This is a genomic window from Segatella copri (assembly GCF_051861805.1).
GTDB classification, from domain to species: Bacteria; Bacteroidota; Bacteroidia; order Bacteroidales; family Bacteroidaceae; genus Prevotella; species Prevotella copri_M.
Genome location: NZ_CP146520.1, coordinates 1,575,001 through 1,805,686, shown reverse-complemented (window position 1 = coordinate 1,805,686; position 230,686 = coordinate 1,575,001). Strand labels below are relative to the sequence as shown.

General features: G+C 47.7%; 170 protein-coding genes, 6 tRNA genes, 1 pseudogene and 1 riboswitch (2 of these 178 running past the window's edge). Of the genes and pseudogenes, 99 read left to right on the top strand and 78 right to left on the bottom strand.

Annotation, left to right across the window (positions count from 1 at the left end):
* Together V8Z93_RS06895 and V8Z93_RS06890 are read right to left on the bottom strand one after the other, a co-directional pair.
* Positions 1-2,816: the 5' portion of a SusC/RagA family TonB-linked outer membrane protein gene (locus tag V8Z93_RS06895; protein WP_439432785.1), read on the bottom strand. It extends 358 nt beyond the left edge of the window; 2,816 of the gene's 3,174 nt are visible here — the first part of the coding sequence; it begins with the start codon at positions 2,814-2,816; the stop codon falls past the left edge of the window.
* Between the two features lie 318 nt (positions 2,817-3,134).
* A complete protein-coding gene (locus V8Z93_RS06890) occupies positions 3,135-4,100 on the bottom strand; it encodes an ATPase (RefSeq protein WP_439432784.1) in 966 nt (321 codons plus the stop codon).
* Positions 4,101-4,263: 163 nt separating this feature from the next.
* On the opposite strand from V8Z93_RS06890, the gene V8Z93_RS06885 reads away from it, so the two are divergent.
* The 5 genes from V8Z93_RS06885 to V8Z93_RS06865 all read left to right on the top strand — a co-directional run bounded on the left by V8Z93_RS06885 (position 4,264) and on the right by V8Z93_RS06865 (position 10,499).
* The gene (locus tag V8Z93_RS06885; protein ID WP_439432783.1) at positions 4,264-6,624 is read left to right on the top strand and encodes a mechanosensitive ion channel family protein; all 2,361 of its coding nucleotides are present in this window, start codon (positions 4,264-4,266) and stop codon (positions 6,622-6,624) included.
* 75 nt (positions 6,625-6,699) lie between these two features.
* On the top strand, positions 6,700-7,449 hold the full coding sequence (kdsA, locus tag V8Z93_RS06880; RefSeq protein WP_299334200.1) for a 3-deoxy-8-phosphooctulonate synthase: 750 nt from the start codon (positions 6,700-6,702) through the stop codon (positions 7,447-7,449).
* A 44-nt stretch (positions 7,450-7,493) separates the two neighbouring features.
* The gene (locus V8Z93_RS06875) at positions 7,494-8,474 is read left to right on the top strand and encodes a KpsF/GutQ family sugar-phosphate isomerase (protein ID WP_439432782.1); all 981 of its coding nucleotides are present in this window, start codon (positions 7,494-7,496) and stop codon (positions 8,472-8,474) included.
* A gap of 57 nt (positions 8,475-8,531) precedes the next feature.
* Positions 8,532-9,803: a cardiolipin synthase gene (gene cls, locus V8Z93_RS06870; protein ID WP_439432781.1), complete on the top strand. Its 1,272-nt coding sequence runs from the start codon at positions 8,532-8,534 to the stop codon at positions 9,801-9,803.
* Positions 9,804-9,866: 63 nt separating this feature from the next.
* A complete protein-coding gene (locus V8Z93_RS06865; protein WP_439432780.1) occupies positions 9,867-10,499 on the top strand; it encodes a response regulator transcription factor in 633 nt (210 codons plus the stop codon).
* Positions 10,500-10,643: 144 nt separating this feature from the next.
* Here the strand turns inward: V8Z93_RS06865 and V8Z93_RS06860 are convergent, their stop codons facing one another.
* Positions 10,644-11,600: a LuxR C-terminal-related transcriptional regulator gene (locus tag V8Z93_RS06860; RefSeq protein WP_439432779.1), complete on the bottom strand. Its 957-nt coding sequence runs from the start codon at positions 11,598-11,600 to the stop codon at positions 10,644-10,646.
* Between the two features lie 362 nt (positions 11,601-11,962).
* Between V8Z93_RS06860 and V8Z93_RS06855 the strand changes: the two genes are divergently transcribed.
* The 5 genes from V8Z93_RS06855 (at position 11,963) to hcp (ending at position 20,925) form a co-directional block, all read left to right on the top strand.
* Positions 11,963-13,258, top strand: a complete 1,296-nt coding sequence (locus V8Z93_RS06855; protein WP_439432778.1) for a hypothetical protein — start codon at positions 11,963-11,965, stop codon at positions 13,256-13,258.
* Positions 13,259-13,322: 64 nt separating this feature from the next.
* Positions 13,323-14,651, top strand: coding sequence for an imelysin family protein (locus tag V8Z93_RS06850; protein WP_439432777.1), 1,329 nt, complete (start codon positions 13,323-13,325; stop codon positions 14,649-14,651).
* Between the two features lie 117 nt (positions 14,652-14,768).
* Positions 14,769-16,553: a di-heme oxidoredictase family protein gene (locus V8Z93_RS06845; RefSeq protein ID WP_439432776.1), complete on the top strand. Its 1,785-nt coding sequence runs from the start codon at positions 14,769-14,771 to the stop codon at positions 16,551-16,553.
* Positions 16,554-16,720: 167 nt separating this feature from the next.
* Positions 16,721-18,985, top strand: coding sequence for a cytochrome c biogenesis protein CcsA (gene ccsA, locus V8Z93_RS06840; protein WP_439432775.1), 2,265 nt, complete (start codon positions 16,721-16,723; stop codon positions 18,983-18,985).
* 296 nt (positions 18,986-19,281) lie between these two features.
* Positions 19,282-20,925 (top strand): hydroxylamine reductase, encoded by a 1,644-nt coding sequence (hcp, locus tag V8Z93_RS06835; protein WP_293550829.1) that lies wholly within the window; start codon positions 19,282-19,284, stop codon positions 20,923-20,925.
* Between the two features lie 119 nt (positions 20,926-21,044).
* Here hcp and V8Z93_RS06830 read toward each other — a convergent pair whose 3' ends face one another.
* Entirely contained in the window at positions 21,045-22,001 is a 957-nt protein-coding gene (locus tag V8Z93_RS06830; protein WP_217755725.1) for a PD-(D/E)XK nuclease family transposase, read from the bottom strand.
* Between the two features lie 211 nt (positions 22,002-22,212).
* Here V8Z93_RS06830 and V8Z93_RS06825 point away from each other — a divergent pair, with 211 nt between their 5' ends.
* The 3 genes from V8Z93_RS06825 (at position 22,213) to V8Z93_RS06815 (ending at position 25,632) form a co-directional block, all read left to right on the top strand.
* Positions 22,213-22,881: a Crp/Fnr family transcriptional regulator gene (locus tag V8Z93_RS06825; protein ID WP_134842459.1), complete on the top strand. Its 669-nt coding sequence runs from the start codon at positions 22,213-22,215 to the stop codon at positions 22,879-22,881.
* Between the two features lie 385 nt (positions 22,882-23,266).
* The gene (locus V8Z93_RS06820; RefSeq protein WP_439432774.1) at positions 23,267-24,556 is read left to right on the top strand and encodes a hypothetical protein; all 1,290 of its coding nucleotides are present in this window, start codon (positions 23,267-23,269) and stop codon (positions 24,554-24,556) included.
* 14 nt (positions 24,557-24,570) lie between these two features.
* The gene (locus V8Z93_RS06815) at positions 24,571-25,632 is read left to right on the top strand and encodes a YncE family protein (protein ID WP_439432773.1); all 1,062 of its coding nucleotides are present in this window, start codon (positions 24,571-24,573) and stop codon (positions 25,630-25,632) included.
* A 120-nt stretch (positions 25,633-25,752) separates the two neighbouring features.
* Here the strand turns inward: V8Z93_RS06815 and V8Z93_RS06810 are convergent, their stop codons facing one another.
* From V8Z93_RS06810 to V8Z93_RS06790, 5 genes are all read right to left on the bottom strand, one after another.
* On the bottom strand, positions 25,753-26,448 hold the full coding sequence (locus V8Z93_RS06810) for a tRNA 2-thiocytidine biosynthesis TtcA family protein (protein WP_439432772.1): 696 nt from the start codon (positions 26,446-26,448) through the stop codon (positions 25,753-25,755).
* A 213-nt stretch (positions 26,449-26,661) separates the two neighbouring features.
* Complete coding sequence (gene rny / locus V8Z93_RS06805; protein ID WP_203049099.1) at positions 26,662-28,194, bottom strand: ribonuclease Y; 1,533 nt, start codon at positions 28,192-28,194, stop codon at positions 26,662-26,664.
* Positions 28,195-28,242: 48 nt separating this feature from the next.
* Entirely contained in the window at positions 28,243-28,545 is a 303-nt protein-coding gene (locus tag V8Z93_RS06800) for a cell division protein ZapA (RefSeq protein WP_203039580.1), read from the bottom strand.
* A 14-nt stretch (positions 28,546-28,559) separates the two neighbouring features.
* The gene (locus V8Z93_RS06795; RefSeq protein ID WP_203049100.1) at positions 28,560-28,853 is read right to left on the bottom strand and encodes a hypothetical protein; all 294 of its coding nucleotides are present in this window, start codon (positions 28,851-28,853) and stop codon (positions 28,560-28,562) included.
* Positions 28,854-28,943: 90 nt separating this feature from the next.
* Positions 28,944-29,594, bottom strand: a complete 651-nt coding sequence (locus V8Z93_RS06790; protein ID WP_439432771.1) for a hypothetical protein — start codon at positions 29,592-29,594, stop codon at positions 28,944-28,946.
* A 227-nt stretch (positions 29,595-29,821) separates the two neighbouring features.
* Here V8Z93_RS06790 and V8Z93_RS06785 point away from each other — a divergent pair, with 227 nt between their 5' ends.
* From V8Z93_RS06785 to V8Z93_RS06770, 4 genes are all read left to right on the top strand, one after another.
* Positions 29,822-31,249 (top strand): exopolysaccharide biosynthesis polyprenyl glycosylphosphotransferase, encoded by a 1,428-nt coding sequence (locus V8Z93_RS06785; protein ID WP_439432770.1) that lies wholly within the window; start codon positions 29,822-29,824, stop codon positions 31,247-31,249.
* 81 nt (positions 31,250-31,330) lie between these two features.
* Complete coding sequence (gene rfbA / locus V8Z93_RS06780) at positions 31,331-32,206, top strand: glucose-1-phosphate thymidylyltransferase RfbA (protein ID WP_203049102.1); 876 nt, start codon at positions 31,331-31,333, stop codon at positions 32,204-32,206.
* 59 nt (positions 32,207-32,265) lie between these two features.
* Entirely contained in the window at positions 32,266-34,815 is a 2,550-nt protein-coding gene (locus V8Z93_RS06775; RefSeq protein ID WP_439432769.1) for a GumC family protein, read from the top strand.
* Positions 34,816-34,911: 96 nt separating this feature from the next.
* Complete coding sequence (locus V8Z93_RS06770; RefSeq protein WP_203039591.1) at positions 34,912-35,340, top strand: BT0820 family HAD-type phosphatase; 429 nt, start codon at positions 34,912-34,914, stop codon at positions 35,338-35,340.
* A 117-nt stretch (positions 35,341-35,457) separates the two neighbouring features.
* Here the strand turns inward: V8Z93_RS06770 and V8Z93_RS06765 are convergent, their stop codons facing one another.
* The 4 genes from V8Z93_RS06765 to V8Z93_RS06750 form a co-directional block, all read right to left on the bottom strand.
* A complete protein-coding gene (locus V8Z93_RS06765) occupies positions 35,458-37,608 on the bottom strand; it encodes a peptidylprolyl isomerase (RefSeq protein WP_439432768.1) in 2,151 nt (716 codons plus the stop codon).
* A 174-nt stretch (positions 37,609-37,782) separates the two neighbouring features.
* Positions 37,783-39,051, bottom strand: coding sequence for a hemolysin family protein (locus V8Z93_RS06760; RefSeq protein ID WP_439432767.1), 1,269 nt, complete (start codon positions 39,049-39,051; stop codon positions 37,783-37,785).
* Between the two features lie 59 nt (positions 39,052-39,110).
* Positions 39,111-39,782: an LPS export ABC transporter periplasmic protein LptC gene (gene lptC / locus V8Z93_RS06755; protein WP_439432766.1), complete on the bottom strand. Its 672-nt coding sequence runs from the start codon at positions 39,780-39,782 to the stop codon at positions 39,111-39,113.
* Between the two features lie 49 nt (positions 39,783-39,831).
* A complete protein-coding gene (locus V8Z93_RS06750) occupies positions 39,832-41,127 on the bottom strand; it encodes a hypothetical protein (protein ID WP_439432765.1) in 1,296 nt (431 codons plus the stop codon).
* Between the two features lie 166 nt (positions 41,128-41,293).
* Between V8Z93_RS06750 and V8Z93_RS06745 the strand changes: the two genes are divergently transcribed.
* The 4 genes from V8Z93_RS06745 (at position 41,294) to feoB (ending at position 49,310) form a co-directional block, all read left to right on the top strand.
* The gene (locus V8Z93_RS06745; protein WP_439432764.1) at positions 41,294-42,583 is read left to right on the top strand and encodes an Lnb N-terminal periplasmic domain-containing protein; all 1,290 of its coding nucleotides are present in this window, start codon (positions 41,294-41,296) and stop codon (positions 42,581-42,583) included.
* Between the two features lie 24 nt (positions 42,584-42,607).
* Entirely contained in the window at positions 42,608-42,970 is a 363-nt protein-coding gene (locus tag V8Z93_RS06740) for a hypothetical protein (RefSeq protein ID WP_439432763.1), read from the top strand.
* A 237-nt stretch (positions 42,971-43,207) separates the two neighbouring features.
* Positions 43,208-46,552 carry a preprotein translocase subunit SecA gene (secA, locus tag V8Z93_RS06735; protein WP_203039605.1) on the top strand — a complete coding sequence of 1,115 codons (3,345 nt, stop codon included), beginning with the start codon at positions 43,208-43,210 and terminating at the stop codon, positions 46,550-46,552.
* A gap of 226 nt (positions 46,553-46,778) precedes the next feature.
* Positions 46,779-49,310 (top strand): ferrous iron transport protein B, encoded by a 2,532-nt coding sequence (feoB, locus tag V8Z93_RS06730; protein ID WP_439432762.1) that lies wholly within the window; start codon positions 46,779-46,781, stop codon positions 49,308-49,310.
* 104 nt (positions 49,311-49,414) lie between these two features.
* Here the strand turns inward: feoB and V8Z93_RS06725 are convergent, their stop codons facing one another.
* From V8Z93_RS06725 to V8Z93_RS06715, 3 genes are all read right to left on the bottom strand, one after another.
* On the bottom strand, positions 49,415-52,360 hold the full coding sequence (locus V8Z93_RS06725; RefSeq protein ID WP_439432761.1) for a sugar-binding domain-containing protein: 2,946 nt from the start codon (positions 52,358-52,360) through the stop codon (positions 49,415-49,417).
* A gap of 64 nt (positions 52,361-52,424) precedes the next feature.
* Entirely contained in the window at positions 52,425-54,494 is a 2,070-nt protein-coding gene (locus V8Z93_RS06720) for a beta-galactosidase (protein WP_439432760.1), read from the bottom strand.
* 286 nt (positions 54,495-54,780) lie between these two features.
* The gene (locus tag V8Z93_RS06715) at positions 54,781-55,950 is read right to left on the bottom strand and encodes an MFS transporter (RefSeq protein ID WP_439432759.1); all 1,170 of its coding nucleotides are present in this window, start codon (positions 55,948-55,950) and stop codon (positions 54,781-54,783) included.
* Between the two features lie 217 nt (positions 55,951-56,167).
* Here V8Z93_RS06715 and V8Z93_RS06710 point away from each other — a divergent pair, with 217 nt between their 5' ends.
* The 6 genes from V8Z93_RS06710 to V8Z93_RS06685 all read left to right on the top strand — a co-directional run bounded on the left by V8Z93_RS06710 (position 56,168) and on the right by V8Z93_RS06685 (position 62,742).
* The gene (locus V8Z93_RS06710; protein WP_439432758.1) at positions 56,168-57,034 is read left to right on the top strand and encodes an SGNH/GDSL hydrolase family protein; all 867 of its coding nucleotides are present in this window, start codon (positions 56,168-56,170) and stop codon (positions 57,032-57,034) included.
* Between the two features lie 301 nt (positions 57,035-57,335).
* Entirely contained in the window at positions 57,336-58,679 is a 1,344-nt protein-coding gene (locus V8Z93_RS06705; protein WP_203049114.1) for an ATP-binding protein, read from the top strand.
* A 333-nt stretch (positions 58,680-59,012) separates the two neighbouring features.
* Positions 59,013-59,369 (top strand): hypothetical protein, encoded by a 357-nt coding sequence (locus tag V8Z93_RS06700; protein ID WP_203038574.1) that lies wholly within the window; start codon positions 59,013-59,015, stop codon positions 59,367-59,369.
* The gene (locus V8Z93_RS06695) at positions 59,333-60,304 is read left to right on the top strand and encodes an IS3 family transposase (protein WP_439432804.1); all 972 of its coding nucleotides are present in this window, start codon (positions 59,333-59,335) and stop codon (positions 60,302-60,304) included. The genes V8Z93_RS06700 and V8Z93_RS06695 overlap by 37 nt, the downstream gene beginning before the upstream one ends.
* A 1,055-nt stretch (positions 60,305-61,359) precedes the next feature.
* Positions 61,360-62,208: a TIGR02452 family protein gene (locus V8Z93_RS06690; RefSeq protein ID WP_203040809.1), complete on the top strand. Its 849-nt coding sequence runs from the start codon at positions 61,360-61,362 to the stop codon at positions 62,206-62,208.
* A gap of 30 nt (positions 62,209-62,238) precedes the next feature.
* Positions 62,239-62,742, top strand: coding sequence for a methylated-DNA--[protein]-cysteine S-methyltransferase (locus tag V8Z93_RS06685; RefSeq protein ID WP_203051389.1), 504 nt, complete (start codon positions 62,239-62,241; stop codon positions 62,740-62,742).
* 228 nt (positions 62,743-62,970) lie between these two features.
* Here V8Z93_RS06685 and V8Z93_RS06680 read toward each other — a convergent pair whose 3' ends face one another.
* Positions 62,971-63,267 (bottom strand): hypothetical protein, encoded by a 297-nt coding sequence (locus V8Z93_RS06680; protein WP_439432757.1) that lies wholly within the window; start codon positions 63,265-63,267, stop codon positions 62,971-62,973.
* Positions 63,267-63,378: riboswitch (SAM-I-IV-variant riboswitch) on the bottom strand. (Overlaps the previous gene by 1 nt.)
* Positions 63,379-63,687: 309 nt before the next feature.
* On the opposite strand from V8Z93_RS06680, the gene V8Z93_RS06675 reads away from it, so the two are divergent.
* Complete coding sequence (locus V8Z93_RS06675; protein ID WP_439432756.1) at positions 63,688-64,827, top strand: AAA family ATPase; 1,140 nt, start codon at positions 63,688-63,690, stop codon at positions 64,825-64,827.
* A 64-nt stretch (positions 64,828-64,891) separates the two neighbouring features.
* Positions 64,892-65,305, top strand: coding sequence for a secondary thiamine-phosphate synthase enzyme YjbQ (locus tag V8Z93_RS06670; RefSeq protein WP_153118284.1), 414 nt, complete (start codon positions 64,892-64,894; stop codon positions 65,303-65,305).
* Between the two features lie 88 nt (positions 65,306-65,393).
* On the opposite strand, the gene V8Z93_RS06665 is transcribed toward V8Z93_RS06670, so the two are convergent.
* Positions 65,394-66,728 (bottom strand): MFS transporter, encoded by a 1,335-nt coding sequence (locus tag V8Z93_RS06665; RefSeq protein WP_439432755.1) that lies wholly within the window; start codon positions 66,726-66,728, stop codon positions 65,394-65,396.
* 9 nt (positions 66,729-66,737) lie between these two features.
* Positions 66,738-70,595, bottom strand: a complete 3,858-nt coding sequence (locus V8Z93_RS06660) for a DUF4922 domain-containing protein (protein WP_439432754.1) — start codon at positions 70,593-70,595, stop codon at positions 66,738-66,740.
* 136 nt (positions 70,596-70,731) lie between these two features.
* Between V8Z93_RS06660 and rlmN the strand changes: the two genes are divergently transcribed.
* The 10 genes and pseudogenes from rlmN to V8Z93_RS06610 all read left to right on the top strand — a co-directional run bounded on the left by rlmN (position 70,732) and on the right by V8Z93_RS06610 (position 78,536).
* A complete protein-coding gene (gene rlmN / locus V8Z93_RS06655) occupies positions 70,732-71,805 on the top strand; it encodes a 23S rRNA (adenine(2503)-C(2))-methyltransferase RlmN (RefSeq protein ID WP_439432753.1) in 1,074 nt (357 codons plus the stop codon).
* A 218-nt stretch (positions 71,806-72,023) separates the two neighbouring features.
* Positions 72,024-72,974, top strand: coding sequence for a DUF4837 family protein (locus tag V8Z93_RS06650; RefSeq protein ID WP_439432752.1), 951 nt, complete (start codon positions 72,024-72,026; stop codon positions 72,972-72,974).
* Positions 72,975-72,980: 6 nt separating this feature from the next.
* Positions 72,981-74,069, top strand: a pseudogene (locus V8Z93_RS06645) (PdxA family dehydrogenase); the annotation flags it as partial.
* Between the two features lie 377 nt (positions 74,070-74,446).
* Positions 74,447-75,859: a sigma-54 interaction domain-containing protein gene (locus tag V8Z93_RS06640; protein ID WP_439432751.1), complete on the top strand. Its 1,413-nt coding sequence runs from the start codon at positions 74,447-74,449 to the stop codon at positions 75,857-75,859.
* Positions 75,856-76,377, top strand: a complete 522-nt coding sequence (gene lptE / locus V8Z93_RS06635) for an LPS assembly lipoprotein LptE (protein WP_203051378.1) — start codon at positions 75,856-75,858, stop codon at positions 76,375-76,377. Before V8Z93_RS06640 ends, lptE begins: the two co-directional genes overlap by 4 nt.
* Before the next feature lie 44 nt (positions 76,378-76,421).
* Positions 76,422-77,240 (top strand): tetratricopeptide repeat protein, encoded by an 819-nt coding sequence (locus V8Z93_RS06630; RefSeq protein WP_439432750.1) that lies wholly within the window; start codon positions 76,422-76,424, stop codon positions 77,238-77,240.
* Between the two features lie 67 nt (positions 77,241-77,307).
* Positions 77,308-77,724, top strand: coding sequence for a preprotein translocase subunit SecG (gene secG / locus V8Z93_RS06625; RefSeq protein ID WP_203040821.1), 417 nt, complete (start codon positions 77,308-77,310; stop codon positions 77,722-77,724).
* 74 nt (positions 77,725-77,798) lie between these two features.
* Positions 77,799-77,874 (top strand) — tRNA-His (locus V8Z93_RS06620).
* 32 nt (positions 77,875-77,906) lie between these two features.
* Positions 77,907-77,982: transfer RNA gene (locus V8Z93_RS06615), tRNA-His, on the top strand.
* Between the two features lie 212 nt (positions 77,983-78,194).
* A complete protein-coding gene (locus V8Z93_RS06610) occupies positions 78,195-78,536 on the top strand; it encodes a hypothetical protein (RefSeq protein WP_439432749.1) in 342 nt (113 codons plus the stop codon).
* 92 nt (positions 78,537-78,628) lie between these two features.
* On the opposite strand, the gene V8Z93_RS06605 is transcribed toward V8Z93_RS06610, so the two are convergent.
* The 6 genes from V8Z93_RS06605 to V8Z93_RS06580 all read right to left on the bottom strand — a co-directional run bounded on the left by V8Z93_RS06605 (position 78,629) and on the right by V8Z93_RS06580 (position 85,139).
* Positions 78,629-79,201: an L-threonylcarbamoyladenylate synthase gene (locus V8Z93_RS06605; RefSeq protein WP_217763770.1), complete on the bottom strand. Its 573-nt coding sequence runs from the start codon at positions 79,199-79,201 to the stop codon at positions 78,629-78,631.
* Positions 79,202-79,221: 20 nt separating this feature from the next.
* Positions 79,222-80,298 (bottom strand): methionyl-tRNA formyltransferase, encoded by a 1,077-nt coding sequence (gene fmt / locus V8Z93_RS06600; RefSeq protein ID WP_439432748.1) that lies wholly within the window; start codon positions 80,296-80,298, stop codon positions 79,222-79,224.
* A gap of 12 nt (positions 80,299-80,310) precedes the next feature.
* A complete protein-coding gene (locus V8Z93_RS06595) occupies positions 80,311-82,116 on the bottom strand; it encodes a chloride channel protein (RefSeq protein ID WP_439432747.1) in 1,806 nt (601 codons plus the stop codon).
* A 15-nt stretch (positions 82,117-82,131) separates the two neighbouring features.
* Complete coding sequence (locus V8Z93_RS06590) at positions 82,132-83,718, bottom strand: peptide chain release factor 3 (RefSeq protein ID WP_439432746.1); 1,587 nt, start codon at positions 83,716-83,718, stop codon at positions 82,132-82,134.
* Positions 83,719-83,851: 133 nt separating this feature from the next.
* A complete protein-coding gene (locus tag V8Z93_RS06585) occupies positions 83,852-84,406 on the bottom strand; it encodes a DUF4924 family protein (protein WP_203051361.1) in 555 nt (184 codons plus the stop codon).
* A gap of 55 nt (positions 84,407-84,461) precedes the next feature.
* Positions 84,462-85,139, bottom strand: coding sequence for a LysE family translocator (locus V8Z93_RS06580; RefSeq protein WP_217763775.1), 678 nt, complete (start codon positions 85,137-85,139; stop codon positions 84,462-84,464).
* A gap of 538 nt (positions 85,140-85,677) precedes the next feature.
* Between V8Z93_RS06580 and V8Z93_RS06575 the strand changes: the two genes are divergently transcribed.
* Complete coding sequence (locus V8Z93_RS06575; protein WP_203040836.1) at positions 85,678-86,655, top strand: ROK family protein; 978 nt, start codon at positions 85,678-85,680, stop codon at positions 86,653-86,655.
* Between the two features lie 83 nt (positions 86,656-86,738).
* Here V8Z93_RS06575 and V8Z93_RS06570 read toward each other — a convergent pair whose 3' ends face one another.
* The 7 genes from V8Z93_RS06570 to trpD all read right to left on the bottom strand — a co-directional run bounded on the left by V8Z93_RS06570 (position 86,739) and on the right by trpD (position 93,496).
* Complete coding sequence (locus V8Z93_RS06570) at positions 86,739-87,302, bottom strand: anthranilate synthase component II (RefSeq protein ID WP_203040837.1); 564 nt, start codon at positions 87,300-87,302, stop codon at positions 86,739-86,741.
* Positions 87,303-87,317: 15 nt separating this feature from the next.
* Positions 87,318-88,778, bottom strand: coding sequence for an anthranilate synthase component I family protein (locus tag V8Z93_RS06565; RefSeq protein ID WP_439432745.1), 1,461 nt, complete (start codon positions 88,776-88,778; stop codon positions 87,318-87,320).
* A 19-nt stretch (positions 88,779-88,797) separates the two neighbouring features.
* Positions 88,798-89,997 (bottom strand): tryptophan synthase subunit beta, encoded by a 1,200-nt coding sequence (gene trpB, locus V8Z93_RS06560; RefSeq protein WP_203040839.1) that lies wholly within the window; start codon positions 89,995-89,997, stop codon positions 88,798-88,800.
* A 28-nt stretch (positions 89,998-90,025) separates the two neighbouring features.
* Positions 90,026-90,802, bottom strand: a complete 777-nt coding sequence (trpA, locus tag V8Z93_RS06555; protein ID WP_439432744.1) for a tryptophan synthase subunit alpha — start codon at positions 90,800-90,802, stop codon at positions 90,026-90,028.
* A 119-nt stretch (positions 90,803-90,921) separates the two neighbouring features.
* Complete coding sequence (locus V8Z93_RS06550; RefSeq protein ID WP_439432743.1) at positions 90,922-91,593, bottom strand: phosphoribosylanthranilate isomerase; 672 nt, start codon at positions 91,591-91,593, stop codon at positions 90,922-90,924.
* Positions 91,594-91,644: 51 nt separating this feature from the next.
* A complete protein-coding gene (trpC, locus tag V8Z93_RS06545) occupies positions 91,645-92,454 on the bottom strand; it encodes an indole-3-glycerol phosphate synthase TrpC (protein ID WP_439432742.1) in 810 nt (269 codons plus the stop codon).
* A gap of 43 nt (positions 92,455-92,497) precedes the next feature.
* Positions 92,498-93,496 (bottom strand): anthranilate phosphoribosyltransferase, encoded by a 999-nt coding sequence (gene trpD / locus V8Z93_RS06540; protein ID WP_439432741.1) that lies wholly within the window; start codon positions 93,494-93,496, stop codon positions 92,498-92,500.
* Positions 93,497-94,044: 548 nt separating this feature from the next.
* Here trpD and V8Z93_RS06535 point away from each other — a divergent pair.
* The gene (locus V8Z93_RS06535) at positions 94,045-94,173 is read left to right on the top strand and encodes a hypothetical protein (RefSeq protein ID WP_256624782.1); all 129 of its coding nucleotides are present in this window, start codon (positions 94,045-94,047) and stop codon (positions 94,171-94,173) included.
* A gap of 42 nt (positions 94,174-94,215) precedes the next feature.
* Complete coding sequence (gene rpe, locus V8Z93_RS06530) at positions 94,216-94,881, top strand: ribulose-phosphate 3-epimerase (protein ID WP_439432740.1); 666 nt, start codon at positions 94,216-94,218, stop codon at positions 94,879-94,881.
* 112 nt (positions 94,882-94,993) lie between these two features.
* On the opposite strand, the gene V8Z93_RS06525 is transcribed toward rpe, so the two are convergent.
* Positions 94,994-95,590, bottom strand: coding sequence for a sigma-70 family RNA polymerase sigma factor (locus V8Z93_RS06525; protein WP_203040845.1), 597 nt, complete (start codon positions 95,588-95,590; stop codon positions 94,994-94,996).
* 272 nt (positions 95,591-95,862) lie between these two features.
* On the opposite strand from V8Z93_RS06525, the gene V8Z93_RS06520 reads away from it, so the two are divergent.
* On the top strand, positions 95,863-98,499 hold the full coding sequence (locus tag V8Z93_RS06520) for a glycoside hydrolase family 88 protein (protein WP_439432739.1): 2,637 nt from the start codon (positions 95,863-95,865) through the stop codon (positions 98,497-98,499).
* A 60-nt stretch (positions 98,500-98,559) separates the two neighbouring features.
* Positions 98,560-100,383 carry a pectate lyase gene (locus tag V8Z93_RS06515; protein ID WP_439432738.1) on the top strand — a complete coding sequence of 608 codons (1,824 nt, stop codon included), beginning with the start codon at positions 98,560-98,562 and terminating at the stop codon, positions 100,381-100,383.
* Between the two features lie 135 nt (positions 100,384-100,518).
* Here V8Z93_RS06515 and V8Z93_RS06510 read toward each other — a convergent pair whose 3' ends face one another.
* Positions 100,519-101,217, bottom strand: coding sequence for a hypothetical protein (locus tag V8Z93_RS06510; protein WP_439432737.1), 699 nt, complete (start codon positions 101,215-101,217; stop codon positions 100,519-100,521).
* Between the two features lie 347 nt (positions 101,218-101,564).
* On the opposite strand from V8Z93_RS06510, the gene V8Z93_RS06505 reads away from it, so the two are divergent.
* The 7 genes from V8Z93_RS06505 to V8Z93_RS06475 all read left to right on the top strand — a co-directional run bounded on the left by V8Z93_RS06505 (position 101,565) and on the right by V8Z93_RS06475 (position 117,092).
* Positions 101,565-104,810: a pectinesterase family protein gene (locus V8Z93_RS06505; RefSeq protein WP_439432736.1), complete on the top strand. Its 3,246-nt coding sequence runs from the start codon at positions 101,565-101,567 to the stop codon at positions 104,808-104,810.
* Positions 104,811-105,145: 335 nt separating this feature from the next.
* Complete coding sequence (locus V8Z93_RS06500; RefSeq protein WP_439432735.1) at positions 105,146-108,382, top strand: SusC/RagA family TonB-linked outer membrane protein; 3,237 nt, start codon at positions 105,146-105,148, stop codon at positions 108,380-108,382.
* Between the two features lie 19 nt (positions 108,383-108,401).
* Positions 108,402-110,339, top strand: a complete 1,938-nt coding sequence (locus tag V8Z93_RS06495; RefSeq protein WP_439432734.1) for a RagB/SusD family nutrient uptake outer membrane protein — start codon at positions 108,402-108,404, stop codon at positions 110,337-110,339.
* Between the two features lie 64 nt (positions 110,340-110,403).
* Positions 110,404-112,002 (top strand): DUF5123 domain-containing protein, encoded by a 1,599-nt coding sequence (locus tag V8Z93_RS06490; protein ID WP_439432733.1) that lies wholly within the window; start codon positions 110,404-110,406, stop codon positions 112,000-112,002.
* A 173-nt stretch (positions 112,003-112,175) separates the two neighbouring features.
* On the top strand, positions 112,176-113,066 hold the full coding sequence (locus tag V8Z93_RS06485) for an Rpn family recombination-promoting nuclease/putative transposase (RefSeq protein ID WP_203040853.1): 891 nt from the start codon (positions 112,176-112,178) through the stop codon (positions 113,064-113,066).
* Between the two features lie 177 nt (positions 113,067-113,243).
* A complete protein-coding gene (locus V8Z93_RS06480; RefSeq protein WP_439432732.1) occupies positions 113,244-115,250 on the top strand; it encodes a glycoside hydrolase family 28 protein in 2,007 nt (668 codons plus the stop codon).
* 51 nt (positions 115,251-115,301) lie between these two features.
* The gene (locus V8Z93_RS06475; RefSeq protein WP_439432731.1) at positions 115,302-117,092 is read left to right on the top strand and encodes a glycoside hydrolase family 43 protein; all 1,791 of its coding nucleotides are present in this window, start codon (positions 115,302-115,304) and stop codon (positions 117,090-117,092) included.
* 113 nt (positions 117,093-117,205) lie between these two features.
* On the opposite strand, the gene V8Z93_RS06470 is transcribed toward V8Z93_RS06475, so the two are convergent.
* Genes V8Z93_RS06470 through V8Z93_RS06460 form a run of 3 tightly spaced genes read right to left on the bottom strand, consistent with a single transcriptional unit; the run spans position 117,206 to position 121,903 of the window.
* Positions 117,206-118,636: a glycoside hydrolase family 57 protein gene (locus V8Z93_RS06470; RefSeq protein WP_203051420.1), complete on the bottom strand. Its 1,431-nt coding sequence runs from the start codon at positions 118,634-118,636 to the stop codon at positions 117,206-117,208.
* A gap of 37 nt (positions 118,637-118,673) precedes the next feature.
* Complete coding sequence (locus V8Z93_RS06465) at positions 118,674-119,942, bottom strand: glycosyltransferase family 4 protein (protein WP_203051418.1); 1,269 nt, start codon at positions 119,940-119,942, stop codon at positions 118,674-118,676.
* A 17-nt stretch (positions 119,943-119,959) separates the two neighbouring features.
* Positions 119,960-121,903, bottom strand: coding sequence for a glycogen debranching enzyme N-terminal domain-containing protein (locus V8Z93_RS06460; protein WP_203051416.1), 1,944 nt, complete (start codon positions 121,901-121,903; stop codon positions 119,960-119,962).
* Positions 121,904-122,125: 222 nt separating this feature from the next.
* Between V8Z93_RS06460 and V8Z93_RS06455 the strand changes: the two genes are divergently transcribed.
* Positions 122,126-122,830, top strand: coding sequence for a Crp/Fnr family transcriptional regulator (locus tag V8Z93_RS06455; protein ID WP_203040859.1), 705 nt, complete (start codon positions 122,126-122,128; stop codon positions 122,828-122,830).
* An 88-nt stretch (positions 122,831-122,918) separates the two neighbouring features.
* Here the strand turns inward: V8Z93_RS06455 and V8Z93_RS06450 are convergent, their stop codons facing one another.
* The 3 genes from V8Z93_RS06450 to gap all read right to left on the bottom strand — a co-directional run bounded on the left by V8Z93_RS06450 (position 122,919) and on the right by gap (position 126,055).
* Positions 122,919-123,851, bottom strand: a complete 933-nt coding sequence (locus V8Z93_RS06450) for a diacylglycerol/lipid kinase family protein (protein ID WP_203051413.1) — start codon at positions 123,849-123,851, stop codon at positions 122,919-122,921.
* Positions 123,852-123,856: 5 nt separating this feature from the next.
* Entirely contained in the window at positions 123,857-124,831 is a 975-nt protein-coding gene (miaA, locus tag V8Z93_RS06445; protein ID WP_203040861.1) for a tRNA (adenosine(37)-N6)-dimethylallyltransferase MiaA, read from the bottom strand.
* Between the two features lie 192 nt (positions 124,832-125,023).
* A complete protein-coding gene (gene gap / locus V8Z93_RS06440; protein WP_117662844.1) occupies positions 125,024-126,055 on the bottom strand; it encodes a type I glyceraldehyde-3-phosphate dehydrogenase in 1,032 nt (343 codons plus the stop codon).
* Between the two features lie 294 nt (positions 126,056-126,349).
* Between gap and mscL the strand changes: the two genes are divergently transcribed.
* Positions 126,350-126,790: a large-conductance mechanosensitive channel protein MscL gene (gene mscL, locus V8Z93_RS06435; RefSeq protein ID WP_439432730.1), complete on the top strand. Its 441-nt coding sequence runs from the start codon at positions 126,350-126,352 to the stop codon at positions 126,788-126,790.
* Positions 126,791-126,973: 183 nt separating this feature from the next.
* Here the strand turns inward: mscL and V8Z93_RS06430 are convergent, their stop codons facing one another.
* The 10 genes from V8Z93_RS06430 to axeA1 form a co-directional block, all read right to left on the bottom strand.
* Entirely contained in the window at positions 126,974-127,471 is a 498-nt protein-coding gene (locus tag V8Z93_RS06430) for a hypothetical protein (RefSeq protein ID WP_203040863.1), read from the bottom strand.
* A gap of 51 nt (positions 127,472-127,522) precedes the next feature.
* On the bottom strand, positions 127,523-127,885 hold the full coding sequence (locus tag V8Z93_RS06425; RefSeq protein WP_203040864.1) for a hypothetical protein: 363 nt from the start codon (positions 127,883-127,885) through the stop codon (positions 127,523-127,525).
* Between the two features lie 84 nt (positions 127,886-127,969).
* Positions 127,970-128,503 carry an RNA polymerase sigma factor gene (locus tag V8Z93_RS06420; RefSeq protein ID WP_439432729.1) on the bottom strand — a complete coding sequence of 178 codons (534 nt, stop codon included), beginning with the start codon at positions 128,501-128,503 and terminating at the stop codon, positions 127,970-127,972.
* 552 nt (positions 128,504-129,055) lie between these two features.
* Entirely contained in the window at positions 129,056-130,666 is a 1,611-nt protein-coding gene (guaA, locus tag V8Z93_RS06415) for a glutamine-hydrolyzing GMP synthase (protein ID WP_439432728.1), read from the bottom strand.
* A gap of 31 nt (positions 130,667-130,697) precedes the next feature.
* Positions 130,698-131,435, bottom strand: a complete 738-nt coding sequence (locus tag V8Z93_RS06410) for a nucleotidyltransferase family protein (RefSeq protein WP_439432727.1) — start codon at positions 131,433-131,435, stop codon at positions 130,698-130,700.
* A gap of 76 nt (positions 131,436-131,511) precedes the next feature.
* Complete coding sequence (locus V8Z93_RS06405) at positions 131,512-133,056, bottom strand: RapZ C-terminal domain-containing protein (RefSeq protein ID WP_439432726.1); 1,545 nt, start codon at positions 133,054-133,056, stop codon at positions 131,512-131,514.
* Positions 133,040-133,255 (bottom strand): transporter, encoded by a 216-nt coding sequence (locus tag V8Z93_RS06400; RefSeq protein ID WP_203040524.1) that lies wholly within the window; start codon positions 133,253-133,255, stop codon positions 133,040-133,042. The genes V8Z93_RS06405 and V8Z93_RS06400 overlap by 17 nt, the downstream gene beginning before the upstream one ends.
* Positions 133,256-133,719: 464 nt before the next feature.
* A complete protein-coding gene (gene groL / locus V8Z93_RS06395) occupies positions 133,720-135,348 on the bottom strand; it encodes a chaperonin GroEL (protein WP_439432725.1) in 1,629 nt (542 codons plus the stop codon).
* A 44-nt stretch (positions 135,349-135,392) separates the two neighbouring features.
* Complete coding sequence (locus V8Z93_RS06390; protein ID WP_117662833.1) at positions 135,393-135,665, bottom strand: co-chaperone GroES; 273 nt, start codon at positions 135,663-135,665, stop codon at positions 135,393-135,395.
* Between the two features lie 156 nt (positions 135,666-135,821).
* Entirely contained in the window at positions 135,822-137,291 is a 1,470-nt protein-coding gene (gene axeA1, locus V8Z93_RS06385) for an acetylxylan esterase AxeA1 (protein ID WP_439432724.1), read from the bottom strand.
* A gap of 156 nt (positions 137,292-137,447) precedes the next feature.
* On the opposite strand from axeA1, the gene sppA reads away from it, so the two are divergent.
* From sppA to V8Z93_RS06355, 6 genes are all read left to right on the top strand, one after another.
* Positions 137,448-139,235: a signal peptide peptidase SppA gene (gene sppA, locus V8Z93_RS06380; RefSeq protein WP_439432723.1), complete on the top strand. Its 1,788-nt coding sequence runs from the start codon at positions 137,448-137,450 to the stop codon at positions 139,233-139,235.
* A gap of 51 nt (positions 139,236-139,286) precedes the next feature.
* Positions 139,287-140,510 carry a tetraacyldisaccharide 4'-kinase gene (gene lpxK / locus V8Z93_RS06375; RefSeq protein ID WP_439432722.1) on the top strand — a complete coding sequence of 408 codons (1,224 nt, stop codon included), beginning with the start codon at positions 139,287-139,289 and terminating at the stop codon, positions 140,508-140,510.
* Positions 140,395-141,204 (top strand): purine-nucleoside phosphorylase, encoded by an 810-nt coding sequence (locus V8Z93_RS06370; protein WP_439432721.1) that lies wholly within the window; start codon positions 140,395-140,397, stop codon positions 141,202-141,204. Before lpxK ends, V8Z93_RS06370 begins: the two co-directional genes overlap by 116 nt.
* A 40-nt stretch (positions 141,205-141,244) precedes the next feature.
* A complete protein-coding gene (gene thiL, locus V8Z93_RS06365) occupies positions 141,245-142,354 on the top strand; it encodes a thiamine-phosphate kinase (protein ID WP_439432720.1) in 1,110 nt (369 codons plus the stop codon).
* A 158-nt stretch (positions 142,355-142,512) separates the two neighbouring features.
* A tRNA-Phe gene (locus V8Z93_RS06360) sits at positions 142,513-142,585 on the top strand.
* Positions 142,586-142,712: 127 nt separating this feature from the next.
* Positions 142,713-144,116 (top strand): glycoside hydrolase family 28 protein, encoded by a 1,404-nt coding sequence (locus V8Z93_RS06355; protein WP_439432719.1) that lies wholly within the window; start codon positions 142,713-142,715, stop codon positions 144,114-144,116.
* Positions 144,117-144,139: 23 nt separating this feature from the next.
* On the opposite strand, the gene tsaA is transcribed toward V8Z93_RS06355, so the two are convergent.
* Positions 144,140-144,820 carry a tRNA (N6-threonylcarbamoyladenosine(37)-N6)-methyltransferase TrmO gene (gene tsaA, locus V8Z93_RS06350; protein ID WP_439432718.1) on the bottom strand — a complete coding sequence of 227 codons (681 nt, stop codon included), beginning with the start codon at positions 144,818-144,820 and terminating at the stop codon, positions 144,140-144,142.
* Positions 144,821-144,933: 113 nt separating this feature from the next.
* Between tsaA and V8Z93_RS06345 the strand changes: the two genes are divergently transcribed.
* The 19 genes from V8Z93_RS06345 to V8Z93_RS06255 all read left to right on the top strand — a co-directional run bounded on the left by V8Z93_RS06345 (position 144,934) and on the right by V8Z93_RS06255 (position 163,663).
* Entirely contained in the window at positions 144,934-145,815 is an 882-nt protein-coding gene (locus V8Z93_RS06345; RefSeq protein ID WP_439432717.1) for an FAD-dependent thymidylate synthase, read from the top strand.
* Between the two features lie 337 nt (positions 145,816-146,152).
* Positions 146,153-146,237, top strand: a tRNA-Ser gene (locus tag V8Z93_RS06340).
* A 186-nt stretch (positions 146,238-146,423) separates the two neighbouring features.
* Positions 146,424-146,508: transfer RNA gene (locus tag V8Z93_RS06335), tRNA-Ser, on the top strand.
* A gap of 256 nt (positions 146,509-146,764) precedes the next feature.
* Positions 146,765-147,718 (top strand): glycoside hydrolase family 5 protein, encoded by a 954-nt coding sequence (locus V8Z93_RS06330; protein WP_439432716.1) that lies wholly within the window; start codon positions 146,765-146,767, stop codon positions 147,716-147,718.
* A 752-nt stretch (positions 147,719-148,470) separates the two neighbouring features.
* Entirely contained in the window at positions 148,471-149,295 is an 825-nt protein-coding gene (gene thiD, locus V8Z93_RS06325) for a bifunctional hydroxymethylpyrimidine kinase/phosphomethylpyrimidine kinase (protein ID WP_203050877.1), read from the top strand.
* Between the two features lie 21 nt (positions 149,296-149,316).
* A complete protein-coding gene (locus V8Z93_RS06320; RefSeq protein ID WP_439432715.1) occupies positions 149,317-149,955 on the top strand; it encodes a thiamine phosphate synthase in 639 nt (212 codons plus the stop codon).
* A gap of 29 nt (positions 149,956-149,984) precedes the next feature.
* On the top strand, positions 149,985-152,567 hold the full coding sequence (locus V8Z93_RS06315) for an endonuclease MutS2 (RefSeq protein ID WP_203050873.1): 2,583 nt from the start codon (positions 149,985-149,987) through the stop codon (positions 152,565-152,567).
* A gap of 311 nt (positions 152,568-152,878) precedes the next feature.
* Positions 152,879-152,952 (top strand) — tRNA-Thr (locus tag V8Z93_RS06310).
* A gap of 254 nt (positions 152,953-153,206) precedes the next feature.
* Complete coding sequence (locus V8Z93_RS06305; RefSeq protein ID WP_203040538.1) at positions 153,207-153,827, top strand: DUF4199 domain-containing protein; 621 nt, start codon at positions 153,207-153,209, stop codon at positions 153,825-153,827.
* Between the two features lie 39 nt (positions 153,828-153,866).
* A complete protein-coding gene (locus tag V8Z93_RS06300) occupies positions 153,867-154,838 on the top strand; it encodes a glycosyltransferase family 2 protein (RefSeq protein ID WP_218412437.1) in 972 nt (323 codons plus the stop codon).
* A complete protein-coding gene (locus V8Z93_RS06295) occupies positions 154,826-155,311 on the top strand; it encodes a DUF6452 family protein (RefSeq protein ID WP_203050872.1) in 486 nt (161 codons plus the stop codon). The genes V8Z93_RS06300 and V8Z93_RS06295 overlap by 13 nt, the downstream gene beginning before the upstream one ends.
* Positions 155,262-155,978 carry a DUF6048 family protein gene (locus V8Z93_RS06290; protein ID WP_439432714.1) on the top strand — a complete coding sequence of 239 codons (717 nt, stop codon included), beginning with the start codon at positions 155,262-155,264 and terminating at the stop codon, positions 155,976-155,978. The genes V8Z93_RS06295 and V8Z93_RS06290 overlap by 50 nt, the downstream gene beginning before the upstream one ends.
* A gap of 71 nt (positions 155,979-156,049) precedes the next feature.
* A complete protein-coding gene (locus V8Z93_RS06285) occupies positions 156,050-157,078 on the top strand; it encodes an FAD:protein FMN transferase (protein WP_439432713.1) in 1,029 nt (342 codons plus the stop codon).
* A 4-nt stretch (positions 157,079-157,082) separates the two neighbouring features.
* Complete coding sequence (locus V8Z93_RS06280; RefSeq protein ID WP_439432712.1) at positions 157,083-157,760, top strand: Crp/Fnr family transcriptional regulator; 678 nt, start codon at positions 157,083-157,085, stop codon at positions 157,758-157,760.
* A 31-nt stretch (positions 157,761-157,791) separates the two neighbouring features.
* Complete coding sequence (locus V8Z93_RS06275; RefSeq protein ID WP_439432711.1) at positions 157,792-159,885, top strand: M3 family metallopeptidase; 2,094 nt, start codon at positions 157,792-157,794, stop codon at positions 159,883-159,885.
* A gap of 27 nt (positions 159,886-159,912) precedes the next feature.
* Positions 159,913-160,386, top strand: coding sequence for a deoxycytidylate deaminase (locus V8Z93_RS06270; RefSeq protein WP_439432710.1), 474 nt, complete (start codon positions 159,913-159,915; stop codon positions 160,384-160,386).
* A gap of 45 nt (positions 160,387-160,431) precedes the next feature.
* Positions 160,432-162,105: a S41 family peptidase gene (locus V8Z93_RS06265; protein WP_439432709.1), complete on the top strand. Its 1,674-nt coding sequence runs from the start codon at positions 160,432-160,434 to the stop codon at positions 162,103-162,105.
* Positions 162,105-162,644, top strand: coding sequence for a 5-formyltetrahydrofolate cyclo-ligase (locus V8Z93_RS06260; RefSeq protein WP_217764274.1), 540 nt, complete (start codon positions 162,105-162,107; stop codon positions 162,642-162,644). The genes V8Z93_RS06265 and V8Z93_RS06260 overlap by 1 nt, the downstream gene beginning before the upstream one ends.
* 407 nt (positions 162,645-163,051) lie before the next feature.
* Positions 163,052-163,663 carry a DUF4738 domain-containing protein gene (locus tag V8Z93_RS06255; RefSeq protein WP_299331601.1) on the top strand — a complete coding sequence of 204 codons (612 nt, stop codon included), beginning with the start codon at positions 163,052-163,054 and terminating at the stop codon, positions 163,661-163,663.
* A gap of 168 nt (positions 163,664-163,831) precedes the next feature.
* On the opposite strand, the gene V8Z93_RS06250 is transcribed toward V8Z93_RS06255, so the two are convergent.
* Positions 163,832-164,122: a DUF721 domain-containing protein gene (locus V8Z93_RS06250; RefSeq protein ID WP_203050859.1), complete on the bottom strand. Its 291-nt coding sequence runs from the start codon at positions 164,120-164,122 to the stop codon at positions 163,832-163,834.
* Between the two features lie 30 nt (positions 164,123-164,152).
* The gene (gene recF / locus V8Z93_RS06245) at positions 164,153-165,256 is read right to left on the bottom strand and encodes a DNA replication/repair protein RecF (protein WP_439432708.1); all 1,104 of its coding nucleotides are present in this window, start codon (positions 165,254-165,256) and stop codon (positions 164,153-164,155) included.
* A gap of 145 nt (positions 165,257-165,401) precedes the next feature.
* On the opposite strand from recF, the gene V8Z93_RS06240 reads away from it, so the two are divergent.
* From V8Z93_RS06240 to V8Z93_RS06215, 6 genes are all read left to right on the top strand, one after another.
* The gene (locus tag V8Z93_RS06240) at positions 165,402-166,097 is read left to right on the top strand and encodes a tetratricopeptide repeat protein (RefSeq protein WP_217764271.1); all 696 of its coding nucleotides are present in this window, start codon (positions 165,402-165,404) and stop codon (positions 166,095-166,097) included.
* A gap of 53 nt (positions 166,098-166,150) precedes the next feature.
* Positions 166,151-166,627 carry a 6,7-dimethyl-8-ribityllumazine synthase gene (ribH, locus tag V8Z93_RS06235; RefSeq protein WP_217764270.1) on the top strand — a complete coding sequence of 159 codons (477 nt, stop codon included), beginning with the start codon at positions 166,151-166,153 and terminating at the stop codon, positions 166,625-166,627.
* Positions 166,628-166,671: 44 nt separating this feature from the next.
* Positions 166,672-167,052, top strand: coding sequence for a DUF6557 family protein (locus tag V8Z93_RS06230; RefSeq protein WP_217764269.1), 381 nt, complete (start codon positions 166,672-166,674; stop codon positions 167,050-167,052).
* A gap of 120 nt (positions 167,053-167,172) precedes the next feature.
* Positions 167,173-167,886 carry a DUF4230 domain-containing protein gene (locus V8Z93_RS06225; protein ID WP_203040553.1) on the top strand — a complete coding sequence of 238 codons (714 nt, stop codon included), beginning with the start codon at positions 167,173-167,175 and terminating at the stop codon, positions 167,884-167,886.
* A gap of 12 nt (positions 167,887-167,898) precedes the next feature.
* A complete protein-coding gene (locus V8Z93_RS06220) occupies positions 167,899-168,477 on the top strand; it encodes a DUF4230 domain-containing protein (protein ID WP_439432707.1) in 579 nt (192 codons plus the stop codon).
* A 75-nt stretch (positions 168,478-168,552) separates the two neighbouring features.
* Positions 168,553-169,929 carry an alanine/glycine:cation symporter family protein gene (locus tag V8Z93_RS06215; protein ID WP_439432706.1) on the top strand — a complete coding sequence of 459 codons (1,377 nt, stop codon included), beginning with the start codon at positions 168,553-168,555 and terminating at the stop codon, positions 169,927-169,929.
* A gap of 259 nt (positions 169,930-170,188) precedes the next feature.
* Here the strand turns inward: V8Z93_RS06215 and V8Z93_RS06210 are convergent, their stop codons facing one another.
* The 12 genes from V8Z93_RS06210 to V8Z93_RS06155 form a co-directional block, all read right to left on the bottom strand.
* The gene (locus tag V8Z93_RS06210; RefSeq protein WP_217764265.1) at positions 170,189-170,764 is read right to left on the bottom strand and encodes a GNAT family N-acetyltransferase; all 576 of its coding nucleotides are present in this window, start codon (positions 170,762-170,764) and stop codon (positions 170,189-170,191) included.
* 103 nt (positions 170,765-170,867) lie between these two features.
* The gene (locus tag V8Z93_RS06205) at positions 170,868-173,390 is read right to left on the bottom strand and encodes a glycoside hydrolase family 2 TIM barrel-domain containing protein (protein WP_439432705.1); all 2,523 of its coding nucleotides are present in this window, start codon (positions 173,388-173,390) and stop codon (positions 170,868-170,870) included.
* 106 nt (positions 173,391-173,496) lie between these two features.
* On the bottom strand, positions 173,497-176,451 hold the full coding sequence (locus V8Z93_RS06200; protein ID WP_439432704.1) for a TIM-barrel domain-containing protein: 2,955 nt from the start codon (positions 176,449-176,451) through the stop codon (positions 173,497-173,499).
* A gap of 194 nt (positions 176,452-176,645) precedes the next feature.
* Complete coding sequence (locus tag V8Z93_RS06195) at positions 176,646-180,863, bottom strand: hybrid sensor histidine kinase/response regulator transcription factor (RefSeq protein ID WP_439432703.1); 4,218 nt, start codon at positions 180,861-180,863, stop codon at positions 176,646-176,648.
* Positions 180,864-180,906: 43 nt separating this feature from the next.
* On the bottom strand, positions 180,907-181,932 hold the full coding sequence (locus V8Z93_RS06190; RefSeq protein ID WP_203040560.1) for a LacI family DNA-binding transcriptional regulator: 1,026 nt from the start codon (positions 181,930-181,932) through the stop codon (positions 180,907-180,909).
* A gap of 373 nt (positions 181,933-182,305) precedes the next feature.
* Positions 182,306-182,947: a response regulator transcription factor gene (locus tag V8Z93_RS06185; protein ID WP_218412422.1), complete on the bottom strand. Its 642-nt coding sequence runs from the start codon at positions 182,945-182,947 to the stop codon at positions 182,306-182,308.
* A gap of 153 nt (positions 182,948-183,100) precedes the next feature.
* Complete coding sequence (locus tag V8Z93_RS06180) at positions 183,101-185,653, bottom strand: DUF5686 and carboxypeptidase-like regulatory domain-containing protein (RefSeq protein ID WP_238405238.1); 2,553 nt, start codon at positions 185,651-185,653, stop codon at positions 183,101-183,103.
* A gap of 117 nt (positions 185,654-185,770) precedes the next feature.
* Positions 185,771-186,616 carry an HAD family hydrolase gene (locus tag V8Z93_RS06175; protein WP_439432702.1) on the bottom strand — a complete coding sequence of 282 codons (846 nt, stop codon included), beginning with the start codon at positions 186,614-186,616 and terminating at the stop codon, positions 185,771-185,773.
* A gap of 11 nt (positions 186,617-186,627) precedes the next feature.
* The gene (locus V8Z93_RS06170; protein WP_203040563.1) at positions 186,628-187,674 is read right to left on the bottom strand and encodes a lysylphosphatidylglycerol synthase transmembrane domain-containing protein; all 1,047 of its coding nucleotides are present in this window, start codon (positions 187,672-187,674) and stop codon (positions 186,628-186,630) included.
* A gap of 49 nt (positions 187,675-187,723) precedes the next feature.
* On the bottom strand, positions 187,724-188,638 hold the full coding sequence (locus tag V8Z93_RS06165; protein WP_217764323.1) for a CDP-alcohol phosphatidyltransferase family protein: 915 nt from the start codon (positions 188,636-188,638) through the stop codon (positions 187,724-187,726).
* Positions 188,639-188,704: 66 nt separating this feature from the next.
* Complete coding sequence (locus V8Z93_RS06160; RefSeq protein WP_439432701.1) at positions 188,705-190,336, bottom strand: nucleotidyltransferase family protein; 1,632 nt, start codon at positions 190,334-190,336, stop codon at positions 188,705-188,707.
* 92 nt (positions 190,337-190,428) lie between these two features.
* On the bottom strand, positions 190,429-191,580 hold the full coding sequence (locus tag V8Z93_RS06155; protein WP_439432700.1) for an N-acetyltransferase: 1,152 nt from the start codon (positions 191,578-191,580) through the stop codon (positions 190,429-190,431).
* Positions 191,581-191,840: 260 nt separating this feature from the next.
* Here V8Z93_RS06155 and V8Z93_RS06150 point away from each other — a divergent pair, with 260 nt between their 5' ends.
* The 13 genes from V8Z93_RS06150 to V8Z93_RS06090 all read left to right on the top strand — a co-directional run bounded on the left by V8Z93_RS06150 (position 191,841) and on the right by V8Z93_RS06090 (position 209,472).
* Entirely contained in the window at positions 191,841-193,178 is a 1,338-nt protein-coding gene (locus V8Z93_RS06150) for an MATE family efflux transporter (protein ID WP_439432699.1), read from the top strand.
* Positions 193,179-193,328: 150 nt separating this feature from the next.
* Positions 193,329-194,270, top strand: coding sequence for a serine O-acetyltransferase (locus tag V8Z93_RS06145; RefSeq protein ID WP_203050816.1), 942 nt, complete (start codon positions 193,329-193,331; stop codon positions 194,268-194,270).
* Positions 194,254-195,888 (top strand): THUMP domain-containing protein, encoded by a 1,635-nt coding sequence (locus V8Z93_RS06140; protein WP_439432698.1) that lies wholly within the window; start codon positions 194,254-194,256, stop codon positions 195,886-195,888. The genes V8Z93_RS06145 and V8Z93_RS06140 overlap by 17 nt, the downstream gene beginning before the upstream one ends.
* A gap of 178 nt (positions 195,889-196,066) precedes the next feature.
* Entirely contained in the window at positions 196,067-198,313 is a 2,247-nt protein-coding gene (locus tag V8Z93_RS06135) for a DPP IV N-terminal domain-containing protein (RefSeq protein ID WP_439432834.1), read from the top strand.
* A gap of 20 nt (positions 198,314-198,333) precedes the next feature.
* Positions 198,334-199,602: a phosphoribosylamine--glycine ligase gene (gene purD / locus V8Z93_RS06130; protein WP_203050813.1), complete on the top strand. Its 1,269-nt coding sequence runs from the start codon at positions 198,334-198,336 to the stop codon at positions 199,600-199,602.
* A 144-nt stretch (positions 199,603-199,746) separates the two neighbouring features.
* On the top strand, positions 199,747-200,709 hold the full coding sequence (locus tag V8Z93_RS06125) for a hypothetical protein (RefSeq protein WP_439432697.1): 963 nt from the start codon (positions 199,747-199,749) through the stop codon (positions 200,707-200,709).
* A gap of 10 nt (positions 200,710-200,719) precedes the next feature.
* Positions 200,720-201,172: a YqaA family protein gene (locus V8Z93_RS06120; RefSeq protein WP_203040573.1), complete on the top strand. Its 453-nt coding sequence runs from the start codon at positions 200,720-200,722 to the stop codon at positions 201,170-201,172.
* Positions 201,173-201,193: 21 nt separating this feature from the next.
* On the top strand, positions 201,194-202,111 hold the full coding sequence (locus tag V8Z93_RS06115) for a metal ABC transporter solute-binding protein, Zn/Mn family (RefSeq protein ID WP_439432696.1): 918 nt from the start codon (positions 201,194-201,196) through the stop codon (positions 202,109-202,111).
* Between the two features lie 54 nt (positions 202,112-202,165).
* Positions 202,166-202,882: a metal ABC transporter ATP-binding protein gene (locus V8Z93_RS06110; protein ID WP_439432695.1), complete on the top strand. Its 717-nt coding sequence runs from the start codon at positions 202,166-202,168 to the stop codon at positions 202,880-202,882.
* 148 nt (positions 202,883-203,030) lie between these two features.
* Entirely contained in the window at positions 203,031-206,465 is a 3,435-nt protein-coding gene (locus V8Z93_RS06105) for a glycosyltransferase family 117 protein (protein WP_439432694.1), read from the top strand.
* A 73-nt stretch (positions 206,466-206,538) separates the two neighbouring features.
* Positions 206,539-207,150 carry a polysaccharide deacetylase family protein gene (locus V8Z93_RS06100; RefSeq protein WP_218412411.1) on the top strand — a complete coding sequence of 204 codons (612 nt, stop codon included), beginning with the start codon at positions 206,539-206,541 and terminating at the stop codon, positions 207,148-207,150.
* Positions 207,151-207,211: 61 nt separating this feature from the next.
* Positions 207,212-207,955, top strand: a complete 744-nt coding sequence (locus tag V8Z93_RS06095; RefSeq protein ID WP_439432693.1) for a hypothetical protein — start codon at positions 207,212-207,214, stop codon at positions 207,953-207,955.
* A 245-nt stretch (positions 207,956-208,200) separates the two neighbouring features.
* Positions 208,201-209,472 (top strand): ATP-binding protein, encoded by a 1,272-nt coding sequence (locus tag V8Z93_RS06090; RefSeq protein WP_439432692.1) that lies wholly within the window; start codon positions 208,201-208,203, stop codon positions 209,470-209,472.
* Between the two features lie 395 nt (positions 209,473-209,867).
* Here V8Z93_RS06090 and V8Z93_RS06085 read toward each other — a convergent pair whose 3' ends face one another.
* From V8Z93_RS06085 to V8Z93_RS06070, 4 genes are all read right to left on the bottom strand, one after another.
* Entirely contained in the window at positions 209,868-210,029 is a 162-nt protein-coding gene (locus V8Z93_RS06085) for a hypothetical protein (protein ID WP_439432691.1), read from the bottom strand.
* 15 nt (positions 210,030-210,044) lie between these two features.
* On the bottom strand, positions 210,045-212,822 hold the full coding sequence (locus tag V8Z93_RS06080; protein WP_439432690.1) for a BspA family leucine-rich repeat surface protein: 2,778 nt from the start codon (positions 212,820-212,822) through the stop codon (positions 210,045-210,047).
* A 48-nt stretch (positions 212,823-212,870) separates the two neighbouring features.
* Entirely contained in the window at positions 212,871-213,077 is a 207-nt protein-coding gene (locus V8Z93_RS06075; protein ID WP_439432689.1) for a hypothetical protein, read from the bottom strand.
* Positions 213,078-213,576: 499 nt separating this feature from the next.
* The gene (locus V8Z93_RS06070; protein WP_439432688.1) at positions 213,577-213,720 is read right to left on the bottom strand and encodes a hypothetical protein; all 144 of its coding nucleotides are present in this window, start codon (positions 213,718-213,720) and stop codon (positions 213,577-213,579) included.
* Positions 213,721-214,022: 302 nt separating this feature from the next.
* On the opposite strand from V8Z93_RS06070, the gene V8Z93_RS06065 reads away from it, so the two are divergent.
* Both V8Z93_RS06065 and V8Z93_RS06060 read left to right on the top strand, forming a co-directional pair.
* Positions 214,023-214,907, top strand: coding sequence for an Rpn family recombination-promoting nuclease/putative transposase (locus tag V8Z93_RS06065; protein ID WP_439432687.1), 885 nt, complete (start codon positions 214,023-214,025; stop codon positions 214,905-214,907).
* A gap of 654 nt (positions 214,908-215,561) precedes the next feature.
* Entirely contained in the window at positions 215,562-216,449 is an 888-nt protein-coding gene (locus tag V8Z93_RS06060; RefSeq protein WP_439432686.1) for an Rpn family recombination-promoting nuclease/putative transposase, read from the top strand.
* A gap of 619 nt (positions 216,450-217,068) precedes the next feature.
* Here V8Z93_RS06060 and glmM read toward each other — a convergent pair.
* The 9 genes from glmM to V8Z93_RS06015 form a co-directional block, all read right to left on the bottom strand.
* Entirely contained in the window at positions 217,069-218,460 is a 1,392-nt protein-coding gene (glmM, locus tag V8Z93_RS06055) for a phosphoglucosamine mutase (RefSeq protein ID WP_439432685.1), read from the bottom strand.
* A gap of 34 nt (positions 218,461-218,494) precedes the next feature.
* Positions 218,495-219,205, bottom strand: coding sequence for a DUF4827 domain-containing protein (locus V8Z93_RS06050; protein WP_439432684.1), 711 nt, complete (start codon positions 219,203-219,205; stop codon positions 218,495-218,497).
* 170 nt (positions 219,206-219,375) lie between these two features.
* Positions 219,376-220,410 carry a DHH family phosphoesterase gene (locus V8Z93_RS06045; RefSeq protein ID WP_439432833.1) on the bottom strand — a complete coding sequence of 345 codons (1,035 nt, stop codon included), beginning with the start codon at positions 220,408-220,410 and terminating at the stop codon, positions 219,376-219,378.
* 15 nt (positions 220,411-220,425) lie between these two features.
* Positions 220,426-221,337, bottom strand: a complete 912-nt coding sequence (locus V8Z93_RS06040) for a nucleotidyltransferase (RefSeq protein ID WP_217764702.1) — start codon at positions 221,335-221,337, stop codon at positions 220,426-220,428.
* A gap of 254 nt (positions 221,338-221,591) precedes the next feature.
* Positions 221,592-223,991 (bottom strand): BamA/TamA family outer membrane protein, encoded by a 2,400-nt coding sequence (locus tag V8Z93_RS06035; protein ID WP_439432683.1) that lies wholly within the window; start codon positions 223,989-223,991, stop codon positions 221,592-221,594.
* Between the two features lie 2 nt (positions 223,992-223,993).
* Positions 223,994-228,706 (bottom strand): translocation/assembly module TamB domain-containing protein, encoded by a 4,713-nt coding sequence (locus V8Z93_RS06030; protein WP_439432682.1) that lies wholly within the window; start codon positions 228,704-228,706, stop codon positions 223,994-223,996.
* Between the two features lie 125 nt (positions 228,707-228,831).
* Positions 228,832-229,500: an RluA family pseudouridine synthase gene (locus tag V8Z93_RS06025; protein WP_203051776.1), complete on the bottom strand. Its 669-nt coding sequence runs from the start codon at positions 229,498-229,500 to the stop codon at positions 228,832-228,834.
* Positions 229,501-229,527: 27 nt separating this feature from the next.
* The gene (fabG, locus tag V8Z93_RS06020; RefSeq protein ID WP_089544922.1) at positions 229,528-230,286 is read right to left on the bottom strand and encodes a 3-oxoacyl-[acyl-carrier-protein] reductase; all 759 of its coding nucleotides are present in this window, start codon (positions 230,284-230,286) and stop codon (positions 229,528-229,530) included.
* Positions 230,287-230,403: 117 nt separating this feature from the next.
* On the bottom strand, positions 230,404-230,686 hold the 3' end of the coding sequence (locus V8Z93_RS06015; RefSeq protein WP_203041789.1) for a TetR/AcrR family transcriptional regulator. The gene runs 314 nt beyond the window's last position; the window shows 283 of its 597 coding nt (coding positions 315-597); the start codon falls outside the window, past its right edge; it ends in the stop codon at positions 230,404-230,406.

The following is a 230,686-nucleotide window of genomic DNA, read 5'->3' as shown; positions in this document are numbered from 1 at the left end:
GTCTTGGCACCTACATTGCGGTAGCTCTGAACGATGTCGTTGCCTACTGAACCGTTGGCGGTTACAGAGAAGTCGAGTCCCTTGTAGTCGAAACCGAGTGAAAAACCATAGGTAAAGTCTGGCATACCATTGCCCAGGTTTACCTTGTCGGCATCATTGATGGTACCATCGTGGTTGACATCGTAATACTTCACATCGCCTGGTTTTACAGAAGATCCCTGAAGTACGCCATTGCCTGCCGCTACCCACTCGTCGATTTCTTTCTGGTTCTGGAAGATACCAGCGGTCTTGTAACCCCAGAAATAACCGATTGGTTCGCCATTGCTGCAACGGTAGAACTCGGTAGAGTTATCATAGAGCTGACCATTACCATCGGTACCATGAATGATACCATCGGATGTAGGGATGCTTCCCACCTTATTCTTATTATAGGCACCGTTGACATTCACATAGTAGTTGAAATCTCTACCTATGTTGTCGTTCCAGCCCAAACCGATTTCTATACCGGTATTCTCTACGTCACCTCCATTGAAATAAGGGGCTCCCGTACCGGCTGTGCCTGGGATAGGCTTAACCAGCAACCAGTCTTTGGTGGTCTTCTTATACCAGTCGATGTTGACATTCAACTCGCCCAGGAGGCGCAGATCCAAACCGAAGTCCAACTGCTCTGAAGTTTCCCACTTCACATTCTCGTTAGACAGACGGCTTTCATAAGCACCATAGTAATTTGACTGTCCGTCAGCACCCAAAGCCGTACCGAAGTTATAGTAAGCACCCGATGTTGAGATAGGAGAAATAAACATCAGGTCGCCAATATTCTGGTTACCAACCTGTCCCCAGCTTGCACGCACCTTGGCATAATCAAGCACCTTGAGCAGAGGCTTCACCCATTTTTCATTGGTTACAATCCAACCGGCAGAAACAGAAGGGAAGTAGCCCCAGCGGTTGCCACGGGCAAACTTAGAAGAAGCATCGGCACGCAGGGTAGCTGTTGCCATATAGGTTTCCTTCCAGTTCCAGCTTACACGACCAAAGTAGCTCACCATGCGCTGTGACAGAGAAGGAGCACCGCTGGCACCCAGACCATCGGTAGCGGTGGCAGCGGTACCATTGCTTACATAAGCATGGTTCCAGTCGGCAAAACCACTCTTCAGGGTGGCATTGGATGCACTTACGCCTACGCCATCAAAGCGCCAGGATTCCATACCTGCCAAGGCTGTGAAGCTATGCTCCTTCACCTTGAAGTCGTAAGACAGGGTGTTGGTCCAGGTCAACTGCCAGTTATGTCCCATATTCTGGTTCACACTGGTACGGTTGGCTGTGTTGTAGCTATAAATGGAGAACTGATAGAGAGGAGTAAACGAACGGTAATCGCTTGCATAATATTCGTAACCTACTACGGTGCGATACTTCAAGTTCTTGATAGGCTCAATCTCCGCATACACATTACCGGTGAAACGGGCTGCATTCGTCTGATTGTTATTGTTCGTCATCATCAAGCCGTATGGGTTGCCATCGGCATTATACCAGTCGCTATTGCTGGTATCATTAAAAGGAGAATCATACTTGTTGTTGTCGCTATAGACTGGCGACAATGGAGAGGTATTGAAGGCACTGCGCAGAGAGTTGTTGTAAGCATTACCCACACCGATACCCGTATTCTGGGTATAGATGAAACTGATCTGCTCACCCACCTTCAACCAGTCCTTCACCTTCCAGTCGGAATTGACACGGAAGTTGTAACGTTCATAATTGCTGACGTCCTTGCCGCCAACAATACCCTCCTGGTTCATATAACCCAGCGTCATGGCATAATTGGCAGTCTTGCTACCGCCATTTACACCTATATTATAAGAAGAAGTCTTGGCATTCTTCACAAACATCTGATCTACCCAGTCGGTATCAATCAAATCGCCATTGGCATCATAGATACTCTTGTATTTACTCCAGTCGTAGGCGTTCTTACCCGAGTTGATGGCAGCCTCATCCAGAATAGTCATATACTCCCTGGCATTGAGCATATCAATGCTGCGTGGCTTGTTCTGCCAACCCACATAGCCGTCGAAGCTAACCACGGCACGGCCTTCCTTACCACCCTTGGTGGTAATCAGAACCACACCATTGGCCGACTGCGAACCATAGATGGCAGCCGATGCCGCATCCTTCAGCACATCAATGCTTTCGATATCGGCAGGATTCAGAGAAGCGATGTCACCACGTACACCATCAATGATGTAAAGCGGATCAGAACCACTCACGGTACCCATACCACGGATGTTTACCTTCAAACCGGAACCCGGCTGACCGGATGTTGAGATGATGCTCATACCAGGAGTCTGTCCCTGGAGCGCCTGAAGCGGATTGGAAGTGTTCAACTTGGCGATGTCATCACCCTTCACGTTGATGTTGGCACCCGTCACCAGCTTTTTCTTCTGAACACCATAACCCACGACGACAACCTCATCAAGAGATTGCTTGTCCTCATTCAAGGTTACGTTGATTACAGAACCTGTAACTTTCACCTTTTGGGTGATAAAGCCCAGGTAAGAAACTTCGAGCGTCTGTCCATTCTTTGCTGAGATGGTAAAGTTACCATCCAAGTCGGTTACTGCACCGTTTCTCGTTCCCTCAACCATGACACTTGCACCAATCAGTGGTTCATTGTCACTGCCAGAGATAACAGTACCCTTAACCGTCTGAGCATTTAGGACACCTGCTCCGATTCCTAGCATTGCCTGGATTGCCAACATGAGGGCTACCAGCGCAACCTTACAGAGCATTCGGCTCTGCGAGAATTTCTGAGATGTTTTTCTCATAATTACGTTAGGTTTAAATTAATAATTGTTCATTTTTGGTTTAATATTGTTCCTATCATTGGGTAGGTTCATATTGCCATTATAAATAAGGTGGAGCCGCTCCGAAGAGCGCCATGCCTTGATTTATCGTTGTGAAATTTGTTTTTGATGGGGCAAAGATAAGGAAAAAACAAATACGCATGGGGGCATTATTGTTAAAAGGATACGTATAAAATGTTGCATTATCCTCCTTTCTTAACAAAAAAAGCACCAAAACAGAGCATTTTATCTGTTTTGGTGCAGTATTTTCTTAAATTCTGATACTTTTCATAAAAAAAGCTAAACCTGTTTTTGGGGCTGGGAATGATACTGAATCAGTCCCGGCATAGGTGCCTGCATTACCTTCTTGATGGTGAGATGATGCTCATCGCACATCACATTCCTCAATGGCGACTCGAAGTAATGGGCGATGCTTCCCACAAAGCCCACCGCTGGCACATCTTCGCCCAAAGACAAATCCCATGCCTTTACACCAGACTCCAACTGAGAGATGTCTTCGGCGCTCGCCTTCACATATTTGATATAAGGCAGGAGATTCTTCTCGTAGAAATCATTGAAGTTGCCAAGCACCACCCGATAGAGCGCCATCGCCTCGTTCAGTTCGTCGGTACCATTCTCATGCTTCTCTCCCTCGGCTATCTGCTGCGAGATGAAAGGACAGATGGATGCCAGAAACCGGTTGGCAAGCGGTTCGCGATACACCTTATTTATAATAGTAGAATAATCCAAGCCCGACCAATCCAAGAACTTCTTCTGGATGGCAGAAGATAAGGTGCCCTTGAAGATGCCGTTCAGGAAGAGCTTACCCAGAACGGCACCACTACCCTCATCGCCCAGGATGTAACCCAGCGGTGGCGTATTCATCACCATGCGATGACCGTCGTAGAGACAACTGTTGGCTCCCGTTCCCAAGATGCAGGCGATGCCTGGCTTGTTGCCGAAGAGGGCTCTTGCCGCTCCAATCATGTCTCCCTCGGCTTCCACCTTGGCTCCAGGAAAGGCCTGCTGCAGGAGTGAGGCCATCCGGGGCTTCATCGCCTCGGTCACACCGCTGCCATAGAAATATACTTCCTGTGGTGATTCCGGCAAGATGAGTTCCGACTTCAGAATCTGAAGCACCTCGTCATCCTGCATGTGAATAGGATTGATGCCCTGTGTCTTGCAAGTCATCACTACATTGCCCTGCCCGTCGGTCAACGACCAATCGGTCTTGGTACTGCCGCTGTCTGCTATGAGTATGTTCATTGTTTTATCTTTTTAAATACACTGCAAAAGTACGGAATTTCGATGAAATATCGCAAAGATATGGGTAAAAAGATGCTTCATCTAGCTGATTATCTTAAAAAACGCATCTTATTCTTTGATTATTCACGAATTATTAATAACTTTGCAGACAAATAGACTTAAAATGAAAAAGAAACTATATATTCTCATCTTGCTGATGGTGGCTTTCGTGCTGCCAAGCAATGCTGTGCTCAAGGAAGCCAACCTGGATACAACGCTCTATATGCTGCGCACCGAGTTGACCAACTACCACATCGACCTGGAAAAGCAGAACAAGGTGGCCAAGGCACAGCAGCAGCAGGTTATCGCCGAACTGATCAGCATCGTAAGACAAGCTGACCAGAACTCCATCATGCTCTATTCCCAGAGAAACGGATATGTGTTCGATATGACCTACGCCTGCCATGAAGCTACAGAACAGTTCAGAAAGTTCAAGTCGAAGGCAGTGCCGTTCAGGCAGATGATCAAGGAAACCAATATGGAAGTGGCGCGATACGACTCCCTCATCAATTATCTCTACGGCATGAACAGCATGTTCCTGAGCGACGAGGCACAGGTAAACCGCAACGTAGACCTGACCCTTGCCGTGAACATCCGCCGACAACTGGTAGAAAAACAGGAACAGTTGCAACTATACGTGATGGCATACGACAGGACCGACAAGAAACTGAAGGCTCTCAACGATTATGCCAACAAGCGATACAGCGATATCCAGAACAGCATCTTCAACAATGGAGGCGACAACTATCTGCATATCCTATGCAATATCGGCATGAACTACAACGAGGCAAAGACCTCTGTAGCAGAGAAATACAAGCGGGCACCAGGCATGATGTCGCAATGGGATGTACGCATCATCTTCATCCTCTTCGGCATCATTGCATTCTATGGTCTCATCTCCGTCTTCCTCAATCTCTTTGCCATCCGCATCGTGCTCACCCAACTGATGAAGCACGGCATGTTCCAGAACAGAAAGGAGAGTTTCATGGCGAAGCGCCCTTGCCTCATCATGGCGATGACCGTGGTTACCTTTGCAGCCATCCTAGGCATCGTACGCATGACGGTTACCCAGAACTTCGTGGTGATGGCAAGCCAGTTGCTGGTGGAGTTTGCATGGCTGATTGGCGTCATTCTGGTATCAATCCTGCTACGTGTGGATAATGACAAGATTAAGAACACCTTCCGCATCTATTCTCCACTGATGCTGATAGGCTTCATCGTCATCGTTTTCCGTATCATCCTGATACCAAACGATTTGGTGAACTTCATCTTCCCTCCTATCCTTCTATTCTGCTCCCTGTGGCAGTGGAATGTGATAGCCAGAAAGCGCAATCAGGTGCTGCGTACCGACAAGACATACGCCTATATCTCGCTTGCCGTCTTTGCGGTAACTACCGTCAGTGCTTGGGTAGGTTTCACCCTGCTCGCCGTACAGATTATTATCTGGTGGACCATGCAGCTCACCTGCGTGCTCACCATCACCTGCTGCAAGGGATGGCTCAGCGTATATGCCAAGCGCAGAAACCTACGCAGCTTGGCTATCACCGAGAAATGGGGCTATCGCTTCGTATATAAGGTGTTGCTGCCTATCTCGGGCGTGCTCTCCTTCATCGTCTCCATCTATTGGGCAGCAGATGTGTTCAACATGAGCGACACCACCTGGGAAATCTTCAACAAGAACTATATCCATACCACCAACTTCACGGCTTCGCTCTATAGCGTTTCGTGGGTGGCTTGCCTCTACTTCCTGTTTAACTATATCAATATCACCACGGTAGATTTGATGCGCCATCATTTCGAGAAGACTGATCCGGCATCGGCAGCTTCCAAGATTGTGATGTTCAAGAATGTGTTGCAGGTCATCGTATGGGGTATCTGGCTGATGATTGCCCTGAGCGTATTCGAGGTAGGAAAGTCATGGCTGCTTGCCATCTTTGCCGGTTTGTCAACCGGTCTGGGTTTTGCATCCAAGGATATTCTCGAGAACATCTACTACGGCGTATCCCTGATGATGGGCCGTGTGAAGGTGGGTGACTATATCATCTGCGACGGCACCCGTGGTAAGGTGAGCAGTATCAGCTACACCTCTACCATGCTGGAGGCTATCGACGGTTCAGTCATCGCCTTCCAGAACTCGCAGCTGTTCTCCAAGAACTATAAGAACATGACCAAGAATCATGGTTACGAGCTGGATGCGCTGGAAGTAGGCGTGGCATACGGAAGCAACATCAAGGAGGTGAAGCAGATTCTCATCAAGGAACTGCTGAAGCTCGACTGCATCAATAAGGAAAAGGGCGTAAAGGTATTGCTCAAGAGTTTCGACGACAGCTGCATCACCCTCAAGATTGTGGTGTGGGTCAATGTGCTTACCCAAGCCATGGACGACGCTACCATCATGGAGTGCATCTACGATACACTGAACGAGCACAATATCGAGATTCCATTCCCACAGCGTGAGATTACAATTAAACAAGTTAATAATTAACAGTTTATAGTTTATAGTTGATAGCGGGATAGCCCCCTATTAACTATAAACTATAAACTATAAACTAAAAAAAATATGGCAACATTTATAGCAGGACCATGCGTCATCGAGTCGATGGAGCTGTTGGATACAGTGGCTCAGGAACTCGTGCGCATCAACCATAAATTAGGGACAGACATCATATTCAAGGCTTCTTTCGACAAGGCCAACCGTACCAGCATCCACTCTTTCCGTGGTCCAGGCCTGGAAAAGGGACTCCAGATGCTCAGCGACATCAAGTCAAAGTATGGTCTTCGCATCACTACTGATATTCATGAGAGTTATCAGGCTGAGGCTGCGGGCGAAGTGTGCGATATACTCCAGATTCCAGCCTTCCTCTGCCGCCAGACCGACTTGCTCGTATCTGCCGCCAAGACAGGCAAGATTGTCAATATCAAGAAGGCACAGTTCCTGAGTGGAAGAGACATGAAGTATCCTGTGGAGAAAGCATTGGAAAGCGGAGCCAAGGAAGTTTGGCTCACCGAACGTGGCAACTGTTTCGGTTACAACAACCTGGTGGTTGATTTCCGCAACATCCCTGACATGAAGGAGATTGTACCTAATGTAATTATGGACTGCACCCACAGCGTGCAGCGCCCTAGTGCCGGCGACGGCAAGACCGTGGGCGACCGCAAGTTCGTACCAGCGATGGCATTGGCAGCCAAGGCATTCGGTGCTACGGGTTACTTCTTCGAGGTACATCCTGACCCAGACCAGGGATTATCAGATGCAGCCAACATGCTGGAATTAGACAAATTAGAATCTCTTATCCAGGAACTTTTATAAGTGAAGAGGAAAAGTAAAGAACTAAGAATTCAAATGTTATAGAAATGACCGATAAGAATAATAAGATAGATGACAAGGTGGTACGTGGCTATGGCGAACAGGCCCTGAGAGATGAGGCGCAGGCCATCCTCGACCAGATACCTTATCTGGATGACAATTTTGAAAAGGCAGTGGATATGATGTACCATTGCCAAGGCAAGATTATCGTTACCGGTGTGGGCAAGAGTGGACACGTGGGTGCCAAGATTGCCGCTACCCTAGCCTCAACAGGTACGCCTGCTTTCTATATCAATCCGCTGGATGTATATCATGGCGACCTCGGTGTGATGACCGATAAGGATGTGGTGCTGGCACTGAGCAACAGCGGTCAGACCGATGAACTGCTCCGTTTCATCCCGATGGTGCTTCACATGAACATACCGATTATTTCGATTACGGGAAATCCGGATTCCCTGCTGGCGAAATATTCCAACCATCATATCACCGTAAAGGTGAAGAAGGAGGCTTGTCCGCTGAACCTCGCCCCTACCAGCAGTACCACTGCGGCACTGGCGATGGGCGATGCCCTGGCAATAGCCCTGATGCAGGTACGCCACTTCAAGCCTCGCGACTTTGCCCAGTTCCATCCGGGCGGCGAATTGGGTAAGCGACTCCTTACCACCGCCGAAGATGTGATGCGCAGCGACGATATGCCTATCATTCCTAAGGATATGCACCTGGGTGAGGCTATCATCCACGTGAGCAAGGGCAAACTGGGACTGGGAATCTCGCTTGATGAAGACCAGCGTGTCATCGGCTTGATTACCGATGGCGATATCCGTCGTGCCATGGAGAAATGGCAGGCTGAGTTCTTCAACAAGACCGTTAGCGACATCATGACCACCACCCCAAAGATGGTTACTCCGAAGACCAAGATTTCGGAGATTCAGCGCATTATGCACAAATACAAGGTGCATACGGTGCTCGTAGTAGATAAGGATAATCATTTGAAAGGCATTGTAGATCACTATGCCTGCATGGTGTGATTTTTATTTATAATTTATAATTAATAATTTATAGCAAATAGATTATTAGGAGTTGACATGAGACTCAGAGAGATAATAACAACGATAACACTGATGCTGGTCAGTTCGCTGTGCAGCGCACAGACCAGCGATTCATTAATAGTCAACCAGCTTCGTGGGAAAGGCATCAGTTTTTCCCACGATAACTCTGTTACGCTCCTGATGAGCGGACAGGAGAAGTTCGACGACATGTTTCAGGCGATTCGCCAAGCCAAGCACAGCGTTCACTTGGAATATTTCAACTTCCGCAACGACAGCATCGCCTCCCTCCTCTTCGACCTTCTTGCCCAGAAGGTGAAGGAAGGCGTCAAGGTAAGGGCATTGTATGACGGATTCGGAAACTCATCCAACAACAAACCTTTGAGAAAACGACATCTCAAGGAAATCCGTGCCAACGGTATCGAGATTTATGAATACAAACCCCTGAAGTTTCCTTGGGTGCATGCCGTTTTCAACCGTGACCACCGGAAAATCGTAGTCATCGACGGACAGATTGCCTATACAGGCGGCATGAACGTAGCCGACTATTATATTAAAGGTACGAAGGTGGTGGGCGAATGGCACGATATGCACTGCCGCATCGACGGAAGCGAGGTGAATACCCTGCAGAAAATATTCCTCAAGATGTGGAACAAGGTAAGCGGACAGCACATTGATGGTGAAGAATACTATCGCAAGGAGAAGAAGGACTATCTGGTAGAGAATCTCAAACCCGATACCACCGCTACGGCTTATCGCAAGACGGTGGGTATCATCAACCGAGAGCCACATATCTCGAAGGATATCATCCGCTATTTCTACGTGAACGCCATCAACGACGCACAGGATAGCATCAAAATCATCAGTCCCTACTTCACCCTGAGCCACAAGCTGAAGAAGGCACTGAAGAATGCAGCAAAAAGGGGCGTAAAGGTGGAGATCATGCTCTCTACCCGAAGCGATATTCCTTTGACACCAGATTGCGGCTTCTATAATGCCCACAAACTGATGAAGGCGGGATGCGATGTATGGATGTACACGCCAGGCTTCCACCACACCAAGATTATCATGGTAGATGGCAAGTTCTGCACCGTGGGCAGCGCCAACCTCAATGCCCGAAGTCTGAGATGGGACTACGAGGAGAATGCGGTGATTGTGGATTCGTGCACCACCGACCAGCTGGACCAGCTCTTCAACAAAGAGAAGAAAGACAGTTTTCTGCTCAACGAGAAAAACTGGCGGGAGTGGCGCACGGGCTGGCAAAGATTCAAGGGCTGGTTTGCGGCAACATTCCTCACCCCATTCCTATAATACGGCAGAATCTGAAGGGTTCCACACCCCATTACTGTAAATAATTAAAAAGAGAGACAAGATATGAATGAAGAAATGAAGAAGGCGATGGCAGGAAAGGCGATGCCAGAACTTGCCATTGTAGATAACAACACGCTGGCAGCACTAGGACTCAAGGGGTTGCTCGAAAGTGCCATCCCCATGGTAAGAATCCAGATTTTTGGTACATTCGGTGAATTTGAATCGAATGCACCCGATCGGTTCATGCACTATTTCGTGTCGATGCATGTGCTTCTTGCCCACCGCAATTTCTTCATCGAGAACCGCCATCGTCCTCATACCATCGTGCTCACCCCCTGCAATGACCTCAACTCCCAACTGCAGGGTTTTCACTGCATCTGCACCAATGTTCCGGAAACACAGCTCATCAAGCAACTGATGAGCCTGCAGCGTTCGGGACATCCTCATGGAGAACATCTCCCAATGATGAACTCAGCTGATTCCAAGGAGAAAGCCCTGTCGGATAGAGAAATCGAGGTACTTTCGCTGGTGGCACAAGGCAAAATCAACAAAGAAATTGCCGACCAGCTCTGCATCGGACTCACCACGGTAATCACTCATCGCAAGAATATCCAGGAAAAATTAGGAATTAAAAGCGTTTCTTCACTCACTATCTATGCCGTGATGCATGGATATGTGGATATCAACAGGATATAAAGGCATCTGAGTATCCCCCTAAATGGTGATACCCGGTTTTCAGATACCTACATATAATGATAATGCCTTCCCCGCAAACAGCAGGGAAGGCATTATCATTTTATAAAAAATAACATTTCAATGATGACTGTTCCTAAGGAAAAACTAGAGTTTCACCGTGGAAATGTCAACCAGATTGTTCACGATGGCATAAATTGTCAAGCCCGCAGGAGAATGAATCTGAAGCTTTCGGGCGATGTTTCTGCGGTGGGTAATCACCGTGTTGATGGAGATATAAAGGTGATCGGCAATCTCCTTGTTGGTCATTCCCTGAACCAAAGCCACTATCACATCTTTCTCTCTATCGCTCAACTGTTCGTCGCTCATCGGGGTCTGGTTAATCATGCTCGAAATCTTGGCACTCACATCATTCTGCCTCAGTTTCATTTCTGCATTTCTTACCGCTGGAATAAAGATTTCTTCCTCTACTTCTGAGTGATGCTTGAGCCATTCCTCATTGTTGTAGATATCATAGAGAGTAGCACTGAGCTGGTTGTTATGCAGTCCATCCGAAGGCAGATACTTGATAATGATGCTCTTTAACTCTTTCAACTTCATATCCACCTGAACATGATGCTTCGAGAAGGTTTCAATGTCAAATTTCGCACTGGCATTACCATCGATAAGTGCCTGAACATAAGGAAATACCATCTTTTCCTCATACTTCATGTGATTGGTGATGCTATGGGCATAATCATCATAAAGCTTCAGGATAAGACGTGCCAGATTATCCTTTTCATCCAACGCTTCAACCAGTTCCTTGCGGATAAACGGCAACTGGAAATCTATGTAATAGGCATGCGATGCCTTGAGATAATGCAATAGGGTCGGCAGCGACAAACGGTCGGCATTGTCATACTCCTTGTAACCATTAATCGTCAAGTTTACCACGGACAGGAAAGTATAAGTATCCACCTTCTGCTCGTCGCAAACCTCACGCACAGTCTTGTCGCCAAAGCCCAGGTTGATGCCGAAGCTGCCCAGGCTCTGCAAGATGTTGTAATTGTCTCTAATGATGCTGATCATCTTGTCGTCAGCTTCATACATCTTCTGATTTTTCATCTTCTTTTATCCTTAAATGAAAATATCCTTGTATCAAGAACATTCATAATGTTTCTATTTCGGGTGCAAATATACAAAAAAGTTTTGAAACTCGCAATACCTAGAAATGGGGATGCCGCAGTTTACCGATTTTTAGGTATTGCAAGATATTTTAAAACTCCGTACCTTTGCACCCGAAATCGAGAAAGAGCGCGGTGATGATTGCCACTCCCGAGCGGCAGAGCTGCGTAATTCCTTATCATGCCTCATGGCTTTAAGGAGATACTAGGCCTCTAAAGTGTCGAGACCGCAAGCAGACATCCGCGCTCTTTTCTTTATTATATTAAGGATAATACGATAACAATAAATTCAAAATAATAAAGATGAACAGTTTAAGAATTGGATTGATGTCCGCTGCCCTGGTTGCCGGTTTGGCAACGGCAAGTGCACAAACTGTGGCTGCTGACAGCGTGATGCAGCACGTGAATGGCAAGCGCCTCAGCATAGGTGGTTATGGCGAGGTTGCCATGAGCCGCAACTTCTACAGCGACGCTGGAAAGCGCTACTCTAACGCCACTGCTTACAAGAATGCTCCTGACCACGGACGCTTCGACATTCCTCATGCAGTAATCTACCTGGGTTACGACTTCGGAAAGGGATGGACCATGGGTACTGAGATTGAGTTTGAACACGGAGGTACCGGACAGTCTATCGAATACGAGGCTGAGGAAGCTATCGAGTACGAGCAGGAAGTGGAGAAAGGTGGAGAGGTAGAACTGGAACAGTTCTGGATTCAGAAGTCTTTCGGCAGAGCTGCCAACATCAAGATGGGTCACATCGTAGTACCTGTGGGTCTGACCAATGCCTATCATGAGCCATTAAACTTCTTTACTGTTTATCGTCCAGAAGGCGAAAACACTATCCTTCCTTGCACCTGGCACCAGACCGGTATCAGTTTCTGGGGAAAGAGCGGAAAATTCCGTTACGAAGCACAGTTCCTGGCAGGCTTGAACGCCTTCCGTTTCAGTCGCAGCAACTGGATTCAGGGCGGTGCCAAGAGTCCATACGAGTTTGAGGTAGCCAACAAATATGCCGTGGCAGCCCGTGTAGATAACTACAGTATTCCTGGACTGCGCATCGGATTGAGCGGCTACTATGGCAAGGCGATAGGCAACACGACTCCTCATGATGTCAAGTACAAGAATATCAAGGGAAATGTATATGTGGGTGCCTTCGACTTCACCTACAACAAGTACAACTGGAAGATTAGAGGCAATGTGGATTATGGCTATGTAAGCGATGCCACTGCCATCACCAGCCTCGTATATCCTGGTACGCAGCAAGTGAAGCCTAACGAATCGGGCAGCGGAAAATACTTCGGCAGTCATGCCATCGCATCTATGGTAGAAGCTGGCTACGATGTCTTCTCTCAGATTTCCAAGCTCCGCGAAGACAAGCAGAAGCTGTATGTGTTCGGTCATTTTGAGTATTACGATTCATCCGTACACAATACTACCGCCAAGTGGACCAACCGCAAGATTGTGGCAGCAGGTATCAACTACTTCCCTCTCCCACAGATTTGTGTGAAGGCAGAGTACAACCAGCGCATCTTCCACTCTAAGTACAACAATGAGCCAGCCGTGAACATCGGCATCGCTTATCAGGGCTTCTTCCTCTAATACAGGGGAAGCTGCTGTTTCATAGATTATAATTATCATATTTAAACATAAAAAACAAAGAAAAATGAAAAAGATTTTCCAGAAGGCATTTTTGTTCGTTGCAACAATGACTTTATCTTTGGGTTTCGCTTCTTGTAGCGATGATGATGACCCAGTAACAGAGGGTGACGTAGTTCCAGCAACAGAATTATCGGCTGTTGCCAACACTTATGTAAACGATGTCATCTATCCTACCTACGGGGATTTGAGGAACAATGCCAAGGTTTTGAAGGATGCATGCGACAAGGCATACGCCAATGCCAAGGCTGGCAACTTGAGTGATGCTGATATCAAGGCAGCCTGCGAGGCTTTCAAGAACGCACGCCGTGAGTGGGAGCGCAGCGAGGCTTTCCTCTATGGTGCAGCCGCCAACAACGAGATTGACCCACACATCGACTCATGGCCACTCGACCACGACCAGATGGTATCAGCACTTAACAATCAGGACATCATCGCCGGTATCAATGGTGAAAACCCATCTAAGTTCATCTATACAGAGAACAAGCACTTCGACTCAGTGATTGGTTTCCACGGATTGGAGTTCGTACTCTTCCGTGAAGGTAAAGAACGTACTGCTGCTATGCTGAATGCCAACGAGACAGAAAAAGGCATGACATCAGTGAAGGGTATCGATGAATTGGCATTTGCTGCCGCTGTAGCTGGTGATATCTACAACATGACTTCACTCCTCCAGTATGGTTGGAATGGTGATGCTACCCTCGGTTCTTGGTTGACAAGCAACTGCAAGTGGGTGGTTGACGGTCTTGCTGGTTTGAAGGAGAGTGCTGGTGCTCTTTCTTCTGCAGGTATCGGTTACGGTCAGTTCTTCCTCAATGCCACAGGCGAGAAGGCTTGGTTCCCTACATGGCAGGAGACCTTGGAGAATGTATTTGTAGGTGGTTGCTCAAGCATCTGTCAGGAGGTTTACACCCAGAAGTTGGGTCAGGCTTACCGTGTAGCTACCGGTCAGGGCGGTACAACAGAGGATGGCGAAGCTGAGTCTAAAGACTACATCGAGTCTCCATACAGCAAGCGTTCATTCATCGACTACCAGGACAACATCTACTCTATCAAGAACTCCCTCTATGGTACACGTGATGTAAATGCCACCACTCCTGAGGCTAATTCTTTGATGACCATCATGAAGAAGTACAACTACAGTGGCTACAGCGCATTGAACACAGCGCTTGACGAGGCAATTGCTTCATTGGAGTCTGCCAAGAAGAGCGGCACCGCCTTCGTTGATAATCCTGCTCACGCTCAGGTAAAGACTTGCATCGACAAGATCAACACCCTGGATGACGAGTTGAACAATGCAGGTAAGTGGTTCCGCAATTTGAAGGTTTCTAAGTAATCTATCCATTACAGCAGAAACAACAAGAATAAAGGAAAACGTAGCTTTGCTTTCTTCAATAGAAGCGAAGCTACGTCATTTGGGTTAAAATATAATATATTACAAAGAAAATACATTATGAATAAGAATTTTAAGAATTACGCCTACATGTCGTTCGCCATGGCTCTGGCGATGACAATGGCCAGCTGTTCTGATGACGACAACAAAGTAGAGATTCAGGAAACTGATGCCGCTTACGTAGGCAAGGAAGTGGGTAACTTTACTGCGGATGAGTGGTATCCAGGTGGTAAGCTGGGTACAACAGATAACACGAATTCCAACTGCTACTCAGACCAGACACCAGCCGTTGACAACGACCCAGAACTCTTCAAGCAGTTCTTTATCGGCGAGCAGATGTTCGAGCGCCAGTATACCTGGAACACGGGTGCCTTCAAGGGCTTAGGTCCTGCTTCTGTCCGCTCTTCCTGCATCGACTGTCACCCAGAGTATGGCCATGGCAAGCGCAAGGCACAGTATGAAACCCGCTATGGTAATGGTAACGGCTATCTGCTCGTAATCTATCATCCTAAAGCTGATAGTCCTAACGATGGTGGCTATATCACCGAGGTAACCGGTATGCCTCAGACTCAGGCTCAGTCTCCATTCCTCCCTCCTGTCGATGAGAGCAAGATCAATATGAGCTGGCTGCACATTGCCAAGATGGAGACCGATGAGATTCCTGCCATGCAGTTCCCTGATGGCGAGAAGTTTGATCTGATTTATCCAGAGATTACTATTCCTCAGTCGGCATTCAGAACCGATCCTGTTCCTAGCAACTATGCTGTTCGCCTGGAATCTACCATCGGTATCGGCGGTACGGGTCTCATCGATGCCATCCCTAGCGAGGACATCGTAGCTCAATATAAGTCGGAGGCTTCTTATTTCAAGAAAGAAGGCAAGGATGTAAGCGAATACATCAACCCAAGTATGTTTGATGCCAACACTATGGAGATGACTGCCGGTGCCTATTATACCAGCTTCGGCAGAGACAGTAAGTATGCTACGGGTGGTGTGCATGCAGATGGCACAGCATTCGATCCTAACACCACCGACGGCAACAAGAAGCTCATCAAGCGCTTCACTTATGCCCTGACCCGTGGTAGCTTGCAGGATGGACCTGGTGCCAACGCCATCTGGAACATCACCAATGTAACCCGCAAGGACCGTCCTTGTCTCTACACCACCACTCCTTGGGCTAAGGCGATGTCAGAGAATGCGGACGTGATTGCAGCCATCAAGAAGGATCCTACTTCTCCTTATTATGCTGATGGTACCGACAAGGGCATCAAGGAAGCAGTGGCAAACCTGTTGGATCCAAAGACCAACCAGTTTGACAACAAGTACTACATCTTCAAGCCAGAGCAGAGCATGGACGATTTCTATGCCTTCATGGTATGGCACCGTGGTCTTGCCGTGCCTCGTGCCCGCAACCTGAACGATCCTCAGGTACAGGAGGGTAAGAAGCTCTTCATGAGTTGGGGATGCGCCAACTGTCACAAGCCAACATGGAAGACTGGCGATGACAACTACGTAACATCCAAGTATCTCGCAGACAAGAAGTTGCCTCGTTATCAGAACCAGACCATCCATCCATATTCTGACTTCGTTCAGCACAAGCTCTATATGATGAACGACATCCACGGATCATGGTGCCGCACCACTCCACTCTGGGGTCGTGGCTTGAGCTATCTGAACACAGGTGCAGAAGACCGCTTGCACGACTGTCGTGCCCGCAACGAGGTGGAAGCAATCATGTGGCACTGCTACAGCAAGAAGAGTCATGCCTATAGTTCAGCCATGAACTTCTACAAAGCATCGAAGAGCGATCGTGATGCAGTGGTTAAGTTCCTGCGTTCTATCTAATCATAAGATATTACAAGAAGAAACAAAAATAAGAAAAGCTGCCAGGCTATCAAAAGCATTTGGCAGCTTTTTTTATCAGAACCTCTAAATATACGTATAAAATCTTGCTCGTCTCCGAATAATATCGTAATTTTGCAGCGGAAATTCTATCAAGATTCCAACTAAGTATGGTTAAAAAGATTATATTCATTCTTTACATCCTTGTGCTCGTATGCATGGCAGCCGCCACCATCGTGGAGAAAAGCCAGGGCACGGATTATGCCCATGCCCACTACTATGGAGCATGGTGGTTCATTCTAATCTGGGCAGTACTCGCTGCCCTCGGTGCTTTCTACATCATCAAAAGAAAAGTGAAGTGCGCTTCTACGCTGGCACTCCATCTCTCCTTCATCATCATCCTTGCCGGGGCATTGCTCACACATATATCGGCTAAACGGGGCATGATTCATCTGCGCATCGGTCAGCCTACAGATACTTATATGGCTCAAGATGAAGAGCAGTGCATGAAGGAAGAGAAACTGCCTTTCTCGCTCTGCCTGAAGAAGTTTGAAGCGAAGATGCATGATGGTACCAACGCCGTGGCTGACTATTCTTCAAAATTCACCGTAATAGACGGAGATGATAAGAGTGAAGGCGAAGTTTCGATGAACAACATCTATTCCCACCGGTCTTACCGTCTTTATCAGTCATCTTACGATGAAGACGGCAAAGGAAGCGTGCTCGCTATCAATGCCGATCCATACGGCATACCAGTCACCTATACTGGCTATGCGCTGCTCTTCATCTCCCTCGTATGGATGCTCTTCGACCCTAAGGGCGGTTATCGCAAACTACTGAAGAGTCCTTTGCTCAAGAAGGGAGCCTTGATGACAGCCCTCATCCTCAGCATGGGCAATATACAGACACTGCATGCAGAACCTGCAACAGGCAATCTCCAAAATGCTGTATTGCCAAAGGAAACTGCAGAGAAGTTTGGCGAGCTTCATATTCTCTACAACGACCGCATCTGTCCGGTACAGACCTTTGCCCTCGATTTCTGCAAGAAGATATATGGAGCCAGGAGCTATCAGGGATTGACTGCAGAACAGGTACTCTCTGGTTGGGTATTCTATGGAAATACTTGGGCTAGCGAGCCTTTCATCAAGATCAAGAGCGGAGAAATGAAAACAGCGATGAATCTGCCTGACTATGCTTCGCTCAATACTTTCTTCAATCGTGAAATGGGTGGCTATACCATCGGACAGTATGTTCAGGAATACTACAATGGGCAGCAGGACAAGTTCCATCAGCAAGCCGCCGATATCGATGGCAAGATACAGATAATCATGGAGTTGCGAGAAGGTATCTCATTGAAAGTTCTTCCCTACACCTTCACCAAGAATGTGAAGGCTACCAAGGATCATTCATTCATCAAGGCTGGCACTACCACGTGGTTTTCACCTGTAGATAAGTTGCCACAGGCCGTGGAGCACCAGCATGCGCTCTATATCAGGAATGTATTCTCTCTGCTGAATGGTGATGTAAAGGCAGGCAATACGAGCCGTGTAAACGAGTTCTTCGTCAAGATGAAGAAATATCAGGAGGTTAGTAGCGGTAATTCGCTGCCAACAGCAACACAGTATAAGGCAGAACGCATCAATAATGCCTTTCCTTTTGCAACCATTCTCTTCATGGCAAACCTCACATTGGGCTTCATTGCCCTCTTCTACACCATCTATCGCATGACGAAGAAGAGAGAAATCAAGGCACTGAACATCGCTTTGCCTATCTTGCTTGGCGTATCCTTCCTTGCATTAACCTTCGGATTGGCATTGAGATGGATTATCAGCGGCAACATACCTATGTCTAACGGATATGAAAGTATGCTGACTGTTGCCTGGTTCGTGATGCTTATCAGCATTTTGATGCAGTTGCGCATCCGCATCGTGATGGTATTCGGCTTCCTGATTTCAGGATTCTTCCTTCTGGTAAGCCATATCAACCAGATGGATCCTGCTATCGGACAGATGATGCCGGTATTGAACAGTCCGTTACTCAGTATCCATGTCAGCATCATCATGATGAGCTACGCCCTCCTATCGCTCACCTTTATCTGTGGCATCATGGGTATCAGCCTTCGCTCTCATGGCGAAGAGCTTCAGGCACTGAGCCGCATCTTCCTATACCCTGCCCTCACCACGATGGGATTCGGAATCTTCATCGGAGCCATCTGGGCTAACGTGAGCTGGGGTAATTACTGGAGTTGGGATAGCAAGGAGACGTGGGCGCTCATCACCTTTATGATATATGCCGTAGTAGTGCATACGCAGAGCCTGCCGGTTTTCCGCAAGCCGCAGGTGTATCACATCTACATTACCCTAGCCTTCCTGAGTATCGCCATGACCTACTTCGGTGTGAACTATTTCCTCACGGGCATGCACTCTTATGCATAGCCCATCAGAAGCCAGAATATATTTAGTCTTAAGGCAAAATTTATTTTCCCTTAAGGCTAATTTTATTTTCCCTTAAGGATAAATATATGATGGTGTTGACATCAATCTAATCATCATGCTCTTCAAGAAGGGAGAAATCCGTTCCCCCACACTCTTTTTATGTTTTTTTAATATCCTACGGTCACAATTGTTACCGTAGGATTATTTTTAAAGCCGTAATTTTGCAGCCGGAAACCAGGAATGGCAGATTGCCGCCTGGAAGGAAACATTAAAATAACTCATTAATTTATAGCAATATGACAGAAAACAAGATGTTCTGTTTCCAGTGTCAGGAAACAGCTAAGGGTACAGGCTGTACCATCAAGGGTGTTTGCGGTAAGGAGGCAACAACTTCCAAGTGGCAGGATCTGCTGCTCAGCGTGGTTCGTGGCATAGGAACCATACAGCATAGCATAGGCAAAGAGCCGACACCAGAGGTAACCCGTTTCCTCACGGATGCACTCTTCACCACCATTACCAACGCCAACTTCAACGACCAGGATATCCTGCAAAAGGTAGATAAGGGCATCGTACTGAAGAAACAGCTGCTGCAAAAGGCAGCAAGCATGAATATCCACCTCCCTGCCTATCAGGAGGTAACCTGGGGTGGCGAGAAGACAGACTATGAGGCAGAGGGCACCCGTGAATCCGTGCTCCGCCACGAGAATGCAGATATCCGCTCGCTCAAGGAACTCATCATGCTTGGTCTGAAGGGTATGGCGGCATACTACGAGCACGCAGCCCATCTGGGAGAAGAGAACAGCGAGATTATCAGCTTCATCTGCCGTGCTCTCGCCACCATCAGCAACCCTGATGCTGATATGAACACGCTGCTGGGCATGGTGCTCGAAACAGGAAAGTACGGCGTGGATGTGATGGCACTCCTCGACAAGGCCAACACCCAGGCATACGGTAATCCAGAACTCACCAGAGTGAACATCGGCACAGGCAGCAATCCGGGCATCCTCATCTCCGGTCACGACCTGAAGGATATCGAAGATCTCCTCATCCAGACCGAAGGCACGGGCATCGACGTCTATACCCATGGCGAGATGCTTCCTGCCCACTACTATCCGCAGCTCAAGAAGTACAAGCATCTGGTGGGCAACTACGGCAATGCGTGGTGGAAACAGAAGGAGGAATTCGAGAGCTTCAACGGTCCTGTAGTCTTCACCACCAACTGCATCGTTCCGCCATCGCCATCGGCAGGCTACAGGAACCGCGTCTTCACCACCAACTCTACCGGTTTCCCTGGCTGGAAGCATATCCAGGCGGGTGCCGACGGCCACAAGGACTTCTCCGAGGTGATTGCGCTTGCCAAGACCTGCCAGCCACCTAGGGAGATAGAGACAGGCGAGATCATCGGCGGTTTTGCGCATGCCCAGGTCTTTGCCCTGGCAGACAAGATAGTAGAGGCTGTGAAGAGCGGAGCCATCCGCAAGTTTGTGGTGATGAGTGGCTGCGATGGAAGAATGAAGAGCCGCAACTACTACGAGGAGTTTGCCAAGGCGCTGCCTCAGGATGTAGTGATACTCACCAGCGGCTGTGCCAAGTTCAAGTACAACAAGCTCAATCTGGGCGACATCAACGGCATTCCTCGTGTGCTGGATGCAGGTCAGTGCAACGACTCCTATTCCTGGGCGGTTGTGGCATTGAAGCTGAAGGAGATCTTTGGAGCCAGCGACATCAACGAACTTCCTATCTTCTTCAATATTGCCTGGTACGAGCAGAAGGCTGTCATCGTACTTCTTGCCCTGCTGCATCTGGGCGTAAAGAACATCCATCTGGGTCCTACGCTCCCAGCCTTCTGTTCACCAGCCGTACTGAAGATTCTGGTAGATACCTTTGGCATTGCCGGAAACGGAACGGTAGAAGAGGACATCAAAAAATATATAGGATAAGAACAGCAGCTACTGAGTTAAGGGAGAATCTGCAGCCGTTAGACAACGTCCATGCCGAGCATACAACAATAAAGGGAGATTTCTTGGCGAAATCTCCCTTTATCTATTGCAAAAAGCAGCTATAATTTCTTGATTTCATCTAATGACAACTGGGTTGCTGCTGCCACTTGCTCGGCAGACAAGCCCATTGCAAGAAGACGACGGGCTGTGGCCTTCTTCTCATCTTTGGCTCCTTCGGCACGACCTTCTTCTCGTCCTTCTTCTCGTCCTTCAGCACGACCTTCTTCTCGACCATCGGCAAGACCTTTCTGCCAGCCATCATCATAACCCGTCTTGATAACGCTGCGCTGATAGCGCAGATTCTCCATGTGACGGACATAATCATTCTTTTCCGCTACGGTCAACTTATCTATATCCAGGCATTTGCGGGCATCTGCCAAACCTGGGGCCTGGGCTGCCTCGCTGATCTCGCCGGTCTTGAGAAACTCGATCCATTCATCCAGATTGTTCACCGCCAGCTTATCAAAGTTGTTCACGCAGAGCAGATAATACTCCGGGAATATATCTCCGGCTTCGCGATTAGTCTTGCGTCCCTGAGGGATTTCATCACCGAAGAAGAGTTCACTCTGTCGGTTGGAGAGTTTCAGGATATCATTCGGCTGATGCAGTCCCTGGAACATCGTCTTGCCATGATATACATAATCCTTAGCCTGTCCCAATGTGAAATACACGATATTGATGGAATATACCTTGCGCACTTTGTCGTAATCATCGCCCAGACTGATATTGTCTGTGATGACCTTGGAAACTCCATAGAGCATACGGTGGAAATAGGTATGTTCCCGGGTATTCTGTATCTCGAAGATGATGAATTCTCCCTTCTCATTTTCTGCCAGGATATCCACTCTGTTGAATTTATCATTCTCGGTCTGCTGATTGCTCTCACTATCCAGGAATCTGTTGATCTTGAATTTCTCGTTCAACAGCGAACACATAAAGCCTTCCAGCACGGCATAGTTTGCCTTGTTACGAAGCAGGCGCTTCATCGCCCAGTCAAATCTGATATAATTTGCCATATTCTTCCTCCATTTATTAATTTTCAGCTGCAAAGTTACGACTTTATTTTAAGACACCAAAGTTTTTTCGTATTTTTCTTGCTTATTACCAGAACTTTAGCTAGTAAGATTCCACTCTTATAGGGCGTGCGGAGATTCTGCCTTCAAGATTCTAAATGGAGCAAACAATAAATCGGAGGAAAATGCGTTATTGGATATAAAACTTAAATGTATGAAAGAATCAATATTCGTTACCTTGCAGAAATGCACGGTATTTGAGGGATTTACCCCTGAGGAAATCAGAGAGGCGCTATCGATGGTAAGCTACCGGATGGTGGAGCTTGCTGCCAGGGAAACCTATGTGCTGGCAGGAATGCCCTGCAGATATGCCGACATCATCGTCGAGGGGGAGATGATAGCCCGCATGTCGGGATTGTCGGGCAAGCAGGCCCAAATAGAGCGGCTGGGAGAATCGATGCTGATAGCCCCTGCCTATATCTTCGCACATAATAACGAGATGCCCGTAAGCGTGGAGACAAGCAAGAAGACTACCCTCCTGCGCATGAGGCCTTCGGAACTGAAACTGCTGATAGATACCAACGAGCGCATACGCTGGAACTTCATCCAGCACCTGTCAAGGATAGATATCTTCCTTTCGCAGAAAATGCGCATGCTCTCCCTTTTCTCCGTCAAGGAGAAGGTGGCGCAATACCTCATCAAGATGGCTACCGAACAGCAGAGCAGAACCATCCGACTGGATGTCAGCCGCCAGGAAATGGCGGATATCTTCGGTATCCAGAAGTTCTCGCTCCTCCGCTGCCTCTCCGAATTCGAGGAGAAGGGTGCCATCAGGATTGAGGGCAAGACCATCACCATACTCAACTCGGATGAAATGAAATAAGGAGCAGGAATGAATGTTCAATCATTTTTTTAACAGTTTATTAAGAGTTTTTTGGGAAAAAAATACATTTTCCATCAATTTTTCTAAAAAAAATTTTCTCACACGCGTTTACGTATAGTATAAAAAGTATAATAAAGTATATATATTACTATATATGGTATAGTATAAGGGCCATTTTCTTAAATCTATCCACCTAACTATCATGCACTTAGCATTCAACCTCTCGCTGAGAGTGTAGCTTCAGCCAGCCCATCGATATGCTGATCCGGCGCTACGGACTAGACGAAATATCCTTCTAAATATTTGGAATTTTGAATTATTTTCAGTATCTTTGCAAGCAAATGTTTTAATGAAATAGTAAATGATTATACAGTAAAAACCCAAAATGAAGAAACAGAAAAAACATCGAAAGATTCCGGCTCTGGCAGCTAGTACTACGCTCGTGGCGGCGATGACCCTGATGGCATCCTGCTCCACAAACTACGAAGACAAGATTGTGTACAACGACATCCAGCAGCCATTCCAGCAGGACTTCAAGAAAGACACCGTGGTTTTCGACAAGCTGCCGGCTGAGTTCGCCAAGCACATTCTGAATCTATCCGACCCTTCAACGGAAATCGTAGACAAGGCAGACTACACCTTCCAGACCAACAACCTGATCAGCGTGAAGAAATCGGCAGTGGGCGATTCGCTCGTCATCACCAGCTGGAGTGCGAAACCCGTCTCCAACGTCACCCTCGAGATGTATATCCCGGAGGCTGACGAGTATATCCCGGTGGCTTTTTTCGAAACCATTCCTGCTTTCTCCCGTTTCTCCTTCAAGCCATCCTTCATTGGCAGAAGAAACGTATGGAAGAAGGAAGGCGGAAATTTCGTGAGCTTCCTTTGTCCATATCTCGATATGAACCAGATGAAGGCACGACTCACCAGCGACGACGAGCACTTCAAGATGCTCCAGAAGATTGACGCCCAGTGGAACTGCAGCTTCTCCAACTTCGGATGGACTCCTACCGTAGGCGAATCGCACAACTTCCGCGAGATGAGACCTATCTATGCCCGCGAATGGGTGGTGATACTCACCAACTATGCCTATATGATGACCACCCCAGAGTACAAGTACGTGTTGGCGAACTTCAAGAAGGTGATGGGCGGCGACCTCTACGACAACGAAAAGGTACCATTCACAGCCGAAAAGTATCAGAGCGAGATGGAGAGATTCAAGGCTAAGAAGAACTTCGTGCTCGGACAGACCTCACCTGCCTATGGCGGCCTGGGCGGCGGTGCCACCTGGGGCATTACCGACTGGAACTTCTACGGCCATTATGCATCCTTCAGCGGATGGGAGTCGATCACCCACGAGTTCATGCACTGCATGGATTACGGTCACAACAGTAACATGACCTATGCGGCAAAGACTCCAGAAGGCGTGAACGTAGGTTGGACAGAGTTCATCTGGCAGCTGCACATGTGGTTGAGCAAGAAGGGCGACCTGCCATATACCGACCGCAACCTGCTGGGTTTCCACAAACCGGAGAATGCGCAGTATCGTGACTGCGCCATCATGGAGATTTTCCAGGATGATGCCGTATTGCAGAAGAACATCGATAATTTTTACAAGAAGAGCCGACTCGTGAAGTACTTCACCGAGAACCCACTCAAGGACAACAAAAAGTAAGGAGGAAAGAGAAAATGAGAAAAGACGTAATGATGATAAGCGCAGGACTGATGATGATGGCAATGGCATCCTGCGACCAGACAGAATATAGAGAGATTACAGAAGACCGTGTAGTGTCGCAGCCGGTGGATACCATCAAGGTGGCAGACCACTTCTACCTGGACGGCTATCTCTCGTGCACATCCGAGGACATCGGAGGCCGACAGCTGAATGCCGTAAATCTCTTCAGCGATGGCGAAGAGCTGTATGTAGCCAACTTTGCCGGCAAATGCATCGACGTATTAGATGCCGAAACCCTGGGTCTGAAGCGCAGCATGAGCAATGGCGACCGCACCCTGGCTAGGGATGTATATGCCGAGGGCGACCACCTCTTCGTGGCAGCCAGCGACAGCCGCGAGGTGCAGATCTTCGAGAAGAAGACGGGCAAGTATCTCAGCCGTCTGGGCACCGGCTCCTGGCCAGCCAGCAATGTTTCCTGGGCAGGATGCGTCTGCGCTACCCCTCGCCTGGTGTTCGTAAGAGACTCTAAGGAGACCAATATCAGAGTCTTCGACCGTGAGGCGCTGGATATGAATGCTGCCAACAACAACAATGTCTATGCCAAGCTAGCTACAGACAGCTATTTCATCGGCAGCAAGTTTGAGCCGCAGTCAGAATCCTATGATATGGAAGCGATAGGCGATTCGCTCTACAGTTTCATCCCTCGTACAGGTACCATCTATGCCTGGAAGGTACAGGACATCATCGAGAAGAAGAACGATGCGCCAGCCAAGATTACCCAGAATGCAACAGAGAAAATCCGTTCCATCTCGAAGACCGACGACAAGGAGAAATTCTTCGTATCGATGGAGAAGGACGGCAAGATGCAGCTGGCAGAATACACTCTGGCTGATATCCAGAAGCGAGACTTCTCTCAGCCAATCCGCAGCTTTGCGAGCGACAGCCGTGTGAGCCTGCCATCCCAGACCATCATAACCTACCAGAAGGAGAAGCTGATCCTGACCAACGGCACCAAGCTCGACCGCTGGGAGATCCGCAACAATCCATCCTATGAGATCCAGCCTCGCCAGAAGTAAGCGAAGCATTCTCAAAATACAGAAATCAGCTAGAATCATATATTCTTCTGAAAACATTTTCCCACAGATTTCACAGATAACACAGATACATACCTGTTTCACGGATTAAATCACCAGTAATCACTTATTCATCATCGCCCGCCAAAGACTGTATCTCGCCTCGGGATTCAGCTGTTCCAGCTGCTGGAAGATTTGCTGCATATCCGAACGGCGGGTAGTCTCTTCGTAAGGACACAACGCCTTCTGCTTAGTGAAATGCAACTCTTCTGCCACCTGACGGATATCCGCCTCATGCACCAGACAAAGGGGACGGATGATGGTGAGCGGATAATGTTTTAAAGGAAGACTGGGCTGCATGGTGGAATGAGAACCCTCGAAGGTGATATTCATCAGCAGGGTAACGAGGATATCATCCATGTGATGGCCCAAGGCTATCTTGTTAAAACCATTATTTACCGCAAACTCAAAGAGCGTCTTGCGGCGGTTCCAGGCACAGAGGAAACAACGGGTCTTGCGGGGATCGGTGGATTCATCAAAAGAACTGTGCAGGATATGGAGCCGGATGCCATTCTCTGCACAGAAATCCTGCAGATAAGAACGGTCGGTCTCATAAGGAATGTTATCCATGATGATATGCGCCGCCTCCACCTCGATATGCGGCTTATAGATGCGGGCACGCTGAGCCAAGAGGCGCACCAGTTCCAGAGAATCCTTTCCGCCGCTCAAGGCAATGAGAATCCGGTCACCATCCTCCAAAAGGTGATAATCCACGCATCCTTTATTGAATCGCTTTAAAATCTTCTGTTCTGCTTTCATCACATTATATTATATAAAGAATTTGCTGTACATGATATTATACAAAGAAGCCGTGTACATGATATCAAGAAATTGCCGTATATAAAATAGAAAAAGCCGCTGTCCCCTAGAGAACAGCGACTTTATCAAATACATTCCTCATCCTATGAAGGAGAGAAACGACAATTTAAACTTCGAATATATGAAAAACGCGTTTTATCGCTTGATTCCTTCTTACTTAGCGTAAGCTACACTGCGAGTCTCACGAATCACGGTGATCTTCACCTGACCAGGATAGGTCATCTCGTTCTGAATCTTGGTAGCAATCTCGTCAGAGAGCTTGATGCTCTGCTCATCATTCATCTTGTCGGCACCTACGATGACGCGGAGCTCACGACCTGCCTGGATAGCATAGGTCTTGGTTACGCCAGGATAGCTCATGGCAATAGCCTCAAGGTCGTTCAAACGCTTGATGTATGCCTCCACAATCTCACGGCGGGCACCCGGACGGGCACCAGAGATGGCATCACATACCTGAACGATAGGAGCCAACAGGGTGTTCATCTCCATCTCGTCGTGGTGAGCACCGATGGCATTGCAGATATCTGGCTTCTCCTTGTATTTCTCGGCAATCTTGGCGCCATACAATGCGTGTGGCAACTCGCTCTCCTCATCAGGCACCTTACCGATATCATGCAACAAGCCGGCACGCTTTGCCTTCTTTGGGTTCAAGCCCAACTCTGAAGCCATCACCGCACAGAGATTAGCGGTTTCACGAGCATGCTGCAGCAGGTTCTGACCATAAGAAGAACGATACTTCATCTTACCAATGATGCGAACCAACTCAGGGTGCAAGCCATGGATACCAAGGTCGATGGCTGTACGCTTACCGGTCTCGATAATCTCGTTGTCCAACTGCTTCTTCACCTTGGCTACCACCTCCTCGATGCGGGCTGGGTGAATACGTCCATCGGCTACAAGCTGATGGAGAGCCAGGCGGCAAACCTCACGACGCACAGGGTCGAAGGCAGAGATAACGATAGCCTCAGGAGTATCATCTACCACGATTTCAACACCGGTAGCAGCCTCCAGGGCACGGATGTTACGACCTTCACGACCGATGATGCGACCCTTCACCTCATCATTATCAATGTGGAACACACTGACAGAGTTCTCGATGGCTGTTTCTGTAGCCACACGCTGGATAGTCTGGATAACGATCTTCTTAGCCTGCTGGTTAGCATTCATCTTGGCATCATCCATAATCTCGTTGATGTAGCTTGCCGCATCCAGGCGAGCCTGGTCTTTCAAGCTCTCTACGAGACGGTTCTTTGCCTCTTCAGCGCTCAAGCCAGAGAGTTCCTCCAACTTGGCCTGCTCCTGCTTCTGCATTTTTTCCAGATCCTGCTGCTTTACGGCAAGGAGTTTCTTCTCGTTGTCGATGCGCTGCTGGTTCTGGTCGAGTTCCATCTTGCGGCGTCCCAGGTCTTCCTGACGCTGGTTCAGGGAGATTTCACGCTGCTTCAGCTTGTTCTCACTCTGCTGAATGCGTGAGTTTCGCTGCTGCACCTCCTTCTCCAGTTCAGCTTTTTTATTGAGGAACTTCTCTTTTACTTCGAGAAGTTTTTTCTCTTTAACTACTTCTGCCTCTTTATTGGCAGCATCAATCATTTCATTATATTTTCCCTTAATGACATAACGGAAAATGAAATACCCTGCAAGCCCACCCAGTACGAGGGTGACGAGGGCCACTATTATTGTTACCATATATATATTATAATTATTAATATTCTTAACGGAGTAATCTTACTTTGCTTACTTTGCCAAGGTATCTTCTATCTCTGCAGTCAGTTTGTTCAGAATATCATTATATGGTTGGGTATCATTTTTATCTGATTCCTTCTCGTATCTCAGAGCCACGTCGATGAGCGCCATATAGAGAATCTCCTTATCGCTTTTTCTTCCCTTGAAGATTTTTGAATAGGAGTTCACGATTTCGTCGATCAACTTAGCCGATTTACGATAATACTCTTCATCCTCTCTCGGTATTCTTACCGTGAGGTCGGTATCATATACATGTAATCTGATTTGCAATTTATCTTCCATCTGATCTGCCATAGTTTCGAATTTTATTACTGATCACTCAGTAGCGTAATACACTTATTGACATCCCGAATCAGCTTGGCGATTCGTTTCTGTGTAGCCTCCATGTCGGAGTCAGAAATCGTCATCATCTTCGCCATCTTCAAGCTGTCATAATCATGCTTTGCCTGAGTCAACTTCTCCTCCAATTCCTTAATCTTGGCATCTCGCTCGTCCACCATGGCATATAGCTCTGCATTCTCATGCTTGACGTCTTCAAACTTGAGAATCATCTGCCTAACCCTTGTGGCAAACGTATTGATTGTTTTCTCACTAGCACTCATGATATTTTCTTTTTGGCTACAAATTTAAGAGAATAATTTGAATAAAACAAATATTCTGCAAGTTTTTTTATATTTTTGGGGTATTATTGGCTACTTTCCCATCTTTTGCTTCGCCTTTTCCACCTGTTCGTCGGATGGACGTGGTTCTTTCTTGGCCAACATCATCACCTGGAAAGCGAAGTCTGCAACCCACTGCTGGCTGAACTTGAGGTGGCTGTTGAGCTGTCGGAGCGTTACCACGGTCTTCAGGGCACTGGCATCAGAGAAGTCGTTCTTATTGAAGATATCGTCCACGGTCTGAGCAGTCATCTTATACAAGGTGTTCTTCATGAAGCTAGGCAGACGGAGCTTGAACTTCATCAGGTTGCCGATGAGCATCATGAGATCCTGGCTGAAGGCCTGGAACTGCTTGAGATAAACATTCACATCCTGCAGCTTCTGGCAGTTCTTGCGGATGCTGGAATCAATCTCCTTGAACCAGCTCTCGTCGGTGCCGTAGATGTCGCGCATCATCTTTCTTACGTGCGCCTTCTCTCCGATGCCCAGACGGTTGTTGACGGTTGGCACATGGAAACTCGTCTTGAAGACACGCAACTCCGGCAGCATGGCCAGGTTGGTGATACCTAATTGTGAAGCTAATGCAGCCTGGAAATATACACTGACCAGAGTCATGTAGTCTTCCATGCCGCCCACTTTCTTATCGTCGGCTTTGCTGCCGAACAGTTTTGCAAATATACCCATTCTTTTTTCTTATTTTTCTTTAAAGTTCTAAAATGTTCTGCAAAAATACAACAAAATCGCAAAATACGCAAATTCGAGGCTTGTTTTTTTGCCTAAAGCCACATTTTTTCTATATAAAATGAAGATTTTAGGTTTTTCCTTTTCCTCTTTCATATTTTTTTCGTAACTTTGCCCCGATTTAGTAACAGAAAAAGGATTCCAATATAAAAGATATAGAGAATTTCAAAATGAACGACATTTACAGAGGAAACAATTTGGTGAGACAGTTGGTGGTGATTGCCGACTTCATCATCCTGAACAGTGTACTAGGAGGCTTCTATCTTCTGGACTCAGAATTTATGCCCGAATTTTTCGACAAGGCTACGAAAATCACCTTCTTTGTAGCCAATGCTTCGCTCATCGTCAGTGAGTATTTCTACTCCACGGTGATTCACATAAGAAAGGTGAAGCTGAGATGGGTATTCAAAAGAACTCTTTATCTTTCCCTACTCACCACATTGGTACTTTTTGTATCCCTCAGGCTTCTGAACAACAATGGCAAGATGTTTGCCTTCAGCATCATCTTCGGTATAGCCTTCTATCTTGTATTGATTCTTTCCAGATTCCTGGAATTAAGCATTCTGAAGCACTACCGAGCTAAAGGTTACAACAGCCGTACGGCTATCTTCGTGGGCAATGACCCTGCCATTGTGGAGATGTTCAAGACAATGACAGAAGACCCATCAACAGGTTACTATATCAGAGGTTACTACGCAGATGCAGATATCACCAATGCACCTGACGATTTGAAAAGACTGGGAACTCTGGAGGATTTAGACAAGATTATGAGCGACTCGATGAATAATACCATCAACGGCTTACCGGTCAACATAGAAGACCTGTTCTGCTGTCTGTCGCACAAAGACTCTACAGAAATCATCAAGATTATGCATTTCTGCGATAAGAATGTGATTCACTTCTACTATCTGCCACGACAATTTGGCGAATACAGATTGCACCTTGATGCACAAAGCTTTATGGGCAAGACGGTTTACTCCAACCGCATTGAACCATTAGACAGTCCGTCTAACCGTGCCATCAAGCGATCTTTCGACATTTTCGTGAGCGGCATCATCTGTCTGTGTCTCTTGCCTATCATCCCAATCATCGCTCTCTGCATCAAGATTCAGAGTCCGGGCCCAATCTTCTTCAAGCAGGCAAGAACGGGTTTGAATGGCGACATCTTCTACTGTCTGAAGTTCCGTTCCATGCACGTGAACAAAGATGCCGACAAGGCGCAGGCTACCAAGAACGACCCACGCAAGTTTGCCTTTGGCAACTTTATGCGCAAGACCAATATCGACGAGTTTCCACAGTTCCTCAACGTACTGAAGGGCGACATGAGCATCGTGGGTCCACGCCCACACATGCTTCACCATACCGAGGTATATGGTTCACTCATCGACAAGTATATGGTTCGCCATTTCTGTAAGCCAGGAATCACGGGTTGGGCTCAGGTGACAGGCTACCGCGGCGAGACAAAAGAGATCTGGCAGATGGAAGAGCGCGTGAGACGCGACATCTGGTACATCGAGAACTGGTCGTTCTGGCTTGACATCCGCATCATGCTGATGACTGCCAAGAGCATTCTTTTCCCAGATAAGAATGCTTATTGATAGTATGTTTATTATATATTAAGGTATAAGAACTTTAACGATATATATAAAATAAGAACTTAAAAAAAAATTAAAGAAGACATGAAAGGAATCGTATTAGCAGGTGGTTCCGGAACAAGATTGTATCCGATAACCAAGGGCATCAGCAAACAGCTGATTCCTATCTTCGACAAGCCGATGATATACTATCCGGTATCAGTATTGATGCTGGCTGGCATCAAGGACATTCTGATTATCTCAACCCCATTCGACTTGCCAGGCTTCAAGCGCCTGCTGGGCGACGGAAGTGAGTTGGGCGTACATTTTGAGTATGCCGAGCAGCCTTCACCAGACGGACTGGCACAGGCATTCATTATCGGAGAAAAGTTCATTGGCGATGACAATGTATGCCTTGTATTGGGCGACAACATCTTCTACGGAGCAGGCTTCACCGGTTTGCTCAAGGAGAGCGTGAAAGCTACAGAGGAAGGCAACGCCAGCGTATTCGGTTACTACGTAAACGACCCGGAGCGTTATGGCGTGGCAGAATTCGACAAGGACGGCAACTGCCTGAGCATCGAAGAGAAGCCTGCACAGCCTAAGAGTAACTACGCAGTGGTAGGTCTCTACTTCTACCCTAACAGCGTGGTAGAGGTAGCTAAGCATATCAAGCCAAGCGCTAGAGGCGAGCTGGAAATTACCACCGTAAACCAGCATTACCTGGCAGAGAAGACATTAAAGGTAAGAACCCTTCAGCGTGGATTCGCATGGCTTGACACCGGTACCCACGACAGTCTTTCGGAAGCCAGCACCTTCATCGAGTGCATTGAGAAGCGCCAGGGACTGAAAGTGGCTTGTCTTGAAGAAATCGCATACAAGCAGGGATGGATTGGCAAGGAGCAATTGAAGGAATTGGCCAAGCCTATGCTTAAGAACGGATACGGAAAGTATCTGATGGATTTGGTGGAAGGCAAATAAGGAAAGACTATTATCATTTGTCAGCAACACATATTTAGAAAAAAACAACATTTATTATAATGGAAGAAAACAGAAACTTAGAATTGGGAAGTGTGCAGGAAGAAGAAAAGTCTGCTATCGACTTTCAGTTGATTTATTCCACACTGATTCTGAATTGGAAATGGTTTGTCCTGTCCATCATCGTTTGCTTAGGACTGGGATACCTCTACCTGAAGTGTGCGAAGCCTGTATTCCAGACCACTACAAAGGTGCTCATCAAGGATGACCAGCAAAACAAGCGTGGAAACGGAATGAACAGCATGATTCAGAATGCTACTAACTTGGGTTTTATGACAAACTCAAACGGTATCGACAACGAGATTGAGATTCTGTCGGCTAACGACATGGCTCTCCAGACCGTAATCGACATGAAGCTCTACGTGAACTACTATCACAAGGGAACATTCCGTTCTTCGCTGGTTTACAAGGATCAGGAAATCAATGTCGACATGGACATGAAGAACCTGAAGAAGCTCAACTCTCCAGTGAAGCTGAACATCGAGAAGGATGGCAACAAGTATATCGTAAAGGGTAGCTACTATGTTCCTATCGATGCATTTTCAGTAGAGAAGGACCCTGTAAAGATAGAGAAGACCATCGACCGTCTCCCTGCTACCATCAATACCCGCGTGGGTAATATCTCCTTGACTGCTAACAAGAGATTCAAGATGGAGGATGGCGATGTATTGAAGGCGATTATCGTATCACCAGAAATGGCAGCCAAAAGCTATGTGAAGAATCTGAGCGTTAGCCAGACTTCAAAGACTACCACCATCGCTGAAATCGTATTCAACGACGAGAACCCACAGCGCGGTCTCGACTATCTGCATAGCCTCGTGAAGGTTTACAACCGCCAGGCTAACCTCGACAAGAACGAGATTGCCTTCCGCACAGAGCAGTTTATCAACAGCCGATTGGAGAAAATCAACTCAGAGTTGGGCAGCACCGAAGGCCAGTTGGAGAGCTACAAGAAGCGCAACAAGGTGATTGAAATGAAGCTGAACGCTACAGCTGCCATTGCCAATGCCGATACTTATACCCAGAAGCTCCAGGAGGCTAACACCCAGGTGGAATTGCTCAAGGAACTTGGCAAGTACATGAACGAGTCTGGCAACAGATATCAGCCTATCCCATCTAACGTAGGTTTGACCGATGAGAGTTCTACAGCCCTCATCAACGAGTACAACAGGATTGCCTTGAAACGTAACGAGTTGTTGCACGCTGCAAGCGAGAGCTCTCCTACAGTTACTCCATTGACAGCCCAGTTGGATGACCTCACCAATTCCATCAAGAGAGCGATGCGCCAGGCTAAGCTCGGTATGGAGATTCAGCGCAATAGCATTGCTGCACAGGCAGGACAGTACAACAATCAGCTTGGCAACTCACCTGAGCAAGAAAGAGTGCTGACACAGATCGGCCGTCAGCAGGAAGTGAAGTCTGGTCTTTACCTGATGCTCCTGGAGAAGCGTGAGGAGAACTCAATCTCTCTGGCTGCTACAGCAGACAAGGGTAAGATTATCGATGCACCATCACTTGTAGGTCAGACAAGCCCTAAGAAGCCTATCATCATGCTCATCGCATTGGTACTCGGTTTGGCTATCCCTGCAGGTATCCTCTTCCTGATTGAGTTCTTCAAGTATAAGATTGAAGGTCATGAGGACGTTATCAAGCTGACTCAGGTTCCAGTAATCGCCGATATTCCTGTGGCTAGCGACGCTGCCAAGAAGGAAGGAAAGGCAGATATCGTGGTTCACCAGAACGTGAACAACCTGATGGAGGAAATCTTCCGCGGTCTGCGTACCAACATCCAGTTTATGCTGAAGGAAGGCGAGAAGGTGATGATGTTCACCTCGTCTACTTCGGGTGAAGGAAAGACATTCGTGGCTTCCAATATCGGTATCTCCCTCGCCCTGCTGGGCAAGAAGGTAGTGATGGTAGGCCTGGATATCCGTAAGCCTCGTCTGGCTGAGCTGTTCCAGATTGATAATCACCACAATGGTATCACCAACCTGATTGTTCACGACCATAACTCATGGGTAGATATCCAGAAGCAGATTCTTCCATCGGGTGTCAACAAGAACCTCGACCTCTTGATGGCGGGTCCTGTTCCTCCTAACCCAGGTGAGTTGGTAACAAGAGCTAGTCTTGACGACATCATCAACCAGTTGAGAGCAAATTACGACTACGTAATCCTCGATACAGCTCCTGTAGGTCTGGTAAATGATAGTTTGCAACTCGGTCGTCTGGCAGACCTCTGTGTATATGTTTGCCGTGCCGACTATACTCCAAAGGCAAGCTTCGGCATGATCAACGGCTTGAACGCAGAGAAGAAATTGCCTAACATGTGCCTCGTACTCAACGGCGTTGACCTCTCTAAGAAGAAGCACAGCTTCTATTACGGAGTGGGCAAATACGGCAAGTATGGCAGATATGGCAACTATGGAAGCTATGGTTCATACGGCAAGTATGGCAAGTACGGTAAGTATGGCTCTTACGGACAGTATGGTAGCTATGGCAACTATAGCAACAGCCATTACGGCAACGCAGACGATACAAGTATCAAGAAGTAAATACAGACAAATATTCAAATAAAAAAGAGAGTCTTTCTATTTATATAGGAAGACTCTTTTAGATTAAATCAATATATATAAATAAAGAAACAAGAAATGGCAACAATAGCAGTAGATTTCGATGGTACTATCGTTACCCACGAGTACCCAAAGATTGGTACAGAGCTACCATTCGCCACAGAGACCTTAAAAATGTTGATTAAAGACCACCACAAGCTGATTCTCTGGAGCGTACGCGAAGGCAAGCTTCTGGATGAGGCAGTGGAATGGTGCAGAGAGCGCGGAGTAGAGTTCTGGGCAGTAAACAAGGATTATCCGGAGGAAAGTCTGGAGAACAACAACCACTTCTCACGTAAGCTGAAAGCCGACTGGTTTATCGATGACCGCGGCATCGGAGGATTACCTGACTGGGGAGAGATTTACCAGATTATCAGCCACCACACCAGCTATCGCCGAATACTGAAGCAGAAATATGGTGAGGTACAGGAAGCTCCTAAGAAGAAACACTGGTGGAGCCGCGGATAAAGCTATTTCTCCAAAAGATATCCTATAACAGATACGACAAAAGATATCCCCATAAAAAAAGGTGTATTGCTCAATGGCAATACACCTTTTTTATTGTGTTTAATTTGAATATTCTGATTAGAAGAACAGGTAGCGGTTGTCCACTACGTGAGCCTTCTGATAAAGCTCGTTCATGAAGTTACCAGCATACTGCATAGCCTTCTGACGGCACTTCTGCTCGTAAGCCTTCTCATCGAACTTAACAGGACGATTGGTCTTGTTAGTAACCTGGAAGAGATAAACACCAGCGTTACCCTTTACTGCGTGAGCAGCGAAGGCACCCTTCTTGGTAGCAGAAACTGCACCAGAGAGAGCAGGCTCGCTGGCACCAGTAGCAGCGATGAATGTAGGAGCAGCAAAAGTAATCTGGTTTACAGAAGAAACCTTACCACCCTTAGCCTTAGCTGCAGCGATGCTCTTCACACCAGACAGCTTAGCCATAATCTGCTCAGCCTTCTTATCCTTGATAACCTCTGCCTTGACCATCTCCTTTACCTGAGGATCGCTCAAGTCGCGGAAGCCGATGCGGTTAATCTTATTCAATACAACTACCAACAGGTGGTTGTTGTCGCCACACTCGTACATTGGAGAAATCTCACCTTCCTTGGTATCGAAGATCCACTTCAAAGCCTCACGGGTAGAATGGATGTTAGCAACATAATGAGTAGCTGTAGTTACATCCTTCAACTCCTGTACACGATAACCATTCTTCTCTGCATTCTTCAAGAGATCCTCTGCCTTAGGATTAGCACTTACGAAGCTAGAGAACTTGTTGTAAGCTGTGCGGTAGGTATCGTTAGAGAACTGAATCTCCTTCTTGATAACTGCAGCCACATACTTATCAACCATAGCCTTGCGGTCGCAAACCTGGAGGATTACATAACCCTGACCCAACTGAATCTGGTTCAATGCATTCACAGAAGCAGTATTCAATGTGTTGATGAAGGTCTTGTTGTCCTTATCCATGGTCTGAGCATACTCATACTGCTTGGTTGTCATCCAAGCCTTCTCACCTGTCTGACCATACTTCTTAGCGATAGCCTCGAAGTCTGCACCAGCAGCGAGAGCACCATGGATAGAGTCTGCCTTTGTCTTAGCCTCAGCCTGTGAAGCGGCAGCCACCTGGATTACACGATACTGGATAGAGTCTGGCAACTGCTGCTTGCTGATCAACTTCACGATATTCAAAGTATTGTCAGCAGCATTTACCTTCACTGCAGAAGTAGCACCAACAGCCAAAGAATCGATGTCGGCAGCGATGTCACGTGGAAAAGCATCCTTGCTAACTGGGATACCCAAGTAAGCTACAGAAGAAGCTGACTTGCGAACGAGCTCTGAAGGGTCAGCAGCCTCAGCAAGCTGAGTCTTGTAACCGGCGAACTCCTTGTTGATGGCAGCACGGTCTGCCTGAGAAGCCTTCACCTCGATATCCACATACTTGATGTCGCGGCTCTCAACAGGCTGCTTGAAACGAGGCTTGAGCTCTTCATACTTAGCCTTCAAGTCACTCTCCTCTACCTTCACCTTGTCGTCCTGGATATCAGAGTAAGGGAAAGCAGCCAACTGAATCTGGCTCTCCTCGTTCTCCTCCTTGAATGCCATCTTAGCCTCTACTGGGTTAGAGATGAAGCAATGAGCCAAGAGAGACTGATACTTCTGAGCCAATGTCTGCTGACGAAGAGTCTTCTCGATGAATGACCAGTAGTTGAAAATCTTGTTATACTGATCCAACATCTGAGGGTTAGCAGATGGGTTAGCCTTCTGGGCCTTGTAGTCTGCCAGGAACTTCTGCAATGCAGAAGCATCGAAGCGGCCAGTCTGCTGGTTTACGAAAGGAGTCTGCTGAAGCATTGGGTTAGTACCTGTCTTCAAGATATCCTGAAGTTCTGCGTCAGTAACTGTAAGCCCCAACTTGCCAGCTTCCTCAGCGATGATGGCGTTCTGCACGTATGAGTTCCATACCATGTCTTTCACCTGATTCATCTGCTCCTCAGGAAGATTCTCCTGACCTTGTTGCATTTTAATAACCTCTGTGTACTCATCAACGAGCTTCTGGAAATCCTGCACGCTGATTTTCTCGCCATAAACTTCACCGATCTGCTGGCGCTCATTGTTCTTTGCAGAATCGCAAGAGCGGAAAGCTTCCTCGGCAATGAAGGCGAAAAGGCCGAAACTGATGATACATACCAGTATCACGCCTCTTTTTCTAATTGTTCCTAATGCTGCCATTACGTTTTAATTATTATTATTATTTTATTTTTTCCATGTTTGAATATAGCTACTTTTGCAGCGAGTAGCCAATTGACTGCAAAAATACAAAAATAATACGAGAAAAGGGAATTTTTCCGTATCTTTTTTGGCTATAAGCCTAAAAAAGTCGAAAAATTCCCTTTTCTCATTCAACTATTTGATGATGTGGAGTTTCACAAGCTCTATCTTACGCGATGTTGACTTAATTATCTTGAACTCAAAGTTGTTAATTTTAATCACTTCATTGAGCTTTGGGAAACTCTGATATTCATGCAGAATCAAGCCACCCAAAGTCATATACTCATCGCTCTCAGGAAGATCCAGATCAAACATATCGTTTATCTTATCTATCTCTAATCGGGCCGACAAGAGGTAATCACCATCATCGGTCTTCTTTGCCACATACTTAGCCGAATCGTGCTCGTCCTCGATGTCGCCAAAGATCTCTTCCACAATATCTTCGAGACTTACCAAACCGCTGGTTCCGCCAAACTCATCCACCACGACACCCAGCGACTTCTTCTGCTGCAGGAAGGTCTGCATCAGTTTTTGTGCCTGCATGGTTTCCGGCACGAAAGGCATGGTGCGGATATGATCCTGCCATCGCTTGGGATTATGGAAAAGTTCAGAACTGTGGATGTATCCCACGATGTGGTCGATATCTTCCTCATAAACGATAATCTTGGAATTACCGCTCTCGATGAATTTCTGGCGCAGTTCCTCCAAGGATGTCTCCATCTCAACTGCCTGTATCTCGGTTCTAGGAACCATACAGTCGCGCACCTTGGTATCTGAGAAATCCAAGGCATTCTGGAAAATCTTCACCTCATCATTAATCTCGTCATCATTGGTAGCATTGTCGATGCTCGACTGCACCAGATAATCCAAATCCACCTTCGAGAATCCTTCATCTCCCTCTTCACTCTCCATCTTCATACCTAGCAGACGGAGCAGACACTTGCTCAGAAAAGTACTGAACTTGCTGATAGGCCACAAGATGACATAGCACAGATACGCTATCGGACTGAAGATGGTCAATAGGCGGTTAGGGTTCGCCTTGAACAGCGTCTTAGGCAAGAACTCGCCGGTGAACAACACGACAAGCGTAGACAGGATGGTATCGGCAGTCACCCTACCCCCATCATCCAACCCCGCAAAAAGGGTATTATCAAACAAACGGGCAAAGAGGATACCATATACTACGAGGGCGATGTTGTTGCCCACCAGCATGGTACTCACGAATCCGTTCGGATGATTATAAAACCGCGACAAGAGTCGCTGGCAAAGTCCGTTCTTCTCCTTATCCATCTCCGCCAACATACGGTTGGAGGAAACGAAGGCTATTTCCATTCCGCTGAAGAATGCAGAAAACACCATCGTGACCAGGATGCCGACAATCAGACTTATATCAACTTCTTCCATGATAATTAATCAATTAGAACTCAGAATATTATCTATAAACAAACAGACGACCACCCCTATCAGTGCATGACAGGGATAGTCGTATTAGCTCTTTGAGGAGTAGCCTGCTGACGGATTGGCGCAGCCGTAGAATCAGAAGAAGATGCAGAAGATGTACCACCCTCGCTACTGCCACCACCAAAGTCTTCCTTCACGAAACTACCCTTGGTATTACTTACAAAATAACGGGTCATCTTCTCGTCACTCCAGAAATGTGAACCCTGAAGGGTACGCTCTGGTGTAACAAGTTTACTGAACACGTTGCTGGAAAGTTCGTGCTTGTTCTCATCCCAAGTAAGCTGTTCGCTGGTGAAGCGAAGGCCATCCTTGGTCAGAATGCGCACGCGTCCATACAACTTCCAAACCCGCTGCTGGTCAAAGTAATAGGCTGTATCACACTGGATATAGCTATTGATATGAAACTTCTCGTCAAACTGTTCGAGCAACATACCCTTATCGAAAATCCATCTGGACGGATTGCGGTTGGTATTCACCTCCCAGCGTTCCGTCACGATGCGATATTTAATGACTCCCGAATCGCTGATGAGCGTGTTCACACCATAGGAAGTCATCATAGCCACCGAGTCCTTGGCATAAATAGCAGGCGCAGTATGCTCTACCTGATCCTGGCAAGCCGCCAAGACCAAGGACAGAAATGCGCCTATTACTATGAAATTTTTAATCTTATACATTATTATATATATAGGAGACTGCAGAATCCTCTCTATTTGGAGAGAAAGATTACTGCATCTTCCACTTCTTAAACCAATCCTCGTTGAATGTGAAACCAATGTTGATGCGGAAAGAATTCTCCTTGATGAGATCCTTGGCAGAACTCTTCACCCACTGGCCACTGATGTTGAGCTGCGAACGGTTGTTGTAGCCATTCATGATAGGAATACCAAAACCGGCACTCACAGAAATCTCCTTCGGTCCATCCACGCCATTCACCTTATAATAAGGAGTAGCATAGCTTACACCGGCACGATAGTGAACACGCTTCAGGAAAGAAGCGCGGCCATTCTCGGCATAGCAATACTGGAAACCGAGGTTGAACTTGCTGCGGTCCATATAAATGCCATCGCGCAAAGCCCAAGGCTCATTGTTCTTGGCATCGTAGGTAGGATAACCCAGGCTACCCCACTTCTGCAAGGTATAGTCAAAGCCCACCTTCCACTGGTGATTGTGATTCCACATCAAACCGGCACCCATCATGGTTGGCAACTCATACGCATTGTTGATGCTGAATGCCAAGGTATCAGAAGTACTGGTCTGCGCATTGGAAGAGATGATGTTCATGTCGGCATCGGCATGCAGATTATGACCAGGCGTATAAGTCAAGCCCAGGGTCAACTCATCCTTCTTTGAAATCTTCTGGGTATACTGAACACCCAAGTCGAGCTTGTAGTTATGAACACTGGTGCCATAAGTGCGATAGAGCGACTTATAATAGCTGTTACTATAAGCGTTCTGCACCGTCTTGTTGATGCTACCCCAGAGATAACCGATGTTGGCACCCACAGCCAAGCCCTTGACAGGCGACCAGCCCGCACCCAGATAAACCTGGTGCAAGCCACCCTCTCCGCTATAAGTATTGCTATAGGTTACATCCTTATCTTCCTTGTTCACATAACCACTGGTAGAATAATCATAGCCCACATTGGTAAAAGGGATGATTCCGAAACTCATACCCACATGACGCAGCAGGCGGAATCCACCTACCACATACTCAAGATTAGAGTTATTGGCATTCTTCTTCACACCATTCTCGTTGAAGTTGGTAACCTGACCCGAAATGCCCGCATCCAGGATGAACGTCATGGAGTCGATGGCAGAGTAGGAAGCAGGGTTGAGGTAGTTCACCTGGTTGTGCTCATGAAAACCAAGACCAACACCATTCATACCACGGTTGAAGCCCGAAGTTTGGTCAGACAACACGCCTAAACCATACTGGCTGTATGGAGAATTAGTACCACTTTGGGCATTAACCATAAGAGTCGAACCCAACATAAGGGCTGCTAAGATAATCTTTCTCATTTATATATAAATCAGTAAAAAATACATTCAGAGTGCAAAAGTATTAAAAAAAATCTAGAAAAAAGAAGGATAATTGAAAATAATAAGTTATTTTTGCATCGTGAAACGTTTTAAGCATATATTTCGGGTCATTTTAGCAGTTATTTTAACCAATTTAACTACTATTGTGACAGCACAGGATTTTTCAGGCTACAATGCTCCTGATATTTCTGTGCAGAACAGTCGTGTCAATGAGGAAGCCACCGCATGGCTCGACTCTGTGGATATTTCGCTCCTCACCTGCGGACCAGGTGAGGAGGTGTGGTCGTACTATGGGCATTCGGCTCTGCGCATCCAGGACAAGGCGCATGGCAGCGACGTGGCCGTGAACTGGGGCATGTTCAGCTTCAGGCAAGGCTATTTCATCCTCCGCTTCGTCTTCGGACTCACCGATTACCAGATCGGCATCTATCCGATGACCGATTTCATGGCAGAGTACAGTGCCGAGGGAAGATGGGTGCGCCAGCAGCGTCTCCATCTGTCGAGAGAGGAGAAACTGAAGGTGCTACATGCCATCGAAGAGAATGCACAGCCGGAAAACCGTACCTACCGCTACAATTTCTTCTTCGACAACTGTACCACCCGTGCCCGCGAAATGGTGATTACCAACATCGGTTACTGCAACACCAACTTCAAGGACACCGATGCACAGTCAACTTACCGCGAGGAAATCCATAAGCTCAACGGCAACCACCGCTGGGCAAGATTCGGCAACGACCTGCTGCTGGGCTACCTGTCAGACAGAGACCTCACCCAGCGCGAATGGGAGTTCCTGCCAGATAATCTGAGCAAAGACTTCGCCACCGAAGGAAGAAAAGACTTCATCAACGACACGGCGGGCAATGCAGAGGTGAACCACCTCATCAGAAAAGACGGATACCTCATGCTGGTGGATTCCACCTGCTATCTGATACCTCCTACCCAGAAAGTGGCAGAAGCAGAAGCCATCACCCCTACCCTAGTATTCATCACGCTGGCGGTCATCATCATCGCACTCAGCGTTTTCGAATGGAAAAGGAAGAAGAATTTCTGGGTGCTGGATGCCTTCCTGCTCATCCTCACCGGATTGCCTGGACTCATCCTCTTCGCCATGCTGTTCTCTCAGCACCCTACCGTGCAGGTGAACTTTCAGATGCTGATATTGAACCCATTCAACCTCATCTTCGTATGGAAGACCATCCAGAAGATGCGCCAGGGCAAGCTCTATTGGTATTATGAAGTATGGGGAATCTGCCTTGTCGTGTCACTTTTCATGCAGATATGGCAGACCTACGCAGAGGGCATGGTAACTTTGGCACTCTCTTTGCTCGTAAGATACGCGTTCAAGTCAACCATGTTGGACTTAAGTGCCAATAACTTGAAGATACAGCATCGTATCATCACGAAATTCAGAAAGAAGAAAAAGAATCAAGAATAAGATAAATAAATAAAGAATAAGATAATGTTAGTAAACAGATATATCACAGCCCTTTTGGTTGTCCTGGCGGCAACCGGCATGGAGGCGCAGACTTATCAGCAGGCGCTGAAGTTTGCGCTCACGGATATATCCTACGATGAATTCATCCAGCAACCGGAGGCGAAGGCATTGGAGGAGGACATCCTCTATGTTCTGAAGGTAATCAAACAAGCCGCCGAGGATGAAAGCATCGCAGAGCGCTACCATTATCTCCAGTCGGCTACCCTTCCAGCCGTTCAGGCTGACATTCTGACAGAATCACATCCACATATTTGTTTTTATCCCGTGGTGGCGCATAAGTACAAGGCACCATACGGGAGCATTGTTATTCGAGGTCCTAACTGCTGATTATATGCTTTCTGACAGCAAAACTAGCAAGAAATGCAGCCAGAAAGGGCAATAATTGGTAAAATATTGCAGATTTACAGATATTTTTTGTATTTTTGCAAACTAGTAAACAAACAATAGGAAAAAGCAGAAGAGGAAAAAGGACTGACAGCCCACATTTGTCTTAGCTCCTTTAACTCCTTAACTCCTTTAACTCCTATATCATACATCGAATAATAATAAAAAATAAATATAACAATGAACTTCAACAAAATTCTTCAGTCATTGTTTGGCAACAAGTCAACTCGCGATATGAAGTTGATCCAGCCAATCGTAGAGAAAGTCAAGGCAGAATATCCTAAGATGAATGCCTTGAGCAATGACGAACTCCGTGCAAAAACAAAGGAAATCCAGAAGTACGTACAAGAGTACGCTAAAGAGGAAAAGGCTAAGATTGCCGAACTCAAGGCTAAGATCGAGGACACTCCTATCGATGAGCGTGAAGGTATCTTCAACCAGATTGACAAGTTGGAGCAGGAAGCTCTCGACAAGTATGAAATCGCCCTCAACGAGGTGTTGCCTCAGGTGTTCGCTATCGTTAAGGATACAGCCCGCCGTTTCGCTGAGAACGAGGAGACTGTAGTTACAGCCACCGACTTCGACCGCGAGTTGGCTTCTGATCCAAAGAACGATTTCGTTACCATCGATGGCGACAAGGCTATCTATCACAATCACTGGACAGCCGGCGGCAACGATATGAAGTGGGAAATGATCCACTACGACGTCCAGCTCTTCGGTGGTGTCGTTCTGCATCAGGGTAAGATTGCCGAGATGGCTACCGGTGAGGGTAAGACCCTCGTAGGTACAACTCCTATCTTCCTGAACGCACTGACTGGCAATGGTGTTCACGTAGTAACCGTGAACGACTATCTGGCAAAGCGTGACTCAGAGTGGATGGGTCCTCTCTACATGTTCCACGGTCTCTCAGTAGATTGCATCGACAAGCATCGTCCTAACTCTGATGCACGTCGCAAGGCATACATGGCAGATATCACCTTCGGTACCAACAACGAGTTCGGTTTCGACTACCTGCGTGACAACATGGCTACCAACCCTAGCGATTTGGTACAGCGCCAGCACAACTACGCCATCGTCGATGAGGTTGACTCCGTGTTGATTGATGATGCCCGTACACCATTGATTATCTCTGGTCCTATTCCAAAGGGCGACGACCAGATGTTCGAGCAGTACCAGCCATTGGTAGAGAAGCTTTACGAGGTACAGCGCAAGCAGGCCACCGAGTTGCTCGCCGAGGCTAAGCAGAAGATTACTGAGGGAACAAAGAACAAGAACCAGCAGATGCTTGAGGAAGGTTTCCTCTCTCTCTACCGTTCATACAAGGCGCTGCCTAAGAACAAGCCATTGATCAAGTACCTCTCTGAGGAAGGTATCAAGGCTGGTCTGTTGAAGACCGAGGAGTTCTACATGGCAAACAACAACCGTGAGATGCCTAAGGCAGTGGAGCCTCTTTACTTCGTAGTAGATGAGAAGTTGAACTCAGCCGACCTGACCGATAAGGGTACAGAGTGGTTGGCTAAGCAGGTGAACGATAAGAAACTCTTCGTGTTGCCTGATATCACAACAGAAATGAGTGCCCTGGAGGCTCGCACCGATATCACAGACCAGGAGCGTCTGGATATGAAGGACGAGATGATGGCTTACTATGGCGTACAGAGCGAGCGTGTTCACACCTTGCAGCAGCTCTTGAAGGCTTACACCATGTTTAATAAGGACGACGAGTATGTTGTCATGGACGGTCAGGTGAAGATCGTGGATGAGCAGACTGGTCGTATCATGGAGGGTCGCCGCTGGAGCGATGGCTTGCACCAGGCTGTTGAGGCTAAGGAGCATGTAAAGGTGGAGGCTGCTACCCAGACCTTCGCTACCATCACACTTCAGAACTACTTCCGTATGTATCACAAGCTCGCCGGTATGACCGGTACAGCTAGCACAGAGGCAGGTGAGTTCTGGGACATCTACAAACTGGATGTAGTGGAGATTCCTACCAACCGTCCTATCCTGCGTAAGGACTTGGATGACCGTGTATATAAGACAGCCCGCGAGAAGTATCGTGCCGTTATCGACGAAATCGAGGAGACACGTAATGCAGGCCGCCCAGTATTGGTAGGTACCACATCTGTGGAGATTTCTGAGTTGTTGAGCAAGATGTTGAAGATGCGCAACATTCCTCATAACGTATTGAACGCCAAGTTGCACCAGCAGGAGGCTCAGATTGTAGCCGAGGCAGGTCGCTCAGTAAATGGCAAGGGTGCCGTAACCATCGCTACCAACATGGCAGGTCGTGGTACCGATATCAAGCTGACTCCTGAGGTAAAGGCAGCAGGTGGTCTCGCCATCATCGGTACAGAGCGTCATGAGAGCCGTCGTGTTGACCGTCAGCTCCGTGGTCGTGCCGGTCGTCAGGGTGACCCGGGTTCTTCAGTATTCTACGTATCATTGGAGGATAAGCTGATGCGTCTGTTCGCTTCAGAGCGTATCGCCAAGGTAATGGACCGTCTCGGTTTCGAGGATGGTGAGCGTATCGAAAGCCCAATGATCAGCAAGAGCATCGAGCGTGCCCAGCGCAAGGTAGAAGAGAACAACTTCGGTATCCGTAAGCACCTCTTGGAGTATGATGACGTGATGAACCGTCAGCGTACCGTTATCTACGAGAAGCGTCGCCACGCCCTGATGGGTGAGCGTATCGGCATGGATATCGCCAACATCATCTGGGACCGCGTATTGAATATCGTCAACAACAACGACTTCACAGGTGCCAAGGAAGAGTTCCTGAAGGTGCTCGCCATGGAGATTCCATTCAACGAGGATGAGTACGAGAACGGCAGACGTGAGGATTTGGCTGAGCGTGCCTTCCAGGAGGCGATGGCTGCCTTCAAGCGCAAGACCGACCGCATCCAGGCCACAGCCATGCCTATCATCAAGCAGGTATATGAGAACCAGGGTGCTATGTACGAGCGCATCATGGTGCCTATCACCGACGGCAAGCGCATGTACAACATTGCATGCAACCTGAAGGAGGCTTACGATAGCGAGGCTAAGAGCGTAGTAAAGGAATTCGAGAAGAACGTTGTTCTCCAGATGATCGATGACGACTGGAAGGAGAACCTCCGCAAGCTCGACGAACTTCGTCACTCTGTACAGAACGCCAGCTACGAGCAGAAGGATCCATTGCTGATCTTCAAGCTGGAGAGTGCCAAGATCTGGGATGGCATGATCAACGACATGTACGACCGTATCGCCAGCATCCTGATGCGTGGCCAGATTCCAGTAATGGAGCAGGAGCAGCCTGTACAGGAGGCAGCACCAGAGCAGCACACCCAGCAGAACTACGTAGAGAGCAAAGTTGACCTTGATGCCGAGCGTGCAGCTCAGGAGGCAGCAGCCAACCAGGATACCCGCGAAAACGCCGAGGTAAACCGCACTCCATACCGCGCCGAGCGCATGCCTCGTCCTAACGATCCATGTCCATGCGGCAGCGGCAAGAAGTTCAAGAACTGCCACGGCAGAAACTTGCAGGCATAAAAGATGACTCACTATAAATAATGATAAGAATACCTAGATTTGATGATACTCTCATCATTTCTAGGTATTTTTTTTATAAATAACATCATTGCTACCGAGTTGCAAAAAATTATTCGTAATTTTGCAGTTGAAAAGATCAAGAAAGAAAGATCAAGAAGGAAAGATTAAGAAGGAAAGATTAAGAAGGAAAGATTAAGAAAGATAAAAAGATAAAGAGGAAAGATATATGAAATTATCAGAACTTAAAACAGGTGAAAGTGGAGTCATCGTCAAGGTATCCGGTCACGGTGGATTCCGCAAGAGAGTCATCGAGATGGGATTCATCAAGGGCAAGAAGGTAGATGTGCTCCTGAACGCCCCACTCCAGGACCCAGTGAAATACAAGATTATGGGTTACGAGGTGTCACTCCGACACAGCGAAGCTGACCATATCGAGGTGGTTTCCATTGATGAGGCCAAGCATGATGCAAAACTCTGCAAGGCGGAAGAAGAAGACCGCCAGCAGGTAATTGACTCTAAAGTAGTAGATTCCAGCGATAGCAACGAGCAGGCGCTCGGCGACAAGATGCTCGTGGCTGAAAGAAAAGACTCTGCCAGCAACGAAGCCTTGGCAGAACAGGAAGCAGAAAGACTCCACCGCGTCATCAACGTGGCACTGGTGGGAAATCCAAACTGCGGAAAGACTTCATTGTTCAACTTCGCATCGGGTGCTCACGAACGTGTGGGCAACTACAGCGGCGTAACCGTGGATGCCAAGGTGGGCGAAGCCGAATACAACGGCTATCACTTCAACCTGGTAGATTTGCCGGGCACCTATTCCCTTTCTGCCTACTCTCCGGAAGAGCTTTATGTGCGCAAGCAGCTCATTGAGCATACGCCGGATATCGTCATCAACGTCATCGACACCAGCAACCTGGAGCGCAACCTCTATCTCACCACCCAGTTGATAGACATGCACATCCGCATGGTCTGTGCCCTCAACATGTTTGATGAAACCGAAAAACGTGGCGATAACATCGACTACGACAAGCTGGGCGAACTCTTCGGTATCTCGATGATTCCTACCGTCTTCACCAATGGTCGAGGCGTGGATAAGCTCTTCGAGACCATCATCGAACTCTACGAAGGCAAGGAAGATTCCAGCGCTCACTATCGCCATATCCACATCAACCACGGACATGAGATAGAGCACGGCATCGAACATATCCAGAAATATCTGAAGGCAGATGATTCCATCCGCCAGCGCTACTCCACCCGTTACCTCTCTATCAAGCTGTTGGAGAATGATAAGCACGCCGAGGAATACGTAAGTCAACTGAAATCGGCCAAGGAAATCTTTGCAGCCCGTGACGAGGCAGCCAAGCGTGTAAAGGAAGAGACACTGGAAGATAGCGAAACCGCCATCATGGATGCCAAATACGGTTTCATTCATGGTGCATTGCAGGAAGCAGGCTATGAACCGGGCAAGGCAAAGGATACCTATCAGGTAACCCACCTCATCGACAGCATCCTGACCAATAAATATGTAGGCTTCCCTATCTTCGTCCTCCTGCTGTTCATCATGTTCTCAGCCACCTTCGTTCTGGGCGAGATTCCTAAGGGATGGATTGAGGACGGCGTGGCATGGCTGGGCGAGTTCATCAGCAATACGATGCCAGACGGACCCGTAAAGGATATGCTGGTAGATGGTGTGATTGGTGGTGTAGGCGCCGTGATTGTGTTCCTACCACAGATTCTCATTCTGTATTTCTTCATCTCTTACATGGAGGATTCGGGATATATGGCTCGTGCCGCCTTCATCATGGATAAGCTGATGCACAAGATGGGGCTGCATGGCAAGTCATTCATCCCGCTGATTATGGGATTCGGATGTAACGTACCTGCGGTAATGGCAACGAGAACCATCGAGAGTCACCGTTCCCGTCTGATTACGATGCTGATATTGCCATTGATGAGCTGTTCGGCTCGTCTGCCAATCTACATCATGGTCATCGGAACGTTCTTTGCCATCCAATACCGTTCACTCATCATGGTATCGCTCTATCTCATCGGCATCTTCCTTGCCGTGATATTGAGCCGCATCTTTGCCAGTTTCGTGGTGAAGGGCGAAGATACCCCATTCGTGATGGAGCTGCCTCCTTACCGCTTCCCTACCTGGAAGGCGATAGGCCGCCATACCTGGGAAAAGGGTAAGCAGTATCTGAAGAAGATGGGTGGCATCATCCTCGTGGCAAGTATCATCGTCTGGGCTTTGGGCTACTTCCCTCACAATGAGGAACTTGACAACCAGGCTCAGCAGGAGCAGAGCTATATCGGCAGAATCGGTAAGACCATCGAGCCTATCTTTACCCCACAGGGTTTCGACTGGAAACTGGATGTGGGCTTGGTATCCGGTGTGGGTGCCAAGGAGATTGTAGCCTCAACGATGGGTGTACTCTACAGCAACAACGACAGTTTCTCTGACGATCAGGATTACAACGATGAAGACGGAAAATACGAGGTTTTGAAGAAGCAGATGACTTCTGATTTGAAGAAGACCTACGGTTACAGCGATGCCGAGGCAGCATCCAAGGCAACGCTCACCGCCTATTGCTTCCTCCTCTTCGTATTGCTCTACTTCCCTTGCATCGCCACGATAGCAGCCATCAAGGGCGAGACGGGCAGTTGGAAATGGGCAGGCTTTGCCGCAGGCTACACCACGCTATTGGCATGGGTAGTATCAGCCCTGGTCTTCCAAATAGGAAGTTTGTTCATCTAAAACATCAGGAACATATATCAAATAAAAAAAGAATATCCTGTATGCCTTTTCTTGGCACACAGGATATTCTTTTTTTTATTTGAACTTTAGCTTCAACTCATTTTTTATTTAAGTTTCGGCTTTAACTCATCTGGAGAATCCTTGGTAAACATATTCACGGCTGGCGCCGATTTCGTGAAGAGATTTTCAATCACCTGCTTATCCACCTCCATTGCCGGTTGAAAATCCTCGCTCATCATATACTTCAGGATGGCATAACGCATCTGGTTTGCCACCAGGCGATGTTCCAAGTCGCTGGTTACATCCATCGTAGTCATAAGAAGCTTGCCTCTACCCACCTTGGCTTCAACCATCATACCGAGTTTTCGGCTCACGTGCCAGGTATCTATCGGCTGGATGGCCGGCTGATAATCCTTCGGGAAGTCACGGAGATTCATCACCTGCGCCTTGTTCAGCAGTTCCCACCAGTTCAGGTTTGCCCAGTCATCCGTAGGGAAATTGCTGAAGAGCGGATGAGCCTTGTCGATGGTAGCACCCGTGGTATGAGGCGGACGCATCTTAAACCAACTGGTATTCCAGAACACCGGCAGATAGGTTTGCTTCACATCTTCGCCCATCTTCACCTTTCCGGCAGCCAGAAGCAGCACCTTGCCACCCTTCTGCAACACCTTCTGCGCCTTGGCATCCAGACTATCAGCAATATAGATATCCTTAAGCGCCTTGGTATTCGGCATCTCTATCTGAGATGGATACACCCAGAAATCCCAATGGTTACGGGCTACAGGAGCATTGGAAGACTTCACCTGAATCTCCAAGACCATTTGCGATGGAGACGGAATATGGAGATGAGGGAAATCCAGGGATACATTGCCTAAACCGATGTTCTTACCCACAGGAAGCGAATTCTGATTATCAGCAAGCGAATTACCTGGAAGCGAAGACTTTCCTAATTTTCCGGAAGCCAAAACCTGCTGATTTTCGTCCTTCACCTCGTATGTAACCTCCGCATTCTGCAACGGCTCATGATAGGCATTATAGAGTTCCACAGGAACCTGCACCTTGTTTTCTGAAGAGAAAACGAATCTCGGGAACTTAGCCAGAGGAACGATTGGCGAACAGAACTCCGTCCAATCCTTGGCATCACAATATCCCTTTTCCTTCCAATGCACATTCAATACGCCCACAAGAGCAGTACCCTGTCCGCTATAATCATTCAAGCCCAGCAACTGGAAGCCCGCATAATCCTTGGTTCGCAGGTTGCGCTCCAAATCATACTTATATGCCAGGGTCTGCAACTTGCCGCTGGCATGAAGGAACTTCTCTGCCTGGCTCGCCATTCCGTTATCTCTCAGCAAATCAGAAAAGATCTCGAAGTTGCGGGCCTTATAGGCTCCCGTGTATTGCGAAATCTCCTTGAAATCTGGGAAGGCGCACCACTGTCCCATCTCGTGGGTCACTCTAGGCTCGTTCACATCAAAGGTAATCGGCGTTCTTCCCTTCTGAACCACACGAACCATATCCCCATCGAAGTTGTCTTCCGATTGCGGAGCCTTCTTGTCCCAATCCAATCCGCGCGCACCACCCTTTACATGATACTCGCTCTTCGGGTCCCAAGCCCAACCGCCACCAACGGATGCACCACAATATACACGTCGTTTATCGCCTGTTTTCTTCCATTCTTCCACAAAGTTGCCAACCCATTTCACCCAGTTTCCCGCAGGTTCATTGCCCGCAGCAAGCATACAGAAGCTAGGATGATTGCCATATTTCTCAACCATTCGCTGGGTTTCCTGCATCAAATAATGGTCGATGGTCATGCCATTGCCCAACTTTACACCATGATTTGGCCAAGATGGACCTTCGGGCTGAAGATAGATTCCCACCTGATCAGCTGCCGAGAAAGCTGCCTCGGGAGGACAATAGGAATGGAATCGCATCATATTGAGTCCATACTCCTTGCATTTTCTGAAGATACGGAGCCACGAAGCCTCATCGGTTGGCGGATAACCGGTTTCCGGGAAACAGCAGTTGCCCACCGTTCCTCGCATCCAAATCTTCTTGCCGTTCATATAAAACTGTCGGCCTTCGATGGAGATCTCGCTCATACCAAAGGTGGTACTGATAGATTCCTTGCCCATCGTAGCAGTCAGGGTATAAAGATTCGGATGGAATTCATCCCAAAGCCTGATATCCTCGCCCATCGGAATAATGACGGAGAATTTTCCATCACTTTCTCTCTTTATTTTAGAAAACGAATGCTTGACGCCACTTACATCAAACTGGAAATCAGCCTTCCGGGCATCCCCCGTCACATCCATCACCACCTTAATCTGCTTTCCCTTTACATCAGGATAAACCTGCAGGTTGCGGATATACTGCTGCTGATGCGCCTGCAATTCCATTTTGCCGATGATACCATTCCAGTTGCCCTGGGTCTGGTCGGTTACGCTATGCGAATCCTGACCCACGCATACATTTTCTATGCCATTATACACCTTGATGCTGATTTCATTATCCTTGCCATATATAATATAAGGTGTAACATCAAACTCATGAGGCACACTCAGCGAAGAATCCCTGCCCGCCAACTTGCCGTTGATATAAACCGAAGTCTCTATATGAGGACGTTCCAGATAGAGGATAATGCGCTGCTTCTTCCACTCCTTAGGCACAAACACCGATTTGCGATACCACGCATTGCCGATGTAATGCTTCTCTGGGGTGAGGAAGAAAGGAAACTTCATGGTTCCCTTGATGCGATGCTTCCCATTTGCCAGCACTTCCTCCTGGCGATATTTCTCCATATAAGGATTGAAATAGAAGGAAGAATCATAAAGACTTCCTGTCCATTGCGTATGGGTACAGACATCATTACCCTTGCCGTTGGTGAGCATCGATCCCGGCAACTTAACTACATCCTCATAGGTAGGCGCATCTCCCTGCGAGAATCGCCATTGCCCCGAGAGGTCTATTCTGTTATTAGAGCTGATGCTCTGTGCCTGCAAGGAAGTACAAGCCATCAAGCCCATTATCAATACAATATTTCTCATTGATGGTTGAATCATTTATTGTTAAATCATTTATTATTGAATAATATTGAATAATACGTCGCATTTATAATGCGTCGTTGATGATTTCCAATTTCACAAGTTCTTCTCCCTCCTTCGCCACATCTGCTTCGCGAGGGAAATAAACCGGCATATCCTTCTGCAAAGGAAGAATGCGGAGTTCCAACTTCTGGCAATCGGCAGGCAGGCGCCACAATCCCATCAGGAACGGACGGCCATTATAGAAATTATCAGACACCAGTTTGCCATTGCAATAAAGTCGGGCACAATCGCCACGATATTGGATTTTCAGGAGATTTCGTCCCTGCAGCATTTCAGGCGAAAGATTTAGCTGATAAACCGCAGCCTTCTTGAAGTCGGCATCAGACGGTTCTTCTGCCACTTTCTGCACACCCATAGTTATCTTGCGAACGCCCTCTGCCTCCTTGATTTTCTTGAAAGAAGGAGCCAGTAACATCATTGATTTTCCTTCCTCCTGCAGGAACAGATGTTCCGCCGTCTTGGAATCTACAAGATAGATGTTCTTATAAACCGGCTTGGCGATACCCTTCGCCTTCACATTCTTCAGCACCTTTCCATTTACAGCAATCTCGGTAGGAATACCCTTGATCTGTTCCAGATAAATCTTTCCATCCCGCTTGGCTATCAACTGTGCCGTAGCGTATCGGATGCCATCGATATTTACCGGGAAGATGCACATCGCACCGGCAGGAACTGTCATCGGACGCTGAGGAAACTTCATTCCGCAGACATCAAACTGCACATTCTTCTTGGCAGACAACTGCTGCAATCGTTCATAGTTATTAATGAAAACAAAACCGCTCTTATCTTTAGAACGAAGCGACCAGCGAAGATGCGAATCATCGCCCTTCTCTATATCCTGACTGCATGGGAAGCTAGACTCCATCGGAGCCAGTACTTCTGCATAATCATGCATAAAGAGATGCAGTTTGCGGAGCATGAAATAATGAGGATTCTTCTGTCCGAATTCACCCAATGGAGCCTGGAAATCATACGTCTTTACCGGCATATCATTATAATTGGTAGCCTGAGTACGCTGATTTTCATTCAGATAAACCGCACTACCATCGTCCAGATTACCCGGCATCATCGCAGTAGGATTGGTTCCGCCATGATACATATAATATCCAAGAAGATTGCTTCCGCTACCCAACTTGATGATAGCCAGAGAATACGCATCTTCAGGATAAATATACGGACGGCGATGATAGGAAGTCATCATACCTCCACCCAGTTCGCAGGTGAAATAAGGATAGGCTTCATCCCCCTTGTTGATCTTCGCCTCTTGTTTGCCAAGCTGTTCGGTAGCGATTGCCGTACTACTTCGGAAAGCCTTGAAGTTGAAAGCCTTGTAGTAATTACCAGCAGTCTCCTTCAGGCTGCGCTCCCAGAAACCATCGGCATAGTCGCCATAAAGCGGAAGCATCTCGCCGAAAGGCACCGGCGTTTTCAGTTCAGGCCATCCAGTACGGGTATAGAAAGGCAAATCGAAACCTATCTGCTGGGCTATCTTCTTCAGCGCCATCAGATAACTACCCCTGCCACGATATTCATTATCAAACTGTGCCGCAACTACCGGACCACCATCTTTCCATTGTAACCCCTGCATCTGCGAATAAATCTGACGATAAAGTTCGGTTGCATATTTCAGGAAAGTGGTATTCTCCTCTCTCATCTTGCATCCCTTGGTAAACATCCAGTCTGGTATGCCACCATTGCGAACCTCGCCATGGCAGAAAGGGCCCAGTCGGAGAACCACCGGCATCTCTTCCTGTTTACATACCTCAAGGAAACCACGAAGATTGCGCTGTCCACTCCAGTTGAACACACCTTCTACTTCCTCCACATGGTTCCAGAACACATAGGCAGCAATCATGGTAACGCCACCCTCCTTCATCTTTCTCACTTCCTCTCTCCACTCATTCTGAGGGATTCGGGAATAATGCACCTCACCCATCACCGGCACCACTCGCTTACCATCGAAGATGAGGCTATGCTTATCCCATCGGATAGATTGCTGCGGAATCTGTGCCTGGGCAACCATCGAGCAAATTGTCAGGAACGACATCGCTGCAAATAATGTTTTAGTCTTCATTTCCATTTATAGTGTTTTTGTTATTTTATAGAGTTTTTGTTATTTGTGGGCAAAATTACAAATTTTAAAGCAATATTTACCTATAATTTTGTACAATAAACATAGATATTCTTCTTATTCATTGTTTTTCGTTGTTTTTTCGGTCACAATAGAATCCATACCAATTATTATCAGCAATATTCCTTGCTTATTTTATTGATAACAAAAAACCGTGGATGCATGGAGCATCCACGGTTTTTTGTATTTTATTCAGATATTCATCTTGTTTTCAAGATATTCATCTCATTCAAGATATTCTCTTTCCAACCTTTGCGGCAACAAACGCAATCATCAAGCCCAGGCAGGCGGCAATGCTGATGGCTTTGCGGAGACCGGTGGCTTCAGCAAGCCATCCGATAACCGGTGGGCCTACCAGGAAACCGAAGAAACTGATGCTCGAAACGATGGTGATGGCAATGCTAGCCTTGATGGTTCCGAGTTTTCCGGCGATACTGTAACAGATAGGAACCGATGAAGAGATGCCGAAACCTACCAGCAGGAAGCCCAAGGTGGCAGGAATCAGATAAGGCAAGGCAGCTGCCAGCCACAAACCACCCACAATCAAACCACCACAAACCTTCAACACCTTGGATGGTCCGTATTTCGTTACGAAACCATCGGCCATGAATCTGCCCAGAGTCATCGCTCCCATGCCAGCCACATAGCCCGCACGGATAAAAGCCTCATCGGGTTTTACTACAGATGAGAAATACACACCACTCCAATCGTAAACAGTTCCTTCACAGAACATGCCGGCAAATCCCATCAATCCCAGGAGAAAAAGAATCGGGTCGATGGTCTTGAAAGAGAACTTCGGCACATCCTCCTCTTCTGCCTTCGCCGTAGCATCATCTACAAGAAAACGGAATCCGATGGCGATGATAAGAAGACTCATCGCCAGGATGGCTCCAAAGTGAACCTCTATCGGAAGCAGGGTATTGGCAAAGACGGCTCCGATGATACCGCCCGAGAATCCGCCCAAACTCCACAAGCCATGAAATGAAGACATGATGTTGCGCCCATACATCTTTTCCACCAGGCAAGCCTGAGTATTGGTAGCAATGTTCATCAGATTCGCCATCATTCCGAAAGCCATCAGACTCAATATCAGATTGAAAACCGTAGTGCTGCTTCCTATGCAGAAGAGCACCAATGCATAGAGAATTTCAGATAAGGCAAGCATCCTCTTGCTGCCAAACCTGCTCACCAAGACACCCGAGAAAGCCATCATCAGAAGCTGACCGATAGGAATGGCGAAAAGCACCGATCCCAACTGTCCGTTGCTCAAGTGCAACATCTGCTTTACATCCGGAATGCGGCTTGCCCAACTGGCAAACACCACGCCCGGCACAAAATAATAAGCTGCAACAGCCACTCGCTTACGGGTTAAATCTCCCAAATTGCTCAAACTATTCATATTACTCAAACTTACAGTCATCCTTCTTAATACCTTATTTTATATACCTTAATTTATATGCCTTTTAATATGCCTATTTATGTACTTATTTATATTTGCGGCTGCAAAATTACAAAAAAATGCAGAAAAACACCGATATTTGAACAAAAAATGTAGCTTTGTTTAAGAAATTAGCCGTAACTTTGCACTTATAAAAAGAATTCAAAACAAACTAGCAATGAAGAAACAGACAATGATTACTCTGGCACTCGCCTTGACCTTGGCGATGCCAACCATGCCAGCCTTCGCCCAGAAGGCAATGAGCAAGAAAGAAATCGCCGAAAAGGAAAAGGCTTTCAAGAACCTTCAGCATCCCTGGAAAGGAAAGAAGGTGGCTTACTTCGGCGACTCCATCACCGATCCAAGAATCAAGGCATCGAAGGTGAAATACTGGGGATTCCTGCAGGATTGGCTCGGCATTACCCCCTACGTTTATGGTGTAAGCGGCAGACAGTGGAACGATATTCCCCGACAGGCTGATCTACTTCAGAAAGAGCATGGTGATGATTTCGATGCAATTCTCATCTTTATGGGTACGAACGATTACAACAACGGTGTGCCTATCGGCGAATGGTACACGGAGACTTTCGACAGCGTAAGAGTAGCCCTTCACAAGCCAAGCGAAATGGTTCAGCGTCGCCACCGTCATTTTGCCATGGATGGGAACACCTTGAAAGGTCGCATCAACATAGCCATGTCGAAGTTGAAGCAGATGTATCCTACCAAGCAAATTGTGGTGATGACTCCTATCCATCGTGCTTACTTTGGAAGCAGCGACAAGAACATTCAGCCAGATGAGATGTTTGAGAACGTTCGTGGCATCTTCTTCGATGAATACGTGAAGGCTATCAAGGAGGCAGGCAATGTATGGGCAGTACCAGTCATCGACCTCAACTCCCTTTCCGGTCTCTTCCCTCTTTACGATGCTGGTGCCCAGATGTTCAACAAGCCAGCCACCGACCGTCTTCATCCTAATGATGCCGGCCACTCCCGTATGGCAAAGACCATCATGCAGCAGCTCTCCGCCCTGCCTTGCGACTTCTAGAGAAGGGGCAGCTGATATAGAAAAGTGTGTTATTTCACCCCTATTTTATATTGAAAAGTGTAGTTTTCCGCAGGAGTTTGCCTATATTTTAGGCAAATTTCTGCGTTTGTTGCCTATGCTTTAGGAAAGTTTTATTTATATTATGCCTATACTTTAGGAAGATTTTCATATCAGTTGCCTATGTTTTAGGAAAATTTCACTATATTTTTACCTATGTTTTAGGAAAGTTTCACTATATTTTTGCCTATGTTTTGGGAAAAAAGAGTAACTTTGCAGCATAACTTAAAGAGAAGAAAACGTTATGATATATAGACAATTAACAGAAGAACTCCAGAAATGGAGTGAAAGAGACAACAGGAAGCCATTGGTTTTACGAGGCGCAAGACAAGTTGGAAAGACAACATTGGTCAATGAATTGGGTAAGAAATACGATGTATATATCAAACTGAATCTAGAACGAAGCTCAGATGCAGAAATCTTTACCAAATCAGACAATGTAAAAGAGATATATCAATACATCTGCCTCAAGAAGAAAATCGAGGTAGATGAACGTAAGCGTACTCTACTTTTTATTGATGAGATACAAAACGAACCAAAAGCAGTTGGTCTGCTGAGATACTTCTATGAAGAGATGCCCTGGTTGCACATCATAGCAGCAGGTTCCAGACTTCAAACCCTCATCAAGCAGCGCATCTCTTTCCCAGTGGGAAGAGTGGATTATCTATCCCTCCGTCCATGCTCCTTCCTGGAATATCTCGATGCTATAGGTGAAGACCAATTGGCACAAATGGTGAAAGAAGTCAGCGTATCACCTTTATATCACGAGATGTTACTGAACCATTTCAACCATTACACCTTGATAGGTGGTATGCCTGAAGCCCTAGTGGAATATGCTAAGACTCATAACCTGACCAAGTTAGCCCCTATCTACCGTTCACTGCTTGATGGCTACAATGAAGATGTAGAAAAATATGCTCGTAATGAAAACCAAGTAAAGGTTATCCGCCATCTGCTTACACATGGCTGGGCAGAGGCAGGACAAACTATTACCTTCGCTCGATTTGGAGGCAGCAACTACACAAGCAAGGAGGTACATGAGGCTTTGGAAGTGATGCAGAAAGCATTCCTGCTCAATTTGGACTATCCCGTCACATCAGTGAAAGCCCCAGCTGTACCAGCCATAGCAAGACAACCCAAGCTAGTATGGGTAGATACGGGCATCATGAATTTCTCCGTTGACATTCAGACAGAATATCTGCAAGGCAATTCCCTCTTGGATGTATGGAAGGGGCATGCTGCGGAACAAATCGTAGCCCAAGAGCTGCGTATTGTTTTGGATCGCAACTTCCGCAACGAGCAATACTTTTGGGTAAGAGACAAAAAGGGATCTTCAGCAGAGGTAGATTTCGTTTGGCAACATCACTCACAGATTCTCCCGATAGAAGTGAAGTCTGGCACAAATGCCCATCTTCGCTCCCTCCACTCCTTCATGTCTCAGCCTGATGCCCCAAGCATTGCCATCCGCATTTGGCCAGGTGAATATAGCATAGACGAAGTGGTATCTCCTACAGGTCATCCCTTCCGCCTCATCAATCTTCCCTTCTATTATGTGGGGATACTGGATAAGATATTGGAAATGGTATAATCCAGTAATCCGAAAAAGTAGGAAGCCCCATCGAGGGGCTCCCTACTTTACCAAAAGAGCAAGTCTGGGTTCGGTAAGTCCAGTGGAAGAGTAGTGACTACAAAAATAGTACGATTCTTTTTATTGTGTCTATAAAAATAGGAACAAAAAATAAGGAGTGTCTACTATTTCATTTTTATAAAAATGAAAGTGTCTACCTTTCTAGTTTATAAAGTAAAAAAGTGTCGACTGAAATCAGGAAAAGTCAAGAGAAGCATCACAAATATTTGCCCGTCGCTACGGGTAAACATGTGTCTTTTTATAAATATGGTTGACTCCTAAAGTTTCAATTACATGAAAGAATCATTAGAAGCAACATTGAAAGATGTCGAACTTACCAAGGAAGTGTACCGTCTGTACACCCTTGAGCACCTAACACAACAAGAGATTTCTGTTAAATTGTGTATAGGTCGCTCTACAGTTTGGCGTAAAATTCGTACCTTTGAAGCCGAAAATCCAGAATTGGCAGAAAAGATGAAGAAGCAAGGTAAGGAAATCACTCCATCAGACTACAAAGATTTGGTCAAGGAGATAGCAGAATTGAAGAAGCAGCTTAAGACAGAGCGTCTTCGTGCGGACTTCTATGAGGAAATGGTCGCTTTTGGCAAGGAAGTATATGGTATAGACTTAAAAAAAGCTGGCACCAAGTAGCAAATAGGCTTCACGCTAGGGACAACAGAAAGTATCCTGTTGCCCCTATGTGTCGTTTACTTGGTGTTACAAAGCAGGCCTATTACAAGCATGGAGATAGTGATATGGTAAAAATAGCCCAGGAAGCCTTTGTAGTGGAGTTCATAAAAGATATTCGCAAGAAAGATCCGGGGATTGGCGGCAACAAACTTTGGATTATGTATCAGAAGCAATTTGGGGCATCAAGAAGTGTTGGCTACAACCGCTTTTACGACATAGTCGAAAAATACAATTTGAAGGTTAGAAAGGTAAAGCGTAGGGTGAAGACAACAGACTCCACCCATGACCTTCCTTTGTATCCAAACATCGTCAAAGACTTACTGCCAACACGTCCTTGTCAGCTGGTTGTCAGCGATATAACTTATATTCCATACTTCCTCGATCCAGAGAGTGGAGAATATAAGTTCTGCTACCTTGCCCTTATTACCGATTACTACACAAAGGAAATCGTTGGCTATAGTGTGGCTCCAACATTGGAGGCTATCTATGCCATCGAGGCACTTAAAATGGCACTAAAGCATTATGATGGACATGATCTTAGCCAACTAATTCATCACTCTGACCGTGGTGTCCAGTATGCTAGCTTTGCTTATACGGATTTGCTTAAAAAGTATGACATCAAAATCAGCATGACGGAAAGCGGAAATCCTAAGGACAACGCTGTAGCAGAAAGAGTGAACAGTACCATCAAGAATGAGTTACTGAAAGGCATGTCGTTTGCAAGTATTAGTGAAGTTCAAAAAGCTGTGATTCTTGCTATAAACTTCTACAATGAAGAGCGTCCTCATATGAGCCTTGATGGACTAACTCCACGTGAAGCAGCTAAAAAGATGGGTGAAATCAACAAAAAATGGGTAAGCTATAGAGAAAAAGCAATAAAAGCTAAGGTAAAATAAAAGAAAATTAGTATCTTTGCACCCACCAAGGAACTACGTGATGGTTTAAGCCACCAACGTATAAAGTTTGAGTTGGGCATCGAGCCCAACCCAAACTTACCAAGGAAGCTACGCTCAGGATTATCCCCCAACATGTTTTTGCATGAAACATGAGTGGCAACAAAAAATATGACTAAGAGAAAAACTAGTCAACAAAAAATATGACTAAGTTTTAACTAGTCAACTGGTTTTATAAATAAGTATTAACCGAGTCAACTCGTCTTATAAATAAGATAAAAAGTGGTCAACCAAAATCGTTAAACCACAATGCCCATAAGTACGAGGAAACATGCCCGTAATTACGAGGAAATATAACCAAAGCCAGCGGTCAAAAGTGCCCAACACCTCGGGCACAATTGGGCAATGTATCGGGGCACATTCCTCTAGCTTTGGGAACAGGATCAAAATAGAAGCGGATTGACCTTCTTCCTTTTGCATCAAAATCAGCAAACCGAGATAAAATATTGATTTATGAGAGAAAAACTATGGTTTTAGGCATGTTTCGGGGCCTGGATACTATACAATTAAGCCAAAACAGCTTTTGAACATCATAGAAAAAGATATACCTGTTTTATTACCACAAATCAGACAACTACTTGATTCTATGCTAATTACAGAAGAATAAGCAAAAACAAGGCGTGGCAATAAGTGGCAACACGTGGCAATAAAAACACGTCTTATTGCCACGCGTTACTTACTATATATCAACCACTTATACTTCAGCGTGGTAGAAATGGCATTAAATTAGAAAAACTTTTTCTATACATGCAATGAAACATAGCCATCAATAACACCCGATTATCCACTTCCATAACGGTGCAAAATATCCTTAACGGAGAAGATTTTGCTGATCTCTTCCAATTCCATAAATCTAAACTATTTTACCATATTTCAACTCATCTTTCAGCAATTATACTAAGAAATATCGAAATAAATTCATTTTTCTAAAAGAAATATTTGGTGTATTGAAAGATTAATCGTATTTTTGCGGTGAAAGAACGTAAAATTATACAAATATGATTAACGACAGAAGACAACTGGCTGATGTATATCAGCAAACCATAGATATCGTGCAGGAGGGAAACTATACTTCTGTGAATGGGGAGGAAGTGGAACTCTTGGACAATGAACCCATGCTCAAGGGTAGTAGATTCTATACCAAGGCTTTAGATGCCACAAGCATACCTACCATAGAGGGAGGAACAAAGATCATTGTAGAGAATGATGACAGCATACATTGCGGACATCAATTACAGCAAGAAGGTTACAATCCGGTGGTGCTCAACCTTGCCAGCCGTCGCAACCCTGGCGGTGGTGTATTGAATGGCAGCAGGGCTCAGGAGGAAAGTCTCTTCCGCTGCACCAACCTCTTCCTTTCCATGTACCGCTATGCCTCTTATGCAGAAGAATATGGACTAGAGAAAAGCAAATACCAGTATCCGATCGCCATTCCTTTTGGTGGCATCTATGTTCCTAAAGCCACTGTATTCAGAGCTGGAGCCAAGCACGATTTCGCTCTGCTCGACAATCCTTATTATATGTCGTTCGTAGCCGTGCCAGCCATCAATCACCCACTACAGGATGAAAATGGAAACATGGGCAAAAGAGATGCCGAGATTACTAAGAATAAGATGCGAACGATATTGAGAATTGGATTGCTGCATGGTCATGACAGCATCGTACTTGGAGCCTTTGGCTGTGGAGCTTTCCGCAATCCTCCTCGCAGCATCGCCCAATTATTCCATGAAGTGATAGATGAGACGGAATTCAAAAACAAATATAAGCTCATTGCTTTTGCCATCCTCGAAGACCATAATTCACCAAAAGGAGGAAACCTCCAACCTTTCGTTGACGAATTCAAGTAATAAAGATTCCGTTTAATCGTATTTGATAAAATGCAGCAAATAAACATCCAATATTACAACTCGCCCTGCGGAGAGTTAATTCTGGCATCTGTGGGTGATGATTTGTGTCTTTGTGATTGGAATGAAATGCCATGTGCAGGGCGCAATAAGCTTCGGGTTTCGCGGTATATGAAGGCTGAGTTCAAGATTGAAACATCCCCTATCCTGGAACTGGCCAAGAAGCAGCTGAATGAATATTTCACCGGCAACCGCAAGACATTCGATATTCCGTTGCATCCTATAGGAACCGATTTTCAGAAAAAAGTATGGAGTGCATTGCTCGATATACCTTACGGAGAAACAAGAAGCTATAAGGAAATAGCCATAAGTATGGGTAACTCCAATGGCACAAGAGCCGTGGCAAGCGCCATCGGAGCTAATGGCATCAGCATTTTCATTCCCTGCCATCGCGTTATCGGCAGTAATCGTTCCTTGACTGGCTTTGCTGGAGGACTGGAAGCTAAGAGAATATTGCTGGAGCTGGAGACAGAATAATCATAAAAGACTGTTTGACGAAGTCATCTACGAGAAGGAATTCAAGTCATAAGCTCCCACAGATTTCACAGATTTACACAGATTTACTCGGATGGGGCTTAATTCATATCGAGAAGAATTCATTGTTTCTCAGATTTCACAAATCTATCCTACAAAACGGAAAGATTTGTGAAATCCGAAAATCTGTGAAATCTGTGTAAATCTGTGAAATCAGTGGGAAACATTTCCTTACTTCCAGCAGTAATCAAAGTCTCGCTTCTCGCACTCACCTCGCAGGGCGGCGAGGAAGTAACTGCGCTCGCTGCCCCAACCACGAACCTTGCGCTCGTGATCCACGGTCTGCTTCAAACGCTCATCGCTGTATGCGGCAAAACGGGCTGCATACTCTGAAATTCTTGACTCGGCATAGCCTGCATCAACAGTTGAAGACTCGGCATAAACTGCCTTAATTATTGAAGACTCGGCATTAGCTGCCATTACACTCTCATTGTTCTTTTTGTTCTTTAAATCTGAATTTGGATTCATAAAGATAATTATTTTAAGTTGTTAAACACTTACACATTCTTTTACCACCGTGGTTATCTCTATGCGAAACTCGGTTGGTGTGCCGCAACTGGGCAACTCATAATGCTTGATTTCGGGTGCAAAAGTACATCATTATTTTGAAACCACCAAATTTTTTCGGGATTATTTTTCCTGTATTTTTCCTTCTTCTAAAGAAGAAGATTTTTCGGGGTAGCAAATAGCAAGGAAATACCCGACTTGATTAGAAGAGATATTATCGACTTGATTGAAGGAGATACCCTTAAATGGTTAAACTTTCCTATATTTGCATTATAATAGTATCATAATAATAAAATTATAATTATCTTTGCACAATGATTATCAGAAAGATATAAGACTATTCAAAGACAATAAAGAAGATAATAAAGAAGATAATATAAAATGATAGAGAATCCGTTTATTCTGCGAGGATACATATCCGACGCTTACTTCTGTGATAGAGAAAAGGAAACCATCGACTTGATAAGAGAAATCAAGAATGGCAATAATATCACCCTGATTGCACCTAGAAGAATCGGCAAGACAGGGTTGGTGCAACACGTCTATGCCCAAGAAGAAATCAAGGATAAATACTATACATTTCTTGTAGATATTTATGCCACGAAAACCCTAGCCGATTTCATTCAGGAACTAGGCAGAAGTATTCTGCAAAGTCTGAAACCTAAAGGCACCAAAGTAGTGGAACATTTTCTTAACTGCCTCCACTCACTCCGTTCGTCCATCAGCTTCGACATGAATGGCGTGCCTTCGTGGGGAGTAGATTTGGGAGAAATCACCAGTCCAACCACAACGCTCGATGAAATTTTCCATTATCTGGAGAGCGCTGATAAGCCTTGCATCGTGGCCATTGATGAATTTCAAACTATCAGCAGCTATAGAGAAGCGAATGTGGAAGCCATACTGCGCACCTACATCCAGCACTGCCATAATGCCAGTTTCATCTTTGCCGGATCCCAACGCAACATGATGTCGGAAATGTTCTTGAGTCATGCCCGTCCTTTCTATCTGAGCACCTCTATCAAAACGCTGAAAGCTATTGATAGAGAGGTATATGCAGACTTCGCTACTCGACTTTTCGAGGAAAGACAGAAGTTTATCAAACGAGAAACCATTTATCAGATATACGACCGTTTTGATGGCATCACCTGGTATCTGCAAAGAATGCTCAATAAGATTTTCTCGCTCACAGAAAAGGCTGATGACAAGATGATGGAACTGGCTGATGATAAAATGATGGAACTGGCGCTCAACTCGATTATAGACGAGAGTGCTTTTGCATACGAAGCACTTCTCTTTCAGTTGCCAGCTAAGCAAAAGGAACTTCTCATTGCCATCTGCAACGCTGGCAAGGCTCAAAACATCATGTCATCGGCATTCATCAAGAAACACAATCTTCCTTCCGCCAGTTTTGTACAAGGTGGTATCAAGGGATTATTGGAGAAAGATTTTGTTACAGAGACGGATGGAACTTACGAACTGTACGATAAGTTCTTCGGTGAATGGCTGAAAAAGGAATTATAAAGTATAAAGATAGAAGTATAAAGATAGAAGTATAAAGTATAAGAATATAAACAAAAAGAAGAATATGATACAGCAAGTAGAATTTTCATTGCGCCCGCTTCCTCGCGGGTTTCACCTCGTAACCAATGAGGTGATGAGGAACTTGCCGGAGCTGCCTAAGACGGGGATTCTGAACCTCTTCGTAAGACATACCAGTTGCGGATTGTCGCTGAACGAGAACTTCGACCCTGATGTGAGACATGATTTGAAGGGTATCTTCGAAAGACTGGTTCCGGATGGCGACCCAAGATACCTGCACCAGGATGAAGGACCTACGGATATGTCGGCGCATGCCAAATCGAGTATGGTAGGTGTATCGCTCACCATTCCTATTACCAATGGCAGATTGAACCTTGGTACATGGCAGGGGATTTACCTCTGCGAATTCAGAGAGGGAGGCGGAAGCCGACACCTCATCGCAACGATTATCGGGGAATAATTACTTTAACAATAAAAGGTCGTTGGAACAATACCCAACGACCTTTTCTCAGATTTTCACCTATCTATATATAGATTTACTATTCAATCTATTCTATCACTTCCATTTCTTCCTCTTCTATTTCCTCCTTGATCTCCTTCTCCTTCTTTCCGAACTCCGGATCTATTTTCAGGAAGGCAGTAACCAGGAAGGTGATGGCGCAGCATGCCATCACGATGATGAAGAACAAGCGATAGCCTACCATATCTTTCAGATAGCCAGAAACCATGCCTGGCAACATTAAACCCAGATAGGAGATGCCCGTGCAGATGGAATAATGGGATGTCTTGAACTTGCCCTGGCTATAGAACAGCATATAAAGGGTAAGAACCGTGAAGCCGAGACCATAGCCAAACTGCTCTACGAAAAGACAGCTCGATACCACGATAATATCGCTGTTCAGCGAATAACTCAGATAGATGTAAACCACATCCGGCAGGGTGATGGCGCAAACCATCGGCCAGAGCCATTTCTTCATACCGTCGCGGCTCACCAGAATACCGCCGATGATGCCACCCAGCAGCAAGCCTATCAGTCCCACAGTACCATTGGCAAAACCATATTCCTGCGGCGACAAGCCCAGTCCGCCCTGCGAATTAGGACGAAGGATAAAGGTCTTGGTCATCGTATTCAGGAGTGCTTCCGGGAAGCGATAGAGCAGCAGGAAGAGCATCACGCAGATGGTTTCCCCCACCCTGAACTTCACGAAGAAGGTACGGAACATGTTCGTCAGTTCGTGCGCCACTTCACCCACCGTTCTATCCGTCTGCACATCCTCCTTAGGACGCGGCATAAACCGGCTGTGATAGAGCCACAGTCCGATGAAGATGCCCGCCAATCCGTAGAAGATAAGCGCCCACGAGAAGCGTATCTGGTTGCGGAACATCACCTGGAGCACACCTGCCAGCATCACCAGGAAACCATTCACAAAGATGATGGCGAGGCGATAGAAGGTGTTTCGCAGTCCCACAAACTTGGTCTGCGTATGCTCATCCAATTCTATCATATAAAAACCATCCGCCGAAATATCGTGGGTGGCGCTGCAGAAGGCGATGAGGAAGAAGAAGCACATCGTTGCCTGGAACCAGAAGGCAGTAGGCAGCGAGAAGGCGATGCCGGCAAGGGCGGCTCCAATGAGTGCCTGCATGGTGAGCACCCACCAGCGCTTGGTCTTCAGCAGGTCGATGAACGGGCTCCACAGGGGCTTGATTACCCAAGGCAGGGCAAGCCATCCTGTATAGAGACCCACCTCGGCATCGGTGAGACCCAACTGCATATACATCACCACAGAGAGGGCGGTCACAATGACGTTGGGCAGTCCTTCTGCAAAATAGAGGGTCGGAATCCAAGCCCATGGATTCCTACTATTTTTCTTTGTTACCATCTTACTACATTATTGATAAAGTTTCTTGATTTCTGCTCCCTGATAGTAGTGCAGCAGGATGGCATCATAGAGATAGCCCTCCTCGCCCATCACGGCAGCACCAATCTGGCAGAGTCCTACTCCGTGTCCCCATCCGGCGCCAATCAGTTCGAAGCGCTGCGGAACACCGTTTTCATCTGCATCATATTTATCTACCACGAAGGCAGAGCTCAGAAGATGAGAGTCGCTCAGGGCACGGCGGATTTCCAGTTCCTTACCGATGGTGAAGGTCTTCTCGGTTCCGATAATCTGCAGCTTGCTGATACGGCCGCTCGTTCCTCTTTCCACCGCCTTCATGTCGAGGATGGCACCGAAGTCCATCTTCAGCTTGTCGGCGATGAGCTGCTGCAGCTTCTCCTGGGTCAGGGTCACCTTCCAGCGATAGAAATCCACGGTCTCCTGGTCGTAATCGTTCAGCACCTCCGAGAGGATTTTCTTATCCTGCGTGTTGCAGAAAGCAGGCGGATTGAAGCGGATCCACTTCTCTGCCTCATCCTCATTGGTAAGATTAGGAAGAGGGGCCTTTTCTGTTCCCGATATTCCCAAGGCGATGTCTCTCACTGCCGTGAGATAGTTCTTCGGCGTATTCTCCCAGCAGTATTGGAATTCCTCAGTTACTCCGCCGCAGCATTTCGAGAATCGGGCATCGCAAATCTCGCCGCCATCCAGCAACACCTGGCCACGGGTCAGTCTGATAGCCTCGGCAACATGTGGCGAGGTTTCCTTCGTGATGCCCTGGTAGCGCTGGCAGTGGTCATCGGCACAAACGTCAAAGAGAGTGTGGTCCTCACGGTCGTACCAGCGAATCAGCATATCCTCCTTCTTGGTGAACGAGAAGAAATTGTTGCCGCTCTCAGCCACCTCTCTGCGCTTCTGCATCTGCGCCAGCAGCCACGAACGTGAAATCACGGCATGTGCCTTCAGCAGTTCTAGGCTCGATGTGGCACTCATCTCACTGCTGATTACACTCTCCAGATAACGCTCCACCGGCAGTTCGTTGATGGCATAGATTTTATCCGATTCCACCACGAAGCGGAGGGCACCCAGGAAGGTCTGCGTCTCCTTGCGCTCCCAGTGGAAGTTCACGCCGATGGTCACGTCGCTGATAGAGAACGAGGCATCGTCGCTCTGCGGATGGAAGGTGAGCTTACTGTAAAGATTGCCGTTCCACATGATACCTCCCTCGAAGAACTCCACCTCCTGCTCGCCAATCACGATTTCACCCTTCGCCAGATAAGGCTTGTTCAGCGAGAAATGCACCTTCTGGGCACTCACGATGCCCACGGTAACCTCTGGTTCCTCCTCATTATTATATAGGGCAGATGTAGCCAGAATGGAATCCTCTGCCTCCTTTGCCGCCTTCAGTTTGCTTACGATACTGTTCATCTTCTCCTGGCTCACTCCGCATTCCTGCAGCAATGCCTCGGCACGCTCATCGGTCAGTTTTCTGAAATCCTCCTCTCTTGGGGTGATGATGAGTCCCGACATATCCAGGGCTCCAGGCGAAACCATCAGTTGGGCATCGCCATCGGCAAAGTAAGCCTCCGGACGATGCTTCTCTCTCGGAATCACCACCGAGATGAATTCATCGCCCTTTCTCCAAGCCACGATGTTCATCATCGGTTCCGTTTCTCCCCCACGCAGCGGCATGGCTTTGTAAAGACGGTGGAAAAGCATCTCGTCGCTCTCCTCACTCTTCGAGATGATGACGAAGGCAGGAACCACGAAGTCGTGAACCACGGCTATCTTCTCTTCATCGTTCAGAGAGATGATGTCGGTAAGATTGCGCGAAAGGCGCTGCCAGTTGGCCTGCAACGGCAGGATGCCGCTCGTACCCGCCTGGAAATGAAGATGATCTGGGGCAGAGGCACCACACTTCGGACCATTATAGAACACCATCAGTTCGCTATGCAGCGAGAGGAAGCGATGCATCTCGCCATAGTTCTGATAGATGGCCTGATACTGATGCTTGCGGGCCGGAATGGTGAAATGCACCGGAAGGATTGGGAACGGATTCACCAGCAGATGGAAGTTTTCATCTATCTGCTGCGACATCTGCTCCTTTGGTCGGTTGCGGTCGCAAAGGAAACAAGGGCGCTCGCCCAGGGTCTTCCTGTCTATCTTGGCTCCCGTGCTCACGATGCGGGCAGGGTTCCACTGCAGCTTGATTAACTCCGAGAGCTGGCGGGTTTCCACATGCTTCAGGTCGCGGAAGCGATGGCGGGCATCAGCCCATTTCTCCAACTGTCGGTTGAAGAATCTGGAGATGCTGCTGTCTTCCATGATATCCGCCTTGCCCTGCATCATCTGCTTGCGGGCCATCAGCTCCATGGTGCGCAGACGGTCTTTATAGAGATTGTTGGCATTCACCCTGTCGATGCTCAGGGCGGCATCCGAATTGCCTCCCCAGCGACGGCAGAGATACAGCTCGTCGTAGATTCTGCCGATGCGATAGCGGCGAGAGAAAGCCAGTCCCAGGGCATAATCCTCACCATAGCTGGTGTTAGGGAACTGCATCTGTCGTACCAACGGGGTAAAGAAGGCACGTGGCGCTCCCAAGCCGTTGATACGCAAGGCGTTGTTGCAACCGTTATTCTCGGTCCATTCCTTGTGGTCGATGAGTCCCGGAGGCAGGATATTCAGGTCGAAATCGCACATGCGGTAGGCGCCAATCATCATCGCCGCCTTCTGCTCGTAGAAGGCATCCACTATCTTCTGAAGGGTTTCAGGAGATGAATACAGGTCGTCGCTATCCAGCTGCACGGCGAATTTTCCGCAATAGTCGCTGTTGATAGCTACATTCCAGCAGCCGCCGATACCCAGGTCCTTTCTATCAGGAACTATCTGAATCAAACGGTCATCTGCTATTTCATCTAGAATCTCTCCGGTTTTATCCGTAGAATGATTGTTCACCACAATCACGTTAAACTTGAAATCCGTTTTCTGCGCCAAAGCACTCTTCACGGCATCGGCGATGGTCTTCTCTCGGTTAAACACCGGAATCACCACCGAAGCCTCGTATTCAAACTCCTGTTCGTCGAAATCAGGCAGACGGTAGTAGCTGGTATCTACCAGGGCACCCACCTTGTTAAGATGCTGGGTACAAGCCTTTTCCATCTCTATCTGTACCTCACGGTTTCTAGGGTTCACATAGTCAAACTGCTTTTCGCCACTCTTTCTGTTATCCAGTTCGTTCTCGGTATAGAGGAACTCATTCAGATGGAAAATCTCTCCCACACGGCTCAGATAGAGACGCAGGTCGTAGAGACCGGCAAACTGATATTCCTGTCTATCCTGCTGGGCGATATAGTTGCGCAGCGCCTGCGCCTTGACGAGCCAGAGGCTTCCGAAATCGAAGTCATCTCGCAAACTACCCTGCTGATAATCAATCACAGGATGCTTTTCCAGTTTACTAGATACTTTTTCCGAATCAGATACATCCACTTCGGAAGATGCTTTTTCTGAAGATGCATCATCCTTCACCAGCGAATAGTGGTCGGAGTAAACCATCACCGCCGCGGTATCATCCGCCGTGCGCAGGAATCGCTCCAAGGCATAGAGGCCCCATCTGATAGGGGTGGTCTTGGTGCAGATCATCACGAAGTCGGCATCGGCATTTTCGGCGATGCTCTCCACGGTGTTGCTACTCTCCAGTCGGTCGATAACCACGAAGGTACAGCCGTCTGGCACCTGGTGGTGGGCAGCGAAATCGGCGCTCACCATCAGGTTGATATGCTGAACAGTCTTGTTGTCATGAAGTTCTCCGAGTGCTTCTTGGGCCACCTCCAGGTCTTCACATGGCAAGAAAAGGTCTATTTTTTCTCTCATTTCTTTATTACTTATTTTCTGTTTTTCGCCCCTTTTGGGAGCTCGAAACCATGATTTTTATCTTTATTTCAACTTATTATCTTAAAATATGTGGCAAAGATAACACTTTTTCGGCAAAAAACACTATCTTTGCAGTATGAATAATGAAAAAAAATATCTTTTGGGCCTTACACTTGCCGAATTGAAGCAGGTGGCTAAGGATCTCGGCATGCCTGCCTTCACCGGCGGACAGATGGCGAAGTGGCTCTATGAGCAGCATGTGAAGAGCATTGATGAGATGACCAACATCTCGAAGGCCAACCGTGCGAAACTCGCTGCCGAATACGAAATAGGATGCGCAGAATATTCTGACGCACAACATTCTGTGGATGGTACCATCAAGTATCTCTTCCCTACCCGAAGCGGAAAGTTCGTGGAAACGGTGTATATTCCTGATAAGGACCGCGCCACGCTCTGCGTCTCTTCGCAGGTGGGCTGCAAGATGAACTGCCTCTTCTGCCAGACCGGAAAGCAGGGATTCGAGGGGAGTTTGCCTGCCGGTGACATCCTGAACCAGATTTACTCGCTGCCTGAGGTGGATAAGCTCACCAACATCGTGTTCATGGGACAGGGCGAGCCGATGGATAATCTCGACAATGTGCTTCGTGCCACCGAGATTCTCACCGCCGATTACGGTTGGGCGTGGAGTCCGAAGCGCATCACGGTAAGTTCTGTGGGCGTGAAGAACAAGTTGAAGCGATTCCTGGAAGAGAGCGAGTGCCATGTAGCGATTTCGATGCACGACCCTATTCCATCGGAGCGTGCCGAACTGATGCCTGCCGAAAGGGGCATGAGTATCGAGCAGGTGGTGGAGCTGTTGAAGAACTACGATTTCTCCCATCAGCGCCGCCTGAGTTTCGAGTACATCGTGTTCAAGGGAGTGAACGACAGCATGCAGCATGCCAAGGCCATCATCAAGCTGGTGAAGGGTCTGGATTGCCGTTTCAATCTCATCCGTTTCCATCAGATTCCCGACATCCCGTTGCAGGGTGTGAACGATGAAAAGATGGAGCAGTTCCGTGATTACCTCACCCAGCATGGTGTTTTCACCACCATCCGTGCCAGCCGCGGCCAGGACATCTACGCCGCCTGCGGCTTGCTCAGCACCTCGAAGAAGATTGGAGAAATCCGACAGCACGAGGATGAGGAACAGAAGCATGGCAAGGGATAAGAAAGGAGGTGAATATGGATACATTCACATTTACATTAATGGTTTTTGCCATTGCCGCCGTTTCCCTCGTCAGTTGGCTATATACAAAATCTGGAAAAAAGTGGTTAGAAAAGCAATAAGATTTACCAAGATATGGAATACTTAGCGTTGACAATGACTGGTTACTTAGTAATTGCAGTTAGCTTTCTGGCTTGGCTTTATACAAAACCAGGAAAGAAATGGTTAGAGAATCTTTAAAGACTCTTCTTGCTGGCTGCCTCCTGTTATTCTTCCTGGCAAGCTGCAGCACAGGAGGACGAAATGGGAAACTGCCCAAAAGCACGGGAATGCCTTACGAGGTGGTGCTTGAGGGAGATACCGACAGCATCGTGACCAAGATGCTGACGGAGGATGTGACAGGACTGCCCCAACCCGAACCACTCTGCCGACTGATTCAGGTGAAAAAGGGCAAGACCCGGGGGAACTATCTGCTCGTAAGAACCCGAATCGTCGTGAATATCGGAGAACGGGATTTCTCCGTCACACTTCACCACGACGAGAATGCAGCGCCACAGAATATCATTCGCATAACCGCCCAATCGGCACAGCAGTTGCGGGAAAGGCTTAATGGCGAGAAACTCCGCCACATCGTGGATGAAGTGGAACTGAAACATCTGGCAGATATCATCTCCGGTAACCCCAGCAAACAAAACAGGGAGATGCAAGACGAAATCAAAAAGATGTTCGGAATCGACATGAAGATTCCTGCAGCGATGAACGCCAGCAAAAAGGCGAAAGACTTCATCTGGATCTCGAACAACGCCAGTTCGGGCATGCAGAACCTGCTCGTAATGAAAGTGAAGAGTGAAGAACGAAGAGCAGGAAAAGGGAAAGTGAAGAGTGAAGAACGAAGAATGAAGAATTCAAATGCTTTTCATGTAAATGACAAGGCTTTGATTGATAGCATTCTCCGAACCAATATGCCGGGTGAAACCGACAGCATGTATATGGTGATTCCTCATCTCTCAGAAAGAGGACTCTGGGAGATGAAAGGGGATGCCATGGGAGGCCCTTATGTGATGCGTCGCATTCATAATAACCTCTACATCATCGCCTTTGTCTATGCACCCGAAATGAAAAAGAAAATATTAATCAAGCAGCTCGAAGCTGCGATTTCTACTATAAAATAAAATTTCATGGACAACAAAAGAATCAAAGTGGCTATCACCCACGGCGATACCAACGGTATCGGATATGAACTCATTTTTAAGGCATTCAACGAACCGGAGATGCTGGAGTATTGCACCCCTATCATCTACGGCTCGCCAAAAGTGGCAGCCTACTATCGCAAGGCGATGAACCTGCCAGCCCAGTTCTCCATCATCCAGAAAGCTGAAGATGCTGAGGATGGAAGAATCAACCTCCTCGCTGCCGTAGAAGAGGAAGTGAAGGTGGATATGGGTATGCCTACTCCGGAATCAGGAGCAGCAGCAGTCAAGGCACTCGACCGTGCCATGACCGACTATCGCGACGGTCTCTACGATGTGCTCGTCACAGCCCCGGTAAGCAGTCAGAACATCAAGATTGAAGGCTACACCTTCGTGGATCACAAAGACTACATCGAAACCTGTCTGGGCGACGGCAGCCATGCCCTGAGCCTGCTCGTAGGCGACGACCTGCGCATTGCCTCCGTCACCGGCAAGACACCACTCACCCAGGTGGCCAAGTCAATCACCCAGGAAAGCATCGTGGAGAAAACCACCCTGCTCTGGCACACCCTGAAGCGCGACTTCCTCCTCACCAACCCACGCATCGCTGTGCTCGCCCTCAACCCAAGCATCAACGAGGAACAGAGCTGCGGCACCGAGGAGCGCAACATCATCATCCCAGCCATCGATGCACTCGCCGAGAAGGGCATCCAGGCATTCGGTCCTTACCCAGCCGACGATTTCTTCGGCAACGGATACTACAACGAGTTCGATGGCGTCATGGCGATGTACCACGACCAGGCAGCCGTACCATTCCACTCCCTCTTCAACGAGGATGGCGTGCTCTATACCGCTGGTCTCCCTATCATCCATACAGCAGCCAACACCACCCCATGCTACTATATGGCAGGCTACAACGAGGCAGATGCCATCTCGTTCCGCCACGCCATCTTCCTGGCACTCGATGCCTTCCGCCATCGCGAAACCTGCGAAGAGACTTACCAGAACCCGTTGCCAAAGCTCTACCACGAGAAGCGTGACGAGAGCGAGAAGGTTCGCTTCTCCATCCCAAAGAAGCACGTTCCTTCCCCATTTCCTCCAAAGGGCGGAAACAAGCAGAACGGCACCAAGGGAAACAACGAGCAGAATGCCCCTAAGGGAAACAACGGCAATAACAATGGTGGCAACAATGGTAATGCCAACAACAACGCCCCTCAGCCTGCCCAGCAGACTGACAAAAAGTTGACACAGCAGCCTAATCCTGCCGAAAAGCAGGCGCAGCCAGCTCCCCAGAAGCCAGCAGAACAGCCTGCTCCACAACCAGCAGAATAGGCTCGAAATACGTAGAGAATAGGCGAAATATCACATTTTCGCCTATTTTCTACCTTATTATACCCACTTTTTGGGCAAAAAAGGCAGTTAATTCAAAAAAAATGTGTAATTTTGGCAGCTAAATGGATAATTCTGAACTACAGAAAATAAAACAACGCTACAATATCGTCGGAAATAGCGACGGATTGAACCGTGCTCTCGATGTCGCCCTGCAGGTGGCACCGACCGACCTTTCCGTGCTTATCATCGGAGAGAGCGGTGTGGGTAAGGAAATCATCCCACGAGTCATTCACGATAACTCGCCGAGAAGACGCGAAAGATATTTCGCCATCAACTGCGGCAGTATCCCAGAGGGAACTATCGACAGCGAACTCTTCGGTCATGAGAAAGGTTCCTTCACCGGAGCCATCGGCGAAAGCGAAGGATATTTCGGCATCGCCAACAAGGGTACCATCTTCCTCGACGAGGTGGGTGAACTGCCGATACAGACGCAAGCCCGACTGCTGCGTGTGCTCGAAACGGGTGAATACATCCGTGTGGGCGGCACCGAAATCAGAAAGACTGATGTGAGAATTGTGGCAGCCACCAACGTAAACATGCGCAAGGCAGTGAGCGAGGGAAAATTCCGCGAAGACCTCTACTATCGCTTGAATACCATCCCTATCCAGATGCCTCCGCTGCGTGAACGTGGCAACGACATCCTCCTGCTCTTCCGTCTCTTTGCAATGCAGATGGCTGAGAAATATCGATTGCCTAAGATTTCACTCACCGAGGATGCCAAGGCGCTCATGCTGAAATATAAGTGGCCAGGCAACGTGCGACAGCTCAAGAACATCACCGAACAGATGTCAGTGCTGAGCCGGGAAAGGGAAATCAATCTCGAAACCCTCTCGCAGTTCATCCCAAGAGATGAGGAAACTACCCAGCTCGCCACCATTCCGCAAGCCGGAAACGAGCAGCATAGCTACGAAAGCGAGCGCGAGATGCTCTACAAGATTCTCTACGAACTCAGGGGCAACGTGAGCGACCTGCGAAGAGAGATGAAATCGCTGCGCGACCAGCTAGATGAAGCTCGGGGACTCAGCGGAGCCAATGGCTTCAGCCATCCGAAAAACATCTCAGGAATGCCTCCAGCCACGGTTTCAGGCGTACCATCGGTTTCAGGAATGCCAGCATCGGTTTCGGAAATCACATCCCCATCGGTTTCAGGAATGCCAACACCGGTTTCGGGAATCACATCCCCATCGGTTTCGGGAATGCCTGAACCTCACTACCCTTCCGATTTCGGCAATCTGCAGGAAGGCAGAATCTATGCCGAACCAAGACGGGATGCCGAGGATATCGAGGCAGAGGAAATCAAGGACATGGAGAATGAGAATGAGAGCGAGAACGAATCGCTCAACCTCAATGAACTGAGCCGACAGATGATAGAGCGCGCCCTGGAACGCAACAATGGCAACCGCAAGAAGGCGGCCGAGGAACTGGGCATCTCCGACAGAACGCTCTACAGAAGAATTAAAAAATACAATTTATGAAGCATCTACGCGCGTACATATATATAATAGGCATCGTCCTGGTGATGGGTGTCACAGCAGCCTGCTCCGTGAGCTACAAGTTCAACGGTGCCAGCATCAACTACACCACGACCAAGACCATCCAGTTGGCCGACTTCCCTATCCGCAGCTCCTATGTATGGGGTCCGATGGGTCCGATGTTCAACAACGAACTGAAGGATAAGTTTGCCAGCAACACCCAGCTCCGCCAGGTGAGCCGCAATGGCGACCTGAAGATAGAGGGCGAGATTACCCAATACTCACAGCGCAACAAGTCGGTGAGTGCCGAGGGATATTCAGCCCAGACCGAGCTGAGCATCACGGTGAACGTACGCTTCACCAACACCAAGAACCACAACGAGGATTTCGAGCGCCAGTTCACCTCTGCCAAGACCTACGATACCACCCAGAGCCTCGCCTCTGTGCAGGAAGAGTTGGTAACGCAGATGGTAAAAGACCTGGTTGACCAGATCTTCAACGCCACAGTGGCAAACTGGTAGTAGAATTTCGAGTTAATAGTTTATAGTTTAAAGTTAATAATATCGTGGAACTAAACAGATTGATACAACATCCTGAGGAAATGAACCGGGAGACGCTCTATGATTTGCGCGCCCTCCTGGCCCTCTATCCGTACTATCAGACGGCTCGCCTTCTGATGTTGCAGAACCTGTACCTGCTCCACGACCCGAACTTCGACGAGGAACTGCGCCGTGCCGCCATCTACATCTCCGACCGCAAGGTCATCTTCCAGATGGTAGAGGCAGCCCACTATCAGCTCAAGAGCCAGAACACAAACCGCCACGAAGCAGTGGAAGGCAAGCCGAAGAGCGACCGCACCAGCAGTCTCATCGACCACTTCCTCCACTCCATCCCTACCGAAGCAGAGGAAAGGGAGAAGGAACCGGAAGAGAAGCGCAAGCCTACCCCTGCCGATGCCGCCGTTGACTACGTGGCCTATCTGATGGAGACAGAGACGGAAACCGAGCACGAGCAGCCATCAAGAACCATCGCCCTCATCGATGACTTCATAGAAGAAGGCGGATTCAAGCTCCACAAGGATAAGGAGGAGGAGGATCAGGAGAGCGAGATGATGGAGAAGAAGGAAGAAAAGGAGGAAAAGGAAGAGATGGAGGAGAAGAAGGAAACTGCAGAAGCAGACTCTTCCGAAACCCAAGCTGCCTCTGAAAACGGTGGTGTCTTTACGGAGACCCTTGCCCGAATCTACATCAAGCAGGGCAAGTACGAGCGGGCCTATCAGATTATTGACCGCCTGTACAAGCAGCATCCACAGAAGAGTGCGTTCTATGTAGACCAGCTCCGCTTCCTGGAAAAACTGATGCTCAATGAGAAAAAGAAGAAATAGAACTTGCATTCAGTAATCTGAAAAAGAAAAGAAAATAAATAATAATAATAAAACTAGTTTTAAAAAAATGATTTACACATTATTTGTAGTATTGATCGTCCTGGTATCCATCTTGATGGTACTCATCGTTCTGATCCAGGAGTCAAAGGGAGGTGGATTGGCATCTAACTTCTCTTCAACTAACTCTATCATGGGTGTTCGCAAGACCACCGATGTAGTAGAAAAGATTACATGGACCCTTGCCGGTCTGATGGTAGTAATCAGCGTAGCTTGCGCTTACGTAGCTCCACAGGCTGTGGGCGAGAGCAGCGTAATGGAGGGTGCTACCCAGGAGCAGACCGCTCTTCCTGCTATGCCAGGTGCCAGCAAGGATGCAGCAGCCGGTGCTCAGAAGGCAGCTCCAGCAGCAGCCGGTGCAGAGAAAGCAGCCCCTGCAGCAGCAGAAAAAGCAGCTCCTGTAGTTCCAAGCAGCCCTGCAAAATAAAAAAAATGTAAAAAAGTACGGAAATATTTGGTGGAACCAAATTTTTTCCGTACCTTTGCACTCGCTTAAAAAATGGTGGACGTAGTTCAGTTGGTTAGAGCGTCAGATTGTGGTTCTGAATGTCGTGGGTTCGAGTCCCACCTTCCACCCACATTTCTTTAAGCAAACATAAAAAATCAAATGGTGGACGTAGTTCAGTTGGTTAGAGCGTCAGATTGTGGTTCTGAATGTCGTGGGTTCGAGTCCCACCTTCCACCCTGAACATTTAAAAAGAGGAAAGCAGAATTGCTTTCCTCTTTTTTGCGTTTATTTCCGCCGAGCGCCTAACGGGTGTTGGCGATGTATCCACGTGAGTACTCACTTCTATAAGGGTGCAAAGTAGTTACACATACAAGTTTACTAAAAAAGCCATATATTTGCAAACGAAAATGTAATAACAAACCTAAATATATAATATATACCCAGATTCATTGACCAATCAGAACTACGAGTTCGTTCACAACATGGTTACCGGCAAGTATCAGGTGATGAGCCGCATGGTGAAGGATGCCAAGTACCGGAAGTATACCGATGTGAGCGACGACATCCTGCACTCCATCTGGATGAAGATGGACCTGAAGGGCATCCATACCAGTGTGCAGAAGCTATGGGTGAATCCTCACTACGTGAACCAGTCGATGCTGATTCTGGTGGGCAAGGGCGGCATCTACAAGACCACCATTCTGGGCCATCGCGATTTGCCTGGTGTCAAGAAGGAGTGTCCTTGCTTTGATACCAAGGCATGGCTCAAGGAAATTGATTTCCATCTGTAGAAGATAGCATCATTATAGGTTAAAAAATTGAGGTGCATTGCAAGAGAAAGACTTGCGACGCACCTCTTTTTTTATATCCGCCTGGCGGAACCTTATCTAATTACTTTCACTTCACCATTCTTCGCAATCTTTACGATGCTGGATGGCTGGTGAGGCTTGTGCTCCTGGCGACGGGTCCAGCATACGTAATCCACGGCATTCAGAATCTCTTCGGAAATGTCACGGTAGTTCTGGGCTGCCGGCTCGCCACTTACATTGGCACTCGTGCTCACGATAGGCTTCTGGAAACGGTAGCAGAGCTGCTTGCTGAACTCCTCGTAAGTTACTCGCATCGCCAGACTGCCATCCTCGGCTACCAGGTTATGAGCCACACCATTGGCATCATCCAGGATGATGGTGGTAGGCTTCACCGGCATCGCTGCATCAATGAAATCCCACGCCACCTGAGGCACGTTGCGGAAATAACGCGCCATGCGGTCAGCTGAATCAATGAGACAAATCAGCGCCTTGGAATCATCACGCTTCTTAATCTCGTACACCTTCTTCACAGCCTCCGGATTGGTGGCATCACAGCCGATGCCCCATACGGTATCTGTAGGATAGAGAATCACTCCACCCTTTCGCATGCATTCCACTGCATTCTTAATATCTTCTTCTCTGGTCATATTACTATGATTACTATGAATTAAAAATTATCTTCCTGGCTCTTCTGGCACTCGTAATAGGCGATGTCCTTCATGCCGTTGAGGAAGGCGGCGGCATCCATGCGCTTCTTGCCCGAAAGCTGCAGCTCCTGGATGTTGAGCCAATTATCAAGACACGCTACCTGTAACTTCTTCTCGAAGATTCTCAAAGAACCTACTGGTGCTGCGCCACGAGGTTCTTCAGACTGCTGGGTCTTGAAAATCTTCAACACCTGAACCTTCTCCACACTCTTCTTCTGCGCAGGATGAGACGTAGCCTCTGGCATCTCGCCATCCGTATCCTCAAAGATAACCACTGGTGCCTTCTTCTTGATCTCCGTCCAGGCTCCAGGATATGGCGAAAGACCACGCACGAAATCGTGAACCTGCTTGGCTGGCTTGTGGAAATCAATGCGACAGGTGTCCTTGAAAATCTTTGGGGCTGATTTCAGCTCCACGCCCTCGCCCATCAGTTCTTCCTGGGCAATGGATGCAATGTTGCCGTCGGCTGCTATCAGGGCATCGATGGTTTCCAGTGCCAGTTCGGCACCCAGATGCATCAGGCCATCATATACATACTCCACATTGGCTTCTTCCGGAATAGGGAATTGCTTCTGCATGATGATGCGACCGGTATCGATGTCGTGGTCTAGGAAGAAGGTGGTGACACCCGTCTCCTTCTCGCCGTTGATCACTGCCCAGTTGATTGGGGCTGCACCACGATACTGTGGAAGCAGGGCGGCATGCACATTGAAGGTGCCATACTTAGGCATCGCCCATACCACCTCCGGCAGCATGCGGAAGGCTACTACTACCTGCAAATCGGCCTGATAGCTGCGCAACTGTTCCACAAATTCAGGGTCTTTCATCTTCACCGGCTGCAACACTGGCAGGCCCTGCGAAAGCGCATACTGCTTGACCTGAGATGGCTGCAGCGTGTCCTGATGTCTGCCCACAGGCTTATCGGGCTGGGTAACCACAGCCACCACGTTATATCCGCCCTCTACCAGGCGCTTGAGGGATTCCACCGCAAACTCCGGGGTTCCCATGAATATGATTCTTAAATCTTTCTTCTCCATTTTTTCAAAATTTTATTCAGCCGACATATCCGCCACAATCTTGCGATATACCTCGTAAATCTTGGTGCGGCTGATATAGCCCTTCAGCACGCCGTTGACATCTACCACTGGCAGCTGTGCGGCATCGGTTTTATCGAACTTATCCATCACTTCGTCCATGCGCTCGTTCTCGCCCAGGGTTGCCGACGGCTGAATCATCAACTGGCTCACCTTGAAGTGATTATACAGTTCCGTGCGGAAGATGATGTGGCGCAGACGGGTGATATCTATCACGCCCTTCAGCACACCGGCATCATCCAACACCGGAACAAAGTTGTTGTTACTTCTTGAAATCTCGCTCACCAGCTTGCTCATCGGCAGATCGGGACTGATAGGATGGTAATCCTTCTCAACCATGCTCTGCATGCTCATCAGCGTAAGCGCCGAACGGTCTACATGGTGGGTGAGCAACTTGCCCTCTCTGGCCAATCGAAGGGCGTAGATGCTGTGGCTCTCAAAAATGCTGATGGTGAGCAGCGAAGAGATGCACACAATCATCAGCGGCATGAAGAGCTGATAGCCGCCCGTGAGTTCGGCGATGAGGAAGATGCCCGTTAGCGGCGCATGCATCACGCCCGTAATCAAGCCCGCCATGCCCATGAGTGCAAAATTCTGCTCCGGTACATACACGCCTACCTGATAGACATTCCACAGGCGGGCAAAGAGGAAGCCTGCAAAACCGCCGATAAACAGCGAAGGCGCAAAGGTTCCACCGCAACCGCCACTACCATTGGTTGCCGAAGTGGCAAATACCTTGGTAAAGGTGACAAACGCTATGTAGAAGATGAGCAGATTATCCTGACCCGAAAACAGCGAACGGTTCATCACCTGCCCCCACTCTGCCTCGTTGCTGCCCTTGAGCAGGATATTGACGGCAGAATAGCCCTCGCCATAAAGCGACGGGAAGAAGAAGATGAGCGTGCTGAGGATGAGTCCTCCAAACAGCAGTTTGGCGTATGGATACTGACCCAGTTTGCCGAAAAAGCCCTCGCAGATAGACATGGTGCGCATGAAATACAGACTCACCAGTCCGCAGAATACACCCAGCAGAATGCACGCCGGGGTGCGATCCAGCTCCCATGGGTTGGTGAGCGTGAATTCGAACAGCGAACTGTCGCCATCGAATATATAGGTGAAACAGGTGGCTGTGACACACGAAATCAAGATAGGCAAGAGCGATGCCATGCTCAGATCTACCATCAGCACCTCGAGGGTGAACACCAGTCCGGCTATCGGCGCCTTGAACACGCCTGCAATGGCGGCACTGGCTCCACATCCCACCAGCAGCATCATGGTCTTCTTATCCATGCGGAAAATCTGTCCCAGATTGGAACCGATGGCTGAACCGGTGAGCACGATAGGTGCCTCGGCTCCCACGGAACCACCGAAACCGATGGTGATGCCTGATGCCACCACCGACGACCAGCAGTTGTGCCCCTTGAGTCGGGAGTTTTTGGTGGAGATGGCATAAAGTACCCTTGTGATACCATGCGAGATATTGTCGCGCACCACATACTTGATGAACAGCGACGTGAGGTAGATGCCCACGATAGGGAAGAGCAGGAAGAGCAGATTATAGGTACCCTTCTCGAATCCCGAAGTGAGCAGATACTGTATCTCGTGTACGATGGCATGCAAGAAGAAGCCTGCCACCGAAGCGAGCAGACCGATGAGGAAGGCGAGAATCAGAGTCATCTGCTTGTCAGAGATGTGTTTCTTCTGCCAGGCAACCAGCTTCGCCGTCCTGCTTTGTTTGTATCCTGTTAACTCTTCATCCATTACCATGCTGAAATTTTAGAATTCTGATGTAAAGTGGAACTTGATGTGCTCAAAATCCTGCTGAGCCATGCTCAACACGTAGCCTGAATCGGCGAGGAACACATCGCGGCCCTCGATATCCTTGGCCATATACTGGTACTTGCGCTTCTTGAAGTTCTCCAGCTCCTTCTCGTCGTCGGCCTCAATCCAGCATGCCTTGTGCAGGTGAACAGGCTCCCAGCGGCACTTGGCGTTGTACTCGTTCTCCAGGCGATACTGGATAACCTCGAACTGAAGCTGGCCCACGGTACCCACGATGCGGCGACCGTTGAACTGGTTGATGAACAACTGAGCCACACCCTCGTTCATGAGCTGCTCCAATCCCTTCTGGAACTGCTTGCTCTTCATAGGGTCATCGTTCTCGATATACTTGAAGAGAAGTGGTGAGAACGATGGCAATCCACGGAAATGAATCTTCTCGCCCTCGGTAAGGGTATCGCCAATCTTGAAGATGCCGTTGTCTGGCAAACCTACGATGTCGCCTGGATAGGCCTCGTCGATGGTGCTCTTGCGCTGCGCCATAAACTGGGTTGGCGAAGAGAAACGCACAGTCTTGTCGAGACGCACGTGGTAGTAAGGCTGATTGCGCACAAACTTGCCAGAGCAGATCTTGCAGAAGGCGATGCAGGAACGGTGGTTAGGGTCGATATTGGCGGTAATCTTGAAGATGAAACCGGTGAACTTAGGCTCCTCAGGTTCCACCATGCGTTCCTCTGCCTGGGTTGGCTTTGGAGATGGGGCTATCTGCACGAAGCAATCGAGAAGCTCCTGCACACCGAAGTTGTTCAACGCTGATCCGAAGAACACTGGGGCTACTTCGGCAGAGCGATAGGTTTCTACGTCAAACTCAGGATAAACGCCATCAACCAGTTCCAGTTCCTCGCGCAACTGGCTTGCCTCACGCTCGCCTACTCGCTCATCGAGTTCCTTTGACAGGATATCCACCTCTACCTTCTCTGTGACACGCTGCTTGTTAGGTGTGAAAAGGTTGAGCTGATGCTCATAGATATTGTAAACACCCTTGAAACGGGCGCCCTGACCGATAGGCCAAGACAATGGGCGAACGGAAATCTTCAATTCTTCTTCCAACTCATCGAGAACATCGAATGGGTCACGTCCCTCACGGTCCATCTTGTTGATGAAGATGATAACCGGAGTATTGCGCATGCGGCACACCTCCATCAGTTTGCGGGTCTGTGCCTCCACACCCTTGGCAGAATCCACCACGATGATGGCTGAATCCACGGCGGTGAGGGTACGGTAGGTATCCTCGCAGAAGTCCTGGTGACCTGGAGTATCGAGGATATTCACCTTGTAAGGTTCTCCGGTCTGTCCATCTGGCAGGTAATCGAACTCCATCACGGAAGTGGAAACCGAGATACCACGCTGTTTCTCGATATCCATCCAGTCGGAAGTGGCAGTTTTACGAATCTTATTATTTTTAACGGCACCAGCCACCTGAATCTGTCCACCGAAGAGCAGGAACTTCTCGGTCAAAGTTGTCTTACCGGCATCAGGGTGCGAAATGATGGCAAATGTTCTTCTTCTTTCAATCTCTTTCATCTGTTATATATCGTTATATATATATTATAATAATGTATATACTAAAAATTTAATCACTGAAAAGTAATCACTAATCACTGAAAAGTAATCACTAATCACTAAAAACTAATCACTAATCACTAAAAACTAATCACTACGCGTCGTCGTCTTCGAACTTCAAGCCTTCGGTGCGGTCCTTGATATAGTAATCGCTCAAGAGGCCGATGAAGACGGTGATTTCCTTGATGGCACGCTCAGTTTCGGGAGTAATCTCCTTTTTCTGCAGGCGGAGCATCATCACGCCATAGAGGGCATCGAGGCAGGTTTCAATCTCGTTGAGTTCTTTGTCGCCACGGTTGCGCAGTTCTACGATGAACGGCAACACCTTGTAGTATTCTGCGTTGTAGATAGGAAACTTGCTGCTCTGGAGCAATCGGGCATGAAGGTCGATGACATCCTGCAGGAGCACGCGGTTGATATCGAGATGACCATACTCACGCTTTCCCTCCTCGTTCATCATGCGGATGAGGTTGCCGAACCAGTCGAGCTCCTCATCTTTCTGCTCGGGAGTAAAATTGAATCTTTCGATGTAATTCTTCTTGATGACAGGCAGCGAGCATCCGTAGGCACGGATGATATCCTCTATCTGCCACATATATAAGAGGTATTCTGCAATACTCGTCTTTCTTAATTCTTGTGCTACAAACATTTTTACTTTGAAGTTTGAACTATAAACTTTTAACTATCAACTTTTAACTCTAAGATTAAAAGCCTGGCAAGTGGTACAGATTGAAAACTGTGCCGAAGAGGGCGATGACAGAGAAGATGATGACCACGCTTCCTATCACCTTATTAATAATAAGGATGCCGTTGGTATCAAACTTTCCCCTCACCTTGTCGATGAGCCAGGTGAGACCGAACCACCAGAGCAGGGCTCCGAAGACGATGCTGAGATAGCCCACACCCATTTCGATCGGCATATCAGGCACCACGAAGGCAAACTGGGCAAAGGTGGCCATGAAGAGGAAGACGATGAGCGGATTGCTCAGCGTTACCAGGAAAGCCGTAATGGCATTGTGGGTAAGGGTACCCTGCTTGTTGCTGCTCTGGTGCATGTTCTTGGTAGGATTGCTCCTGAAGCAATAGATGCCAAAGATGAGGAGCATCACGCTGCCGAGAATCTGGAGGATGAACTTGTTCTGAGAATTGTTCACGAAATCCATCACGAAGCTCATACCCAAGCCCGTGAAAAGCGCATAGACGATGTCGCTGCAAGCTGCACCGACACCCGTTACGAAACCATACCATCGCCCCTTGTTCAAGGTTCGCTGAATACAAAGGATGCCCACCGGACCCATCGGAGCCGAGGCAATCACACCGATAAGAATTCCCTTGAATACAAAGTCAAGGATGTTAAACTCTATTGGAAATGCTAAATTCATTTTCTCTATACCATTTTGCCAGTATCCCAACCGGCTAAAAATACAAAATCTAATAACAGCGGGCAAAGTTACAAAAAATCGGGCACATCTAGTAATTTTTTGGGTTAAACTTTCATTTTAGACCCTCTTTTTTTCGGAAGAAGTAAGTTTTATTTGATTTCGGTTAAAAAAAAAGAAGAAATTATACTTTTTTATATAACAAATAGCCACTATTTCAAAACTATTTCTTATCTTTGCAGAGAATTACAATTAAAAAGCTTTCACAAGTGGTTCAAGTACGGGCTGAAGGCCCAAAAGCTCCTAGCCCAGGGCATCGCCCTGGGTATAATAGCAATCAACAAGGCGCCCTGTAAGGGCAAAAGCTTTGTAAATTGCCTGATTCTTTTGAAGCTTTTGCCCTTACAGGGCGACAAACTTGCGTCCATGATTACCCAGGGCGCTGCCCTGGGCTAGGAGCTTCTGCCCTTTCAGGGCGTGTGGAGCTCACTTGCGAAACTTGAATAATTAAAAACAATTCTAACTAATTTAAAATAAAGACATGACAGAAAATGCAATGAAGCCATACGTAATTGGCTTGGACCTTGGCGGTACTAATTCAGTGTTCGGCATCGTAGATGCACGCGGTGACATTAAGGCTACAACAGCCATCAAGACTGGTGGCTACAAGACAGTGGATGAATATGTAAAAGCTTCTGTAGAGGCTTTGCAGCCTGTGCTTGATACCATCGGCGGCATCGAGAAGATCAAGGGTATGGGTATCGGTGCTCCTAACGGTAACTACTATACAGGTACCATCGAGTTCGCTCCTAACCTTCCTTGGGCTCACGATGGCGTAGTGCCATTGGCTGATCTCTTCAGCAAGGCTTTGGGTATTCCTGTGGCTTTGACTAACGATGCGAATGCGGCTGCCTTGGGCGAGATGACTTACGGTGTGGCTCGTGGTATGAAGAACTTTATCGACATTACTTTGGGTACTGGTGTAGGTTCTGGTATCGTTATCAACGGTCAGATGGTTTACGGTAGCGATGGTTTCGCTGGTGAGTTGGGTCACGTAATCGTGGTTCCTGGCGAGGCTGGCCGCGTATGCGGTTGCGGCAGAAGAGGTTGTCTGGAGACTTACTGCTCTGCTACAGGTGTGGCTCGCACAGCACGCGAGTTTCTGGAGACAAGCGACGAGCCTTCTTTGCTCCGCGAGATGAAGCCAGAGGATATCACTTCTTACGACGTGAGTGTGGCTGCCGGCAAGGGCGATGCCTTGGCTAAGCGCATCTACGACTTCACTGGTAAGATGCTGGGTGAGGCCTGCGCTAACTTTGCAGCCTTCTCTGCACCAGAGGCATTCGTATTCTTCGGCGGTTTGACCAAGGCTGGTGACTTGCTGATGGAGCCTTTGAAGAAGGCATACGATGAGAATGTACTGAAGATTTTCAAGGGCAAGGCTAAGTTCCTGGTATCAACTCTTGATGGCAGTTCTGCTGCCGTTCTCGGCGCCAGCGCCGTGGGTTGGGACTTGTAATCTCATCTGATAATCAGATAAAAATATAAAAAATCCCAGGTGATGGTGAATCGCCTGGGATTTTTTTATATCTCCTATCCTCTTTACAACTCCAGGAAGTTCTTGACGATGGTCTTGCCTTCCGGCGTCAACACGCTTTCGGGATGAAACTGGATGCCATGGATATCGTAGTTCTTGTGCTTCAAACCCATGATGCAACCGTCGTCGCTCACGGCGGTGACATCCAGGCACTCAGGGAAATTCGTTCTATCTACTACCCACGAATGATATCTTCCTATCTCGATTCGCTTCTCCATGCCCTGGAATATCGGGTCGATGCCAAACTGGGTGCACGGGGTGGCTACACCATGATACACCTCCTTGAGGTTGGTGAGTTTGGCACCAAACGCCTCGCCTATCGCCTGATGACCCAGACATACGCCCAACATCGGCTTGATGCCTGCATACTTTCTGATGACATCCATCAACAACCCCGCCTCGGATGGGATTCCCGGACCCGGACTCAATATGATCTTATCAAATGGCTCCAACTCGCGGAGCTGAAACTGGTCGTTGCGATATACCGTAACGTCCACGCCCAACTCCTTCACCAAATGTGCCAGATTATAGGTGAAGGAATCGTAATTATCTATGATTACTACTTTCATCTTATCAATGATTATTTACAGTTCTTCTGCAATATGAATCGCCTTGGTGAGGGCGCCCAACTTGTTATTGCACTCTTCCAACTCATACTGGTCGTTGCTCTTCGCCACGACTCCACTTCCTGCCTGGAACCAGAGTTCACCATTGCGGCTGATGAAGGTTCGGATAACAATCGCCTGGTTCAAATCGCCATTCAAGCCGATGAATCCGATGCAACCGCCGTAGGCTCCACGATTATGAGGCTCCAGTTCGGAGATAATCTGCATCGCTCTCACCTTTGGCGCACCGCTCAGGGTGCCGGCTGGGAAGGTATCGATGAACTCCTTGATGTGGTCGGCATCCTGATCGAGGGTTCCGCTCACACGGCTCACCAGGTGGATGACGTGGCTATAAAACTGCATATCCTTATAGAAATCTACCTTCACACCATGGCAGTTGCGGCTCAAGTCGTTGCGCGCCAAATCTACCAGCATCACGTGCTCGGCATTCTCCTTCGGGTCATTGCGGAGGAACTCGGCAGCCTTTCTATCCTGCTCCATATCGCCTGTGCGACGGGTGGTTCCGGCTATCGGGTCAATAAATGCCTTGTCGCCCACGATGCGGTTGTGGGTTTCAGGAGAAGAGCCGAAGATGCGGAATCCGCCGAAATCGAAATAGAAGAGATATGGCGATGGGTTGATGCTGCGCAGGGCACGATAGAGTTTGAAGTCATCGCCCTCGTACTTCTGGACGAAGCGGCGGCTGACAACAATCTGGAAGACATCGCCCCGCAGACAGTGCTGGATGCACTTGCGGATGTTTGCCTTGTGCTCCTCGTCGGTAAGGGTAGAAAAGGTATCGCCCACCGGATGGAAATCATAAGGCTTCACATTCGCCTTGTTCACGGCCTTGAGCAGGGCATCGAGCTCAGGAAGTGAAGAGTGAGATTCTTCACTCTTCACTCTTCGTTCTTCACTCTCTTGAAGCGCAATCAGCTCCATTGTATTATTGAAGTGATCGAACACGATGATGTCCTTATACATGATATAATAGATATCCGGCGCATCGTTCTTCTCCATGGTGGTATCCTTTACGGGGATATTCTCGAAATATCTCACGGCGTTGAAGGTGGTGAAGCCATAGAGTCCGCAGAAATCCTTGCCCTCTCCTTCTACATGGAAGCTCTGGATGAAATCGTTGATGGCCTTGGAGATGGCGAGCTTGCACTGGTCGCCCTTGCCCTCGCCGAAAGCCGGGAGAACTTCCTTCTCCACGCTGCCATCAGGATAGGTCTTGATGACCTTGCCATGACTCACGGCGATGCTTGCCAGCGGATGAACGCCGATGAAGGATCGGGAGTTCTCGGAACCATGATAGTCGGAACTCTCCATCAGAGCCGACTGGGGATAAATATCTCTCAATCGCATATAGACTCCCACCGGCGTATAAAGGTCGGCAAGAATCTTGCGGGTTACTGTATGATAACTAAACTTTGCCATTTTAATGAAATCTTTGCTATTAAAAGTTGCCGTATTCTCCTGCCATTTCCTTATGGCTCAAATACGTCTCCACATCCTTGTCGCCACGGCCTGAAACGGTCAGGACAACCACATCATCCTTCTTGAACTTCATCTTCTTCAAGGCGGCTACGGCATGGGCACTCTCGATGGCAGGGATGATGCCCTCCATGCGGGTCAACTCATAACCGGCATAGATGGCCTCATCGTCCTTGATGGCAAGCACATGACTTCTGCCACGGGTGGCAAGGTCGGCATGCATTGGTCCGATGCCTGGGTAATCCAAACCGGCACTGATGGTGAAGGCTTCTTCTATCTGACCATCTTCTGTCTGCATCACCAGGGTGCGGGCGCCGTGGATGATTCCCTCTGTACCGCAATGCATGGTGGCAGCGGTATAGTTGGTGTCTATGCCATGACCGGCAGCCTCAGCCAGATAAATCTGAACACGATCGTCGTCGATGTAATGATAGATGGTACCTGCTGCATTGCTTCCGCCACCCACACAGGCGATGAGATAATCAGGATAATCGCGACCGATTTTCTCCTCCAACTGCCATTTCAGTTCCTCGCTGATGACGCTCTGCATCTTTGCCACGATATCAGGGTAAGGATGCGGACCCATGGTGGAACCTACGATATAGAAGGTATCCTGCGGGTGACAGCACCAGTCGCGGATGGCCTCAGAGCAGGCATCGCTCAGAGTCATATTGCCTGTGCGAACCGGGTTCACCTTGGCGCCCAACATCTTCATACGTTCTACGTTGGTATGCTGGCGCTCCACATCGGTGGCACCCATGAAGATTTCGCACTTCATATCCATCAGGGCGCAGACGGTGGCAGTGGCAACGCCATGCTGTCCGGCACCTGTTTCGGCGATGATACGGGTCTTTCCCATCTTCTTTGCCATCAGAATCTGTCCGATGGTGTTATTGATTTTGTGTGCACCGGTATGGTTCAGGTCCTCACGCTTCAGATAGAGCTGGCAGCCATACTTCTCGCTCATGCGCTTGGCATAATAGAGAGGTGAAGGACGGCCCACGTAATCTTTCAAAAGGGCATAGTATTCTTTCTTGAACTCTTCGCTCTCGATGATAGGCTTGTAAGCCTGCTGGAGTTCAGTTACACACTTATATAATATTTCAGGAACGTAAGCTCCTCCGAATTTTCCAAAAAATCCTTTATCGTCAACTTGATACATAATACTTTGAACTTTTGTACATTGAACTTTAATGTTTGAGTGCCTCGAAGAGTTCATCCAGTGCATGGTCTGGATTCATGGTTTCATTGAGCAATGTCACGAACTTACTGCCGATGATGGCACCGGCGGCGTTATCCTGCGCACTGGTAAGGGTCTGCTTGTTGCTGATGCCGAAGCCAATCATGCGTGGGTTGCGGAGGTTCATGCTGTTGATATGGTTGAAGTAAGCGAGCTTGGCATCGCCGAAGCTGCTCTGTGCGCCGGTGATGCTGGCGGAGCTGACCATATAGATGAAGCCATCGGTATGCTCATCGATGAAGCGGATGCGCTCCTCGCTGGTTTCCGGAGTAATCATCATGATGACGCGGATATCGTACTTATCGGCGATAGGCTTAACTACCTTGAGATAGTCATCGAAAGGAAGGTCGGGGATGATGGTTCCGCTGACTCCGCTCTCTACGCAGCTCTTGAAGAACTCCTCGATGCCATAGTGCATGATGGGGTTGAGATAGCCCATGAGAACGAGAGGGAGGCTGACTTCATCCTTGATGGCTTTGAGCTGACCGAAGAGGGTCTTGACGGTCATGCCGTTTTTCAGCGCCTTGGTACCTGCGCTCTGGATAACGGGTCCATCTGCCAAAGGGTCGCTGAAGGGGATACCTACTTCTATCATATCGATGCCCTTGCGTTCCATCGCCTTGATTACATCGCCGGTACCTTCTAAGGTTGGGCATCCGGCGCAGAAATACAAGCTCAAAAGCTTGCGGTCTTTGTTGTTTGCAAATAATGCATTTATCTTGTTCATCCTGTGTTGTATTTTAAAATCGTTTTGTGTTACAAATGAGGCTTAACCCAAAATCTTTATTGAAATCTCTCTTTATTGAAATCTCTCTTTATTGAAATCTCTCTTTATTGCATTTCTCTTTATTGCATCGCATTCAAGAACCCCTTGAGCTTCTCTACATCCTTCACTCCCGGCTCTATCTCGAAACGGGAGTTGAGGTCGATGCCGATGCATTTGGGATGATGGAAGGCATGGAGGCGGGATGCATCTTCCGGTCCGATGCCGCCACTCAAGAGGAATGGGATTTCGCCATCGTATTGCTCCAGAACCTGCCAATCAAACTGCTGGCCACTTCCACCCACCGTCTTGCATTTGGTGTCGAAAAGGAAGAGGTCAACAGCGCCTACATACTCCTTATATTTTTGAATGTCTGAGGCATCAGATACACTGATTGCCTTGATGATTTTGATGTCTGGTCGGATATCGGGATCGAGGGTTAATCTCAGATTCTCGCACATCTCCCGTGGTTCATTGCCATGCAGTTGGACGTAATCCAAATGATAATTCAGCACTCGTGTCACGATGTTCTGAACCATATCATCTACAAATACGCCTACTCGGGCTGGAGATTTTGCAGATTTTATATTAATATCCTCTTTTGCGTAATCAGGAATGATGCCAGCGTGACTGCTCTGCATCTCCACGTAGCGAGGCGATTTCGGATAGAAGACCATTCCTATCATATCAACGCCCAACTGGCTCACTTCGCGAATATTCTGGGCATCGCGCATGCCACAAACCTTTATTACCATTATTATTGTTATCTATTATTCTATTATTCTATCATTGAACTATGAATGCAACTAGCTTAATTGAGCGATGAATTCCGATAGTGCCTGACCAGGATTCTCCTGCTTCATAAACTGCTCTCCCATCAGGAAACCACGGAAGGAGGCCTCATCACGGAGCCTTTTTACTATCATGGGATCAGAAATACCACTCTCACTCACACGGCATACATCCTTCGGAAGTTTCTCTGCCAAGCGGAAGCTATTCTTTACATCCGTAACGAAAGTACCCAGATTGCGATTGTTGATGCCATACATATCCGGTTCCAGTTCCGCATACTCGAAATCTCTTTCGTTATGCATCTCCAACAATACCTCCATGCCCAACTGGTGAGCCATGTTCATCAGCCCCTTGCATTCCTCTTTACTGAGGCATGCCGCAATGAGCAGCACGGCAGAGGCGCCGCAATATCTCGCCTGCAACAGCTGATACTCCTCTATCACGAAGTTCTTATATAATATAGGTATAGAAACCCCCACATGTCTTGCTTCCTGGATATACTCATCATATCCGCCGAAGTAATCTATATCCGTCAGGATGCTCAGAGCCGAAGCCCCGTTCTGCTGGTAGCTCAGCGGGATGATGCTTGCCTTTCCCGCCTCCTTGATCCAGCCCTTGCTAGGCGACTTTCGCTTGAACTCGGCGATGATACCCGTATCAGAGCCCATCAGTGCCTGCTTCATGCTTCCTCCCATCACCTTTCCCCCATCCTCCTGCATCTTCTGCTCGGTGAGGGTTATCATCTGTCGTGGCTGGATAAAGCGCTTTCGCTGCTCTATCTCCATCTTCTTATGAGCCACTATCTCTTCTAATATATCAGCCATTTTTTACGTTTTTACCTTTTTACCTTTAAAAGCCCTTTTACCTTTATCTATTCAGCTCCACGAATTTCTTGAATGTGGCCAGAGCCTTGCCCGAGTCGATGCTCTCTCTTGCTATCTCCACGCATTCCTCGATGCTCTTCTTTCCCTTCTCCATCACTTGGATTCCGAAGGCGGCATTGGCGAGAACGATGTTCTTCTGGGCTGGGAGGGCGCGGTTTTCAAGCACGGCATCGAAGATTTCCTTCGCCTCTTCCTCGGTGGCACCACCCTTAATCTCTTCTGGCTTGGCAATCTCGAAGCCCAGATCCTGAGGCTTGAAGATGCGCTCGTAATTATTGGTGGTTACCTTGAAATCGCCTGTAAGCGAAATCTCATCATAACCATCGATGCTGTTCACGATGCCATAGTCGATGCCCAACTTCTGATATACTTGATTATAAAGGCGCATCTGGTCGAGATTGGCTACACCCAGCAACTGGCACGTTGGCTGACTCGGATTCACCAGAGGACCCAGGAGATTGAACACCGTAGGGAACTGGAGTGCCTTGCGGATAGGGCCCACAAACTTCATTGCCTTGGCAAACAACTGGGCATGGAGATAAACGATGCCCGCCTCGTTGATGCTGCGGTTCAGGCGGTCGATATCATCCGTGAACTCCACGCCGTGGTTCTTGATGACATTAGATGCACCGCTCACCGATGTGGCTGCGTAGTTGCCATGCTTAGCCACCTTATAGCCGGCACCGGCGATGACGAAGCAGGATGTGGTAGAAATATTGAAGGTGTTCTTGCGGTCGCCGCCCGTACCCACTACATCGATGTAGCGGTCGCAGTCGAGGATGGCAGGAACGCCGGTGGCAAGGATGCCATCACGGAAGCCCAACAGCTCATCTACGGTGACGCCTCTCATCTGCAAACCTGTGAGCAGGGCCGTGATCTGCTCCTCTGGGAACTCACTCTGGGTGATGCCGATGATAATCTCCTTGGTTTCCTCGCGAGAAAGTTCCTCGTGGTTCAACATTCTGTTTAAGATGTCCTTCATTTCCATAATCTTAATCTCCTATCTTTTATATCTTTATTTTTTTGTTTTTTTGTTTATACTCCCATTTGCTTCAATCATACAAGAACCGCCTAGGGGATGGCAATCAAAATATGAAAAAGGGCCTGTCGTAAGTTACGGCAGGCCCTTAGTATATCAGTTTCATATCTATACACGGCTTCTCGACTCACGACTTTTTGAATCTTGAGTTACGCCACCACCATGCTGTAGATACGAATATTGTCATCATATTGAATTAACTTTATTTGTTATTAATCTTGTTATTGAATTTATTCAGTTGCAAAAGTACACTTTTTCTTTTAAACTACAAACTTTTTTATGAGAAATTTATCATTTCAACAGAAAAAAGTTATTTTTTGCCCCATATTATAGACAAAGATTAAGTCTACACCTTATTATATATAGAAGATATTTGGGAAAAACAAAAAAGAAATGAAGAAAATTAGGGTAAAATGTAATAAAGGAAACTTCCCGACGTTATGATAATAGAGAAAGGATTTCAATATTAACAATTTAAAAGATATACGCCTATGAAGCATTTGTTTACTTCAGAAGAAATGAGACCGTCGGCAAAGACCATCTTTTTCATTAAGCAGTTGGCATACACCTACCGTGCCTTCAAGAAGAATGAATCTTGCAAGGCGTATTGGGTCAACTAGGGTCTAGGACCCTGACAAACAAAAAACAGAAAACAGATAAAGATGAAGACGATAGTTTCACCTTCACTCCTCTCAGCCAATTTCATTGACCTGAAGAGCGATGTAGAAATGATTAACAAGAGTGAAGCCGACTGGCTCCACATGGATATTATGGACGGCGTGTTCGTGCCTAATATCTCCTTCGGCTTCCCAGTGTTAGAAGCCGTAGCGAAAGCATGCACCAAACCGCTGGACGTGCACTTCATGATTCAGCACCCGGAACAGTATATTGAGCAGACAGCCAAGACGGGCGCCATGATGATGAACGTTCACTACGAAGCATGCACCCACCTGCACCGCACCATACAGCAGATACATGCAGCAGGCATGAAGGCAGGCGTTACCCTGAACCCTTCTACCCCAGTGAGCGTTCTGGAAGACATCATCTGCGATGTAGACATGGTGCTGCTGATGAGCGTAAACCCAGGATTCGGCGGACAGAAGTTCATCGAAAACACCATCCAGAAGACAGCACGACTGCGCAAACTCATCAAAGAGAGCGGCAGCAAGGCACTCATAGAGGTGGATGGCGGCGTGCAGGGAGAGACCGCCCCACGACTGGTAAAGGCCGGGGTAAACGTATTGGTGAGCGGAAGCTATGTATTCAAGAGCAAAGACCCTCTGGCTACCATCCATTCACTGAAGGAACTGGAGCAGATTGAGGATTAACACTTCAGAATCTTTCCATAGGATTTTCAAGTTCCTAGAATCATCTTCTGTTCTCAGAAAAAGAATCTTCTGTTCTTAGAAAAAGCAACAGGCAGCTTGCAGCTGGAAACATTTAGTCCAGCTGCAAACTGATATGATGCTCCTTAGCCATTCTGCGAAGGTTGAGGATTGCATAGCGCATACGGCCCAGACTGGTATTGATGCTTACATTGGTGGTCTCGGCGATTTCCTTGAACGACATGTCCTGGTAATATCGCATGTAAACCACTTCACGCTGGTTGGCAGGCAAGAACATCATGAGCTTCTTCACGTCGCCCATAATCTGCTCACGCACCAGCTCGCGCTCCACGTAGCTATCTATCACGCCGTCTCCCTTCAGACCCGACAGGTCGTTGTTGTTCTTCTGGTCAACGATGCGCTGATGCTTCTGGTCACGGTATCCATCAATGATGACGTTGTGCGCAATGCGCATGAGCCATGCACCAAACTTACCATTAGGTGAGTAGGCACCATTCTGGAGCTTGACGATGGCTTTGACGAAAGTCTCCTGAAAGATATCATTCGCCACTTCCTCATCGTGTACTACAAACATGATATAGGAAAAGAGCTTCACTTCGTTGTGAGCCAACAAAAGGTCAAAAGCCTTATTGTTGCCCTCGACGTAAGCCAAGGCCAATTCCTCATCTGTCATTTCATTCAGATTTCTCATTTCTTAAATATTTATTAGTATATTAAGTAAATGTCTAATCGATAGGCGAACAGTTTAATTATTGTATGATTGATGTTAAATTTCGCTACAAAGGTACACTTTTTTATTAAAACCACCAAATTTTTACGGATAAAAAAGCGGCTTCTTGCATTTTTAACATTTCAAAGTCCCCTTATTCTAAATAAATTCATTATCTTTGCATCGGTGTATCTTCTTATCAGATAAGGACATAGAACCAACCTATTTAAAAACATATTTAGATAAACAGAACAATGAAAAAAATCTTTAAATTGTTGCTCATCGCCCTGCTGATTCCTGCCTGGATGAACGCCGCAGGATGGGACGAGGCGGAGTACAAGCGGATTGAACAGAGCATTCAACTGCCTGATTTGCCGCAGTCGGCAAAAGTGTATGACATCTCCAAGTATGGTGCCAAACTGTCGAATCCGGCAGCACAGAACCAGAAAGCCATCAACAAGCTCATCGCCCTGGTTTCGAAAAAGGGAGGCGGATGCGTGGTGATTCCTAAGGGTACCTGGAAGACGGGTGCCATAGAGATGAAGAGCCGCGTGAAACTGGAGGTGCAGAAGGATGCTATCCTGCAGTTTGTTTTCGACACCAAGCTCTATCCACTGGTACGCACCTCATGGGAAGGTCTTGCCTGCTGGAACTACTCGCCTTGCATCTATGCCTACAAGGCTACCGACATCGCCATCACCGGCGAAGGTACCATCGACGGAGGCGGAAACATGGAAACATGGTGGCCAATGTGCGGACACAAGAGATTCAACTACAAGGAGGGCATCACCAAGGAAGCACAGTGCCTGGGTTCGCGTGCCAAACTGCTGAAGCAGGCTGAAGACGGCGTGGATTTCGACCAGCGCAAGTTTGGACTGGGACAGGGATTGCGCCCTCAGCTCATCAACTTCGTACGCAGCGAGCGCATCCTCATCCAGAGTGTCAAACTGCTCAACTCGCCTTTCTGGGTAATCCATCCACTGCTCTGCAAGAACATCACAGTGAAGGGCGTAACCATCTGGAACGAAGGTCCTAACGGCGACGGATGCGACCCTGAGGCGTGCGAGAACGTGCTCATCGAGGACTGTATCTTCCACACCGGTGACGACTGCATTGCCATCAAGAGCGGAAGAAACAACGACGGCCGACTCTGGAACCAGCCATCACGCAACATCATCATCCGCAACTGCGAGATGCAGGATGGACACGGAGGCGTGGTAATCGGTTCGGAAATCTCGGGCGGTTGCGAGAATGTGTATGCAGAAAACTGCCGCATGGACTCGCCTAACCTGGAGCGCATCCTCCGCATCAAGACCAACAACTGCCGTGGCGGACTGATTCAGAACATCAACATGCGCAAGGTGACCGTGGGTCAGTGTAAGGAAGCCGTGCTGAAAATCAACCTCGACTACGAGCGCAAGGAAATCTGCTACCGCGGTTTCGAGCCTACCGTGAGAAACGTGAGCATGGAAGACGTAACCTGCCAGAAGAGCAACTATGGTGTGCTCATCATCGGCAGAAACGAGGTAGAGAACGTTTACGACATCAACGTGAAGAACTGTACCTTCAACGGCGTGGTGAAGAAGCCTGTGCAGATGACCGGCAAGACCCGCAACGTGAAGTTTGAAAACCTGATGATCAACGGTTCGCTGATTCTCAGCAAGGCAGAACAGCCTTACCAGAACTATTCAGAGTGGCTCACCCACAGCGAGATGCATCGCACTCCACACCCATACAACCTCGACTTCAGTCCGAAGAAACCACGCTGGAGCTACGTGATGGGCATCGAGATGGAAGGCATGCTCGACACCTATTTATATTATAAGGACAAGAGCACCTTCAACGCCAAGAATGCCTTCAAGGGCACAGAGAGCACTGCCGACCACGAGAGCATCATCGAATATCTGAAGGAATATCCGGCGAAGATGATTGACGAGAAGGGAAACATCACCGGCTATAAATACGAGGATTTCAACCTCGACAACGTGCGCACGGCGAAGTTTATACTCCGCATGCAGAACCTCTTCCCTAGCAAGGGAAACGAACTGGCACTGAAGACCCTGTTCAAGCAGCTTCAGAACCAGCCTCGCACCAAGGAAGGCGTTTACTGGCACAAGGCTATCTATGCCAACCAGGTTTGGCTGGACGGTATCTTCATGGGCCTGCCTTTCTACTGCAACTATGCCGTGCAGAACCTGAAGCCTAAGAAGGCGAAGAAGATTCTGGACGATGCCGTAGACCAGATGATCAAGACTGATTACCGTACATACGACGAGAAGACCCAGCTGTGGAAGCATGCCTGGGACGAGACTCACGAGCAGTTCTGGGCTGACAAGGAGAACGGTAAGAGCCAGCATACCTGGGCGAGAGCCTTGGGATGGTATGTGATGGCGATGACCGAGTGCCTGGAGGCGATGCCTGAGGACTATGACCGCCGTGGCGAGGTAATCGCCCTGCTGAACAAGGCGATGGAGAGCGTAGTGAAATATCAGGATAAGAAGACGGGCGTATGGTATGACGTGATGGACGTGAAGGACCCACGCAACTATCTGGAGAGCACAGCATCAAGCATGTTTGCCTACGTATTGCTGAAGGGTTACCGCAAGGGTTATCTCAGCGAGAAGTTCCGCGATGCCGGTGTGAAGGCTTACAAGGGTATCATCGACCAGTTTATCCAGGTAAACCCAGACAAGACCATCAGTCTTACCAAGTGCTGTTCTGTAAGCGGCTTGGGTCCTGGTCCCGGTCCATACGTCAAGAAGCCAAACTTCAAGCGTGACGGCAGCTTTGAGTATTACATGAGCGAGCCAATCCGTGACAACGATGCCAAGGGCGTTGGTCCTTTCCTCTGGGCTAGCCTGGAGATGGAAATGCAGGGATTGAACAAGTAATTGCAGAGTTTTGAATACACCAATCAAGTAATTGCAGAGTATTGAATACATCAATATCAAATGAATAACAAGAAGATATTAACAAGCATGGCAGCAGCACTCATGAGTGCTGCTGCTTTGGCACAAGTCCCTGCCTTTCCGGGCGCAGAAGGTCACGGAAGATACGTAACGGGCGGAAGAGGTGGAAAAGTAATCCACGTAACGAATCTCAACGACAAGGGTACCGGATCGTTCCGTGCCGCAGTAACGGGCAACAGTAAGAAGATCATCGTCTTTGATGTGGCAGGCGTCATTCCGCTGGCTTCCGACCTCAACATCGGAGCCAACACTACCATCTTAGGGCAGACTGCTCCTTCTCCGGGCATCACTCTGAGATACTACACGGTTCGTCCGGAAGACAACTGCATCATCCGCTTCATCCGTCTGCGCCGCGGACAGGAAAAGGATATCAATGATGGTGCTGATGCTACCTGGCAGCGCAACAAGACGGGCATCATCTTCGACCACTGTTCCTTCAGCTGGAGTATCGATGAGGTGGCTTCCTTCTACGACAACAACAATTTCACCATGCAGTGGTGTACCGTTGCCGAGAGTCTCACCAATCCGGGGCACTCCAAGGGAGCACATGGCTACGGAGGCATCTGGGGCGGCAAGCTCGCCAGCTTCCACCACAACTTCGTAGGACATCTCATGAACCGAGGTCCACGCTTCAATGGTGCCAGATACGGATGGACAGGCTATACCAGCAACAAGGATTACGATACCTATAAGTGGGAGAACCCCGTACAGGCAGAAAACGTTGACTTCCGCAACTGCGTGATGTATAATGCGCAAGGTACCTGCTACGGTGGTCCTGGCGGCGGACAGATTAACATCGTGAACAACTACTACAAGGCAGGACCTAGCCATAGCTTGAAGAGTAAAACCCTGAATGGCATCAAGGTAAGCGTAAGCTCCGGAAAGGAACGTGGCAGTCAGGACCGAATCACGCAAGTCACCGTATCCAGCAGCGGAAATTCCGACAAGAAGCATCCTGAGTACTACGAGATGACCAGCCGTTATTTCATCAGCGGCAACACCACCGAAACCACCAAGGGAACAGTTACCAAGAACCAGGACTGGAAGGGCGTGGAATACGACAAAGGTACTTACACTTATAATGGCGAGAGATATTCTGCTGATAAAAAGAATTTCTACGGAGATGCTGTAGCCCACCAAACCATTGACGGTGTTTCGTGCGTGAAGATCAAGATGGATAATCCTGCTCCTACGGGAGAGGTTACCACCCACTCTGCAGCCGAAGCCTTCAGCAAGGTACTGGCATACGGCGGAGCCTCGCTCTACCGCGACGAGATTGATGCACGCTACATGGAAGAGGCTAAGACGGGAACGGCACAGTATAAGGGAAGCATCACTCAGTCGCCAGGTATCATCGATAAGGTATCAGACGTAAACGGCTACACCGAATCTACTTTCGGCACCGCTTCCCGTCCTGCCGACTTCGATACGGATAAGGACGGAATTCCTGATGCATGGGAGCTTGCCAACGGTTTGAATCCAAACGATGACAGCGATGCCCTCACCTACTCGCTCGACGGCAAGGGTTACTACACCAACCTGGAGGTATATGCCAATTCGCTGGTTGAGGACATCATGAAGCAAGGCAATGCTGATGCAGAAAATAAGGTGGATGAATACTACCCGGAATGCAAGAATCCCACCGGTATCTCGCAAGTGATATCCTCCTATCCTGGAGGAATAGCCAAAGTAACGTATTACAGCCTCAACGGCACTCTTCTTTCTGCTCCTCAAAAAGGAATCAACATCCGCAAGATGTTGTTTCAGAACGGAAAGACCATAGTGTATAAGGTTATAAAGGAATAAAAGAGAAAGAGGACGCAACCATCGGAATGATGGAGCGTCCTCTTTTTTATTGCAATATGATTAAACCTGAAAAGTCTAACTATTGATTAATTTTGGTATGAAGTCTAACTATTGATTAATTCTGGTATAATCAGATTACTTCACGAACTTCTTGCCGTTCTTGATTACCAAGCCCTTGAAAGAGCCAGAAACCTGCTGACCAGCCATGTTGTATGTCTTACCATCGTTCTTGGCAGCAGCCTCGATAGAAGAGATGCCTGTTGATGTGCCAGTCTCATACTTGAAGCCGAAGAAACCCATCTTAGTACCAGCAGCGAGAACATAGTATGTACCACCCTCAGCAACGCTGAATGTTACAGTACCATTAGACTTTTCTGCAATGATGTTCTCGCCCTTCCCGTTCTGTGTAAACTCCTGAGAAGCACCATCCTTGGCAGCAGGCAAATTATAAGAAGCAGGAGCTACCTCAGCAAAGTCAGCATCAAGGATATGGAAGCCCTTGTTACCACTCAACTGAACAGCAACAGTTACAGAACCAGCCTTTGCTGTCTCGAACTTATAACCACAACCAGTTGGCGCTGCATCTGACACCAACTTACCACTGTTCTTGCCACAAACGTAAGCACCGAAATCAGCATCAGCCCAGTTAGTAGTCTTCTTACCTGCCGCAAACTCAACACCATCATTCTCCATATAAGTAAGAGTGATGTTCTCTACAGATGAAATCTGATCGCCAGCCTTTACATTGTCACCAATCTGCACTGCATAAGTGCCCTGAGCGTTCATACTTGCTGCCATAGCGACAGCTGCAATAAGAGTAAAAAATTTCTTCATAATTTTTAAAGTTTAAGTCGTTTATATTGTTTTATTTGTTTATATGTAATATCTATATATAAAATAGGTATGAATATCTAAATTAAAAATAGGTATGTACGTTTAAGTATTAATTTGTAATTGTTTACGGCAGCAAAAGTAATCAATTATTCGCCACTAACCAAGAAAATGAACTGAAAATCTCCGAGATTTTGCGAAAACGTTTACGTGAAAGTATCACCACCCAACTCTTGTTTATCCCAAATAATATGTGTACTTTTGCCACCGAATAAACAAGTTCACAACTTAACAAACAAGTTCACAACTTATAAACAAGATTTTTTAATAGACCTAAAAGAATATAACAGATGAAAAGAAATCTACTAAGATTCGGGCTTCTATGCCTGATGATGGTCTTTGCTTTCATAGCTGAAGCACAAGACGTTACGGCAGAATGGAACTTCAAAGCCAATTTGCCGGAAGGTATCCAAAGTATCCAGGTGGAAAAGAGCGTTAGTGCTATCGCTTCTACCGTGGAAGGTATCGAAATGACCGTGGATGCAACCAACGGCAAGTTGAAGGGCCGCTCTGCCGATGCCCAGATCAACAAGGGAACCATCCTGAAGGTTCCGGTGAAATCATCCAGAGACATCGTTACCATCATGAACTATGGCAACGAGAAGTATCGTGCTACCTTCACCATCGGTGAAACAACTTCTGCTGACGAAAACATTGAGCACAATGCTACTGTAGATGAAGCTACTCAGGGCTATGTGCAGATAGAAGTAGCAGAGAACGGTTACTTCTACGGCATCAAGCTCGTTCAGGCAAGTGCCTTGCAGGAGAAGACACTCTACTCTACAGATTTCACCAACTGGGAGGCCATCGATCGTGCCAAGGCTACCGACGAGGTGGTAAAGGTGAAGACCCTCTACAGTAAGGAGGAACTCAGCTTTACATTCAATGGTGTGGGTGTTTATCCTGCAGGTACCAATGCTAAGTTCCCAGAGATTACCGGTTTCATGCAGACTGCCAAATACACTGGCGAATACAAGGCTGCAGAACCTAGCGTAGTAACATCTCCATTGGCTAGCATCACTAAGATTACCCTGCACCAGGCTGCTACAGGTGGCAAGCGTGGTATCAAGGTATCAGTAAAGGGCGACGGCGATGCAGACTGGGTAGCAATCCACAATGTAGCTATCGCAAATGCGAAGGGCGAGGACCTGACACTCGAGGTAAACCGCACCAACTGTCAGATTAAGTTCGAGAACTTTGCTCTCGGTCAAAACGCTTACGTTACCGACCTCGCTATCTATGGCAACGTAGATATGAGCAAATCGCCTATGCTCGGCAGCTTCCTCCTGAACGGTGAGAAGTATCATGCAGCCGACCTCTTTGCAGAGGGTGCAGATGGCAAGCAGATGGCTACCGTGCTCATCTCAAAGAAGGCGAATCTCATTTCAGAGACCAACCCGCTGACAGAAATCACCGCAGACAACGGCAACATCAAGAGCATTACTTATGCTACTACTGGCGAAGGCGCTGAGCAGAAGACCGTGGCTACCATCGTGGTAGAGGCAAACGGCGACGAGGCTACCTACGAACTCACCGTAGGTTTCAAGCCAGACTTCACCCTTACCTATTATGATGTAGATGGCAAGACTGTTCTCGGCACACAGGCTGTGGAGCAGGATGCAGAAATAGAGAAGTTCCTGGATGGTACAACCGAGAAGGTAACCGTAGCCGACGGTAAGAAGTTCCGTGGCTGGGCTAGCGACCAGAAGAAGGACAGCCAGAAGTTTACAACATCTTCTGTCATCACAGAGAACGCAGCCCTCTACGCTCTGGTAACAGATATCGAGACAGCCAGCGGCACAGCCCGTTATGACTACGACCTGCAGAAGGAAGGTTTCGACATCAACGACCACGAGGCTATCGAGGTAGAAGGCGGCAAGTGGCACGACGCTACTCACGGCTGGACCTTCAATGCCGACAGCAAGGTGAAGGTATTGATGGGCGGCAAGGGTTACATCAAAATGGCCCTCTGCCAGTATTCAGGCTCAGGCAAGATCATCCTCTCAGACCCTCAGGGCAATGAGGTAGCAAGCATCGACGCCAAGGCTAGCAAGGATGGCAACTCTGGCATTCTCCAGAACCCATCAACAGAGAGCGGCATCTACACCCTCTCATTCGAAGGCACAGCTTATCTGCACAACCTCAGCATCGTGAACATGACTGAGCCTGCCTTCGCACAGAACGGCAACTGGTACACCGTGAAGGCTGGCGACGCACAGAGCTTCATCACCACACTGGAGGTAGTAAACGGTGCCAACGCTGCTGCCGATGCAGCCCGCTCGTTCATCTTCCTGCCTAACGGCACATACAATCTGGGCGACCAGTGTCTCACCAACATCAGCGGAAACAACATTTCCATCATCGGTGAGAGCATGGACAAGACCATCATCGTAAACAAGCCTGCTATCGAGAACGAGGGCATCGGTACCACCGCTACCCTTCTCAACACAGGTAACAACCTCTATATGCAGGACATCACCCTGCAGAATGCACTGGAATATTACAAGAGCGGTTCAGCCGGTCGTGCTGTCTGCCTCCAGGATAAGGGTACCCAGACCATCTGCAAGAACGTGAAGATGCTCTCTTACCAGGACACCTATTATAGTAATGAGCCAAACGGCAAGGGACAGTTCTACTTTGAGGATTCAGAGATTCACGGCACCGTGGACTACGTTTGTGGTGGCGGCGACGTATATTTCAACCGTGTACTCTTCGTAAACGAGAGTCGCAAGGAAGGCGAAAAGAACGGTGAGGATGTGATTGCAGCTCCTAACAGCAAGAGCGAATGGGGTTACATCTTCAAGGATTGCACCATCGAGAACAAGGCAAAGGCATTCAGCCTGGGCCGCTCATGGAACAACATCACCCGCCTTACCTGGCTCAACACCACCGTAAACCAGAAGGATGAAATTCTGAACGACGACAAGAAGTTTGCTTACTTCACCATCAACGCAATGGGCGATGCGATGGCAGACAAGTTCCGCCTCGACGTATTGAAGGATGCAGAAGGCAACGTATTCTCTCCTGCAGAGAAGAAGGTAGTGTTCAAGGCATCAGACGGCAAGGTTTTGAAGGACGAGGAGAACATCATCCTCACAGCCGACGAAGCAGCAGCTTACACCCTGGAGAATGTATTCGGCGAGTGGGAACCTGCTAAGTTGGCAGCCCAGCAGACCGCAGGTGCAGCAACTGAAGTTGACGGCAAACTTTCATGGACAGGTGATGCACAGATGTACATCGTATTGAAGAACGGCGAGTTCTTCGCTCTGACCAGCGAAAAGAGCCTCGACCTCGAGGGTGCAACAGGAACATTCACTGTTCGTGCTGCCAACGAGATGGGTGGCTTCGGCGAGGTGACATCTGTAGCTACAGGCATCAAAGACATCCACGCTGCCACAGAAAACGGTGCAGCCGTAAAGACTGCCATCTTCGCAGTAAGCGGCACACAGCAGAGCCGTCTTCAGAAAGGCATCAACATCGTAGTAAAGACCCTGACAGACGGCAGCAAGGAGACAACCAAAATGATTGTGAAATAATCGCATCATGAAGTCGGAAAGCTGAAAGAAAGAAGTAGAAATCTCAGGTAAAATCCTGAAAACTTCATCCCCTAAAGAATAGCTCCAAAAAGGCATTCTTTAGGGGATTTTATGTTAAAACACACATTTTAGCAAACGTTTACGTAATGTTTTCGCAGATTTATACAACGTAATTCATTTTTTTTATCTAAATTTGCACACGGAAATAATAACCCGTGCATGAATCGATGCCACAAAGGCAGACATTTTTTGCATAGTAGTTTTAATCTACTTAAATGTATAAATCGAGATTAAGAAACAAATTTTTAATAAGTATAATCTAACCTTATAAGTGTATGTCTGGTAATTATAACAGAAAAAAGATTGCGCTTGCAGGTGCGCTCATGTTCATGGTAACAAGCGTCTCAGCGCAAACGGTAAAGGGAGTTGTTACTGACAATACGGGCGAGCCAATCATCGGCGCATCTGTCATGGAGGTAGGTGTAGCAGGCAATGGTGGCGTGACCGACATTGACGGTAACTTCACAGTAAACTTAAAAGGCAAAAGCAAGAAACTGAAGATTTCATACATTGGTATGAAAGCGAAGGAAGTAAGCGTTGCTGGTAAAGAAACGATTGACATCAAGCTCGAGGATGACAATACCACCCTCAATGATGTGGTTGTAATCGGTTATGGTACGATGAAGAAGAAGGACCTTACTGGTTCTGTGGCTTCCATCGGTTCCAAGGAGCTTGCAGACATCCCTGTCTCAAGTGTAGGCGAAGCCATGACAGGTAAGCTTGCCGGTGTAAACATCACAACTACAGAAGGTTCGCCTGATGCAGACATCAAGATCCGCGTGCGCGGTGGTGGTTCTCTTTCACAGGATAACTCTCCCCTCTACATCGTTGACGGATTCCCTGTAAGTTCTATTAGCGATATCGCTCCAAGCGAAATCGAGACTATCGACGTATTGAAGGATGCTTCTTCAACAGCTATCTATGGTGCACGTGGTGCCAATGGTGTTATCATCGTTACTACTAAGAGTGGTAAGGAGGGTAAGACTCAGGTAAGCTTTGGTGCATCTTTAGGTTTCAAGAAGATAGCTAAGGAGACCAAGGTCATGGATCCTTACAACTACGCTCTCTATCAGTATGAAGTAGGTAACACAGAGTATGGTGACTACGATGATATGGAGATTTGGAAGTCTGTAAAGGGTAATAACTGGCAGGACGACCTCTTCGGCCGCACTGGCTTGCAGCAGATTTACAACGTAGCAGTAAACGGTGGTACCAAGGAGACTAAGTACAACATCAGCTATGCCCGTACTGACGACAAGAGCATCATGAAGTCATCTGACTATACCAAGGACAATATCAACGCTAAGCTCAACAGCAAGTTGAACAAGTGGTTGACATTGGACTTCAATGCCCGATTGGCTTATACCAAGATTAACGGTTTGGGTTCTGGTGCTGACACCAACGAGAGCAATGCCTCTAACTCTATTGTAGCCAAGACTGTTACATTCCGCCCAGTAGATCCTCTGTTCATCAGCGGCGATGACGATGATGAAAGCTCAAACAGCACAGAAGCTAGTCCTACACAGCGTATGGATGACACCTACAAGCAGCAGCGCCGTTTCCGTCAGAACTACAATGCCGGCTTGAACTGGAAGCCATTCAAGGGCATCACCTTCCGTTCTGAATTCGGTTACTCCTGGAGCTATGAGAAGACAGACCAGGCTTGGGGTACATACGCATCACGCAACTCTAAGTTCGGTTACTCTGGTCAGCCACAGACTCAGATTATCCGCAAGGACAACAAGAACTGGCGTAATGCCAATACCTTGACATACGACACAAAAAATGCCCTGCTGAGGGGTGACAAGCTCAACGTACTCGTAGGTCAGGAGTGGTCGTCATCTCAGGACGAGAGCTACACATCAACAACCGTAGCCTTCCCTACTACATTCGGTATCAAGGAAGCTTTGGCTAACCAGGCTGCTGGTACAGCTCTCCCTAACGATAATACCATCAGCCGTAAAGACAACCTCTTGTCTTACTTCGGCCGTATCAACTACTCTTACGCAGAGAAGTATCTCTTCACTGCTACACTCCGTGCCGATGCATCTTCTAAGTTTGCTGCAGGCAACCGTTGGGGTTACTTCCCATCAGCAGCCTTCGCATGGCGTGTAAGCGAGGAGGAGTTCATGAAGAGTACAGCCAGCTGGTTGTCAAACTTGAAGTTCCGTCTCTCTTATGGTACTGCTGGCAACAACCGTATCAAGAGCGGTTTGATTGATGCAACTTACTCATTGTCTGATGCTACAGCAAAGGTGCCATTCTTCGATGGTAAATTCACTACCATGCTGGAGCACAAGACTTTGTCTAATCCAAACCTGAAGTGGGAGACAACCATCACCCGTGACCTCGGTCTCGATTTCGGCTTCTTCAACAGCCGTATCAATGGTACCATCGACTTCTATTGGAATACAACCAAGGACTTGCTGATGCAGACCAACATCCCATCTATTTCGGGATATGCTTACCAGTATCAGAACTTCGGTCAGACATCCAACAAGGGTTTCGAGTTCACCATCAATGCTGATATCATCAACAAGAAGGACTTCACACTCGGTTTCACTGGCAACATCTCTTACAACCGCAACAAGATTGACAAGCTGAACAGCCAGGCTGAGTTCCAGGAGTATAAGTGGGCAGGTTCTCTCTGCAATGACAACCAGAACTTCCGACTCGTAGAAGGTGGCCGACTCGGTGAGGTTTGGGGTTACAAGATGAACGGTTTCTATACTGTTTATAACCCTGAGACCGGCACAGGCGACCTGAAGTGGAACGGTACTGCATGGGAGTTGGCAGATGCCAGCATCGCAAATACCGTAGGTACTATCGGTGGAACATTGGCTCCAGGTGCCATCAAGTTGGAGGCAGACGAGAACGGCAAGGCTATCAAGCAGCGCTTGGGTAACACCATCGCACCTTGGACAGGTGGTTTCGGTTTCAACGCAACCTTCCATGGCTTCGATGCATCTGTATTCTGCAACTACTCATTCGGCAACAAGATTGTGAATGGTACCAAGCTGGCATCTAGCTTCTACCAGGGTTCTCGCAAGGGCTACAACCTGAACAACGACTTTATCAACCGCTATACATGCGTTGATCCAGCCACAGGTGTCAATCTGACAAAGCCTTCTTCAACTGTCATTGCTCAATATGGCAGCATCGAGAATATCTACAACACCCTGAATGCCATCAATGCTAACGCAAGCGTATTCAACCCTTGTGTAACAGGTACCATGTCAATCACAGACTATGCTGTAGAGGATGGTTCATTCCTCCGTTTGCAGACATTGACATTGGGTTATACCTTGCCAAAGTACCTTATCAAGAAGGTAAACTTGAGCAACGTACGTTTCTACGCAACAGCCTATAACCTGTTAACCATTACAGGCTACTCAGGTTCAGATCCAGAGACAGATACAAGTTCAAAGAAGAATCCAATGTGCCCAGGTATCGACTATGCAGCTTATCCAAAGAGCCGCTCATTCGTATTTGGTATGAACGTTTCATTCTAATTCAAGGGAGGATATAACAATGAAGAATAAGAATATTTTTAAAGCATTATTGATAAGCGGATTGTTGCTCGGTACAACAACATCATGTAGTGACTTCCTCGATCAGCAGTCACCTTCGGAGCACACTCCTGATGCGGTAGCAACTTCACCTTACTATACTAGTCTTGTATTGAACAAGGCATACGGTGAACTGACAGAAGAGGGTATCTACGGACAGTTGATGGGTATCACCCTCGGTACCAACTCAGATATTGAGCTGATAGATGGTCAGGACGCATCTACCACTTCACAGACCAACAGTGAGCGTGGTGCCTGCAACTTCAACATGGTAGCTGGTAGCTGGTCTAAGATTCAGACCAGCTGGGACAAGCTTTACGAGGGTATCGAATACAGCAACAATGTAATCGAGCTCGTAAACAACTTCGACACACAGAGTGGCAATGAAACCAAGAGCAACATCAAACTGATGCATCGCTACCGTGCTGAGGCTATCACAGTAAGAGCACTCCTCTACTTCAACCTGGTAAGAAACTTCGGTGACGTGCCAATGAAGTTGGAAGGAACTAAGACAGACTTGAGCAACATCTACGTAGGCAAGACCGACCGTGATGAAATCATGGACAGCATGATCGTAGAGTTGGAGCGAGCTATCCCAGACCTTTGCTGGGTAGGCGAGAACTCATATACCACAGAGCGCATCACCAAGGGCTATGCTCATGGCTTGCTCGCACAGATTGCCTTGCAGCGTGCTGGATGGGCTATCCGCGAAAGTCAGAAAGACGGATATGAGACTGCTACAGAGAACAGCGACCCTACCTATCCTACACAGCGTCCAGGTGCAGCTGAGCGTACCAAGTATTATAAGTTGGCACAGACTCATCTCAATGAAATCATCAGTAAGGGCATTCACCAGTTGAACCCAAGCTATGAGAACGAGTGGTATCTCATCAACCAGAACAAGCTTGATGACAAGTACTACGAGAATCTCTTCGAAGTAGCACTGGGCGTTAACAGAAGTGGTGAGTTAGGCTATACCATCGGTGTTCGCATTAATGGTTCTTCTTCACGCTATGGTAAGAAGGGTAACTCATCTGGTAAGGTTAAGATGACAGCTCCTCTCTTCTGGTCATACGACCACAAAGATCAGCGTCGTGACATAACCTGTGTTCCTTACACCCTGAAGGAGACAGATGGTGTGATGAAAGAGTCATTCGACAAGAACGCACCATTCGGTATCTACTGCGGTAAGTGGGATATCCGTAAGATGAGTGAGGAATGGCGTCAGGCTGCCTTGGGAAGTACAGAAAAGGTATGTACAGGTATCAACTTCATTACCCTGCGCTACTCTCAGATTCTTCTGATGTATGCTGAAGTAATGAATGAGCTTAACGGCAATCCTGACGCTACTACAGGTGGCGTAAACGGATTAAGTGCCCGTGACGCTCTCGGCATGGTACACGAGCGTGCTTTCGCTGATGCCAACAAGGCTGATGCCAAGGCATACGTAGCTGGAATTTCTTCTGACAAGGATGCATTCTTCAATGCCATTGTTGACGAGAATGCCTGGGAGTTTGCAGGTGAGTGTGTACGTAAATATGAGTTGGAGCGCTGGAACCTCCTGAGCAAGAAGATAGACCAGTTTAAGGCTGACTATGAGGCTCAGATCAATGAGTATCCTGCTAAGCTCTATTACAAGACCATCAAGACTGCTACAGATGAAAAGATTGATATGAATTCTGTATGCTGGTATGAAGTTCCTGAGAATACAGCCGGCTACGAGAGTGTAACCTGGTGGGGTGCAGAGGTAACCGATAAGGACCAGAAGAACCTTAAAGGCAAACTGCCATTCATCAGTTCATATCTCAATACAACTGTAAAGAATCGCTACCTACTCCCTATCGCTACATCAAGTATCGCCGATTCACAGGGCAAGTTGAGTAATTCTTATGGGTATTAATAAGCGATTGCTATAAAACAGCAATTCATCAACCATTCTAATAAAAGATAAAATTTGAATAATAATGAATTTATCTAAAATTAATAAAAGCGCAATCTCCGGAGCACTCATGCTCCTGGGATTTGCTTCATTGACATCTTGTACCGATGACAATGACTGGAGTGTTGACGCTAGCTACGACCGCTTGTTCCACTCTATCGAACTTTCGGTTACTCCTCTGGACGACCGCGCTGAGGTGAGCTTCAAGAAGATGCCAAACACCGACTATTACATCATTGAGTACAGCACAGACTCTCTGAGCAACGATATTCCTATGGGCGGCACTGATCATAGCGTTGTTGACTCAACAATTGTAGATACTCCTGACAGCATCTACAATCTGGATGGAAACACAGAGTACTACATCCGTATCAAGGGTCGCAGCTTAGACGGAAAGTCTTCTAACTGGAAATACTTGGATAAGTTTAAGTTTAAGACCAAGGCTGAACAGATTATCACAGGTGTTGATGTTACATCAAGCACAGCTACCGTAAGCTTCATTGCAGGTAAGACCATCGATGCTGTTTACTATTACAAGAGTTCAGAAGATTCTACCAAGGTTGACTTCACTGCCGAGGACGTTGCAGCAGGTAAGCTGACCATTACTGGCTTGAAGGCTAACTCTTCATACAAGGTGAAGTTGTGGAACAAGGAGAATCTGAGAGGTACTTATTCATTCAAGACTACCGAAGCTTACCCTGAAGGCTTTGATGTCATGACTCTTGCCGAGGGCGAGGACCTGGGTACCATCTTGAAGGAAGCAACATCAGACAAGGTTGTCATTGTTATGCCTAAGAATGCAACTTACCAGATGACAAGTTCTGATACTGGCGAACAGAAGGGACTCACTATCCCAGCCAACATCAAGAGCATCTACTTCTGGGGAGCATCTGGTGCCGTTTCTACATGGAAGGTGAAGGAAATCAAGATTGAGGGCGAAAAAGATCTCATCCGTTTCTACAACCTCAACTTGGAGAATAAGGACAACAGCGCAGACTACATCCTCAACTTGAACACGGACGATAACATCGGTTCTATTCAGTTCGATAAGTGTAATATCAAGAATACCCGTGGTATTATCCGTCTGCAGAAGAAAATTAAACCTGCCATCGGTAGCATCAACTTCAACAACTGCTTAATCAATAAGATCGGTTCTTATGGTGTGTTGGCAGCAGGTAAAGATGCTCCAGAGGCACAGTTGGAAACAGTAAACCTCACCAACTCTACCATCACTAATCTCTCAGCAGGTTCTATGATTGCTGTAGCCAACAGCATGACAAAGGTAAATGTAGATCACTGTACATTGTATGACGCAGTTGTGGGCAGTAAGTATCTCATCGATACCAACAAGAACAACAATATTGTTCCTAACTTTAGCAACACCCTCATCGGTCAGAGTGCAGCGTTGGCAGATGCAACTGCAACAAGTTACAAGAACGCTCCATTCGTTGATGTATATTATACCAATGAATACACTTGGAAGTCAAAGTTGCATATTGGAGATCCTGCAGATATTTCATCTACAGAACTTTGGGTATCACCTTCAACAGGTGATTTCACTATCCAAGACAAATACCAGAGTAAGTATGGTAACTTCGGCGACCCACGCTGGATTGTACAGTAATAGTACTTACATCTGATAAATAATATGATTAAAGGTGCAATGTCCTCATCAAAAGTCGGGCATTGCACTTTTTTTTATTTTCTCTTATTCTCTATCTCATTTTTACAATTATTTTCTTGGAAGTTACGAAGAAAAAGCGTATCTTTGCAACGTGAACATAACATCGCAAAGATATGGCAAGATACATCAACCCATTCACAGACTGGTCGTTCAAACGAATCTTCGGCCAGGAATACAGCAAGGACTTGCTGATAGAATTCTTAAACCAGCTTCTCCTGGGAGAACAGCACATCAAGGATGTGAAGTTTAAGGACAAAGAGATGTTGCCAGAAACAAAAGACCAGCGAGGAATCATCTACGACGTCTTTTGCGAAACTGACACAGGTGAGCACATTATTGTTGAGATGCAAAACAAGAGTCAGCCCTACTTCATAGACCGTTCTCTTTACTATGCATCAAAAACGATAGTAGATCAAGGCGTAAAAGGACGATGGGATTATCATCTCACGCCTGTTTATGTAATCTGCTTCATGAACTTTAATGTAGATGAAAATACGCCAAAGAAGTTCAGAACAGATGTTGTGCTTGCAGATAAGGAAAGCGGAGAGGTTTATTCAAACAAAATCCGTTTTATCTACTTAGTGATGCCTCTTTTTAAAAAGAAAGAAGCAGAATGTACTACGTTTTTTGATTGTTGGATTTATAATTTAAAGCATATGGAGACTTTAGAACTAATGCCTTTTGAGGCTCAGCACAAGATATTCAAGAGATTGGCAGAAATCGCTGACTCCAAGACCCTGACAAAAGAAGAACAGGAGAAATATGATAACAGCATGATGGTCATGTGGGACAATTATGCAGCACTTGAGCATGCCGTTAACAAAGGCATAAAAGAGGGTATGGAGAAAGGTATGGAGAAAGGCATGGAGAAAGGCATGAAAGAAGGAGAAAAAAAGAAAAGCCTGGAAATTGCCAAGAAGCTTCTGACCTATAACACCCCTTTGGATATCATAGCTAATTCTACAGGCCTATCTATTGAAGAAATCAAGAAATTGAAATCATAAGAAATCTAGTGCAATGCTTATTTACTTGGAGCATTGCACTTTTTTGTTTCCTATTATAGTTCATAAAGATAAGGCTGATAAATTGCGTAATCGTTTTCGTGTTTTTTCTATACTGATTGCATCAGTAATCGAAAGAAAAGTAGTAACTTTGCCAAAAAGAAATTAAACCTAAAAAATATGAATAGAAAAATGATTAAAACCATCGTGCTCGCTGCACTCATGGCTGTGCCTTTCTTTGCCAAGGCACAAACTTTTGCCGGCATCACTGCTGAGCAGAACGCACAGAACACCCCTGCGGGTTGGACTGCAGTCAACTTACCTCAGTTGCCTGCTATCACTTCGGCAAATACGTTTAACATCAAGGATTATGGTGCCTCTACATCTGCTGCAGATAACACCAAGGCTATCCAGAAAGCTCTTGATGCGGTTCCTTCTACTGGCGGTATGGTCGTAATACCTGCAGGTACCTGGATGTTTGGAAGCACAGACCAGATGACCAGCAAGACCGAGGTGCTCAGCATCAAGGCGAAGACCATCCTCCACCTCTGCGCAGGTGCCACCCTGAAACTCGTGGAATATGGCAAGGCACCTAATACCAAGACTGTCTTCATCGGCGGAAAGAACAAGGGCAAGAACGTTACCGACGTTGTTATCGAGGGTGAGGGTGAAACTTCAGTCATCGACGGTCAGGGTGCACGTTGGTGGCTCGCTAGAGAGAATGGCGAAACCTTTAACCCAGGTGCGATGATTCGCTTCGAACAGGGCAAGCGCTTCCTGCTCCGCAACTTCAAGATTCAGAATACTCCGGGTGTAAACATCACCATCAGCAACAGCGGTAAGGCTAGCCATGCTACCATCCATGATGTAACCATCAGTGAACCTTCATCTGAAGCTGGCAAGGGAAAGGCATCTCATAATACAGATGGTATCTCTATCTGGGGTCCATACGTTAATATCTACAACTGTAACATCAGCAACGGAGATGACAACGTAGTTTGCGACAACGATGCACAGTATATCCATGTATGGAACTGCTATTTCGGAACGGGTCACGGAGCTTCTATCGGCAGCTTCACCGAAAACATCAAGCATGTATGGTTTGATCAAATCACCATGAACGGTACTACAGCGGGCATTCGCATGAAGACTGGTCAAGATGTAGATAAAACAACCAACAAGGTAACTCTGCGTGGCGGTGGTGAGGAAGACTGGAAGTTCACTAACTTCACCATGACCAACGTGAAGAATCCATTCTCTATCGACTGCTTCTACGACAAGAACTACAACAGCGATCCTGCCGTAGATAAGGCAAATGCAAGAGCTTTGGATAGCACTACCCCAACCTACACCGACATTCTGCTTCAGAACGTGAAGACTACAGATGTTTGCGATGGCAATGCCATCTTCCTGGTAGGTCGCCCTGAGAGCCACATCAAGAACGTGACACTCGACAACGTGCAGATTTCAGCCAAGAAAGGCATCGATATCCGCTTTGTAGATAATCTCGTATTCAAGAACAACTCTAAGATTACCGTAAGCAGCGGTTCTATCTGGCTCAAGAAGTTTGATTCTACATGGGATGACCAGTGTGGTGCTACATCTACAGGTTCTACCGTAACAGACACAAAGGGTCCTTTCACTTTGAACTCAAAGACTTTGACTGATAAGAAAGCCGGTTCATTCAGCAATGGCTTCGCTATCAGCAACGAGAAGGGAAAGTCATACGATGTCGGTTCAGGTACTACTTATATCAAGTTTAGCGCCAACCAATACACCATCATCATTCCTGATGGAGTAAAGATAACCAAGATGGATATTGAGGGTCGCAACAACTATTCTGATGCAGATGCCTATATCGGCGAGATTAATGGTACAAGCTATGATGCAACAGCCTATGCCTTCCCAAAGGACAAGAGCGTGAAGAACTATACAGTAGAGTTTAATTCACCAGTAGAACACACGCTTACTTTCACTCCAAAGGTAAAGCAGTGCATCTTGCAGTTCACGCTCTATACAGAAACATCTACAGGCATCAAGAATATAACAGCCATCACCCAGCCAGCCAACAACAACGTTTACGACTTAAGCGGCAGAGTGGTAAAGAGCAATGCTAAGGCTGATGATTTGAAGAGCCTCAACAAAGGTATCTACGTTTTCAACAACAAGAAATACGTAACTAAATAAGTTACTTAAAAATAGGTAACGGAATAGTTTACTTAAAAATTATCGGTAACAATGAAAATAAAATCTCATTCACTCCTGTGCGTTCTCGCAACCATCGCTCTGAGCTCTCCACTCACAGCGATGGGAGTCAACGCACAGAAGGCTGCTTCACATACATGGAATCCGAACGTGAAGAACGGAATGTATCGCAACCCGGTGATTGACGCCGACTACTCTGACCCGGATGTTTGTCGTGTGGGCAATGACTACTACATGACTTCCTCTTCCTTCCAGTGTTTCCCAGGCTTGCAGATTCTGCACAGCACCGACTTGGTAAACTGGGAGATTATCGGTGCTGCCCTACTCGATGACTATCCTGTATTGCCAGAGTATCAGGGCACAGACTTAGACTGGCGCAAGAAAGTTCAGCATGGCAACTATGTGTGGGCACCCTCTATCCGCTATCACGACGGATGGTTCTACATCTATTGCGGAGATCCAGACCAGGGTCTCTTCATGACCAAGACACAAGATCCTCGTGGTCCATGGGAACCTATCACCTGGGTGATGAAGGGAAAAGGTCTTATCGACTGCTGCCCACTGTGGGATGAAGACGGAAAGGCTTATCTTTCGCATGGTTGTGCCGGTTCTAGAGCCGGCATCAAATCGGTACTCTTCGTGGCTCCTATGTCACCAGACGGCACCAAGGTGATTGGTCCTTCACGCATTGTATATGATGGACATGAAGACCAACCTACCATCGAGGGTACCAAGTTCTACAAGCGCAACGGCTACTATTACATCATGAGTCCTGCGGGCGGCGTGAAGTATGGATGGCAGGTGGAACTGCGTTCCAAGAATCCATACGGTCCTTACGAGGAGTATGTGGGCATGGCACAGGGAAAGAACAAGAAGGTGAACGGCCCTCACCAGGGTGCTTGGGTAGATACTCAGAACGGCGAGGACTGGTTCCTCCACTTCCAGGATAAGCATGCCTACGGACGTGTGGTTCATCTGCAACCAGCCAAATGGGTGAACGACTGGCTCGTTATCGGTGACGACAAGGATGGCGACGGCTGCGGCGACCCTGTTCAGCAATGGAAGAAGCCAAACTTGCCATCAAGCGGAAACTTCCAGCCTAAGGAATCGGATGATTTCAACAGCATAGATCTCGGTCTGCAATGGCAGTGGAATGGTCCTTACAGTCAGTACTGGTACTTCTGCGATGCCAAGAACTCCAAGCTGCGCCTCTATGGCGTGCAGCAGGCAGAAGATGTGAAGAACCTGTATGATTTGCCAAACCTGTTGCTCCAGAAGCTCCCTACAGAGAACTTCACTGCCACAGCCAAGGTGAAGTTCATTCCTAACCGCACAGAGGCTTACAAGGAGAAAGATAAGGTACTGGGCGAAAGCGCAGGAATGATTATGCAGGGCATGGACTATGCTGCACTCAAATTTGTTGATACCAAGGACGAAGGCGTTGTTTTGCAATATGTAACTTGTGAGAAGGCAGAAAATGGAAAGGCAGAGAAAGTAGTGAAGCAAGTAGCCATCAAGACTAGCAAGCAACCACAGCCTTACACTGTGAAATATGCTGTAGATGACATCCCGTCATCCCGCATCACCACACAGGACGTATGGCTCCGTGTAAAGGTACACAGCAAGGGCATTGCCAACCAGATACAGGCCATCGCAGAATGGAGCTACAGCCTGGATGGCAAGAAGTTCATCAAGATAGGCAATCCGTTTACTGTGCGTGAAGGCAAGTGGATTGGAGCGAAACTCGGTTTCTTCAACACCCGCACAGCCAAGAAGAACGATGCAGCCTTCTTCGATATCGACTGGATTCACTTTGAAAAATAACGCTTCCTTCCGGATTCGTTATGATCAATGTACATATTTTTGGGAAATAAAAAATCCCCCTCACCGCAAATCAATGCAGCGAGGGGGATTAATAGTTATGAGTAATCTAAAATCTAATCCTTCTTTTCTTCTGTAGGCTCAGCCTTTGCTGTCTTCTTGGCTGGAGCCTTCTTGGCAGCAGGCTTTGCTGCAGGCTTCTTAGCTGAAGCCTTAGTCGCCTTCTCTCCACGGAGCTTAGCTACCTCTGCCTCAATCTTCTCAATCTTAGCCTGGAGACGGGTAATCTCCTTATCCTGCATCTCGATTTCCTGATCCTGGTTGGTAATGGTAGTCAGAAGTCCCTCCAACTGCTCATTATCCACCTCAGTAGGATAAAGGTTGTTTACCCGGGAGATGAAGTCACCAAGGATATTCATATAGTTGGTGAATGCATCGAATGGGCTAGAATAGATGCCACGATCCAAACCGACGTTGCTTGGCTTGGTGGTCATGAAGCGGAAGTTATTGCTTGCCTGCAGATAATCCCAGTCCTGATTGATTCGTGGGTCATTGGCAATGCGAACACGGTCGGCTACGCTATAGAGCTTGTTGAAAGCCTCACGCTGCATTGGGTTACCGAGCCAAGAGCTTACATCGCGTTCCTCATCTACCCAACTCAATGTATCAGGTACGTTGATCTCGCCAACAGACTTCATTTTCTGGCAAATCTCTGTAGGAGTAGAGAATGTGATGCCACGATCCTTAGCACACTGAGGCAAAGCCTTCATAAACTCGAGGATATTGCTTGACAGAGGCTGAGCGATGCCCAAAGCAGACAACTCCATGAAGATATTGATAACCTGCTCCTCCTGTGGTGTGGCGGCAATTTCGTTCATATAGTTATCAGCGAAGAGTGGATAGCCCTCCCAATCGCTGTTAGAGAAGCGGAGAGAGATATCGTCGCTCAAACGGATATCACGGAGCAAGAGCTTGAGTTTTGGATTCATCGCACAATGATAAACATAGTGAGGTGACTTCCAACCCAACACGTGCTTGGCACCCTCGGTAAGCATACCGATGAAGCCCATATCAGCTACCTCGGCACCAATCTCATCGCTATAGATGAGAGAAGAGTTACGGAGCACAGTAGGCTTCTTGCCGAAATATTCCTCAATTTTGGTGCACTGGCGCTCTACCTCTGACTTGAAGCTCATCTCGTTGACCAAGGAAGCAAGACCATGAGAATAAGGTTCTGCGAGGAACTCCACGCAACCAGTCTTATTCAATTCCTGCAACTTCTCCAATACCTGAGGCGCATGGAGTTCCAACTGCTCCATACCCACACCAGAAAGAGAGAAGGCAACCTTGAAGTACTGGCCGTTCTTCTCTATCATTTCCTGAATGGCATTCAAGGCAGGCATATAGGAACGCTCCGCAATCTCATTGATACTACGATCATTCTCATAATCATCATAGTAATAATGATCTGTACCGATATCGAAGAAGCGGTAGCGTTTCAGATGGGTAATCTGATGTATCTCGAAATATAAACAAATTGTTTTCATAATTATTAATTATTAATTTTTAATTATTAATTGCCCACTACTTCCATCCCAAAGTCTTGAGATAGAGATTCTTGATGCGAGCTCCCACTTTCTCCCAGGTAATCTGGTCTACCTCTTTTCTGCCTTCCTCCGAGAGATAGTCAAACAGGCTCTCGTTGTGGCAGATGCTGTAGATGGCATCAGCCAAGGCATGGATATCCCAGTAATCCACCTTGATACAGTTGGTAAGGATTTCTCCACAACCGCTCTGCTTAGAGATAATGGTAGGTGTGCCACACTGCATCGCCTCCAGAGGAGAGATACCGAAAGGCTCACTCACGGATGGCATCACATATACATCGCTATCCTTCAGGCACTCATATACCTGCTTACCACGCATGAAGCCCGGGAAGTGGAAACGGTCGGCAATGCCTCTTTCGGCTGCGAGATAAATCATCTGGTCCATCATATCGCCCGAACCTGCCATGCAGAAACGCACGTTGCGGGTACGATGCAATACCATATTAGCAGCCTCAACGAAATACTCAGGACCCTTCTGCATGGTGAGACGTCCCAGGAAGGTTACCACCTTCTCCTTACCCTTATGGTCTGGACGTGGGATATCCTGCCACTCCTGCTTCAATGGATACACTGCATTGTGCATGGCGAAGCACTTGCGTGGATCCTGGTGATACTGGTTAATCACGGTCTGGCGGGTCAACTCAGATACACACATGATGCAGTCGGCATTGTCCATACCATCCTTCTCTATAGAATACACGGTTGGGTTCACCTTACCACGGCTGCGGTCGAAATCAGTAGCATGCACGTGGATGCACAGAGGCTTGCCGCTCACTCTCTTGGCATGGATGCCGGCAGGGAATGTCAGCCAGTCGTGGGCATGTATAATATCAAATTCTTCGCTACGGGCTACAACGCCAGCAATGATGCTGTAGTTGTTGATCTCGTCGTGGAGATTAGATGGATAACCACCGGCAAAGTCCATACAGCCGAGGTCATTCACATTCATATAGTTAAAGTCGGCATAGATGTGGTCACGATAGCGGAAATAGTCATCAGGATTCATGATGTTGCCCACACGCTGCTGCACATAGTCACGATTGACGTCGCGCCAGGCGATAGGCACACTGTTCATAGCCACAAATTTACATGCACTGCGGTCCTCATCACCGAAAGGATGAGGCAGGCACAGTGTAATATCAACATCACCCTGGGCATGCAAGCCCTGAGTGATACCAAAGTTGGCAGTAGCCAAGCCACCAAATACATGAGGAGGATACTCCCAGCCAAACATTAAAACTTTCATATAGCGTCCTCCTTATATTAATATTGATACTTTTCTAGTAATTCGAGTGCACGGAGTATCTCTGCTACGTTCATAGCAAAAGATATGGCACCACGACCAGAGAATGGTGGATTGCCATCGAAGAGCTCGCTGATGGTACCGAGGCAGTGATAAGACATCTCATCCTCATAACCCACCATCTGACGCTCTACGAAGCTCAAGCGAGTACGCTTGTACAGCTTCAAACTTGCCTCCATGTAGAAACCGCCGAGCCATGGCCATGCCGTACCCTGATGGTAAGCATAGTCGCGCTGAGTCTGAGGACCTACATAAATAGGATTGTAGCCACCGCTCTTAGGAGAGAGTGAACGCAATCCCTTAGGAGTCAGGAGTTCACGTGTACAGATATCAAGTACCTTCTTCTTCTGGTCTTGCGACAAAGGAGAATAATCAAATGCTACAGGGAAGATCATGTTTGGTCTAACACTCCAATCCATCATATTGCCATCCACGTAATCGTAGAGATAGCCATACTCATTGAGGAATGTATCAACGAACGACTTCTTGGTAACCTCTGCGCTAGCCAGCAATTCCTGCTGTGCAGCCTCTTCGCCAACGGCTCCTGCCAGAGAAGCACAGAAGCACAAGGCATTATACCACAGAGCATTAAACTCTACGATATAACCTGTACGAGGTACCACAGGGCGGCCATTGGCAGTGGAGTTCATCCAAGTCACAGCCTTGTCTTTACCATTGGTATAAAGCAGACCGTTCTCCATCAGCTCCAGGTTAGGATGCTTGTTGTCCTGGATGAAATGAATCACGTCCTTGATAAACTGGCCATACTTCTTGTAACACTCCTCCTTAGAGGTCTCCTTAGCATACTGCTGCAGAGCCCAGATAGCCCAAAGAGGAACGTCAGGCATCTCGATTTCCGAGATATGAGCAGTAAGAGGCTTGCCCTCCATAAACTCATAGTAACCACGCATGGCAGTCTTCATCACCAACTCAAAGTAGTCGTTCTCCTCGATAGAGAGGGTAAGACCCGGCAGAGAGATGAATGTATCACGGGCACGACACTTGAACCAAGGATAGCCCGCCAAGATGTATCGGTCGTCGTTCTTTTCACGACGATGGAACTGATGCGCCGCATTCACCAGGCAATGGAAGAAATTATCACGTGGCGAACGCTCATCCACTTCTTCATCAAAGAGCTTCTTCAAGCTACTGGTCTTGATTTCAGAAGTAGAGGCAGCAAAGACGATAGTCTCACCCTTCTTGATACCCATCTCGAAATATCCTGGCACATAGAGGTCTTCGTTAGAAGCATAACCTCTCTCCTGCTCCTTAGGATATTCCACACCACGATACCAATCTGGGCAGAATTTAAACTCGTTCTTCTTAGAGAACTGCATATAGAGATCTGGATAGCCAGCATACATGCAAGTCTTGATTCCGTTGTCTACTCCAGAATAGTCACGAGATGCTGTGGCATTCTCATGTGTAAACTGGCGAACGCTACGGAAGGCCAAGAATGGACGGAAACGAAGTGTAGTGGCAGAATGACCATCAACCAGCGTATAGCGAATCAGGATTCTGTTCTCATAATGCTGGAAAACTACCTCTTTCTTGAGGACTACACCACCCACGCGGTAAAGTGTTGTAGGCACCTTATCGCAATCAAACTCACGAATGTACTTATGACCCATCGGACTGTAGTTGTTGCCTTGATACTTGTGCAATCCGAGATTGAACTCAGCGCCATGCTGAATCACTGTAACGTCGAGCGAACTTAAGAGCACATGATTGTCATCGTCCAGTTCTGGAACTGGAACGACAAGCAGTCCGTGATACTTTCGTGTATTACAGTCTACAATCGTTGAGCACGAATAAGCACCCGAGCGGTTTGTACGTAACAACTCTTTTGGCAATGACTCTTGTAAATTAGTCATCAGGGCCTTTTCGAATTTTAGATAACTCATAGATCTATATTAAGGTTTTGAATTTTTGTTGACCATATTAATTGCATTCAAAGATACAACTTTTTTGCGTTATGACAAAAGAAAAGTCAATACTTTTTGGAAAAAAATGAGTTTTGTATGTTATAAAACATATTTTTACCCCTTTTTAGGAACGTATTTAATTTTTTTTGTGTAATTTTGCATCCGGAAATCCAAAATTGAACAAGTAAACATACTAGGATAATGGCCAAGAAGAAAGAAAGCAACAAGGAAAAAGCGGCTAAAGCAATAGCCAAACTATGGGGCGGTATCGAGGACGAACAGTTCGACTTACTGCTTGAGCATATCGAACTCAAAAAGTTCAAGAAGGGGGAACTCATCTATCAAAACGAGCAGCAGCCCACAGAAGCCATGTGCCTGCTCACGGGAAAGGTGAAGATCTTCAAGGATGGCATATCTGGCAAAAACCAGATTATCCGTGTCATCAAACCACTCGAGTTTTTCGGATTCAGAGCTTACTTCGCTGACGAAATCTACAAGACCGCAGCTATGTCATTAGACAATTGCGTGGTGGCTTCCTTCCCCATCGCTGTATTGATGAAGTTGTTGCAGAAAAGCTTCAACATTGGTCATTACTTCATCAAATACCTGAGCATAGAAATAGGAAAGTCGGATGATCGCACAGTGAACCTCACCCAAAAGCACATCCGTGCCCGCCTTGCCGAAGCCCTTCTCTTTCTGCTCGACTCCTACGGGTTGGCAAAAGACGACAGCACCCTGGATTGCAGCCTGAGCCGAGAAGACCTGGCAAACATTGCGAACATGACAACAAGCAACTGCATCCGAACCCTTTCGGCATTCGTCAGCGAGGGCCTCATCGAGACGAACGTCAGAAAAATCAAGATTCTCAACGAAGAAGAGTTGAAGAAGATTGCAGATATGGGATAAAGAGATAGGAGATAAATACAAAACAGCAATGTGCCATAAGTCATTATTAGCATGACTGATGGCACATTATCATATTATACCCTTAATCTTATACCGGTATCAGAAAGTTAATGACTTCCTGGATAGCAGTCACCTTATAAGGTCCCACTGGCGTATTCATCAATCTTCCATCAATGCCTATCAAGGCATGCGGATCAGCCTGCACCTCCACTTCGCGGGTACGATAAGGATGCACGCTCTTATGATTGAGGAACTTTCCCTTCACAAAGAGATAGATGCCTTCAAAGAGCTGCGTCATCTGCGGATGATAAACCACAGATACATCAAGCAGTCCATTATACGGCACGGCATTTGGCGTCTGCCCATAGCCCGATGCATTACCGATACACATGGTCATCACCCTGCGCTTAATCACATCCGTATTGATATGGATGTTCATCTTGTAATCCAGACGCTGGAAAATCATCAGGATGAACGAAAGGATGAACGACAAGGTTCTGGAGCCGAAAGCATGATGAGTCTTGCGTCGCAAGTTCATGATATTGGCAATGAAGCCCACATTGATACAGTTCAGGAAATAGCGGATACACTTATCCCCCTTCTTGTTGGTATATCGGATGCAACCCAAGTCTATCTTTCTGATGCGGCGCTTCTTGAGCCAACCCACAGTCTGCTCGATATTACTGTCGTCGAATCCCCAGAAATGAGCGAAGTCGTTCATCAAGCCGTTAGGTATCACTCCCAAAGCCACCTGATCACGCTCTTCCTCGTTCATCTGCATCAGGCAATTCACGGCATCATTGAGCGCAGAATCTCCGCCAACAATCACTATCGTCTTATAGCCATTGTTAACAAACATCTTCACCAGACGCTCCACGCTTTTCTGGTTCTCGCTCTGCACAAAGTCGTAATCCACGCCTTGCTGCCTGAGCACCTTTTCTATCTTTTCCCAGCGCTTGTTGCTGCGCCAACCGCCTCGGGGACAGTAAAGAAGTCCCCATTTATTCTCATTAGCTGCCATGCTTTTTACTTTGAATTTTTAACTAATTCCATCACTTGATCCACTTTCTGTTCCATCGGCTGCAAAGCATCTATCCAATGGATAGTGAAGCCCCTTCGCTCCATGCCTCTAAACCAAGTCATCTGGCGCTTGGCAAACTGATGGATGGCTATCTCAAGACTCCGGAACATTTCCTCGTATGTAGTCTTGCCTATCACGTATTCCGTAACAAACTTATATTCCAGCCCATAATAGAGAAGATTTTCCGCAGGAATACCTTTATCTAACAGTGTGACTATTTCATCTACCATTCCTTCCTGGAGGCGCTGCTTCAATCTGCGGGTAATCTTCTCACGGCGCGCATCACGGTCGATACTCACACCAATGATGAGTGAATCTACAGCGGGGAGTTCACGCTCCGGCATCGGATGTTCCAGATTATGCGTCTCTATCTCGATGGCACGGATAGCACGCTGAGCAGTATCCACGTCTGTGCGATTGTGCATATTCGATCCCGTTTTGGCCTTCAACTCTTGCAATATCACGGTGAGTTCCTCCAAGGATTTACCTGCCAATCTATCTCTAAGTTCCTGATTCTGAGGAACAGGAGAAAGACGGTATCCCTTGAGCACCGATTCTATATAAAGTCCGGTACCTCCACAAAGAATCGGCAGCACTCCTCTCTTCTGAATATCAAGATAAGCATCATAGAAGTCTTGCTGATATTCAAAGAGATTGTATTTCGTACCCGGTTCACAGATATCTATCAGATGATAAGGTATCTGCTTTCCATCAATGGTATAATCTTCCAAGTCCTTTCCTGTACCAATGTCCATACCACGATACACCTGGCGACTATCAGCACTGATAATCTCCGCACCCTGCGTGTTGCCACCCCACGACGCAGCATCCAAGCTGTTAATCCTGGCAGCAAGTGCAGCGGCAAGACTCGTCTTTCCGCTCGCAGTAGGACCCAATATGGTTATCATAGAATGTTTCATGCCGCAAAGATAAGGGAAATTATTGAGAAAACAAAATAAAACGAGAGGAATTTCTCACTTTATAACGTTATGAGCAGTCATTTGCGCGTTTTAGCACACAAGCACAAACCTGCATAGGCATAAAAACAAAAAGCCGCCCAGCATTAAAAATGCTAGGCGGCAATATCTTCTTAATCGTTAAGAGGCAACGAATTAACCGTTGTGCTTCTTCATGATCTTGATCAACTCAACAACCTTGTGTGAGTAACCAATCTCGTTGTCATACCAAGAAACAACCTTAACGAAGTTGTCTGTCAAGTAAACACCTGCGTTAGCGTCGAAGATAGATGTCAAAGCGCAACCCAAGAAGTCAGAAGAAACAACAGCATCCTCTGTGTAACCGAGTACACCCTTCAACTCACCCTCAGAAGCAGCCTTCATAGCAGCGCAGATAGCCTCCTTAGAAGCAGCCTTCTTCAAGTTAACTGTCAAGTCAACAACAGATACGTCCAAAGTAGGAACACGCATAGAGATACCTGTCAACTTACCGTTCAACTCAGGGATAACCTTACCTACAGCCTTAGCAGCACCTGTAGAAGAAGGGATGATGTTGCCAGCAGCTGCACGGCCACCACGCCAGTCCTTCATAGATGGACCGTCAACAGTCTTCTGTGTAGCAGTTGTAGAGTGAACAGTTGTCATCAAACCTGTCTCGATACCGAAGTTATCGTTCAATACCTTAGCGATAGGAGCCAAGCAGTTAGTTGTACAAGAAGCGTTAGAAACGATCTTCTGGCCATTGTACTTGTCAGTGTTTACACCGCAAACGAACATATCAGCCTGGTTACCGTTAGCGTCAGCCTTAGAAGGAGCAGAAAGTACTACGTACTTAGCACCAGCCTTCAAGTGCTTCTCAGCCTTGTCGTAAGCGAGGAAGAGACCTGTAGACTCAACTACGTACTCAGCACCAACCTCATCCCACTTCAAGTTCTCAGGATCACGCTCAGCAGTAACACGGATGTGGTTACCGTTTACGATCAACTCGTTCTTCTCAACGTCAGCCTCGATAGTACCGTCGAACTGACCGTGCATTGTATCATACTTCAACATGTAAGCCATGTAATCAACTGGGCACAAGTCATTGATAGCTACTACCTGTACTTCCTTTGCGTTCTCAGCCTCAACTGTAGAACGGAATACGAAACGACCGATACGGCCAAATCCGTTAATACCAATCTTAATCATTGTTCTTAATATTTAAATTAATGGTTTAAAAATATTACTATTTTGTTTCAAAGAACGCCATCAAGCGAATCCGAAGGAGCTGATAACACCTTTTTTCATCCCTATCAAGCTTTTTTCTTCTTTTCGAGCGCAAAGTTACAAAATTTTTTCTAACTTTGCAACCGGAACGAGTATTAAATAAGTTAAAAAAGAATGGTAATACTATAATATCACCTCATTTTTTACACTTATTATGACATAGTGCTAACTCCATATTGCAAAAAAGAAGTATTAATAAAAAAAACGATTGAGATTATGGGCAAATTTTTAAATGATTTCAAGCAGTTCGCCATGCGAGGAAACGTGCTCGACATGGCTGTCGGTGTCATCATTGGTGGCGCATTCGGCAAAATTGTAAGTTCTGTAGTAGATGACATCATCATGCCGCCTATTGGTTGGCTCATCGGTGGAGTGAACTTCTCTGATTTGAAATTCACACTTCCAACGGTAGAAGTAATAGGTGGCGAGAAGCTAGAAGCTGCTACCATTAATTATGGTAACTTCATCCAAACCACCCTCGACTTCCTCATCGTGGCATTCTGCGTTTTCATGCTGATAAAAGTGGTGAACAAGCTTACCGCAAAGAAGAAGGCAGAGGAGACCAAGCCTGCCGAGACGCCTAAGGCTCCGGAACCTAGCAATGAGGAGAAACTCCTGATGGAAATCCGCGACTTGCTAAAAGACAAGAAGGCATAAGAAAACATGCTGGCATAAGAAGACATACTGGCGTAAGAAGATATACTGGCGTAAGGGATGGAACAGGCATAACAAAAGAAACAAGTCGCCCTGAAAAGGCTAAAGCATCAAATTGACACGAGATGCCTTTACCTTTTCAGGGCGACTTACTATATTTTGCATTTTATCCACGGCGTTCATACCTTATCTGCCCTGCCGTCCTCCGTTTCCATCTTTTTTCTGATGCCATCGCTTGGCAAAATGCTGCATATCCTGGCGTTCCAGGTCGTATACCCGCTGAATCTGCTTTGGTGTGAGGAATTTCGAATAAGCATAATAATACTTCTCGCGGATATCGAGCATCTTTCTGCCGTGCTTGAAATCTGCCTTGATAGCCTTATCCACTTCCGCATCGGTCATCTCTGATCTTTTTTTATGCGGATGACCTTTCATCGTTGCCGCCATCTCCTTGCGGCAATTGTAGAAAGTCTGGATAAACCTCTTACTCTTCTCACCATCCAGGTTCAACGATTGGGCAATGCGGGTAGCCTGCGACTTCACGAATTGTTCCATGTTAGGGCGTGGTCGCTTTCCGTCTCTAGGCTGTTCGCCATCGGCGGGGTTCTGCTGCACCAGCGCCATACAGGCAGTAGCCACCATGAGGAAGCATGCTACCATCATATACTTCAACTTCTTTATCATACCTTTATAATTTTAGCATCAATCTTTTTCTTCAAGCCTTTCTGTACGATGTTACTCCATGCCGAGGAGCACATCGTTGGCATAGGTGGCATACACTTCCTGCTGTTCTTCCGCACTCAACTGGTCGTACGCCTTATCCACAGGAGCCATACTTGCCACTGGCTTCACCTCCTGAGAAGAATCATTGTCCCCAACAGCATTACCTATTAAGAGTAGCATGGAAACGGAAGCCGCAACACTTGCAGCAGCCAGCCAGATTCGCCTCATCATCGCCTTGCGAGGATGCTTCTTCTTTTTCTGCTCCTCCAACGCCACTTGGGCTAGTACATTCGCCTGCACCTTGCCGAAGAAATCTTCCGGCATGGTAAAAGGCATCTTCTTGCCTACTCTATCCAAGTTGTATTCTCTATCCATATCTGTCTTCTTTTTAAATGTTCTTTTTAATGTTCAAATTGTATTTTCACAGAATGAGAAATCTTTCATATCCCGACTCTCATTCTATTGCGTCACGAATCGCTTCATCTGCTCTATAATCTTGGCTTTGGCAAAATGATAGTTGGCCTTGGCAGAACTTTCCGTTGTTTCATTGGCATCTGCGATTTCCCTGAAGCTCATCTCATCGTAATAACGCATATTGAAAACCGCCTGCTGCTTGGGTGGCAGAGAATGGATGGCTTTCTGCAAAGCCACGGTCTCCTCATCACCAAACTCGAAATAGCGGTCAGACTCCACACCTCGAACTCCATCCAAAGGACAAGATTCCAGCTTCTGTACCCGAAGACTACTTAGCGTAACATTGGTTGCCACCCGATAGAGCCAGGAGAACAACGAACTGTTGCCTTTGAAACTTGAGAACGAGCGATACACTTTCAGAAACGTTTCCTGCAGCAAATCCTGTGCGTCATCATGCGACACCACCAGACGCCGGATATGCCAGTAAAGCCTTTCCTGATATGTATCCATCAGCAATTTCATCCCCACGTTGGGATTCGTTTGCATCTTCTCTATGATTTCCTGATCAGTACTATTCATTGTTCTCATTTTATTAGTTAGACTACATAAATGCCAAAAGGTTAAATGGATAGGAATCTTTTCTTTTATTTTTCTTCAACAATAAAGTCTAACTTTACACTTGAGTGCCATCATCGGTGGTGCCAACTTCTCCGACTCAAAACTACTGTTTTTTCATTGCAAAATAAAAAAAGAAGACAGGAATGAGAGGAAATGAATACCACTATCAAGACTTGAGAAGCATTCTATCCGTGCCATTCCTGCCCATCCTTAAAGCAAAATATATTTTCCCTTAAGGGTTTTTATTTTTTTCCTTAAGGGAAAATATATTTTGCTTTAAGGGGGAAAATACTATATATAATTTAAGGTATAAAAGAAAAAGAGCCACAATACCTTCCCTACTTTTGAAAAAACACACATATTTTTTACATTTATTAGAAACAAAAAGTACTGAGTACATCATTCCAAAAAGTACTCAGCACTCATCAATAAAAAAAAGACCAACATCTGAGTTGAACATCAAACTCAAACGGTGGTCTTTTTATATATCATTTCCACTCTTAAACGTGGAATTTATTCCCACTCAATTGTCGAAGGTGGTTTTGAAGAGATGTCATAGCAAACGCGGTTAACACCCTTCACCTTATTGATAATCTCGTTACTTACCTTAGCCATGAAGTCGTATGGGAGATGTGCCCAGTCGGCTGTCATCGCATCAGTACTTGTTACGGCACGCAATGCAACTGGATGCTCGTATGTACGCTCATCACCCATCACACCTACTGAACGGACTGTAGAAAGCAATACGGTACCAGCCTGCCAGATCTGATCGTAGAGAGACACCTCAATCTCACCATTCTGCATGTCAGCAGGAACACCGGCAGCCAGGACGCGGCGAGCTTCCTCACCACTCAACTTCACCTTGTACTCACGCAAGCCACGGATATAGATATCATCAGCATCCTGAAGGATACGTACCTTCTCTGGAGTAATATCACCCAAGATACGGACAGCCAAACCAGGACCAGGGAATGGATGACGGGTAATCAAGTGCTCAGGCATACCCATAGAGCGACCTACTCGACGAACCTCGTCCTTGAACAACCACTTCAATGGCTCACACAACTGAAGGTTCATCTCCTTAGGAAGACCACCTACGTTATGATGGCTCTTGATTACCTTACCAGTGATATTCAAGCTCTCGATACGGTCTGGATAGATAGTACCCTGAGCCAACCACTTGGCACCTGTCTGCTTCTTAGCCTCAGCATTGAAAACCTCAACGAAGTCACGGCCGATAATCTTACGCTTCTTCTCTGGATCTGTAACACCAGCCAAGTCTGCAAAGAATTTCTCTGATGCATCAACACCGATAACATTCAGACCCAAACACTTGTAATCCTCCATCACATCACGGAACTCATTCTTGCGGAGCATACCATGATCAACGAAGATACAGGTAAGATTCTTACCGATAGCCTTGTTCAGGAGAACAGCTGCTACGCTGGAATCAACACCACCAGAAAGACCAAGGATGACCTTGTCATCACCCAACTGTGCCTTCAACTCAGCCACAGTAGTCTCAACGAAAGAGTCAGCGCTCCAATCCTGCTTGCTACCGCAGATATCTACTACGAAGTTCTTCAGCAACTGTGTACCCTGCAAAGAGTGGAACACCTCTGGGTGGAACTGAACTGCCCATACAGGCTGCTTGGTAGAAGCATAAGCAGCATAGTTCACATTGGCAGTAGAAGCGATGCACTTATAATCCTCAGGGATGGCAGTGATGGTATCACCATGGCTCATCCATACCTGCGAGTTTTCAACAAAGCCCTTGAACAAAGGATTCTCTACATCGAAGTGTTCCAAGTTGGCACGACCATACTCACGGCTGTCAGCAGCCTCTACCTTTCCGCCCTGGGCATAAGAGAGGTACTGAGCACCATAGCAGATGCCGAGCACAGGAATACGACCGATGAACTGGCTCAAATCAACCTTGAAAGCTTCCGGATCATGAACGGAGTATGGGCTACCGCTCAAGATAACACCAATTACAGATGGGTCATCCTTTGGAAACTTGTTGTAAGGCATAATCTCGCAGAAGGTATCAAGCTCACGAACACGACGGCCAATCAGCTGTGTGGTCTGTGAACCGAAATCCAAAATAATAATCTTCTGTTGCATATTGTCTAATTTATAATTTATAATTTACAATTTATAATTCTTTCAGGAATGCTTCCGCCTCTTTCAGCGTCTCCTGCTTTCCCACATCCATCAGCTTGAGGTCGTTCTTTACGTATCCCTCTATGCGCACCTTGTCGCAATGCTTCAGATAGAAGTCCATGATGGGGAACTTATCCGGTTCCTCCTCCATCAGCGGGAAGAGCGATGGGGCTACCATGTGAATGCCCGAGAAAGCATACATCTTATAATCTTTGGGATTGAGATTCGGATAAGGACTCTTCACCTCGCCCGTCTCAATATTCGTCCATCCCACCAGTCGCATACTGTCATCGAAGAGGAGATAACGCTTGGTCTTGCGCTCACTAACCATCAGTCGGGCAGCTATCATATCCTGGCTCTCCATCTGGTAGAACTTCTTCAGGTCCACATTACTTAATATATCAACATTGTGGATGAGGATAGGCTCCGAAGATTCAAAGAGCGGCCATGCCTTCCTGATTCCTCCACCCGTTTCGAGAAGCTTGTCGCTTTCGTCGCTGATGCGGATGTCCATGCCGAAGTTATCGTTCTCTCGAAGATAGTCGATGATTTGCTGGGAGAAATGATGCACGTTCACTACAATGCGAGTGAAACCTGCATCCTTCAACTGAAAGATGACACGTTTGAGCAAAGGTTCTCCTCCGACACTTACCAAAGCCTTCGGAATGCGGTCGGTAAGTGGCTTAAGGCGAGTGCCCAAACCTGCTGCGAATATCATTGCTTGCATCATTGCTAAATAGCTATTTTAAAATGTGCGTGCAAATTTACTAACTTTTTGCGAGATAGCCAAATTTGCACGCTAAATATTATTGTTTTGCAGGCAAAACCTGCTCAATCTCTTGCTCACGGTGGCAAATTCGCACTTCCACGCCAAACTTTTCGTGAATGTGCTCTGCCAGATGCTGGGCTGAATAGACACTGCGATGCTGACCGCCGGTGCAACCGAAACAGAACATCAGCGAGGTGAATCCGCGCTGGATATATCGGTTTACATGATGATCAGCCAACGCATAGACATGTTCCAGGAACTGTAGTATCTCGCCATCATCCTCCAGGAATCGGATGACAGGTTCATCCAAACCGGTCAACTTCTTATAAGGCTCATACCTTCCAGGATTGTGGGTGCTTCTGCAATCAAACACATAACCACCTCCATTTCCTGATGGATCCTCCGGAATTCCCTTCTTGAAAGAGAAACTGAACACTCGCACCACCAGAGGGCCCTTGCCGTCATACTTGGAATAAGTGGCAGGACCATCCTGCGGATGAGCCCGGTAGATGTTGTTATCCGTAATCTTGTAACCATCAGCACGGGTAACAGCCACGCTCTCAATACGCTTGAACTGCGGCAACTCGGTGAGTCGGCGCAGCATATCCATCATATAAGGATATGGGAACACCTTCTCGCCCATCTTCAGCAAATCGCGCAGGTTCTGAATGGCAGCCGGAATACTTTCCAGGAAATGCTTCTTGCGCTCAAAATAGCCACGGAATCCGTAGGCACCCAACACTTGCAGGGTACGGAAGAGCACAAACAGACTCAACCGATTCACGAAATGGCGGATAGATGGCACCTCTGTATAGTTTTTCAAAGACTGATAGTACTCCCAAACCAGCTCACGGCGCAACTTGAACGGATACTTTGCCGAAGCCTGCCAGAGGAAAGAAGCCAGGTCATAGTAGAACGGTCCCTTTCTGCCTCCCTGGAAATCGATGAAGAACGGATTGCCATCAGCATCGAGCATCACATTGCGTGCCTGGAAGTCGCGATAGAGGAAGCAGTCCATCTTTTCGGATGTCAGGTCCTTCGCAAACAGACGGAAGTTTGCCTCCAGTTTCAGTTCGTGGAAATCCAGATCGGTAGGCTTCAGAAAACAATACTTGAAGTAGTTGAGATCGAAGAGTACACTATCCACATCGAACTCCGGCTGCGGATAACAGTTTTCCCACTCCAGGCCACGAGCGCCACGCAATTGGATGTCAGGCAACTCACGAATGGTTTTCTTCAGGAGTTCCTTCTCCTTCTGGTTATATCTGCCACCAGCTTCCCGTCCACCTTTGATGGCATCAAAGAGGGATGTACCGCCCAGATCGGTCTGGATATAGCAGAGCTGATCCTCACTCACCGCCAAAACCTTAGGCACCGGCAACTGACGAAGATTGAAATGATTAGCCAGATAAATGAACGCATGATCCTCATCACGGCTCGTTCCGATGACACCTATCACGGTATCACCATCCTGCTTGATGATGCGGAAATACTGGCGGTTGCTTCCCTGCCCAGCCAATCTGATGACTTCGATAGGTTCCTCACCAGCCCATTGCTTATAAAGATTAATCAGCTTTTCCATCCTTATTCAATTTACGACGTTTTCTGTCATCATCTATTTTCTGTGCAAAGTTGTCACCGATAAATAGAATCAACAGCACACCTAGCGTAGTTAAGAATGAGTTTGTATTAGTCATTCCCAACTCAGCCTTTGTTATATAAATCAGTCCTCCTATAACTATCAGAAAGACCAAAGCTTTTTTCCAATCAATATTATTCATGCTATAAAAATGCTATTGTGGTGCAAAGATACAATAAAATTCTGATTTAGTGGAAAGAAAGAGAATTTATTTTAGCAGGAAAACGATGTATTCGCAAATCCTTAACTCCCTTTAACGCAGGATGCCTATAAACACAAAAAAATCGGATGTCTCACGACAACCGATTTTCAAAAACAAACTACTTAAAAACTAATCTACTAAAACAAATCAAAAAAAATATCTTTATCGACCTTGCGGTCGCATTTATCAGTACTATTTCTATTACGATTGCAAAGGTACAAAAAAAGCCCAATACCTCCAAACAATTTTGCTTTTTTTTGCAGCTTATAAACAAATTAAACACAAAAATAGGGATAATTCGTTGAGAATCACCCCTATTTGTTATTTATAGTTTGCAAAACCGCACCTTTACAATATGCTTTGTTTGCACGAATCTGTAGAATTATCTACCATATTCTGCAAGATTACATCATGCCGCCCATGCCTGGAGCAGCAGCTGGTGCTGCAGGAGCTGGCTCTGGTTTGTCAACCAATACGCACTCTGTAGTCAGGAACAAACCAGCAATAGAAGCAGCGTTCTCCAAAGCTACACGCTCTACCTTGGCAGGGTCTACGATACCAGCCTGGCGCATATCCTCGTAAACATCCTTGCGGGCATTATAACCGAAGTCACCCTCGCCCTCGCGTACCTTATTAACAACTACAGATCCCTCGCCACCGGCATTGGCAACAATCTGGCGCAAAGGCTCCTCGATGGCACGCTCTACAATGCGGATACCTGTTGTCTCATCAGCGTTGTCACCCTTCATATCCTTCAATGCCTCGAGAGCACGGATATAAGTGGTACCACCACCAGCTACGATACCTTCCTCGATAGCTGCACGGGTAGCGCAGAGAGCATCGTCAACACGATCCTTCTTCTCCTTCATCTCAACCTCAGAGTTGGCACCTACATAGAGGACAGCTACGCCACCGGCAAGCTTAGCCAAACGCTCCTGAAGTTTCTCCTTGTCGTAAGAAGACTTGGTATTCTCAATCTCGTTCTTAATCTGGGCTACACGATCCTGAATGTTAGCCTTCTCGCCATGACCGTTAACGATAGTTGTATTGTCCTTGGTAACAGTTACCTTGTCTGCAGAACCCAGCATATCCAAAGTAGCCTGCTCCAACTTCAAGCCCTTCTCCTCAGAGATAACAACACCGCCAGTCAACACTGCGATATCCTCCAGCATAGCCTTGCGACGGTCGCCGAAGCCAGGAGCCTTCACGGCACAGATCTTCAAACCGCCACGCAAACGGTTAACTACCAATGTAGTCAATGCCTCTGAATCAACGTCCTCAGCGATAACCAACAATGGACGACCGCTCTCGGCAGCTGGCTGAAGGATTGGCAAGAACTCCTTCAGGTTAGAAATCTTCTTATCGTAAAGAAGGATATATGGATTATCCATTACACACTCCATCTTGTCTGCGTCTGTCATGAAGTAACCGCTCAAGTAACCACGATCAAACTGCATACCCTCAACAACACCGATGTTGGTGTCACGGCTCTTGCTCTCCTCGATAGTGATCACACCATCCTTGGAAACCTTACGCATAGCGTCAGCCAAGAGTTTACCAATCTCTGCATCGTTGTTGGCAGAAACTGTAGCCACCTGCTCAATCTTATCGTAGTTGTCATCTACCTGCTCAGCATGATCCTTGATGAAGGCAACGACAGCAGCTACAGCCTTGTCGATACCACGCTTCAAATCCATTGGGTTAGCACCTGCAGTAACGTTCTTCAAGCCCTCTGTTACGATAGCCTGAGTCAGGATAGTAGCAGTTGTTGTACCATCACCGGCATCATCACCAGTTTTGCTGGCAACGCTCTTTACAAGCTGAGCACCAGTATTCTCAAACTTATTCTCCAACTCTACTTCCTTAGCTACGGTAACACCATCCTTAGTAATCTGAGGAGCACCAAACTTCTTTTCGATTACCACGTTACGGCCCTTAGGACCGAGAGTTACCTTTACTGCATTTGCCAACTGATCAACACCCTTCTTCAAGAGGTCGCGGGCATCCATATTATATTTAATATCCTTAGCCATTTTCTTATTCTATTAACTATTAACTGTTAACTATTAATTATCAATTACTCCTCCACTACAGCGAGTACGTCGCTCTGACGCATCATCATATACTTAGTACCATCAAACTCAAGTTCAGTACCAGCATACTTACCGTAGAGAACAGTATCACCTTCCTTGAGAATCATCTCCTCATCCTTGGTACCCTTGCCGGTAGCAACTACCTTACCGCGCTGTGGCTTCTCCTTGGCTGTATCAGGGATAATGATTCCACCTACTTTTTCTTCAGCTGGTGCAGGAAGTACCAGCACTCTGTCTGCTAATGGTTTAATGTTCATGATTCTATATTTTTAAAATGTTATTATTCTTATCTTTTGTCTCTAGCGTAGCCAATGGTGGCATGCACTCTCAACACCCACGCCCTATACGAAAAACGTGCCAAAGCATCAAGACTGACACTTTGGCACGTATTTATACTGACAACCTTGTCAAGATTACTTTTTCTTAGCACTCTTTTTCTTGGCAGACTTCTTGGCTGCCGCCTTCAACTCCTTCTCCGGAGTAGTCAATGCCGTGTAGATAATATCTGCAATCTTACCGGCACCCTTGGCTGTAGGATGAATGCCATCACGCTGCATCATGTCTGCAAAAGTGAAAGCAGTGTGCAAATCCACGAAACTGCACTTATTCTTTTTGGCAAGTTTCTGTATAACAGGCATTTCACCATTCACAATGATACTGTCATTGATGGTCCAGGAATCCTTCAAGGCAGGAATCGGAGAACAGAGATAGATCTTAGGCTTGCTTGGCAACGCCTTCAAGGTATCAATCATCGCCTGCATGCTCTGCTTATATTCCTCTGCTCCCTTCGCCCAGTTATGGGTCTTGGTATCGTTGGTTCCCAACTTGACGACTACTACGTTAGGGTTGAAAGCCTTGGCATCTCTCCAAGCCAACTCGTTCATATAAGGCAGATCGCCCTTGTTCATCATTGTACGGGCAGAAACACCGAAGTTCTTCACCTCATAGTTATCACCCAACTTTTTCTGCAACTGAGCAGGATATCCTTTAACCGGAGCCATTCCTATGCCAAAGCCATCAGTGATGGAATTACCAATGCAAGCCACACGGATGGCATCCTCCTTTGGAGCCTTGAAACCGTTGAGCCAACAGGTAAGGTCGTTCAGCATCTGCTCATGATAAGGAAATCCATGGGCAGCATCACGGAAGCCCCAGCCATGACCGCAGGTTGGATAAACATGCATGGTACACTCGTTGCCCTCGTTTCTCATCGCAGAATAATAAGCCACACCATTGGTTACCGGTGGAACCACCTCATCATCACTCGACATCAGGATGATGGCACGAGGAGTGAGATGGCGACGGACAGCCTTGTCGTTAGACCATTCCTTCACCAGCTGAGGATTGGTCTTGCGTTCCTCACCCAGGAAGTTGACGCAGGAGCCCTTGTGGGTAATGCGCTCATCCATCGAAATCACAGGATAGAAGAGGATGGAGAAGTTAGGACGTACATCATATTCAGCATGGGTACTTACCGAAGAAGCCAGATGGCCGCCAGCCGAGAAGCCCATGATACCCACATCCTCCTTATTAATATGCCATACGGCAGCACTGTCTCTCACGGTACGCATCGCCTGGTAGGCATCACCGAGCGGGATATTGCGGTCGCCCTTCGGCATGCGATACTTCAGAACGAAGTAGGCGATGCCCTGCTTGTTGAAATACTCAGCCCACTGATGTCCCTCATGTTCCATAGCGAGATGAGAATATCCGCCTCCAGGACAGTCTACCACAGCACGACCACTAGGGTTCTGTGGCAGATAGCAGGTGAGTTCACTCTTACCATCCGCACTATTCTTAAGTACGAACTTGCGCGCTGTTGATTGCGCAAACATCGTCAAGGAGGCACAAGCCACCAATGACAAAGCTAAAAATCTTTTCATTACGTATTTAATTTTTAAGTTACGAGTGCAAAGTTACGCATTTTTTCGTTAATACAATGTTATATTTTCGCCAATTTTCGGTTATTTTGTTCAAAACCCTTTGCAGTTTGCTTCTTTTTTACTAAATTTGCAGAAAAATACAAAACTATTAGAATTATGAAGCAGTTTTTCAAAAACGTAGCAGCTACCATCATTGGTATTTTCGCCTCAGGAATCATCATGATGATCCTAGGATTCATCTGTCTGATGGGCATGGTGCTCAATGGCAGCAGCAAGCCTTCATTGGCTGACAACTCTGTGATGGTACTGAAACTGCAAGGTCAAATCGACGATAGAGCAGAAGACAACTGGTTGGGACAACTTACAGGCGACGACAAGTTCAACAACCTAGGTATGAACAATATTCTCTCAGCCATCAAAAAGGCTAAGAACGAAGATAAGATCAAGGGCATCTACCTGGAAACAGGTGATCTTGCCACTGATTACGCCACTCTACAGGAGATACGTGAAGCATTGGCCGACTTCAAGAAAAGCGGCAAGTGGATCATCGCCTATGGAGACAGCTACTCACAGGGTGCCTACTACCTCGCTTCCATCGCCAGCAAGGTGTATGTAAACCCAGAGGGACATATCGACTGGCATGGCATCGCTTCACAGTCACAATATATAAAAGATGTGGCAGCCAAGTTTGGCGTTCACTTCACCGTGGTAAAGGTGGGCAAATACAAGAGCTTCACAGAAACATATACCGAGGATAAGATGAGCGACGCCAACCGTGAGCAGGTAACCCGATACATCAGCGGACTCTGGAAGAAAGTACTCGCCGATGTAAGCCAGAGCCGTGGCATCGACAAGGATTCCCTGAATCACTATGCCGACGGACTGATGGTGTTTGACGATACCAGACAGCTGAAATCACGCAAGATGGTGGATGGATTCTGCTATTATGACGAGATTAAAAATGTGGTGAAGAAACAGCTCGGACTGAAAGAAGACGAGAAGATTCGCCAGGCATCTATGAATGATGTGAACGCAGCTATCGACGACAGCAGTCTGATGGGCGACCAGGTTGCCGTTTATTACTGCCAGGGAAGCATCGTAAGCACAGCTATTCCTAGCATCTACGGCAACGAACAGCAGATTGTGAGCACCGATGTCATCAAAGACCTGGAGGATTTGGGTAATGACAAGAGCGTGAAGGCAGTGGTTCTCCGCATCAATTCGGGTGGTGGAGATGCTTATGCTTCCGAACAGATTTGGCGTGCCGTAAGTCAGCTCAACAAGAAAAAGCCAGTTGTTGTTTCCATGGGAGGCATGGCTGCATCAGGCGCTTACTATATGAGCATGGGTGCCAGCTACATCATGGCACAGCCTACCACCCTGACGGGAAGCATCGGTATCTTTGGTGCCCTGCCAGACTTCAGCGAACTGATGACCAAGAAGTTGGGCTTCAAGTACGACGAAGTAAAGACCAACCGCAACAGCGGCTATACAGGAGCCGGATATTCCCGTCCTTGGAGTGCCGACGAGCTTGCCAACCTGCAAGCCTATGTGAACCGTGGCTATGCCCTCTTCCGCCAGCGTGTGGCTGATGGCAGAAAGATGAAGGTGGACGAAGTGGAGAAGATTGCGCAGGGACGCGTCTGGCTGGGAACAGATGCCAAGAACATCAAGCTGATTGATGGCTTCGGCAGCCTGAACGACGCCGTAGCCAAGGCAGCCCAACTAGCCAAGGTATCAGACTATGGCATGGTGGAATATCCTTTACCTGAAGATTGGACCACCCTTTTGCTGAAAGAAGTATCAGACAATAGCGGCAACTATCTCGACGAGCAGTTGCGCCTTACATTGGGCGACCTCTACAAACCATTCATGCTGATTCGCAACATGAAGGAAAAGGAACCAGTACAGGCAGCCATGCCATTCGTACTGAACATCCAATAGTGTGTGTGTGTATATATATAATAAGGTATAAGAAATAAAGGAGAGAGTGAAATGAGAACAGAAGGCGATCTTATCAAGATCAACGATTGGCTGCTACCACTCAGTTGGATATATGGTGGCATCGTGAGATTCCGCAACTGGCTCTTCGATATCGGATTGAAGAAAAGCCGGGCTTTCTCTATCCCCGTCATCTCGGTGGGCAATATCACCGTGGGCGGATCAGGAAAGACTCCGCATGTGGAGTATCTCATCAGATTATTACACGACAAGGGAAAAATTGCCGTGCTTTCTCGTGGCTACAAACGCAAGAGCCACGGCTATGTACTTGCCGACGAAAATACGGAAATGCCTGAGATTGGCGACGAGCCATTCCAAATGCACCAGAAATTCCCCGACATCTATGTGGCAGTAGATGCAAAAAGAGTAAGAGGTATCAACAACCTGCAGTGTGATGAAGCTACCAAAGACGTTGATGTGGTATTGCTCGATGATGCGTTCCAGCATCGCTACGTAAAACCGGGCATCAACATCCTGCTGGTAGATTACCACCGACTCATCATCTACGACAAGATGCTCCCGGCAGGAAGACTGCGCGAACCTCTGAGCGGAAAGAACCGAGCCGACATCGTCATCATCACGAAATGTCCAAAGGATCTGAAGCCGATGGAATTCCGCGTGCTCACCAAGGCAATGAACCTCTACCCTTTCCAGAAACTCTACTTCACGTGCATCGACTACGATACACCTAAGGGAGTTTTTACGGGAGAGCTGCTGCCTACCCAGAAAATCGAGACTACAGAAGAGGAAGAAATCATCGACCCAAATCTGGCAGGATTGAAAGATTATCACGTACTTCTCCTGACGGGCATTGCATCGCCTAAGCAGATGGAGCACGATCTCAAGCCGATGGTCAAGGATATGCAGTCACTATCCTTCGGCGATCACCATCACTTCAAGAGCAAGGACATCGATCGCATCAACGAAACCTTCGAGGCGATGCCTCAACCTCGCATCATCATCACTACAGAAAAGGATGCCGTGAGACTGAGAGACTCAGAAGGACTCTACGAGAGTGTGAAAAAGAGCATGTACGAACTGCCTATCAAGGTAAGCTTCATGCTTGATCAACAAAATAACTTTAACGAAAAAATTATTAGCTATGTACGAAAAAATTCAAGAAACAGCATCCTGGCTAAAAGAAAGGATGACCACAAGTCCGAAGACTGCCATCATTCTGGGAACAGGCCTAGGACAATTAGCTTCAGAAATAACTGATAGTTACGAGTTTCCATATAGTGAGATACCAAACTTCCCAGTTTCCACAGTAGAAGGTCATGCCGGCAAGCTGATTTTCGGCAAGTTGGGTGGCAAGGATATCATGGCCATGGAAGGCCGCTTCCATTTCTACGAGGGATACAGCATGAAGGAGGTTACCTTCCCAGAACGTGTAATGTACGAGTTGGGCATCGAGACCCTCTTCGTAAGCAACGCTTCTGGCGGAATGAACCCGGATTTCGAGATTGGCGACCTGATGGTCATCGACGACCACATCAATTTCTTCCCAGAGCATCCATTGCGTGGCAAGAACTTCCCTACCGGTCCTCGCTTCCCAGACATGCACGAGGCATACGACAAGCAGCTCCGCAATCTCGCCGATGAGATTGCCAAGGAGAAAGGTATCAATGTCAAGCATGGTGTATATGTAGGAGTACAGGGTCCAACCTTCGAGACTCCTGCCGAATATCGCATGTATCGCATCCTCGGTGGCGACGCCGTAGGTATGAGCACTGTGCCAGAGGTTATCGTGGCCCGCCACTGCGGCATCAAGGTATTCGGCATCAGCATCATCACCGACCTCGGTGGCTTCGACGTACCAGTTGAGGTAAGCCATGAGGAAGTGCAGATTGCAGCCAATGCTGCCCAGCCAAAGATGACGGAGATTATGCGAGAGATGATTCGCAGATCATAATTGTCAACTATAAACTATAAACTATAAATTATAAATTATCTTGGATATAGCTAAGTTAGGTGAATTCGGTCTCATCGACCATCTCACCAAGGGATATGAAAACAAAAATGCCTCTACCGTCTATGGTGTGGGCGACGACTGTGCGGTGATGCACTATCCAGACAAGGAAGTGCTCATGACCACCGACATGCTCATGGAAGGTGTACACTTCGACCTTACCTATATCGACATGCAGCACTTGGGCTACAAGAGTGCCATGGTCAACATCAGCGACATCTTCGCAATGAACGGAACACCACGCCAGATGGTGGTAAGCATTGCCCTGAGCAAGCGCTTCAAGGTGGAAGACCTCGACGATTTCTACAAGGGTTTGCGTATGGCATGCGATAAATGGGGAGTTGACATCGTAGGTGGCGACACCACTTCTTCGCTCACCGGTCTTGCCATCAGCATCACCTGCATCGGTGAGGCTGCCAAGGAAGATATCGTGTATCGAAGCGGAGCCAGGGAAACCGACCTCATCTGCGTATCCGGCGACCTGGGTGGAGCCTACATGGGTCTGCAGCTCCTGGAGCGCGAAAAGGCTGTGTATTACGGACAGGTGGAAGACATCCGCAAGAAGATGGCTGAGGCTAAGGCTAGCGGCGATAGCCAGAAGCTTGCCGCTCTCAACAAGGACTTGCAGGAGATGCGCAATTTCCAGCCCGACTTTGCCGGAAAGGAATACCTGTTGCAGCGCCAGCTCCAGCCAGAAGCACGTGGCGACATCATGGCTCAGTTGAGAGAAGCCGGTATCCGCCCAACAGCCATGATGGATATCAGCGACGGCCTCAGCAGCGAACTGATGCACATCTGCGAGCAGAGCCATTGCGGTTGCCGTGTATATGAGAAGAATATTCCTATCGACTACCAGACAGCCGTACAGGCAGAGGAATTCAACATGAACCTCACCACCTGTGCGATGAATGGCGGCGAAGATTACGAACTTCTCTTCACGGTTCCTATCGGCGACCACGAGAAAATCGAGGCGATGGAAGGAGTGAAGCAGATTGGTTACATCACCAAGGAAAGCCTTGGCAAGTTCCTCATCACCCGCGATGGCCAGGAATTCGAGCTCAAGGCACAGGGATGGAATCCTTTGAAAGATTAGCTTAGCGCAACAGAAGCCCTTCAAGGAATCCATCGAAAGACTGATTCACCCCATTTCGGGGGCGTTTTTAGTTAAAATACATTAAGCAAGAGAAAATATTTAGTTTTCTCTTGCTCAATTTAAAAAATTATTGTACCTTTGCAACCGCAAAAGAAAATGGTGCCATAGCTCAGTTGGTAGAGCAAAGGACTGAAAATCCTTGTGTCCCCGGTTCGATTCCTGGTGGTACCACTCCTCCTTTCATTTAGGCGGTTTCTAACTTCGGTTAGAGCCGCCTTTTTGGTATTTATAAACCGAGGAAACAAGTATTACAATCTCTAAATAGTATTATAATAAACAAACTAAACTTAAAAAGCTTATGAAGAAGATTTTAGTTTCTCTATTGGCATTCTTCGCCGTGACTACGGCTTTTGCCAACGATTACAGCAAGTATTATCAGAATTTGCCTGTGGCCATGCCGCAGCCTACCCTGCCAACCATCCCGAACAACCAGGTCAGCATTCTCGACTTCGGTGGAAATGGCGACGGACAGACCCTGAACACCCAGGCTTTCAGCAAGGCTATCAGCAAGCTCAGCAAGATGGGCGGCGGTCACCTCAATGTTCCTGCCGGCATCTATCTCACCGGTCTGATTTCCCTGAAAGATAACATCGATCTTCATCTGGAGAAGAATGCCATCATCGTATTCTCTGAAGATAAGAACGACCTGATCAAAATAGACGAGAAGACAGGACAGAAGGAAGATCGCGCCACTGCAGCCATCAACGCCAGCAAGCGAAAGAACATTTCCATTACCGGAGAAGGAACCATCGATGGCAATGGTGAATGGTGGCGCCCTGTGAAGCGCAGCAAGGTGAGCGACGTGGAATGGAACCGATTCAAGCAGATGGGTGGAACTCTGAACGAGAAGGGTGACATCTGGTATCCGCTCAACCTGAAGCATACACCTAATGTAGTAGACAATATCGATGCACAGGAGAAGGTACGCAACCACATGATCCGATTCACCGATTGCGAGAACGTGCTCGTTCAGGGTGTTACCCTGCTCAACAGTCCTCGTTTCCACCTCATCCCTACCCGATGCAAGAATGTTGTCATCGACGGCATCACCGTGAAATGTCCTTGGAATGCACAGAATGGCGACGCTATCGACATCTCCAGCTGCAAGGACGTACTTATCGTCAACAACATCGTTGATGCCGGTGATGACGGTATCTGCATGAAGGGTGGTGCAGGAGCAGCAGGTGTCAAGGCCGGTCCTTGCGAGAACATCAACATCCAGGACAACACCGTTTATCACGCTCATGGAGGTTTCGTCATCGGCAGTGAATTCAGTGGCGGCATGAAGAATATCCTGGTTCGCAACAACACCTTCCAGGGCACAGATGCCGGTCTGCGATTCAAGAGTGCCGTAAAGCGAGGCGGAACATCAGAGAATATCTATATCGACCATATCTACATGACCGATATTACAGGTGATGCCATCACCTTCGAAACCACCTATTGGGACAACCACGTGGGAGCCAAGCAGCAGACCCAGCCAGTAAAGCAGGAATACTTGCCAAACTTCCAGGACATCCACATCAGCGATGTTTATGTCCGTGGCTGCAAGAATGGCATCGTAGCCCACGGCGCAGAAGGTATGATTCACGATATAACCATCAAGAATACATACATCTTCTACGACAAGAAGGCACAGGACATCGACGCAACCTGCAAGATCAAGCTCGACAATGTCCACTTCGCCACTTTCAACAAGTAAGCCAGCGAAGACTATTATAGTAATTACTTCACCACGGTAAGCGTATAATCGCTCACAGAAAAGTGAATATCCATACCCTCATAAGGCATTCCATATACCTTATGAGGGTCTTTTTGATAATGAGGGCGAGGATCCTGAGCCAGAACCTCCTTCAAAATTTCAATCTTACCATCCGTCAATCCTTGTTCTTTCAGATATTCCTTCATTTCTTCCGATATCTCCACATCAAGTTTCGCCCATTTTCTATCATCCACGAATCCACTGCGGGCATCAGGATGACAATCGGCATAAACCACATAAGGCTTGATATCATAGATAGGTGTGCCATCCATCAGATCGGCTCCCTTCACATGAACCACCGGTCCCTTGCCGGTCTCCCACTCTATCCGGGAGATTCTCACGGAAGACAAGCCGATGTTGTTCGGGCGAAACGGACTGCGGGTAGCGAATACTCCCACTTTTTCATTGCCGCCCAAAACAGGAGGGCGAACCACCGGACTATTCGCCTTGTGCCTGTTTGCCGAAAACTCCCATATCAGCCACAAGAAGTCGAATCCCTCCATTCCTCTCAGGAAATCAGGATTTCGATATTCCGGTTCAAAAACTATCTGTCCTTCCAACTCAGCCACCAGTCCAGCCTGCTTGGGAATACCAAACTTGCTGCTGAATGGCGATCGAAATCTTGCTATCGGTTTTATTTCCATTCTATATACCTTATTTATATATTAACTTATTATAAGTACGCAAAAACTAGTTAATTATTTTGCCGTCTGCATAAAATAATGTACCTTTGCAGCCAAATTAGTAAAACAATACAATGAAAATAGAAAGACCAGAATATGAGATATGGCTCCAGAATCCTGGAGAACTCGGTATCTATCAGCAGATAGAACGTGCCGGAAGAGTATGCTACAAGAGCGAAAATAACACCACAGAAGACTCTGCCAAGCCTTTTGTGGAGCGCATGATTCAGAGCGAGCACTTTGCCATGCTGGAGCATGGCACCATCTATCTCGTCTGCAACCATGGCGAACTCCCTCTCTACATCCACAACAAGTTCTCCCGTTGCAACACCATCGACGGCAAGGATTACATCACCACCAATCTCCGTGTATTGGCAGAGAACAAGGCAATGGACGACCTGAAGTATATCAGCGATTACGAAGAGGGAAAGCACGAGCTCCGCATCACCGTGCACTTCACCACTCAGATTGCCATCACCCGAGAGTACAACCGCCATCGCGCCAATTCGATGGCAGAGCAGAGCACCCGCTACTGCAACTACTCAAAGAACAAGTTCGACAACGAGATTACCATCAACCTCCCAACCTGGGCAGAGGAAGCAGGGTTCGACGGTTCTCAGGATCCAGGCGATTACCGCCTGGAAGATATGTGTGCCGACATAGCAGAAGGCAGAGCGCAGGAGTGGAGCAAGCTCGACACCTGGATATTTGCCAACCAGGCAGCCGAGTATGCCTACATGAAACTGATTGAAGCAGGCTGCAAGCCACAGGAGGCACGTGCCATCCTGCCATTAGATTGCAACACCGAGCTGGTACATACTGCCTTTATCAGCGACTGGAAGCATTTCTTCGACCTGCGTGCCTTAGGCACCACTGGTGCTCCTCATCCCGATGCCAAGGTTCTCGCCTTGCCATTGATGGAGGAATTCAAGAAGAAAGGTTATCTGAAATCATAAGGATAACATTTAAAAAAAGTAAAAAATAGCAGTAGAAATGCAGATTTTCTGTTTTTTATACAAGACGAATGGATATATTTTGTATTTTTGCACTGTGTTTTTCATAGTATTAGATTTAAGGTTATCAAGGTTGGGGCTACGGCGGTAGCCCTTTTTTTATGCCTTTATCCGAGAATTTACAGCTATTTTCAAGCATTCTACTGAGTTTACGCCATGAAAATCATCAAAAATCAACCATTTTCCGAAAAAACTTCCTTAAAAATTTGGTGGAATCAAAAAATAGTTGTACCTTTGCACCCGCTTAAGAAAACCAAGCTATAGTCATCTGACCGAATTTGGAGAGATGGTAGAGTGGTCGATTACAACGGTCTTGAAAACCGTCGTACCGAGAGGTACCGGGGGTTCGAATCCCTCTCTCTCCGCAAGAGCCTTCTGAAAGAAATTTCAGAAGGCTTTTTCTTTTATCCCCCCTTCGTGATTATTTATCATAAAAAAGCAAAAACTAAAATTTTCCGAAAAAAAATCCCTAAAAATTTGGTGGAATCAAAAAATAGTCGTACCTTTGCACCCGCTTAAGAAAACCAAGCTATAGTCATCCGACCGAATTTGGAGAGATGGTAGAGTGGTCGATTACAACGGTCTTGAAAACCGTCGTACCGAGAGGTACCGGGGGTTCGAATCCCTCTCTCTCCGCAAGAGCCTTCTGAAAGAAATTTCAGAAGGCTTTTTCATTTATACAGCCGCCATTAGTATCAATCCATTCTTCTTTATTTATCCATCCGTCTTTATTTATCCATCCTTCCTTCTTAATTGTTTATCCATTCTTGTTTTTCTCTCCTTCTTACAACTTTTAATCATTTCATTTGGTCAATTCGAATAAAAATTGTAACTTTGCAGCTATAAAAGCCGAATTATCGGCAAATTATACATTAATCATTTATAAAACATAATGAAAAAACTAATGACCATTATTGTCGCCATCTTCTGCATGGCGCAATTGTATGCAACAAACCCTGTTAAGCAATGGGGACAGCTGCAAGTAAAAGGTGCACAATTGTGCGACCAAAGTGGAAATCCTGTAGTATTGAGAGGCGTAAGCCTGGGATGGCACAACATCTGGCCACGATTTTACAACAAGCAAGCCGTGAAGTGGCTCGCTAACGATTGGCATGCCAACATTATTCGTGCAGCCATGGGCATTCAGATAGAAGACAACTATCTGGAGAATCCTGATTTTGCCATGAAATGCATCACCCAGGTAGTTGATGCAGCCATCAAGAACGACACTTACGTTATCATCGACTGGCATGCCCACAAGATGCACACCGAGGAAGCCAAGGCTTTCTTTGGAAAGATGGCACAGAAATACGGCAAGTATCCTAACGTTCTCTACGAACTCTACAACGAACCTATTGAGGACAAATGGGAAGATCTCAAGGTCTATGCCAAGACCATTATCTCAGAAATCAGAAAGTATGATCCCGACAACATCATCCTGATGGGCTGTCCTCATTGGGATCAGGACATAGACATCGTGGCGCAGAGTCCGATAGAGGGAGTAAGCAATGTAATGTACACTCTTCATTTCTATGCTGCCACCCACAAGGATTATTTGCGCGACAAGTTGGAAGCAGCCGTCAAGAGCGGTCTTCCTGTATTTGTATCGGAGTGTGCTGGCATGGAGGCATCTGGCAATGGTCCTCTGGCTCCTGAAGAATATCAGAAATGGCTTGATGTGATGGAGAAGTATAAGGTGAGCTGGGTAAACTGGTCGGTAAGCGACAAAGACGAAACCTGCTCCATGCTCCTTCCTCGCGCCAAAGCCACCGGTAATTGGACTCCTGACCTTATCAAGCCATGGGGCAAAATGGTGAAGGAAGCGCTGACAAGATACAATCAATAGAAATTATCATGCAGCGTGAATGTCTAAACATCACGCACGATAGTTCTATACACGTAACTTTATTTTTTGAGAAAAAACTCTCAAAGTCTCATTTTTGGTCAATAAAATCGCTATATAATACTGATATACAAAATATTACCATTAATGAGACTTCTCTTTAAAACACGAAAAATGTATCATAGAAGTATCATAAAAGTCTCATAAATGCATCAGGAAAAGTCAAAATAACAAATGAATAACCAATGACCAAAACCTGAGCACTCTGTGAACAAGGTGTGTGCACTCAGTGAACAAAGCCTGGGCATCGAGAGACCAAAGCCTGGGCATCGAGAGACCAGGCTTCGGGCACATAGTGCCCATTTTACGGGCAACGAGTGCCCAAAATAAACTAAACGAATTGGGCAATATCACTACACGAATTGAAGAGCATGAATATGAAACATGCAAACTGCAGTAGAAATAATGAATCTATATGCATCTTATCTTAGAATTATACCAGCCTTTCTTAAAAATACTCCTGCAAAAGTACAATAAAATTTTAAAATAAGAGTGAAAAACAATCAAAAAAGTTACGGAAACCTCATAAAAAACGGGATTTTTACCCAATTGCAACTACTCGGCACCCAATTATTTGGAGTTTACAAAAAAAACAACGTATCTTTGCCAACAGATTTTAGATGAATCAAGGAATAGAAGAATAATCAAAGATAAATAAGTAAATCAAGGATAAAAAGGATAAAGATAAAGAAGATATGAAATACTATACAGCATTGACTATTGCCGGATCCGACAGTTGCGGAGGAGCCGGCATTCAGGCAGACATCAAGACGATGTCGGCCTTGGGCGTTTATGCCAGTTCGGCCATCACAGCCATCACCGTGCAGAACACCAAGGGAGTATATGGCATACAGAATGTAGAGCCGGAAATCGTGAAGGGCCAGATTGAAGCAGTGATGGATGACATACATCCCGATGCCATCAAGATAGGAATGGTGAACGACTGCGATACCATCCGTGCCATCACCGAAACCCTCAAGAAATACGAAGACCAGTTCCAGCATCTCGTTATCGACCCCGTGATGGTATCTACCAGCGGATGCCGACTGATGCAGGAGGATGCCCTCGATGTCTTCATCCACAACCTGCTGCCGCTTGCCACCCTGCTCACCCCCAACATTCCGGAAGCAGAGATTCTTGCCGGCATCAAGATTCAGAATGTGGAAGATATCAAGAACGCAGCTTCAGCCATCAGTAAGCTGGGATGCAAATACGTACTCATCAAGGGCGGACACTTCGAAGGAAACGAAAAGATTGACTATCTCTTCGGAGACGGAAAGCTAATCACCAGCTATCGCGGCATGAACATTGATACCCGAAACACTCACGGCACCGGCTGCACCCTATCCTCGGCAATCACCTCTTACCTGACCCGAGAAATGGATATGAATACAGCCATTGCCATGGCTAAGACCTATCTTTCGGGCGCCATCCTTGCCGGAAAAGACGTAAAGATTGGAGAAGGACACGGACCCGTGAACCATTTCTACGACCCGAAGGCCCTGTTCTTTAAATCATAAAGCCCTATTCTTTGAATAATCATGAAATGGATTGTTATTACCATGCCCGATTTCATAGAGAATGAGGCAAACTACATCAACCAACTCTTCGAGGCAGGACTCGACTTGCTGCATCTGCGCAAGCCTGATTCCTGCATCGCAGACTGCGAACGACTGCTGCAGGAAATCAACCCGAAATGGTATCCGGGAATCGTGGTTCACGACCACTTTTCGCTCTGCGGGAAATATCATCTCCACGGCATCCATCTGAATCGCCGAAACCATCAAGTACCAGATGGCTTCCAGGGAAGTCTGTCCCGCTCCTGCCACAGTTTCGAGGAGGTAACAGAGGCACAGAAAGAAGCTGTTTTCAGCTACGTTTTTCTCAGTCCTATCTTCGATAGCATCTCCAAAAAAGGCTACAAGCATTGCTTTTCAAACAAGGATTTGGAGGATGCCGGCAACAACGGCATCATCAACGAAAAGGTGATTGCCCTAGGTGGCGTTATTCCGCAATTCATCCCACAACTGCGAGTCTGGAACTTCGGCGGCGCAGCCTTCCTGGGCGACATCTGGAACCGCCGACAGGATGCCGACTGGGCAGAATATCTTACCAACGTAAGAAAATGCCTATCGCATGCTACGCGAAAAAATACACTTAAAGGCTCAAATGTTTGGTAGTTAGCCAAAATAGTTGTAATTTTGCACCCATGATTTATCCAGATAATTTTGAAAACAAGATAGGATTCAACGAAATCCGAAAAATGCTGCGCGAAAGATGCCTATCGCCACTCGGCAAGGAACAGGTGGACAAGATGGCTTTCAGCAGCGACGCAGAACAGGTGAACGAGTGGCTCATGCAGGTGCGTGAGTTCCGACGACTGATGGAGGAAGTGGAAGACTTCCCCCTGCAATATTTCTATGACGTAAGAGAGAGCATCCTCCGTATCCGTGTGGAAAATACCCACCTGGAAGAGGACGAACTGTTTGACCTGAGACGGTCGCTCGCCACCATCGCCGGCATGGTGAAGATTCTGAACCACAGCGACGAAGACGATGCACACGCCGAACAGGAAGACGGATGGCGCAGAGAAAAGAAATATCCCTATCCTGCCCTCCACCGTCTTTCAAAAGACGTGATGACTTTCCCGCAACTGATTCAGCGCATCGACCAGATTCTCGACAAATTCGGTAAGATACGAGACAATGCTACCCCCGAACTCCTCCAGATTCGACGAGAACTGGCGAAGACCGAAGGAAGCATTTCACGCACCCTATACAGCATATTGCGAGCTGCCCAGAGCGAGGGCGTGGTAGAGAAAGACGTAACCCCTACCCTGCGCGACGGCCGACTGGTTATCCCAGTAATCCCTACCCTGAAGCGAAGAATCAAGGGTATCGTTCACGACGAGAGTGCCACCGGTAAGACCGTGTTCATAGAACCAACCGAGGTGGTGGAAGCCAACAACCGGGTGCGCGAGCTGGAAGGCGAGGAAAGAAAGGAGATTATCCGCATCCTCACCGATTTCACCAACAAGGTGCGCCCATTCTCCAAGGAAATCCTGGAGAGCTACCGCTTCCTCGCCATCATCGACCTGATTCAGGCGAAGCAGAAAATTGCCGATGTGTTCAAGGCGATAGAGCCGGAAGTGGCCGACCATCCACACGTAGACTGGATCCGTGCCATCCACCCACTGCTCCAGCAATCCCTGCAGAAGAAAAACGAAAAAGTAGTGCCGCTTGATATCACCCTGACGCAAGACAAGCGCATCCTCATCATCTCGGGTCCTAACGCCGGTGGTAAGTCGGTGTGCCTCAAGACTGTAGGTTTGCTGCAGTATATGCTACAATGCGGATTGAGTATCCCGGTGAGCGAGCGTTCGAAGACGGGTGTCTTCCAGAACATCATGATTGATATCGGCGACGAGCAGAGTCTGGAAAACGACCTGAGTACCTACTCTTCCCATCTTCTGAACATGAAGAACATGATGAAGGCAGCCAATGGCGACACCATCATACTGATAGATGAGTTTGGTACCGGTACCGAACCGGGCATCGGTGGAGCCATCGCCGAGGCCGTGCTCGACAAGTTCTGCAAGCAGCAGGCTTACGGCGTCATCACCACCCACTATCAGAACTTGAAGCATTTTGCTGATAGTCACGAGGGCGTGGTAAACGGCGCGATGCTTTACGACCGCCACGAGATGAAGGCACTCTTCCAGCTTGCCATCGGCAGACCAGGCTCTTCCTTCGCCATCGAAATTGCGAGAAAGATCGGTTTGCCGGAAGAGGTAATCAAGGAGGCTTCGGATATAGTGGGTTCAGAATACATCCAGAGCGACAAGTATCTGCAAGACATCGTCCGTGACAAGCGATACTGGGAGAACAAGCGCCAGAATATCCATCAGCGCGAGAAGGATATGGAAAAAACCATCTCCAAGTATGAGAGCGACATCGAGGACATCGAGCGAAGCAGAAAGGCTATCCTCAAGAAGGCGAAGGAGGAGGCTGCCGAACTCTTGAAGGAGAGCAACAAGAAGATAGAGAATGCCATCCGAGAGATTCGAGAAAGTCAGGCGGAGAAGGAGGAAACCCGCCGCATCCGTCAGGAGCTTGATGCCTTCAAGCAGGAGGTTCAGGAGATTGACACCAAGGAATCGGATGACAAGATAGCCAAGAAGATAGCCCAGATTCAGCAGCGCAAGGAGCGCCATGCCAAGCGACAGGCTGAGAAGAAGGAGAACCAGGAGAAGGCTGCGGCTGCCCTGCGCAATGCCCAGAACAAGGTGCAGGCTGACAGCAAGCGCGAGATTCAGGTGGGCGATACCGTGCGCATCAAGGGCCTGACCACCATCGGAAAGGTGGAGAGCATCAGTGGCGATACAGCCACAGCCGTTTTCGGAGGCATGAGAACCAAGATGCGACTCAACCGACTGGAGCACGCCACGGCTACCGTGGAGAATGTGGATAAGACCGAGGAGCGCAAGGAGAATCTGGCATCTTACGGCATCAGCAAGGAGACCCGCAAGACCATCGATGCCCACAAGACCAACTTCCATCAGGATCTGGACGTAAGAGGCATGCGTGGTGACGAGGCTCTGAATGCCGTGCAGTATTTCATTGACGATGCCATCCTGGTGGGTATGCCACGAGTCAGAATTCTGCATGGAAAGGGCAATGGTATTCTTCGCCAGTTAATCCGCCAGTATCTTAGCAGCGTTCCGAATGTTACGCATTATGCCGATGAGCATGTGCAGTTTGGCGGTGCAGGAATCACGGTTGTGGACTTTTAAGTGAAAAACGAAGAGTGAAGAGTGAAGAATTCATTTGCTTCTTCCCCTATATAATAAGGTGAAACAGGAAAAAGGAGGCAGATTTCCGTCTCCTTTTTCTAAATAAACGTTAACTTTCAAAACTTTTTCGGCAAAAGATTTGGCAGGTTCAGAAAAAAGCAGTACTTTTGCACTCGCTTAAAAGTACTAACCGCTTTCAAGTATATGAGACGGACAAGTCTCATACGACCAGCTCCCTCGGAATCCCCCAGGATGGGAACATAGCAAGGGTACTTGGTTGTAGCGGTGCGATATGAATCGCTTGTCCACCCGCCTCTTTAGCTCAGTTGGCCAGAGCACGTGATTTGTAATCTCGGGGTCGTTGGTTCGAATCCGACAAGAGGCTCAAAAAGGAATCTTCTTTCAGAAGGTTCCTTTTTTGTTTTTCATCCCTTTACATCCTCGTCACAGCAAGGCGTTGAATCTCCCTGCAAGGAGCAGAATCTCACCCCAAGACATAATAAACAAAAATATTTCTGTCATTCAGGGCGTTCTATCTTTAATTATATATAAATATTCTCCCCCTTTACACCTTATATAATAAAAAAGTTGTATTTTTGCAAATTGAATATTAGATTAGTAGAAAATACAAATAAAAATATGAATACAGATAATAAAGAGAATCAAGAAGAAAAGAAGATGAACGGACAGGAGCAGAAGCCGAAGATCTACGTCATCGATACTGGCAAGATTAAACAGACCAAAGCTTTTGCCCGTCAAGATGGTACCATCCTCGGCACCGTATGGGTCATCAGTTTTGTTTGCACCATGCTGGCTGTGGAGCCCAAATACCACATCCTGGGCTTGCTTTCCAACCTGCTCATCGTTGCCACCCCTTTCATCGTGGCCAAGCGATTGAGAATCTTCCGCGACCAGGTGAGAGGCGGGCACATCTCCTTCCGCCACGGACTGTACTATTGCATCCAGACATTCTTCTATGCCACCCTCTTGCTCACCATCACGCAATACCTGTGGTTCCGCTTCATGGACACCGGCATGTTCATGAGCCAGCTCCAGGAAAACTATCAGACATTGGCACAGGTCTACCAGCTGACGGCTGATGAATCAAAGATGCTCCTCGATGCCATCTCGATGATGAAGCCAATTGCGTGGGCATCCATGTTCATGATCACCGACCTGGTGACAGGAGCCGTACTGAGCCCTATCATCGCAGGTCTCATGGCAAAGAAGCTGAAGACTGCAAAACAGCAATCGCATTAACATCAAATAAGAAAATATCAATAACATCAATATAAGAAAATGGATATTTCAGTTATCGTTCCTCTTTTCAACGAGGAAGAATCGTTGCCAGAACTCTTCGCCTGGATCAAGCGAGTGATGAACGCCAACGATTTCACATACGAGGTTATCTTCGTGAACGACGGTTCTACCGACCGTTCATGGGACGTTATAGAAGAACTTGCCGAGAAGAACGAGCAGGTGAAGGGTATCAAGTTCCGCAGAAACTACGGCAAGAGCCCGGCACTCTACTGCGGATTCAAGGAGGCACAGGGCGACGTGGTCATCACCATGGACGCCGACCTGCAGGATTCACCGGATGAAATTCCGGGACTCTACCAGATGATTACCAAGGAAGGTTACGACCTGGTATCAGGCTACAAGCAGAACCGCAAGCAGGGTGACCCGCTGAGCAAGACCATCCCTACCAAGCTCTTCAATGCCACGGCACGCAAGGTGAGCGGCATTCACAACCTGCACGACTTCAACTGCGGACTGAAGGCCTATCGACGCGACGTGGTGAAGAACATCGAGGTATATGGCGAGATGCACCGCTACATTCCATATCTTGCCAAGAACGCAGGATTCGCCAAGATTGGCGAAAAACCGGTACACCACCAGGCACGCAAGTTCGGCACCTCCAAGTTCATGGGCTGGAACCGCTTCGTTAACGGCTATCTCGACCTGATGACCCTCTGGTTCCTCAGCAACTTCGGCAAGAAACCAATGCACGTATTCGGATTCCTGGGCAGCGTGGTGTTCTTCATCGCCTTCCTCTCGCTCATCGGACTCGGCATCGACAAGATCATCGACCTGCACAACGGCATATACGGTCATCTCATCACCGACTCGCCTTACTTCTTCATCGCCCTCATTGCGATGGTACTGGGCAGTCAGTTCTTCCTGGCGGGATTCCTGGGCGACCTCATCAGCCGCCAGAATCCAAACCGTAACGATTATCAAATAGAAAAGGAAATAAGATGCGGAAAATAATACCAATGGTTCTCGTCATGATGGCGATGATGATTGTGGCTGGATGCTCATCCATCGACTGCCCGCTCAACAACACCACTTATACGAAATATAAGCTGATGGGCAACGTCACCACACTCGCCGACACCATGACCATCTCAACCACCAAGACCGAAGGCCAGGACAGCGTACTCATCAACAGGGATGTGAACGTAGACAGTTTCATCCTGCCCATGAGCTACCAGCAGCCCGAGGACGTGTTCTACTTCGAAATCAGAAACCGCGACCACAAGGTATGGAAAGATACCGTGACCGTGAAGAAGGAGAACTTTTCGCATTTCGAATCGGTGGATTGCAGTCCGTCGTTCTTCCACACCATCACCGGTGTGCAGACCACGCGCAATTTCATCGACTCGATAGTCATCAACAAAAAAGAGGTAAATTATGATGCATCCAAAGCGCATTTCTATATCTATTTCGGCAACCGCCACTAAGGTTCTCGCAGCAGTGATATTCCTGCTGCTGATGGGTGGGGTTACTGCCCATGCCCAGAATCAGCAGAAGAAGATGGATGCTGTAACCGAAGATACCATCCCTCTGTTTCGCGGCATGACAGTAGGCGTAGATATCATCGGTCCGGTGCAGTTGATGGTGAGCGACTATGGTCAGTATGAGGCATCGCTGCGCGTCAACCTGAAGGATAAGTACTACCCTATCTTCGAGTTGGGTTACGGCAAGGCAGATGCCAGCGACGAAAGTACCAGGATTAATTACAAGACCAGTGCCCCATACTTTCGTATCGGTGTGGACTGGAACCTGCTCAAGAACAAGCACGATGACTACCGTCTCTTCGGAGGATTCCGATATGGCTTCACATCGTTTAAATATGACGTGAGTGCACCACCGGTAAATGATCCCGTCTGGGGCGGCAAAGCTCCTTATGGTGCAGAAGATGTATCAGCCAACTTCCAATGGCTGGAAGGCGTGTTCGGAGTGGATGCCAAGATATGGGGACCTGTCCGCATGGGCTGGAGTTTCCGCTACAAGCGCAAGCTGACCCAGAAGAAGGGTAATATCGGCAACAGTTACTATGTGCCAGGCTTCGGCAAGCAGGGAGGCACCCGACTCGGCGGCACCTTCAACGTTACCCTGGAGATATAAGTCACCTATTATATATAAGTCACCTATCATATATAAGTCACCTTATTATATAGAGAAAGATAGAGAAAGAAATGAAAAATAAGAAACTGATATGGCAGATACCCTTTCTGCTGATTCTGATATTGGGCAGCATCTACGTGATACGCCAGCAGCACAACACCCCTTATCAAAAGGATGAGGGCATGGTGTTCGGCACCATCTATCACATCACGTACCAGAGCGACACGGATTATCAGAAGGAGATTGAGGAGGAGTTGCAGAAGGTAGATAACTCTCTTTCACCCTTCAACAAGACCTCTATCATCTCCCGCGTCAACCGCAACGAGAAGGTGAAGGTTAACGAGATGTTCACGGAAGTGTTCCAACTTGCCGAAAAGATTTCAGGCGAGACCAACGGAGCCTTCGACATCACCGTTGCCCCGATGGTCAACGCCTGGGGATTCGGATTCAAGACAGGCAATCCACCTACCAAGCAGTCCATCGACAGTCTTCGTGCCATCGTAGGCTTCCACAAGGTTGCCCTGAAGGATGGCTTCGTGAGCAAGGAGAATCCCAAGACCATGCTCGACTGCTCTGCCATTGCCAAAGGTTACGGCACCGACGTGGTGGCAAAATTCCTGAAGAAGAAAGGCATCCAGAACTTCATGGTGGAGATTGGTGGCGAAATCGTGGTGAGCGGCAACAGCGAGAAGCAGGTGCCTTGGCGCATCGGCATCAACAAGCCAACCGACGACTCGCTCAATACCAACCAGGAATTGCAGGAAGTGGTTAACGTGAGCGACATCGCCATGGCTACCAGCGGCAACTATCGCAACTTCTACTATAAGAACGGCAAGAAATATGCGCACACCATCGATCCGAAGACGGGTTATCCTGTGCAGCACAACATCCTGTCGGCCACAGTTCTTGCCAAAGACTGTGCCACAGCCGATGCCTATGCCACTTCTTTCATGGTAATGGGATTGGACGGGGCGAAGAAGGTGCTGGAGAAACATCCGGAAATCTGCGCTTATCTGATTTATGCAGACCACAAAGGCAATAACAGAATCTGGTATTCGCCATCCCTGAAGAAAATATTAGAACCTCAAAATTCAAAATAAGGATATGCCGGAAAAGAGATTATACGACAGTCTTTTGGGACTTCCCCTATTCCTGGGAATGACCCGTTGCGACCTTCTTGAGATTGCAGGCACGACCAAGTTCTACTTTCAAAAGTTGAAAAAAGGTCATGTCATCGCCCAGGAAGGCGAACCCTGTCTGCACATAATTTTCCTGATTAAGGGTGAAATCAAAGTCATTACAGAGGCTGACGACCACGGTTATCAGATAGAGGAGACCATCAAGGCACCCGAGGTGCTTCAGGTGGAACGTTTCTTCGGATTCAACCAGCACTATACACATACCTATATTGCCGGTGAGGACTGCAACATCATGAGTTTCAGCAGAAAGGAATTGATGAAGCTATCCGATAATTACGAAATATTCCGCATCAACCAGCTCAACATCCTCACCACGCAGACACAAAAGAGCGAGCGACGACTCTTCAGAGTACCTCCCAAGACATTGGAAGAACGCATCATCCGCTTCTTCGAAAGTCACTGTCTCCGACCAGCCGGCGAAAAGACCTTCCGTATCAAGATGACCAGACTCGCCGAAGAAATGAACGTGAAGCGAATCTATGTATCGAATACGCTCAACGAGATGGAAGAAAAAGGACTCATCAAACTCTATCGAGGCATCATCGTCATCCCATCATTGGAAAATCTCATTGTTAAAAATTAAAAGTTGAAAGTAACAAGTTCAAAGTAATAAAATGCAAGATACAACCATAAACGAGAAAAAAATTGAGAAGAGAGAGAATCCTTTCTTCCTGCCATACGGCACCCCGCACAATACAGCCCCATTCGACCGCATTCAGCTCGGCGACTATGAGGAGGCTTTCATGGAAGGTATCCGCCGCGACGACGAGGCAACCGACAAGATTGTAAACGACCCGGCAGAGCCAACCTTCGAAAACACCATCGCCCGTGTTGATACAGAAAAGGGCGAACACTATTACGACCTCTTGAGCAGAGTGTCTAACGTATTCTCTTGCATGATGAGTGCCGAGACCTGCGACGAGATGGAGGAACTGGCACAGAAGATGAGCCCTATCCTCACCAAGCATGCCAACGACATCACATTGAACAAGAAGCTCTTCGAGCGCATCAAGTTTGTTCACGACCATCCTAACCGTGAACTAAATGCTGAAGAGAAGATGCTGCTCGAAACCAGCTACGACGGATTCGTACGCAGCGGTGCCCTCCTCGACGAGGAAGGCAAGGAGAAACTGCGCAAGCTCACCGAGGATGCAAGCATGCTCACCCTCCAGTTCTCGCAGAACCTGCTGAAGGAGAACAAGGCATTCACTCTTCACATCACAGACAAGGCGCAGCTCGAAGGTCTGCCAGAAACAGCCATCGCTGCAGCTGAACATACAGCCAAGGAAAAGAATGAGGAAGGCTGGATTTTCACACTCGACTATCCTAGCTATTCTCCATTCATGACCTACTCTACCCAGCGCGAACTGCGCAAACAGATGTACATGGCCCGTAACACAGTCTGCACCCACGACAACGAGCAGAACAACCTGGAAATATGCAAGAAGCTGGTGAATCTGCGCCGTGAACTGGCTCAACTCCTGGGCTTCGAGACCTACGCCGACTACGTGCTCCGCCACCGCATGGCAAGCAAAACGGAGAATGTGTATAAACTGCTGAACGACCTCATCGATGCCTACAAGCCAACAGCCATCGAAGAGACAGAAGAGGTGAAGGCACTTGCCAAGAAACTGGAAGGCGATGACTTCGAGATGGAGCCATGGGATTTCGGATACTATTCTCACAAGTTGCAGATGGAGAAGTATAACCTGGATGCAGAGATGCTCCGCCCATACTTCCAACTCGACAAGGTGATAGACGGCGTATTCGGTCTTGCCAACAAGCTCTACGGCATCACCTTCAAGGAAAACAAGGATATTCCGGTATACCATCCAGACGTGAAGGCATACGAGGTATTCGACAAGGACGGCAGCTATCTCGCCGTATTCTATGCCGACTTCTTCCCTCGCAAGGGCAAGCAGGGCGGTGCCTGGATGACAGAATTCCAGGGACAATGGATTGACCATAAGGGCGTTAACGTTCGTCCACACGTAAGCGTGGTGATGAACTTCACCAAGCCAACAGCCGAGAAGCCAGCCCTCCTCACCCTGGGCGAGGTAGAGACCTTCCTGCACGAGTTTGGCCATAGCCTTCACGGCATGTTTGCCAACACCCGTTTCGAGAGCCTCTCAGGCACCAACGTATGGTGGGATTTCGTAGAGTTGCCATCTCAGTTTATGGAGAACTATGCGGTAGAGAAAGACTTTCTCCGCACCTTTGCCTTCCATCACGAGACCGGCGAGCCATTGCCTGACGAGCTCATTGAGCGCATCGTGAAGAGCCGCAACTTCATGGCAGCCTATGCCTGCCTGCGCCAGGTAAGTTTCGGTTTGCTCGACATGGCATACTACACCAAGAAAGATGAATTCACCGCCGACATCATCCCATTCGAGAAGAAGGCATGGGAGAAGGCGATGGTTCTGCCACAGAGACAGGATACCTGTATGACCGTACAGTTCTCCCACATCATGGCAGGAGGATATGCAGCTGGCTACTACAGCTACAAATGGGCAGAGGTGCTCGATGCCGATGCCTTCAGCGTATTCAAGAAGAATGGTATCTTTGACCAGGCAACCGCCCAGAGTTTCCGCGACAACATCCTCTCGAAGGGTGGTACAGAGCATCCGATGACGCTCTACAAGCGATTCCGCGGACAGGAGCCAACCATCGACGCCCTGCTCGAACGCAACGAAATCAAGAAGAATTAATTATAAATTATAAATTATAAAAAAGTGATGGCAAACGAACTTTCCAAACAGCAGAAGCTTGACCTGCGATACCTTCGTATGGCGCGCATCTGGGCAGAAAACAGCTACTGCAAGCGCCGACAGGTGGGAGCACTGGTAGTGAAAGACAAGATGATTATCAGCGATGGCTACAACGGTACACCCAGCGGATTCGAGAATGTATGCGAGGACAACAACGTAACCAAGCCATACGTTCTCCATGCCGAGGCCAATGCCATCACCAAACTGGCCCGCAGCAGCAACAACAGTGAGGGAAGTACACTCTATGTCACAGCCTCTCCTTGCATCGAATGCTCCAAGCTGATTATCCAGTCGGGCATCAAGCGAGTGGTCTATGCCGAAAAGTACCGTCTCACGGATGGCATAGACCTGCTCAAAAGGGCTGGGGTTAAAGTGGAATACATGAATCCGGATGAAATGGGAGATTCCGTGGATAAGCTGGATTCATCTTCCGAACAATAAGAGAGAAAGAAACGTTAGTATATTAAAAGTTAGTAAGTTATGAACATGAATAAGAATAAGAGCAACCGATTCATGCCCTTCATCATGGCGCTCTGCGTAGTGATTGGCATCATCATCGGTACATTCTTTTCGAATCATTTCGCCGGCAACCGACTCAACGTCATCAATAGTGGCAGCAACCGACTCAACAACCTGCTCCACCTCATCGACGACCAGTATGTGGATGCCGTGAACATTGATTCCTTGGTGGATAAGGCGATACCTCAGATTCTTGCTGAGCTGGACCCTCACTCCGTATATATCAGTGCAAAGGATGCGGCTCAGGCTAACGACGACCTCAAAGGCTCCTTCTCGGGAGTGGGAATCGAGTTCGTCATCCGCCAAGACACCATCCATGTGCAGAATGTGATCCAGAACGGACCTGCCGAGAAAGCAGGACTTCTGGCTGGCGACAAGATTGTGGCCGTGGATGGCAAGCCATTCGTGGGCAAGATTGTTACCAACCAGGAAGCCATGCGCCGACTGAAGGGTCCGAAGGATACGAAAGTGAAGATTGGCGTGGTTCGCTATGGAAGCAAGAAGGTGCAGACCTTCACCGTGACACGTGGCGAGATTCCTACCAAGAGTGTGACTGCGGCCTATATGCTCGATGACCAAACGGGCTATATCCGCATCAAGAACTTCGGCGAGAACACCTATCCCGAGATGCTCATCGCCCTGGCAAAGCTCTCGCAGCAGGGATTCTCTAATCTCTGCATCGACCTGCGCGATAACTCGGGCGGTTATCTTACTGCCGCTGTCAACATGGCAAACGAGTTCCTGCCAGCCAAGAAGCTGATTCTCTATACCGAAGGCAGAAAGTCGCCTCGCCAGGAATATCCGAGCGACGGCAAGGGTGCTTATCAGAAGATTCCACTGGTGGTGCTCATCAACGAGGGTTCTGCATCTTCTGCCGAAATCTTCGCCGGTGCCATGCAGGACAACGACCGTGCTACCATCATCGGTCGCCGATCGTTTGGTAAGGGTCTGGTTCAGCAGCAGATTGAGTTCCCTGACCACAGCCTCATCCGCCTCACCATCGCCCGCTACTATACGCCATCGGGCAGATGCATCCAGAAGCCATACACCCTGGGTGATGACAAGGATTACGAGCAAGACCTCCTCACCCGCTATCAGCACGGCGAGTTCTTCTCGCAGGATAGCATCAAGCATACCGGTCCGGCTTACCATACAGGCATCGGTCGCGTGGTTTATGGTGGCGGTGGTATCACTCCTGATATCTTCGTACCGGAGGATACCCTCGGCATGACTTCTTACTTCAAGGAGGCCAGCATGAGCGGACTCATCCTTCAGTTTGCGTTCACCTATACCGACGACAACCGTCCGAAGTTGAACAACTTCAAGGAGATGATGCAGCTTTCCGACTATCTTGACAGTCAGAACATGGTAGAGCAATTTGCCAACTATGCCGACAAGCGCGGCTTGAAGCGCAGAAACCTGCTCATCAGAAAGTCACACAAGCTTCTGGATAGAGTCATCGACAGCCGAATCATCTACAACATGCTGGATGAACAGGCCTGGACCCAATACATCAACCAGGACGACCCAGTGATTATGAAGACCCTGGAAGTGTTCGAGAAGCACGAGGCATTCCCAAAGAAGCCTGTGCCTGCAGCCAAGCCAAAGGCCAAAAAGCCCATTGCAAAAAAGCAGAAATAATGGATAAAAAAGAATTAAGACAATTCATAAGAAACGAAAAGCGACAGTATTCCTCAAGTCAACTTGAGGAACTGTCGCTTTCTGTTTTATCCCGACTCAACGGGAATGAGCATCTGCAAAGAGCAGAAACGATATTGATGTACTATTCCCTGCCCGACGAGGTAAACACCCATGCATACATCGACCAACTACTGACAGAAGGCAAGAAGATTCTCCTGCCTGAGGTGATAGACGGAGAGAACATGGTGATTCGGGAATATACGGGAAAGCACGACCTGAAGGAAGGAGCCTTCCATATCATGGAACCCATCGGAAGCCTATTCCCCGAAGAGAGGTATCAGGAAATAAATCTCGCCATCATCCCCGGCATGGCATTCGACGGGAACCACAACCGCCTGGGCAGAGGCAAGGGATATTACGACAGATTCCTCCAGAAGATTCCCCAGGTATACAAGATAGGAATCTGCTTTCCTTTCCAACTGGTGGATGAGATTCCAACGGAGGAAACAGATATAAAAATGGATGCAATCATGGGATAAAGCTTCAGTTTTCTCCCGCATTTTCCCCGAAAAAAACAAAAAAAGCTAGTTTTTTAGTGGAAAATACAATATCTTGCATCAGAAATCGTTAATAAAATAAAAACAAAGCGTTTTTAAGAGATTTCCATTAAACCTTTCGGGGTTTTAGGGGTCTAAGATTATGATTAGAATTCATAAACTGAACTTTTATTATATCGTGTAAGATTCAATAGGAAATTTATTAGTTAGTATTTAGGTATCCGAAGGCACTGGCTTGTGAAAGTCGATGCCTCTTTTTTTTGTCCATACGAAAGCAAGTTTGATAGAAAAAGACAAGGGCTTTCGGATGTTTTTTTGTTTTTTAACGGGCATCTATCCCAAATCTTGTTTTTTTTTACTAATTTTGTAGCATCAAAACAAGAATAGCAATGAAACGAATCAATTACATATTCATGGCAATAGCGGCAGCCGGACTGATGGCATCCTGTGCCGAAAAGAAAAAGAGCAATATCATCATTGCTCCTAAACCTGCAGCCAAGGTATCCAACAAGGCAATTCAGAAGATGAGCGACTATGAGCAGGCAAGAGACATAGAATGGCTTGGCACCACCTACAAGATTGTGGTTAAAAGAGCTTCTGACAGCGAATTGCCTATCATCAAGCTTGATGAAACCACCAAGTATTACGACAACAAGATTACCGTTAGAATCCTCAGAAAAGACGGTACGGAGTTCTTCAACCGCACCTTTACCAAGAGTGATTTCGAGCGTTATCTTGACAAGCACACCAAGGAGACAGGTGCCCTGCTGGGCATCGTCTATGTGAAGGCAGAAGGCAACAACCTCTGTTTTGCCGCAAGCGTGGGTTCTCCTGATATCACCAGCGATGAGTATGTTCCGATGGTACTGAAGATTTCCAACCTGGGAGCCGTCAACATCTCTAAAGACCAGATTCTTGATACGGAATCTGGCAGCAACGGTGCTTCCAGCAACAAGAACAAAGGTGCTGCAGAAGAAGATGACGACGAAGAAGGGGTATAAATCCTTTCTCTCCACAAGAAAATGTCTATCCGCCACTGCCGGATAGACATCCAGCAGTGGCGGATACATATACGGCAATGGCGAATACACGTCCGCCATTGCCGTATACATTTTATATGAGTACACCCAAATGTTTCTATCACCTGCGTAAAAACACCAGAATTCCTCTTAATAAAACCTAATGTCAGCGATGACCTGTGCTCCTACCTGCTCGTTGAGCCGGCGAACCAGGATAGATCGGTTCATTGTTAAATCGGCACGAAGTGCTGGGTTCTGCAACTTCACAAACAGGGTTTGGTTCTTGATGAACTTTTCACCACAATAAGCTGCGATGGGAGCACCCACCACTGCATCCCAACTATCAATCAGGCGCTTTTGCAGCAAAGGGGTTTCCAACCCCTCGTTTCGCAGAAACTCCGGCAGCAATTCACCTATCGAACGAACTTTCTTTCTAAACACAATAATATCTATTTATATCTATTATACACGTTAACTCCTCACATTCATCTCTCCATTCTCTACGGCGAAAATCTTGTAGTCACCATCCAGACGATGGAGTATCTGGTCGAGATGATCACGATTGGTATCCGTGATGAATATCTGACCGAAATTATCATTTGAAACCAGTTGCACGATTGCCTCAACACGCTGGGCATCAAGCTTATCAAAGATATCATCGAGCAGGAGAAGAGGCTTGGTATTAGAGCAGGTTCGCTTCAGGAAACTAAACTGAGCCAGCTTCAGGGCAATGACAAAACTCTTGTTCTGTCCCTGGCTTCCCTCACGCTTCATCTGATAATCGCCTATCGTAAACTCCAGGTCATCGCGATGAACACCATGAAGCGAATAGCCCACAGCCCTATCCTTGAATCTATCGCGCTGAATCACCTCCAGCAAAGGTCCTCGCTGGCAATGCGAGATGTAATGCAAGCCCACCTGCTCCTTGTCGCCCGAAATATGCTGGTAAATCTGCTGAAACAGAGGCACCAGTTCGTTGACGAATGCCTGGCGGCGCACGAATAGTTGCTCCCCGTTGATCGCCATCTGCTGCTCCCAAAGTTCCATCAGCGTAGCATCCGGCTCCGTCTCCATCTTCAGCAAAGCATTGCGCTGCTGCAACGCCTTGTTGTAGTTGGAGAGATATTCTATGTAAGTATGGTCATACTGCGAGATGACCACATCCATCAGTTTTCTCCGTTCCTCGCTTCCCCCCTCGATGAGCGAAACATCCGAAGGCGATACGAAGATGAGCGGAATCAGTCCGATGTGCTGCGACAGTCGCTTGTACTCCTTCTTGTTGCGCTTGAAGTGCTTCTTGGTGCCTCGCTTCATACCGCAGTAGATGTTTTCCGAATCCCCACTATCATTCTCGTAATTACCCTCAAGCATGAAGAAAGCCTCATCGTGAGTGATGATCTGTGAGTCTATCGGATTGCTCGCACTCCGGCAAAACGAAAGATAGTAGATGGCATCGAGAAAGTTGGTCTTACCCATGCCGTTATGGCCGATAAGACAGTTAATTTTTGGCGACAACTCCATATTGGCGCTCTTGATGTTTTTATAATTAATAATGGAAATATTCTTTAAAATCATACACACTTTACTGATTATTGCCTGCAAAGTTAGTAGAAAAAGCGCAAAAAACGAAAAAAGTGGGCTAGAAATTTCAATAATTGAATAAAATTGCGTATTTTTGCAACCTAAACTGTAGAAATAATAAAAAAATAAAAAATAAAAAATGGCAAACAACAACTTACAGGCTCAGGAAATCGAGAGCCTCAACATGAAGGAAGCCTTCTTCATGAAGAACAAGAAGGCTATTATTATCGCTGTGGTAGCACTGGTTGTTATCATCGCAGGTGTGTTCGGTTACTTCTCTCAGATTGCCGGTCCTCGTGAGGACAAGGCAAGCACATTGCTCGGCAAGGGACAGACTTACTTCCAGAACGAGATGTTCGAGCAGGCACTCAACGGTGATGGCGCAGGTTACGTAGGTTTCGCAAAGATTGCTAGCGAGTACAGCAGCACAAAGGCAGGTAACCTGGCTAACCTCTATGCAGGTCTCTGCTACGCGAACCTCGGCAAGTGGGCTGAGGCAGAAAAGAGCCTCGACGCTTTCTCTTCTAAGGACGACCAGATGATCAGTCCAGCAGCTCAGGCAGCTCTCGGCGATGTTTATGCTCACCTCAAGAAGAACGACCAGGCTGTTGACGCTTTCAAGAAGGCTGCTTCCATGGCAGACAGCAAGGCAGAGGATGATGCCAACAACTCTCTTTCTCCTGCATTCCTCATCAAGGCTGGTGAAATTCTGGAGAGCGACGGCAAGAAGGCAGACGCCTTGAGCCTCTATCAGGACATCAAGAAGAAGTATGTGAACTCTATGCTCGTTCAGAGCGGTGAGATTGACAAGTACATCGAGCGTGCTTCCAACTAATCTTCTTCCCGGAAAGCAGATATTCAAAAACAGAAAGAAAGGAAGAAAAAGATATGGCTACAGCACTTCATAATTTGTCGGACTACGATTTCTCCAAGGTACCTGATGCCAGCAACATGTGCTTCGGCATTGTAGTGGCAGAATGGAACCCAGAAATCACCGGTGCTTTGCTCGACGGAGCCGTTAAGACCCTCGAAAAGCATGGCGCACTGCCAGAGAACATCCACGTGAAGACGGTTCCTGGAAGCTTCGAGCTGATTTACGGCGCTCATCAGATGGTTCTCAATGGCGGATACGACGCTGTCATCATCCTGGGTAGCGTGATTCGTGGTGAGACTCCTCACTTCGATTACATCTGCGAGGGTGTTACCTATGGCATCGCACGCCTCAATGCAACACAGGAGATTCCTGTTATCTATGGTCTCCTCACCACCAACGACCTGCAGCAGGCCAAGGACCGCAGCGGTGGCAAGTTGGGCAACAAGGGTGACGAGTGCGCTATCGACGCTATCAAGATGGCGAAGTTCTAATAGAGAAAAGGATTTTTGTATCATATATATAAATAAGGTATCATATGAAACTCTATCAGTTATTTCAGTCATTTGAGTTTGAGGAGATATTCCCAACGCTCAATGCGATGTTTCCTAATGCTCAAGTGCATCGCGATGTGTTCGAGAAGGCATTCAATATGCTTTGCGACATCCAGCCTATCAGTTCCAAGAAGGTAATCCGCTTCGAACTGATAGAAGATCCAAACTCCAGCGATATGTTTGTGGGAGCCAACGACAGTTGCTTCTTTTGCAACTGGGATGTATGTCTGGGTAAGGAGATCAAGAAAGGAAAGGGAGCTGACCTCAATGATGTTGAGATAGCTGCCAACTGCCTCCTGAACATCCTCTTCACCGGTCGCCATCCACAGGGATTTGACAAGGAATACAGGAAACTCTTGAAATAAAATGAGACACCAAAAGCTCTTGAAGTTACTTTTTAGCTTCAAGAGCTTTTATTTTTTACCTTTTTCTTTGGTTTTTCAAACAAATTGTCGTATCTTTGCAACGATTTTAAAACATTTTGTATGAAGAAGTTATTAAATATCATATTATCTGCCATGATTCTCGCCTTTTCAGCCTGCTCGCAGAAGCAGCCAACGGAAGAAAAAGCAAACGTCATCGACACCATTCCGGTGATGGTGATGCAGATACAGAAGTGCAGTCGTCTCTACACAGCCGAAGCGCATGTTCACAAAATCATCACCCATGATGATCAGCTGAACCTGAAAGGTTCTTTCATGAAGAAGGATTTCAACATCCATATTCCGGGATCCAACCGCAAGGTAGCCATCCCAATGGATGCCACCATCAAGGCGTATGTGGATTTCGAGGGATTCTCGCAGAAGAACGTATCCCGAAAGGGCGACAAGATTGAAATCATCCTGCCCGACCCGAAACTGGTGCTCACCAGCAGCAAGATAGACCACAAGGCAGTGAAGCAATACGTTTCGCTGACACGAAGCAACTTCACCGATGCCGAACTGACGAAGCTGGAACAGCAGGGCCGCCAGAGCATCATCAACGATATTCCGAATATCGACCTGATGGAGCAGGCACAATTCAGTGCTGCCAACACACTCATCCCGATGCTCATCGACATGGGATTCAAGGAAGAGAACATCAAGATCAGTTTCCGCAAGAAGTTTACCCTGCAGGATCTGAAGGGATTCATCTCCAACGGACTGAGCGACAAGACAACCATAGAAAAGAAGAACGCCCCTGACCAGGCTTCAAAATAGGAGGACTCAGACATGAAGAAATATGGAATTATGCTTATCGTGCTCCTTGCCGTGGTGATAGGCGGAGCATTATACTGGCTCAATAAAGACAATACGGTGGAGGTGGCTACAGAAGAAAAGACCACCCTCTCGCCTACCCAGGTGGAGAGTATCGAGGCGATAGGACAATGGGAATTTCTCGCCATCAACGACGAGGAACTCGTTGACACCGTGCGCCGCGGCTTCTTTGGCGACGACCAGCTGGTACGTATCTACTACGGAACCCTCAGGCTGGGCATCGACATGAAAGACGTGAAGGAAGGATGGATGAAAGTGGATGAAGAAAAAAACTCCATCACCTGCACCCTGCCCCCAATCCGCCTTCTCGACAACAACTTCATCGACGAAGCCCGCACCAAAAGCTTCTTTGAAGAAGGAAAGTGGACCGGAGCCGACCGCCAGGCGATGTACGACCGTGCCTACACCATGATGAAGAAGCGCTGCATCACCCCCGTGAATATCCAGACGGCACAGAGAAATGCCAAGCAACAGTTCAGGGAAATGCTCAAAGCCATGGGTTTCAACAATGTAAAGATTGAATTCGAGAAATAAAGATTGGATTCAAGATATATCAAGATTGAATTCGAGGAATAAAAAAACAATAAACATTTAAAGAGAGAAAGAAAGATGGAGACTATCAACGATTTTTTCACCGCATTCAGTTCATTCCTCTGGGGATGGCCAATGATTATCCTTCTGTTAGGAACCCACATTTTCCTGACCATTCGCCTGCGCTTTCCACAGCGCAAGATATTCAAGGCGATAGCGCTGTCAATAAAGAAAGACAAGAATGCCACGGGAGATGTTTCACAGTTTGGTGCCTTGGCTACTGCCCTTGCTGCAACCATTGGTACAGGTAACATCATCGGTGTGGCCACCGCCATTGCCCTTGGAGGTCCAGGTGCCGTGCTCTGGTGCTGGCTTACGGGTGTATTCGGTATTTCAACCAAATATGCCGAGGGCTTGCTTGCCGTGAAATATCGTGTGAAGACCAAGCGTGGACGGATGCTTGGCGGTCCGATGTATGCCCTGGAGAAAGGTTTGGGATGGAAGTGGCTAGCCATCCTCTTCGCTGTCTTTGCCGCTCTCGCCTCTTTCGGCATCGGAAGCACCGTACAGGCTAATGCCATCTCTACCCTGGTAGAGAACCAGTATGGCATTTCTCCTTATATCACGGGAGCTATCGTCACAGCACTCGGAGCTGCCGTTATCATCGGTGGCGTAAAGACCATTTCTAAGGTATGCGGCATGCTCGTGCCATTCATGGCACTCTTCTATGTGCTGGGCTGCATCTACATCCTCATCGTCAACCATGCCTATCTCATGCCAGCCATCAAGGTCATCCTTGAATCGGCATTCACCACCAAGGCAGCGGGTGGCGGTTTTGCGGGCAGCACCCTGATGATGGCAGCCCGCTATGGTATCGCCCGTGGTCTGTTCTCCAACGAGAGCGGTTTGGGTTCTGCCCCTATCGTTGCTGCAGCGGCACAGACCCGCAACCCTGTACGCCAGGCGTTGGTTTCATCCACCGGTACCTTCTGGGATACCGTGATTATCTGTGCCCTCACCGGACTGGTCATCACATCGAGCATCATCGCTTATCCTGATATCGACTATCACAACGGTGCTGCGCTTACCAAGGCAGCGTTCAGCAAGATTCCATATATCGGTGCCCCATTGCTTACCTTCGGTTTGAGCACCTTTGCCTTCAGCACCACCCTGGGCTGGAGTTATTACGGCGAGCGCTGCGTGGAATATCTCAAGGGAAAGAAATGGATGCTCTGCTATCGAATGCTCTACATCATCAGTATTTTCATCGGTAGCGTCATCAGCCTGGGATTGGTATGGAACATCGCCGACTGCATGAATGCCCTCATGGCTATCCCTAACCTCGTTTCCCTGCTCTGTCTCAGCGGCATCATCGTCCACGAAACGAGAAAGTATCTCTGGAGAGACCGACTCGACCGAGATATGGACGAGAGTGAGATTGAGGAATTGGAATAATATACAACATTGTGCAAACGTTTACTCTGAAAAAAAGAAGATATTGCAGCAAAAATAATGAAATATCAAACAATATACGTATCTTTGCAACGAAATTAAGATAAAAGACATTTCATACGCAAGGTTATATAGGTTTAATAATATTTTATTAGTTTTTGTTGATTAGTGATAAAAGCCCGGCCCGCAGTGATGCGATGCCGGGCTTTTGTATATGTGACAAACGAGCCAATCGTTTATTTCTTCATCCTTATCGCCATTTTCAGATGGTGTATTGCAGGTGTCTCATGCCGTGACCTCCCCATACCGTATCGTTGACATATTCAAAACCAACTTTGGTATAGAGTTTCTCCGCTCTCGGATTACCTTTGTCTACAAGCAGCCCCACCTTAGGGATACCCAACTCTCTGGCTTTCTCGATGGCAGCAGCCAGGAGCTGCTTGGCGATGCCCTTACCACGGAAACTGCTGGAAACGGCTAAACTGTCGAGATAAAACTCGCCAGCTTCTGTCTCTGCATCCATTGCCGAATAGTCGATGCCGAAGCTTACGATAGCCTCCTTGATAAACTGTCTGCGCAGTTCCTTCAATCGGGCACCATCGTATGCCACAAGGATACCGGTGATGATACCCTCGCTGTTGCTAGCCACCAGCGTGTTAAGATAGCTGTACTGGCTATCTTCCATCTTTACCAGACGCTCCATCATCTGATGGAAATCCACCAAAGTATGATGCGGACCAGCGAAGTTCTGGCAGCAGTCTGTGTTCATCGCTTCCATGATGAGCGATGCAATATGTGATGCCTTATCAGGCGTACCTTGCTCTATATGTACTTTCATTTTCCCTTTTAGTTATTTATGAAACAAGCGGAAACAACCCGAAAGTCGAATCCGCTTGCAAAGATAGTAAAAACAAACGAGAAAAACGAATTTTTATTGATTTTTAAAGACTCAATGTTGCATCTTTCAAATCAACAGCCTCCGCTTTCAGGGAGCCTTTACCTTTCAAAACTACTACACATTTACCAAAGAATGCCTTGCGATGAGGGTCGGTGAAGCGCTCCAGCGAGGTTTGGCAACCATTATCGGTGCCAAGAATCTTGAGTTCTGCCTTATTATCAAACCCTTTCGAAGTTTCCATTCCGTCTTTCTTTCCTTCTACTGAGAAGAATATCTGATTACTGGCATTCGGACAGAGATTTCCATCCTTATCCACTACATTCACCTCTACGAAAGTGGTTGGTTCTGAGGCGCCAAAAGCCAGATTACCCTGATAGGTTTTCTTCAATACGAGATGATGAGGGGCGCCAGCCGTTCTGATGGTCTGTTCTGCTACCTGCTTGCCATTCTTTCTTGCCACTACCTTCACCTCTCCCGGTTCGAAGTTTACACGCCACATCACGTGATACTCCGTACTCTTCTGGAAAGCCTCGCCTTCGTTCTTCGCACCATAAACGGTCTTCTTGCGAACGCCCTGGCTCTTGCCATTCACAAAGAGTTCCACCTCGTCGGCATGGTTGTAATAGCACCACATATCGATGGTCTGACCTGGGAGCCAGTTCCAGTGAGGGAAGAGATGGAGCACATCCTTGCTGGTCCACTCACTCTGATACATGTAATAACTGTCCTTCGGAAGACCCGCCAGGTCGATGATGCCGAAATAACTGCTGCGTGCCGGATAAGCGTAAGGCGTAGGTTCTCCGATGTAATCGAAACCGGTCCAGATAAACTGGCCACCCACAAAGTCGTTGTGCTTCACCACATCCCAGGTTTCCTCATGGGTACTGCTCCACGAAGCATGCATGTTGTCGTATGCCGAACACATGAAGGATGGGTCGGTATAAGGCAGCCACCATTCCTTCGGTGCCGTATAGATATGGTCGCTCGGCATCATGTAATAGCCACGGGTCTGCAGGGCAGAAACACTTTCCGAAAGGATGAACGGCTTGTTAGGGAAGTTCTTGGGCACATCCTTTACCCACTGATGATGGTAGTTGAAACCGATGACATCGATGGCACCGCTCTTGAAGAGATGGTTCTTAGGGTCAGGTTCGTTGCAACCAGCCGTAACCGGACGGGTGCCCCAAGGGTCGTTCTCCTTCACCAGCTTGGCAAGAAGCTGCGTCAGGAGCGAGTTTACGCTCAGTTCATCGCTATGCGCCAAGGTAGAAGCATCGTGACCGGCATTCAATATCAGATTCGCCTGCTCCAGCGAAAGCGTATCGGCAGCGGCATCCGACCACTGCTCCAGCACCTCGTTGCCAATGCTCCACATGATGATGCTCGGATGGTTTCTATCCCGTTTTATCAAATCAGAAAGATCGCGCTTATGCCATTCATCAAAGAAGCGGGCATAGTCGCCATTCGATTTCTTGCGGCGCCACATATCGAAACTCTCGTCCATCACGAGGAGGCCCATCGAATCGCACATGTTCAAGAGTTCGGGAGCCGGAGGATTATGACTGCTTCGGATGGCATTCACACCCATATTGCGGAGGATGGTGAGTTTGCGATGCATCGCATCCTCGTTTACGGCTGCACCCAGACAGCCGAAGTCGTGGTGCTCGCAGACACCATTGATCTTGATGTTCCTGCCATTGAGGAAGAAACCCTTCTGTGCATCAAACTTCACATCCCTGAAGCCTGTGGTGGTAGTAGCGGTATCCACAACCTTTCCATTCACCACCAATTCACTCTTCACGGTATAGAGATAGCCTTTTGCGATATCCCAGAGCTGCGGATTCTTTACCTTAAGCTGCTGCACCTCATTGCCCTGGCTCTTTGCCACCACCTTGCCTTTCGCATCGTAGATGGTGTTGCGGATGGAAAGTTTCATCTTGCTGCCCTGGGCAAGGAAATCCACCTTCACCTTCACATCACCCTGCGGCGTGGTAGATACATACTGTCCCCACTGAGGGATGTACGCATTCTTCATGGTCTTGGTGAGCCATACATGGCGATAGATGCCGCAGCCCGAATACCAGCGGCTGTTGGGCTGGTCGCTGTTATCCACCTTCACGGCGATGACATTATCGCCCTTCCTATTGATATAAGGTGTAAGGTCGTACTCAAAGGTGCTGTATCCATAAGGGCGCGTGCCTAATTTGTGGCCGTTGATATAAACGGTAGAGTTCATATACACGCCATCGAAGGTGATGGTAAAGCGGTCGTACTTCTCCTTCGGATTCACGGAAAAATGCTTGCGATACCAGCCGATGCCTCCAGGAAGAGCGCCACCGCTGGCTCCCGAAGGATTGGATGGAGCGAAATCGCCCTCTATCGCCCAATCGTGAGGGAGATTCAAGCGGCGCCAATGTCCGTCAGCATACTCCGATTTCTGCATACCGGCACTATCGGCTAAAACGAAAAGCCAGTCTTTATCAAAAGACTGATGTTCGCGGGCGTTCAACGGATGAGCTAAAAGCCCACTCATAAAAACTACACCCAATAATGTTTTCTTGTTCATTCCTATCATATAAGAAATCCCACAGATAGCACAGATTTACACAGATTCATCTTTTCTGAGAATATAAAAAAATCTGTGAAATCTGTGTCATCTGTGGGAGATTAGACTACTTCAATTTTACAGTAACAACCTGGCCTGCATACTTCACCTTCTTGCCCTTAGGCGCCTTGGCGAGGCTGATGCCCTGCTGGTTATCTCCACTAACCAATACCACGTTGAAGCGGCGCTTCTGAAGCATGCCATCAAAACTACCCTTGCGGGCACCGATGGTCAGGGTCTTCTGAGCATCATCATACAGGAAATCGATGGTAGCATACTTGCCCTTCTCGTAGTTATAGTTGGTGCCCTCATCCTCATAAAGCGTATAAGAACCGTCCTTGCCGGCATATACATAGAGGTCGATAAGCTCAGGCTTCTTCTGGTCGCTCCACTCCATTTCCGGACCGACAGGAAGGATGGATCCTTCTGGAACGAAGACTGGAATCTTCTCGTATGGCGCATCGGCTACGATGGTCTGACCACCGGCATAATGCTTGCCTGTATAGAAATCATACCAACCCTTCTGCTTAGGAAGATAAACATTGCGGCTGTACTTCTGATACTCGCCCACCGGACAAGCCATCAGGGCAGAACCGAACATCCACTGGTCCTTGATATTGTAGATATTGTCATCACCATTGAAATCCATCACCAATCCACGCATCATGGTGTAGTCCTTGAAGTGAACCATACCAGCCATGCTGTAAAGGTAAGGCATCAGGCGATAGCGGAGCTTGTCGTAGAACACGATGCTCTTGAAAGCCGGATGATCGGCTGGCGCGATGTTCCAAACCTCGCGGGTAGGCCACTGACCATGGGTGCGATAGAGCGGAACGAAGCAGCCGAACTCATTCCAGCGAGCCTGCAGCTCACGCCACTCCTTCAGGTCGGCATTTTCCTTACCGGTCTTGTCAAACTCCTGCTGGGCAGCCACATAGCGATTCTCCACGCAGAAACCTCCCTGGTCCATGCCCCAGAAAGGAAGACCAGCCATCGAATAGTTCAAACCGGCTGTCATCTGGGCACGCATATCCTCCCAGCGGGTAGCAATATCGCCCGACCAGGTGGCGGTGCTGTAGCGCTGCTCTCCTGCAAAACCGGAACGGGTCAGGAGGAAGACACGCTGGTTAGGGTTCACGCTGCGCTGACCATTATAGATGGCATCGGCATTCACGATGCTGTAGGCATTGAAATACTCGGTAGATGTACCCAGGGCAGTAGGACCCGAAAGTGCCTTACGATACCACATCGGAGTACAGTCGCGAACGTTTGGCTCTGATGCATCCATCCACCAGGCATCGATTCCGAACTTGTACTTGGAATAGAGATTCTCATCCATCTGTCGCCAGAACATCTTTCTTGCTCCGTCAGAATAAGCATCATAGAAAGAACCACGGAAGCCGAGCCAGTCGTGGATATCATCCTTGATAGCCTGATGATACATCCAGCCCTTGGCATCAAGCTCCTTATAGTTCTTCACGGTGTCGTAGAACTTAGGCCATACGGAAATCATGAATCTTCCGTTCATGGCATGAACGCTATCGAGCATCGCCTGCGGGTTCGGATAGCGTGCCGCCTCAAACTCATGGCTTCCCCAGGAATCTAGCTTCCAGTAGTTCCAGTCTTGCACGATGTTATCGACAGGAATCTTCAGGTCGCGGAACTTCTTCAGATTGTCCTCGATGTCTTTGCTGCTCTGATAGCGCTCACGGCTCTGCCAGAAACCGAGTGCCCACTTTGGATAAACCGAAGCCTTACCGGTAAGAGTGCGATAGCCCGAAATCACCTCGTCGAGGTTCTTGCCTGCAATGAAGTAGTAATCCATATCCGGCGACATCTCACTCCAGATGCTCAACTGGTTCTTTTCTGCCTCTGAACGGGGAGCAGCCACGCGGAGGCCACAATAGGAAACGTCGCCATCTGGCTGCCATTCGATGCGGATAGGAGTCTTTACCCCCTTCTTGATGGCTGCATCAAACTTATAGGAGTTCGGATTCCAGGCTGTACGCCAGCGCTCAGGTACCACCAGTTTGCCGTCGATATAAATCTTCGTGTAGCCGGCATAGTAGAGGATAAACTGATAGAAGCTGTTGGTTGGCGCCTCCACGTAACCCTCGTAAACCACCTTGGAACCATTCAGGGCAAAGCCCTTTGGCAGGTTCTGTATACCGCCCTTATCTGTCTTGTTGCAGATTTCGGAAGTCTCAGGCATCGCATACTCAAAGTAGATGCTGTCTTCGCCGCGAACTATCTTCTGTCCGTTCTTATCCACGTAAGTACCGGTGAGCTGTCCTTCCTTGCCATCCTTATCATAGAGTTTGAAGGCACGGTTCAGCTGCAGATAATCGTCAGGATTGCCCCAGCGGCAATAAGAGTAAGAATCCCAGAGGATACCATAGTTCTTGTTGGAAACGACAAAAGGCACACTCACCTTGGTGTTATACTGGAAGAGGTCTTCGTTCTTGCCCTTCATGTTGAGTTCCTCACTCTGATGCTGACCGAGACCATAGAAAGCCTCGTTGTCGGGAGAGTCGAAGAGGGCACGCCATGACCAGCCGTGCTTCTGCGCCTCAGGCACCTTGGCGATATCAACGCCAATCTCACGGTCAGGCACGGTGAAAGGCTTGAAGGTCTTTCCACCCTGCGCCACCTCGTTGAGGAGAACATTATCTTTCAAATCATAGAAAGTAATCTGACCGGTAGCCTCGTTCAAAACGGCACGCATGGCAGCTGTGGTGATGATGAGCTTGTCGCCCTGCTCCTCCACCTTGTAGTTTGCCTTGCTGTTCTGAGGCACGATAATCAGGCTCTGCTTGTTGCGGAAACTCTGCTCGGCAGTGGCCTGCACACGGATTATCTGATCGTTTACAACCTGTAAGCGAATCTGACTTGGACCATAATTCTGGTGCTCTTTCAACTGAACGGTAAGATAATTACCCTTCTGGATAAATCCTGCTGCCTGGAGGCCTGTGGCGCTCATCAGCAGCACTGCTGAAATGAATAAAGTCTTAGTTATTCTCATTCTATATTATTTAGAGGATTGTTTGTTGTATTACTTAAATCTGTTGCAAAGATACGAAATTATTCCGATTCCATGGTGTGCAAATGTTTAGGATGAGGGTACAAAATGTTAACCCGAAACAAAAAATCCCCGAAGCAGGTAAACGAGACAACATTTTAGCAGTCTTGTTTACTTGCTTCGGGGATGAAAGGATGTTATTCCTGAGCCTCCAGGTTCTTCTTGTATTGCGAAGGAGTAACGCCATACGCCTCCTGGAAATACTTGGAGAAGTAGCGAGGATTGTTGAATCCCACCTTGTAGGCTATCTCGCTGATGTTATACTCATTGGAGTGGAGCAGATGCTCGGCATACTTGATTCTCTTGGCACGAAGATACTCCGAAGGCGTGATGCCCATGAGCGAAATCATGCGCTTATATAACTGTACGCGCGAGATGCAGAGATGAGCACTCATCGATTCCACGGATGTATCAGGGTTGCTCAGGTTGTCGCGGATATAGTTGTCGATATCCTCAATCAACTTCTGGTCGGCTGCTCCCAGCACGAAGTGACCGTTGTTGAGCTGCTTCTCCTTGACCACTTCGCCCGTAGGCTTCGCCACCGTTCCCGTGCGCTTCACGAGATTCAGGAGATTCTTGAGTCGCAGGTTGAGCATGTCGATATTGAATGGCTTGGTGATATACTCATCCGCACCGCTCATCAGTCCCTCCTTGCGATGCTCATCGGCAAGACGAGCCGTCAGCATCACGAATGGAATGGAAGCAGTCTCGTCGTTCTCCTTCACCTGGCGGCAGAGTTCGTTGCCATCCATCACAGGCATCATCACATCGCTGAGGATGATATCCGGACGATGGTCGATGATCTTGTTCCAGGCATCCTGACCATTCACGGCCTCAACCACGGTATAATCGGAAAGCAGGTCGTGCATGAACTCGCGGAAGTCGTCGCTATCATCCACCAGCAGCAAGGTTGGCTTGTGTGCAGATGAATCTCCCGCAGCAGGCTGCACCTTTTTGCGGGCCATGCCATAGAGGGAAGCCGATGCATCATCTATCAGCTCCGGAACATCATTCTCCACAGCCTTATGTACCGTGGTGATGACTGGAGCCGAACGCAAGGTACCCAGATGGGCATTCACCTTGGCAGAACCATCGTCTGCGATAGGCAATTCTACCACGAATATCGAACCGCCTGCTTCGTTGTCACTCACAGAAACCATTCCACCATGCAGCTCGGCATATTTCTTCACCAGGTTGAGTCCGATGCCACTGCCTCCGGCAGGCTGCATCTCGGTGCCGTTCACCTGATAGAAGCGGTCGAAAACATTCTTCTTCTCTTCATCGCTGATACCCTTGCCGGTGTCAATCACATAGATGCAAAGCATATCGTGCTCACCGCCCTTCATCTCGAAACGGGTCTTGGCACGCAGCGAAACTACAATCTTGCCGCCATCAGGGGTAAACTTATAGGCATTGCTCAAGAGGTTGTTCACTATCTTGCCCACCTTATCCACATCCACCGTCATGTTCAGCTTAGGGAATTCCGATTCGAACTCCAGCGTCACCTTGTTGTTGGCAAGGATACGGAAGGAAGCACAGATATTATCCACGAAACTCACTATTTCCGTTTGCGAAAGATTCAGCTTCTCCTTGTTCTGGTCGAACTTGCGGAAGTCGAGAATCTGGTTCACCAGATTGAGCAGACGGGTGGCGTTGCGATGAATCAGCTCCAGCTTTCTGCGCTTGGCAGGGTCGGCTTCTTCTCTTATCATCGTCACCAGAGGCGAGATGATGAGGGTGAGCGGAGTGCGGAGCTCATGGCTCACGTTGGTGAAGAAGTTCAGCTTCAGCTCGTTCAGTTCCTTGGTCTTCTTCATACTATCTTCCATGCTCTTGCGCTCAAACTGATTACGCTGGCGTTCTATCATTCTGCGACGGTAGAGGAAGAAGGCTGCGGCTATCAGGGCGATATATACCAGGAATGCCCAGATAGAGAAATAGAAAGGTGGAGCCACATTGATTTCCAGCTCGCTGATCTCGTCGTTCACGGTTCCGTCGCCGTTCACCACCTTCACCTGCAGGATATAGCTGCCCGAAGAGAGATTGGTGAAGGTTACCTCCGGACGGTCGGCTGGTGTGAGCAGCCACTTGTCGGTGACTCCCTTCATGCGATAGAGGAAGCGGTTGCGCGATGGCACCGTCACTTCGCTGGAAGCCAGCTGGATGGTGAAGGCATTGTCCTTATAGCTCAAATCAAGACGATGGCTGGCATCGAGCGACTCCTCTAGAATCACCCTGCCTTCATACTCCTCGCCTGCCGTCAGGGCATGATCGAAGAGAACCACGCCGCTGAAGAGTGCACGCACATGGTTCTTGGCATTCTGTGCCGAACGGGGACTGATGATATTCACACCATCCTGTCCGCCGATGGCGATGTCGCCATTGCGCATCAGGCATGCCGAGCGATAGTTAAACTGGCGCTCCTGCAAGCCATCCAGCGAATTATAGTTGGTTATCTTCAGGTACCATTTGCCTTCTTCATCCTTATCTACCTTCACATGGGTAACCACAAACTCTGAAACCAGCCACATCGTATGGTTCTTGTCCTCGATGATGGAGCAGCCCACAGCTCCCGGCGTACCGTTCAGATTGTTGATGTTCTCCACCTGGTTCGACTTCAGATCATACATGGCGATGCCCGAAGGAGTAGCTATCCAGAGGAGACCGCGACTGTCTATCATCGAATAGTTAATAGATGGACTCAAGAAAGCCTTTCCGTTCGACAGCTTGCTCAAATCCGTAATCTTCCGGTCATGGAAGTCGAAGACCGACATGTTCTGCGAATGTCCCAACAGCAGCTGGTTGGCATTCTGCATGAAGAGTGAGTTGATGAAGTTGCTCGTAAGCTTGGAATTGCTGATATTGTAGGTTTCAAATTTTTCCGTATTCGGGTCGAAAATCTGGAAACCGCCGCCCAGGGTTCCTATCAGAAGCCGATGGTCGGGAGCCTCGGCAAGACACCAAACGCTGTTGTTTGCCAGTCCGCTGGTTCCGGCATGATAGGATTTCCACACGCCATGCGACAAGCGCGCCAATCCGCCATTGAAGGTTCCGAAATACAAGGTTCCATCCTTCATGGTGGTACTGCTCACCACCACTTCAGACCCCAGTCCGGTTTTGGCTCCATAGAAACGAGACGACTGGCCCGTTGTCGGATTGTATGCCACGATGCCCGCATCGTTGGTACCGCACCAGAGATTGCCGTTCAGATCCTGCGTAATGGTACATACATCGCCCAGCGGAATGGTATAGAATTTGGTGGAAGATGCAGAATAATAGTTTACTCCGTTCTTGTAGGTACCCACCCAGAGAGCATCGTTGTCATCCACGTACAACTCAGGAAGCGAGTTGTCGGAGATAGACCCCTTATCATTAGGATTGTACATAAACTGGCGGCAGATTTTCTTGGCATAGTCCAGATAAATCAAGCCATTATGGTCGGTTGCAATCCACATGTGTCCCTGCTTGTCTCTTGCCATATCACGGATAATGACTTTGCGCCCCGGATAAGCCGGCACATCAAAGCCGAAGGTGGCCAGATAGCCCTTCGCCCCGACAAACCATTTCTTCAGATTCTTGTGATACACATAGATGCCCAGATTGGTATTCACCCAATAGTTGTTCTTGCTGTCTACGAAGGTGAAGACCGAATGGTCGGTAGAGAGTCGGTTGTTAAGGATAAAACGGTCCATCCACACCACTTGCTGGGCATAGCCATCCAGTCTGCAGATCACACCATTGACGAAGGTTACCACCGCCTGTCCGTTGTCCTCGCGGATACAGCTCACCTGATAATCAGGCAGCGAACTGCGTGATTTCGTCTTGGAAAAAGGGAAGAGAAAAGCTGTCATGTTCTTGACATCCACAAAATAGATGCCCTGACCATACACACTCATCCACATGTTTTTCTTCGAGTCGATGAGCAGTTTGTAAGGAGGTCCATCCACGCCGATGGTCTTGAGCCATTCCTCTGGCTTGCGGTCGAATCGCTCCTTGTCATACTGGTAGATGCAATATCCCACCCCGGTATGAATCCACAGCGATCCGTTGATGGCCTGCTGAATTTCATCCACCGAATTGTTGGGAATGGAATTGGGATTGCCATCATCGTAGAGGAATGCCTTCATACGAAATCCGTCGAAACGGTCGAGTCCCGACTGGGTGCCAAACCATACATAGCCCTTCTGGTCTTTGAATATGGCATTCACCTGACTGTTGCTCAATCCATTTCTGTTGGTCAGACGATTAAAATCCACTGCCCCATAAGCACCGATGGCATTACAGGGCAGCGACTTCATCGCCAGCAAAAGCATCACCAGGATGCCTTTCAGAAATAGTTTTAGTTCTTGTTTCATTTTAGTTTGTTATATTTATAGGTTTATATTTTCTGATTGATATTCATCTTTCTTCCTCGTTCTTTTCCGAGCTTTCTCTGATTTTGAGAATCATCGGCACCACCTCTTTATATATCTTCTCATCGCCGTTGATGCTTCTCATCAACAGTTCGCATGCCTTGGATCCCTGCTCGTGTGCCTTATCCATGATGGCGGTGAGTCTTGGAGTAACGAAGGCAGCAGTATCCCCATCGGTAAAACCGATGATGGCCACATCCTGCGGAATGCGCAGTCCCTTTGCCTTGATGGCATCGAAGGCGGCATAGGTGATGATATCGTTGAAGGCGAGGATGGCATCAGGCGGATTCTCCCCTTCCAGCAGTCGGAGCGTAGCATTGCGTGCCACATCGAAATCGATTTTATCGCAAACCACCAGCGAGCGGTCGATAGGAATCCTGTTCTCGCGGAGAGCCTCCAGATAGCCATGCTTGCGGCGGCGCACCATGTCGAGATGGTTAGGACCACCGATGAAGGCAATGCGGCGGGAACCGGTCTCTATCATGTGCTGGGTGGCCTCCTGTGCTGCCACGTCGCCATTGCCCACCACCTGCGAGAACTTGTCTTCCAGGCAGCAGCGGGCAAAGAACACCAGCGGTATGCCCATATCATGAAGCTGCTCGAAGTGCGAATAGTCGGTGGTATCCTGCGCCAGACAGGCGATGATGCCTTCCACATGCATGTTGAGAAAGTTGTCCAGCGCCTTCGCCTCGCGCTCATGGTTCTCATGACTGTTGGCGCTGATGACTGAATAGCCCAACTTCGACGCATAATCCTCTATGCCGTCGAGCACGGCGGCATAATAATGGGTCACCAGGTTAGGTACTATCACGCCAATCACTCTCGGAGCCTCCTTTCGAAGACTCTGAGCAAAAGGATTAGGCCGGTAATTAAGCTCCTTGGCAAGTTGCTTCACCTTCTGGGTCATTTCCTCACCCACCTCGTGGCTATTGCGCAAAGCACGCGATACCGTGGCTATGCTCACACCTAGTTTATCAGCCAGGTCTTTAAGTGATGTTCTACGCTGTTTCATGAATCTCGTTCTCGATACTAGTGTATCATTTTTCTATAAGTTAACCATCTATTTATGCATCTCTTGATAAGACACAATGCAAAGATAATGCAAACGAGCGCAATGGAAGCTTGCTTTCAAATTGCCGAGTGCAGCTTATCTTATGCAAAGATAGTGATTTTATCCGAAATTGCAAACGTTTACGTGTGTTTTTTCATGGAAAAACATCATTTTTTCAATAAAAACTTGTAATTTTGCAGCCGAAAGTAATGAATAGTTGATAATAAGTTAGTTAGAAACAAAAAGCTTCAGAATGTCGGGAGGACAATCTGAAGCTATTTTTTATATATCATACTTATATTGAATTTACTTTAGACACAATACTGAATCTTCTTTAGATATAATACTCTGCCGAATCTACCAGGCCGGCTCTTAGTGCATACTTGGTTGCTTCATGCACATTGTTCACGCCCAGCTTTCGGAAGATATTCTTGCGGTGGGTGTTCACGGTATGGAAACTGGAGAATCGCTTTTCGGCTATTTCCTTGGTGGTCATACCAAGAGCGATGTCCTTCAGAATTTCGGTCTCGGTCTTGGTAAGGTTCACCTTCTCTTCCGGCTCCTGCTGCACGGGCGCCAGAAGCACCTCCATCATGCGCTGGCAGACAAAGCGGTTGCTTGCCACACAGAAACGGATGGCCTCCTTAATCTCCATCATCGGACTCTCCTTAAGAAGAACACTAAACATGCTGCTGCTGGCAATGAGCACCTTCACGAAGTCGGTACTCAAATCTTCACTGAACAAAAGCCATCGGGTATAGGGAAAACGCTGGTTGAGGATGAGGAGCTCGGCGGCATCATTGATGTCGAAGAGCGTGTAGTCTAATATCACTACCGTATTCTCGTTCTCTTTCAAGGCGAGCATCAGCTCCGTCTTGTCTTCCACGTACTTAGTCTCAAACCCTTCCATTTTCTCTATCACATAGGTCAGTCCGGCGCGCGTGATGTCCTGCTTGTCTGCTAACAGAATTTTCATGATTCAATTCTCCTATTCTTTTATGTTGTTATACTCTCTTCTATCTCTTATATGACCTGTTTTTATAAAAAGTTTGCCATGGCAGAAACGCCACAGCAAACTTATCTGTTTCTAGATACCTAGCAAAACGCTAGGTATCAACATCGTCTTTTTTTAGAATGTCATGAGGAATCCGAAGCGGATACCCCACTTATCCACGTTGGCGTGGTCTAAGTAGTTCAAGCGGCGCACATAATCGATTCCAAAGAACTTGAAGATGTTGTGCACACCTGCCACAAATTCCCAATATGGCGTATTGCCGAAGGTATAGGAATTGTTAGGGAACTGGAAGATGACGTCATCCGTAGGATTCTTCACCGGATTGTTCTTGTCAGTCAACTGTCCCCAGACTCCCTTCACTGCCACGTATTCACGCCACTTCAACTTCTTGATCAGCGGAATGCGGTTCAGGAGCTTGCCGTTCATATCCCAGGCCACCGACCAGAACACCTGGCGGTCGCTGAGGAACTCCCAGTCTTTCATCATACTGATGGTTGCCTCCTGCTCAAAGTAAGAGAGGTTGACTGGTGGCTGGACGAGCATAGTGAATGGCACCTTGTTCCACTGCATCTTGCCCACGATATTGAAATCCACATAGCCAAAGCTTCCCAGCCACTGGCGCTTGTAGATGCCCAGGCGGGTGATGTTGCTCTGATACTGACCGCCCATGAAGCCATCCAGTCCCATGGTGTGCGAGAGCATCAGTTCCGGACTATCCAGGTTGATAGGCAATCGCTGCTGCTTGGTGTTCACATAGGTGACACCCGGGTTGTAGTCAATGCCCACGGTGGCCTCCGTGGTGCGGATCTTCTTCACTTCCGTGCCGTCGAGCTTGAAATAATGAAGATGGCCCACAGGGCGGTTGCTCTGCCACTTGATGCTCGTGTCGAAGCGGAAGCCCCAATCGGTCTCGTAGGTGAAACCCAGCTTCTGGCGCTGATACAGATACATCTGGTCTTGCGTGGTGGCACGGATGGTCATAAACAGGTTGTCCTTGTTGTGCAGCAGGTTATCATCCGAAGGCGAGGTGATATCATGACCCACCTCGAAGGTGAACTTGCGCATCGGGAACTCAAACGGACTGTTCTTCTTCTTATTCAGCGAATAGGTGAAAATGTGACCGTAATACCATTCATGACTCTTCGTACCGTATGCCCCGTAACCATCCCAGAAGAAATGAGGATTCAAGGCAGCCATCGTACGTCCGGCGAGGCGCAGGCGCAAGCCATCCACGAAGTTATTGGAAATGAAGGTGTTCACCGGACCCAAGTCGAAGATGCTTCGCTTGTCGTCCTTCTGGTTCTTATGAGCCACCTCCACATAGTTCTCCATCAGCGCACGGATGCCGAAGATGATATATTTAAAGCCCTTGGAGTTCTCCATGCGATGGATAAAGCTGTCCATCGACGATTCACTCTTGGTCAGGTCCACCTGTCGGTATTTGTTCCAATAAGCCTCATCTCGGTTCATGGCATCCATATCGTGCCTTACCTTCGCCTTACCCTTGAAGAGCATCTTAGGCAGCGGGTCGAAGGCATAGTCGGTGAGTCGCGTATTGCGCACCACCAGCAGGTCCTGCAGCAGCTTGTTCATGTGCATCTCTGCTATCATATCGTCCTTGGTGAGCACCCATTCGCCATTGTCGAGCTTGGTATATTCCTGCTCTATCTTCATATCCTTCACCCAGTTCACGTCGGAATTGTGAGGCATATAGAGATTACATTTCTTCACGTGCAGACTGCTGTCGGCAAGCACATAGAGCTCGCCACGGAAGCCGAAATCCTGACTGTTGGCTGGGATAAACTGCAGGTGATAGCACAGGTCGCGCTCCACATACACCGTGTCTTCTATATAATAATGGTAGAAGCTGATGGCAGTCTTGCCGATAGGTGATGGGAACGGATACTGCAGCAGGCGCACATAGTCGTCGTAGATATCCACGTCGGTGAACACTTCCTTCAGGGCTGTGTTCAGGATCTCTCCAGTTTGGATTACCTGTCCGATACCATTGCTCTGCTGACCCTTGATGATATCCTTCTCAGTCTTCGGATCCTTGCGGTAGATGTGCTGCGAAACGGTCTCGTCGATGCTTACAGGCAGGGTGAGCTTGCCGTTGTAAGGCGAAGTCTCCACCTGGTCGAGCAGATACTGTCGCTTGCTGAAGAACTTGCTCTCCAGCTGTTCCTTGCTCAGGTCGTTGAGGGCGAGGGTGATTTTCTGATATTTATCATATTGATAATAATCATGGTTGCTCAGGTCGCTCTTCTTCTTGGCAGCGATGACACGGCGCATGAGTTCCACGGCAGGATTATCCTTGCGCTTGTATCTGCCTTTCTTCGATTTCACGACCACTTCGCCCAGTTTATGGGTATCATCCTTGAGTTTCACCTCGATGAAGTTGGTCTTCTCGTCAATCTTCACGGTCTGGGTTTTGTAGCTCAGCGCGCTCACGGTGAGCACCCATGCAGGATGCTTCTCGATGGTGAACTTACCTTCTCCATCACTAGACACGCCGATCTTGTGGCCCTTGTACTGCACACTTGCATAAGGCACCGCAAAGCCATCATCATCGATGACCCTTCCCGTTATCTTCTGCTGCGCCATCATCTGCAGGGTAGAAACCATGAAGAGGATGAGCATGAAATACAATTTTTTAATACCTTTCATTACCTTTATTATATATAGGGGCTTGCAGCCCGTTATTAATTCATACTGGTTTTCGGGCTGCAAAGTTATAAATAATCTCTGAATTTCGATGAAAAACCGATTATATATTTCAGTTTTTTATGAGATTTTCAGAAATTCCTCCATTTCTGATAGTTTTCGGATGATTCCATCGGGGATGGATTCGTCCACCTGCTTCTCCTCCCACTGCAATCCCTTGATCCAAAGGGTATGGCAACCCAGCTTGTGGGCAGGGATGATATCCTTGCCGTAGGTATCGCCCACCACCAATACCTGAGAGGCTGGCAAATCCAAGGCACACACGCCCAGGGCGAAGATGGCAGGGTTCGGTTTGCGGACGCCCACCACGGCGGATTCTATCACATCCTTGAAATACCCGTCAATCTCCGCATCCTTCAACACCTGGTTGATATTGCCGTAGAAATTGGAAACGAGCACCATCGGATAACCCGCCTGCTTCAGATGCTCCAATACCTGCTTGTTCTCGTGCAATAAATCCAAGGTCTTGGCATTAATGTAATGCGCCATATCCACTGCAATCTGATGGATTTCTGAATCGGAAAGGGAGAGCAAAAGACTTTCTGAAGATGCATCTGAATCATTTCCAAGCTTCGCCTGCTTCTCTGCATCATCCTTTCCTGTCTCCAGCAACTCCTTTCCTGCCAGGAAATTCAATTCCAGAATCAGTTTTTCTCTGAGAATATCCTCGAAATGGAAATCTGGTGTCACGATAGGGTTCACCGCCAGGGCTCTCTCGCCATACACGTAGGCATCACGGAAAGCCTGCTTGTGGATACTCACTCCTGGCTCCACCTCTTCATCAGCAGCCACGCCGATGCCAAAGTGCTCGTAGCCCTGCCACAGCACTTCCGACCAGTGGTCGCCCCTGGTATCGAGCGTACCGCCATAGTCAAAGATAATTCCTTTTATATCTAGTTTCTTCATTTTTTCCTTTATTAATTGGTTTTCTGCTTGCGCTTCTGCTCTTCCTCGTATTCCGCCTGAATCTGCTTCAGGTCCTTGTTTCCTACCTTGATGAGCAGGATGCCGATGGCTATCCATACCAGCTCACGGATACGGGTGATAAGACCCGTGTATACGCCCAGGGCTCCCGTAAGATGCAGACCATCCACCGCCAAGGCAAGACCGCCTTCTCGGGCGCCCAACTGCATCGGAGAGAAGAAGATAAGGTTGCTGAAGAGCGATGAAAAGGCGAGAATCAGAATACTGTCTGCTATGCTGATATCTGCAGCAAACGCCTTCAGAATCAGATAAATTTCCAAGCTCTGCAACACCCTTGCCATCACCTCAAAGGAAAGAGAGGCATAGAACGTGCGCTTGTGCTGACCATGCAGTAAGGCTATCTGCGAATCAATCTGCTCCAAGGTATCCTGTTTTTCCTGCTCAAATCTCCTTGCCCAGTTCTTCACAAAAGGAATATGGGTAAGAAGGCGGATGCCCTTCTGTGCCATTCCCGTCTTGTAACCTCTTACGAAGAAATAGATGGCAAGCATGCAGAAGGCTGCGATAACGCCCAGCATAATGCCCATCGATACCCCTACGGGATACAAGGCGATATAAAGAAATACCGACAAGAACCAGAACCAGAAATGCGAGAAGATGTGCATCATCACGTAGAGAATCACCGATGATGTTGCCTTGCTCACACCCGTAAACGGCTTCAGCTCCATGATGCGGTAAGGCTCGCCGCCCATCAGTCCGCAAGGCGTGGTATAGTTCAGGGCGAATCCGCTCACGGTGAGCTTATACACTCGCCAGAACGACAGCCCCTTCACCCTGCCCTCGTCGTTGATGATAAGCCACCAGGAACAGGTGTTCACCCAATAGATCACGAGCCACAAACCGAGAATCAGCGGGAAATAGATGCCCGCCTGCTTCAGATAGCGCCAGATATCGGTATAGTCCATATCCATCGTGCAGAGCATGATGATAATGGCGATGATTCCGAACGCCATAAATATATTTCTGAACTTGTTATTCATAAATGAACTTGTTATTCACAAAAGTATTTGTTATCACAAAATAAGATGTTTATGCCCCGTACTCTCCCTTCAGAACCTTCTGGTTGAGCTTCAAGCAAAGACGCTCGTGGGTTCCTCGCATATAGAAGAAAATCAGGCTGAACACGGTAATCTCGATAGCTGGATAAAGCCATGGAAGACCTATCAGGATAGAGATGAACAGCGTGATGCTGCGCCAGTTGAAGGTAAGGATGTTGGCAAATTTCATCAATGGAAGACTACCTGCACGGAAGTCGGCACGCAACTGCTCAGGCAACTGCTGCGGATATCTTTCGCGCAGATTTCTCTTGAATATCTGGAAGATAGGAGTATCTCGCTCCTGACCCAAAGTATAATTCTTGTAAAAGAACTGGAAGAGTTTCTGTACAGGCTCCTTCTTCCATTTCATCTGCTTCCACAGTTCCACCTGCTTGCTGGCATCATCCAGTTCGCTGCCCTCCTTGCCTTTCAGGAAGAAGAGGTGAATCTGACGGTAGTAATCGGCAAGACGGCTCTGAATGGCATGGCAACCGAAACCGGCAACGATGCAGAGTGCCCAGATTTTCCAGCCCCATTCCGGCATCAGGCGGAAAGAGATAGCGAAGTAGATGCTGACAAACCAGAAGTCGCCAGCAGCACCATCCAGGATTCTGCCCAGGGCACTCTTCTGGTTGGTAAGACGTGCCAACTGTCCGTCGCAACTGTCATAAACATTTGCCCAGATGAGCAAGAAGATGCCCAAGATATTGATTGCCAAATCGTCGAAATAGAAGCAGATGCCCGCTCCTACGCCGAGGAAGATGGATAGAATGGTCACCACATTTGGGGTGACGTGAAGCATGCGGAAGAATCGTGCCCACTGGTAACCGATGGGACGATAGAAATAAATATCAATGTGCTCCTCGGTATCCGCTGATTTCAGAGAAGCCTTAAATTCCTGATTCATCTTTTTTATTTTTAATTCCTATTTTTTCCTATATCTTTATTTTGTTATTCCTATATCTTTATTTTGTTATTCCTGTATCATTTTTGTGGCGATATAGAACGCAGCCTCATCACGGCATGGCGCAAAGCTAGGCCAGTCGTTGAAGTCGATAATCTTCACGCTGCCATCCTCGCCTACCACGCAGTCGCCGCCATATACTGGCACACTTAGCATATCAGCAGCCTTGTCAGCCTCAGCCTTCAAGGCATCGGCATCGAAGGCGATGCCCTGCGCATCACCATTGATCACCTCCAAACCGAACTTGGAACGATGACCGCATTTCGAAGGATAGAACCAATAGAAGAAATCGGTGCCCGATACGCCATAGAACTTGATGAGGTCGCCCTTCAGATGCTCGTTCACCACCACCGAAGTAATGCCGCGCAGCCAGAAATTCTTCAGCAGCGCCTCAGCCTCCTGCTCGTTCTGCACATAGCAGGTATCCTCCTTCTGCTGCGCACAGCCGTCGCCACGCTTCAGCCAGCAAGGATAGTGGATATCCTTCACCATCTCCCCGTTTCTGCCGATGATGCGGCTCTCGGGAGTAGCGATGCCTCCGGCGATGAAACGCTCGGTCATGATGCGGCGGATGCAGCGGTTCACGCCCAGACTGGAGTTCACCACCAACACACCTTCTTCCTCAATTCTGCCCAGCACATCCAATGCCTGCTTGCTGCGTGCCATCGAGAAGAAGCCGTCCACGCCCACGGCCACACGGCAGCGAGGCCATCCGTAGGCTCTCTCCAGCACGGCTGCCTTGCGGCAGAACTCCTTCTCACACATCAGCATCACCTGCGCTCCCAGCGCCTCTAGCTGCTCTTTCACAGCGTTCATGATGGCAGCATCGTTATCCACGCAATTAGGCGAAAACTCGTTGCCACGACACACGCCCACCAGGGTCTTACCCTCCAGAGGATGGATAAAGGCCTCAGCCTTAGCGATGTCTTCCTTGTGGTCTACATCCAGGATTTTATTGATAGGATAAGCCTCCAGCTTCAATCCTTCCACCACTAGCTGGCGCTGGAAGTTGCGCATGCGGCTCATGCCCTGCTCCATGCAATGGTCGAGCACATCCAGCGCCTTGTCGCCCAGGCAGTAGATGCCACCCGAAATCAGATGGTCGTCGCCCTCCTGCTTGTCGTGGAAGCCCGTAATGCGAGGCTTCTTGTGGGAACCCTGCTTGTCGAGCAGACTGGCACCCTCGGCATCCGCCTGCTTCTCCACGCCTACCCACAGCGGTTTTTCATCGTCCACGTATGGGGTAACTGCCATGCAACCGTCAATCTCCTTCGCCTCCTGGAAATAACGGATATACTTTTTGAACTCCTCCTCACGGAAGATGGTATCCACGGTGGTGAGACAGAAACGCTCGCCCCTGAGATAAGGCGAGAGGGCATGCAGACTGTGCATGGAACTAGGAGTGGTCTTCACCACCAGGCGCAAAGGCACTGGCAACTGCATCTGCTCCAGATGTTCACGCACCGCTGTGCTCCATTCGTTGACAATCACAACAATTTCCGTGGCACCGCAATCTACGAAGATGCGCAAAAGGCGCTCTATCATGGGTTCGCCACACAATGGCACCAATGGTTTAGGCTGTTCCACGCCCTCCTGTGCCAGTCGGCTTCCCTCGCCTGCGGCAATAACTGCAAATCTCATTCTATTTTTTTCTTTTATATTCAAGTATGGCATGTTTTTGGAACATGCTTTATTCAAGTATGGCATGTTTCTAACACATGCTGAAGTTCAGTTTATAATTTCTGTTTGTAGCAGCGGCGGCGGCGATGCTGCACGCTCTCCAGATACTGCCACTGGCTCTGTACGCCCTTGTTGGTTTCCATCTGCGGCATCGCCTCGGCCCACTTGAAGCCGTAGCGGTGATATTGCTCGATGAGGTCGGCAAAAATCAGGGCATTGGCACCCTTGCTGCGATATTCCGGCAGCACGCCGATGAGAACCAGGTCTACGGTGTCGGTCTTGTGCAGCTTCAGCGCCTTCACTATCTGCCACCAGCCCCAAGGCATCAGCTTGCCGTTGCCTATTTTCTGCAGGGCATCGGTGAGCGACGGGAAGGATACGCCGAAGCCTATCAGGCGGTTGTTATCGTTGCCATCCACCACACCGGTGATAAGGTTCGTATCGGCTATCTTGATGTAGGAATCCACATAACCATCAATCTGATTCTCGGTGAGCTGCTGGAAGTCGTAAAGGTCCTTGTAGGTCTCGTTCACGATGTGGAACACCTCTCTGCCCATGCCCTGCTTCACCAGTTCGTTCTTGGTAAACTTACGCACGTGCAGGTTGTATCGCTTCTCTATCATTTCGGCAGTCTTGGCGAATTTCGGCGGTGTCACCTCAGGCACCTTGATGCGATATTCCAGCCAGTCGTTGTCTTTTTTCAGGAGATTGAAGCCTTCGATATGCTGCGGATAGTAAGGGTAATTGTAGTTCACGTACATGGTCGATTTCTCGTGAAAGCCCTCAATCAGCATGCCCTCTCTATCCATATCGGTGAATCCGAGCGGTCCCACCATCTCTTCCATCTTGTGTTCTCTTCCCCAATCAGCAACGGCATCCAGCAACTTGCCCGATACCTCCATATCGTCGATGAAGTCGAGCCAGCCGAAGCGCACCTGCTTCTTGTTCCACTGCTCGTTGGCACGGTGGTTGATGATGGCAGCCACTCTGCCCACCACCTTCGGCACACTGTAGTCGATGGCCAGGAAATACTGAGCATCGCAGAATTCGAAAGCCGGATTCTTGTCCTTGCTCAGCGTATTCCATTCGTCAAGCCGCAGGAAGGGCACAGCAAATTTATTCCCCTTATAGAGGTCGTAATAGAACTGGATGAAAGCCCTCAACCCCTTCTTGGTGGTAACCGGTACGATTTTTATATCACTCATTTAACTATCTATTTTTCTTTTTCTATTTCTTTAAAACGGCATTTATCTCTTATCAATTAATAGAGTTCATCTCTTTTTAATTAATGTATAAGAGAAAACCGCTGCAAAATTACGAGTTTTTTTCTACTCTGCCAACTAATAGCAGATTTTTTTTCAAATAGATAGTTAAAATGCCCGAATATTTAGTTCAAAAGAAAATAAAACAGTATCTTTGCACACTGAATTTGGCAATTCTGACAGAAAAAGTAGTTTCGGAAAATATGAAGAAAACGAGAGATAATTATACTTTCCTCACCCATGCCCCCGTGCACAGGGTGGTTTTCACGATGGCGATTCCAACCATCATCAGCATGTTGTCGACGAGTATGTACAACCTCGCCGACACCTATTTCGTGGGCAGCATCAACACCCAGAGCGTGGCTGCCGTGGGCGTATCGTTTGCCATGATGGCGGTGATTCAGGCTGTGGGTTTCTTCTATGGTCACGGATCAGGAAACTACATCTCGCGAATGCTGGGCGCCAAAGAGGAAGAGAAGGCGAAGAAAATGGCTGCTACGGGCTTCGTACTGAGTTTTCTTACGGGTTTCGTTATTGCCGTTCTAGGACAAATATTCCTTACACCGCTCTGCATTCTTTTGGGTTCAACACCTACCATCCAACCCTATACAGAGCGCTATCTGGGCATCATTCTGCTGGGTGCTCCTTTTATGACTACATCATTAACGCTCAACAACTTAATGCGTTTTCAAGGCAACGCAATGTATGCCATGAAGGGCATCATGTCGGGCGTATTGCTCAATCTGATTCTTGCCCCGCTGCTCATCATTTATTTTGCCTTAGGCATCACAGGAGCCGCCATCGCCACCCTCATCAGCCAGTGCTTCGGTTGCGCCATGCTTTTCTGGATGTCGCACAAGGGTCAGAACATCCGAATCCAGCTTCGCAACTTCACACCAACCAAGGCATACGCCAAGGAAATCATCTTTGGCGGCACCCCATCCTTGTCAAGACAGGGCTTGGGAAGCATCGCCACCCTGGTGCTGAATGTGGCGGCAGGAGCCTATGGAGACGCAGCCATTGCGGGCATGAGTATTGTAACAAGAATTTCCTTCTTCACCTATGCCGTGGTCATTGGTCTGGGACAGGGATTCCAGCCCCTCTGCGGTTTCTGCTATGGTGCCAAACTGTACTCCCGAGTGAAGGAAGCCTACTATTTTTGCGTCAAATGCGGCACGGTGTTCCTGGCTGCATGTGCCGTCATCGGCTTCATCTTCTCAGAGCAGATCATCGAACTTTTCCGTGATGACCCTCATGTGGTAGCCGTGGGTTCCGTAGCCCTGAAGTGGCAGGTAATCAGTTTTCCGCTGGTAGCCACCATCGTTCTCACCAACATGCTGATGCAAACCATCCGCAAGCCTATTCGTGCCAATATCGTAGCGGCAGCCCGAAGCGGACTCTTCTTCATTCCGCTCATCTTCATCCTCCCTCATTTCTTCGGATTGCTGGGTGTAGAGATGTGCCAGGCGTGGGCAGATGTCTGCTCCTTCCTCGTGGCGGTTCCGATAGCTTGGAGTGCATTCAGGGATATGTCAAGATAGTTTTTCATTTTAACGCTTATCTCCACCCCCACTTTTTCCACTCCATCTTTCCATTTCTACAAAAAAAATCCAAAAAAGCTCCTTTATTTCTTTGCAGTTCAAGAAATTAATCGTATCTTTGCACTCGAATTTTATTGATACATTAAGAACATGAGTAAAGATACATTAACTCATCAGCTGACAGAGACTATCGATGAGCTTTCTAGCGCCGAATCATTGAAGGGTCTCTTCCATCAGCATCGAGACGGAAATCCTCTTCCTTCGGGCAAGGCGCTCGAAGACATCATCAATCTGTCTCGTTCTATCCTCTTTCCGGGATATTTCGGAAACTCTTCCGTCAATATCTCAACCATCAAATATCATATCGGAGTAAGAGTAGAAAAACTCTACGAGATGCTCGCTGAACAGATTCTCGCCGGACTCTGCTTCGCCAACGACTGCGAAACGGAAACCCAGGCTGAGCTGCAGCACCAACGCGCCAAGGCAGGCGTCATCGCCGCCAAAGCCATCATGGAATTTCCTAACCTCCGCAAGATTCTCGCCACCGACGTGGAGGCTGCCTACAACGGCGACCCGGCAGCGATGAGCCACGGAGAAATCATCTCGTGCTATCCCGTAATCAAGGCGATAACCAACTATCGCATCGCCCATGTTCTGCACAAGCTCGGCGTGCCACTCATCCCAAGAATGATGACGGAGCTGGCACACTCGGAGACGGGTATCGATATCAATCCGGAGGCTACCATCGGCCACCATTTCACCATCGACCACGGCACGGGTGTGGTTATCGGTGCCACCTGCATCATCGGCAACAACGTGAAACTCTATCAGGGTGTCACCCTGGGAGCCAAGAGTTTCCCGCTGGACAAGGACGGCAACCCTATCAAGGGAATCCCTCGCCACCCTATCCTGGAAGACGATGTCATCGTGTATGCCAACGCCACCATCCTGGGCAGAATCACCATCGGCGAAGGCTGCATCGTTGGTGCCAACGTATGGGTGACCAAGGATATGAAGCCGAAAACAAAAAAATATAGAAAAGAAAAACAAAGTTTATTAGATATAGAATTCAATAATGGAACAGGAATTTGAACTCATTGCCAAGACCTTTATGGGTCTGGAGCCAGTCTTGGCTGAGGAGCTCACCCAACTGGGTGCTAACAATGTACAAATAGGTCGCCGCATGGTATCTTTCACAGGCGACAAGGAAATGATGTATCGTGCTAACTTCCAGTTGCACACAGCCATCCGTATCTTGAAACCTATCAAGCACTTCAAGGCACGTTCTGCCGAGGAGGTGTACGACGAGATTCAGAAGATTAAGTGGGATGACATCTTAGACGTGAAGAAGACTTTCTCGGTAGATTCTGTAGTCTATTCAGAGGAGTTCCGCAACTCACGCTTCGTGACTTACAAGGTAAAGGATGCCATCGTGGACTGGTTCCGCGAGAAGCAGGGCACACGTCCTAACATCAGCGTTTCTAACCCTGACATCCGCCTCAACATCCATATTGCTGAGGATAAGGCTACGCTGAGTCTCGACTCAAGTGGCGAGAGTCTGCACCGCCGTGGCTACCGTCAGGAGCAGGTGGAGGCACCATTGAACGAGGTGCTGGCTGCCGGTATGATCCTGATGACCGGCTGGAAGGGCGAATGCGACTTCATCGACCCTATGTGCGGTTCGGGAACCATCGCCATCGAGGCTGCACTCATCGCCCGCAACATCTCTCCAGGTGTATTCCGCAAGGAGTTTGCCTTCGAGAAATGGAACGATTTTGACCAGGATCTCTTCGACATGATCTATAACGATGACTCTCAGGAGCGTGAGTTCGAGCACCACATCTACGGATATGATGTAGATATGAAGGCGGTGAACACAGCCAACCTCAACGTGCGTGCTGCCGGACTGAGCAAGGATATCACCATCGCCCAGCAGGACTTCAAGGACTTCACCCAGCCTGCCGAGAAGAGCATCATCGTGATGAACCCTCCTTATGGCGAGCGTATCTCTACGCCTAACCTGCTGAATACCTACAAGATGATTGGCGAGCGCTTCAAGCGTGCCTTCGCCGGCAACGAGGCTTGGGTATTGAGCTACCGCGAGGAGTGCTTCGAGCAGATTGGTTTGAAGCCATCTATCAAGATTCCGGTATATAACGGAAGTCTGGAGTGCGAGTTCCGCAAGTACGTGATGTTCGACGGCAAGATGAAGGAGTTCCGCTCTGAGGGCGGTATCGTGAAGACTGAGCGCGAGAAGAGCGAGATGGCGCAGAAGCACCGCTTCAAGAAGGAGCGTGAGTTCAAGAAGCGCGTGAGCGAGGAGACTGAGAACGAGGATGCAGATATCCGCAGCTTCCAGTTCCACAGCCATCGCTTGGAGGACTTCGAGAAACGCCGCAATGAGATTCGCCGTGGCGGACGCCCACGTGTGGGTGCCGGAAGACGCAACGATGAGGATGATGACCGCAAAGGCGGCCGCAGCTTCGGAGGAAAGCGCAGCGGCGACCGTGACGACCGTGACAACAAGCGTGGCGGATTCAAGGGCGACCGCAAGGGTGGCAGAGACTTCGGAGGCAAGCGTGACGGCAAGCGTTTCGAGAAGGGCGACAAGCGCGGTGGCTTCAAGGGCGACCGCCGTGGTGGCAAGGACTTCGGAGGAAAGCGTGGCAGCCAACCAAGCTTCGACACCGACTTTGATGACGAGGATTAAGAATTTCTAGTGACATCGTAAAACGCGATGTCACTAAAGATAAAATCTTAGTTATCAGATAGATAAGTCTAGCGGCATCGTAAAACACGGGGTCGCTAGAAATAAAAAAACAAGAAAAACAATGATGAATCTGAAGAATTCAATTTATAAATTATCTTTCGCTGCAATGATTTCCATGATGGCTATGAATGCAACCGAGATGCAGGCGCAGGGCGTTGTTCCGGCGCAGAAGGGCAAGAAAACCTTCACCTTGGAGGATTTGAACTTCGGCGGCAACAACTATCGCAACATGGTGGCAAAGAACCGCTGGTGCACCTGGTGGGGAAATGAACTCATCCGCCAGGACGTGGAGGCTTGCTATCTCGTGAACAAGACTACCGGCAAAGAGACCAAACTCTTCGGCATCAACGATATCAACCAGTGGATTGCTCCTACCAAGGACATCAAGGTAAGAGCCCTCTACAACGCTCAGTTCCCTTTTGCAGGAAAGAGCATCGTGATGGTGAACAACGGCAGCAAGACCTACACCATCGACTTCAAAAAGCATAAGCTGGTGAGCGAGATGGATTTTGAAGACGGCGAAAACCTGCTGGAGGCGAACGCCCAACAGAATGCATTCGCCTACCTGAAGGGCAGCAACCTCTACGTGCGCACCTTCGACGTGACCAACAATGCCATGACCCGAGAGAAGAAATCGCACGATTTCCAGATTTCAAAGGATGGCAGCCGAGAAATCGTCTATGGTCAGAGTGTTCACCGCGATGAGTTCGGTATCAGCAAGGGTACCTTCTGGAGCCCTAACGGCGAACTGCTCGCCTTCTATCGCATGGACCAGAGCATGGTGACAGATTATCCGCAGGTGGATATCCCGGAGATTGATTACTTCAATCATCCTGAAACCCAGACCTGCTGCGCCAAACCAGCACCAGACAAGTATCCGATGACGGGCGAAACATCGCACAAGGTAACCGTGGGCGTGTTCGACTGCATGACAGGCAAGACCATCTATCTGAAGGCGGGCGACCCTACAGACCGCTACTTCACCAACATCGCATGGAGCCCAGACAGCAAGACCATCTATATGTTTGAGCTGAACCGCGACCAGAACGACTGTCGCCTTACTGCCTACAGCGCAGAGACTGGCGAGAAGACTGGCGAACTGTATCGTGAGACCGACGAGAAATACGTGGAGCCTTGCCACCCAATCCTGTTCCTGCCGTGGGACAGCAACAGCTTTATCATGCAGAGCCGCAAGGATGGCTACAACCACCTCTATCTCTGCACCCTGGGCAAGCACGGAAGCCGCATGGCAAGCAACACAGAATCACTCGAAATCAAGCAGTTGACATCGGGCAAATGGGAGGTGATGGAAGTGCTCGGCTTCAACGCCAAGCGCAAGAGCATCATTATCGCATCAAACGAAAGCTCTCCTATCCAGCGAAACATCTTCGTGGTGGATACCAAGACCGGCAAGCGTGCCATGATGGACGATTGCGGCAAGGGATGGCACAACGCTACCCTGAGCGAGAACGGACAGTTTATCTATGATAACTACTCTACTCCAACCGTGCCTCGCAAGATAGCCATCGTGAACACCGAAAACGGCAAGCGTACCGCTTACTTCACAGCCGAGAACCCATGGAAGGGATACAACGTTCCTGAGTACAGCTGCGGTACCATCAAGGCTGATGACGGCGAGACCGACCTCTACTGGAGAATGGTGAAGCCGGTGAACTTCGACCCTAACAAGAAGTATCCTACCATTATATATGTATATGGCGGACCTCACGCCCACAATGTGGATGCCCGCTGGAACTACAGCAGCCGTGGCTGGGAAACCTACATGGCAGAAAAGGGCTATCTGCTCTTCATTCTCGACAACCGTGGCAGCGAGAACCGTGGCAAGGCTTTCGAGCAGGCTACCTTCCGCCAGTTGGGTCAGGTGGAGATGAAGGACCAGATGAAGGGTGTGGAGTATCTGAAGACCCTGCCTTACGTAGATGCCGACAAGATTGGCGTACACGGCTGGAGCTTCGGCGGATTCATGACCATCTCATTGATGACCAACTATCCTGATGTGTTCAAGGTAGGCGTGGCCGGTGGTCCGGTGATCGACTGGCACTGGTACGAGGTGATGTATGGCGAGCGCTATATGGATACCCCACAGACCAACCCAGAGGGTTACAAGAAGACATCCCTGCTCTATCAGGCCAAGAACCTGAAGGGTAAGTTGCAGATTATCCAGGGCCTGAACGATGTGACCGTGGTGCCACAGCACTGCCTCACCTTCCTGAAGGCATGTATCGCAGCCGGTACCCAGCCCGACTTCTTCGTCTATCCTGGCGAGCCTCACAACATGAGAGGCCATCAGAGCACTCATCTGCATGAGCGCATCAGCAACTATTTCTTCGATTATTTGAAATAACAAACAATAACTTACAGCAAATGAAAATTTTATTGTTAGGAGGCGGTGGCCGCGAGCACGCCTTAGCATGGAAAATCGCTCAGAGCGAAAAGTGTGAGAAACTCTTTATCGCTCCTGGTAATGCCGGTACACAGAATGTCGGCGAGAACGTTGATATCAAGGCCGATGACTTTGAGGCTCTGAAGAACTTCACAGTGGAGAATGGCGTTGATATGGTGGTAGTTGGTCCTGAAGACCCATTGGTAAAGGGTGTTTACGATGACTTCAAGAACGATCCTCGCACCCAGAACATCCCTGTAATCGGTCCATCAAAGGCTGGCGCCGTACTGGAAGGCAGCAAGGACTTCGCCAAGCAGTTTATGAAGCGTCACAACATCCCTACTGCCCAGTATGAGACTTTCGACGGCGAGCACGTAGAGGAAGGCTTGAAGTTCCTGGAGACTCTGAAGGCTCCTTACGTACTGAAGGCAGACGGTTTGTGCGCCGGTAAGGGCGTTCTCATCCTCCCTACCCTGGAAGAGGCCAAGAAGGAGTTCAAGGAGATGCTGGGCGGTATGTTCGGCAACGCTTCTGCACGCGTGGTGATTGAGGAGTTCCTGAGCGGCATCGAGTGCTCTGTATTCGTATTGACCGACGGCAAGAACTACAAGATTCTGCCAGAGGCTAAGGATTACAAGCGCATCGGCGAGCACGATACCGGTTTGAACACCGGCGGTATGGGTAGTGTTACCCCTGTGCCATTCGCTACCAAGGAGTGGATGCAGAAGGTGGATGAGCGCATCATCCGTCCTACCGTTGAGGGTCTTGCCGAGGAGAACATCGACTACAAGGGCTTCATCTTCTTCGGCTTGATTAACGTGGAAGGCGAGCCAATGGTGATTGAGTACAACTGCCGTATGGGTGACCCAGAGACAGAGAGCGTGATGCTCCGCCTGAAGAGCGACATCGTGGATCTCTTCGAGGGTGTAGCTGCCGGCGATTTGGACAAGCGCAGCATCGAGTTTGACGAGCGTGCTGCAGTCTGCGTAATGCTCGTAAGCGGCGGTTATCCAGAGGCTTACAAGAAGGGTTATCCTATCAAGGGTATCAACGACGTGGAAGGCTCAGTGGTATTCCACTCGGGCACAGCGATGAAGGATGGCGAGGTAGTAACCAATGGTGGTCGTGTCATCTGCGTAAGCAGCTACGGCAAGGACAAGGAAGAAGCCTTGAAGAAGAGCTTTGCCGAGGCACAGAAGATTCAGTTCACCGACAAGTACTTCCGTTCTGATATCGGACAGGATCTTTAAGATGAGTTAATAGTTAATAGTTTATAATTAATAGACATTCATGCATTCTTCGATTATTAATTGATTATTTTTAGGTATGCAAGTCCATTTATAACGGCGCAAGCCTCTATAAACTATTAACTATAAACTATAAACTAAATATAGATGTTAAGAAAGAAAACTTTTCAAAATAAAGTAGCGTCAAGCCGCTACGCTTTACCTATCACAGCAACCCTTGCCGCCTTGGTATGGGTTGCTGTAGGTTTTTTGGTATCCAATATCTGGGTACAGTTTGCCTTTACCATCATCTCTACCCTGCTGATGGTAGAGCTCAACAACCATAATTCCCTGATGCGCACCTACAGCCGCATGGTTTCGTGCAGTTTCCTGGTATTCATCACCATGACCAGTCTGCCTGCGCCATCGTTCAAGGCAAGCATCGTGACGATGTGCTTCATCGCCTTCTATCTCATCATCTGGAACGGCTATCAGGACAAGCAGTCGTCGGGCTGGACTTTCTATGCCTTCTTCTGCATCGGTCTCGCCTCGATGGTCTTCATCCAGATAGGCTATTTCCTGCCTGTACTCTGGCTGATGATGATGGTATTTACCAATTCATTCAGCATCCGCAACTTCTTTTCATCTATCATCGGTGTGGTGATGCCCTACTGGTTCTCAGCGGGTTACTATGCCTACACCGACAATATGCAGGGTCTGGCAAACCATTTCATGGAGTTCATCAACTACAAGGAACTGTTCGACTATTCGCAGGTTACCGACCATGAGGTAGTGAACCTGGTGTTCCTCACCATCCTGGGCGTCATCGGTTCCATCCACTTCCTGCACACGTCATACGCCGACAAGATTCGCACGAGAATGATCTACGACACCTTCACCATGGTGAACTTCGTGAGTCTGGCATTCATCATACTGCAGCCTCAGCATATCAAGGAGCTCGGCGGCATCATGATTGTGAATACAGCGCCACTCGTGGCTCACTTCATCACCTTCACCCGTGGTAAGATTACGAACATCATGTTTATCTCAATGCTGGTTATCGTGGTACTGATTTTATTATATAATATTTTCATCCCTGAAACGATACTGATGCAGGCGATGAACATATAAATAATATTCAATGAGTTACATTATAGACTTTTTAATCAACTGGGGCTATTGGGGCATGTTTGCGTCCGCTTTTCTTGCCGGCAGTTTCTTCCCCTTCAGCAGTGAGGTGGTGATGTCGGGCTTGCAGGCGGCAGGATTGGACCCGATACCGCTGGTGATATATGGCAGCATTGGAAACGTGCTGGGCTCACTGTTTAATTATGGCGTGGGAAGACTCGGAAAGATGGAGTGGATAGAGAAATATCTGCACGTAAAGAAAGAGAAACTCGACCAGGCTGAAAGATTCATGGCGGGGCGTGGTGCCTGGATGGGCTTCTTCGCCTTCATCCCGATATTGGGAAGTGCCATCACCATCGTATTGGGGCTAACCAGAGCCAACATCATCATCTCTACCATCAGCATCACCATCGGAAAAGTGCTGAGATATGTTTTGCTGGTATATGGCCTGAGTTTCATCGTTTAAAACATAAAGAGATTTGAATATATGAAGAGATTTGAATATATGAAGAGGTTTCTATACCTTATTATATTAGGGGGAATATTTGGGGGATGTCTTGCCGGCTGCAAGGGCACGCCTCAGAAACAGGCTGAATCGGGGAAGACATCTGGTTCAGAGAAGCCTATGGTTACCGTGACCATCCCGCCCTACAAGTATTTCGTGGATAAGATTGCCGAAAACAAGGTGGATGTCAACGTGATGGTATCCAACGGCAACAACCCGGAGACTTACGAGCCATACGCCGAACAGATGATGGAACTTACGAAGAGTGCCCTCTATCTGAAGGTGGGCAGCATCGGTTTTGAACAGACCTGGATGAAGAAGCTGCAGGACAATGCTCCGGATATGAAGGTGATAGATACCTCTGTAGGCATCAAGCCTGCCAAGACACCAGGCGGCAACATCGACCCGCATGTCTGGATGAGTTGCCAGAATGCCCGCATCATCGCGAGCAACATCCTCAAGGCACTCTGTAATCTGGAACCGAAGAACAAGGCGTTCTTTGAGAAGAACTATCTGTCGCTGCAGAAGATCATCGACAAGCGAGACAGCACCATCAGAAAGGGTTTCAAGGATCATCCTGAGCTGGTTCGCAAGTTTGTAATCTATCACCCTATCCTCACCTACTTCGCCCGTGATTACCAGTTGGAGCAGTTGACCATTGAGGAGGAAGGCAGGGAGCCGAGTGCTGCCCAGCTGAAGAGCCTCATAGAGAGAGCAAGAAAAGAAAAGATAAAATATTGCCTCATTCAGGCTGAATTTGCCAACCGCAACACCAATACTTTCATCAAGGAAAGCCAGACCAAGCCAATGAATATCAACCCATTGCAGGGAGAATGGAACTGGGCGATGCAGGAAGCGGCAGCCGCAGTACAAGGCAAGGAAATTGTGGTTGGGAAGTAGGCTCGCCAATATTTTATAAAAAGTATAAAGAACAATAACTAATCATAAAGTTCAATGTTCAAAGTTCAAGGTTCAAAGTTAATCGAAATCGAGCACCTATCCGCCGGATACGACGGCAAGCAGGTACTCAATGACACCAATCTCACCGTCTATCAGGACGATTATCTTGGCATCATCGGACCAAACGGTGGTGGCAAGACTACCCTCATGCGCCTCATACTGAGACTCATGAAACCCACGGAAGGCAATATCCGATATTATAAAGATGGGAAGGAAGTAAAGGAAATTTCGATGGGCTATCTCCCACAATACAACTCCCTCGACAAGCAATTCCCCATCTCCGTATACGAAGTAGTGCTCTCCGGCCTCAGCAAGACCAAGAGCCTCTTTTCCAGATATAGCCAAGCGCAGCACCAGCAGGTGCTCGACACCCTGGAACGCATGCAGCTGATGGAATTCAAAGACCGCCACATCGCCGCCCTGAGCGGCGGACAGCTGCAGCGAGTGCTCCTGGCACGCGCCATCGTATCCAAGCCCGATGTGGTAATCCTCGATGAGCCCAACACCTACATCGACCGCCGATTCCAGAAGCAGATGTACGAGATGCTGGAACAAATCAACAAGGAATGCGCCATCATCATCGTGAGCCACGATGTAGCCGAAGTGCTCAACAACGTGAAGCACATCGCCTGCGTAAACCATCACCTGCATTATCACGATACGGCGGATATGCCAAGAGAAAAACTGGAAGAACATTTCCTGAATGTTTAGAAGCTTATTTCCTAAATGTTTAGATAGATAATATAATAATGCCTAAAAAACAAGAAAGAACTTCTAGATTATCTCATCTTTTTAGTATCTTTGCAACGATTTATACACTGGAAATAAAGAAATATAATACATTAAAGTTAAAACAATAATGAAACAGTACAAATTGGTGGACAATATCTTCGGATGGGTCGCATTCATCATTGCGGCTTTCGTTTATTGTTCCACGATTGAGCCGACAGCCAGTTTCTGGGACTGTCCTGAGTTTATCACTACTGCTTATAAGCAGGAAATAGGTCACCCACCGGGGGCACCTTTCTTCATGCTCATGGGCAATTTCTTCACACACTTCGCCAGCGACACCACTCAGGTGGCCAAGATGGTGAACACGATGAGCGCACTCCTCAGTGCCGTCTGCATCATGTTCCTCTTCTGGACAATTACCCACCTGGCTCGCAAGCTCATCATCGGCGACTGGAAGGAAATGACCACCAGCAAGCTGATTGCCATAGAGGCATCAGGTATGGTGGGCGCACTCATCTACACCTTCAGCGATACCTTCTGGTTCTCGGCTGTAGAGGGTGAGGTTTACGCCTTCTCTTCTGCCTTCACCGCCGTGGTATTCTGGCTGATATTGAAGTGGGAAGACCACGCCGACGAACCTCATAGCGACCGATGGCTCGTGCTCATCGCCTATATGACCGGTTTGAGTATCGGTGTGCACTTGCTCAACCTGCTCTGTATCCCAGCCATCGTATTGGTTTACTATTACAAAAAGGTGCCTCATGCCAACCTGAAGGGCTCGCTTCTGGCGTTGGTTCTCTCGTTCCTGGTAGTGGTAGCCGTATTGTATGGTGTGGTTCCAGGTATCATCACCGTAGGCGGATGGTTCGAGCTGTTCTTCGTCAACGTACTCGGTTGTCCATTCAACACCGGTGAAATCGTATATATCATCTGCCTCGTTGCCTCTGTTATCTGGGGCATCTACGAGACTTACAATGCTTCAGAAAAGAACGAGAAGAAGCAGAACATCGCCTTCGTTCTCGGTTTCGGCATGCTCGGTATTCCATTCTATGGATATGGCTGGACAGCCGTAGTCTGCGGCATCATCGTCCTCGCCGTTCTCTGGCTTGCCCTTACCTACAAGCGCAAGAAGGAGGTGGTAACAGGCGTTGACGAGGTGACTGGCATCGCCAAGAAGAAGATGCAGCGCGTGCCGCTGGTTACAGCCCGCATCAAGAACACAGCCTTGCTCTGCATGCTGATGCTCATGATCGGTTACTCAAGCTATGCGCTCATCGTAATCCGTTCATCTGCCAACCCTCCTATGGACCAGAACTCTCCTGAGGATATCTTTACCCTGGGCAGTTATCTGAGCCGTGACCAGTATGGCGACCGCCCACTGCTCTATGGTCAGGCATACACCTCTCAGGTTGCCCTCGAAGTGGATGGCAACATGTGCAAGCCTGTGATGCAGGAAGGTGCACCGGTTTACCAGCGCAAGGAGAAGGCTTCTGCCGACGAGAAGGACTCTTACTTCGTGGTAAGCCACAAGAACAAGTATATCTATGCACAGAATATGCTCTTCCCTCGTATGTACAGTTCGGCTCATGCCCAGGCATACGAAGACTGGATGGGCGGCGTGGATGGCACCGAGGTGCCTTACGACCGCTGCGGAGAGAATATCATGGTGAAGATGCCTTCACAGATTGACAACATCCGCTTCTTCCTCTCCTATCAGTGCAACTTCATGTACTGGCGCTACTTTATGTGGAACTTTGCCGGACGTCAGAACGATATCCAGGGCAATGGTGAGCCAGAGCATGGCAACTGGATTTCCGGTTTCTCATTCATTGATGACCAGCTCTATGGCGACCAGAGCAAGTTGCCAGATGATCTGAAGGAGAACAAGGGTCACAACGTGTTCTACTGCATGCCGCTGATTCTCGGCTTGATCGGTCTCTTCTGGCAGGCTTGGTACACCCGCAAGCGCAAGGTAGTAAAGAACGGCGTGGAAACAGAGGAGGTTCTCCCTGTAGGTATCCAGCAGTTCTGGGTGGTATTCTTCCTGTTCTTCATGACGGGTCTTGCCATCGTTATCTATCTGAACCAGACTCCAATGCAGCCACGTGAGCGTGACTATGCCTACGCCGGTTCATTCTATGCATACGCTATCTGGTGCGGTCTTGGCGTAGTAGCCATCCTCGACATCCTGAAGCAGAAGATGAAGCTCAGCGGTACAGCTATTTCAGCCATCGTTGCCGTTATCACCCTCCTCGTGCCTATCCAGATGGCATCGCAGACCTGGGATGACCACGACCGCTCTGGCCGCTACACCTGCCGTGACTTCGGTCAGAACTATCTGATGTCACTTCAGGAGAAGAGCCATCCTATCATCTTTACCAATGGTGATAACGATACCTTCCCACTCTGGTACAACCAGGAGGTAGAGGGCGTAGGAACCGATGCACGTGTATGTAACCTGAGCTATCTGCAGACCGACTGGTACATCGACCAGATGATGCGTCCTGCCTACGACTCCCCATCCGTGCCTATCACCTGGCCACGTCTCGACTTCTGTTCAGGCACCAACGAGTATGTATCTGTTCAGCCTGAGGCTAAGCAGCAGATTCTGGAATTCTACAAGCAGGACCCAGAGAATGCCAAGAAGCAGTTTGGCAATGAGCCATTCGAGCTGAAGAACATTCTTAAATACTGGGTACGCAGCAAGAACCCAGATATGCACGTTATCCCAACAGATACCCTCTACATCACCATCGACAAGGAGGCTGTGAAGAAGAGCGGCATGATGATGGCTTCGGATTCCATCCCTGACAAGATGGTGATCTCGCTTGCCGGCAAGAGTGCTCTCTACAAGAACGACCTGATGATGCTCGAAATGCTGGCTCAGAGCAACTGGACCCGTCCACTCTACGTGGCTTTGACAGTGGGTCAGGAGAACTACATGAACCTTGGCGACAACTTCGTTCAGGAGGGTCTCGTCAACCGTATCACTCCGTTCACCACCAACAAGCCGGGAGCCAAGAACTTCGACACAGAGAAGACCTATCATAACATCATGACCCGATTCAAGTTCGGCAACCTGAAGCAGAAGGGCCTCTACATCGACGAGACCACCATGCGCATGTGCTATACACATCGCCGTCTGCTCGCCCAGACAGCCCTGCAGCTCATCGCCGAAGGCAAGAAGCAGAAGGCTATCAACATCCTGAAGAAGGCTGATGTGGAGATTCCTGCATACAATGTGACGCTCGACTACATGAGCGGCGCTCTGGATATGGCTCGCGGCTGGCTGATGACCGGTCAAAAGGCTAAGGGTAAGGAGTATGTGGAGGCAGTTTGGAAGAACGCTTCACAGTATCTCAACTATTACCTGTCGTTGTCTAACGACCACTTCCTGCAGAGTCAGAACGACTGCATCCGTCAGATCATGATCATGCAGAGCACCTGCGATGTGGCAGGCATGGTAAGTCCTCAGTTGGAACAGAAGTATCAGAAGCAACTCAACAACCTCTATACCCTGTACCACGGCAGAGGCGGCAGAATGCCAGAAGGCAATCAGTAATCAGAATACAAGAGATGGCCTCGCGTTTTTGCGAGGTCATCTTTTCATTATTTCATAAAAATCAATATTTCCCATGTTCATAGAGCAACCAGCCAAGTGGCTTAGATGGCTATATCCAAAGGCAATATGGCGAATGGACAAGAATGACCATTCGGTGTATCTCACGTTCGATGATGGTCCGATACCCGAATCCACCCCATTCATCCTGGAAACCTTGAGAAAGTACAACATCAAGGCCACCTTCTTCATGGTGGGCGAAAACGTGCTGCGCAACCACGACCTCTACAACCAGATTGTGGCAGAGGGTCATCAGATTGGCAACCACACCTTCAACCACATCGGTGCCTTCAAGCACCGTGTCATCTCCTACGTGCTCAACACCAACAAGGCGAACGAGTTGATCCACGCCCATCTCTTCCGTCCACCCCATGGATGGATGCGACAGAGTGAGTACTGGTGGCTGCATCGCACCTACAAGGTGATTATGTGGGATGTGGTGACCCGAGATTATTCCAAGTGGATGACGGCAGAAGACGTGGTGAACAACGTGAAGAAGTATGCCCGCAACGGCAGCATCATCACCTTCCACGACTCGCTGAAGAGCATCGACAAGCTGAAGACGGCGCTCCCACAATCCATAGAATGGCTGATGGAACAGGGATATGAATTCAAGATTTTTGATTAAATCATTCTTTGATTAAATCTTTGATTAATTCATTTTTTTGATTAATTCATTTTGATAAACAATGAGCAAAAGAATCAATAGTTACCAAGCTGTGGCTTCGTTTGTAAGAGCTTTCTTTGAGGCGTATGCCCGTGGCATCATGGATGCGGCTATCGGCGGCGACGACTTCAAGAAGAAGAACGACCCGAAGGAAATCAAGCAGATGATGCTGGAGCATTATGGCGAGGTGAACCAATATTTCTTCGACATCATGTTCTCTACCCTCGTGCGTCTCAACTACAAGAGTGCGGATGAGGCGAACGACCGCATGAAGAAGAATTTCGAGAGCATGAAGAAGGCGGATCCTTCCTTTGAGCCTACAATGCTCGATTATCTGCGCATAGCCTGCAAGTCGAATCCGCTTTACAATGCGATGGAGGCTGAATACAAGCGCAACTTCACCTGGCTGCTGCAGGGTAAGTTTACCACCATTGAGGAGCATCTGCGCGATTACACCCACGGCATCCTCATCAGTCTTGCCGATGAGCCGATGGCTATCCATCTGCTGGTGCGCATCATCGTAAAGGCGTATGCCTCCGGCTTGAAGTGTGGCAGCAAGGAGGGCACTCAGTCTCAGCTCCACATGCCTACTCTGCACGGCATGCTGCTGAACAATGTAAATATCCTTCTCAACGAGGCTCCGCTGAAGGGTGACCCGGAAGACCCCGTAGCTTTGTTCAAGGAAGCCTGCAAGAACGAAGAAGAAAACATCAATGTTTTGTTCAATACACTGAACGATGCCATGAAGGAACTGGCAGAGGAATAAAAAGAAGCTTATCTCATAGCAGCTGATGTATACACAACAGCTGACAGACTATCGCCCAACAGCTGATGTGCAAGCGCACACCACCTGTTGGGCGATTTTATATGATAATACAGCCAACTGAGGAAACGAAATACGGCCAACTGAGGAAACGAAATTCAGCCAACTGAGGAAATAAAATACGGCCAACTGAGGAAATATCGAAAAAAAGTTGTATCTTTGCATGCAAAAATCAAATAATAGAAAATATGGAATACAAACATAGAATTGCAGACCAAATGCTGTCAAAGAAACTGGCAAGCAAGGGGGCTATATTGATAGAAGGCCCAAAATGGTGTGGAAAAACTACCACCGCCGAACAACAGGCAAACAGTATCCTGTATATGGATAATCCTGCCTCATTGGATACCAATCTGCAGATGGCAGAGATAGATGCTTCAGTCTTGCTGGATGGCGAAACACCAAGACTTATTGATGAATGGCAGCTAGCTCCTAAACTTTGGGATGCCATCAGATTTGAGATCGACCATAGACGTGACGTGGGACAGTTTATCTTGACTGGCTCCGCTGTTCCTGCAGATGAAAAAGATATACATCATTCAGGAACAGGGCGGTTCAGCTGGCTAACAATGCGACCAATGAGTCTCTACGAGTCAGGTGAATCAAACGGAAAGATAAGTTTGGCACATTTATTTGAAACACCAGAAAAGATAGTTGCCATTAACAAACTGAAAATAGAAGACTTGGCATATCTGATTTGCCGCGGTGGTTGGCCTTTTGCTTGTGGATTAAAAGATGAAGCAGCGTTGGACCAGGCATTCGACTATGTGGATGCGGTCATCAAGAAAGATATTTCGCGAGTAGATGGAGTAAATCGCAATGCAACGACTACAAGATTGCTATTACGTTCATATGCAAGAAACCAAGGTTCGCAAGCAACCATCGGAACGATTGTGGCAGATATGATGACAAATGACGAAAATGAAATTAGCGTGAAGACAGCAGGAAGCTATCTGGAAACATTACGCAAAATATTTGTCATAGAGGATTCCGAAGCATGGAATCCTAATCTACGTTCCAAAACGGCTATCCGTACAGCAAATACCCGTTACTTTATAGATCCGTCTATTGGAACGGCAGTATTGGGACTGGGTCCTAAAGACCTCATTAACGACCTCAATACAATGGGACTCTTTTTTGAAACCCTTTGTATTCGTGATTTGCGAGTCTTTGCAGATGTGCTGGACGGAGAAGTGTACCATTATCGCGACAAAAACGGGTTGGAATGTGATGCAGTAGTGCATCTGCGCAATGGAAAATATGGACTTATCGAAATAAAGTTAGGTGGCGAGAAACTCATCAACGAAGGTGCAGCCAACCTGCTATCACTTGCAGACAAAATAAATACTGAAAAAATGAATTATCCCTCTTTCATGATGGTACTTACGGGAACAGGCGATTTTGCTTATCGAAGAAAAGACGGTGTTTTTGTAGTTCCTATCGGATGCTTGAAAGATTAAAAGTGGCTTAGGAACCAAGCAGGAGACAGACAATCTTGCTTAAGAATAACGAATATTAATTGTCAACCTTCACCAGGAATAAGACACGCCCTGAAAGGGCAGAAGCCCCTAGCCCAGGGCATCGCCCTGGGTAATTACGGACGCAAACCTGTCGCCCTGTAAGGGCAAAAGCTTTAAAACTCCAGGCAAAACATAAAGCTTTTGCCCTTACAGGGCGTCTTGCTGATTGCCATCATACCCAGGGCGATGCCCTGGGCTAGGAGCTTTTGAACCTTCAGTCCGTACTTAAACCACATGCGAAAGTTGAGTAAATGACAATAAAAGACAATGTAAGAACGAAAATACCCCATGGCATGAGTGCCATGGGGTATCATTATTATTAAAGGTGAGACTTTTTAGTCTGCCCAAATGCTGCCACTTGCATCGCGATAGTTACTAACCGACTCTTCGCTATAATCCTCTTCTGCCGCTTTCTGGATAACAGAGCCGGCAAGGATGGCTGTGGTTTCCATTTCCATGACGCTAACCACTGGCTTGATATATCTTTTCTTTTTCATAATTCTCAGTTTTTTTTATTTGATGATAACTTTCATTGTCTTGCCGCCACGCTTCACAATGTTGATGCCCTTCTGAGGAGCGTTGAGGCGATTGCCCTGCAGGTCATAATATACAGCCTTGTCGTCTGCAATGGTGTTGAGGCTGTCGATGGCTGTTGTGCCGCCACCGATGGCGATGCTGAACATCTTGGCGCCAGCAGCAGGAGCAGTAGTATTGTCTACCATGTAAGCACGGAAAGGCTTGCTACCCACCTGTGTTGTGCTTGAGTTCTCCAACAGCTTGGCAGGGTTCATCAGCTTGTTGCCCTTCACGATGTAGCAGTTGTTATCAGCATCCTTGTCGAACACCTTTTGGGTATAGATACCCTGGAGCTGATAGTTGCCATTAGCAGTTTCTGAGGCCTGAACATCTTTTGCTATTGCCTTGTCGGCTTCAGAGATGCTGAGCGAATTTGCTCCATCCTTCATCTTGATGATAACAGGAGTACCAGCAGCAATGCTTGTCTCTATCTCTTCGAGTTCTACAGTTTCAGCTACATCATCAGCCGAAAGGAGCTTGAAGGCACGGAAGTTCTGATTTTCGAGCGATACCTCGAATGGCAAGCAGAGCGTAGCCCAGGTTGTGCCAGGATTAATAGTGCGGTTGTAAGATGCAGCCTTGGCTGCGAACGGCTCGTAAGCCACGAAATCCTTGCCGTCGTCAAGAACAAGATTCTCCGTAGTAAGAGCATCTCCCGTTGCACCTATCTTCTTCTCACCATTCTTACCTACCAGCTTGGTGAAGTAGCCAGTCTTATAGTTAGCGTATTTGTTATTGTCCTTGCCTGAGTCACTGATATAATCTATAAAACCTTTAAGATTCTCGCAACCAATGAACATATCATCACCCCCAAAAACCTGGTCCGTAACAAACTTATCGCTGGCGAAAATAGTTTGGAGAGTTGAGCAACCAGAGAACATAGAGGACATATTCTCCACGCGCTCTGTATTGAAATTAGAGAGGTCGAGCAAAGAGAGTCCTTCACAGCCCAGAAACATATCTGTCATATCTTCCACGTTCTGAGTATTGAAGTTAGAGACGTCGAGCGAGGTAAGCGCATAGCAGCAAGTGAACATCCAGCTCATGTCCGTCACATTCTGGGTATTCAGATTCTCAATACCTTCAATTTCGGTCAGATAAAAGCAATCTGCGAACCACCGACAACAGCTCGTTGGTCTTGCATTGGCAAACGAAGCATCGAAGACCACCTTCTTGATATTTGCACTTTGGGCATTCCACCCCGGATCGTTAGATTCCACATTAAGGTCATAAGCTCCTGCAGGCTTGGAAAGGCTGCGTCTGAATGTAAGCGTTCCAGTAGCATTGTCAAACTCGGCATAATCAAATACAGGAGTAAAATAACCAGTCGTACCGCAGTTGGCATAGGTGTGGTCGGTCTTGCTATCGCTATAATCTTTGAGACTTTTGCAACCAGTGAACATATCAGAACCGTTACTAACATTGTCCGTTACAAACTTGTTGCTGACGTAGATGGTTGTGAGAGCGGAGCAGCCTTCGAACATATTGTTCATATACGTCACCTTCGCTGTGTTGAAGTTAGTGAGGTCGAGAGATTTGAGAGCGGAGCAGCCATAGAACATATGGATCATATACGTCACCTTCGCTGTGTTGAAGTTAGTGAGGTCGAGAGATTTGAGAGCGGAGCAGCCATAGAACATCCAGCTCATGTCCGTCACATTCTCGGTGTTGAAGTTAGTGAGGTTAAGAGATTCGAGAGCGGAGCAGCCTTTGAACATACAGCTCATATACGTCACCTTCGCTGTGTTGAAGTTAGTGAGGTCGAGAGATTTGAGAGCGGAGCAGCCTTCGAACATATTGTCCATAAACTCCACATTCGCTGTGTTGAAGTTAGTGAGGTCAAGAGAGGTGAGAGCGGAGCAGCCATGGAACATTTTGCCAATATCCGTCACCTTCGCTGTATTCAAATATTCAAGGTCTGAAATTGTTTCCAAGGTTTCGCAGCCTTTAAAGAATTCTCTCAACGATGTAGGAGCGTAAGTCTTGAAACTCTCATCGAAAACGATATTCTTGATACTACTGTAATTAGTGCACACATCTTGCACCCCATCGATGTTATCTACCATAGCCAAACGGCTTAAATCAAGACCTTCCAGATTGTCTGAAGTGATTTTTTTGAAAGTCAATGTAGAGTTCGTAGCAACGTAGTCTGCAACATATTCAGAAAAAGTGGTTGCTGTTTTCAGATCATATATGCATGTGCGGTCGGCATATTCATTACCTGAGCCATCTTTTGTGTAAGACAACTTCAAAGAATGCTCGCCAACAGATAATAATGCTTTAATCTCTATTTGCTTTTTATCGCTAATCGTCCAAGGCTCTTTGTTATCTAAAGTAATAGTGGCTTTATCAAAATTATATTCAGAAGAAACGAGATACTTAAATGTCAATAACATAGGCTTTTCTACTGTGAAATTGACTACAGTCTCTGAAGAACTTCCGTCCACATTATAATTACTTGACATCAGTCCTTTGCTTCCTTCTGGAATTGTGAAGCCAAGATTTGTCATTCCCTCTGCGTTCAAGTCCAGCTCCTGCCAAGGATAACTGCCATTGTCAGTAATGGTAACATCGGTTATACCCTCCAAGCCTTTGAACAAAACATAGCGAGGGTCTTCTGTTGTGGTCTCCGCCACCATACGTGTAGGCACAAACAACAACATCAACAACATCAATGGGAACAGGGCAAATCTATAGAACTTTGCCCCCCCCATAGTTCATACGGTCGACATGCGACACATTGAATTGATTGGTAATTTTTTTCATAATTTAATATTATATTTGTTATTAATATTTGTCTGCTTATTGCCGAAATTCACTCCAGTAAATACAGGAGGTTTAACAGCATGATGAATATCGATGCCAGAAATAGAAAGATATGCGAAGATAATACCTAACATGAGTGCAGCCACCCCGATGATAATCAGGGCGAGTTCTATCCTTGGCATGGTTTCTAATATTTCATTCATGGTGCAAATATAGTGTTTTTTTCGGAAAAAGGGGTTCACTTTTTACACTTAGGTGTCCATTTGGTGGGGCAAATGGACACTTTTTTAACGTATGTTTTCATTTCGTGATGTGCTTTCCTGGTTATTTCGCGAAAAAATGGTTAGTCCTGTTTTATCCTCTGGGGCTATATCTTCAGCCATTTTCTCCCATCATTCGGTAGGGTACAGCCTCCCTTTAACTTGAAAATGCGGTACAGATAGGTGCGGGCAGAGAAGCCACAAAACGTACCTCGGCAAGCCGGAGGCGGAAGGTGGAGTTTAGGAATGAAGTGAAGTAGCGTGTATCCCCCGCCGGCGCACCAGGCTTCCAGCTTCTCTCACTTCTCTTTCCTGAGTCTTTCAGAAAGTTTCGAATGTAAAGTCTTTTCCTTAGCAGTAAGGAAGAAAATAGTAAAAGTCCCCGAAGCGTATAGCACCGTGGGCTTCCTGTATTATGGAATGAAAATTGAGGCGAGTTAAGTTAAAGGCATGCATAACAGTCTGCAGCCTCCTCTCGTGCTCTAGCAAAGTCTATTTGAGCCTTTGCTTCCATTTCTTTTTTACGTCTAACCATATCTCGTAATACAGCAATTGCTTCTTCACGAGTTTTAATTTTTAAAGCCATACTTATTCATTTTAAAGTTCTACTTCTTGTTGGTTGCAAAGATAAGCTTTTATTTTGAAAGTGCAAAGAAAACGGGAGAACAGTTTCGGGAAAATTTGGATTCCCGTATTTTAAAAGATAAAAGATAGCCATTCCATGCCACAAATCAAGTGTCTATACGCCACCTGTTCATCGTGGCATATAGACACTTGTCCTGTCATATAAAAAAACGCAATCTCTTACTTTTTCTGTAACTTTTCACAGAATTCTCTTGCGGGTTTGAAAATAAAGTCGTAACTTTGCGGCATGGATTTTTAATACAGATGATTATGAAGCAGGTAGAAGAAAGATATATCAGCTTGCTGACCGACTTCGGTTTCAAGCGAATTTTCGGAACAGCAATGAACAAGGATTTGCTCATTTGCTTCCTCAACAGCTTGTTTAATGGCAAACAGGTTGTGAAGGACGTATCGTATCTGAAGCCAGAGCACGTAGGAGATATCTATACCGACCGCAGAGCCATCTTTGATGTATATTGCGAAGGCGAAAACGGCGAGAAGTTCATCGTAGAAATGCAGAACGCTTATCAGACGTATTTCAAGGATCGCGCCCTTTTCTACTCCACTTTCCCGATTCGCGAACAGGCACCTAAGGGAAGTGAATGGGATTTCAAACTCAATCATGTCTATACCGTAGCCCTGCTCAACTTCAGCATGAACGAGGACGCCTTCGACAAGGAGAAAATCCGCCATCATGTGCAGTTGTGCGACACAGCTACCCACAAAGTATTTTACGACAAACTCGAATATATTTATGTAGAGATTGCCAAGTTCAATAAGACATTAGGAGAACTGGATACGCTCTACGAGAAGTGGCTCTATGCACTGAAGAACCTCTATAAGCTTACCCAGCGCCCTAAAGAACTGTGCGACAAGGTTTTCGACCGCCTCTTCGAGGAAGCCGAGATAGCCAAGTTCACTCCGCAGGAGATGAGGGAGTACGAGACCAGCAAGATGGCATATCGCGACATCAAGAATTCCGTAGACACAGCCAAGCGTGAAGGTCTTGCGGAGGGTATTGAAATCGGTATGAATCAGAAAGCTCAGGATATAGCAAAGAATATGCTGGCAATGGGACTTTCTGCCGAACAGGTTGCCAAAGCTACCCAGCTTTCTTTGGAAATCATTAAGAATCTGAGCAATTCATAAAAAACAGGAAGCGGAGATGTAGATTACGAATATCACCATATAATCAAGGGTCTATACGCCACCTTTTCATCGTGGCATATAGACCCTTGTCGTTTCCCGTGAAGTGCGGGGGATATGTTTGCTGGGCAACTTATACTCCTGCCCAGTTTAGGAGTAAAACAATCAGCTTTATTATTTAACTTTACACTTTTAGACACATAAAACCGTCAGATCATTACACTTTTCGACACATGATAATATCGAAAGCTTACACTTTCTGACACATAATATCAATGCAAAGTTACACTTTTCGACACACACGACCAAATAAACATTGAGCATAAAGTGGGATATTAAGATATTTTAAAACAATAGGTACTTCAAACCATGAAAACAGGCAGCACGAAACCACCATACAGCCATATTATCCACCGAACGGGAACTAGAACACGACGAAGGGTCTATACGCCCACCTATCATCGTGGCATATAGACTTACTGCTCCCCACTTTGTCCAGAGCTATTGTCTATACGCCACCTTTTCATCGTGGCATATAGACCCTTGTCCTGTCACATAAAAAAACGCAATCTCTTACTTTTTCTGTAACTTTTCACAGAAAACTCTTGCAGGTTTGAAAATAAAGTCGTAACTTTGCGCTAGAGAATTTTAAAACAGATGGTTATGAAGTACTTAGATCCTAAGGCAGACCTCACGTTCAAGAAGATATTCGGCAATCACCCTAAAAGACTGATCAGCCTTCTGAACGCACTCCTGCCACTCAGCGAAGAAGAGCAGATACACGAGATAAAGTATCTGCCTACAGAACTAGTGCCCCAGCTCGAAGGGGGCAAAAACACCATTGTGGATGTACTCTGCACCGACGTCAGAGGCAGGAAGTTCTGCGTGGAAATGCAGATGGAATGGTCTGATGCATTCCAGCAGCGAGTACTTTTCAATGCATCCAAGCTCTATGTGAGTCAGGCTAAAAAGGGCGGAAAATACAGCGAACTGCAACCAGTGTATTCTCTCAACCTGATAAATGATATCTTTGCGCATGATACTCCCGATTTCATCCACAACTACCGCATCGTGCACGATAAGGACAGCAATAAGGTCATCGAAGGCTTGCATTTCACCTTCATAGAACTCCCTAAGTTCACTCCTCATTCCATTGCCGACAAGTGCATGATGGTATTGTGGCTCCGTTTCCTCACAGAAATTAATTCCAATACGAAGGATATTCCTGCCGATTTGCTTAATGATCCGGAGATAGGAAAAGCCGTAGAGGAGCTGGAGATTTCCGGTTTCTCGGATGCCGAACTCAGAGCCTACGACAAGTTTTGGGATTCCGTAAGCGTTGAAAGAACCCTCATAGATGACAGCTACCAGAAAGGTAAGGAAAAAGGAATTGCTGAAGGTATGGAGAAAGGTAGAGCAGAAGGCAAACATGAGGCCAACACAGAAACAGCACAACGATTGCTGGCAATGGGACTTTCTGCCGAACAGGTTGCCAAAGCTACCCAGCTGTCTTTGGAAATCATTAAGAATCTGAGCAATTCATAAAAAACAGAAAGCGGAGATGTAGATTACGAATATCACCATATAATCAAGGGTCTATACGCCACCTGTTCATCGTGGCATATAGACCCTTGTCGTTTTCCCGCGATAGTGCCCAAAAACAGTCCCAAACGTTGGGCACTCTATGCCCATGGTGTGGGCAACCAGTGCCCAGCACATGGTCTTTCGATGCCCAGTACATGGTCTCTAAGTGCCCATGTAACGGGCATCAAGAGACCATGCCCATGGACCTTATTTAACTGAAATAGTAGACACTTCTCTACTTTTATTCCTGCTTTTCTAGACATAAATTCCCCGAATGGGTAGTTTATGATACTTCCATGAGACTTTAATGATACTTCTTGTAAAAGAATCAGAAAAGTCTCATTTTTATATCTTACTATCAATCAAATAATTACATCATTACCAACTCTCAAAAATGAGACTTTGAGACTTTTTCTCACAAAAAACTTTTTTAACCTGTACGGTTAAAACGGGCTGAAAGCCCAAAAGCTAATGTGATTACGAATATCACCATATAATCAAGGGTCTATACGCCACCTGTTCATCGTGGCATATAGACCCTTGTCGTTTCCCGTGAAAAACGGGAGATTATATATGTATCTTACTGCATATCATAAACCACCTGCATGAGCTTCTTGCCCAGCTCATCAGCCTGCTCCATGGTAGAAGCCTCGCTGTATACGCGGATGATTGGCTCGGTGTTACTCTTGCGCAAGTGAACCCACTTATCAGGGAAGTCGAGCTTCACACCGTCGATATCGGTAACGGTGACATCCTTCTCCTTACCATACATCTCCTTCACCTTGACGAGGATAGCATCTACATCGGTAGAAGCAGTCAGGTCGATGCGGTTCTTGGCGATGAAGTAGTTAGGGAAGCTGGCACGAAGTTCGCTCACCTTGCAGCCCTTGTGAGCCAGACTACTCAGGAAGAGAGCGATACCAACGAGGGCATCACGACCATAGTGGCTCTCTGGATAGATAACTCCACCATTGCCTTCGCCACCAATCACAGCGTGAACATCCTTCATCTTGGTAGTTACATTCACCTCGCCTACGGCTGAAGCGCAATATGAACCACCATGCTTCTCGGTTACATCACGGAGCGCACGGGTTGATGAAAGGTTGCTTACGGTGTTACCTGGAGTCTTGCTCAATACATAATCAGCTACACTTACCAGGGTATATTCCTCGCCAAACATCTTACCATCCTCGCAGATGAATGCCAGGCGGTCAACATCAGGGTCAACAACGATACCCATATCATAACCACCCTTCTTCAACTCGTCCATGATACCACCGAGGTTCTTCTCCAATGGCTCTGGATTGTGAGCGAAATCACCAGTTGGCTCCCCATTCAGGAATGTATATTCTACGCCAAGTGCATTGAGCAACTCAGGGAGAATGACACCACCCACAGAGTTGATGGCATCAACGCAAACCTTGAAGTGAGCGTTCTTGATAGCCTCAACATCTACGAGTTTCAATGCAAGCACTGAGTCGATGTGACGCTTGTTGAAGGTATTATCCTCTGTATATTTACCAAGGTTGTCAACATCAGCATACTCGAAGTCTTCCTTCTCTGCGATGCTCAACACCTCATTACCGTTAGCTGCTGTAAGGAACTCACCCTTCTCGTTGAGAAGCTTGAGGGCGTTCCACTGGCGTGGGTTGTGAGAAGCAGTGATGATGATACCACCAGCCGCACCACTCATGGTAACAGCCAACTCGGTGGTAGGAGTAGTAGCCAAGCCGATGTTCAACACATCGTAGCCCATACCCATCAAGGTGCCACAAACCACATTCTTCACCATCTCGCCAGAGATACGTGCATCACGACCTACTACGATGGTGTTGCTCTTAGAAGCACCGCTACGACGGATGAAGGTAGCGTATGCAGAAGTAAACTTGACAATGTCGAGCGGATTCAATGTATCGCCCGCTGGACCGCCGATTGTTCCACGGATACCAGAAATTGACTTAATCAGTGTCATAAATATATCTTTTAAAGTTAATAGTCACACTATATTATCTGCCTCGCTGCAAGGTCATGTCGTAGAGGCAGGCATAAACGCTTCCAGAAGCGGCTGTGGTGCCGTATGAATGAGGAACCAGGATACGCACATGGGCTACATGCTCGCTATCTGTCTTAGGACGACCAATCTTCACCCAGCTGAACGGAATCAACCAGCCGCTTGGCACGGTACCACTGGTACCATAATAAGTGCTGCTGTTATATGTGGCAGCCATCAGACTGTTGGATGTATCGAAAGAGCCTGTGAAGGTTCCCGAGTTGTTGGTTACGCTCATCTTGTCGAGCATATAGGAATAAACCACGGTATTGTTAGTCAACTGCAATGACTCATTGCAGATGGCAGCCTTAAGACCCAAGTTGTACTCATAGAAACGGACGAGCACATCGGTGGTTTCACCCTTCTGGATATAATCGCCGCAGCCCATGTCCAACACCTGCATGTAGATACCATTACTGTTGAAGAGTACATACTCGTTGTTGTTCTTGGAAGTATCAGTAAGAACCACGCTATTGTCCTTCTGCTTCTTTTCCCAACGACTCTTGAACTCTTCCTCAGAAATCACCTTCACATTCTCGTGGCGCAGGAAAGAGCTGATAGAGTCCAACTCGCGGTCACGCTGCTCCTTATAAGTCTCCGTATCATTACATGCGGCAAGCGAGAAAAGAGCCGCAAAAGCCATTATAGCAAATAAAAATTTCTTCATTATTATTATAAAAATCTGATTTATTCGGCAAAGGTACAAAAAAGAAAAGACAACACCGAGAGGAAGAGGACGATTTTATTATTATTTATCACTTATTATCATCCTGACACCCCTTTCAGCGTTGTTTTCTTATTTTTTAAGCTATTTCTAACGAAAAAACAAAAGCATTCCTACTTCAATAAATCAGCAAAAGCCAGAATGGCTTTCTGTGCTATCTTCTCTGCCTCCTCGATGCTGCAAAGCAACTTGCCACCCGAAGCATTGCGATGGCCACCGCCATTGAAGAACTGCTCTGCCATCTTGTTGCATGGGAAATCATCCACCGAACGGAGACTTACCAACACGCGGTTGTCAATATCCGTATCCTCACGAAGAGAGATGGAAAGCTTGTGGCCCTTGATGGTAAGCGGCACATTCACCAGACCCTCCAGGTCGCCCTTGATGAAATCATACTGCTTCAGTTCCTTGCGGGTTACCGTATAGTAACTGGCATGGAGCGACTCGATGACCTGCAGTTTCTCGTTCATCAGATGACCACGGAATCTTACTGCAGATACACGGGCATTGTTGAAGACATTGCGATAGATCTTATCCTTGTCGATGCCCTTGGTAAGGAGCTGGCAGATGATATAGTAGATATCCGGATTAGAGGAATTATAGGTGAATCCACCCGTATCCGTCATCATACCGCAGTAAACGCAGGTAGCCCAGGTCTTATCCAACTCAGGGAAACCGCCCAACTGCCATATTACCCGGAATACCAACTCGCTGGCACTGCTGGCATGCGGATCAGAAATCTTCAGATCCACCTCCAGGTTAGGAGCCAGATGATGGTCTATCACCACTTTCCGGGCCTTGCATCCCATCAGCACAGGGTCCATCTCGTCGAGACGACCCACACTTCCGAAATCAAGACAGCACACGAGGTCGGCCTCATCAAAGACCTTCTGCACCTGCTCTGGACGCTTGTCATAGCGCAGAATATCACCACATCCCGGCATCCAGGAAAGGGCATCAGGAATCATATCAGGCACACAGATGACAGGAGCCTTGCCCAGAGAACGCAAATAATAGGCCCATCCCAGGGACGAACCGATGGCATCACCATCCGGCGACTTATGGGCGCAGATGACAATATGCTGAGAAGCCGCTATCATCTCACGGAGAATAGCGGCTTCCTGATCTGTTATCTTATTTAAATTGATATCCATCTACTTGAATTAGAAGAGCTTGTTTGGATATACACCCTCGTCGATGAGGCTCTGGATCTTGTCAACCACGCTCTGACGGTCAGCAGCGTAAGTTACACCAAACCACTTGCTTGTTGTATCGAGCACCTTCACGGTAGATGTACCCTCGTTGATGAGCTTGTTAACCATCAATGGGATAAAGAACTCAGCCTTCTTGTTCTCCATGTTCTTAGGATCGCTCAAGAACTCCTTGAAGTAAGCCTCGCTGTGATCGAAGTAGTCTGGAGTGAAGCCCCATACATTCATGGAAACAGGAGTATTGTCGCCGATGGCAACCCACTTGCCTTCCTCGTCCTTGTAAGAAACCTCACCGTTGATACGCATAATCTCGGTGCGCTCTACACAAGTAGTCAGGTTCTCGTTCTCATCCTTAGAGCAGATACCACGAGCCACGGTACCATTCTCGCTCAGGGTGTTACCTACGCGGAAACCTACCATAGCATACTTGTTGGTGCTACCCTCTGGAAGCTCAGAGAGGAACTTACCGATAACCATGAAGCAGTCACGGTTGTAGAAGTCATCACAGTTGATAACGCAGAATGGCTCCTTGATGATGTCCTTAGCCATCAACACTGCATGGTTTGTACCCCATGGCTTCTCACGACCTTCTGGTACGCTGAATCCTTCTGGCAGATCGTCCAATGCCTGGAAGCAAAGCTCTGCAGGGATATGACCCTCGTACTTAGAGAGGATTTTCTCACGGAACTGATCCTCGAAATCCTTGCGGATAACGAAAACAATCTTTCCAAAACCAGCCTGAATAGCATCGTAGATGCTGTAGTCCATGATTGTCTCACCATTTGGGCCCAGACCATCGAGCTGTTTCAAACCACCATAACGGCTACCCATTCCAGCAGCCAAAAGCAATAATGTAGGTTTCATATAATCTTTTTTTATTTAATAGTTGATAGTTTATATCTTAAACACTGCAAAAGTAATAAAAAAAACGCACCTAACGACAAGTTTTCCTACTTTTTTTTGATTTATACCAACATTTAAATGTTTTGTGGAGATTTACACGCTAAAATTGGAGGCTTTTGCCCTTTCAGGGCGCATTATTATTGGCCTTCAAGACCCAGGGCGATGCCCTGGGCTAGGTGCTTCTGCCCTTTCAGGGCGTGTGGGGCAAACTTGCTTTAGAATGGATAACCCACGGCAAGATGAAGACTCTGGTTCTTCTTGAAGCTTGGGATATTGTAGAATCCGCTCTTGCCGGTATCATACGGCAGATGCAAACCGATACCCCAATCCACACGCACCACAAACATGCCCATGTCGTAACGGATACCCAGACCCGTGCCCACGGCAAGCTGCTTATAGAACCTGTTGAACTTGAATGCCTCATACTCCGAGAAATCGGCATCCTTCATCCATACGTTTCCGGCATCCAGGAACAAGGCGCCATAAAGGTCGCCCCAGATTTTAGGACGATACTCCAGGTTTGCCTGCAACTTGATGTCGCCCGTGCGAAGGATGTTGGCATACTTGTTTCCTACGGCACTGTAGTTCTGCTCTCCCGGACCAACGCCACGCACATTGAAGGCACGGATGCTGTTGGCACCGCCCACATAGAACATCTCGGTATAAGGAGCCGTATCGGAATTGCCATAACTCCAGATAACGCCGCCGTTCAAATGTCCCACCAACGTAGAGTTCTCGTTGATACGCCAGTATTTCACGAAATCTGTCTCCACCTTGAAGAACTGGGAATACTCGTTCTTAAAGAGCGTCTTGCCCTCCTTGTTCCATTTCCTGCCACTGGCAAGATAACCCAGCGACAGGATGTTACCCGCCTCACTCACCGTGGTAGACCATACGATAGGACTGCGGTATTTCTGCGCACTGCGATAGGTATAGGTGTAACTCATCTTAGGCACAAAGCGGTCGGCCATCGTAGTTGCGATATACGTATTGTTTGCCAGGATACTGTCAAACTTTGCCGAAGAGGAGTTCATATACTCATACGAGAGAATCAGCGGACTGAACGAATGGCGATGCTGATAGGAAGTGGCCCAATCGTAGGTCAACTCGCCTCCAGCCACATGTCTGCGGAAATAGCCGGCACGGTTCAATACGTTCATGGATGCCTTCACCGTGGTGGTTGGAGTACCGTAATATCTGCGTGGGATGTGTCCCCTGCGAAACCTGCGCTCGTTCTGCGCCATGGTGCGGAAGGCATTCCAAGGCGTGATGATGCTTGGGAAGGATACGGAGACATCTGAACCGAACTCATAGGAATTGATCTTGTTAGAACTGCCGCCCTGTCCGGTGATGGTCTGCCACTCGTGCGCTCCATGAAAGTTGATATCCAGTTTCTCTCCTCCACGGAAGGCATTGCGCTTGGTTAAACCCACCACGAGCTCCGGTCCTACTCTACCCGTGGTCTTGCCCTTGGCATTCGCCTCGATATAGAAATCGTATGGCTTGTCGAACACCAGGTCGATGTTGGCATCCAGGGTATCGCAATATTGCACATTTCCCAAACTATCCAAGGTCTGGGTAGATCGGGGCACAAACTGCAGGTTGGTATAACTGAAGAGTCCCATCGACTGCAATCCTGCCTTCGCCGTGGTCTCATCATCCACCATATAGAGCTTGCGTGGTCGCAGCTTCAGCTCGCGGAGCACCACACCTGCACGAATCGGCATCTTCTTGCCTGCATACCGGAAGCTCAGATATCGACGCACGAAGGAATCGGTCATCTCCTCCATAAACTGTTTCTTGAAGTTGATGTTGATGTTGCCGATATACCACTGTCGCTTGGCTTCCGGTTCGATGCTGTCAACCATCGAGAGTCGCACATTCACCTTGCCCGGCACATTCACCGTATCGGCAAGATAGGAAGCATAACTGTTCTGATAGAAATAATAGCCATGATTACGGAAAAGTCGGGTCAGTCGCTGGCGCTCCTGCTCCAGTTTCGAGACATTGAAAGGACTACCCTTTCTGATAAGCGCCTGCGACATGGTGGAATCGATGAGTTGCCTGCCATGCTCCGGGAAATTGAGATAAGCTACGGAATCCAGGCGCCAGAGATGGCCCATATCAACCTTATAAGCCACCTTTGCCTCCTTCGGATTGCTCTGGGTCTGCACCTCATAATCCACCTTTCCATTGAAATAGCCGTATTTATCTAACTGGTGCTCAGCCACCTGCGCACGCAACTGCGGATTCACATTCTCCATCAGCTTAGGCTTGGATCCGAACACCTTGGTTATCCATCGGGAAAGTCCATTATCCGATGGCGAGAAAGCATTCCATATCCACAGACGCACCGGGAATGGGGTGCGGTAATAGCTGCTACCCATAAAGGCACCCGTAGGAGCGGATGCCAGGGCATACTCCATCTCCTCCTTCACAGAGTCGGCATAGCTGTTCTCCTCGTAGTTGGTATATTCGATAGGCTTCAATCCCGCAAAAAGCTGCTCGCCTTCCTTCAGGGCACTCGTAGAGGAGCACCCCGTAAAGAGGAGGGATGACAGCATCGTGGATGCTGCCATATATATAATAAGGTGAAGTCTATTCTCTTTTCTCATGATTACTTGTTTTTAATTGAATCTTTACTGACGGAATCCCTCTTCATTCTTGAATTCGGCATGAGTTCGGAATCCTGCTTGTCTGCCTTCAAACGGAAGATATCCGTGAACTTCGAGAGCTTTCTGCGCCAGGTGAAACCGGCACCATATTCGCCAATCTGTCCTTCCAGCCAATCGTAGGTGTTTGCGTTGTAGAAGGCACGCACATACATGCTGGCACCTTCGTTCAGACGATACTGCACCTCGACATTGTTGAAGAACGATTCGTTCTTGTTGTAATTCGCATTATCCAACTCGGCTCCCGTAGAAACCTGTCCGCCCACTGTGAAGCTCAGACGATTGTTGAAGAATCGCTTGGCAAACTTGAAGTTGTAGTCGGTATGCACGGAACCCGCCGCATTGGTCTGGTTATCTACCGTCATGCCCACATCGAGTCCGATGCTTCGCATGGCTGTACCTGCGATATTGTTGATTTCCGAATTGAGGAAGGAAGTCAGGGCACTATTCATCGAGAACGAACTCGTTGAACCACTCGCCAGATACATGCCGGATGCCAACATCGTGATGGCTATCTTGCCCCGCTCCTCAACGCTCATCGAATTCAACTCATCCTGCACGGTCTGGTCGTTCGACGCGGAGATGATAAACTGGATGCCCGGCTTTTCCAGAGTCTGACTCAGTTTCACACCACAGATGAAATCCACTGATCGTCCACTGCCCTCACCTTCATTCACGGTGGTCTTGATGTTCTCCGTAGCCGTGATGCTCAAGGTAGGATTGAATGGATCGCCGGTAAACTGGATGTAACTTCCATCCTGGATATCAAAGGTCTTCAGCGGAATGATAGGCAGCGAGTATTTCATCTCGCCATCACTCAGGGTGTATCTACCCGTCAGACGGATGCCATCCACCGTATTATATCTCATCTGCAAGTCGCCACCACCCAACAAATCCACATAGTTGGTCTTCTCTGCATTCAGAGCACACAGGATATGGGCAGACTCATCGATGGAGATGCTCATCAGCATATCGAAACCCTCCAGGGTTGGCTTGGCTACCACCACCTGCTTACCACTCTTGAAATCGGTGAACTTCACCAGTTCTTCCAATTGGGTATCGGTGGTCAACTCCGACTCACGCAGTACGTAGGTCATATCGGTCTTGCCCAACACATCTATCTTACCCATCATCTTCAGATTGTTCAAGGCTCCCTGCATACTGCCATAGAAGTTGACATACGCCTTTCCGAAAGCCTCCGAACGGGCATTCTCCTTGGCATCGATGAGCAGGAAGTTCTGGGCACGCATGCGCACATTGAGTTTCATGTTCTCCACATTCGTGAAATCCAAGTCGCCCTGAATATTCAGCGGACTCTCGTTGTTGGCATACATCATGAAGTTCTCGAAGAGCAGCTTACTGTCGATGATGCGCACTGGGTCATTTGCAAATCGCATGGAGATGCCGTATGGCACACTCACCAGATAAGCAGAATCCAGATATACCTCGCCATCCATATCCAGGTTGCTCAACGCTCCCTTCATGGTCAGCTTGCCTTCTCCATATCCCTTCAGACCCATCAGCTGGTCGGGAATAAAACCGTTGATAAAGTGCAGAGGCAGTCGCTCCAAACCGACTTCGGCATCGAGCTCGCCTGCGCCTCCTGACTTGTAGGTACCCGTAACCGTGGCTACTTCCTCGCCATTATAGGTCAGGATACCATCCACATAGTGCGATCCGTCGCTCTTTGGCATATAGGTGAATTCAGAACCCACATTGCCCATCGGACATTTCTCGTATACCATGTTGTCTATCTTCAGGTTAGAAGATACCGACAACTCATCCTTGGTCTGTATCACGTGGAAGTCACCATCCATGATACCCGAAATATCCGGCATATAAGGAATCACACTCAGCACCTTGTCGAGATTAAACTGGCTCATGCTGACAGTGATATCCTGCAATGCATCTTCGTTCTCATCGTTGGAATAAACACGCATACCCATGCCACCCGACCCTCTCAACACCAGGTTGGCAGATACACGGCCATCGTCAGCCAACATCAGATAGTTATCCTCATTGGCTGTAAATTTCTTGTATCCCAACACCGGATGCGGGTCAATAAGGGTAAGCTTCACACCGTTAGGCTGCAACATGGCAGCCAGACCCACGTCCACTCCCAGGCGGTTATTGGCATCATAGATACGTGCCTTCAGGTTGGAACCCAAATCCTGCACCTCTCCATCCAGCAGGGCACGGAACACATACTGCGGATTATTCCTGTTGTTCTGTATGCGAGCCGAATAGCGGATGGTGTCCGACTGGGTATGAACCGTGGCACGGATGGTATCTATCTGCATGCCGCTGGCCACCAGCGAATCGATGTTGAGATAACCCTCAAGTCCGGCTACAGGAGAAGAATTGAAATCCATCTCCGCCGACTTGAAGTTGTATCCCATATACTGGATGAAGCGCGAGATGAAGTTATTCTTTCCCGTAGTGAGATAGATATGACCAAGCGGGAAACTGTTTCGAATCTTCACCTGGTCAATATGATGGTTCTTGAATTGGGAAACCAGTTCTTTCTTCAATCCCATCACCTGGTCCAGAAGCTTCTCATAGCCACCATGTGCATCCATGTTCAGACGGAAATCGCCACATGCGGCAATGGCATGGGTAGTATCCCTGCTGGTCTTGATATCTACATTCATACCGCCCGGACGATAGATACTGTCTGGCGTACGTATCGTGATATCATCCATCAAAGCCCAAACCTGATGACTGTCCTTCAAGTCAGAATGCATATCAATATGCCCGCAAAGCGATGCTGAAACCGGCTTCTTGGTAACCTGCAACTCATACATATCAGCATGGCGCACGTCGGCTACCAAAGTAGCCTGCAATTTCTTGGTACTAGCCAGGGCATCTACCGAAATCACGCCATCCAGCAGTTCGTTCTTGCTATCCAGCTTGGCGTGAATCTTACCATTGGCTATCTGTGCGCCTGCCAATACATGATGGAGGTTATACTTGCCATAATGCAACTGGCTTGCCTTCGCCTTTGCCACCAATCGGGTTCTTGGCGAGAGGAAGTCGGTGCCCATACCCCTGGCCTCCACATCTCCGGTAAAGGTATAGAGTTCCTGTTTTGGCAGGAAATGCTGCGCATGGATATTGCGCGCATGGATTCTAGCCTGATAAGCCAGGCGATTCATGTCGATACTTCCATCCTTGCGGGTCTTGGCATCGACGGTAGCATCTACCTTCATGCTTCCCCCACCCTCGGTAAGCGCCAGCTTGGCTCCATATTTTGTACCGTCCATCTTCAGATTGCCCTGGATGCCGATGCCGTTTGGTATGCGGATTTCCTGCATCAGCGACGGGTCGAGCATGGCGGTAACCATACCTAAATTATAGGTCTTCGCCTTCAGGTTGATGTTTGCCTTGAAGCGATCCATATCGTGCATATTGGCGATGACGCCATCAGAGGTCAACTGGAAGACGGTTGGCAAATCTATCTTCACTCCCGAGAAAGCGGCACGCTGCATGTTGCCCTTGAAGGTGCCTTCCAGTTTCATCGGATAGTAAGGCCAACGGTTCTTCATTGGTTTCGGCAACGCATCGCCCACGAAGAGGAAGAGGTCTGAACGACCCAGGGATCCCTTCACCTGGGCCATCAGCTTTCCTGGCGCTTTCTCGTCAAAGGCATTCAAATCCATATCTACGGAAGCCTGCAGGTTGGAAACCGGCGTGCGAAGTGCCATATCCAGCAGCTGCATCTTCAACGAATCCATCACAAAGCGGCCAGCAAGCTGGTCTATCTTCAAGCCGCACTTCTCTTTCAGTTTGGCTTCCTTAATCTTGATATCAAGCCTGGAATCACAGAAATAGAAGGAGTCAGCCTTCAATGCCATATCCGAGAAGGCAAGATGGTTGAAGTCCATTCCCGAAACAGGACGCACGTAATTCTGATCGTAGTTCACCCTGCCGTTCTTCCAATCCAGATGTCTTATCTGGTAGAGACCTTTATACAGGTCGAGATAGGTGGTGCGAGCCAACGCATCACCCATGTAAGCATTCACCTGGAGGGTATCTCCAGGCATGTGTAAGGTAAAGTCGGTGTTCTTTAGTTTCAGCTGCTGTATGCTGATTTTCCAGTAGTTGCTGCTTGGCGTGGTATCTGGCGGAACGGTATCGCTGAGTTCCACCGATAGTCTGGCATCTGCTATAAGCGCATGGTTCACGTTCACACGCTCCTTGCCCAGGTCTATGCCATGTGCCTTCAACTGGAGTTTGCCCACATCGCCCTTGATACGGGCCTCGTGGATGAAATTGGTGGTATTCACCTTCATCTTCGTGAAGTTCAGTTCGTCTACCATTACCTGATTACTGAAGAGTGGTAGCAATTGCACATCTACCACCATCTTCTGGATGTCGGCTACGGTATCTTTTCTGTTTCTTAAAGTTAAGTTAGGGCTGTTCCTGAGCGAATCGACTGGTTGCAAAACCTTTACACCTTCCACTCCCAGCTTAAGAGGGAAGACAAGCTTTACTTCCTTTACAGAAATATCCATGCCCGTCGATTCAGAAGCATAAGAAGCTACTTGCTTCACCGCCCAATTCTGTACAGGAGGCAAGTAAAGCAACACAGCCAACAATATGATAAGCAGGAATGGAATCAGAAGTGCCACACCCACCCACTTCGCATACTTCTTCATAAGCATGTTATTTTACTAAAAATATTCAGAACGAATCAACAAGTTAGTATTTGGAGTATGATGAATTCCTAGGGATTCCATCATCTCTGTGAGAATCATGAGAAACTAACTCCCCCCGACATTCATCAAGGGGCGATAGCTCTCCATAAGTTGTCATCTGGCAGAGGAGCCTCCACCACGATGGTTTCCTTCGATACGGGATGCACAAACTCTACCCTGTGCGAAAGAAGCGAGATACTGCCGTCAGCATTGCTGCGAGGGGAACCGTATTTCAGGTCGCCCTTGATAGGGCATCCCATCTTAGCCAACTGACATCTGATCTGATGATGTCTTCCCGTCATCAGGTTCACTTCCAGAAGTGTATAATGATCGGTATGACCTATCACCTTATACTTCAATATCGCCTTCTTCGAGTTCTTCACCTCATGGTCGTAAGCGTAGCTCTTGTTCTGCTTCTCGTTTCTTACAATCCAATGGGTCAATGTCGCCTCGGTCTCCTTCGGCATGTTCTTCACAATCGCCCAATAGGTCTTGTGAACCTCGCCATCCCTGAACATGGTGTTCAGTCGGCTCAGTGCCTTCGAAGTCTTGGCAAACACCACGAGTCCCGAAACCGGACGGTCAAGTCGATGCACCACACCCAGGAATACATTACCCGGTTTCTGGTATTTCTCCTTGATATACTGTTTTACCGTCTCTGAGAGAGGCTCATCGCCGGTCTTGTCGCCCTGCACGATTTCACCACTTCTCTTAGAGACGATAATTATATGGTTGTCTTCGTAAACTACCTGCATGTTGTTGTTAAAACAGATGCCAATAGATTACATGTTCATACCACCGTCGATCTGAATAACCTGACCACTTACGTAGCTAGACATATCAGAAGCGAGGAAGAGACAAACGTTAGCGATATCCTCTGTCTGACCACCACGGCGCAAAGGAATCTTCTTCATCCAGTCCTTACGGATTTCCTCTGGCAACTGAGCTGTCATGGCTGTCTCGATGAAGCCAGGAGCTACAGCGTTGGCACGAACACCCTTAGGACCCAACTCCTGAGCGATAGACTTAGCCAAAGCAATCATACCAGCCTTAGAAGCTGCATAGTTGCACTGACCTGCGTTACCATGAACACCTACCACAGAAGCCATGTTGATGATAGAACCGCTGCGCTGACGGAGCATGATAGGAGAGCAAGCGTGGATAAAGTTGAAAGCAGACTTCAAGTTTACGTTCAATACAGCATCCCACTGAGCCTCAGACATACGGAGCATCAAGCCATCCTTAGTGATACCAGCGTTGTTAACGAGAATATCGATAGAACCGAAATCAGCATGAATCTGCTTCACAGTCTTCTCTGTCTCCTCGAAGTCAGCAGCGTTACCAGCGTACGCACGGCATGTTACGCCGAGAGCCTCAATCTCCTTGCGTGTAGCCTCCAAGCCAGCAGCCATATCATCATTGAGTACGAGGTCTGTGAATGCGATGTTAGCACCCTCAGAAGCAAATTTCATTGCGACAGCCTTACCGATGCCGCGAGCAGCACCTGTTACAAGGGCTGTCTTACCTGTTAATAATCCCATTTCTTTTTGTATTTATTAAATTAATGATCTATTTGAATAATCAATGAATGATCAAATTGTTTTTCTTATGAACGATTGCACAATCGGGAAACATCTATCAACCTTGAACGATTGCGATTACAGTTTCAATCCCGATTTACCCAAGGCGCCATAAACCACCTTGGCAACCAACGGCTTGCTTGCCTCCACATTCATGCCATGTCCCAAACGGCCATAGATGAAAGGTACTTCCAAGCCCTTGATACAATAATGAGTAATGTCGGCAACCAGATCTACATTGTCGATATCAAACTCACATGCATCTTTTCCCTCACGATAGATACGACGGAGGATTTCGATTTCATCCTCATCAAAGTTCTTTCTCACCTTCTCCACCATCCAGATGTTGCGGAAGAATTCA

What these genes read in the sequence shown, in the direction of transcription:
- V8Z93_RS06890 (WP_439432784.1), bottom strand. Translation starts at nt 4,100, where the DNA reads ATGAACATACTCATAGCAGACAGCGGCAGTACCAAGACCGATTGGTCG.
- V8Z93_RS06885 (WP_439432783.1), top strand. Translation starts at nt 4,264, where the DNA reads ATGAAAAAGAAACTATATATTCTCATCTTGCTGATGGTGGCTTTCGTG.
- kdsA (WP_299334200.1), top strand. Translation starts at nt 6,700, where the DNA reads ATGGCAACATTTATAGCAGGACCATGCGTCATCGAGTCGATGGAGCTG.
- V8Z93_RS06875 (WP_439432782.1), top strand. Translation starts at nt 7,494, where the DNA reads ATGACCGATAAGAATAATAAGATAGATGACAAGGTGGTACGTGGCTAT.
- cls (WP_439432781.1), top strand. Translation starts at nt 8,532, where the DNA reads ATGAGACTCAGAGAGATAATAACAACGATAACACTGATGCTGGTCAGT.
- V8Z93_RS06865 (WP_439432780.1), top strand. Translation starts at nt 9,867, where the DNA reads ATGAATGAAGAAATGAAGAAGGCGATGGCAGGAAAGGCGATGCCAGAA.
- V8Z93_RS06860 (WP_439432779.1), bottom strand. Translation starts at nt 11,600, where the DNA reads ATGAAAAATCAGAAGATGTATGAAGCTGACGACAAGATGATCAGCATC.
- V8Z93_RS06855 (WP_439432778.1), top strand. Translation starts at nt 11,963, where the DNA reads ATGAACAGTTTAAGAATTGGATTGATGTCCGCTGCCCTGGTTGCCGGT.
- V8Z93_RS06850 (WP_439432777.1), top strand. Translation starts at nt 13,323, where the DNA reads ATGAAAAAGATTTTCCAGAAGGCATTTTTGTTCGTTGCAACAATGACT.
- V8Z93_RS06845 (WP_439432776.1), top strand. Translation starts at nt 14,769, where the DNA reads ATGAATAAGAATTTTAAGAATTACGCCTACATGTCGTTCGCCATGGCT.
- ccsA (WP_439432775.1), top strand. Translation starts at nt 16,721, where the DNA reads ATGGTTAAAAAGATTATATTCATTCTTTACATCCTTGTGCTCGTATGC.
- hcp (WP_293550829.1), top strand. Translation starts at nt 19,282, where the DNA reads ATGACAGAAAACAAGATGTTCTGTTTCCAGTGTCAGGAAACAGCTAAG.
- V8Z93_RS06830 (WP_217755725.1), bottom strand. Translation starts at nt 22,001, where the DNA reads ATGGCAAATTATATCAGATTTGACTGGGCGATGAAGCGCCTGCTTCGT.
- V8Z93_RS06825 (WP_134842459.1), top strand. Translation starts at nt 22,213, where the DNA reads ATGAAAGAATCAATATTCGTTACCTTGCAGAAATGCACGGTATTTGAG.
- V8Z93_RS06820 (WP_439432774.1), top strand. Translation starts at nt 23,267, where the DNA reads ATGAAGAAACAGAAAAAACATCGAAAGATTCCGGCTCTGGCAGCTAGT.
- V8Z93_RS06815 (WP_439432773.1), top strand. Translation starts at nt 24,571, where the DNA reads ATGAGAAAAGACGTAATGATGATAAGCGCAGGACTGATGATGATGGCA.
- V8Z93_RS06810 (WP_439432772.1), bottom strand. Translation starts at nt 26,448, where the DNA reads ATGAAAGCAGAACAGAAGATTTTAAAGCGATTCAATAAAGGATGCGTG.
- rny (WP_203049099.1), bottom strand. Translation starts at nt 28,194, where the DNA reads ATGGTAACAATAATAGTGGCCCTCGTCACCCTCGTACTGGGTGGGCTT.
- V8Z93_RS06800 (WP_203039580.1), bottom strand. Translation starts at nt 28,545, where the DNA reads ATGGCAGATCAGATGGAAGATAAATTGCAAATCAGATTACATGTATAT.
- V8Z93_RS06795 (WP_203049100.1), bottom strand. Translation starts at nt 28,853, where the DNA reads ATGAGTGCTAGTGAGAAAACAATCAATACGTTTGCCACAAGGGTTAGG.
- V8Z93_RS06790 (WP_439432771.1), bottom strand. Translation starts at nt 29,594, where the DNA reads ATGGGTATATTTGCAAAACTGTTCGGCAGCAAAGCCGACGATAAGAAA.
- V8Z93_RS06785 (WP_439432770.1), top strand. Translation starts at nt 29,822, where the DNA reads ATGAACGACATTTACAGAGGAAACAATTTGGTGAGACAGTTGGTGGTG.
- rfbA (WP_203049102.1), top strand. Translation starts at nt 31,331, where the DNA reads ATGAAAGGAATCGTATTAGCAGGTGGTTCCGGAACAAGATTGTATCCG.
- V8Z93_RS06775 (WP_439432769.1), top strand. Translation starts at nt 32,266, where the DNA reads ATGGAAGAAAACAGAAACTTAGAATTGGGAAGTGTGCAGGAAGAAGAA.
- V8Z93_RS06770 (WP_203039591.1), top strand. Translation starts at nt 34,912, where the DNA reads ATGGCAACAATAGCAGTAGATTTCGATGGTACTATCGTTACCCACGAG.
- V8Z93_RS06765 (WP_439432768.1), bottom strand. Translation starts at nt 37,608, where the DNA reads ATGGCAGCATTAGGAACAATTAGAAAAAGAGGCGTGATACTGGTATGT.
- V8Z93_RS06760 (WP_439432767.1), bottom strand. Translation starts at nt 39,051, where the DNA reads ATGGAAGAAGTTGATATAAGTCTGATTGTCGGCATCCTGGTCACGATG.
- lptC (WP_439432766.1), bottom strand. Translation starts at nt 39,782, where the DNA reads ATGTATAAGATTAAAAATTTCATAGTAATAGGCGCATTTCTGTCCTTG.
- V8Z93_RS06750 (WP_439432765.1), bottom strand. Translation starts at nt 41,127, where the DNA reads ATGAGAAAGATTATCTTAGCAGCCCTTATGTTGGGTTCGACTCTTATG.
- V8Z93_RS06740 (WP_439432763.1), top strand. Translation starts at nt 42,608, where the DNA reads ATGTTAGTAAACAGATATATCACAGCCCTTTTGGTTGTCCTGGCGGCA.
- secA (WP_203039605.1), top strand. Translation starts at nt 43,208, where the DNA reads ATGAACTTCAACAAAATTCTTCAGTCATTGTTTGGCAACAAGTCAACT.
- feoB (WP_439432762.1), top strand. Translation starts at nt 46,779, where the DNA reads ATGAAATTATCAGAACTTAAAACAGGTGAAAGTGGAGTCATCGTCAAG.
- V8Z93_RS06725 (WP_439432761.1), bottom strand. Translation starts at nt 52,360, where the DNA reads ATGAGAAATATTGTATTGATAATGGGCTTGATGGCTTGTACTTCCTTG.
- V8Z93_RS06720 (WP_439432760.1), bottom strand. Translation starts at nt 54,494, where the DNA reads ATGAAGACTAAAACATTATTTGCAGCGATGTCGTTCCTGACAATTTGC.
- V8Z93_RS06715 (WP_439432759.1), bottom strand. Translation starts at nt 55,950, where the DNA reads ATGAATAGTTTGAGCAATTTGGGAGATTTAACCCGTAAGCGAGTGGCT.
- V8Z93_RS06710 (WP_439432758.1), top strand. Translation starts at nt 56,168, where the DNA reads ATGAAGAAACAGACAATGATTACTCTGGCACTCGCCTTGACCTTGGCG.
- V8Z93_RS06705 (WP_203049114.1), top strand. Translation starts at nt 57,336, where the DNA reads ATGATATATAGACAATTAACAGAAGAACTCCAGAAATGGAGTGAAAGA.
- V8Z93_RS06700 (WP_203038574.1), top strand. Translation starts at nt 59,013, where the DNA reads ATGAAAGAATCATTAGAAGCAACATTGAAAGATGTCGAACTTACCAAG.
- V8Z93_RS06690 (WP_203040809.1), top strand. Translation starts at nt 61,360, where the DNA reads ATGATTAACGACAGAAGACAACTGGCTGATGTATATCAGCAAACCATA.
- V8Z93_RS06685 (WP_203051389.1), top strand. Translation starts at nt 62,239, where the DNA reads ATGCAGCAAATAAACATCCAATATTACAACTCGCCCTGCGGAGAGTTA.
- V8Z93_RS06680 (WP_439432757.1), bottom strand. Translation starts at nt 63,267, where the DNA reads ATGAATCCAAATTCAGATTTAAAGAACAAAAAGAACAATGAGAGTGTA.
- V8Z93_RS06675 (WP_439432756.1), top strand. Translation starts at nt 63,688, where the DNA reads ATGATAGAGAATCCGTTTATTCTGCGAGGATACATATCCGACGCTTAC.
- V8Z93_RS06670 (WP_153118284.1), top strand. Translation starts at nt 64,892, where the DNA reads ATGATACAGCAAGTAGAATTTTCATTGCGCCCGCTTCCTCGCGGGTTT.
- V8Z93_RS06665 (WP_439432755.1), bottom strand. Translation starts at nt 66,728, where the DNA reads ATGGTAACAAAGAAAAATAGTAGGAATCCATGGGCTTGGATTCCGACC.
- V8Z93_RS06660 (WP_439432754.1), bottom strand. Translation starts at nt 70,595, where the DNA reads ATGAGAGAAAAAATAGACCTTTTCTTGCCATGTGAAGACCTGGAGGTG.
- rlmN (WP_439432753.1), top strand. Translation starts at nt 70,732, where the DNA reads ATGAATAATGAAAAAAAATATCTTTTGGGCCTTACACTTGCCGAATTG.
- V8Z93_RS06650 (WP_439432752.1), top strand. Translation starts at nt 72,024, where the DNA reads ATGGTTAGAGAATCTTTAAAGACTCTTCTTGCTGGCTGCCTCCTGTTA.
- V8Z93_RS06640 (WP_439432751.1), top strand. Translation starts at nt 74,447, where the DNA reads ATGGATAATTCTGAACTACAGAAAATAAAACAACGCTACAATATCGTC.
- lptE (WP_203051378.1), top strand. Translation starts at nt 75,856, where the DNA reads ATGAAGCATCTACGCGCGTACATATATATAATAGGCATCGTCCTGGTG.
- secG (WP_203040821.1), top strand. Translation starts at nt 77,308, where the DNA reads ATGATTTACACATTATTTGTAGTATTGATCGTCCTGGTATCCATCTTG.
- V8Z93_RS06605 (WP_217763770.1), bottom strand. Translation starts at nt 79,201, where the DNA reads ATGACCAGAGAAGAAGATATTAAGAATGCAGTGGAATGCATGCGAAAG.
- fmt (WP_439432748.1), bottom strand. Translation starts at nt 80,298, where the DNA reads ATGGAGAAGAAAGATTTAAGAATCATATTCATGGGAACCCCGGAGTTT.
- V8Z93_RS06595 (WP_439432747.1), bottom strand. Translation starts at nt 82,116, where the DNA reads ATGGATGAAGAGTTAACAGGATACAAACAAAGCAGGACGGCGAAGCTG.
- V8Z93_RS06590 (WP_439432746.1), bottom strand. Translation starts at nt 83,718, where the DNA reads ATGAAAGAGATTGAAAGAAGAAGAACATTTGCCATCATTTCGCACCCT.
- V8Z93_RS06585 (WP_203051361.1), bottom strand. Translation starts at nt 84,406, where the DNA reads ATGTTTGTAGCACAAGAATTAAGAAAGACGAGTATTGCAGAATACCTC.
- V8Z93_RS06580 (WP_217763775.1), bottom strand. Translation starts at nt 85,139, where the DNA reads ATGAATTTAGCATTTCCAATAGAGTTTAACATCCTTGACTTTGTATTC.
- V8Z93_RS06575 (WP_203040836.1), top strand. Translation starts at nt 85,678, where the DNA reads ATGACAGAAAATGCAATGAAGCCATACGTAATTGGCTTGGACCTTGGC.
- V8Z93_RS06570 (WP_203040837.1), bottom strand. Translation starts at nt 87,302, where the DNA reads ATGAAAGTAGTAATCATAGATAATTACGATTCCTTCACCTATAATCTG.
- V8Z93_RS06565 (WP_439432745.1), bottom strand. Translation starts at nt 88,778, where the DNA reads ATGGCAAAGTTTAGTTATCATACAGTAACCCGCAAGATTCTTGCCGAC.
- trpB (WP_203040839.1), bottom strand. Translation starts at nt 89,997, where the DNA reads ATGTATCAAGTTGACGATAAAGGATTTTTTGGAAAATTCGGAGGAGCT.
- trpA (WP_439432744.1), bottom strand. Translation starts at nt 90,802, where the DNA reads ATGAACAAGATAAATGCATTATTTGCAAACAACAAAGACCGCAAGCTT.
- V8Z93_RS06550 (WP_439432743.1), bottom strand. Translation starts at nt 91,593, where the DNA reads ATGGTAATAAAGGTTTGTGGCATGCGCGATGCCCAGAATATTCGCGAA.
- trpC (WP_439432742.1), bottom strand. Translation starts at nt 92,454, where the DNA reads ATGGCTGATATATTAGAAGAGATAGTGGCTCATAAGAAGATGGAGATA.
- trpD (WP_439432741.1), bottom strand. Translation starts at nt 93,496, where the DNA reads ATGAAGGACATCTTAAACAGAATGTTGAACCACGAGGAACTTTCTCGC.
- V8Z93_RS06535 (WP_256624782.1), top strand. Translation starts at nt 94,045, where the DNA reads ATGAAGCATTTGTTTACTTCAGAAGAAATGAGACCGTCGGCAAAGACC.
- rpe (WP_439432740.1), top strand. Translation starts at nt 94,216, where the DNA reads ATGAAGACGATAGTTTCACCTTCACTCCTCTCAGCCAATTTCATTGAC.
- V8Z93_RS06525 (WP_203040845.1), bottom strand. Translation starts at nt 95,590, where the DNA reads ATGAGAAATCTGAATGAAATGACAGATGAGGAATTGGCCTTGGCTTAC.
- V8Z93_RS06520 (WP_439432739.1), top strand. Translation starts at nt 95,863, where the DNA reads ATGAAAAAAATCTTTAAATTGTTGCTCATCGCCCTGCTGATTCCTGCC.
- V8Z93_RS06515 (WP_439432738.1), top strand. Translation starts at nt 98,560, where the DNA reads ATGAATAACAAGAAGATATTAACAAGCATGGCAGCAGCACTCATGAGT.
- V8Z93_RS06510 (WP_439432737.1), bottom strand. Translation starts at nt 101,217, where the DNA reads ATGAAGAAATTTTTTACTCTTATTGCAGCTGTCGCTATGGCAGCAAGT.
- V8Z93_RS06505 (WP_439432736.1), top strand. Translation starts at nt 101,565, where the DNA reads ATGAAAAGAAATCTACTAAGATTCGGGCTTCTATGCCTGATGATGGTC.
- V8Z93_RS06500 (WP_439432735.1), top strand. Translation starts at nt 105,146, where the DNA reads ATGTCTGGTAATTATAACAGAAAAAAGATTGCGCTTGCAGGTGCGCTC.
- V8Z93_RS06495 (WP_439432734.1), top strand. Translation starts at nt 108,402, where the DNA reads ATGAAGAATAAGAATATTTTTAAAGCATTATTGATAAGCGGATTGTTG.
- V8Z93_RS06490 (WP_439432733.1), top strand. Translation starts at nt 110,404, where the DNA reads ATGAATTTATCTAAAATTAATAAAAGCGCAATCTCCGGAGCACTCATG.
- V8Z93_RS06485 (WP_203040853.1), top strand. Translation starts at nt 112,176, where the DNA reads ATGGCAAGATACATCAACCCATTCACAGACTGGTCGTTCAAACGAATC.
- V8Z93_RS06480 (WP_439432732.1), top strand. Translation starts at nt 113,244, where the DNA reads ATGAATAGAAAAATGATTAAAACCATCGTGCTCGCTGCACTCATGGCT.
- V8Z93_RS06475 (WP_439432731.1), top strand. Translation starts at nt 115,302, where the DNA reads ATGAAAATAAAATCTCATTCACTCCTGTGCGTTCTCGCAACCATCGCT.
- V8Z93_RS06470 (WP_203051420.1), bottom strand. Translation starts at nt 118,636, where the DNA reads ATGAAAACAATTTGTTTATATTTCGAGATACATCAGATTACCCATCTG.
- V8Z93_RS06465 (WP_203051418.1), bottom strand. Translation starts at nt 119,942, where the DNA reads ATGAAAGTTTTAATGTTTGGCTGGGAGTATCCTCCTCATGTATTTGGT.
- V8Z93_RS06460 (WP_203051416.1), bottom strand. Translation starts at nt 121,903, where the DNA reads ATGAGTTATCTAAAATTCGAAAAGGCCCTGATGACTAATTTACAAGAG.
- V8Z93_RS06455 (WP_203040859.1), top strand. Translation starts at nt 122,126, where the DNA reads ATGGCCAAGAAGAAAGAAAGCAACAAGGAAAAAGCGGCTAAAGCAATA.
- V8Z93_RS06450 (WP_203051413.1), bottom strand. Translation starts at nt 123,851, where the DNA reads ATGGCAGCTAATGAGAATAAATGGGGACTTCTTTACTGTCCCCGAGGC.
- miaA (WP_203040861.1), bottom strand. Translation starts at nt 124,831, where the DNA reads ATGAAACATTCTATGATAACCATATTGGGTCCTACTGCGAGCGGAAAG.
- gap (WP_117662844.1), bottom strand. Translation starts at nt 126,055, where the DNA reads ATGATTAAGATTGGTATTAACGGATTTGGCCGTATCGGTCGTTTCGTA.
- mscL (WP_439432730.1), top strand. Translation starts at nt 126,350, where the DNA reads ATGGGCAAATTTTTAAATGATTTCAAGCAGTTCGCCATGCGAGGAAAC.
- V8Z93_RS06430 (WP_203040863.1), bottom strand. Translation starts at nt 127,471, where the DNA reads ATGATAAAGAAGTTGAAGTATATGATGGTAGCATGCTTCCTCATGGTG.
- V8Z93_RS06425 (WP_203040864.1), bottom strand. Translation starts at nt 127,885, where the DNA reads ATGGATAGAGAATACAACTTGGATAGAGTAGGCAAGAAGATGCCTTTT.
- V8Z93_RS06420 (WP_439432729.1), bottom strand. Translation starts at nt 128,503, where the DNA reads ATGAATAGTACTGATCAGGAAATCATAGAGAAGATGCAAACGAATCCC.
- guaA (WP_439432728.1), bottom strand. Translation starts at nt 130,666, where the DNA reads ATGCAACAGAAGATTATTATTTTGGATTTCGGTTCACAGACCACACAG.
- V8Z93_RS06410 (WP_439432727.1), bottom strand. Translation starts at nt 131,435, where the DNA reads ATGATGCAAGCAATGATATTCGCAGCAGGTTTGGGCACTCGCCTTAAG.
- V8Z93_RS06405 (WP_439432726.1), bottom strand. Translation starts at nt 133,056, where the DNA reads ATGGAAAAGCTGATTAATCTTTATAAGCAATGGGCTGGTGAGGAACCT.
- V8Z93_RS06400 (WP_203040524.1), bottom strand. Translation starts at nt 133,255, where the DNA reads ATGAATAATATTGATTGGAAAAAAGCTTTGGTCTTTCTGATAGTTATA.
- groL (WP_439432725.1), bottom strand. Translation starts at nt 135,348, where the DNA reads ATGGCTAAGGATATTAAATATAATATGGATGCCCGCGACCTCTTGAAG.
- V8Z93_RS06390 (WP_117662833.1), bottom strand. Translation starts at nt 135,665, where the DNA reads ATGAACATTAAACCATTAGCAGACAGAGTGCTGGTACTTCCTGCACCA.
- axeA1 (WP_439432724.1), bottom strand. Translation starts at nt 137,291, where the DNA reads ATGAAAAGATTTTTAGCTTTGTCATTGGTGGCTTGTGCCTCCTTGACG.
- sppA (WP_439432723.1), top strand. Translation starts at nt 137,448, where the DNA reads ATGAAGCAGTTTTTCAAAAACGTAGCAGCTACCATCATTGGTATTTTC.
- lpxK (WP_439432722.1), top strand. Translation starts at nt 139,287, where the DNA reads ATGAGAACAGAAGGCGATCTTATCAAGATCAACGATTGGCTGCTACCA.
- V8Z93_RS06370 (WP_439432721.1), top strand. Translation starts at nt 140,395, where the DNA reads ATGTACGAAAAAATTCAAGAAACAGCATCCTGGCTAAAAGAAAGGATG.
- V8Z93_RS06355 (WP_439432719.1), top strand. Translation starts at nt 142,713, where the DNA reads ATGAAGAAGATTTTAGTTTCTCTATTGGCATTCTTCGCCGTGACTACG.
- tsaA (WP_439432718.1), bottom strand. Translation starts at nt 144,820, where the DNA reads ATGGAAATAAAACCGATAGCAAGATTTCGATCGCCATTCAGCAGCAAG.
- V8Z93_RS06345 (WP_439432717.1), top strand. Translation starts at nt 144,934, where the DNA reads ATGAAAATAGAAAGACCAGAATATGAGATATGGCTCCAGAATCCTGGA.
- V8Z93_RS06330 (WP_439432716.1), top strand. Translation starts at nt 146,765, where the DNA reads ATGAAAAAACTAATGACCATTATTGTCGCCATCTTCTGCATGGCGCAA.
- thiD (WP_203050877.1), top strand. Translation starts at nt 148,471, where the DNA reads ATGAAATACTATACAGCATTGACTATTGCCGGATCCGACAGTTGCGGA.
- V8Z93_RS06320 (WP_439432715.1), top strand. Translation starts at nt 149,317, where the DNA reads ATGAAATGGATTGTTATTACCATGCCCGATTTCATAGAGAATGAGGCA.
- V8Z93_RS06315 (WP_203050873.1), top strand. Translation starts at nt 149,985, where the DNA reads ATGATTTATCCAGATAATTTTGAAAACAAGATAGGATTCAACGAAATC.
- V8Z93_RS06305 (WP_203040538.1), top strand. Translation starts at nt 153,207, where the DNA reads ATGAATACAGATAATAAAGAGAATCAAGAAGAAAAGAAGATGAACGGA.
- V8Z93_RS06300 (WP_218412437.1), top strand. Translation starts at nt 153,867, where the DNA reads ATGGATATTTCAGTTATCGTTCCTCTTTTCAACGAGGAAGAATCGTTG.
- V8Z93_RS06295 (WP_203050872.1), top strand. Translation starts at nt 154,826, where the DNA reads ATGCGGAAAATAATACCAATGGTTCTCGTCATGATGGCGATGATGATT.
- V8Z93_RS06290 (WP_439432714.1), top strand. Translation starts at nt 155,262, where the DNA reads ATGATGCATCCAAAGCGCATTTCTATATCTATTTCGGCAACCGCCACT.
- V8Z93_RS06285 (WP_439432713.1), top strand. Translation starts at nt 156,050, where the DNA reads ATGAAAAATAAGAAACTGATATGGCAGATACCCTTTCTGCTGATTCTG.
- V8Z93_RS06280 (WP_439432712.1), top strand. Translation starts at nt 157,083, where the DNA reads ATGCCGGAAAAGAGATTATACGACAGTCTTTTGGGACTTCCCCTATTC.
- V8Z93_RS06275 (WP_439432711.1), top strand. Translation starts at nt 157,792, where the DNA reads ATGCAAGATACAACCATAAACGAGAAAAAAATTGAGAAGAGAGAGAAT.
- V8Z93_RS06270 (WP_439432710.1), top strand. Translation starts at nt 159,913, where the DNA reads ATGGCAAACGAACTTTCCAAACAGCAGAAGCTTGACCTGCGATACCTT.
- V8Z93_RS06265 (WP_439432709.1), top strand. Translation starts at nt 160,432, where the DNA reads ATGAATAAGAATAAGAGCAACCGATTCATGCCCTTCATCATGGCGCTC.
- V8Z93_RS06260 (WP_217764274.1), top strand. Translation starts at nt 162,105, where the DNA reads ATGGATAAAAAAGAATTAAGACAATTCATAAGAAACGAAAAGCGACAG.
- V8Z93_RS06255 (WP_299331601.1), top strand. Translation starts at nt 163,052, where the DNA reads ATGAAACGAATCAATTACATATTCATGGCAATAGCGGCAGCCGGACTG.
- recF (WP_439432708.1), bottom strand. Translation starts at nt 165,256, where the DNA reads ATGATTTTAAAGAATATTTCCATTATTAATTATAAAAACATCAAGAGC.
- V8Z93_RS06240 (WP_217764271.1), top strand. Translation starts at nt 165,402, where the DNA reads ATGGCAAACAACAACTTACAGGCTCAGGAAATCGAGAGCCTCAACATG.
- ribH (WP_217764270.1), top strand. Translation starts at nt 166,151, where the DNA reads ATGGCTACAGCACTTCATAATTTGTCGGACTACGATTTCTCCAAGGTA.
- V8Z93_RS06230 (WP_217764269.1), top strand. Translation starts at nt 166,672, where the DNA reads ATGAAACTCTATCAGTTATTTCAGTCATTTGAGTTTGAGGAGATATTC.
- V8Z93_RS06225 (WP_203040553.1), top strand. Translation starts at nt 167,173, where the DNA reads ATGAAGAAGTTATTAAATATCATATTATCTGCCATGATTCTCGCCTTT.
- V8Z93_RS06220 (WP_439432707.1), top strand. Translation starts at nt 167,899, where the DNA reads ATGAAGAAATATGGAATTATGCTTATCGTGCTCCTTGCCGTGGTGATA.
- V8Z93_RS06215 (WP_439432706.1), top strand. Translation starts at nt 168,553, where the DNA reads ATGGAGACTATCAACGATTTTTTCACCGCATTCAGTTCATTCCTCTGG.
- V8Z93_RS06210 (WP_217764265.1), bottom strand. Translation starts at nt 170,764, where the DNA reads ATGAAAGTACATATAGAGCAAGGTACGCCTGATAAGGCATCACATATT.
- V8Z93_RS06205 (WP_439432705.1), bottom strand. Translation starts at nt 173,390, where the DNA reads ATGAACAAGAAAACATTATTGGGTGTAGTTTTTATGAGTGGGCTTTTA.
- V8Z93_RS06200 (WP_439432704.1), bottom strand. Translation starts at nt 176,451, where the DNA reads ATGAGAATAACTAAGACTTTATTCATTTCAGCAGTGCTGCTGATGAGC.
- V8Z93_RS06195 (WP_439432703.1), bottom strand. Translation starts at nt 180,863, where the DNA reads ATGAAACAAGAACTAAAACTATTTCTGAAAGGCATCCTGGTGATGCTT.
- V8Z93_RS06190 (WP_203040560.1), bottom strand. Translation starts at nt 181,932, where the DNA reads ATGAAACAGCGTAGAACATCACTTAAAGACCTGGCTGATAAACTAGGT.
- V8Z93_RS06185 (WP_218412422.1), bottom strand. Translation starts at nt 182,947, where the DNA reads ATGAAAATTCTGTTAGCAGACAAGCAGGACATCACGCGCGCCGGACTG.
- V8Z93_RS06180 (WP_238405238.1), bottom strand. Translation starts at nt 185,653, where the DNA reads ATGAAAGGTATTAAAAAATTGTATTTCATGCTCATCCTCTTCATGGTT.
- V8Z93_RS06175 (WP_439432702.1), bottom strand. Translation starts at nt 186,616, where the DNA reads ATGAAGAAACTAGATATAAAAGGAATTATCTTTGACTATGGCGGTACG.
- V8Z93_RS06170 (WP_203040563.1), bottom strand. Translation starts at nt 187,674, where the DNA reads ATGAATAACAAGTTCAGAAATATATTTATGGCGTTCGGAATCATCGCC.
- V8Z93_RS06165 (WP_217764323.1), bottom strand. Translation starts at nt 188,638, where the DNA reads ATGAATCAGGAATTTAAGGCTTCTCTGAAATCAGCGGATACCGAGGAG.
- V8Z93_RS06160 (WP_439432701.1), bottom strand. Translation starts at nt 190,336, where the DNA reads ATGAGATTTGCAGTTATTGCCGCAGGCGAGGGAAGCCGACTGGCACAG.
- V8Z93_RS06155 (WP_439432700.1), bottom strand. Translation starts at nt 191,580, where the DNA reads ATGAGTGATATAAAAATCGTACCGGTTACCACCAAGAAGGGGTTGAGG.
- V8Z93_RS06150 (WP_439432699.1), top strand. Translation starts at nt 191,841, where the DNA reads ATGAAGAAAACGAGAGATAATTATACTTTCCTCACCCATGCCCCCGTG.
- V8Z93_RS06145 (WP_203050816.1), top strand. Translation starts at nt 193,329, where the DNA reads ATGAGTAAAGATACATTAACTCATCAGCTGACAGAGACTATCGATGAG.
- V8Z93_RS06140 (WP_439432698.1), top strand. Translation starts at nt 194,254, where the DNA reads ATGGAACAGGAATTTGAACTCATTGCCAAGACCTTTATGGGTCTGGAG.
- V8Z93_RS06135 (WP_439432834.1), top strand. Translation starts at nt 196,067, where the DNA reads ATGGCTATGAATGCAACCGAGATGCAGGCGCAGGGCGTTGTTCCGGCG.
- purD (WP_203050813.1), top strand. Translation starts at nt 198,334, where the DNA reads ATGAAAATTTTATTGTTAGGAGGCGGTGGCCGCGAGCACGCCTTAGCA.
- V8Z93_RS06125 (WP_439432697.1), top strand. Translation starts at nt 199,747, where the DNA reads ATGTTAAGAAAGAAAACTTTTCAAAATAAAGTAGCGTCAAGCCGCTAC.
- V8Z93_RS06120 (WP_203040573.1), top strand. Translation starts at nt 200,720, where the DNA reads ATGAGTTACATTATAGACTTTTTAATCAACTGGGGCTATTGGGGCATG.
- V8Z93_RS06115 (WP_439432696.1), top strand. Translation starts at nt 201,194, where the DNA reads ATGAAGAGATTTGAATATATGAAGAGGTTTCTATACCTTATTATATTA.
- V8Z93_RS06110 (WP_439432695.1), top strand. Translation starts at nt 202,166, where the DNA reads ATGTTCAAAGTTCAAGGTTCAAAGTTAATCGAAATCGAGCACCTATCC.
- V8Z93_RS06105 (WP_439432694.1), top strand. Translation starts at nt 203,031, where the DNA reads ATGAAACAGTACAAATTGGTGGACAATATCTTCGGATGGGTCGCATTC.
- V8Z93_RS06100 (WP_218412411.1), top strand. Translation starts at nt 206,539, where the DNA reads ATGTTCATAGAGCAACCAGCCAAGTGGCTTAGATGGCTATATCCAAAG.
- V8Z93_RS06095 (WP_439432693.1), top strand. Translation starts at nt 207,212, where the DNA reads ATGAGCAAAAGAATCAATAGTTACCAAGCTGTGGCTTCGTTTGTAAGA.
- V8Z93_RS06090 (WP_439432692.1), top strand. Translation starts at nt 208,201, where the DNA reads ATGGAATACAAACATAGAATTGCAGACCAAATGCTGTCAAAGAAACTG.
- V8Z93_RS06085 (WP_439432691.1), bottom strand. Translation starts at nt 210,029, where the DNA reads ATGAAAAAGAAAAGATATATCAAGCCAGTGGTTAGCGTCATGGAAATG.
- V8Z93_RS06080 (WP_439432690.1), bottom strand. Translation starts at nt 212,822, where the DNA reads ATGGGGGGGGCAAAGTTCTATAGATTTGCCCTGTTCCCATTGATGTTG.
- V8Z93_RS06075 (WP_439432689.1), bottom strand. Translation starts at nt 213,077, where the DNA reads ATGAATGAAATATTAGAAACCATGCCAAGGATAGAACTCGCCCTGATT.
- V8Z93_RS06070 (WP_439432688.1), bottom strand. Translation starts at nt 213,720, where the DNA reads ATGGCTTTAAAAATTAAAACTCGTGAAGAAGCAATTGCTGTATTACGA.
- V8Z93_RS06065 (WP_439432687.1), top strand. Translation starts at nt 214,023, where the DNA reads ATGATTATGAAGCAGGTAGAAGAAAGATATATCAGCTTGCTGACCGAC.
- V8Z93_RS06060 (WP_439432686.1), top strand. Translation starts at nt 215,562, where the DNA reads ATGGTTATGAAGTACTTAGATCCTAAGGCAGACCTCACGTTCAAGAAG.
- glmM (WP_439432685.1), bottom strand. Translation starts at nt 218,460, where the DNA reads ATGACACTGATTAAGTCAATTTCTGGTATCCGTGGAACAATCGGCGGT.
- V8Z93_RS06050 (WP_439432684.1), bottom strand. Translation starts at nt 219,205, where the DNA reads ATGAAGAAATTTTTATTTGCTATAATGGCTTTTGCGGCTCTTTTCTCG.
- V8Z93_RS06040 (WP_217764702.1), bottom strand. Translation starts at nt 221,337, where the DNA reads ATGAAACCTACATTATTGCTTTTGGCTGCTGGAATGGGTAGCCGTTAT.
- V8Z93_RS06035 (WP_439432683.1), bottom strand. Translation starts at nt 223,991, where the DNA reads ATGAGAAAAGAGAATAGACTTCACCTTATTATATATATGGCAGCATCC.
- V8Z93_RS06030 (WP_439432682.1), bottom strand. Translation starts at nt 228,706, where the DNA reads ATGAAGAAGTATGCGAAGTGGGTGGGTGTGGCACTTCTGATTCCATTC.
- V8Z93_RS06025 (WP_203051776.1), bottom strand. Translation starts at nt 229,500, where the DNA reads ATGCAGGTAGTTTACGAAGACAACCATATAATTATCGTCTCTAAGAGA.
- fabG (WP_089544922.1), bottom strand. Translation starts at nt 230,286, where the DNA reads ATGGGATTATTAACAGGTAAGACAGCCCTTGTAACAGGTGCTGCTCGC.